Annotated in this window: 174 protein-coding genes and 4 pseudogenes (1 of these 178 only partly in view); 64 read left to right on the plus strand and 114 right to left on the minus strand. The window is 75.4% G+C overall.

All coding sequences use genetic code 11. From position 1 onward, the window contains the following. On the plus strand, positions 1–577 hold the end of the coding sequence (locus IPO09_14420; GenBank protein ID MBK9518515.1) for a hypothetical protein. It extends 764 nt beyond the left edge of the window; 577 of the gene's 1,341 nt are visible here — the last part of the coding sequence; its start codon lies beyond the left edge, outside the window; it ends in the stop codon at positions 575–577. Here the strand turns inward: IPO09_14420 and IPO09_14425 are convergent. Together IPO09_14425 and nifJ are read right to left on the minus strand one after the other, a co-directional pair. Next, positions 574–813, minus strand: a complete 240-nt coding sequence (locus IPO09_14425) for a hypothetical protein (protein MBK9518516.1) — start codon at positions 811–813, stop codon at positions 574–576. The two genes, IPO09_14420 and IPO09_14425, sit on opposite strands and share 4 nt — an antisense overlap. A gap of 397 nt (positions 814–1,210) precedes the next feature. Further along, the gene (gene nifJ, locus IPO09_14430; protein ID MBK9518517.1) at positions 1,211–4,813 is read right to left on the minus strand and encodes a pyruvate:ferredoxin (flavodoxin) oxidoreductase; all 3,603 of its coding nucleotides are present in this window, start codon (positions 4,811–4,813) and stop codon (positions 1,211–1,213) included. Positions 4,814–5,091: 278 nt separating this feature from the next. Between nifJ and IPO09_14435 the strand changes: the two genes are divergently transcribed. Further along, positions 5,092–6,828 (plus strand): CxxxxCH/CxxCH domain-containing protein, encoded by a 1,737-nt coding sequence (locus IPO09_14435; protein ID MBK9518518.1) that lies wholly within the window; start codon positions 5,092–5,094, stop codon positions 6,826–6,828. 110 nt (positions 6,829–6,938) lie between these two features. Here IPO09_14435 and rsfS read toward each other — a convergent pair whose 3' ends face one another. From rsfS to proB, 3 genes are all read right to left on the minus strand, one after another. After that, entirely contained in the window at positions 6,939–7,532 is a 594-nt protein-coding gene (gene rsfS, locus IPO09_14440) for a ribosome silencing factor (GenBank protein ID MBK9518519.1), read from the minus strand. Positions 7,533–7,618: 86 nt separating this feature from the next. Further along, positions 7,619–8,902: a glutamate-5-semialdehyde dehydrogenase gene (locus IPO09_14445; GenBank protein ID MBK9518520.1), complete on the minus strand. Its 1,284-nt coding sequence runs from the start codon at positions 8,900–8,902 to the stop codon at positions 7,619–7,621. A gap of 16 nt (positions 8,903–8,918) precedes the next feature. Further along, the gene (gene proB, locus IPO09_14450) at positions 8,919–10,058 is read right to left on the minus strand and encodes a glutamate 5-kinase (protein ID MBK9518521.1); all 1,140 of its coding nucleotides are present in this window, start codon (positions 10,056–10,058) and stop codon (positions 8,919–8,921) included. Positions 10,059–10,200: 142 nt separating this feature from the next. Between proB and IPO09_14455 the strand changes: the two genes are divergently transcribed. Further along, entirely contained in the window at positions 10,201–11,079 is an 879-nt protein-coding gene (locus tag IPO09_14455; GenBank protein ID MBK9518522.1) for a transposase, read from the plus strand. A gap of 213 nt (positions 11,080–11,292) precedes the next feature. On the opposite strand, the gene IPO09_14460 is transcribed toward IPO09_14455, so the two are convergent. The 5 genes and pseudogenes from IPO09_14460 to IPO09_14480 all read right to left on the minus strand — a co-directional run bounded on the left by IPO09_14460 (position 11,293) and on the right by IPO09_14480 (position 19,809). Beyond that, positions 11,293–13,800 (minus strand): PAS domain S-box protein, encoded by a 2,508-nt coding sequence (locus IPO09_14460; GenBank protein ID MBK9518523.1) that lies wholly within the window; start codon positions 13,798–13,800, stop codon positions 11,293–11,295. Between the two features lie 73 nt (positions 13,801–13,873). Continuing rightward, the gene (locus tag IPO09_14465) at positions 13,874–15,001 is read right to left on the minus strand and encodes a hypothetical protein (GenBank protein ID MBK9518524.1); all 1,128 of its coding nucleotides are present in this window, start codon (positions 14,999–15,001) and stop codon (positions 13,874–13,876) included. 16 nt (positions 15,002–15,017) lie between these two features. Then, positions 15,018–16,313 (minus strand): 6-phosphofructokinase, encoded by a 1,296-nt coding sequence (locus tag IPO09_14470; protein ID MBK9518525.1) that lies wholly within the window; start codon positions 16,311–16,313, stop codon positions 15,018–15,020. Positions 16,314–16,447: 134 nt separating this feature from the next. Then, positions 16,448–18,535 (minus strand): annotated as a pseudogene (gene actP, locus IPO09_14475) (cation/acetate symporter ActP). 491 nt (positions 18,536–19,026) lie between these two features. Then, complete coding sequence (locus IPO09_14480; GenBank protein ID MBK9518526.1) at positions 19,027–19,809, minus strand: hypothetical protein; 783 nt, start codon at positions 19,807–19,809, stop codon at positions 19,027–19,029. 96 nt (positions 19,810–19,905) lie between these two features. Here IPO09_14480 and IPO09_14485 point away from each other — a divergent pair, with 96 nt between their 5' ends. The 10 genes and pseudogenes from IPO09_14485 to IPO09_14530 all read left to right on the plus strand — a co-directional run bounded on the left by IPO09_14485 (position 19,906) and on the right by IPO09_14530 (position 28,352). Further along, the gene (locus tag IPO09_14485; GenBank protein ID MBK9518527.1) at positions 19,906–20,346 is read left to right on the plus strand and encodes a hemerythrin family protein; all 441 of its coding nucleotides are present in this window, start codon (positions 19,906–19,908) and stop codon (positions 20,344–20,346) included. A gap of 203 nt (positions 20,347–20,549) precedes the next feature. Continuing rightward, positions 20,550–20,876: pseudogene (locus IPO09_14490) on the plus strand (Hpt domain-containing protein). 427 nt (positions 20,877–21,303) lie between these two features. After that, on the plus strand, positions 21,304–22,968 hold the full coding sequence (locus tag IPO09_14495; protein ID MBK9518528.1) for a chemotaxis protein CheA: 1,665 nt from the start codon (positions 21,304–21,306) through the stop codon (positions 22,966–22,968). Continuing rightward, positions 22,961–23,437, plus strand: a complete 477-nt coding sequence (locus IPO09_14500) for a chemotaxis protein CheW (protein MBK9518529.1) — start codon at positions 22,961–22,963, stop codon at positions 23,435–23,437. Before IPO09_14495 ends, IPO09_14500 begins: the two co-directional genes overlap by 8 nt. A gap of 569 nt (positions 23,438–24,006) precedes the next feature. Next, positions 24,007–25,089: a hypothetical protein gene (locus IPO09_14505; GenBank protein ID MBK9518530.1), complete on the plus strand. Its 1,083-nt coding sequence runs from the start codon at positions 24,007–24,009 to the stop codon at positions 25,087–25,089. Positions 25,090–25,091: 2 nt separating this feature from the next. After that, a complete protein-coding gene (locus IPO09_14510; GenBank protein ID MBK9518531.1) occupies positions 25,092–25,475 on the plus strand; it encodes a response regulator in 384 nt (127 codons plus the stop codon). Then, positions 25,472–26,569 carry a chemotaxis response regulator protein-glutamate methylesterase gene (locus IPO09_14515; GenBank protein ID MBK9518532.1) on the plus strand — a complete coding sequence of 366 codons (1,098 nt, stop codon included), beginning with the start codon at positions 25,472–25,474 and terminating at the stop codon, positions 26,567–26,569. Before IPO09_14510 ends, IPO09_14515 begins: the two co-directional genes overlap by 4 nt. After that, on the plus strand, positions 26,566–27,384 hold the full coding sequence (locus IPO09_14520) for a protein-glutamate O-methyltransferase CheR (GenBank protein MBK9518533.1): 819 nt from the start codon (positions 26,566–26,568) through the stop codon (positions 27,382–27,384). The genes IPO09_14515 and IPO09_14520 overlap by 4 nt, the downstream gene beginning before the upstream one ends. Positions 27,385–27,468: 84 nt before the next feature. Continuing rightward, on the plus strand, positions 27,469–27,828 hold the full coding sequence (locus tag IPO09_14525) for a CZB domain-containing protein (protein MBK9518534.1): 360 nt from the start codon (positions 27,469–27,471) through the stop codon (positions 27,826–27,828). A gap of 368 nt (positions 27,829–28,196) precedes the next feature. Beyond that, entirely contained in the window at positions 28,197–28,352 is a 156-nt protein-coding gene (locus IPO09_14530; protein MBK9518535.1) for a hypothetical protein, read from the plus strand. A 27-nt stretch (positions 28,353–28,379) separates the two neighbouring features. On the opposite strand, the gene IPO09_14535 is transcribed toward IPO09_14530, so the two are convergent. From IPO09_14535 to IPO09_14550, 4 genes are all read right to left on the minus strand, one after another. Next, positions 28,380–29,024, minus strand: a complete 645-nt coding sequence (locus IPO09_14535) for a LysE family transporter (protein ID MBK9518536.1) — start codon at positions 29,022–29,024, stop codon at positions 28,380–28,382. A 7-nt stretch (positions 29,025–29,031) separates the two neighbouring features. After that, positions 29,032–29,550: an exonuclease gene (locus IPO09_14540; GenBank protein MBK9518537.1), complete on the minus strand. Its 519-nt coding sequence runs from the start codon at positions 29,548–29,550 to the stop codon at positions 29,032–29,034. Between the two features lie 41 nt (positions 29,551–29,591). Beyond that, a complete protein-coding gene (locus tag IPO09_14545) occupies positions 29,592–30,821 on the minus strand; it encodes a hypothetical protein (GenBank protein ID MBK9518538.1) in 1,230 nt (409 codons plus the stop codon). A 145-nt stretch (positions 30,822–30,966) separates the two neighbouring features. Further along, positions 30,967–31,404 (minus strand): hypothetical protein, encoded by a 438-nt coding sequence (locus IPO09_14550; protein ID MBK9518539.1) that lies wholly within the window; start codon positions 31,402–31,404, stop codon positions 30,967–30,969. Positions 31,405–31,789: 385 nt separating this feature from the next. Between IPO09_14550 and IPO09_14555 the strand changes: the two genes are divergently transcribed. Beyond that, entirely contained in the window at positions 31,790–32,047 is a 258-nt protein-coding gene (locus IPO09_14555) for an STAS domain-containing protein (GenBank protein MBK9518540.1), read from the plus strand. A 40-nt stretch (positions 32,048–32,087) separates the two neighbouring features. Next, complete coding sequence (gene hflX / locus IPO09_14560) at positions 32,088–33,806, plus strand: GTPase HflX (protein MBK9518541.1); 1,719 nt, start codon at positions 32,088–32,090, stop codon at positions 33,804–33,806. A gap of 17 nt (positions 33,807–33,823) precedes the next feature. On the opposite strand, the gene IPO09_14565 is transcribed toward hflX, so the two are convergent. Beyond that, positions 33,824–35,335, minus strand: coding sequence for a methyl-accepting chemotaxis protein (locus IPO09_14565; GenBank protein MBK9518542.1), 1,512 nt, complete (start codon positions 35,333–35,335; stop codon positions 33,824–33,826). Between the two features lie 113 nt (positions 35,336–35,448). Between IPO09_14565 and IPO09_14570 the strand changes: the two genes are divergently transcribed. Together IPO09_14570 and IPO09_14575 are read left to right on the plus strand one after the other, a co-directional pair. Beyond that, positions 35,449–37,521, plus strand: coding sequence for an oligopeptide transporter, OPT family (locus IPO09_14570; protein ID MBK9518543.1), 2,073 nt, complete (start codon positions 35,449–35,451; stop codon positions 37,519–37,521). Positions 37,522–37,558: 37 nt separating this feature from the next. Next, complete coding sequence (locus IPO09_14575; GenBank protein MBK9518544.1) at positions 37,559–38,536, plus strand: hypothetical protein; 978 nt, start codon at positions 37,559–37,561, stop codon at positions 38,534–38,536. Here the strand turns inward: IPO09_14575 and IPO09_14580 are convergent. Continuing rightward, entirely contained in the window at positions 38,533–38,973 is a 441-nt protein-coding gene (locus IPO09_14580; protein MBK9518545.1) for a CoA-binding protein, read from the minus strand. The two genes, IPO09_14575 and IPO09_14580, sit on opposite strands and share 4 nt — an antisense overlap. 265 nt (positions 38,974–39,238) lie before the next feature. On the opposite strand from IPO09_14580, the gene IPO09_14585 reads away from it, so the two are divergent. Continuing rightward, entirely contained in the window at positions 39,239–39,595 is a 357-nt protein-coding gene (locus tag IPO09_14585; protein MBK9518546.1) for a hypothetical protein, read from the plus strand. On the opposite strand, the gene IPO09_14590 is transcribed toward IPO09_14585, so the two are convergent. Then, positions 39,592–40,962: a hypothetical protein gene (locus tag IPO09_14590; protein MBK9518547.1), complete on the minus strand. Its 1,371-nt coding sequence runs from the start codon at positions 40,960–40,962 to the stop codon at positions 39,592–39,594. The genes IPO09_14585 and IPO09_14590 overlap by 4 nt on opposite strands. Positions 40,963–41,058: 96 nt before the next feature. Here IPO09_14590 and IPO09_14595 point away from each other — a divergent pair, with 96 nt between their 5' ends. Next, a complete protein-coding gene (locus IPO09_14595) occupies positions 41,059–41,301 on the plus strand; it encodes an FmdB family transcriptional regulator (protein MBK9518548.1) in 243 nt (80 codons plus the stop codon). Positions 41,302–41,308: 7 nt separating this feature from the next. Next, a complete protein-coding gene (locus tag IPO09_14600) occupies positions 41,309–42,232 on the plus strand; it encodes an RluA family pseudouridine synthase (GenBank protein MBK9518549.1) in 924 nt (307 codons plus the stop codon). A gap of 61 nt (positions 42,233–42,293) precedes the next feature. On the opposite strand, the gene IPO09_14605 is transcribed toward IPO09_14600, so the two are convergent. The 4 genes from IPO09_14605 to IPO09_14620 all read right to left on the minus strand — a co-directional run bounded on the left by IPO09_14605 (position 42,294) and on the right by IPO09_14620 (position 46,433). Continuing rightward, positions 42,294–43,337 (minus strand): DUF4303 domain-containing protein, encoded by a 1,044-nt coding sequence (locus IPO09_14605; protein ID MBK9518550.1) that lies wholly within the window; start codon positions 43,335–43,337, stop codon positions 42,294–42,296. 86 nt (positions 43,338–43,423) lie between these two features. After that, entirely contained in the window at positions 43,424–44,428 is a 1,005-nt protein-coding gene (locus tag IPO09_14610) for a glycosyltransferase (protein ID MBK9518551.1), read from the minus strand. 104 nt (positions 44,429–44,532) lie between these two features. Next, positions 44,533–44,973 (minus strand): type II 3-dehydroquinate dehydratase, encoded by a 441-nt coding sequence (aroQ, locus tag IPO09_14615; GenBank protein ID MBK9518552.1) that lies wholly within the window; start codon positions 44,971–44,973, stop codon positions 44,533–44,535. After that, entirely contained in the window at positions 44,970–46,433 is a 1,464-nt protein-coding gene (locus IPO09_14620) for a 1-acyl-sn-glycerol-3-phosphate acyltransferase (GenBank protein MBK9518553.1), read from the minus strand. The genes aroQ and IPO09_14620 overlap by 4 nt, the downstream gene beginning before the upstream one ends. Positions 46,434–46,553: 120 nt before the next feature. Here IPO09_14620 and IPO09_14625 point away from each other — a divergent pair, with 120 nt between their 5' ends. The 3 genes from IPO09_14625 (at position 46,554) to IPO09_14635 (ending at position 50,130) form a co-directional block, all read left to right on the plus strand. Next, positions 46,554–46,979 (plus strand): thioesterase family protein, encoded by a 426-nt coding sequence (locus IPO09_14625; GenBank protein ID MBK9518554.1) that lies wholly within the window; start codon positions 46,554–46,556, stop codon positions 46,977–46,979. A gap of 218 nt (positions 46,980–47,197) precedes the next feature. Then, the gene (locus tag IPO09_14630) at positions 47,198–48,916 is read left to right on the plus strand and encodes an ABC transporter substrate-binding protein (GenBank protein ID MBK9518555.1); all 1,719 of its coding nucleotides are present in this window, start codon (positions 47,198–47,200) and stop codon (positions 48,914–48,916) included. Positions 48,917–48,930: 14 nt separating this feature from the next. Then, positions 48,931–50,130 carry an ABC transporter substrate-binding protein gene (locus IPO09_14635; protein ID MBK9518556.1) on the plus strand — a complete coding sequence of 400 codons (1,200 nt, stop codon included), beginning with the start codon at positions 48,931–48,933 and terminating at the stop codon, positions 50,128–50,130. 24 nt (positions 50,131–50,154) lie between these two features. On the opposite strand, the gene IPO09_14640 is transcribed toward IPO09_14635, so the two are convergent. From IPO09_14640 to IPO09_14675, 8 genes are all read right to left on the minus strand, one after another. Further along, the gene (locus tag IPO09_14640; GenBank protein MBK9518557.1) at positions 50,155–51,273 is read right to left on the minus strand and encodes a 3-dehydroquinate synthase; all 1,119 of its coding nucleotides are present in this window, start codon (positions 51,271–51,273) and stop codon (positions 50,155–50,157) included. Positions 51,274–51,350: 77 nt separating this feature from the next. Next, on the minus strand, positions 51,351–51,839 hold the full coding sequence (locus IPO09_14645; GenBank protein ID MBK9518558.1) for a shikimate kinase: 489 nt from the start codon (positions 51,837–51,839) through the stop codon (positions 51,351–51,353). After that, positions 51,820–52,965 (minus strand): chorismate synthase, encoded by a 1,146-nt coding sequence (aroC, locus tag IPO09_14650; GenBank protein MBK9518559.1) that lies wholly within the window; start codon positions 52,963–52,965, stop codon positions 51,820–51,822. The genes IPO09_14645 and aroC overlap by 20 nt, the downstream gene beginning before the upstream one ends. Further along, positions 52,962–53,810: a shikimate dehydrogenase (NADP+) gene (locus IPO09_14655; protein MBK9518560.1), complete on the minus strand. Its 849-nt coding sequence runs from the start codon at positions 53,808–53,810 to the stop codon at positions 52,962–52,964. The genes aroC and IPO09_14655 overlap by 4 nt, the downstream gene beginning before the upstream one ends. Positions 53,811–53,818: 8 nt before the next feature. Continuing rightward, positions 53,819–55,132: a 3-phosphoshikimate 1-carboxyvinyltransferase gene (gene aroA, locus IPO09_14660; GenBank protein MBK9518561.1), complete on the minus strand. Its 1,314-nt coding sequence runs from the start codon at positions 55,130–55,132 to the stop codon at positions 53,819–53,821. Continuing rightward, positions 55,129–55,929, minus strand: a complete 801-nt coding sequence (locus IPO09_14665) for a prephenate dehydrogenase (protein MBK9518562.1) — start codon at positions 55,927–55,929, stop codon at positions 55,129–55,131. The genes aroA and IPO09_14665 overlap by 4 nt, the downstream gene beginning before the upstream one ends. A 41-nt stretch (positions 55,930–55,970) precedes the next feature. Further along, entirely contained in the window at positions 55,971–56,522 is a 552-nt protein-coding gene (gene aroH, locus IPO09_14670) for a chorismate mutase (protein ID MBK9518563.1), read from the minus strand. A 109-nt stretch (positions 56,523–56,631) separates the two neighbouring features. After that, positions 56,632–57,522, minus strand: a complete 891-nt coding sequence (locus tag IPO09_14675) for a CoA ester lyase (protein MBK9518564.1) — start codon at positions 57,520–57,522, stop codon at positions 56,632–56,634. Between the two features lie 307 nt (positions 57,523–57,829). On the opposite strand from IPO09_14675, the gene serC reads away from it, so the two are divergent. Both serC and IPO09_14685 read left to right on the plus strand, forming a co-directional pair. Further along, positions 57,830–58,954 carry a 3-phosphoserine/phosphohydroxythreonine transaminase gene (serC, locus tag IPO09_14680; GenBank protein MBK9518565.1) on the plus strand — a complete coding sequence of 375 codons (1,125 nt, stop codon included), beginning with the start codon at positions 57,830–57,832 and terminating at the stop codon, positions 58,952–58,954. Positions 58,955–58,961: 7 nt separating this feature from the next. Next, entirely contained in the window at positions 58,962–59,726 is a 765-nt protein-coding gene (locus IPO09_14685; protein ID MBK9518566.1) for a class I SAM-dependent methyltransferase, read from the plus strand. A gap of 58 nt (positions 59,727–59,784) precedes the next feature. On the opposite strand, the gene IPO09_14690 is transcribed toward IPO09_14685, so the two are convergent. The 4 genes from IPO09_14690 to IPO09_14705 all read right to left on the minus strand — a co-directional run bounded on the left by IPO09_14690 (position 59,785) and on the right by IPO09_14705 (position 62,498). Beyond that, positions 59,785–60,726: an aldo/keto reductase gene (locus tag IPO09_14690; protein ID MBK9518567.1), complete on the minus strand. Its 942-nt coding sequence runs from the start codon at positions 60,724–60,726 to the stop codon at positions 59,785–59,787. 43 nt (positions 60,727–60,769) lie between these two features. After that, entirely contained in the window at positions 60,770–61,027 is a 258-nt protein-coding gene (locus tag IPO09_14695; GenBank protein ID MBK9518568.1) for a hypothetical protein, read from the minus strand. An 85-nt stretch (positions 61,028–61,112) separates the two neighbouring features. Further along, the gene (locus IPO09_14700; protein ID MBK9518569.1) at positions 61,113–62,006 is read right to left on the minus strand and encodes a DMT family transporter; all 894 of its coding nucleotides are present in this window, start codon (positions 62,004–62,006) and stop codon (positions 61,113–61,115) included. A 12-nt stretch (positions 62,007–62,018) separates the two neighbouring features. Further along, a complete protein-coding gene (locus IPO09_14705; protein ID MBK9518570.1) occupies positions 62,019–62,498 on the minus strand; it encodes a DUF456 domain-containing protein in 480 nt (159 codons plus the stop codon). Between the two features lie 74 nt (positions 62,499–62,572). On the opposite strand from IPO09_14705, the gene IPO09_14710 reads away from it, so the two are divergent. Genes IPO09_14710 through IPO09_14720 form a run of 3 tightly spaced genes read left to right on the plus strand, consistent with a single transcriptional unit; the run spans position 62,573 to position 68,087 of the window. Beyond that, a complete protein-coding gene (locus tag IPO09_14710; GenBank protein ID MBK9518571.1) occupies positions 62,573–65,263 on the plus strand; it encodes a PAS domain S-box protein in 2,691 nt (896 codons plus the stop codon). Between the two features lie 14 nt (positions 65,264–65,277). After that, a complete protein-coding gene (locus tag IPO09_14715; GenBank protein MBK9518572.1) occupies positions 65,278–66,507 on the plus strand; it encodes an RsmB/NOP family class I SAM-dependent RNA methyltransferase in 1,230 nt (409 codons plus the stop codon). Continuing rightward, entirely contained in the window at positions 66,504–68,087 is a 1,584-nt protein-coding gene (locus IPO09_14720; protein MBK9518573.1) for a glucose-6-phosphate isomerase, read from the plus strand. Before IPO09_14715 ends, IPO09_14720 begins: the two co-directional genes overlap by 4 nt. Positions 68,088–68,094: 7 nt before the next feature. Here IPO09_14720 and IPO09_14725 read toward each other — a convergent pair whose 3' ends face one another. From IPO09_14725 to ilvD, 3 genes are all read right to left on the minus strand, one after another. Next, complete coding sequence (locus IPO09_14725) at positions 68,095–68,583, minus strand: protease complex subunit PrcB family protein (protein MBK9518574.1); 489 nt, start codon at positions 68,581–68,583, stop codon at positions 68,095–68,097. Beyond that, positions 68,580–71,192, minus strand: a complete 2,613-nt coding sequence (locus tag IPO09_14730; GenBank protein ID MBK9518575.1) for a S8 family serine peptidase — start codon at positions 71,190–71,192, stop codon at positions 68,580–68,582. The genes IPO09_14725 and IPO09_14730 overlap by 4 nt, the downstream gene beginning before the upstream one ends. Positions 71,193–71,332: 140 nt before the next feature. Further along, positions 71,333–73,012 carry a dihydroxy-acid dehydratase gene (gene ilvD / locus IPO09_14735; GenBank protein ID MBK9518576.1) on the minus strand — a complete coding sequence of 560 codons (1,680 nt, stop codon included), beginning with the start codon at positions 73,010–73,012 and terminating at the stop codon, positions 71,333–71,335. Between the two features lie 92 nt (positions 73,013–73,104). On the opposite strand from ilvD, the gene IPO09_14740 reads away from it, so the two are divergent. Next, positions 73,105–73,761, plus strand: a complete 657-nt coding sequence (locus IPO09_14740) for a hypothetical protein (protein MBK9518577.1) — start codon at positions 73,105–73,107, stop codon at positions 73,759–73,761. A 76-nt stretch (positions 73,762–73,837) separates the two neighbouring features. Here the strand turns inward: IPO09_14740 and IPO09_14745 are convergent, their stop codons facing one another. Together IPO09_14745 and IPO09_14750 are read right to left on the minus strand one after the other, a co-directional pair. Then, positions 73,838–74,020 carry a hypothetical protein gene (locus IPO09_14745; GenBank protein MBK9518578.1) on the minus strand — a complete coding sequence of 61 codons (183 nt, stop codon included), beginning with the start codon at positions 74,018–74,020 and terminating at the stop codon, positions 73,838–73,840. 79 nt (positions 74,021–74,099) lie between these two features. Further along, a complete protein-coding gene (locus tag IPO09_14750) occupies positions 74,100–74,729 on the minus strand; it encodes a hypothetical protein (GenBank protein MBK9518579.1) in 630 nt (209 codons plus the stop codon). A 122-nt stretch (positions 74,730–74,851) separates the two neighbouring features. On the opposite strand from IPO09_14750, the gene IPO09_14755 reads away from it, so the two are divergent. Next, the gene (locus IPO09_14755) at positions 74,852–76,243 is read left to right on the plus strand and encodes an IgA Peptidase M64 (protein MBK9518580.1); all 1,392 of its coding nucleotides are present in this window, start codon (positions 74,852–74,854) and stop codon (positions 76,241–76,243) included. 43 nt (positions 76,244–76,286) lie between these two features. On the opposite strand, the gene IPO09_14760 is transcribed toward IPO09_14755, so the two are convergent. Next, positions 76,287–77,240 carry a 2-dehydropantoate 2-reductase gene (locus IPO09_14760; protein ID MBK9518581.1) on the minus strand — a complete coding sequence of 318 codons (954 nt, stop codon included), beginning with the start codon at positions 77,238–77,240 and terminating at the stop codon, positions 76,287–76,289. A 48-nt stretch (positions 77,241–77,288) separates the two neighbouring features. After that, positions 77,289–77,870, minus strand: coding sequence for a TIGR02265 family protein (locus IPO09_14765; GenBank protein ID MBK9518582.1), 582 nt, complete (start codon positions 77,868–77,870; stop codon positions 77,289–77,291). Positions 77,871–78,009: 139 nt separating this feature from the next. Between IPO09_14765 and IPO09_14770 the strand changes: the two genes are divergently transcribed. Further along, positions 78,010–78,798: a hypothetical protein gene (locus tag IPO09_14770; protein MBK9518583.1), complete on the plus strand. Its 789-nt coding sequence runs from the start codon at positions 78,010–78,012 to the stop codon at positions 78,796–78,798. 6 nt (positions 78,799–78,804) lie between these two features. Further along, a complete protein-coding gene (locus IPO09_14775; protein MBK9518584.1) occupies positions 78,805–79,407 on the plus strand; it encodes a DedA family protein in 603 nt (200 codons plus the stop codon). 9 nt (positions 79,408–79,416) lie between these two features. Here IPO09_14775 and IPO09_14780 read toward each other — a convergent pair whose 3' ends face one another. The 8 genes and pseudogenes from IPO09_14780 to IPO09_14815 all read right to left on the minus strand — a co-directional run bounded on the left by IPO09_14780 (position 79,417) and on the right by IPO09_14815 (position 90,181). Continuing rightward, positions 79,417–81,891, minus strand: coding sequence for an MMPL family transporter (locus IPO09_14780; GenBank protein MBK9518585.1), 2,475 nt, complete (start codon positions 81,889–81,891; stop codon positions 79,417–79,419). A 74-nt stretch (positions 81,892–81,965) separates the two neighbouring features. Further along, positions 81,966–82,601 (minus strand): annotated as a pseudogene (locus IPO09_14785) (metallophosphoesterase). Then, positions 82,598–83,422, minus strand: a complete 825-nt coding sequence (locus IPO09_14790) for an acyltransferase family protein (GenBank protein MBK9518586.1) — start codon at positions 83,420–83,422, stop codon at positions 82,598–82,600. The pseudogene IPO09_14785 and the gene IPO09_14790 overlap by 4 nt, the downstream one beginning before the upstream one ends. Then, entirely contained in the window at positions 83,419–84,609 is a 1,191-nt protein-coding gene (locus tag IPO09_14795; protein MBK9518587.1) for a glycosyltransferase family 4 protein, read from the minus strand. The genes IPO09_14790 and IPO09_14795 overlap by 4 nt, the downstream gene beginning before the upstream one ends. Beyond that, positions 84,606–85,364 (minus strand): CDP-alcohol phosphatidyltransferase family protein, encoded by a 759-nt coding sequence (locus IPO09_14800; GenBank protein ID MBK9518588.1) that lies wholly within the window; start codon positions 85,362–85,364, stop codon positions 84,606–84,608. Before IPO09_14800 ends, IPO09_14795 begins: the two co-directional genes overlap by 4 nt. 7 nt (positions 85,365–85,371) lie before the next feature. Continuing rightward, positions 85,372–86,688, minus strand: a complete 1,317-nt coding sequence (locus IPO09_14805; protein ID MBK9518589.1) for an inositol-3-phosphate synthase — start codon at positions 86,686–86,688, stop codon at positions 85,372–85,374. A 56-nt stretch (positions 86,689–86,744) separates the two neighbouring features. Continuing rightward, on the minus strand, positions 86,745–88,643 hold the full coding sequence (locus tag IPO09_14810; protein MBK9518590.1) for a hypothetical protein: 1,899 nt from the start codon (positions 88,641–88,643) through the stop codon (positions 86,745–86,747). Continuing rightward, on the minus strand, positions 88,640–90,181 hold the full coding sequence (locus tag IPO09_14815) for a hypothetical protein (protein MBK9518591.1): 1,542 nt from the start codon (positions 90,179–90,181) through the stop codon (positions 88,640–88,642). Before IPO09_14815 ends, IPO09_14810 begins: the two co-directional genes overlap by 4 nt. Before the next feature lie 190 nt (positions 90,182–90,371). Between IPO09_14815 and IPO09_14820 the strand changes: the two genes are divergently transcribed. After that, positions 90,372–90,938 (plus strand): hypothetical protein, encoded by a 567-nt coding sequence (locus tag IPO09_14820; GenBank protein ID MBK9518592.1) that lies wholly within the window; start codon positions 90,372–90,374, stop codon positions 90,936–90,938. A 5-nt stretch (positions 90,939–90,943) separates the two neighbouring features. Beyond that, complete coding sequence (locus tag IPO09_14825) at positions 90,944–91,726, plus strand: ABC transporter ATP-binding protein (protein MBK9518593.1); 783 nt, start codon at positions 90,944–90,946, stop codon at positions 91,724–91,726. Here IPO09_14825 and IPO09_14830 read toward each other — a convergent pair. The 3 genes from IPO09_14830 to IPO09_14840 form a co-directional block, all read right to left on the minus strand. Beyond that, positions 91,641–92,252 carry an inorganic diphosphatase gene (locus IPO09_14830; GenBank protein ID MBK9518594.1) on the minus strand — a complete coding sequence of 204 codons (612 nt, stop codon included), beginning with the start codon at positions 92,250–92,252 and terminating at the stop codon, positions 91,641–91,643. The genes IPO09_14825 and IPO09_14830 overlap by 86 nt on opposite strands. A 390-nt stretch (positions 92,253–92,642) precedes the next feature. Then, positions 92,643–94,385, minus strand: coding sequence for a carboxypeptidase regulatory-like domain-containing protein (locus IPO09_14835; protein MBK9518595.1), 1,743 nt, complete (start codon positions 94,383–94,385; stop codon positions 92,643–92,645). Between the two features lie 248 nt (positions 94,386–94,633). Continuing rightward, positions 94,634–94,771, minus strand: a complete 138-nt coding sequence (locus IPO09_14840) for a hypothetical protein (protein MBK9518596.1) — start codon at positions 94,769–94,771, stop codon at positions 94,634–94,636. A gap of 72 nt (positions 94,772–94,843) precedes the next feature. Between IPO09_14840 and IPO09_14845 the strand changes: the two genes are divergently transcribed. After that, positions 94,844–95,329 (plus strand): hypothetical protein, encoded by a 486-nt coding sequence (locus tag IPO09_14845; protein ID MBK9518597.1) that lies wholly within the window; start codon positions 94,844–94,846, stop codon positions 95,327–95,329. 406 nt (positions 95,330–95,735) lie between these two features. Then, the gene (locus tag IPO09_14850) at positions 95,736–96,734 is read left to right on the plus strand and encodes a S41 family peptidase (protein ID MBK9518598.1); all 999 of its coding nucleotides are present in this window, start codon (positions 95,736–95,738) and stop codon (positions 96,732–96,734) included. Positions 96,735–96,823: 89 nt separating this feature from the next. On the opposite strand, the gene IPO09_14855 is transcribed toward IPO09_14850, so the two are convergent. Beyond that, the gene (locus tag IPO09_14855) at positions 96,824–97,765 is read right to left on the minus strand and encodes an aminoglycoside 3'-phosphotransferase/choline kinase family protein (protein MBK9518599.1); all 942 of its coding nucleotides are present in this window, start codon (positions 97,763–97,765) and stop codon (positions 96,824–96,826) included. A 170-nt stretch (positions 97,766–97,935) separates the two neighbouring features. Here IPO09_14855 and IPO09_14860 point away from each other — a divergent pair, with 170 nt between their 5' ends. Next, a complete protein-coding gene (locus IPO09_14860) occupies positions 97,936–98,508 on the plus strand; it encodes a hypothetical protein (GenBank protein ID MBK9518600.1) in 573 nt (190 codons plus the stop codon). A 144-nt stretch (positions 98,509–98,652) separates the two neighbouring features. Further along, entirely contained in the window at positions 98,653–99,807 is a 1,155-nt protein-coding gene (locus IPO09_14865) for a porin (GenBank protein MBK9518601.1), read from the plus strand. A gap of 89 nt (positions 99,808–99,896) precedes the next feature. Here IPO09_14865 and mce read toward each other — a convergent pair whose 3' ends face one another. Together mce and IPO09_14875 are read right to left on the minus strand one after the other, a co-directional pair. After that, positions 99,897–100,292, minus strand: coding sequence for a methylmalonyl-CoA epimerase (mce, locus tag IPO09_14870; protein MBK9518602.1), 396 nt, complete (start codon positions 100,290–100,292; stop codon positions 99,897–99,899). 88 nt (positions 100,293–100,380) lie between these two features. Continuing rightward, positions 100,381–101,901 carry a lasso peptide biosynthesis protein gene (locus tag IPO09_14875; GenBank protein ID MBK9518603.1) on the minus strand — a complete coding sequence of 507 codons (1,521 nt, stop codon included), beginning with the start codon at positions 101,899–101,901 and terminating at the stop codon, positions 100,381–100,383. A 59-nt stretch (positions 101,902–101,960) separates the two neighbouring features. Here IPO09_14875 and IPO09_14880 point away from each other — a divergent pair, with 59 nt between their 5' ends. Further along, on the plus strand, positions 101,961–102,551 hold the full coding sequence (locus tag IPO09_14880; protein MBK9518604.1) for a nucleoside recognition protein: 591 nt from the start codon (positions 101,961–101,963) through the stop codon (positions 102,549–102,551). A 3-nt stretch (positions 102,552–102,554) separates the two neighbouring features. After that, positions 102,555–103,094: a spore maturation protein gene (locus tag IPO09_14885; protein MBK9518605.1), complete on the plus strand. Its 540-nt coding sequence runs from the start codon at positions 102,555–102,557 to the stop codon at positions 103,092–103,094. Positions 103,095–103,118: 24 nt separating this feature from the next. Here the strand turns inward: IPO09_14885 and IPO09_14890 are convergent. From IPO09_14890 to IPO09_14900, 3 genes and pseudogenes are all read right to left on the minus strand, one after another. After that, a pseudogene (locus IPO09_14890) lies at positions 103,119–103,777 on the minus strand (hypothetical protein). A gap of 132 nt (positions 103,778–103,909) precedes the next feature. After that, complete coding sequence (locus IPO09_14895) at positions 103,910–107,032, minus strand: efflux RND transporter permease subunit (protein MBK9518606.1); 3,123 nt, start codon at positions 107,030–107,032, stop codon at positions 103,910–103,912. Between the two features lie 124 nt (positions 107,033–107,156). Next, positions 107,157–108,209 (minus strand): efflux RND transporter periplasmic adaptor subunit, encoded by a 1,053-nt coding sequence (locus IPO09_14900; GenBank protein MBK9518607.1) that lies wholly within the window; start codon positions 108,207–108,209, stop codon positions 107,157–107,159. A 145-nt stretch (positions 108,210–108,354) separates the two neighbouring features. On the opposite strand from IPO09_14900, the gene IPO09_14905 reads away from it, so the two are divergent. Continuing rightward, positions 108,355–109,080: a TetR/AcrR family transcriptional regulator gene (locus IPO09_14905; GenBank protein ID MBK9518608.1), complete on the plus strand. Its 726-nt coding sequence runs from the start codon at positions 108,355–108,357 to the stop codon at positions 109,078–109,080. A 13-nt stretch (positions 109,081–109,093) separates the two neighbouring features. Here IPO09_14905 and IPO09_14910 read toward each other — a convergent pair whose 3' ends face one another. Beyond that, the gene (locus IPO09_14910; GenBank protein MBK9518609.1) at positions 109,094–110,176 is read right to left on the minus strand and encodes a hypothetical protein; all 1,083 of its coding nucleotides are present in this window, start codon (positions 110,174–110,176) and stop codon (positions 109,094–109,096) included. Between the two features lie 50 nt (positions 110,177–110,226). Here IPO09_14910 and IPO09_14915 point away from each other — a divergent pair, with 50 nt between their 5' ends. Continuing rightward, on the plus strand, positions 110,227–110,835 hold the full coding sequence (locus IPO09_14915; protein MBK9518610.1) for a DUF938 domain-containing protein: 609 nt from the start codon (positions 110,227–110,229) through the stop codon (positions 110,833–110,835). A 117-nt stretch (positions 110,836–110,952) separates the two neighbouring features. Here the strand turns inward: IPO09_14915 and IPO09_14920 are convergent, their stop codons facing one another. The 3 genes from IPO09_14920 to IPO09_14930 all read right to left on the minus strand — a co-directional run bounded on the left by IPO09_14920 (position 110,953) and on the right by IPO09_14930 (position 114,134). Then, entirely contained in the window at positions 110,953–111,234 is a 282-nt protein-coding gene (locus IPO09_14920; GenBank protein MBK9518611.1) for a cytochrome c3 family protein, read from the minus strand. 165 nt (positions 111,235–111,399) lie between these two features. Next, positions 111,400–112,446, minus strand: coding sequence for a J domain-containing protein (locus IPO09_14925; protein MBK9518612.1), 1,047 nt, complete (start codon positions 112,444–112,446; stop codon positions 111,400–111,402). 140 nt (positions 112,447–112,586) lie between these two features. Beyond that, a complete protein-coding gene (locus IPO09_14930; protein MBK9518613.1) occupies positions 112,587–114,134 on the minus strand; it encodes a sel1 repeat family protein in 1,548 nt (515 codons plus the stop codon). A 120-nt stretch (positions 114,135–114,254) separates the two neighbouring features. Between IPO09_14930 and IPO09_14935 the strand changes: the two genes are divergently transcribed. From IPO09_14935 to IPO09_14950, 4 genes are all read left to right on the plus strand, one after another. Then, positions 114,255–115,082: a ferredoxin gene (locus tag IPO09_14935; protein MBK9518614.1), complete on the plus strand. Its 828-nt coding sequence runs from the start codon at positions 114,255–114,257 to the stop codon at positions 115,080–115,082. Between the two features lie 160 nt (positions 115,083–115,242). Beyond that, complete coding sequence (locus IPO09_14940) at positions 115,243–115,734, plus strand: hypothetical protein (protein ID MBK9518615.1); 492 nt, start codon at positions 115,243–115,245, stop codon at positions 115,732–115,734. A 149-nt stretch (positions 115,735–115,883) separates the two neighbouring features. Further along, entirely contained in the window at positions 115,884–116,870 is a 987-nt protein-coding gene (locus IPO09_14945; GenBank protein ID MBK9518616.1) for an NAD(P)H-quinone oxidoreductase, read from the plus strand. A gap of 10 nt (positions 116,871–116,880) precedes the next feature. Then, the gene (locus tag IPO09_14950; protein MBK9518617.1) at positions 116,881–117,666 is read left to right on the plus strand and encodes a DUF169 domain-containing protein; all 786 of its coding nucleotides are present in this window, start codon (positions 116,881–116,883) and stop codon (positions 117,664–117,666) included. A gap of 304 nt (positions 117,667–117,970) precedes the next feature. Here the strand turns inward: IPO09_14950 and IPO09_14955 are convergent, their stop codons facing one another. From IPO09_14955 to IPO09_14975, 5 genes are all read right to left on the minus strand, one after another. Then, the gene (locus tag IPO09_14955; protein ID MBK9518618.1) at positions 117,971–118,432 is read right to left on the minus strand and encodes a pyridoxamine 5'-phosphate oxidase family protein; all 462 of its coding nucleotides are present in this window, start codon (positions 118,430–118,432) and stop codon (positions 117,971–117,973) included. 136 nt (positions 118,433–118,568) lie between these two features. Next, positions 118,569–119,753: a methyltransferase domain-containing protein gene (locus IPO09_14960; protein MBK9518619.1), complete on the minus strand. Its 1,185-nt coding sequence runs from the start codon at positions 119,751–119,753 to the stop codon at positions 118,569–118,571. Positions 119,754–119,930: 177 nt separating this feature from the next. Beyond that, positions 119,931–123,464 (minus strand): hypothetical protein, encoded by a 3,534-nt coding sequence (locus IPO09_14965; GenBank protein MBK9518620.1) that lies wholly within the window; start codon positions 123,462–123,464, stop codon positions 119,931–119,933. Between the two features lie 70 nt (positions 123,465–123,534). After that, positions 123,535–126,498, minus strand: a complete 2,964-nt coding sequence (locus IPO09_14970; GenBank protein MBK9518621.1) for a hypothetical protein — start codon at positions 126,496–126,498, stop codon at positions 123,535–123,537. A gap of 72 nt (positions 126,499–126,570) precedes the next feature. Beyond that, complete coding sequence (locus tag IPO09_14975) at positions 126,571–128,232, minus strand: hypothetical protein (GenBank protein ID MBK9518622.1); 1,662 nt, start codon at positions 128,230–128,232, stop codon at positions 126,571–126,573. 266 nt (positions 128,233–128,498) lie between these two features. On the opposite strand from IPO09_14975, the gene IPO09_14980 reads away from it, so the two are divergent. Beyond that, positions 128,499–129,068 carry a hypothetical protein gene (locus tag IPO09_14980; GenBank protein ID MBK9518623.1) on the plus strand — a complete coding sequence of 190 codons (570 nt, stop codon included), beginning with the start codon at positions 128,499–128,501 and terminating at the stop codon, positions 129,066–129,068. A 481-nt stretch (positions 129,069–129,549) separates the two neighbouring features. On the opposite strand, the gene IPO09_14985 is transcribed toward IPO09_14980, so the two are convergent. Together IPO09_14985 and IPO09_14990 are read right to left on the minus strand one after the other, a co-directional pair. Then, positions 129,550–129,840 (minus strand): hypothetical protein, encoded by a 291-nt coding sequence (locus IPO09_14985; GenBank protein MBK9518624.1) that lies wholly within the window; start codon positions 129,838–129,840, stop codon positions 129,550–129,552. 284 nt (positions 129,841–130,124) lie between these two features. After that, a complete protein-coding gene (locus IPO09_14990; protein ID MBK9518625.1) occupies positions 130,125–133,220 on the minus strand; it encodes a hypothetical protein in 3,096 nt (1,031 codons plus the stop codon). A 130-nt stretch (positions 133,221–133,350) separates the two neighbouring features. On the opposite strand from IPO09_14990, the gene IPO09_14995 reads away from it, so the two are divergent. Next, positions 133,351–133,980 carry a hypothetical protein gene (locus IPO09_14995; GenBank protein ID MBK9518626.1) on the plus strand — a complete coding sequence of 210 codons (630 nt, stop codon included), beginning with the start codon at positions 133,351–133,353 and terminating at the stop codon, positions 133,978–133,980. A 56-nt stretch (positions 133,981–134,036) separates the two neighbouring features. Then, positions 134,037–135,161: a helix-turn-helix transcriptional regulator gene (locus IPO09_15000; GenBank protein MBK9518627.1), complete on the plus strand. Its 1,125-nt coding sequence runs from the start codon at positions 134,037–134,039 to the stop codon at positions 135,159–135,161. Between the two features lie 45 nt (positions 135,162–135,206). Here IPO09_15000 and IPO09_15005 read toward each other — a convergent pair whose 3' ends face one another. The 3 genes from IPO09_15005 to IPO09_15015 all read right to left on the minus strand — a co-directional run bounded on the left by IPO09_15005 (position 135,207) and on the right by IPO09_15015 (position 137,123). Then, complete coding sequence (locus IPO09_15005; GenBank protein ID MBK9518628.1) at positions 135,207–135,593, minus strand: PIN domain-containing protein; 387 nt, start codon at positions 135,591–135,593, stop codon at positions 135,207–135,209. Next, on the minus strand, positions 135,590–135,883 hold the full coding sequence (locus IPO09_15010) for a type II toxin-antitoxin system prevent-host-death family antitoxin (GenBank protein MBK9518629.1): 294 nt from the start codon (positions 135,881–135,883) through the stop codon (positions 135,590–135,592). Before IPO09_15010 ends, IPO09_15005 begins: the two co-directional genes overlap by 4 nt. A 67-nt stretch (positions 135,884–135,950) precedes the next feature. Then, the gene (locus IPO09_15015; protein MBK9518630.1) at positions 135,951–137,123 is read right to left on the minus strand and encodes an FAD-dependent oxidoreductase; all 1,173 of its coding nucleotides are present in this window, start codon (positions 137,121–137,123) and stop codon (positions 135,951–135,953) included. Between the two features lie 374 nt (positions 137,124–137,497). On the opposite strand from IPO09_15015, the gene IPO09_15020 reads away from it, so the two are divergent. Continuing rightward, complete coding sequence (locus tag IPO09_15020; protein MBK9518631.1) at positions 137,498–138,004, plus strand: hypothetical protein; 507 nt, start codon at positions 137,498–137,500, stop codon at positions 138,002–138,004. Positions 138,005–138,031: 27 nt separating this feature from the next. Here IPO09_15020 and rnz read toward each other — a convergent pair whose 3' ends face one another. The 14 genes from rnz to IPO09_15090 all read right to left on the minus strand — a co-directional run bounded on the left by rnz (position 138,032) and on the right by IPO09_15090 (position 158,592). Beyond that, on the minus strand, positions 138,032–138,946 hold the full coding sequence (gene rnz / locus IPO09_15025; GenBank protein ID MBK9518632.1) for a ribonuclease Z: 915 nt from the start codon (positions 138,944–138,946) through the stop codon (positions 138,032–138,034). Positions 138,947–138,997: 51 nt separating this feature from the next. Continuing rightward, positions 138,998–142,051, minus strand: a complete 3,054-nt coding sequence (locus IPO09_15030) for a hypothetical protein (GenBank protein MBK9518633.1) — start codon at positions 142,049–142,051, stop codon at positions 138,998–139,000. Between the two features lie 170 nt (positions 142,052–142,221). Further along, positions 142,222–143,529: a PAS domain S-box protein gene (locus IPO09_15035; GenBank protein MBK9518634.1), complete on the minus strand. Its 1,308-nt coding sequence runs from the start codon at positions 143,527–143,529 to the stop codon at positions 142,222–142,224. Positions 143,530–143,643: 114 nt separating this feature from the next. After that, positions 143,644–144,432, minus strand: a complete 789-nt coding sequence (locus IPO09_15040) for an ABC-2 family transporter protein (GenBank protein ID MBK9518635.1) — start codon at positions 144,430–144,432, stop codon at positions 143,644–143,646. Between the two features lie 9 nt (positions 144,433–144,441). Then, positions 144,442–145,239: an ABC-2 family transporter protein gene (locus IPO09_15045; GenBank protein MBK9518636.1), complete on the minus strand. Its 798-nt coding sequence runs from the start codon at positions 145,237–145,239 to the stop codon at positions 144,442–144,444. Next, the gene (locus IPO09_15050) at positions 145,240–146,847 is read right to left on the minus strand and encodes a methyl-accepting chemotaxis protein (GenBank protein MBK9518637.1); all 1,608 of its coding nucleotides are present in this window, start codon (positions 146,845–146,847) and stop codon (positions 145,240–145,242) included. A gap of 11 nt (positions 146,848–146,858) precedes the next feature. Further along, complete coding sequence (locus tag IPO09_15055; GenBank protein MBK9518638.1) at positions 146,859–148,814, minus strand: Zn-dependent oligopeptidase; 1,956 nt, start codon at positions 148,812–148,814, stop codon at positions 146,859–146,861. Positions 148,815–148,922: 108 nt separating this feature from the next. Further along, a complete protein-coding gene (locus IPO09_15060) occupies positions 148,923–150,803 on the minus strand; it encodes a DUF3365 domain-containing protein (GenBank protein ID MBK9518639.1) in 1,881 nt (626 codons plus the stop codon). 314 nt (positions 150,804–151,117) lie between these two features. After that, positions 151,118–152,581: a response regulator gene (locus IPO09_15065; protein MBK9518640.1), complete on the minus strand. Its 1,464-nt coding sequence runs from the start codon at positions 152,579–152,581 to the stop codon at positions 151,118–151,120. Between the two features lie 28 nt (positions 152,582–152,609). Next, positions 152,610–153,608 carry an NAD(P)-dependent glycerol-3-phosphate dehydrogenase gene (locus tag IPO09_15070; protein MBK9518641.1) on the minus strand — a complete coding sequence of 333 codons (999 nt, stop codon included), beginning with the start codon at positions 153,606–153,608 and terminating at the stop codon, positions 152,610–152,612. An 89-nt stretch (positions 153,609–153,697) separates the two neighbouring features. Further along, a complete protein-coding gene (locus IPO09_15075) occupies positions 153,698–154,414 on the minus strand; it encodes an ABC transporter ATP-binding protein (protein MBK9518642.1) in 717 nt (238 codons plus the stop codon). Positions 154,415–154,439: 25 nt separating this feature from the next. Beyond that, positions 154,440–156,386 carry a branched-chain amino acid ABC transporter ATP-binding protein/permease gene (locus tag IPO09_15080; GenBank protein MBK9518643.1) on the minus strand — a complete coding sequence of 649 codons (1,947 nt, stop codon included), beginning with the start codon at positions 156,384–156,386 and terminating at the stop codon, positions 154,440–154,442. A gap of 8 nt (positions 156,387–156,394) precedes the next feature. Continuing rightward, entirely contained in the window at positions 156,395–157,228 is an 834-nt protein-coding gene (locus tag IPO09_15085) for a branched-chain amino acid ABC transporter permease (GenBank protein ID MBK9518644.1), read from the minus strand. A 143-nt stretch (positions 157,229–157,371) separates the two neighbouring features. Continuing rightward, positions 157,372–158,592 (minus strand): ABC transporter substrate-binding protein, encoded by a 1,221-nt coding sequence (locus tag IPO09_15090; protein ID MBK9518645.1) that lies wholly within the window; start codon positions 158,590–158,592, stop codon positions 157,372–157,374. Between the two features lie 186 nt (positions 158,593–158,778). On the opposite strand from IPO09_15090, the gene IPO09_15095 reads away from it, so the two are divergent. Continuing rightward, positions 158,779–160,518, plus strand: a complete 1,740-nt coding sequence (locus tag IPO09_15095) for a hypothetical protein (protein ID MBK9518646.1) — start codon at positions 158,779–158,781, stop codon at positions 160,516–160,518. Between the two features lie 55 nt (positions 160,519–160,573). On the opposite strand, the gene IPO09_15100 is transcribed toward IPO09_15095, so the two are convergent. Genes IPO09_15100 through IPO09_15120 form a run of 5 tightly spaced genes read right to left on the minus strand, consistent with a single transcriptional unit; the run spans position 160,574 to position 165,833 of the window. Then, positions 160,574–161,665: an NAD(P)/FAD-dependent oxidoreductase gene (locus IPO09_15100; GenBank protein ID MBK9518647.1), complete on the minus strand. Its 1,092-nt coding sequence runs from the start codon at positions 161,663–161,665 to the stop codon at positions 160,574–160,576. Between the two features lie 55 nt (positions 161,666–161,720). Next, complete coding sequence (locus IPO09_15105; protein ID MBK9518648.1) at positions 161,721–163,610, minus strand: AMP-binding protein; 1,890 nt, start codon at positions 163,608–163,610, stop codon at positions 161,721–161,723. Beyond that, positions 163,607–163,897: an acyl carrier protein gene (locus IPO09_15110; GenBank protein ID MBK9518649.1), complete on the minus strand. Its 291-nt coding sequence runs from the start codon at positions 163,895–163,897 to the stop codon at positions 163,607–163,609. The genes IPO09_15105 and IPO09_15110 overlap by 4 nt, the downstream gene beginning before the upstream one ends. After that, positions 163,894–164,520, minus strand: coding sequence for a hypothetical protein (locus IPO09_15115; GenBank protein ID MBK9518650.1), 627 nt, complete (start codon positions 164,518–164,520; stop codon positions 163,894–163,896). Before IPO09_15115 ends, IPO09_15110 begins: the two co-directional genes overlap by 4 nt. 26 nt (positions 164,521–164,546) lie before the next feature. Then, entirely contained in the window at positions 164,547–165,833 is a 1,287-nt protein-coding gene (locus tag IPO09_15120; GenBank protein ID MBK9518651.1) for a type III polyketide synthase, read from the minus strand. Here IPO09_15120 and IPO09_15125 point away from each other — a divergent pair. From IPO09_15125 to lepB, 10 genes are all read left to right on the plus strand, one after another. After that, positions 165,832–166,494 (plus strand): hypothetical protein, encoded by a 663-nt coding sequence (locus IPO09_15125; protein ID MBK9518652.1) that lies wholly within the window; start codon positions 165,832–165,834, stop codon positions 166,492–166,494. The genes IPO09_15120 and IPO09_15125 overlap by 2 nt on opposite strands. 141 nt (positions 166,495–166,635) lie before the next feature. Then, complete coding sequence (gene clpB, locus IPO09_15130) at positions 166,636–169,257, plus strand: ATP-dependent chaperone ClpB (protein MBK9518653.1); 2,622 nt, start codon at positions 166,636–166,638, stop codon at positions 169,255–169,257. Positions 169,258–169,286: 29 nt separating this feature from the next. Further along, complete coding sequence (locus tag IPO09_15135) at positions 169,287–170,198, plus strand: DUF1460 domain-containing protein (GenBank protein MBK9518654.1); 912 nt, start codon at positions 169,287–169,289, stop codon at positions 170,196–170,198. A 156-nt stretch (positions 170,199–170,354) separates the two neighbouring features. After that, complete coding sequence (locus IPO09_15140) at positions 170,355–171,083, plus strand: YIP1 family protein (GenBank protein MBK9518655.1); 729 nt, start codon at positions 170,355–170,357, stop codon at positions 171,081–171,083. A gap of 5 nt (positions 171,084–171,088) precedes the next feature. Continuing rightward, on the plus strand, positions 171,089–172,465 hold the full coding sequence (locus IPO09_15145; protein ID MBK9518656.1) for a TolC family protein: 1,377 nt from the start codon (positions 171,089–171,091) through the stop codon (positions 172,463–172,465). Next, positions 172,466–173,812, plus strand: a complete 1,347-nt coding sequence (locus tag IPO09_15150; GenBank protein MBK9518657.1) for an efflux RND transporter periplasmic adaptor subunit — start codon at positions 172,466–172,468, stop codon at positions 173,810–173,812. Beyond that, a complete protein-coding gene (locus tag IPO09_15155; protein MBK9518658.1) occupies positions 173,809–174,537 on the plus strand; it encodes an ABC transporter ATP-binding protein in 729 nt (242 codons plus the stop codon). The genes IPO09_15150 and IPO09_15155 overlap by 4 nt, the downstream gene beginning before the upstream one ends. Before the next feature lie 128 nt (positions 174,538–174,665). Beyond that, positions 174,666–175,814 (plus strand): ABC transporter permease, encoded by a 1,149-nt coding sequence (locus IPO09_15160; GenBank protein MBK9518659.1) that lies wholly within the window; start codon positions 174,666–174,668, stop codon positions 175,812–175,814. Continuing rightward, the gene (locus IPO09_15165) at positions 175,811–177,043 is read left to right on the plus strand and encodes an ABC transporter permease (protein ID MBK9518660.1); all 1,233 of its coding nucleotides are present in this window, start codon (positions 175,811–175,813) and stop codon (positions 177,041–177,043) included. The genes IPO09_15160 and IPO09_15165 overlap by 4 nt, the downstream gene beginning before the upstream one ends. Positions 177,044–177,086: 43 nt before the next feature. After that, positions 177,087–177,776, plus strand: coding sequence for a signal peptidase I (gene lepB / locus IPO09_15170; GenBank protein MBK9518661.1), 690 nt, complete (start codon positions 177,087–177,089; stop codon positions 177,774–177,776). Positions 177,777–177,791: 15 nt separating this feature from the next. Here lepB and IPO09_15175 read toward each other — a convergent pair whose 3' ends face one another. Together IPO09_15175 and IPO09_15180 are read right to left on the minus strand one after the other, a co-directional pair. Continuing rightward, entirely contained in the window at positions 177,792–178,088 is a 297-nt protein-coding gene (locus tag IPO09_15175; GenBank protein MBK9518662.1) for a hypothetical protein, read from the minus strand. 103 nt (positions 178,089–178,191) lie between these two features. Next, positions 178,192–179,694, minus strand: coding sequence for a PLP-dependent aminotransferase family protein (locus IPO09_15180; GenBank protein ID MBK9518663.1), 1,503 nt, complete (start codon positions 179,692–179,694; stop codon positions 178,192–178,194). A gap of 107 nt (positions 179,695–179,801) precedes the next feature. Here IPO09_15180 and IPO09_15185 point away from each other — a divergent pair, with 107 nt between their 5' ends. After that, positions 179,802–180,056, plus strand: coding sequence for a hypothetical protein (locus IPO09_15185; GenBank protein MBK9518664.1), 255 nt, complete (start codon positions 179,802–179,804; stop codon positions 180,054–180,056). Positions 180,057–180,137: 81 nt separating this feature from the next. Here the strand turns inward: IPO09_15185 and IPO09_15190 are convergent, their stop codons facing one another. From IPO09_15190 to IPO09_15250, 13 genes are all read right to left on the minus strand, one after another. Continuing rightward, positions 180,138–180,617 (minus strand): hydrogenase maturation protease, encoded by a 480-nt coding sequence (locus IPO09_15190; protein ID MBK9518665.1) that lies wholly within the window; start codon positions 180,615–180,617, stop codon positions 180,138–180,140. Between the two features lie 79 nt (positions 180,618–180,696). Continuing rightward, complete coding sequence (locus IPO09_15195; protein ID MBK9518666.1) at positions 180,697–182,181, minus strand: Ni/Fe hydrogenase subunit alpha; 1,485 nt, start codon at positions 182,179–182,181, stop codon at positions 180,697–180,699. Continuing rightward, positions 182,178–183,734 (minus strand): hydrogenase iron-sulfur subunit, encoded by a 1,557-nt coding sequence (locus IPO09_15200; GenBank protein ID MBK9518667.1) that lies wholly within the window; start codon positions 183,732–183,734, stop codon positions 182,178–182,180. The genes IPO09_15195 and IPO09_15200 overlap by 4 nt, the downstream gene beginning before the upstream one ends. 2 nt (positions 183,735–183,736) lie before the next feature. Next, positions 183,737–185,701 (minus strand): CoB--CoM heterodisulfide reductase iron-sulfur subunit A family protein, encoded by a 1,965-nt coding sequence (locus IPO09_15205; protein MBK9518668.1) that lies wholly within the window; start codon positions 185,699–185,701, stop codon positions 183,737–183,739. A gap of 4 nt (positions 185,702–185,705) precedes the next feature. Beyond that, positions 185,706–185,918, minus strand: coding sequence for a sulfurtransferase TusA family protein (locus IPO09_15210; protein ID MBK9518669.1), 213 nt, complete (start codon positions 185,916–185,918; stop codon positions 185,706–185,708). 133 nt (positions 185,919–186,051) lie between these two features. Continuing rightward, the gene (locus IPO09_15215; GenBank protein MBK9518670.1) at positions 186,052–186,510 is read right to left on the minus strand and encodes a PTS sugar transporter subunit IIA; all 459 of its coding nucleotides are present in this window, start codon (positions 186,508–186,510) and stop codon (positions 186,052–186,054) included. A gap of 19 nt (positions 186,511–186,529) precedes the next feature. After that, entirely contained in the window at positions 186,530–187,081 is a 552-nt protein-coding gene (gene raiA, locus IPO09_15220) for a ribosome-associated translation inhibitor RaiA (GenBank protein ID MBK9518671.1), read from the minus strand. A 210-nt stretch (positions 187,082–187,291) separates the two neighbouring features. Then, complete coding sequence (gene rpoN / locus IPO09_15225; protein MBK9518672.1) at positions 187,292–188,803, minus strand: RNA polymerase factor sigma-54; 1,512 nt, start codon at positions 188,801–188,803, stop codon at positions 187,292–187,294. Continuing rightward, entirely contained in the window at positions 188,800–189,558 is a 759-nt protein-coding gene (lptB, locus tag IPO09_15230) for an LPS export ABC transporter ATP-binding protein (GenBank protein ID MBK9518673.1), read from the minus strand. The genes rpoN and lptB overlap by 4 nt, the downstream gene beginning before the upstream one ends. Further along, the gene (locus IPO09_15235) at positions 189,555–190,247 is read right to left on the minus strand and encodes an organic solvent tolerance protein OstA (GenBank protein ID MBK9518674.1); all 693 of its coding nucleotides are present in this window, start codon (positions 190,245–190,247) and stop codon (positions 189,555–189,557) included. Before IPO09_15235 ends, lptB begins: the two co-directional genes overlap by 4 nt. After that, positions 190,247–190,828, minus strand: a complete 582-nt coding sequence (locus IPO09_15240; protein MBK9518675.1) for a hypothetical protein — start codon at positions 190,826–190,828, stop codon at positions 190,247–190,249. Before IPO09_15240 ends, IPO09_15235 begins: the two co-directional genes overlap by 1 nt. 162 nt (positions 190,829–190,990) lie before the next feature. Further along, positions 190,991–191,941 (minus strand): lysophospholipid acyltransferase family protein, encoded by a 951-nt coding sequence (locus IPO09_15245; GenBank protein MBK9518676.1) that lies wholly within the window; start codon positions 191,939–191,941, stop codon positions 190,991–190,993. A gap of 49 nt (positions 191,942–191,990) precedes the next feature. Then, positions 191,991–192,590 (minus strand): hypothetical protein, encoded by a 600-nt coding sequence (locus IPO09_15250; GenBank protein ID MBK9518677.1) that lies wholly within the window; start codon positions 192,588–192,590, stop codon positions 191,991–191,993. 299 nt (positions 192,591–192,889) lie between these two features. Here IPO09_15250 and IPO09_15255 point away from each other — a divergent pair, with 299 nt between their 5' ends. Then, on the plus strand, positions 192,890–193,804 hold the full coding sequence (locus tag IPO09_15255; protein MBK9518678.1) for a hypothetical protein: 915 nt from the start codon (positions 192,890–192,892) through the stop codon (positions 193,802–193,804). A 112-nt stretch (positions 193,805–193,916) separates the two neighbouring features. Here the strand turns inward: IPO09_15255 and IPO09_15260 are convergent, their stop codons facing one another. From IPO09_15260 to kdsB, 4 genes are read right to left on the minus strand one after another with little or no spacing between them, the layout of a single operon-like run. After that, the gene (locus tag IPO09_15260) at positions 193,917–194,447 is read right to left on the minus strand and encodes an HAD hydrolase family protein (protein MBK9518679.1); all 531 of its coding nucleotides are present in this window, start codon (positions 194,445–194,447) and stop codon (positions 193,917–193,919) included. 37 nt (positions 194,448–194,484) lie between these two features. After that, entirely contained in the window at positions 194,485–195,312 is an 828-nt protein-coding gene (gene kdsA, locus IPO09_15265; GenBank protein ID MBK9518680.1) for a 3-deoxy-8-phosphooctulonate synthase, read from the minus strand. After that, positions 195,313–196,980, minus strand: coding sequence for a CTP synthase (locus IPO09_15270; protein MBK9518681.1), 1,668 nt, complete (start codon positions 196,978–196,980; stop codon positions 195,313–195,315). It lies immediately after the preceding gene. 18 nt (positions 196,981–196,998) lie between these two features. Continuing rightward, positions 196,999–197,730: a 3-deoxy-manno-octulosonate cytidylyltransferase gene (gene kdsB, locus IPO09_15275; GenBank protein ID MBK9518682.1), complete on the minus strand. Its 732-nt coding sequence runs from the start codon at positions 197,728–197,730 to the stop codon at positions 196,999–197,001. A gap of 223 nt (positions 197,731–197,953) precedes the next feature. On the opposite strand from kdsB, the gene IPO09_15280 reads away from it, so the two are divergent. Further along, complete coding sequence (locus tag IPO09_15280) at positions 197,954–198,850, plus strand: RluA family pseudouridine synthase (protein ID MBK9518683.1); 897 nt, start codon at positions 197,954–197,956, stop codon at positions 198,848–198,850. An 83-nt stretch (positions 198,851–198,933) separates the two neighbouring features. Here the strand turns inward: IPO09_15280 and IPO09_15285 are convergent, their stop codons facing one another. The 5 genes from IPO09_15285 to rplU form a co-directional block, all read right to left on the minus strand. Further along, positions 198,934–199,329 carry a hypothetical protein gene (locus IPO09_15285; GenBank protein MBK9518684.1) on the minus strand — a complete coding sequence of 132 codons (396 nt, stop codon included), beginning with the start codon at positions 199,327–199,329 and terminating at the stop codon, positions 198,934–198,936. Between the two features lie 139 nt (positions 199,330–199,468). Beyond that, positions 199,469–200,110 (minus strand): RNA methyltransferase, encoded by a 642-nt coding sequence (locus IPO09_15290; protein ID MBK9518685.1) that lies wholly within the window; start codon positions 200,108–200,110, stop codon positions 199,469–199,471. 95 nt (positions 200,111–200,205) lie between these two features. Beyond that, the gene (obgE, locus tag IPO09_15295; GenBank protein MBK9518686.1) at positions 200,206–201,510 is read right to left on the minus strand and encodes a GTPase ObgE; all 1,305 of its coding nucleotides are present in this window, start codon (positions 201,508–201,510) and stop codon (positions 200,206–200,208) included. 111 nt (positions 201,511–201,621) lie between these two features. Further along, positions 201,622–201,891 carry a 50S ribosomal protein L27 gene (gene rpmA, locus IPO09_15300; GenBank protein ID MBK9518687.1) on the minus strand — a complete coding sequence of 90 codons (270 nt, stop codon included), beginning with the start codon at positions 201,889–201,891 and terminating at the stop codon, positions 201,622–201,624. Positions 201,892–201,908: 17 nt separating this feature from the next. After that, the gene (gene rplU / locus IPO09_15305; protein ID MBK9518688.1) at positions 201,909–202,214 is read right to left on the minus strand and encodes a 50S ribosomal protein L21; all 306 of its coding nucleotides are present in this window, start codon (positions 202,212–202,214) and stop codon (positions 201,909–201,911) included. Positions 202,215–202,396 lie beyond the last annotated feature (182 nt).

Raw genomic sequence — 202,396 nt, forward strand, 5'->3', positions numbered from 1 at the left:
CAGCGCCGCCGCCCTGGCCGACCTCGAGGCCCGCGCCCACGCGCTCGGCCACACCGTCACCGCCTGGCGCTGCCGCGAGGGGCTGGCCCGGGTCGGCCGCGGCTTCCCCGGGGTGGACCGGATCACCGCCGAGCACGACCTGGGCCGCCGCGCCCTCGACCTCATCACCTGCAGCGGCTGCCCCAGCCGGACCCAGTGCCACGGGCGGCTGGACGAGGAGGCCCTGCTGGCGCGCCTGGACCGCGAGCTCACCGGCCTGGGGCTGACGCGGGCGACGCCGCCGCGACGCACCGGGCCGCGCACCTACCGGGTGGAGGTGGCGGAGCCCACCGCCGCCGGCGACGAGGCCTACCTGTCGGCTGCGCTGGGCCAGGTGGTGGCCATCGAGCTCAGGCCGCCGGGCGGCGGCGAGGCTCCCGGCCGGGAGCGCCCGCCCGAGGCGGCCGTGCTGCGCCGCTGGTACGCCACGGGCTTCCTGCCGGTGACCGAGCTCAACGCGGCGGCCGAGCGGGCGCTGGCGGACCTGGCCCGGCTGCACGCCAGCTGGAACGGCGAGGGCGGGCCTGCGAGCGCCTAGGCAGCCCGCTCGTTGCGCGAGGTGACCTGGGCCAGCTCGGTGGTGCTGTCGAGCAGCCGGCCGTTGGGCAGGAGCCGCGCCGGCACCGTCCGCCCGGACTGCTGCAGCTTGAGCCGCTCGCAGCGCGAGAAGCAGCCCTCGCAGTAGAACGACTGCCAGACCCGGAGCGCCGCGGTCATGCCGATGCTCTTGTGCAAGGCGCAGTCGGCTTGGTGGGGGCAGGCTTTGGTCTGCATGGTGGGCCTCGGGTCCTGGGGGAGGCATTTGCATTTTCGAGGCCGATCTCCTCGGCAGAAAATGCCGAGTGAAAACGGGGTGTCCCGTGTCGGACGGACTGCGGCCGGGAGGGTCCGGCCCCACCTTGGGGCGGTGGCCGTGACAGGGGATTGTGGCGGGAGTGCCCGTCCTGGCAGGGGAAATACCCGACGCCGTGCCGGGTGGACCCCCGGCCTCGGCCGCTGGTCCCCTCGTGCCTCGGCCATCGGACCCCAGAGCCCCGCCGCCGGACCCCAGGCCCCAGCCGCCAAAAGATGGCTCGGGCCCGGCGCCTCCCGGAGAGGAGGGGCCGGGCCCGGGGCCGGATCAGGGAGGCCCCGCCACGGGCGGCCTCGCGGTGGGCTTCGCCCTGGCTGGCTAGGCCTTGGCCTTGGGCGGGCCGCCGGCGGCGCCGGGGACCAGGTTGGCCGGGCTCATGGAGCGGGCCAGCTGCTCGTAGAGCGCGTACTTCTCGCGGATGTCCTTCTGCGACTGCTCCATCATCCGCTTGTAGCCCTCCGGGTTGGCGGCCTCCACCTGGCGGAAGCGGGTCTCGCCGGCCACGAAGGCCGAGAGATCGAGCTTGGGCGCCGGGCTGTCCAGCTTGAGGGGGCTCTCGCCGTTCACGACCCGGCGCGGGTCGTAGCGGAAGAGCGGCCAGTAGGCCGAGTCCACCGCCTTGGTCTGCTGGTCGAGCGCGTCGGCCATGTCGTAGCCGTGGGCGATGCAGTGCGAGTAGGCGATGATCAGCGAGGTGCCCGGGTAGCTGTCGGCCTCCTTGAAGGCGTTGACCGTCTGGGCGTCCTTGGCCCCCATGGCCACGCGGGCCACGTAGGCGTGCCCGTAGCCCATGGCCAGCATGGCCAGGTCCTTCTTGGCCGTGGCCTTGCCGGCGGTGGCGAACTTGGCCGCCGCGCCCATGGGCGTGGCCTTGGAGGCCTGGCCGCCGGTGTTGGAGTAGACCTCGGTGTCGAGCACCAGGATGTTCACGTCGCGCCCCTGGGCGATGACGTGATCCAGGCCGCCGTACCCGATGTCGTAGGCCCAGCCGTCGCCGCCCACGATCCAGACCGACTTCTTGGCCAGGTAGTCGGCGATGGTGGAGAGCCAGCGGGCCTCGGCGCTGGTCAGCTTGGCCAGCTTCGACCTGAGCACCAGGATGCGCTGGCGCTGCGCCTCCAGCCCGGTCTCGTCGGACTGGTCGGCCTCCAGGAGGCCCTTCACCAGCTCGTCGCCCAGCTGCGTGCCCATGGTGGCCAGCAGCTCGCGGGCGTGCTCGCCCTGCTTGTCCAGCGCCAGCCGCATGCCGAAGCCGAACTCGGCGTTGTCCTCGAAGAGCGAGTTGGCCCAGGCCGGGCCGCGCCCCTGGGCGTTCTTGGTGTAGGGGGTGGTCGGCAGGTTGCCGCCGTAGATCGAGGAGCAGCCGGTGGCGTTGGCGATGATGGCCCGGTCGCCGTAGAGCTGGGTGAGCAGCTTCACGTAGGGGGTCTCGCCGCAGCCGGTGCAGGCGCCGGAGAACTCGAAGAGCGGCTCGAGGAACTGCGTGCCCTTGACGTCCAGCTTGAGGTTGCGCCGGTCGGGCTCCGGGATGGTGGTGAAGAACTCCCAGTTCTTCCGCTCGGCCGCCTGGATGGGCAGCACCGAGGTCATGTTGATGGCCTTGACGCCCTTCTCGGTCTTCGACTCGGCAGGGCAGATGGCCACGCACAGGCTGCAGCCGGTGCAGTCGTCGGTGGAGACCTGCAGGCTGTACTTCTTCCCCTTCACCTCGGCCGACTTGAAGTCCATCGACTGGAAGGTGGCCGGCGCGCCGGCCAGCGCCGCCGGGTCGTAGAACTTGGGCCGGATGCAGGCGTGCGGGCAGATGAGCGCGCACTTGTTGCACTGGATGCAGAGCGACGGCACCCAGGCCGGCACGTCGAGGGCGATGGCCCGCTTCTCCCACTTGGCGGTGCCGGTCATCCAGGTGCCGTCCACCGGGAAGGCCGAGACCGGCAGGAGGTCGCCCTTGCCGGCCAGGATGAGCCCGGTGACCCGCTTGACGAAGTCCGGGGCCGCCTCGGAGACCGCCGGCGGACGGGCCGGGCCGCCCACCTGCTTCCCCTCGGTCTTCACCTGGAAGAGGTTGGCCAGCGTCTCGTCGACCGCCTGGAAGTTCTTGCGGACCACCTCGGGGCCCTTGCGGGCGTAGGTCTTCTCGATGGTCTTCTTGATGTGCGAGATGGCCTCGTCGCGCGGCAGCACGCCGGAGATGGCGAAGAAGCAGGTCTGCATGATGGTGTTGATGCGCACCCCCATGCCGGTCTCGCGCGCCACCTTGAAGGCGTCGATGACGTAGAACTGGAGCTGCTTCTCGAGGATCAGCGCCTGCACCTCGGCGGGCAGCTGGGCCCAGACCTGCTCCGGCCCGTAGATGGAGTTGAGCAGGAAGGTGGCGCCCTGGGTGGCCTGCTCCAGCATCTCGTACTTCTCGAGGAAGCCGAACTGGTGGCAGGCCACGAAGTTGGCCTTGGTCACCAGGTACTGCGACTTGATGGGCCGGGGGCCGAAGCGCAGGTGGCTGATGGTGATGGAGCCGGACTTCTTGGAGTCGTAGACGAAGTAGCCCTGGGCGTAGTTGGGCGTGTCCTCGCCGATGATCTTGATGGAGTTCTTGTTGGCGCCCACCGTGCCGTCGGCGCCCAGGCCGTAGAAGAGCGCCCGCACCACGTCCGGCTTCTCGATGTCCCAGGCGGCGTCGTACTTGAGCGAGAGGTGGGTGACGTCGTCGTTGATGCCCACCGTGAAGTGGCGCTTGGGGCGGGTCTTGCCCAGCTCGTCGAAGACCGCCTTCACCATGGCGGGCGTGAACTCCTTGGAGGAGAGCCCGTAGCGGCCGCCGATGACCGTGAGCTGGTGGTGGAAGCGGTCGATGTGGGCCTGCTCGGCCTCGCGCAGCGCCGTCACCACGTCCATGTAGAGCGGCTCGCCCAGCGAGCCCGGCTCCTTGGTCCGGTCCAGCACCGCCAGGTGGTGCACCGAGCGCGGCAGCGAGGTCATGAACTCGCCGAGGGCGAAGGGCCGGTAGAGCCGGACCTTGACCATGCCGACCTTCTCGCCCTGCGCCACCAGGTGCTCCACCGTCTCCTGGGCGGTCTCGCAGCCCGAGCCCATGAGCACCACCACCCGCTCGGCCTCGGGGTGGCCCAGGTACTCGAACAGGTGGTACTGCCGCCCCACCTGCTTGGCGAACAGGTCCATGGCCGCCTGCACGTGGTCGTGGCAGTCGGCGTAGTAGGGGTTGCAGGCCTCGCGGGCCTGGAAGAAGGCGTCGGGGTTCTGGGCCGTGCCGCGGATGGTCGGCGCGTCGGGCGAGAGGGCGCGGGCCCGGTGGGCCGCGATCAGCTCCTCCGGCATGAGGGCGCGCAGGTCGTCGTCGGTCAGCTCCTCGATCTTGGCCACCTCGTGGGAGGTGCGGAAGCCGTCGAAGAAGTGCAGGAAGGGGACCCGCGAGCGCAGCGAGGCCAGCTGCGCGATGACCGCGAAGTCGTGGGCCTCCTGCACCGAGGCCGAGGCCAGCAGGGCGAAGCCGGTCTGCCGCACCGACATGACGTCCTGGTGGTCGCCGAAGATGGAGAGCGCGTGGGTGGCCAGGGTGCGGGCCGACACGTGCATGCAGAACGCGGTCAGCTCGCCCGCGATCTTGTACATGTTGGGGATCATCAGCAGCAGGCCCTGCGAGGCCGTGAAGGTGGTCGTCAGGGCGCCGGTCTGCAGCGCGCCGTGGACCGCGCCGGCGGCGCCACCCTCCGACTGCATCTCGGCCACCAGAGGCACCGTGCCCCAGATGTTCGGGCGCCCCTTGGCCGCCCACTCGTCGGACCACTCGCCCATGTTGGACGAAGGGGTGATGGGGTAGATCGCCGCCACCTCGTTGATGCGGTACGCCACCGACGCGACGGCCTCGTTGCCGTCCATCGTCACCATCCGCCTGTCCGCCATGGTGTCTCCTGCTGCGGCGATCTGCTGCCCGGGGGGCGCCGCGCCTGTGGTCAAGAAGTCCGAGAGAGCCTGAGACCTGGGATCATGTACGGCTTTCCAAGGATTCCGCGGCCTTGGATCGCCGGCCTGCCGTGTGGGACGGCGGAGTCTAGCAGATCAGCCGCGCTCGAATGCAACGCGGACGGGGCCTGCCGCGAGGTCGCTTGACGCTGGTCAAGGTTCTGGCGGCCCGGGTCTGCCTTTCTCTCCGGCGGACGTTTCGCCGCATCGGAGCCCACGTGTCCACCACCTGCCGCCTCACCTCACGCCTCCCCCGGACGGGCCTCCCCGCCCTCTCCGCGCTCACCCTCCTCGCCCTGGCCACCGTGGCCGGGTGCGGCCAGGCCCGCTCCAGCCGGGGGGACCCGACCCCCGAGTGCCAGCGCTGCCACGGCGGCACCTCCGGCAACGCCGCGCCGCCACTCGGCGCCGCCGGCCAGACGGCCACCACCGACGTCGGCGTCGGCGCCCACCAGGCGCACCTGGGCCGCAGCACCTTCGCGGCCGCCGTCACCTGCGCCGAGTGCCACCTGGTGCCGACCGACTCCGCCGCCCACCTGGACGGCGCGGCCACCGTCACCTTCTCCGGCCGCGCCGTGGTCGGGCAGGGCGCCGGCGTGGCCACCTGGAATCGCGCCTCCGCCACCTGCAGCAACGTCGCCTGCCACGGCGGCGCCGCCCCGACCTGGAACGCCGCCGGGCAGCCCCACCTCGACTGCGGCGGCTGCCACTCGAGCCCGCCCGCCTCCCACGGCCCCGGCGCCACCGCCTGCCACCTGTGCCACCCGGGCACCGTGAAGGACGACGGCACCATCGACGTGGCCGGCGGCCTGCACCTCGACGGGCAGGTCGAGCTGGGCCCGAGCCAGCCCTGCGCCGGCTGCCACGCCGCCCCGCCCGCCAGCGGCGCCCACCTGGTGCACGCCACCCCGCCCTCGGCCGCCGACCTGGTCTACGGCGGGCAGGCGCTGGCCGAGGACGTGGACCCCAGCGGCGCCACCGGCCGGTACTACTTCGGCTGCGGCGCGTGCCACCCGGCCGACCCGGCCAGGCACCAGAACGGCACGCTCGAGGTGGAGCTCTCCCCCACCGCCACCGGCCTGCGCGCCCGCAACGCCGCCACGGCGGCCTTCGCCGGCGGCACCTGCAGCGGCGTCTACTGCCACTCCACCGGCCAGGCCGCACCGGCCTTCGCCACCACGCCGGCCTGGGTGGGCGGCGGCGCGCCCGGCTGCGGTGGCTGCCACGGCAACCCGCCCAGCTACGCCAACGGCGGCCCGACCTCGGGCGCCGCCAACAGCCACATCTTCCTGAACTGGACCGGCGCCGAGGGCGGCCACTTCGCCCCGCTGCCCGGCACCTTCCACCGCTCGCGCCACGGCGGCCCGAGCAGCTTCGCCACCGACGAGCGGGCCGCGCCGATGACCTGCCAGGCCTGCCACGCCGAGACGGTGGACCCCGCCAACCTGGCCCCGGGCGGCGCCTTCTACCTCGACACCTCCCTCACCACCCGGCTGGCGGGCGGCGACCCGGCCCGGTTCGGGCAGGCCAACTGGCTGGACACCCAGTGCACCAGCTGCCACGACGGCGCGCCGGGCTCGCCGCCGCAGGGGCAGGGCCGGGTGCTGCCGCTGCGCCACGTCAACGGCGTGCGCGACGTGACCTTCGACGGGCGCACCGCGGTGCCGGCCGGCTACTTCAGCGACCTGGGAGCCGCCGCGCCGACCAGGCTCTACTTCACCACCCGGGCCCAGTTCCCGGTGGCCCTCGACCTGACCGGGCTCGGGCTCTCGCCGGCCACCTGGAGCGCCTTCGCGCCCGGCACGCTCTCCCTGGAGCTGTCGCAGGCCGGCTATGCGCCGGCCACCCAGACCTGCTCCAGCGTGGCCTGCCACCTGGGCCGGCCGGCCACCTGGGGGCAGCGGGGCTTCGAGACCAACCCGCCCAGCTGCACCGGCTGCCACGACCTGCCGTAGGCCGGGCCGGACGCGACGAGGGGCCGGCGCCGGAGTCTCCGGCGCGCGGCCCCACCCGTCTCACGGCGCGCCTCGCCGGCCCGATGGGCGCGGCGCGGCGCGGATCGGCGTCAGTCCTCGACGAGGAAGCGCGGGGCGTCGACCCACAGGCCGTCGAGGTCCCAGAACGTCCGGGCGTCGCGCCCCATGACGTGGGCCACCACGTCGCCGTAGTCCACGATGATCCAGGTGCCGGTCTCGTAGCCCTCGACCGCCACCTTGCCGTGGCCGGCCGCCTTCATGGCGGCGTCCACCGCGTCCGCCACCGCGGCGGCCTGGCGGTCGGACTCGGTGGTCATGATGACCAGGTACTCGGCGTAGGAGGAGAGCCCCCGCACGTCGAAGACGGTCACCACCTCGGCCTTCTTCTCCAGGCCGGCGCGGGCGGCCAAGAGCGCCTTGGGGCGCGACTCGTCCGGCGCCAGCGGCGCCGCCGGCGCCAGCGGGAGCGCCGCCTCGCGGCCGATGGACTTGGGCGTCTTGCGGCGCGCGCCGTGCTTGCGCGGCAGCTTGCGGTCGGGGAGCTTCTTCTTCCCGCCCTTCTTGCCGCCCGGGCCGCCGGGCCGGAAGCCCACCTTCTTCGGGCCGGCCTTCTTGGGCGCGCCCTTCTTCGGTCCGCGCGTCACGCTGCCCGTCTTGGCCGGGCCCTTCTTCTTGGTCGCCATGCTTCCCTCGCCTCCCCTGTCTCGTGGTGCCGCTACCCTGCCGCTGCCGCCCCGTCCCGCCGCCGGCTCGCGCCGCGCCGCGCCGCTCAGCCGCGGACCTGCCCGTCGCCCTCCACCACGAACTTCCGGGTGGTGAGCTCGGCCAGCCCCATGGGCCCGAAGGCGTGGAGCTTGCTGGTGGAGATGCCGATCTCGGCGCCCAGCCCCAGCTCGCCGCCGTCGTTGAACCGCGTGGAGGCGTTGATGATCACCGCGCTGGCCGTGACCTCGCGCTCGAAGCGCCGGGCCGCCTGCAGGTCGCGCGTCAGGATCGACTCGGTGTGGAGCGAGCCGTAGCGGGCGATGTGGTCGAGGGCCGCGTCCAGGTCCGGCACCACCCGCACCGCCAGGATCAGGTCCAGGAACTCGAAGCCGTAGTCGTCGGGCCTGGCCTGCACGGCCGGCACGCCGGCCCGCCCCAGGATGGTGAGGGCGGTGGGGTCGCAGCGCAGCTCCACGCCGGCCTGCGAGAGCGCGATGCCCACCGCCGGCAGCAGCGCCTGGGCCGCGTCGCGGTGCACCAGCAGGCACTCCAGCGCGTTGCACACGCCCGGCCGCTGCACCTTGCCGTTCATGGCCAGCGCCACCGCCTGGCCCGCCTCGGCGGTGGCGTCCAGGAAGAGGTGGTTGACGCCCTGGAAGTGCTTCACCACCGGCACCCGCGAGCGCTCCGACACCGCCCGGATGAGCGAGGGGCCGCCGCGCGGGATGGCCAGGTCGATGAGGTCGTCGAGCTGCAGCAGGGCGTAGGTGGCCTCGCGGTCGGGCGTGGGCACCACCTGGGCCGAGGCCGCCGGCAGGCCGGCCGCGGCCAGCCCCTCGCCGAAGGCGGCCACCAGGGCCAGCGAGGAGCGCAGCGCGTCGGAGCCGGGCCGGAGGATGACCGCGTTGCCGCTCTTCACGCACAGCGCGGCCGCCTCGGCCGCCACGTTGGGGCGGGCCTCGTAGACCATCAGCACCACGCCCAGGGGGATGCGCACCCGCTTGACGGAGAGGCCGTTGGGGCGGCGCCAGGAGTCGGTGACCTCGCCCACCGGGTCGGGCAGGGCGGCCACCGCCTCGAGCGCGGCGGCGATGCCGGCCAGGCGCGGGCCGTCCAGGGCCAGGCGGTCCAGGTAGGCGGCGTTCTGCCCGGCCGCCCGGGCGGCCTCGAGATCGGCGCGGTTGGCGGCCAGGATCTGCGGCTGGTGCGCCACGATGGCCCGGGCCGCGGCGCGCAGGGCGCGGTCCTTCGCGGCGCTGGGGGCGCGGGAGAGGTCGCGGGCCGCGTCGCGGGCGGCCTCGGCCAGGGCCCGCATGGCGGCGGGCAGCGTCTCGGCGGGGGTGGTCATGGGTTCCTGGCGGCCCTCATACCACCGCCTCGTCGAGGAGGACGAGGTCGTTGCGGTGGATCACCTCGTCGGCGTACCTGAAGCCCAGGGTGGCCTCGATCTCGGAGGTCTTCTTGCCGGCCAGGCGGCGCACGTCGTCGGCCGCGTAGCCGGCCAGCCCGCGGGCGAAGGGGTGGGCCGGGTCCACCGCCAGCTCCACCGGGTCGCCCACCCCGAACTGGCCCACCACGCCCTTCACCCCGGGTGACAGGAGGCTCTTGCCCTTCTCCTGGATGGCGCGGCGCGCCCCGGCGTCCACCAGGATCAGCCCCTTGCCGCGGGCCGCGGAGGTGAGCCAGCCGTCGCGCCCGGAGAGCCGCTCGGCCGAGGGGGCGAAGACCGTGCCGAGCCGCTCGCCGGCCAGCAGCGCCGGCAGCGCCCCGGCGCGCCGGCCGGACAGGAGCGCCGTGACCACCCCCTGGGCACCCAGCCGCCGGGCCGCCTTCACCTTGGTGGCCATGCCTCCGGTGGAGCGCTCGCTGCCGGCCCCGCCGGCCAGCCGCTCCACCTCGGCGGTGACCCGCGCCACGTCGTGCTGCAGGAGGGCTCCCTTGTGGCGGGGGTCGCGGTCGTAGAGCCCCTCCACGTCGGTGAGCATGGCCACCAGGTCGGCCTCGACGCAGCCGGCCACCAGCGCCGCCAGGGTGTCGTTGTCGCCCACCTTGATCTCGTCCACCGCCACGGTGTCGTTCTCGTTCACCACCGGCACCACGCCGCGCTCCAGCAGGCGCTGGAAGGTGCGGCGGGCGTTGAGGAAGCGCTTGCGGTTGGCCAGGTCCTCGGCGGTGAGGAGCACCTGCGCCACCAGGCGGCCGTGCCGGCCGAAGGCCTCGCCCCAGGCCGCCATCAGGTGCGGCTGGCCCACCGCGGCGCAGGCCTGCTTGGTGGCGATGTCCCAGGGCCGGCCCTTGAGGCGCGCCAGCCCGAGCCGCTCCGCCCCCAGCGCCACCGCGCCGGAGGAGACCAGCACCAGGGTGCGCCCCTCGGCCACGGCCGAGAGCTCGGCCGCCAGGCGGGCGCAGTTCTCCCGGTCGAAGCGGCCGGCGGCGTCGGTGAGGGTGCCGGTGCCCACCTTGACGACGAGGCGGCGGGCGCGGGCGAGGCTGCGGCGGGGCATGTGGGCTCGAGTCTAGTCGATGGGCGCCCGGGCCGGGAGTTCCGTCCTACGGACCAGGGTCCGTGGCGCGGGTGGAGGAGTTGGCAGTTCCCCTGTGATTCCGGGGGCCGCTTCTGGCACGGGTGCTGCCATGGCTCTGCCCATGACCGCGCCACGGCAGATCCTCCCGGGTCGCACCTACCTCGTCACGCGCCGCTGCCTGCTCCGCCACTTCTTCCTCCGCCCCAGCGCGGTGGTCAACCAGGTCCTGGCCTACGTCCTTGCTCTTGCGGCCGAGCGCTACGAGGTCCAGGTCCACGCCTACTGCGTCCTCTCCAATCACCTCCACCTCGTCGTCACCGATCCCCACGCCCGCCTGCCCGCCTTCCAGCAGTTCCTCTGCTCCTTCGTGGCCCGCGCCCTCAACGCCCATCTCGGGCGCTGGGAGTACTTCTGGGCGCCCTGCACCTACAGCGCCGTGGTCCTCGGGTCACCCGAGGACGTCATCGCCAAGGCCGCGTACACCCTCGCAAACCCCGTCGCCGCCGGCCTGGTCCACGCTGCCCACCTCTGGCCGGGGCTCTGGTCGGCGCCGGACACCATCGGCACCACCATCCGGGTGAAGCGTCCGGACCACTTCTTCGACCGGGCGGGGCTCCTCCCCGAACACGTCGACCTCGAGCTCACGGTGCCGACCGGCTTCAGCTCGACCGAGGAGTTCCGCGACCAGCTGCGGGCGGAGCTCTCGCGGCAGGAGGAGGCGGCCCGCGCCGAGATCCCGGCCTTCCTCGGCGTGACCCGGGTGCGGACGCAGAGCCCCTTCGCCCGGCCGAGGCCCGGCGAGCCACGCCGCCGGCTCTCTCCCAGGGTGGCCGCGCGGGACAAGTGGAAGCGCATCGAGCTCCTCCAGCAGCTGGAGAGCTTCCTCAGCGACTACTGGGAGGCGCTCAGGGTCTGGCGCGAAGGCAAGGTGGAGCCCGTGTTCCCTGCCGGGACCTACCTGATGCGGGTCGCGCATGGCGTCGCCTGCGCTTCCGCCTAGACGACCGCACCAAACCAGCCCTGCTGCGCTCCGCGAGGCCTCCCCGGCCCACGACGAGGGCAGCGGTGTGCGTTGCGCGAGTTCAGCGAGCCCCGCCCTGGCCGTTCCTGCTGCGAGCCCCACCACCCGGGCCTGCCGGCCCCCCCCCTTTGGCTGGGCACTCGGCGGCCCCCTTCCTTCACGGCGGCATCGGAGATGAGGCTTCCCAGGGGATTACTCCCGGACTGGGACCCGGGGCGCGTCGAGCAGCCCGCGCACCTGCGCCAGCAGCGCCGCGGCGGAGAAGGGCTTCTGCAGGAAGGCGGTGCGCGGCACCGCCAGCTCCCTCGGGCCGATGGTGTCGCGGGCGTAGCCCGAGACGTACAGCACCGGCAGGCCCGGGCGGCGCTGCCGCAGCGCCTCCGCCACCTCGCGCCCGCCCATGCCGGGCATGACCACGTCGGTGACCGCCAGCGCCGGCGGCTCGGCCGCCTGCGCCACCAGCCGCAGCGCCTCGTCGCCGGCCTCGGCCACCAGCACCCGGTAGCCGGCGCGCTGCAGCGCCCGCACCGTCACGGCGCGCACCAGCGGGTCGTCCTCCACCACCAGCAGGAGCTCGCTGCCGCCCACCACGGGGTGCGTGGCCGCCTCCGGGCCGCCCGGCCGGGCCGCCGCCTCGGCGGGGGCGCGCGGCAGGCAGACCAGCACGGTGGTGCCCTGGCCAGGCCGGCTGTGCACGTGCACGTGGCCTCCGCACTGGGTGACGATGCCGTACACCGTGGCCAGCCCCAGGCCGGTGCCGGCGCCCTGGGGCTTGGTGGTGAAGAAGGGCTCGAAGAGGTGCGCCATGGCCTCGGGCGTCATGCCGGTGCCGCTGTCCCGCACCTCCAGCCGGACCCACTGCCCCTGGTGCAGCTCGGGGTCGCCGGCCGCCGCCTCCTGGCCCACCGTGGCGTTGCTGGTGGCGATGACCAGCGTGCCGCCCTCCGGCATGGCGTCGCGGGCGTTGACCGCCAGGTTGAGCAGCACCTGGTCGAGCTGGCCCGGGTCGCACACCGCCGTCCAGAGCTCCGGGTGCAGCTCGAGGCGCAGCTCCAGGTCCTCGCCCAGCACCCGCCGCAGCAGCTTCTCGCTGCCGCGCGCCACCTGGTTGAGGTCGAGCGGCACCGGCGCGATGACCTGCTTGCGGGCGAAGGCCAGCAGCTGGCGCGTCAGGTCGCGGGCCCGCTCGCCGGCGGCGCGCAGCTCCGACAGGTCCTCGGGGTCGATGGCCTGGCCGGCGGCCAGGTCGCGGCGCAGCGCCTCGCCGCAGGCCAGGATGACGGTCAGCACGTTGTTGAAGTCGTGGGCCACGCCGCCCGCCAGGCGGCCGATGCTCTCCAGCTTCTGGGCCTGCTGCAGCTGCGCCGCCAGGCGGTGCTGCTCGGTGACGTCGCGGGCGTTGACCACCACCCCCTGCACGGCCGGGTCGGCGCGCAGATCGCGCCCCAGCCCCTCCACCAGGCGCCAGGTGCCGTCCCTGTGCCGGTGCCGGCTCAGGGTCCGCGCCGGCCCGCCGCCGGCCTCCACCTGCCGGGTGACCTCGGCCACGATGGCCACGTCGTCGGGGTGGACGAGCTCGAGCTCCAGCAGGGTGTGGCCCAGCATCTCCGCGGCGGTCCAGCCCAGCGCCTCTGTGGCCCCGGCGCTCCAGAAGGAGATGCGCCGCTCCAGGTCGAAGACCACGATCATGTCGGTGGACTTCTCGATGAGGGCGCGGAAGCGCTCCTCGGAGCGCCGCAGGGCCCGCTCGGCCCGGACCCGCGGCGTCACGTCGCGCGAGAGGCCGATCACCTCGACGGGCCGGCCCTGCCCGTCGCGGGCGGCGGTGGCGCTGATCTCCACGTGCTTGACCGAGCCGTCGCGGCAGGGCTGGTCGTAGACGCCGAGGTGGGGGTCCTCCTCCTCGGGCGTGCCCAGCCGGGCCAGGACCGCACCGGCCCGCGCCAGCGACTCCGGCGTGAGGGCGTCGGCCAGGGTCTGGCGCAGCGCCTCCTCCACGGTGTAGCCGCGCTGGCGCAGGATGGCCGGGCTCACGTAGGTGAAGCGCTGGCTGCGCAGGTCGAGCGTCCAGGTGACGTCCTTGGAGTGCTCGGCCAGCAGGCGGTAGCGCCCCTCGCTGGTGGCCAGCTGCTCGCCGGCCCGCCGCTCCTGCTCCAGGCCGGCGCGGCGGTCGCGGCGGTTGAGGACCACCCGGTGGAGCGAGAAGGCGGCGGCGGCCAGGGCCAGCACGGCCCACTGCAGCACCTGGCTGGCGGGGTGGCCGTCGCGGACCATGAGGAAGAGCCCGCCCAGGGTGGAGACGGCGGCGCCGGCGGCGTTGGCGGTCAGCCCGTGCGGCGCCAGGATGCCGTAGAGGATCGGCAGGGCCCAGATGACGTGGAAGCCGATGCAGGCGGTGCCGCTGGCGAGGAGGGCGGTGGTCACCGCCAGGCCGGAGACCCCGGCGGTGATGGCCAGGCGCCAGGCCCGCGCCTCCGCCAGGGCGGCGCGCGGCAGGCGCCAGCCGGCCAGCGCCAGCACCAGCGGGATGAGGAGCCCGACCAGCAGCGCCCGGCGCGGGTAGATCCCGGCCCAGCCGAAGACCAGGTAGTAAGGGGCGATGAGCCCGGCCGCGCCCAGCAGCAGGCGCCGCTGCTGCAGCGCCGCCCGGGCCCGGAGGTCGTGCGAGCTGCCGGAGGTGGGGGGGGCGGCGCCGGGCAAGCCCCGATTCTCCGATGGGAGCGGTGTCCAGACCACCGAATTCAACGCTCCGCCCTGACGGGCGGGGTCCGGCTCACCCCTCCGGCTGGGCCAGGAACCCGGCCACGTCCTCCCAGAGCGCCTCGAAGCGGGCCCTGGTGAAGCCCGAGCCGGAGGCCATCCAGTCGAAGTGGGGCGGCACGTGGGTGGGGCCGTGGAAGTGGCCCAGCACGTCGTGGTGGTCGGCCCAGGCGGCGTGCAGCACCGGGCCGCGCACCTGCGAGAGGGTGGGCACGATGCCGTCGTTGGCGGCCGGCGCCGGGATGCGCCCGAAGGCGCGGCGCAGCACCCCGGCGGTGACCTCGGGCAGGCGCGCCCGGGCGTGGCGCGGCGAGCCGGCGGCGAAGCGGTAGAGCCCGACGAAGAGGGCGTGGGTGGCCTGGGAGTAGGGGTCGAAGCCGGCGGCCAGCAGCGACCGCAGCCCCGGCGCCACCGCCTGCGTCACCACGCAGCCGTAGGGCAGGCCGGGCCGGTCCTCGGCCGAGGCGTTGAAGAGCTCCATGCCGGCCGGGGTGAGCTGCCCCACCAGCCCCTGGTCGGTGCGGACGTCGGCCAGGAAGGTCTCCACCGACCGGCGCCGCTCCCCGGAGAAGTCGGCCAGCAGCTGCTGGTAGAGCTGGTCGAGCACGCCGGAGGGCGGGGCCTTCCTGAAGCGGAGCCAGCGGGCCAGCTGCAGCACCGCCGAGATGGGCAGCCGCCCGGTGCGCAGGGCGTGGATGGTGGTGAGCGAGAGCAGCCGCAGGGCCTGCTGGCCGAGCAGGCTGGAGAAGGCCTGCGCCAGCGGGGTGCCGTGGTGCGGGGTGGAGACGGTCACCACCGCCCGCACCGCCCGGGCGCAGCGCTCCACGTCGGCGCCGGTGGGGAGCGCCACGCCCGGCGTGACCACCAGCCGGGCGTCGAGGCCCCCCGAGGAGTGGCCCACCAGGCTGATCCGCCCGGGCGCCCGGTCGAGCAGCGCCGAGATGGCCTCGCACACCAGCGCGGCGCGGCGCGGCAGCGAGGCCGTCGGCTCGGTGCGCACCACCTCCACCTCGCCGTCCAGCCCCAGGCCAGGCCCGACCTCGGCCAGCAGGTCGCGCACGTGGCCGAAGTAGGTGAAGTCGCCCAGGTTGGCGAAGCCGAAGAACCCCGGGACCAGGACGACGTGGTGCGGACGGGACACGGGCGGCGCCCCGCCCCTACGACTCGCTGGTCACCAGGAAGAGCGGCTTCATCTCGAAGCTGCGGTAGTGCGGCCGGTAGCGGTCGGTGGAGTAGTGCTCCTTGACGTTGACCATCTTCTTGGTGGCGGTCACCACGTCCACCGGCACGTTGTCGTAGCGGCCGTTCTTGAGGACCACCAGGCGGCCGTGGTGGCGCTTCAGGATCAGGTCGAGCGCCAGGTTGCCGTAGGCCATGGGCACGATGGAGTCGATGGCGTCCGGGTCGCCGCCGCGCACCAGGTAGCCGAGCTTCTGGTTGATGACCTCGATCTTCTTGCCGCCGGTGAACTTGGCCGAGAGGTCGCGCAGGTGGGCCGAGACCACGTCGCCGATGCCGCCCAGCTTGGCGTGGCCGTAGGCGTCCTTGGCGTCGTCGGTGAAGACCATCTCGCCGCCGGTGAACATGGCCCCCTCGGAGACCAGCGCCACCGAGTACTTGGAGGGGTTGCGGTTGCGGTCCTCCACCATCAGCTCGGTGAGCCGCTCCATGTCGAACTTGAACTCGGGGATGACGCAGCGGTTGGCGGCGCCGGCCATGGTGGGCAAGAGGGCGGTGTAGCCGGCGTAGCGCCCGAAGACCTCCATGACCAGGAAGCGCTCGTGGGAGCCGGCGCTGGTGCGCAGGCGGTTGGTCATCTCGATGGTGCGGGTGACGCAGGTGGAGAAGCCGATGCAGTAGTCGGTGCCCGGGACGTCGTTGTCCATGGTCTTCGGGATGGCCACCACCTTGACCCCCTCCTGGTAGAGCCGCACGCCGTAGGAGAGCGTGTCGTCGCCGCCGATGGGGATGAGGTAGTCCACGCCCAGGAAGCCCAGGTTGGCCAGCACCTCGGGGGTCAGGTCGTTGTAGTCGGCCGCGTACTTGTCCTTGAGGTGGTCCGGCACCGCCGACTTCTTCACGTGGCTGGGGCGGGTGCGCGAGGTGTGCAGGAAGGTGCCGCCGGTGCGGCCGGCCCGGTTGACCACCTCGTTGGTGAGCACCTGGAAGTTGTCGCTGTTGTCGTACTGGGCGTCGCGGACCATGTCGATGAGGCCGCCCCAGCCGCGGCGGAAGCCGATCACCTCGAACCCCTCGCGGCGGGCCGCCAGGGTGACGGCGCGGATGGCCGGGTTGAGGCCGGGGACGTCGCCTCCGCCGGTGAGGATGCCGATGACGCCCTTCTTGGTGTTGACGTAGGCCACGGTGGGGCTCCTGGCGCGCTGCGCCGCTGCGGTCGGTTGGTTTCGGGCGCACAGCCTGCCGGGGATCGGCCGCCGCGAGAAGGGACCCATTGGGGGGCGCGCACCGCGCGCGCGAGGCCCCGGAGTGAGACGAGCCCCGGCGGGCGCGGAGGCCAGCCGGGGCTCGGGTGAGCGCCTGACGGTTCTTGGACCTCTGGCCGCGCCGCGGCGCGGTCCGGGCGGTCCTAGTGCTTGCTGGCGCCGGCGGCGCCGTAGCCGGTCTGGGCCCGGACCCACTGGTCGTCGAAGGCCTCGATCTCCGACCTGGCCCGCGCCGAGGCGTCCAGCTTGGAGAAGACGAAGGCGGCCAGGAAGGCGGCCGGCATGGCGAAGAGGGCCGGCTGCTCCCAGGGGAAGAGGCCGACCGAGACCACCTTGCCGGCCGCGTTCACCATGGTGTGGCCGAGGATGTCGCCCCACACCAGCTTGGAGAAGAAGACCAGCGTGATGGAGCCGACCAGGCCGGTGACGCCGCCGGCCAGCGCGCCGCGGGTGGTGAGGCCGCGCCAGTACATGGAGAGGATCAGCACCGGGAAGTTGGCCGCCGCGGCGATGCCGAAGGCCACGCCCACCATGAAGGCCACGTTCTGCTTCTCGAAGAGGATGCCCAGGCCGATGGCGACCAGCCCCAGGCCGATGGTGGCCATCTTGGAGACCCGCATCTCGTCCGCCTCGGTGGCCTTCCCCTTCTTGATGACCCGGGCGTAGAGGTCGTGGCTGACGGCCGAGGCGCCGGCCAGGGCCAGGCCGGAGACCACCGCCAGGATGGTGGCGAAGGCCACCGCGGCCAGGAAGCCGAGCAGCATGTTGCCGCCCACGAAGCGGGCCAGGTGCATGGCCACCATGTTGTTGCCGCCCACCACCTTGGTGGCCACCCCGGCCGCCGGCAGCAGCCCCTTCTCGAAGAAGGTCGGGTCCTTGCCCACCAGGATGATGGCCGAGAGCCCCATGATGAAGATGACGTTGAAGAAGTAGCCCACGAAGGCCGAGGCGTAGAGCACCGACTTGCGGGCCTCCTTGGCGTTCCCCACCGTGAAGAAGCGCATCAGGATGTGGGGCAGGCCGGCGGTGCCGAACATCAGGCCCAGGCCGAGCGAGATGGCGTTGACGGGGTCGCTGAGGAAGCCGCCCGGGGCCAGCAGGTCCTTGCCGACCATGTTGCCGGCCGCGTCCTTGACCTGGTTGACCTCGGCGAAGCGGGCGGTGGCCTCGGAGACCAGCCGGGTGAAGGAGAAGTCGAAGTAGGACATCGCCAGCACGGCCACCAGGGTGCCGCCGCACAGCAGCATGCCGGCCTTGATGATCTGCACCCAGGTGGTGGCGATCATGCCGCCGAAGATGACGTAGACCATCATGAGGGCGCCCACCGCGAGGACCGCCACCTCGTAGGGCAGGCCGAAGAGCAGCTTGATGAGCTGGCCGGCGCCCACCATCTGGGCCACCAGGTAGAAGATCACCACGGTGAGCGAGGAGACGGCCGCCAGGGTGCGGACCGTGCCCTGGTCGAGGCGGTAGGAGGTGATGTCGGCGAAGGTGAACTTGCCCAGGTTGCGGAGCCGCTCGGCCATCAGGAAGAGGATGATGGGCCAGCCCACGAACCAGGCGATCATGTAGATGTAGCCGTCGTAGCCCTGCCCGTAGACCATGGCGGTGAGGCCCAGCAGCGTGGCGGCCGACATGTAGTCGCCGGCGATGGCCAGGCCGTTCTGGAAGCCGGTGATGCCGCCGCCGGCCGTGTAGTAGTCGGAGGCCGACTTGGTGCGGTTGGCGGCCCAGTAGGTGATGCCCATGGTCAGGGCCACGAACACCAGGAACATGGCGATGGCGGCCACGTTGAGCGGCTGCTTCTCGGTCTGGCCCTCGAGCGGGCCGCCGGCGAGCGCCAGGGCGGGGAGGACCAGCAGCGCGAGCGCGGAGGCGAGGCGGCGCATCTAGGCAGCCCCCCGCGCGCCGGAGCCCTCGGAGGCCTTGGCCTCCGCGATGATCTCGGCGGTGAGCGCGTCGAACTCGGTGTTGGCGCGGCGCACGTAGAGCGCCACCAGGATCCAGAAGCCGACGAACATCGAGAGCTCGGCCAGGATGCCCACCGTGAGGGTCCCGCCCTCGCTGAGGCGCAGCGCCAGGGTCTTGGGGCTGAAGGCGACCGTCAGGATGTAGCCGAAGAAGGCCACCAGCACGACGGCGGAGAGGGACGCGGCGTACCGCCCGCGGGTCTTCACCAGCTCCTGGAACTTCGGGTTCTGCCGCATCTTCAGGTACATCTCGCTGCTCATGGGTGGTCCCCTCCGTCGACGTGTGGGCGAGGCCGCGCGCGGGCGCGGCCGGTGCGGCTCTGGTCGTGGCGTTGGGTCCTCGGGCGTCGCTGCGGCGACTGCCCTGGACACGGCGGCGCTGCGTGGGTGCGGCGTCGCCCTTGGCCGCCTGGAGTCAGGCTGGCCGTGGGCAGGGGTGGAGCCCTCGGAGCCGGCGTCAGGCAGGCCGGTTCAGGTGGTTCCGTGAGACGGGTGAGGCGGGAGGCGGGGGCATAGTCTCAAAACGAACAGGGTCCGACAAGGGGGCTAACAGGTGAATAAAACAGGACTTTTCAGGTCCATGGGCGCAATGATTTCGCGCAAAAATGGGTGCGGGGCCGCAGCGGAGCGTACGTGCGCTCACCCGTTTGGCCTGCCGCGTCGGGAGGTCGCTGATAATGCTTAGGAATTGACCAGGAAGAGGCGGCTCGGCGGCGGAGCCGCCTCGGGTGAGGCGGCGGAGCCGCCTCGGGTCAGGGCAACCTGTACGTCACCGACGCCGAGATCGGCACCAGGTTGGCCCCGGCCTCCGCCGACATCTGGAAGTAGGCGAAGTAGGCGTAGCGGGCCGCGTCGACCTTGCGGTGGGCCGCCTCCTCGGTGGCCACCTCGCGGACCTCGTCCGCGGCGCCGCTGGTGCCCAGCGCGGCCATCACCTGGTCGTCGGACCGGTAGAGGTACGCGGCGCCGTCCACCTGCGGGTCGGCGTCGTAGAACACGTAGTTGAAGCCGGTCACCACCGCGCCGTCGGGCAGCGGGACGGCCACCACCAGGAAGTCGTCCTCGCCGCTCACCTGGAAGCGGCCAACGCCGCCGGTGACGCTGCCCTGGGCCGTGCCGGTGCTGGAGAGGCGCGGCACCCCGGCCAGCGCCGAGACCGACACCACGCCCCTGGGCAGCCGCTGGCAGCTCACCGTGCCGTCCGCCCCGATGACCCGGATGGCCGAGCCCGGCGCGCAGGTGCCGGTGACGCGCGCCTGCTTCTGCTCGAGGGCCTCGGCGGTCTTCGCGAGCTCGGCGGAGTGGGCCTCGAGCGCGGCGTCCACCGACTCGGGGAGCCGCTCCGGCGAGAGGCGCCCCTCCACGATCTCGTCGGCCCGGATCTGGCGGCCGCCCGGGAAGTTGCGGGAGGGGAGGCGGGCCCCCGTCGTGGGGGGATCGGCGGCCGGCGCCGGCGGGCGCATCAGCCACCAGGTGGCGCCGCCACCGGCGGCGATCAGCAGCAAACCGACCAGGACAGCCCATCTGGACTGCATGTGGCCGCTTCTACCACGTCATGGGTCTGGCACCCTGACGCCCCTCGCCGTGTCATCCGGGTGAGGGACAGTCAGCCGCCAGCCGGGGATCGAGCCGTGCCACTCTGGGACCAGACCGTCGAGACGGGCGCGCGGGACCTCGACGAGGTCCACCGCGAGCTGTTCGACCTGCTCGACCTGGTGCTGGCGGCGACCGAGCGGGGCGACCTCGATCGCGTCCGGGCGCTGCTGGCCGGGCTGCGCGCCGAGACCGTCGACCACTTCGCCGACGAGCAGGGGCGGCTGGTCGAGCGCCGCGATCCGCTGCTGGCGGCCCACCTGGAAGCCCACGCGGCCTTCCTGGCCGACCTCGACCTGCTGGCCGCCGAGCTCGGCCGGCGCGGGCTCTCGCCGCTCTTCCGGCTCTGGTCCTCCACCCGGCTGGTGGACTGGCTCCGCTACCACACCCGGACGCTCGACCGGGCGCTGGCCTCGGGCGCCGCGCCGGCGGCGGCCCTCACCGGCGGTGCCTGGCGCCCGGGCGACGCGACGGCCTGATCCACCCCCGGCCTGGCGATATCGCGCCCCAGGGTGGGTAGCCGCGGGGGTGCGACGTCACCCGGGTTGACCGGCACCTGCCGCAGGCTGCCCGGGAACCGAGCGTCCGGATCGGCCGAAAGGCTCCGTGAAGCAGGGCGCCTAGCCCTGGGTCCGCGCGCCGCCGCGCCGCCGGCCGACTGCCTGATCCGGTGGCGTCCGGGATGCACAGGTGGTCCTGGCGCATGACAGACGACGCGGAGTTCCAGGCCGAGATCATCGCCGAGTTCATCGCCGAGGCCGGCGAGGTGCTCGTCCGCCTGGAGCGGGACCTGGTGGCGGTGGACGGCGGCCGCGACCCCGGCGAGGTGGTGGCCAACACCTTCCGCGCCTTCCACACGCTCAAGGGCACCTCCGGCTTCCTGGGGTTCGGCAGCATCGGCGGCCTGGCCCACGCCGCCGAGGACCTGCTCTCGTCCATCCGCGACGGGGCCATCGCCTGGACCAGGGAGATCACCGACGCCCTGCTGGCCGCGCTCGACGCCCAGCGCGCCATGGTGGAGCAGGCCGAGCGCTCGGGCACCGACGCCACCACCGATCAGACGGCGCTGGTGCAGCGACTCCGGGCGCTGGCGGAGGGGACGGGGGCCGCTGTGGAGGCGGCCGGCCCGACCTCCGCCAGCGCCTCGAGCATCGCGGCCGCCGCCCCGACCCCGACCCCCCGGCCCCGGCCCCGGCCCCGGCCCCCGGCCGGCACCGGTCGCGCGCTTCGCCCCGAGGGCGCCGGCGCCCACGCTGAACCGCCCGCCCGCGGCCGGCGCTCCCCCGATCCCTTCGCCGCCGCCGGCCGCCCCGCCCGCGGCGGCCTCACCTCCAGCGCCGGCCGCCACGGTCGCACCACCGGCCTCCCCGCCCGCCCCCGCCTCGCGCCGCCCCGAGGGCGACCACGCCGCCGAGAGCAGCACGCTGCGCGTCCCGGTGGCGGTGCTCGACCGGCTCATGGGCCTGGTGGGCGAGCTGGTGCTGGCCCGCAACCAGCTCCTCTGCCACGAGGAGGCGCGGGACGACCCCCAGCTCTCCGAGACCTCGCAGCGCATCCACCTGCTCACCACCGGCCTGCAGGAGTCGGTGATGAAGGCGCGGATGCAGCCCATCGACACGGTCTTCCAGCGGCTGCCGCGGGTGGCGCGCGACGCCGCCCAGGCCACCGGCAAGCAGGCCCGCCTGGTGACCACCGGCGCCGAGACCGAGCTCGACAAGACCCTGCTGGAGGCCATCAAGGACCCGCTCACCCACGTGGTGCGCAACGCGGTGGACCACGGCCTGGAGAAGCCGCCGGCCCGCGCCGCGGCCGGCAAGCCGGCCGAGGGCACCGTCTCGGTGCGCGCCTTCCACGACGGCGGCCAGGTGGTGGTGGAGGTGGAGGACGACGGCGGCGGCGTCAACCTGGAGCGGGTCCGCCAGAAGGCCGTCTCCTCGGGGCTGATCGGCGCCGAGGCGGCCGCCGCCCTGACCGAGCGCGAGGTGGTGGAGCTGCTCTTCCGCCCCGGCTTCTCCACCGCCGAGGCGGTCACCCAGATCTCCGGCCGCGGCGTGGGCATGGACGTGGTGCGCACCAACGTCGAGAAGATCGGCGGCTCGGTGGAGCTGGAGAGCTACGCCGGCCACGGCACCACCGTGCGCATGCGCGTGCCGCTCACCCTGGTGATCGTGCCGTCGCTGATCGTCTCCTCGGGCGGGGAGCGCTACGCCATCCCGCAGGCCAGCCTGGTGGAGCTGGTGCGGATCTCGGCGGAGCGCGAGGCCCAGCTGGTGGTGGACGTGCAGGGCACCAAGCTGCTGCGCCTGCGCGGCAGCCTGCTGCCGCTGGTGGACCTGGCGGCGGTGCTCAAGACCGGCGCGGCGGCGCGCGCCGACGACGGGGCGCGCTCGGTGGTGATCCTCTCGGCGGCCGGCCAGCGCTTCGGCCTGGTGGTGGACGACGTGGCCGACACCGAGGAGACGGTGGTGAAGCCGCTGGGCCGGCAGCTGCAGGCGCTGGGGGTCTTCTCCGGCGCCACGGTGCGCGGCGACGGCCGGGTGGCGCTGGTGCTCGACGTGCTCGGGCTGGCCCGGCGCAGCGGCGTGCTCGCCGAGGGCGCCGAGCGGGCCCGCCTGGAGGGCGAGGCGGCCTCCGGCCCGGCCGCGGCGCGCCGGCCCTACCTGGTGCTGCGCGGCCGCGACGACGGCCGCCTGGCCATCCCGCTCGACGAGGTCACCCGGCTCGAGGACCTGGACGCCGCCACGGTGGAGCGGCTGGGCGGCGGCGAGGCGGTGCAGTACCGCGGCGCCATCCTGCCCCTGGTGCGGCTCTCGCAGGCCCTGCCGGAGCGGCGCCGCGCCGCCCGGGTGCCGGAGGCGCCGGCCCCCGCCGCCGGGGCCCGCCTGCACGTGGTGGTGCACCAGCACCAGGGCCGCCCGGTGGGGCTGGTGGTGGACTCGGTGCTCGACGTGGTGGAGGAGGCGGCCGCCCTCGACACCAGCCGGGCCCGCGCCGGCGTGGCGGGCTGCGCCGTCATCCAGGGGCGCATCACCGAGGTGCTGGACCTCGGCCCGGTGCTGGCCATGGGCCTGGCCGGCGGCGAGGAGGCCTGCCGTGGCTGAGCCCCTGCTGATCTGCACCTTCACCCTGGCCGGGCAGGAGTTCGCGCTGCCGGTCTCCCAGATCCAGGAGGTGGTGCGCCACCTCACCACCACCCCGGTGCCGCTGGCGCCGCCGGCGGTGCGCGGCCTGGCCAACCTGCGCGGCACGGTGGCCACCTCCATCGACCTGCGCCGCCGCCTCGGCCTGCCCGACCGCGCCGTCGGCGCCGGCGAGGTCACCGTGGTGGTGCGCGGCGACGAGGGCCCGGTCTGCCTGGTGGTGGACGACGTGGGCGACGTGGTGGAGATCGACCCCGACTCCCTGGAGCGCGCCCCCGAGACGCTGCGCCCGGCCGTGCGCGAGCTGGTGCGCGGCATCTGCAGGCTGCACGACCACCTGATCCTGCTGCTGGACACGACCCGGGCCCTGGAGGCCGGCGCCCCGCGCGCCGCCGCCGCGGCCCACGCCACCGAAGAGGAGACGCCATGACCACCGCCCGATCCCTGAAGCGCCGCGCCCCGGCCGTCCCCAAGCCCTCGCGGGCCCCAGCCAAGGCGGCGGCGCCGGCCCGCGCCGCGCACCACGGCGTCTCCAAGGGCCCGCCGGTGCTGGCCCCCAAGTTCGGCATGGACGAGCAGACCCTGGCCACCCGCCGGACCTACGTCCGCCTGGGCGCCGAGGAGGAGGCGCTGCTCTCCAGCTACATCGGCTGGGTGGAGGCCGAGGCCGCCGACATCGCCCGCGAGTTCTACGACTGGCAGTTCGCCTTCGGGCCCACCGCAGCCTTCTTCGACGGCATGGCCAAGAAGAAGAACCTGTCGCTGCCCGCGCTGCGCGCCCACCTGGAGGCCGCGCAGGAGGGCTACCTGGTGGGCTGCTTCCGCGGCGCCCGCGACGGCTACGGCGTGGCCTACTACGAGTACCGGCTGCTGGTGGGCTCGATCCACGACCGCATCAACCTGCCCTTCAAGTGGTACATCGGCGCCTACTGCGAGTACGCCCGCCTGGTGCAGGTCCGCCTGCTGGCGGCCTTCGGCCCGGCCGTGGCCCTGAAGGTGATGGAGGCGCTCTGGCGGGTCTTCAACTACGACATGCAGGCCATCGGCGACGCCTTCATGCTGACCCTGCTCGAGTCGATGGGGCTGAACGTGGAGGCCGTCGACGCCCCGGCCGGCTCGGACCGGACCGAGCACCTGGCCCAGGTCAAGGCGGCGCTCTCCTCCCTGCTGGTGAAGGCCCAGGCCATCGCCGCCAATGACCTGTCGGAGACCGAGCCGCTGCCGGCGGTGGCCGGCCTGATCGGCTCCACCTTCGACCAGATGGGCGCCAGCATCGCCGACATGGTCCGCCAGATCGGCCAGAACACCGAGCTGATGGCCAGCGCCTCCGAGGAGCTCAACGCGGTGTCGCAGCAGATGTCGGCCAACGCCGAGGAGACGGCCACCCAGGCCAGCGTGGTGTCGCGGTCGGCCGACCAGGTGAGCGGCAGCGTGCAGACCGTCTCGGCCTCCTCGGAGGAGATGAGCGTCAGCATCAAGGAGATCGCCCGCAACGCCGCCGACGCGGCCCGGGTGGCCCTCTCGGCGGTGGCCGCCACCGAGGCCACCAACGCCACGGTGCAGAAGCTGGGCGCCTCGGGCGCCGAGATCGGCAAGGTGGTCAAGGTCATCACCGCCATCGCCGCCCAGACCAAGCTGCTGGCCATCAACGCCACCATCGAGGCGGCCCGGGCCGGCGACGCCGGCAAGGGGTTCGCGGTGGTGGCCAACGAGGTGAAGGAGCTGGCCAAGGAGACCGCCCAGGCCACCGAGGAGATCGGCGCCCGCATCGAGGCCATCCAGGCCGACACCGCCAGCGCGGTGCAGGCCATCGCCCAGATCGGCGCGGTGGTCCGGCAGATCAACGAGTACCAGAGCACCATCGCCGCCGCCGTGGAGGAGCAGAGCGCCACCACCAACGAGATCGACCGCAGCGTCACCGAGGCGGCCGAGGGCTCCAAGGAGATCGCCAGCAACATCAGCGGGGTGGCCGAGGCGGCGCGCCTCACCTCGCAGGGGACCGCCGACATGCAGAAGGCCTCGGAGGAGCTGTCGCGCATGGCCTCCGAGCTGCAGCGCCTCATCGGCCGGTTCACGGTCTAGCCATGCGCGCCCTGGTGGTGGACGACTCCACGCCGGCCCGGCTGCACGTGGGCCGCATGCTGGCCGACCTGGGCTTCGAGGTCTTCGAGGCCGGCCACGGCGTCGAGGCGCGCGGCGTGCTGGCCTCGCTGGGGCCCGTCGAGCTGGTCATCCTCGACTGGAACATGCCGGTGATGGACGGCCTGGAGTTCCTGAAGATGCTGCGGGCCGACCGGGCCTACGACCAGGTGCTGGTGGTGATGGCCACCGGCAACTCGGACGTCTCCAGCATCGGCACGGCGCTGGCCGCCGGCGCCAGCGAGTACGTCATGAAGCCCTTCACCGCCGAGGACCTGGTGGGCAAGCTCTCCATCCTGGGCTTCGAGTTCCCCGGGGCGCCGGCATGAGGCGGCTCCGCGTGCTGGTGGTGGACGACTCGGCGGTGATCAGGAAGCTGGTCTCCGACGCGGTCACCGCCAGCCCGGACCTGGAGCTGGCCGGCTCGGCCCCCAACGGCCAGGTGGCGCTGGAGCGGGTGGGCGCCCAGCCGCCCGACCTGGTGACCCTCGACGTGGAGATGCCGGTGCTGGGCGGCATCGAGACGCTGAAGGCGCTGCGCCGCCTCCACCCCCGGCTGCCGGTGCTGATGTTCTCCTCGCACACCGAGCGCGGGGCGCTGGCCACCCTCGACGCCCTGGCGGCCGGCGCCTCCGACTTCGTGGCCAAGCCGCAGGCCACCAGCCCGGAGGCGGCCCGCGTCTTCGTGGAGAAGGAGGTCCTGCCGCGGCTCCGGGCGCTGGGCGCGAGGGCCCTCGACCAGCGGACCGGCGCGGCGCGGGCCACCCCGGCGGCGCCCCCGCCCGCCCCGGCGCCGGCGCGCCCGGGCGTGGGGACGCGCCAGATCCAGGTGGTGGTGATCGGGGTCTCCACCGGCGGCCCCCAGGCGCTGGAGCGGGTGCTGCCCCGCCTGCCGCGCAACCTGGCGGTGCCGGTGCTGGTGGTGCAGCACATGCCCACCCTGTTCACCCGGCTCCTGGCCGAGCGGCTGGCCACCCTGTGCGCCTTGCCGGTGCGGGAGGCCAGGGGCGGCGAGCCGCTCGGTCCCGGCACGGTGCTCATCGCCCAGGGTGGGCACCACCTGCTGGTGGCGCGGGAGGACTCGCTGCCGGTGGCCCGCCTGGGCGACGGCCCGGCGGAGAACTCCTGCCGCCCGGCCGCCGACGTGCTCTTCCGCTCCGCCGCGGAGCACTACGGCGCGGGGGTGCTGGCGGTGGTGCTCACCGGCATGGGGCGCGACGGCGCCGCCGGCTGCGGGCTGGTGCGGGCCCGCGGCGGCCTGGTGCTGGCCCAGGATCGCGAGACCTCCACGGTGTGGGGCATGCCGGGCGCGGTGGTGGAGGCCGGGCTGGCCGACCAGGTGCTGCCGCTCGACGAGGTGGGGGACGAGATCGCGGTGCGGGTGGCCCGCGGGCAGCGCGCCGCCGCCAGGGAGAGCCGGTGAGCGTCGGCCAGGCCGACTTCCTCTTCTTCCGCGAGTGGCTGCGCCGCCGCGCCGCCATCCTGCTGGAGGACGGCAAGGAGTACCTGGTGGAGTCGCGCCTGGAGCCGGTGGCCAGGAAGCAGGGCCTGGGGAGCGTGGACGCGGTGCTGCAGCAGCTGCGCGGCACGCCCACCGCGGCGCTGGAGCTGGCGGTGGTGGAGGCGCTCACCACCAACGAGACCAGCTTCTTCCGCGACTGGAAGCCCTTCGAGGCGCTGCGCCAGCTCATCGTCCCGGCCATCCAGAAGGAGCGCATCTCCGAGCGGCGGCTCGACCTGTGGAGCGCCGCCTGCTCCAGCGGCCAGGAGGCCTACAGCGTGGGCATGCTGCTGGCCGAGCACTTCCCGGCCCTGGCCGACTGGCAGGTCCGGCTGCACTGCACCGACATCTCGCGCGAGATGCTGGAGCGCACCCGGGCCGGCCGCTTCAGCACGCTGGAGGTGAACCGCGGCCTGCCGGCGCCGCTGCTCCTCAAGCACTTCACCCGCGACGGCGACGCCTGGGTGGTGAAGCCCGCGCTGCGCGCCCTGCTCTCGGTGAGCCACCTCAACCTGGCCGGGCCCTGGCCGGCGCTGCCCCCCATGGACGTGGTGATGATCCGCAACGTCCTCATCTACTTCGACGTGCCCACCAAGAAGGCCATCCTGGAGCGGGTGCGCCGGCAGCTCCGCCTGGGCGGGGTCCTCTTCCTCGGCTCGGCCGAGACCACCATGGGCCTGTCTGATGCCTACCGGCGCGAGGAGGGTGCCGGCACCTCGTTCTACCGGGCCATCTAGGCCGGGTCGCCGCAGCGACGCAGCACGCAGGACCACCGCGGCCCGGGCTGGGTCGCGGGCCACCGCAGCAGAGGGAGGACCACCATGTCGGATCTCAAGGAAGCCGTGCAGGCCGCCATCCTGGCGCATGGCATGTGGAAGTCGCACCTGGCCATGGCCATCGGCTCCGGCCAGAGCAAGTTCGTGCCCACCGAGGCCAAGAAGGAGGACGCCTGCCAGTTCGGCAAGTGGCTACTGGGCGACGCGGCCCTGAAGAAGGCGCCCCGCTTCGCCGAGATCAGGGCCCTGCACGCCACCTTCCACCAGGAGGCGGCCAAGGTGCTGGGCCTGGCGCTGGAGGGGAAGAAGGAGGAGGCGCGCACCGCCATGGGACGCGAGTCCGCCTTCGAGACCACCTCGGCCACCCTGACCAAGGCCCTGCTGGCCTGGAAGAAGGAGGCCTGAGGGGCCCCCGATGGAGGCCTGGGATCCGGCGCTGGCCCTCGGTGAGGCCGAGCTCGACGACGCCCACGAGCTGCTCTACCAGCTCAACTCGGCGACCGAGGAGGCGGTGGCGCGCGGCGACCTGCGCACGGCGCGCTGGAAGCTCGACGAGCTCTTCGACGTGACCGGCGCCCACTTCGCCGCCGAGGAGCGGTGGATGCGCGAGACCGCCTACCCGGCGGCGGCCGGCCCACCAGGCCGATCACGCCGCCTACCTGGGGGAGCTGCACAAGCTGCGCAAGGAGCTGGCCGCCAACGGCCTGTCGCCGCTCTTCCGCCTCTGGTTCGGCTCGCGCTTCACCGGCTGGCTGCGCCTGCACGTCAAGGGCATGGACCAGCAGTTCCACCGCCACCTGCGGCTCTGGAAGGAGGCGCAGGCGCTGCTGGCGGCGGTGCCGCCCCCCGGGGCGCCGCCCGCCGCGGGCACGCCCGGGGCCGCCGCGCCGAGCCCGGCCGCCGCGCCGGCGCCCAAGCCGGGCGCCTGACGCAGGGCCGGGGCCACCGGCCGGGGCTCAGCCCGCCGCGGCGCGCCAGAGCTGCACCAGCCCGAGCGCCAGGAAGGCCGCGGCCGAGGAGCCGCCCAGGGCCCGCGCGGCGCGCGGCCCGAGGCGCCCCACCGCGCCGAAGACCAGCACCAGCGCCGCGTTGGTCAGGGTGAGCGGCACGTAGAAGGCCACCAGGAAGGCGACCGCCTGGCCCGGAGAATCCCGCAGCGCCCCGGCCAGCAGCGGCCCGCCCACCAGGCTCCAGAAGAGCCAGGCGTTGGGGTTGAGCAGGTTCACCAGCGCGGCGCGCCAGAAGCCGCGGGGTGCGGTCGGCGTCGGGGTCGTCGTCGCGGGCGTCGTCGCCGTCGCCGTCGTCGCCGCGTCTGCCTCGGCCGCCGTCCCGGCCAGCTCGCGCAGCCCGCTGGCCCCGAGCCAGCAGAGCAGCGCGCCGCCCAGGAGCTGCAGCCCGGTGACGAAGGCCCCTGGCAGCCCGGCCAGGGCGAACAGGCAGGCCACGATCACCGGCGGGTCGGAGACCAGCGGGACCAGCGCCAGCGGCAGGGCCCGCCGCGGACCGGCCCGGGCGGCGCGCTCCAGCAGGAGCGCCTGGAAGGGGCCGGGCGAGGCGGCGGCGGAGAGGCCGAGCAGCGCGGCCTGGGCGGGGAGCAGCACGGCGTGGCTACCGGATCGGGAGCTTCAGGCCCATCTCCACCATGGCCAGCAGCGCCTCGGCGTTCCCCCTGGCGTCGTCCACCGGGTGGTGGGTGTGGGCGGTCTTGCGCAGGTGCTTCCAGGTGGCGAACCCGTCCTTCACCATGCCGCAGTAGAGGTCGCCGATGCGGCGCCCCGACCAGCCGAAGGGGTTCCGGCCCAGCGTCTCGTGGAAGTACCAGGTGATGAACATCCAGTCGAAGGCCAGGTTGTCGGAGCAGAAGACCGGGCGCCCCTTCGAGGCCTGCGCCAGCCAGGCCTCGAAGTCGGCCATCACCTGGCCGGGCTCGTCGAAGCGCAGGTGCTCGTCGCGGGTCACGCCCGAGATGGCCAGCGCCTCCGGGCTCCAGCGGTCGGAGATGGGGCGGGTGCGACCGTAGAAGGTCTTGCTGAGGGTGGGCTCCACCACCACCGCGCCGAAGGAGACCATCGAGTAGTGCCCCGGCGAGGGCCCATCCGACTCCACGTCCACCACGATGAGCGACATGGCGGGAGTGAAGCACGCGCCCGGGGCGGGGCGCCACCCGCTCAGGCCCCGGCGGGCCCGGCCCGGGGGTCGGCGCGGCGCAGCACCACCACCACCCGCGCCCCGCCCTCCGGCCGGTTGGTGGCCACCAGGCGGCCGCCCCAGCGCTCCACGAACTCGCGGCTGAGCGCCAGCCCGAGCCCGGTGCCGCCGACCCCCTTGGTGGTGAAGAAGGGCTCGCCGAGGTGGTCCAGCGCCTCGGGCGTGAACCCCGGGCCGGAGTCGCACACCGCCACCTCCAGCCCGTCCGCCACCACCTCGATCACCACCTCCACCCAGCCCGGCGAGCCGCCCGCCTCGGCGGGGGCCACCGCGTCGGCGGCGTTGGCCAGCAGGTTCAGCAGCACCTGCACCAGCTCGGCCTGGTTGGCCACCACCGGCGGCGGGTCGGACGGGGCCCTGAGCTCGAGGCGCGGCAGCCGGGGCCCCAGCGTGCGCCGCGCCTCGGCCAGCGCCGCCAGAGCGTCGGTGGGGCCCGGCCCCCCGGCGTCGCCGCGGGCGAAGCCGCGCAGCTCCTGGACGATGCGCTTGATCCGCTCGAGCCCGCCGCGGCTCTCGCGCAGGGCGTCCCGCAGCTCGCCCTCCGGCTCGCGCCGCGCCGCCAGCTCCTCCTCCACGAAGGCCACGTTGGTGCTCACGAAGGCCAGCGGGTTGTTGATCTCGTGGGCCACGCCCGCCGCCAGCCGGCCCAGCGAGGCCAGCCGCTCGGCGAGCGCCCGCCGGGCCTCGGAGTCGTGCAGCGCAGCCTGCGCCTGCGCCCGCGCCTCGGCGGCGGCCCGCTCGCGCTCGCGCAGGCGGCGGTAGAGCCGCGCCGCCACCCAGCCGTAGAAGGTGCAGGCGCCGTGGGCCGTCACCAGGAAGGCCACCTGGCCGGCCGGGGTCCCGGGGGGCTGGGCCAGCAGCCCCACCAGCAGGCCGACCGCGCCGGCGGCCAGCGGCGGGCCCGGCTCGTCCGGCACGAAGATGCCGAGCACCACCGGGATCACCGGCACGAAGAAGTGGTAGGGGCTGGCCGGCCCGCCGGTGCCGGCCGCCAGCGCCCCCATGCCGGCGGTGAGGAGCGCCGCGTCGAGGGTCAGGGCGCGCGGCAGCCAGGCCGCGGCGGGCCAGCGCCCGGCCATCCACCAGCCGTGCAGCAGCGCCGCCGAGACCAGGAGGCGGCCGCCCACCACCGCCGGCGAGGCCCCGTAGGAGGCCAGGTCCAGCGCCAGGAAGGTGGTGTTGATGGCCACCACCACCAGCGTGACGCGGCGCCGCTCGGGGCTGGTGGCCTCGGTGGTGAGCGCTCGGTCGGGCGAGGCGGCTGGGTGTGGTCTGGACGTCGGGACCCCCGGACTGGGCGTCCATGGTACCGCGTCCGGCGGAGGGGCGAGACCCCTACGGCGAGGCGACCGGGCTGGCCGCCGGGCCGGCGAACTCGCGGCTGGCCACGGCCGAGGTGAGGACGTTGATGGTGTGGAACCCGAGCAGGGTGCCGAACGGGAAGAAGAAGGTGGTGAGGCCGGCCACCACCAGGCAGTAGGAGTGGCCGCGGCGCCGGCGGATGGCCCGCGCCGCCACCAGCAGCGCCGCCGAGAGCCCGGCGCCGTACAGGAGCACCAGCGCGCCCACCACCAGGAAGAGCCACCCCCCCAGCGACGGGGTGCGCGCCAGCCCCTCGTTGTAGACGCCGGGGTTGCCCACCACGCGCCACCCGGTGACGATGGGCATGGCGAGCAGCGCGGTGAAGAAGGCCAGGGCGGCCGCCAGCCCGTAGTGGAGCGCGGGCAGCCGGTCGAGATCGTCGCGCTCGTTCCGCGGGGCAGGGTCGGTCATGGCGCTCTGGCCGCCGCTGGGCGGGTGAAGGGTCCTGCGACGGCGCGGCGGGGGGCAGAAGATAGGCGGCGCCGCGGTGGGGCGCAAACCGGGGCAGGGTTCCCCTGTGGTTGCGATCGGTTGCCATACCCTGGGGGCGGTGCCCCCGGTCCTCGACCACCCCGGGTCGACGGCGACCGGCCCCGACCAGGCCTGCGACAGAACTGCACCCGCCGTTGATCTCGGCGTGATCGCGCGTTGTTGCACTTCCTGGAAAAACCCCAGGCTTCGCAGGGTCTTCGGCACGATTCTTCCATGCACGAGTCGAGGACCTGCCAGCGCAGAGGGTTGGCGCGTCCAGGCGGATGCGACGATGGCGAGCACCGGTGCCGGGGAGCGACAGCCGATGATCATCGAAGCGAACGGGACCTTCGACGTCCCAGCGGCCGAGCGCGTGGTGCGGCAGCTCCTCGAGGCCGGCCCCGACCGCGAGGTGCGGGTCGACCTGACGCAGGTGCGCGACTTCCACGACATGGGCGTGGCGGTGCTGGCCCGGGCGCTGGGCGGGCGGCGCCACGTGGCGGTGCGCGGCCTGCGCACCCACCAGCTCCGGCTGCTCCGCTACCTGGGCATCGAGACCGACGACCGGTCGCTGGTGATGTGATCGCCCCCGGCCGGCGGCGCCGTTATGCTGCCGCCACCCGATGCACGACGTCGCCGGCAACACCCTCGGCCTCAAGCCCTCCCAGCTCGCCGCCCTCCGCCGCACCTACCGCCGCCGGGTCGACGCCGACCAGGTGATCTCGCCCGAGCTGGCGCGCCACCTGGCCGAGCTCTCGCACGAGACCGGCCGGCAGGTGGGCGTGCTGCTCGACCGCAAGGGCGGCGTGGACTGGGTGGTGGTGGGCGACGCCCGCAGGCTCACCCTGCCCGACCTGGGGCGGCAGCGGGCCGGCTCGCACCGCCTGCGCGGCCTGCGGCTGGTGCACACCCACCTGGACGGCGAGCCGCTCACCCGCGACGACCACACCGACCTGGCGCTGCTCAGGCTCGACCTGGTGGCCGCCCTGGAGGTCAAGGACGACGGCCTGCCCGGGCGCGTGCACCTGGCCTGGCTCATCCCGGAGAACCCGGCCGGCGCCCTCTGGCAGGAGGAGACGGCCGCCTCGGTGCACGACCTCCAGCACGACGCCCTGTCGGCGCCGCTGGCGCTGGAGGAGGAGTTCTCCCGGGCCCGCACCGGGCGCCGCACCGGCGGGCGCGAGCGGGCCATCCTGGTGGGCGTGAGCGGCCGGCTCCGCAGCCGCGAGGAGGGCGAGGCCTCGCTCCTCGAGCTGCGCGAGCTGGCCCGCACCGCCGGGGTGGAGGTGGTGGACGCCACGCTGCAGCACCGCCGCGAGGTCGACCCGCGCACCCTCATCGGCAAGGGGAAGCTGGAGGACCTGCTGCTCCGGTCGATGCAGCTGATGGCCGACCTGATCGTCTTCGACGCCAACCTCTCGCCGTCGCAGGCCATCCACATCGCCGAGGCCACCAGCCTCAAGATCCTGGACCGCACCCAGCTGATCCTCGACATCTTCGCCCAGCGGGCCCAGTCGGCCGACGGCAAGCTGCAGGTGGAGCTGGCCCAGCTCCGGTACCTCTACCCGCGGCTGGTGGGGCGCGACGACTCGCTCTCCCGCCTGGCCGGGGGCATCGGCGGCCGCGGCCCGGGCGAGACCAAGCTGGAGATCGACCGTCGCCGGGTGCGCGACCGCATCACCGCGCTGGAGCGGCGCCTCGACAACCTCTCGCAGGACCGGCAGCTGCGACGCCGCCAGCGCAACGAGCGCGGCCTGCCGGTGCTCTCCATCGTGGGCTACACCAACGCCGGCAAGTCCACCCTGCTGAACGCGCTGACCGACTCCGCGGTGCTGGTCGAGGACAAGCTCTTCGCCACCCTGGACCCCACCAGCCGTCGGCTGCGCTTCCCGCGCGACCGCGAGGTGATCATCACCGACACGGTGGGGTTCATCCGCGACCTGCCCAGGGACCTGGTGGCCGCCTTCGGCGCCACCCTGGAGGAGCTGGGCGACGCCGACCTGCTGCTGCACGTGGTGGACGCCGCCGACCCGCGCCGCGACCAGCAGGTGGCCGCGGTGGAGAAGATCCTGGGCGGGCTCGGCCTGGGCGACAAGCCGCGCCTGCTGGTCTTCAACAAGTGCGACCGGCTGCCGCCCGGCGAGGGCGAGGCGCTGGCCCACCAGGCCGGCGGGGTGGCGGTGGCGGCGGCCACCCGGGCCGGGCTGCAGGGGCTGCTGCACCGCTGCGACCGGCTGCTGTGGGCCGAGGGGCGGGTCTCCTTCGCCGAGGTGGCCGACGGGGCGCCGCCGGCCGGGGCGGCCGCCGACCTGGAGGTCCCCCCGGGCGCTCAGCGGCCGTGAGGGGAGCTCGCGGCCGCTCAGGTCCGGTAAGCGTCCACCGCCTCGCCCAGCCGCTCCGAGACCCGCGCCAGGTCCTGCACCACCAGCTCGGTGCGCTGCGCGCTGGCCAGGGTCTCGCCCATGGTGCCGTGCAGGTACTCCACCGCCGCGGCGATGCCCTCCATCTCCTCGGTCTGCCGGCGCGTCGTGTCGGCGATGCCGCGCGCCGCCCGCGACGACTCCTCGATGGCGGTGGCCAGGCCGCTGATGGTGGCGCTGGCCTGCTCGGCCCCCAGCACCGCGGCGCGGGCCTGCTCGCTGCCGTGGCTGGTGGCGGCCACCACCTTGCGGGTGGCCCGCTGCAGCTCCACCAGCATGGCGCGCACCTCGTCGGTGGCGCGGCGCGACTGCTCGGCCAGGCGGCGCATCTCCTCGGCCACCACCGCGAAGCCCTGCCCGCTCTCGCCCACCTTGGCGGCCTCGATGGCGGCGTTGAGCGCCAGCACGTTGGACTGCTCGGCCAGGTCCTTGACCGCGGCGATGATGCCGGCGATCTGCACGGTGCGGTCGGAGAGCTCGGTGACCGCCCCGGCGATGGCGCCCACCCGCCCCTCCAGCGCGGCCAGGCCGGCCATGCCCTCGCGCACCGCCAGCGCCCCCTGGCGCCACACGGCGTCGGACCGCCCGGCCACCTCGATGACCAGCTGGGCGCTCTCGGTGGCGATGCGCGAGGCCACCGCCATCTCGGCCACGGTGGAGGCGGTCTCCTCCAGCGCCGCCACCTGGCCGCCCAGCTGCCGCACCTGGTCGCGGGTGGTCTCGCCGATGGTGCGGGTGGCGGCGCCCACCTGCCCGGCGGCCAGGCGCAGGTCGGCCAGCATGGCGCGCAGCCCCTCCCCGAGCCGCTCCAGGTGGCCGGACAGGGTGGCCAGCTCGTCGCGGGCCGCCACCGGCGCGCCGGCCGCCAGGTCGCCCTGGGCCATCCGCCCGGCCGCCTCCGCCAGGGGGCCGAGCGGGCTGGCCAGCCGCCGCGCCAGCAGGCCGCCCACCAGCGCCGCCGCCACCGCCAGCAGGAGGCCGGCCGCGGCGCTCAGGCCCACCGCCAGCCCGAGCAGGCCGGAGAGGCGGGAGCGGTCGAGCCGCACCTCCACCGTGCCGCCCGGCACCGCCGCGGCCGGGCCCAGCCGGGCCACCCCGGCCACCACCCCGGCGTCCGGCAGCGGCACCGCCGAGCGGCCCACCACCAGCCCGGCGGCGTCGCGGACCGCCACCTCCACCCCGTCGTCGGTGGCCGCGCGCACCCGCGAGGCCCAGGCGTCGGCGTCGAAGTGGGCGGCCGGCTCGGCCCGCCGCATGGCGGCGGCCGCGCTGGAGGCCACCGCGGCGGCGCGCAGGCGCATGCCGTTGGCCATCAGCTCGCGCCCGGTGAGGTAGACGGCCAGCAGCAGCACCGCCATGGCCACCCCGACCACCAGGCCGAGCACGATCGCCACCTTGCGGTGGAAGCGCCCCTGGGAGGGGGCCAGGGCGGGCGCGTCGGCGGGCGGCATGGGACCGGCAGTCTAGCAGGAGGCGGCGCCGCCCCAGAGGCTGGAACCGCCCCCGGCTCCGGTCTAGAGTGCGCCGACTTTCGGCACCCTGCCGCCCGCCCGGAGCCCCACCCATGAGCGCCCCCGCCCCCATCCCCAGCAGCGCCACCCCGGCGCGCGAGTTCAAGCCGTACGTCGCGCCCGAGACCAGCATGGCCGAGCTCACGCCCAAGGCCATCGTGGCCGGGGCGGTCTTCGGCATCCTCTTCGGCGCCTCCACGGTCTACCTGGCGCTCAAGGCCGGCCTGACCGTCTCGGCCTCCATCCCCATCGCCGTCATCGCCATCTCGCTGGGGCGCAAGCTCCTCAAGACCACCATCCTGGAGAACAACATCATCCAGACGGCCGGGTCGGCCGGCGAGTCGATCGCGGCCGGGGTGGTCTTCACCCTGCCCGGCTTCCTCTTCCTCTCGGTGGGCGCCGACGGCGTCTCGGTGGGGGCCGGCTACTTCAACTACATCACCCTCTTCACGCTCTCGCTGGTGGGCGGCATGCTGGGCGTCCTCATGATGGTGCCGCTCCGGCGCGCCCTCATCGTCAAGGAGCACGGCGAGCTGCAGTACCCGGAGGGCGCCGCCTGCGCCTCGGTGCTCATCGCCGGCGAGAAGGGCGGCGACTTCGCCCGGACCGCCTTCCAGGGCGTGGGCATCTCGATGGCCTACGCCATCCTGCAGAAGGTCTTCCACGTCATCGCCGAGACCCCGGCCTGGGTCTCGGGGCGCACCAACAAGTGGCTCCCCCACGCCACCGTCAACGCCGAGATCACCCCCGAGTACATGGGCGTGGGCTACATCATCGGCCCGAAGATCGCCGGGGTGCTGGTGGCCGGCGGCGTCCTGGCCTGGCTGGGGCTCATCCCGCTGCTCGGCTTCCTGGTGCCCGGCGACGCGGTGGCCGCGCAGCTCCTCAAGGTGGGCAACACCCCGGCCCAGTTCGGCTGGGACCCGGCCACCCACACCTTCGCCAACACCGCCAACGCCATCTACCGCGCCTACGTCCGCCAGATCGGCGCCGGCGCGGTGGCGGCCGGCGGCTTCATCACCCTCATCAAGACCCTGCCCACCATCTACACCTCGCTGCGCGACTCGATCCGCTCGCTCTCCGACAAGGTGGCCGCCTCGGGGGTCAAGCGCACCGACCGCGACCTCTCCTTCGTGACCGTCATCGCCGGCAGCCTGGGGCTGGTGGTGGTGCTGGCGGTGCTGCCCTTCATGCCCGGCAACAGCTTCGGCACCCGGCTCATGGTGGGGATCCTGGTCATCGTCTTCGGCTTCATCTTCGTGACCGTCTCGTCGCGCATCGTGGGGCTCATCGGCTCCTCCTCCAACCCCATCTCCGGCATGACCATCGCCACCCTGATGGCCACCGCCATGATCTTCGTGGGGCTGGGCTGGACCGGCTCGGCCTACGAGCCCATGGCGCTGGTGGTGGGCGGCATGGTCTGCATCGCGGCCGCCAACGGCGGCGCCACCTCGCAGGACCTCAAGACCGGCTACCTGATCGGCGCCACCCCGCGCTCCCAGCAGATCGCCCTCTTCGTGGGCGCCATCGCCTCGGCGGTGGTCATCGGCCTGACCGTGCAGCTGCTCGACCAGCCCACCGCCGAGCAGGCGGCCCAGGGCATCACCCACGCCATCGGCACCGAGAAGTTCCCGGCCCCGCAGGGCACGCTCATGGCGACCCTCATCAAGGGGCTCCTGTCGCTCAACCTGGACTGGGTCTACGTGCTGGTGGGCGTCTTCTTCTCGATCACCATGGAGCTGTGCGGCGTGAAGGCGCTCTCCTTCGCGGTGGGCCTGTACCTGCCGCTCTCCACCACCCTGCCCATCTTCGCCGGCGGCGTGGTCAAGGGGCTGGTGGACGTGGTGGCGAAGCGCAAGGGCGGACCGGCCGAGGACGCCGAGCTGGGCGGCGGCTCGCTCATGGCCACCGGCCTGGTGGCCGGCGGCGCCCTCACCGGCGTGGTGGTGGCGCTGCTCAACGTGAACGACGGCATCAACACCTTCCTCACCGAGAACCTCAACCTCGAGCCGGCCCTGGCCGGGGTGCTGGGGCACGGCGGCTTCCAGCTCCTCGGGGTGGCCTGCTTCCTCGGCCTGGCGGTGCTCCTGTTCCGCGCCTCGCAGAAGCCGGCGCCCACGGTCTAGCCCGGTGACGGCCCGCGCCCGCCTCGCGCTGCCGCTCCTGCTCGCCGCGCTCGCCGGCGCGGCCGGGGCCGGCTGTGCCCGCGGGCCGGACGCCGAGGCCAAGGCCCGGGTGCTGGCCCCCGAGGCGCCGCCCGCGCCGCCGCCGCGCCCGCCCGACCTCGAGGCGCCGCGGCCGCTGCTCGACCTCGACGCCGGGGAGGCGGCCACCCGGCTCGGCTCCTTCGACTGGCGCGGCGCCGTCCGCTTCACCGCCACCCGCCAGGGCGACACGGCGGCGCGGGTGCAGGTGGCGGAGCGCCACCACGTGCGGCAGCTGGCCACCGGCGAGTTCGAGGTGGAGAGCGAGGTGGACGCCGGCGGCGGCCCGGGCGCGCTGGCCGGCAAGCAGGTGGTCTGGGCCGGCGGCATGACCTACGCCCGCACCCTGCACGCCCCCTTCCGCGAGCGCCCCACCGACCGCGGCCGCGACGCCCGCCGCTTCCGCGACGAGAGCTTCGGCCTGCTGGCCGACCTGGCGCGGCTCTACGGCCCGGCGCTGCTGCTCGACCCCGACGGCGCAGGCGAGGTGCTGGGCCGGCCGGCCCGCCGCTACCGCCTCTCGCTGGCCACCGACGGCGCGGCGGCGCCCGGCGGCCCCGAGGCGCGGGTCTTCGGCAGCGGCGGCCCGGACGCCGACACCCGGCGGCACCTGGCCTTCCTGGACGGCCGCGTCCCGCTGGCGGCGAGCGGCGAGGTGCTGGTGGACGAGGCCACCGGGGTGCCGCTGCGGGCCACGGTGCGCGGCGCCTTCGGGGTGAAGGAGGACGCCCGGGTGCGGGTGCAGGTGGAGCTCTCCATTGAGGTGAAGGCCCTGGGCGGCCGGGTGGGCGCGGTGATCCCGCCCCCGAAGGCCCTGCCCGACGCGCGCAAGCCGGCCGGCGTGGCCGCCGCGCTGGAGGCCGCCGGCCTGAAGGTGAAGGAGAAGCCGGCCGCCGCCGAGCCGGCCGACGAGCCCGACGCGCCCGACGCGCCCTAGCGGAACCGCCCCCACTCCACCTTGAGGCAGCGGTCCTGCACCACCTGGATGCCGGCCCGGGCCAGCACCTCGGCGGCCGCGTCGTTGCGGATGCCGAGCTGGAACCAGACGGCGCGCGGCTTCTTGGCGAGCAGGTCGTCGAGGTGGCCGGGGATGTCGGAGGGCTTGCGGAAGACGTCCACCAGGTCGAGGTCGCCCGGCACGTCGACCAGCCGCCGGTAGACCTTCCGCCCCAGGATCTCGGTGGCCTCCGGGTAGTAGACCGGCACCGGCACCACCTCGCCGCCGTGGTCGGCCACGTACCGGGCCACGTAGAAGGCGGCCTGGTCGGCCTGGGCCTCGGTCTTCACGCCCAGCACCGCGATCCGCGTGAGCCCCTTCACCAGCGCCGCCACCCCGGCGTCGTCCTCGACGAGGTTCCGCTTCCAGTCGTCCATGTCGGCGCTCCCGGCGGCGCCGCGCCCGGAGGAGCCCGGGCGCCACTCGCGCCGGTCGAGATCTCGCCCGCCGCGGACCGCCGCGAAAGACCCCTCCCGGGCCCCGCCCCGATCCCTGTCAGACGAGCCGGATATCGTGGAGTTTCGGCCACGGTCCGGCCGTGGATCGACGCCGGGCGCGGGCGCTCACGAAAACTGGATCTCCCGCCGCTCGCGCCTACGATGGCCTGGTGATCCGGGCTTCCTCCCGGCCGCAGGGGTGACGATGGAGAGCAAGCGGAAGGGCGCCGGCAGGACGGCGGACGTGGTCGTGACCGAGGGCGCGGCGCAGGCCGCCCTGCGGCGCGGCGCGGCCCCTGGCCTGACGGCGGAGGAGGAGAAGGTGCTGCGGCTGCGGCTCGGCGCGGCGCTGCCCCGCACCTCCGAGCTGGAGTGGACCGAGCGCGAGCTCTCCGAGGACCAGCAGATCGAGCTGCAGGCCGCCCAGATCGAGGCCTGGATGAAGTGGAAGGACCACCTGGCCCGGCAGCGCGCCGGCCAGCCGGCCACCCGCACGCTCCCCGCGCCGCAGCCGTCGCGGGTGAAGGAGAAGATCGTCCGGGCCCTGCGCAAGAAGGCCTAGCCGCCCCGCTCCAGCAGCCGCGCCAGCCCGGCGCCCGCCTCGACCGCCCGGGCCGGCTCGCCCTCCGGCAGGCGCCCCGCCGCCACCAGCCCGGCCAGGTGCTCGGCGGTGCGCGGGTTGCGCCACCAGTCCTCGTCGAACCGCTCCCGCAGCGCCACCCGCCAGCGCTCACCCTCGGTGAAGCCGCGCAGGGTGGCCGCCAGCGGCCCCGCCTCGTCGTCGCGCGCCGCGCGCACCCCGTCCCAGGTGGCGTGCAGCGCCGCCGAGAGGGCCTCGCGGTGGGCCTCCCGCCAGGCCTGGCCGGAGAGGCCGCGCTCCACCTCGGTGGCCACCCGCAGCGCCGCCGCGGCCGCCCGCAGGTGGAGCAGCCGCGCCAGGCCCAGCGCCCGCATCACCTCGGCCACCTGGCGGCGCGGCAGCTCGAGCCGCCCGGCCAGCCAGGCCGGCTCCAGGCAGAGCCCCGCCAGCAGCCCGCCCAGCGCCGGCCCCAGGGTGGCGTCGCGGCGGTGCGGCGGGTGCGGCGCCGCCGCCAGCGCCCGCCCCAGGGCGTCGAGCAGCGTCGGCCAGTCGGCCAGGCCGCCCCGGGCGCGGAAGAGCACCCGGCCACCCACCGCGCGGGCGCCCGGCCAGGCGGCGGCGCTGGTCGGCTCGTCCACCCGGACCCGCTCCAGGTCCAGCCCCAGGTCGGCGGCGGTGGCCCGCACCGCCGCGTCGAGCGCCGGGCGCCGGAAGAGCCCGTCGAGCGCCGGGAAGGCCACCAGGTGGAGCAGGTCGGCCCGGGTGAGGTCGCCGCGGGGCGCCGGGGCCAGGTCCAGGTCGCGGCGCGCCGTGAAGCCCACCAGGTCGAGCCAGGCGTCGTCGGTGGCGGCCAGCAGCTGGTCGCCCTCCACCACCGCCCCCCAGTCCGGCGAGAGCCCCGACTCGGCGCGCAGGCGCACCCGCACCTCGGCGGCCGCCTCGCGGTGGCGGGCCGGCCCCTCCAGCGCCAGGGCCACCGCCCCGGCCAGCGCCAGGCGCCGCCCCCGGTCCGGCTCGCGCGACAGGGCCAGCTCGGCGGCTGCCAGGCCGGTGGGCCCGTCGGGGCCGGCCACCGCCGCGGCCGCCTCGGCGGCCCGCCAGGCCTCCTCGTGCTCGGCGGCGTGCCACTCGGCCCGGAGCGCCCCGACCCGGGCGAAGAGCCCCGCCTCCCCCGCCGCCCGCAGCCGGGCCAGCATCTCGGGGTGGGCCGCGGCGCCGCGGGGCGGGAAGAGCCGGCCCAGGGCCGGCTCGGGCTCCAGGCCGGCCAGGTGGCGGGCCCGCTCCGCCTCCAGGGCCGCCACCAGGGCGTCCAGGGTGCCGGCCAGGCTCTCGCGCTCGTCGCTCTCCATGGTAAGAGGCTCCTCCCCGCGGGCGGTATCTACCACCAGGACCGGCTTGACGGGTGAGGACCGGGCCTTATGTTGCAGGCCAGGAGCCCAGGCACGATGCCCATCTACGAGTACGACTGCCCCCGCTGCGGCCGCTTCGACGTCCTCCAGAAGATGTCGGCGCCGCCGCTCGAGACCCACGAGGCGTGCGGCTCGAAGGTGACCAAGCTCATGAGCGCCGGCTCGTTCGCCTTCAAGGGCTCGGGCTTCCACCAGACCGACGACCAGCCCCGCGGCGGCTGCGGGCGCCAGTCGGCCGACTCCCCGGCCTGCGCCTCCTGCCCGTCCGCCCAGGCGTGAGCCCCGCGTGAAGCGGCTCACCCTCGTGGCACGGCCCGCCGACGAGGGCGAGCGGCTCGACCGCTTCATCGCGGCCCGCGGCGGCATCTCGCGTGGCCTGGCGCGCCGCACCATCGACGAGGGCGGCGTCTTCCTCGACGGGCGGCGCTGCAAGGTGGCCGGCAAGCTGCTGCGGGCCGGCTACGAGATCACCGTCAACCTGACCGAGGGCGGGCGCGCCCCGCTGGAGGCCGGCGGGCTGGATCGCTCGCGGCTGCTCTTCGCCGACGAGCACCTGGTGGCGGTGGACAAGCCGGCCGGGGTGCCCGCCCAGCCCACCCTCACCTCCGACCGCGGCACGCTGCCGGTGCTGGTCTCGGCGCTGCTGGGCGAGCCGGTCACGCTGGTCCACCGGCTGGACCGCGAGACCTCCGGGGTCACCGTGCTGGCCCGCACCCGCGCCGCGGCGGCCGCGCTCTCGGAGGCCTTCCGGGTGGGCGGCCCCCAGAAGACCTACCTGGCGCTGTGCGCCCGCGCGCCGGAGCCGGCGCAGGGGCGGCTCGAGGCGGCCATCGGCAAGGACCCGCGCCGGGCCGGCCTGCGCCAGGTCTCGGCGGGCGGCGACGCCGCGGCCACCCGCTGGCGCACCCTGGCCACCGGCCAGGCCGCCCTGGTGGAGGCCAGCCCGGAGACCGGCCGGACCCACCAGCTGCGGGTCCACCTGGCCCACCTGGGGGCGCCGCTGCTGGGCGACCCCAAGTACGGCGGGCCGCGCATGGTGGGGGCGGTGGCGGTGCCGCGGGTCATGCTGCACGCCCGCCGGCTCACCCTGGCCCACCCGCTGAGCGGCGCGCCCTGCACCTTCGAGGCGCCGATCCCCGAGGACTTCCTCGAGGTGGCGGCCGCGCTCGGCTGCGCGCCGCCCCCGCCCGACCGCCCGACCCGGGGGTAGTCGACGCCGCGCCGCCCAGGAGGCCGGAGGGAATCCCCAGCGGGGATCGCTCCACGGCCCCTCACGGCACGAAGCGCTCGGGGTTGGCCAGCTTGTAGCTGGCCGGGTCCATCTCGCTCTCCGGGAAGCGGCGCGGCCGGAGCTCGTGCAGCACCCGCGCCGTGTTCTCGGCCAGGGTGGAGGCCACCTTGAGCCGCCGGTCGCGCTCCACGAAGCTGGCCACCAGCTCCTGCAGCCGCTTCACGTCGCGCTCGGAGACCGCCCCCACCCGCGGCACCAGGAAGAGCGCCGAGCCGGCCAGCCAGACCTCGCGGGTCTCCAGCTCGCGCTGCTTGTCGAAGGCCGGGGCGAAGCCGTAGTGGGCCAGGAGGTCGACGAGGGCCGGCACCACCTTGGGGCCGAAGCGCCGCAGCTCCACCTCCACGTCCCAGGGCGAGAGGCCCCGGGCCCGCGCCTCCTCGGCGATGGGGGTGCGCCACTCCATGTACAGGTCCTCGTAGAGGGCCAGCCAGATGCGCATCCGCTCGCGCCGCGGGGCGCGGTTGACGCAGCGGACGAAGGCCGGCTTGGAGTGCTCGTTGAGCAGCCGCTCGATGGCGGGGCGCGGGTTGAGCAGCCGCAGCCCCTTGCGGAAGAGCGGGTCGCCGCCCTTCTCGCCGATGACGTTCACGGTGACGAAGCAGCGCTCCGCCCCCTTGCCGAAGAGCCCGGACCGGTCGAGCGTCCGCAGGGCGCCCACCATGGCCTGGTAGAGGGCCCGGTCGTCGCGGTCGCTGCGCTGGTCGGCGCCGGGCAGCTCGAGCGCGCTCACCGCGCCGTCGAAGTCGTGGTGCTCCCAGTGCGGCGGGCTCCAGCGCAGCAGGCGGCGCCCCGCCTCGCCGGCGTAGCGCCGGTCCACCTCGGCCATGGCGGCGGCGCTGCGGGTCAGCGCCTCCTCGGTGTTGGCGGAGGCGCGCACCCAGGCGAAGCGGGTCGGGCCGCTGGTGTAGAGGGCGAAGGCGTAGAGGTGCTCGGTGCCGACCCGCCGGCGCAGGGCGCGCACCGCCTCGGCGGCCCGGTGGGTCAGCTCGTGGCGGAAGGCGCCGGGGTCGAAGGGGTGGCGCACGGAGCCGGACGATGGCGCGCCGCCGCGCGGGGGGTCAAGGGCGTCCCGGCCGGGCCGGCCGCGGGAGGGGACCTCGACGAGGCCGCTCAGGCCACGCAGCGGAAGTCGCGCCCCTCCTCGAAGCCGCGCCCGAGGAGCTCGGTCCGGATGAGCTGCCGCGCCCCCGGGGCCCCCACCGCCACCAGCAGCGGCAGGCCGCGCACCCGCTCCACCTCCTCGTAGGCGATGACCGGGGCGCCGCGGATGGTGCGGCCCACCTTCTTCCGGTCCACCTCCACGAAGGTGGACACCCGGATCCCCTCGGCGGCCAGCGCGTCGGCGAAGGCGCGCCCGGTCTCCCCGGCGCCCCACAGCGCCACCTCGGCCCGCCCCGCGAGCGGGCCGGCCCGGAGGGCGGCGCACTTGAGGGCCATGTGGCGGTCGAGCGCGTAGCGGGGGTCGGTGCGGGTGAGCCGGCCCGACGACTCGCGCCAGTCGAGCAGGGTGGCCGGCAGGTTGGTGAGCCGCCCGCCGGCCCCGGCCAGCCGCAGCCACAGGTCGTAGTCCTCCGGGAACGGCCCGTCGCGCCAGCCGCCCACCGCCTCCAGGGCGGCCCGCCGCAGCACGGCCGCCGGGTGGACCAGCGGCGCCTCCACGAACAGGTCGCGCGCCACCAGCGCCGGGGTCACCAGGCCGTTGAGCCAGGCCACGTAGCGCCGCATGCCGCCCAGCACCTGCCGGCCGGGGAAGAGGCGCACCCGCGCCCCCACCGCCGCCAGCGAGGGGTCCTCGTCGAGCGCCGCCACCTGCCGCTCCAGCCGGCGCGGCCAGGCCACGTCGTCGGCGTCCATGCGGGCCACCAGCGGCGCGTCGCAGGCGGCCAGGCCGCGGCCGAGCGCCCGGGCGATCCCCTCGCCAGGGCCGCGCAGCACCCGGACGCGCCGGTCGCGGGCGGCCAGGCGGTCGAGCAGCGCGGGGGTGGCGTCGGTGGAGCCGTCGTCCACCACCACCAGCTCGAGGTCGCGAAAGCTGCCGCGCAGGATGGAGAGCGCGGCGGCCCGCAGGGTGGCGGCGGCGTCGCGGGTGGGGAGGAGGACGGCGAGGCGGGGCAGGACCGGCTCCCGGTGTGCGGGGGGACGAGGGGCGTGAGGAGTTGTTGCTCACGTGGAGCGGTCAAGCCTGTCGGCGGCAGAGCCGCCTCCGGGAGAGCCGCCGCCTATACGGGCTGCGCGCCGATGGCGGCGCAGAGCCACTCGGCGGCCAGGATGTAGCCGCGCACGCCCAGCCCGGTGATCTGGCCGCGGCAGGCCGGGGCCACCACGCTCTTGCGGCGGAACTCCTCGCGGGCGTGGATGTTGGAGATGTGCACCTCCACCGCCGGCGCGGCGATCGACTTGAGGCAGTCGTGCAGCGCCAGGCTGGTGTGGGTGAAGGCGCCCGGGTTGATGATGACGCCGCGCGCCTGCTTGCGGTGGTCCTGGATGAAGTCGATGAGGGCGCCCTCGTGGTTGGAGTGGAAGGGCTCCACCACCACGTTCCAGCCGGCGCAGGCGTCGCGCACCATGGCCTCGATCTCCACCAGGGTGGTGTGACCGTAGAGCTCGGGCTCGCGCTCGCCGAGGAGGTTCAGGTTCGGGCCGTTGACGAGGAGGATCATGGTTCAGGCAACGTAGCGCCGGTCGGGGCCGCCGTCGAGCGCCCCTCCGAGGGGGGCGCCGCGCCCACCAGCGGCGCGATGGCGGCGGCGTAGTAGCGCAGCACCGGCCGCTCCGCCTCCACCGGCGCCCAGCCCGCCGGCCCCTCCTCGACCAGCCGGCGCTCCACCAGCATGCGCAGGCCCACGGCGATGGCGTAGGCCTCGTCCTCGCGCGGCAGGTAGACGTGGGCGCCCGCCGCCGAGAGCCGGCGCATCAGGGCCTGGGTCCGGGCGTGCAGCGCCAGCGTGGCGACCGGCCGGTCGTCCTCCAGCAGCGCGGTGGCCAGCAGCGAGACCGGCAGCGCCGGCACCACCCGCCCCACCGCCGCCATCAGCTCCTCGCCCAGCTCGCCGAGCCGCGCCGAGCGGGCCTCCTTGGTCAGGGTGCGCCAGTCGACCCCGCGGGCCGCCGACCAGGCCGTCATCGAGATCGGCGTGCCGAAGTTGACGCAGGCGTAGCCGAAGCGGTGCCAGCGGCCCAGCGCCCACAGGGCGGCCTGGCGCAGGCCGAAGCGGGTGGCGGTGGCGGTGGTGGCCACCAGGCCGCGCGGCGCCTCGCCGCCGGCCTGGGCCAGCAGGGCGCGGTCCTCCAGGACCCGGTCGTAGTTGATCCCCACCGGCACGAAGCACAGGTCCCGCCCGGCCGAGGGGTCGAAGGTGCGCAGCATGTAGTCGATGAGGCCGAGCCTGGCCGGGCGCAGCGCCCCGTCGCGCGACAGGCCGCCCTCCGGGAAGACCGCCTGCACCACGCCGGCCTCGGTGGCCATCTGGACGTACCGCTCCAGCACCCGCCGGTAGATGGGGTCCTTGGAGTTGCGCCGGATGAAGTAGGCGCCCATGGAGCGGATCAGGGTGTGCAGCGGCCAGACCTGGGCCCACTCCCCCACCGCGTAGGAGAGCGCGGTGCGCTCGGCGGCCAGGTAGGCCACCAGCACGTAGTCCATGTTGGAGCGGTGGTTCACCACGAAGACCACGCTGGCCCTGGGGTCCACCCGCGACAGCCCCTCGTCGTCCTGGTAGCCGACGCGCACCCGGTAGAGCAGGCGCGCCACCGTGCGGGCCACCCGGTAGCCCACCTGGAAGTAGGCGTAGGGCTTGAACGCCGGCACGATCTCGCGGGCGTAGAGCGCCACCCTCCGCTGCACCAGCAGCCGCGCCTCCCCGGCGGCCACCAGCGCCTCCACCGCCTCCAGCACCCTGGGGTCGTGGATGAGCCGGTCCACCAGCACCTCGCGCCGCGTCAGCTTGAAGGGCTGGATGTGCAGCTTGAGGCGGGCGTTGAGCCGGTCGATGACCAGGTTGACCCGGCGGCGCAGGTACCAGCGCAGGCCGGGCACCAGGAGCCGGTCGAGCAGCGCCACCGCGGCCAGCCCGAGCAGCAGCAGGGCCAGCCAGAGCGGCAGCGTCACGGTCCGTTCCATCGGTGCACCTTAGGGGCGCGGCGGGCGAGGTGCGACCCCCCGGAGGTGTCTGGGCGGCGCCCGGGCCCCGGCGCCCGCCGCCCTCGACCTCCCCCCCTCCTCCGGGCCACAGTCCCCGCCATGGCCCGCGTCCAGATCGACCTCCCCGACACCTTCGCCTTCGCCACCGAGCTGACGCTGCGCGTCGACGACCTCAACTACGGCGGCCACCTCGGCAACGATCGGGTGCTGGCGCTGGCGCAGGAGGTCCGGGTGCGCTGGCTGGCCGGCCACGGCCTCTCCGAGCTGGACGTGGGCGGCGCCGGCCTGATCCTGGCCGACGCGGCGGTGATCTACCGGGCCGAGGGGCGCCACGGCATGGTGCTGCGCTGCGAGCTGGCGGTGGGCGAGGTCAGGTCCCGCAGCCTGGAGCTGCTGCACCGCTTCACCGACCTCGGCAGCGGGCGGGAGATCGCCCGGGTGAAGACCGGGGTGCTCTGCTTCGACTACGCGGCGCGGCAGGTGGTGACCCTGACGGCGGGGCTGCGGGCGGCGCTGGGGTGCTGAGAGGTGGGGAGCGTCCCCGCACGCCCCCCGGGGCGGCGGCGCTATCGCACGCTTCCACCCGTGCGGCGCGGCGGCGCACCGCGGTCGCCGCGGTGATCTTCTTTGGTCCGAATGTTTCCTCTCGGTGCTGGCTTCGATAACCTGCCACTGTTCCGGACGGCAGGACATTCGAGCCCGGCGACCGAGCCCTCGCGCCCGGCCGCCCTCCAGGTGATCACATGGCCCTCAGCGGGGACTTCAAGGAGACGTCGTTCGCCGACCTGCTCCAGCTGTACGCCATCTCGCGCCAGACGGCGGCGGTGCGCGTCCACGGGGTCGGTTCGGCCGAGGACCCGGACGGCCTCTTCCACTTCGCCGACGGCAACCTGGTGGGCGCCGAGCTGAACGGCCTGCAGGGCCGGGAGGCCATCCGCGCCGCGCTGCGCATCACGGAGGGGCGCTTCTCGGTGGACGCCGGCGCGCGGCCCACCAGGCCGTTCCCGCCGGAGCAGCTGCGCCACGTGGTGATGGAGGAGGTCGTGAAGATGGACGAGGAACAGCACGCGAGCCGCACCGGTGAGACGCCGCTGCGGAAGGCCAGCCCGCCGGCCCCACCCCCGCCGAGCCGCGGCGGCGCGGCGCGCCAGCCCGGCGCGGCGCCGCCGTCCGGCGGCCGAGCGGGCGGCCCGGGCGCCCCGGGCCGGCCCCTCCTGATCCTGGGGGTGGTGGCCACCGCGCTCCTGCTGGCCGCGGTCGGCTGGTTCGCCTTCGCCCGCCAGGCGGCCGCGCCGCCCCGCCCGGCCCCGGCGCAGGCGGCCCAGCCCGCCGTCGAGACGCCCGCCGTGCGCGGCGTGACGGCCACCGAGATCGTGCTGGGCATGGCGGCCTCCTTCACCGGCTCCAACAAGGAGCGCGGGCGCGCCATGAAGGCCGGCTGGTCGGCCGCGCTGGGCGCCGCCAACCTGGCCGGCGGGATCCACGGGCGCACGCTGCGGCTGGTCTCGGTGGACGACGCCTACGACCCGGCGCTGACCGGGCCGGCCATGAAGCAGCTGGTGGAGGGCGACAAGGTCTTCGCGGTGGTGGGCAACGTGGGCACCGCCACCGCCAAGGTCTCCATCCCCTACTGCACCGAGCAGAAGGTGATCTTCTTCGGCGCCCTCTCCGGCGCCGACCTGCTCCGCAAGACGCCGCCCGACCGCTACGTCTTCAACTACCGCGCCAGCCTCGGCGAGGAGGGCGCCGCCGCCGTCCGCTACCTGGTGGACGTGAAGCGGATCCCGGCCGACCGGATCGCCGTGCTGGTCCAGAAGGACGACTTCGGCGAGTCCGGGTGGCGCGGCGCCGTCCGGCAGCTCGAGACCTACGCGGTGCCGGCCGCCGCGGTGCCCCGCCTGGAGTACGCCCGCAACACCGCCGACGTCCGCGAGGCGCTGGACGCCCTGCGGGCCAAGGCGGCGGTGGTGCAGGCGGTGGTGCTGGTGGCCACCTACAAGCCGGCCGCCACCTTCATCCGCAAGGCCCGGGACCTCGGCCTGGCGCTCACCTTCGTCACCGTCTCGGCCGACTCCAACGGCCTGGCCCAGGAGCTGGTCGAGTCCGGGGTCCGCTACACCGAGGGCGTGGTCGTCACCCAGGTGGTGCCGGTGCCGACCTCCAAGGCCAGCGGCATCATGCGCTACCGCCAGGCCATGGAGCAGCACGCGCCGGGCGAGCCGCTCGGCTCCTCCACGCTGGAGGCCTGGATCGGCGCGCAGCTCTTCCTGGAGGGGCTCAAGCGGGCCGGGCCGCAGCTCGACACCGAGCGGCTGGTGACGGCCCTGGAGGCCCTGAGCGGCTTCGACATCGGCAGCGGCGCCGCCATGTCCTTCAGCCCCAAGGATCACCAGGCCAGCAAGAAGGTCTGGGGCTGGGCGCTGCAGCCCGACGGCTCCTACCAGCAGATCGATCTCGAGTGACCAGGGAGGCTTCCGTGCCGACTCGCGTGGGACGTGGCGCAGCACTCGGACGGCTGGCGGCGGCGCTCGCCGCGGCGCTCTGCTGCGGCGGGGCGCGGGCCCAGGTCAGCGACACCGAGGTGACCCTGGGGATGTCGGCGCCCTTCAGCGGCGTGGCCAAGGAGCTGGGCGGCCAGATGCGGGTGGGCCTGGAGGTGGCCTTCGCCGCGGCCAACGCGGCCGGCGGCGTGAACGGGCGCAGCGTGCGCCTGGTGGTCTTCGACGACGGCTACGACCCGGCGCGGACCATCACCGCCATGAAGGAGCTGGTGGAGAAGCGCAAGGTGTTCGCCGTGATCGGCAACGTCGGGACGCCCACCGCCGCGGTGGCGGTGCCCTACGCCAACGAGAAGGGCGTCATCTTCTTCGGCGCCTTCTCCGGCGCCGGCCTGCTGCGCAACGACCCGCCCGACCGCTACGTCTTCAACTACCGGGCCAGCTACGCCGAGGAGACCGCCGCCATCGTGCGCCACCTGGTCGAGGTGCAGCGCGTCGACCCGGCGCGCATCGCGGTGCTCACCCAGGACGACGCCTTCGGCCAGGCGGGCTTCGAGGGCGTGGCCCGGGCCATGCGGCACTACCGGCGCGACCCGGCCAAGGTGCTGCGGGTCAGCTACCAGCGGAACTCGGCCGACGTGGAGGAGGCGGTCAAGGCCATCAAGAAGGCCACCCCCCCGCCCAAGGCGGTGGTGATGGTGGCCACCTACAAGCCGGCGGCGCGCTTCATCGAGAAGCTGCGCGACGCCGGGGTGGACCTGGTCTTCAGCAACGTCTCCTTCGTGGGCGCCACCGAGCTGGCCGAGGAGCTCTCCCAGCTCGGGCCGAAGTACGCCGCCGGCGTGGTGGTCACGCAGGTGGTGCCCAACCCGGCCTCGCAGGCCTCCGCCGTCCTCAAGTTCCGCGAGCAGGTGAAGCGCTTCGCCCCCGGCGAGAAGCCGGGGTTCGTGGCCCTGGAGGGCTGGCTGGTCGGGCGGCTCTTCCTGGAGGGGCTGCAGCGGGCCGGCAAGGCGCCCACCACCGACTCGGTCATCGAGGCGCTGGAGTCCATCCGGGCGCTCGACCTCGGCATCGGCGTGCCGCTCACCTTCAGCCCCTCCGAGCACCAGGCCTCGCACCGCGTCTGGGGCACGGTCATGGACGGCAAGGGGACCTTCTCGGCCATCGAGCTGGAGTGACCGGCCGCCCCGGGCGGCGCACCCTCACCGCCCGGAGATGGCCCGCACCGCCGCCTGCACCGCCTGGTCGCCGGCGGCCACGTCCCACTCCACCACCCAGGCCGAGCCGCCCGCCTGGCGCGGCAGGACCCACCGCAGCCCGCTCGAGGTCCGCTTCTTGTCGTGGACCATGAGCGCGGCGGCGCGCCTCGCCACCGCCGCCGGCACGCGGGTGGGCAGGCCGGCGGCCGCCACCGCCGCCTCGGCCTCGGCCAGCGCCAGGGGGCCGATGCGCTCCAGCTGCGCCGCCAGCTGGAAGGCGAAGCACAGGCCGACGGCCACCGCCTCGCCGTGCGTGTAGCGCTCGAACCTCCCGGCCGCCTCCACCCCGTGGCCGAAGGTGTGGCCCAGGTTGAGGAGCTTTCGGGCCCCCTGCTCGGTGGGGTCGGCCTCCACCACCCTGAGCTTGGCCAGCATGCAGGCGGCCACCAGGTCCGCGCCCGGCAGGCCTGGCCCGCCGGCGCCGCGCCTCCCGCCGCGGCCGCCCCTGGCCTCCGCCAGCCGCCCGAGCAGCGCCGGCTCGAGCAGCGCGTACTTCACCACCTCGCCCAGCCCGGAGGTGAGCTCGCGCGCCGGCAGGGTGGCCAGGGCGCGCGGGTCGGCCAGCACCGCGGCCGGCGGGTGGAAGGCGCCCACCGCGTTCTTGGCCAGCGGCAGGTTGACCGCGGTCTTGCCGCCCAGCGCCGCGTCCACCATGGCGAGCAGGGTGGTGGGCACCGCCACCCAGGCCACCCCGCGCATGAAGGTGGCCGCCAGGAAGCCGGCCGCGTCGGAGACCGCGCCGCCGCCGATGGAGATCACCAGGCTGCGCCGGGTCAGGCCGGCCGCCAGCAGCCTCGAGGCGGCCCGCTCCAGCTGGGCCAGGGTCTTGCCCTGCTCGCCGTCGGGCAGGAGGTGCACCAGCGCCACCGGGCCGGCCCGCCGCGCCGCCGCCAGCGCCCGCTTCCCAGCCGGGGTGCTGGCCACCCGGGCGCAGCTCACCACCGCCAGCCGGTCGTGGCGCGCCGCCAGCGCCGGCAGCGCGGCCAGCGCGGCCGGGCCGACCCGCACCTCGTAGCGCTGGTCGCCCTGGCGGGCCTGCAGGATCTCGGTGGGCTGGGGCATGGCGGGGCTCCTCGCTCGGGGTCGTCGGGTGGGGCGCGGGGCGGCGGGGGTCCGGCGGGGCGCCGGCGGGGGGCGCCTCACAGCGCCCCGAGGATGGCGCGGGCCACCTCGTCGGCGGTGCGGCCGTCGACCGGCACGGTGAGGTGGGCCTTGCGGTAGAGGGGCAGCCGGGCCGCGTGCAGCGCCTCCCAGCTGGCGGCCAGCGGACGGCCGCCCCCGGCCCCGAGGCGCCTGGCCGCCTCGGCGGCCGAGACGTCCAGGAAGACCACCCGGCCGTGGGCCAGCAGGTGCGCCGAGGCGGCCGGGTCGCAGAAGGCGCCGCCGCCCAGGTCCACCACCAGCGGCCCGGAGAGCGCCGTCACCAGCTCGCGCTCGGCCCGCCGGAAGGCCAGCTCGCCGTCCTCGGCGAAGATGGCCGGGATGGGCTTCTGGAAGCGGGCCACCAGGAAGGCGTCGGTGGAGAAGACGCTGCGGCCCAGGGCCTTGCCGAGCAGCGCCGCCACCGACGACTTGCCGGCGCCCATCATGCCGGCCAGGGCCAGCGGCTCAGCGGATCCGAGCGGCATACGCGTCCAGGGCGGCGCGCAGGTCCCCCAGCGTGTCGCCGCCGAACTTCTCCAGCAGCGCCGACGCCAGCTCCCAGGCCACCACCGCCTCCACCACCACCGCCGCGGCCGGCACGGCGCAGACGTCGCTGCGCTCGTAGCGGGCCTGCACCGGCTGGCGGGTGAGCAGGTCCACCGACGGCAGCGGCGTCAGCATGGTGGGGATGGGCTTCATGTAGGCCCGCACCCGCACCGGGCTGCCGTTGGTCATGCCGCCCTCCAGCCCGCCGGCCCGGTTGGTCTCGCGCCAGAAGCCGCGCTCCTTCGAGTGGAAGATGGCGTCGTGCACCTGGTCGCCCGGCCAGTCCACCCGGGTGCCGTCGCCCACCTCCACCGCCTTCATGGCCTGCACGCCCATGACCGCGGCGGCCAGCCGGGCGTCGAGCCGGCGATCCGGGTGCACGTAGGTGCCCACGCCGATGGGCAGCCCCTCGGCCCACACCTCCACCAGCCCGCCCACCGAGCCGCCCCGCGCCTTCTCGCGGTCCACCACGGCCTTCAGGGCCACCTCGGCCGCGGGCGTGTCCACGTGGAACTCGGAGGCCTCGATGGCGGCCCGCTGCGCGGCGCTGGGCGGCGCGCCCACCTCGTGGCGGGCCTCGCCGATGGCCACCACCCGGGAGGAGACCGTGACGCCCACCGCCTCGAGGAGCTGCCGGGCCAGCGAGCCGAGCGCCACCAGGGTGGCGGTGTTGCGGGCGCTGGCCCGCTCCAGCGCGTCGCGCGCGTCGTCGAAGCCGTACTTGAGCGAGCCGGCCAGGTCGGCGTGGCCGGGGCGCACCTGGGTGAACTTCTTGCCGCCGCGCCGCTGCGGCGAGACCAGGTCCTTCCAGTTCTCGTGGTCGCGGTTCCAGATGACCAGCGCGATGGGCGCGCCGGTGGTCAGGCCGCCGCGCAGCCCGGCCACGAACTGCGCCGAGTCCTGCTCGATCTTCATCCGGCCGCCGCGGCCGTAGCCCTTCTGGCGGCGCACCAGGTCGGCGTCGACGCGGGCGAGATCGATGGTGAGCCCGGCCGGGAAGCCCTCGGCGATGGCGCACAGGCCGGGGCCGTGGGACTCGCCGGCGGTGAGGTAGCGGAGGGTCATCGGGGGGCCTGCTCCCTGGCCCGCTGCAGCGCGGCGATCATGATCGCCTCCGGCGCGGGCCGGCCGGTCCAGCGGGTGAAGGCGTGGGCGCCCTGGCGGGCCAGCAGGGCCTCGCCCGGGACCACGCGCGCGCCGGCGGCGCCGGCCTCGCGGGTGAAGGTGGTGTCGCCGTAGACCATGTCGAGGGCCACCTGGCCGGCCCGGAAGGTCACCCCGGGCAGCCGGTCGTCGTGGCCGGCCAGCCCCACGCTGGTGCCGTTCAGGATCACGTCGGCGGCGGCGGCCTCGGCGGCCAGCGCCTCCCAGGCCACCGGCACGGCGCCGGCGCCGCCCGGCGAGGCCGAGGGGGCCAGGGCCTGGCACAGCCGCGCCGCCTGCTCGGCCCGGCGCGCCACCACCCGCACCCCGCCGGCCAGCCGGAGCGCCGCCCAGGCGCCGGCCCGCGCGGCGCCGCCGGCCCCCACCAGCAGCACCCGGGCGCCCGGCGCCACGCCGGCCTCGCGCAGCAGCTCCAGCAGGGCGGTGGCGTCGGTGTTGTGGCCCTCCCACCCGTCGGGCGCGTGGCGCAGCACGTTGGCGGCGCCCACCGCGGCGGCCACCTCGTCGAGCCGGACGCAGGCGGCGGCCGCCCCCTCCTTGTGCGGGATGGTGACGTTGAGCCCGCGGAAGCCGAGCGCGTGGGCCCCGCCCAGCCCCTCGAGGAGCCGCTCGGGCGCCAGCGGCAGCGCCAGGTAGACGGCGTCCAACTCCAGGGCGGCGAAGGCGGCGTTCTGCATGAGCGGCGAGAGGCTGTGCCCCACCGGCCAGCCCACCAGGCCGTAGAGCGCGGTCCGGCCGCCGATCACCCTTTGGGTCACCGGCGCGCCTGGCACAGCCCGTCCAGCAGCGAGAAGAAGGAGGGGAAGCTGGTGGCCACGCAGGCCACCTCGTCGAGCACCACCGGCGCGCCGGCGAAGAGCTGGGCCACCGCCATCGACATGGCGATGCGGTGGTCGAGCCGGGTCTTCACCGTCACCGGCCCGAGCCGGGTCGGCCCCTCGATGGCGCAGCCGTCCTCGAAGAGCTCCAGCCTGGCGCCGGCCGCGGCCAGGGTCTCGCCCATGGCGGCCAGGCGGTCCGACTCCTTGACCCGGAGCTCCCTGGCGTCGCGGATGACGGTGCGCCCGCTGGCCTGGGTGGCCAGCACCATCAGCACCGGCAGCTCGTCGATGAGCCGGGGGATGAGCGGCCCGCCGATCTCGGTGGCGCGCAGCGGCGCGGCCCGCACCGTCACGTCGGCGCGCGGCTCGCCGGCCACCTCGCGCTCGTTGGCCACGGTGAGGTCGGCCCCCATGGCGCGCAGCACGTCGAGCAGGCCGGTGCGGGTGGGGTTGGTGCCCATGTTCCGCACCGTCACCGCCGAGCCGGGCAGGCCGGCGGCGGCGCACAGGAAGAAGGCGGCCGAGGAGATGTCGCCCGGCACGTCCACCCGGGTGCCGCGCGGGCGCGCCGGGCGCACCGTCACGGTCAGGCCGTCCACCGTGAGCGGCACGCCCATGCCGCGCAGCAGCCGCTCGGTGTGGTCGCGCGAGCGCTCCGGCTCGGTGACGCTGGTCTCGCCCTGGGCCGACAGGCCGGCCAGCAGGATGGCGCTCTTCACCTGGGCGCTGGCCACCTTGAGGTCGTGGTGGGTGCCGGTGAGCTGCCGCCCGCGGATGACCAGCGGCGGCACCCGGTCGCCGTCGCGGGCCGTCAGGTCCGCGCCCATGCGGCGCAGGGGCTCGACCACCCGGCGCACCGGCCGGCGGCGCAGCGAGGCGTCGCCGGTCAGGACCGACAGCCCGGGCAGGCCGGCCAGGACGCCGGCCAGCAGCCTGAGCGAGGTGCCGGAGTTGCCGCAGTCGATGACGTCGTCCGGCTCCACCAGCGTGGCGGCCGGGGTGACGATCACCTCGGCCCCCTCCTCGCGGACGGTGGCGCCGAGCCTGGTCACGGCCTTGCGGGTGGAGTGGACGTCCTCGGCGTCGAGGATGCCGGTGACGCGGGTCTCGCCCTCGGCCAGCGCGCCGAACAGGATGGCGCGGTGGGAGATGGACTTGTCGCCGGGCACCGTGAGGTCGCCCTGGAGCGGCCCGGTGCGGTGGCAGGTGAGCGGTCCGTCGAGCGGGCCGTGGCGTGGCGCGGTCAGAAGAGCTCCTCGCGCGCGTGGCGCGCCTGCTCGAGCGCCGTGCGCGCCGCCTCGGGGGAGGTGGCGATGGCGGAGAGGATGGCGGTGAGGTGGCGCTGCAGCCGCTCGGCCGCCTCGGGCAGGCGGGCGTTGCGGCGGGAGACCTCGCCCTGGATGTCGAAGGGGAACTCGGCCAGGCGGGTGGTGTCCTTGAGCCCCTGGCCGGCCAGCGCGCGGGCCAGCGGGCCGGCCTCCTCAGCCGCGGCCGCCAGGGCGCTGGCCACCAGGTAGGGCAGGTGCGAGACCATGGCCACCGCGGCGTCGTGCTCGGCGGCGCTGCAGCGGATCACGGTGGCGCCGAGCGCCAGGTGCAGCGCGGCCACCCGCTCCACCGCCGCCGGGTCGCCGTCGGTGACCAGCGCCACCCGCCCGCCGCGCCAGCGGCCGGCCGCCGCGGCCGAGCCGGCGAAGCCGCCGTGGCCGCCGAACATGGGGTGGGCCCCGACGAAGTGGACGCCGGGGCGGACCTGGGTGCGGGCCAGGGCCACGATGGCCTCCTTGGCGCCGCCCACGTCGGTGAGGACCGCGCCGTCCGGCAGGAGCTGGGACACCGGCCCGAGCAGCGCCTCGATGGCCGCCACCGGGGTGCAGAGCACCGCGAGGTCGCAGGCGCCCAGGGCCGGCCCGGGGGCGGCGTGGGCCTCGTCGACCACCCCCTCGGCCAGGGCCGCGGCGCGGGCGGCCTCGGCGGGCTCCACCGCCACGAGGCGGACGGACGGGTCGGCGGCGCGCACGGCGCGGGCCAGCGCCCCGCCCATCAGGCCGAGCCCCACCAGGCCGAGCCGGCGCGGCAGGCCGGTCACTTCCCGGCCCTGCGGGCGCGGCCGGCCGGGCGTGCCGTGGGCGGCGCCGGGGCGCGGGTCTTCGTCGGAGGCTTGGTCTGCGCGGGAGTCCTGGCCTTCGTCTGCGCCTTGGCCTTCGGCGGCACCTTGGCCCTCGGCGCGGCCCGGACGGCCGCGGCGGCCCTGGTGGCGCCCCGGGCCTTCGGCTGCTGGAAGGGCACCCCGTGGTGCAGGTCGGGGCGGAGCGCCTGGGCGCCGCGCAGGTAGACGTGGTGCGGCGCGCCGCGGGCCACCGAGTGGAGCAGCACCCGGATGATGCGCGGCATGGAGCCCGGCACCGGGATCTCCTGGGAGCAGATCATGGGCACCTGGTGCCAGCCCTGCACCCGGGCCCCGCGGGCCGGGAAGTCGGCGTCGAGGTCATGGGTGACGGTGAAGATGGCCCAGGTGATCTCCTCGGGGTCGAGGTGGTTGCGCCGGGTCAGCTCCTCACAGAGCTCCACCACCGCCTCCTCGATCGCCTCCCGGGTGTTCTCGGCCACCTGGGTGGCCCCTCGGATGCCTCGCATGAGGCCGGTGATACTAGGGAAAGGGGGAAGGCGTGTCCATGCCGTCTGGTCGCGGCCCGACGCCATCGGCACCATCCTCCAGTTGCTGGGAACGGAGCCCATCCGGCAACTACTCCGAGCCTGGAGCCCGACCCCGCGACCCCAGCGCCTCGGCCAGCGCCAGCAGCCGGCGCGCCCCGTCCACGTGCAGCGCCTCCACCAGCCGGCCGTCCACCACCACCACGCCCTGCCCGAAGGACTCCGCCTCGGCGTGGGCCACCATGATGCGGCGGGCCGCCTCGAGCTCGGCGGGTGAGGGGCCGAAGGTCCGGTTGGCCACCGCCAGGGTCTTGGGGTGGATGAGGGTCTTCCCGTCGAACCCCAGGTCGCGCCCCTGCAGGCAGGCGGCCTCGAAGCCGGCCTCGTCGGTCAGGTCGAGGTGGACCCCGTCGAGGCAGCCGAGGCCGTGGGCCCGCGCCGAGAGCACGATCAACGAGAGCGCGGTGAGCACCTCGGCGCGGCCGGCGGTGTGGCGCGCCCCCAGGTCCTTCACCAGATCGCTGGTGCCGGCCACCAGGCAGGCCAGCCGCGGGGTGGCGGCGGCCACCTCGGCCGCCCGCAGCACGCCGCGCGGCGTCTCGATCATGGCCCACAGCCGCAGCGACGGCGGCGCGCCCAGCCGCGCCAGGGCCGCCTCGACCTCGCGCACCGCGGCGGGATCCTCCACCTTGGGCAGGAGGACGGCGTCGGCGCCCGAGGTGGCCACGGCCGCGAGGTCGTCCACCTCCCACGGCGTGCCGCGCCCGTTCACCCGCACCACCAGCTCGCGGTGGCCGTAGCCCCCGGTCCGCAGCGCCTCCACCACCAGCCGGCGCGCCTCGCCCTTGGCGGCCGGGGCCACCGCGTCCTCCAGGTCGAGGAGCAGGACGTCGGCGTCGAGGCCGCGCGCCTTCTCCAGCGCGCGGGCGTTCTGGCCAGGCATGTAGAGGGCGCTGCGGCGGGGGCGGACGGCGGGGGTCATGGGGGCGACCTTCGGCGCGAGGTGGGAACGCTCCTTGGGCCACGCTACCGCCGGCGCGGTCGCCGGGCCAGGGCGCGGCGAGGGCGCGTCACCGTGCGCCTGCACCACCAGGGCCCTGGCGGGACGGACCAGGCGCGCCAGCCCCACCTGCGCCTCCGCGCGGGTGCAGGCCGCCAGCGCGCGGAGGGCTGCGACGAAGTGGCCTGGGCGCAGGCGGAATGGCTCCGGACAGGACCGGGTTCCACCCTGGAGCCGGGCCCCCGATTCTGCGAGAATGCGCCCCCTTCCACCCGAACCTGAGGCCCTCATGAACCGCGTGAAGAACTTCAACGCCGGCCCGGCCGCCCTGCCCCTCCCCGCGCTCGAGCGCGCCCGCGACGAGTTCCTCGACTTCGCGAAGTCCGGCATGTCGGTGATGGAGCACAGCCACCGCGGCAAGGAGTACGAGGCGGTCCACGACGAGGCCATCGCGCTCCTCAAGGAGCTCCTGGGCGTGCCCGACACGCACGAGGTCCTCTTCCTGCAGGGCGGCGCCTCGCAGCTCTTCGCCCAGCTCCCGATGAACCTGGTGCAGAAGGGCCAGACCGCCGAGTACGTCATCACCGGCGCCTGGGGCGAGAAGGCCCTCTCCGAGGGCAAGGCGGCCACCGCCATGCTGGGCGGCGCGGTCAAGGTGGCCTGCACCACCGGCACCGGCGACGGCAAGGAGAAGAGCTACGTCCGGGCCCCGGCCGCCGGTGAGGTGAAGGGCGCGGCCGACGCCGCCTACCTGCACGTCACCACCAACGAGACCATCCACGGCGTGCAGTTCGACGTGGACGCGGCCCGCCCCTACCCGTCCACCGGCGCGCCGCTGGTGGCCGACATGTCCTCCGACTTCCTCTGGAAGAAGGTGGACGTCTCGCGGTTCGGCCTGATCTACGCCGGCGCCCAGAAGAACATCGGCCCGTCGGGCGTGGTGGTGGCGGTGGTGGCCAAGGCGCTCATCGAGGGCGGCCGCAAGGACATCCCCAAGATCTTCCAGCTCCGCACCCCCGCCGAGAACAAGTCGCTCTACAACACGCCGCCCACCTTCGGCATCTACATGGTGCGCAACGTGCTGGCCTGGCTCAAGGGGCTGGGCGGCCTCGACGTCATGGAGGCGCGCAACCGCAAGAAGGCGGCGGTCCTCTACGGCGCCATCGACGGCCACCCCGGCTTCTACCGGTGCCCGGTGGAGCGTGAGAGCCGCTCGGTCATGAACGTGGTCTTCCGCCTGCCCAGCGAGGCCGACGAGGAGCGCTTCGTCAAGGAGGCCAAGGCCAAGGGCATGGTCGGCCTGAAGGGCCACCGCTCGGTGGGCGGCATCCGCGCCTCGATCTACAACGCCGTCGAGCCGGCCTGGCTCGACGAGCTGGCCGCCTTCATGGCGGACTTCGCCAAGAAGGGGTAACCGCCACATGTCCTCGCTCGCCCTCGCCCTCCTGCTGGCCGCCGCCCCGGCGGCCGCCCCCGGCGCCGCGCCGCCCAAGCCCCTGTCCACCTACCAGCAGCGGGAGGGGAAGGGCGGCCACGGCATGCAGGGGGCCAGGCCGGCGGGGGCGAAGCACGGCGCGGCCGGCCAGCACGGCAACCCGGCCGACCTCACGGCCTACGCGGCCGGCCTGCTGGACGCGAAGCGGGACGCCTGGCAGAAGCCGGACGAGGTGGTGAAGGCGCTGGGCCTGGCCCCCGGGCAGGTGGCCTGCGACGTCGGCGCCGGCCCCGGCTACTTCACGCTGCGGCTGGCCGCGGCGCTGGGCCCGACCGGCCGCGTCTACGCGGTGGACGTCGAGCCGGCCCTGCTGGGCAAGCTGAAGGAGCGGCTGGCCGCCGCCGGCGTGCGCACCGTGACCCCGGTGCTCGGGCTGGCCGACGACCCGCTCCTGCCGCCGGGCAGCTGCGACCTGGTGCTGGTGGTGGACACCTTCCACCACTTCCCGGACGGCGTGGCCTACCTGTGGCGGCTGGCCGGCGCCCTCAGGCCGGGCGGGCGGATCGTCAACATCGACTTCCACAAGCGCGAGACGCCGGTGGGTCCGCCGGTGGCGCACCGGGTGGCGCGCGAGGACTTCCTGGCCGCGGCCACCTCGGCCGGGCTGGTGGTGGTGGCCGAGCCCACCTTCCTGGAGCACCAGTACTTCGTGGTGCTGGCCCCGGCCGGCGCCGCGGCGCCGACGCCGTAGCGGCGCACGCGGCGGCCTCCGGGCGCGCCCCGCCTTCGGACCCGGCCGCCGCCCCGGCTCACCCGAGCTGCGGCGGCGGGTTCCACCAGATCTCGCCCTTGCCCTTCACCGCCTCCCAGGCGGCGAGGCGGGCGTCCTTCTCCTCCTCCGGCGACATGGGTCGGAAGGCCTCGGCGGCGGCCCAGGCGGCGTCCTGCTCGTTCTCGAAGGAGAGGCCGAGCAGGGTGACGTCCGGGTCCTGCGTCAGCGTGTAGCGGAGGCAGGTGGCCACGTCGAGGTGGGGCTGCGCGGGCGCCGCGGCGTCCTCCCCGCCGGAGGAGAGCTTGCCGCGCGGCCGCGCCGCCAGCGGGCGCCCGTAGCCCTCGGTGTCGCCCAGCAGCTTGCCGGCGGCGAAGGTCTTGAAGCAGACGGTGCCCACCCCGGCGGCCCGGGCGCGCGGCAGGATCTCGGTGACGTAGCGGCGCGCCACGAAGAGCCCCACCGGGAACATGAGGACGTCGCAGCGCCCGTCGTCGAGCGCGGCGGCCAGCACGTCCGGGTGGTGGCTGGAGAGGCCGCGGAAGCGGGCCCGGCCGCGCGCCACCTCCTCGCCCGCCTGGTCGAGGCCGCCGCCGGGCGCCGCCAGGCCGGCCCACGCCGCCTGGGTGGAGACGGCGTGGAAGGCCAGCAGGTCCACCGCGGGCAGGCCGAGCCGCTCCAGGCTGCCGTCGAGCTGCGGGGCCACCGGCCGGTCGAGGTGATCCACCTTGTCGATCAGGAAGACCCCGTCGCGGCGGCCGCGCAGCGCCTCGCCGACCAGCTCCTCCGACCAGCCGTCCTCGTACTGGGGCGCCGTGTCGAGCACGTTGAGGCCCGCGTCGAGGGCGCGGCGCAGCACCGCCACGCACCGCTGGCGTCCGACGCTCCGGTCGGCCAGGTCGCCCTGGCCGAGGACGGTGGCCACGAAGCCGGTGCGGCCGAGCGGGCGGCGGGGCAGGAAGCGCGGGGGCATGGCCCGCATGCTAGCGCGCTGGTGGCGCGGTGGGCCCCGGGCCCGCGGGGGCTCAGGGCTTCTCGGCCGAGGGCCTGGCCTCCTGCGCGACGAGGGCCGGCGTGGCGGCCGTGGCGGCGGGATCGCCCCCGGGCGCTGCCACCCGGGCGGTCAGGCCTGCCGGGGCAGCCGGCACCTGCGCCACCAGGGCCGCCGACGGGTGCACCTCCGGGCGGGCGCGCCGCTCGGCGCGCCGGCTGCCCGGCTGCGTCAGGCTGGACACGGCGAGGGCGAGGGCGATGAGCCACAGCGAGGGCGGGAGGCGCGTCATGGTGGGGTTCTCCGAGGTCTCCCCCCGGGAAAGAGCAAGCTTGGTGCCAGGTGGCTCCCGGCCGGGCGGCCCCCCCCCGCCGGACCTAGCGCCGCTCCCCGCCGATGGAGAGCGCCGACGCGGCCAGCACCAGCCCGGCGCCGGCCACCAGCGGCGCCGTCACCGGCTCGCCCGCCACCAGCGTGCCGAGCGTCAGCGCCACCGTGGTGTCCACCAGCGGGATGGTGCCGATGGTCACCAGGGAGACCCGCGCCAGCAGCCAGTAGAACCCCAGGTAGGTGAGCACCGTGCCGCCCAGCGCCAGGTAGGCCAGCGCCCCCAGCGCCGAGGGGGTGAAGGTGGCCACCTGGCCGCGCTCCAGCGCCGCCGAGGCCAGGAGCAGCACCAGCCCGGCCCCCACCGCCTGGCCGAAGGTGAGCACCACCGGCGAGAGGGTGTGCCGGCGCCGCTGCACCAGCACGTTGGCCAGCGCGCAGGAGATCGAGCCGAGCGTGATGAGGGCCGCCCCCAGCAGCGCCGGCCCGCCGGGCGCCGCGCCGCCGCCGGCGCCGCCACCGGCGACGCCGGCCTGCAGCACCACCACGCCCATGAGCCCCAGGGCCGCCAGGCCGAGCGTGCGCGCCGTGAGCGCCTGGCCCGGCAGGAGCAGCCGGCCGAGCAGCACCAGCCAGACCGGGAAGGTGGAGAAGAGCACCGCCGCCAGCCCGGAGCTCACCAGCGTCTGGCCGAAGAACATCAGGCCGTAGGGGATGGTCACCTGCAGGAGGCCGATGCCCAGCAGCCAGCGCCACTCGGCCCCGGCCAGCCGGGCCACCCCGCCGCGCAGCGCGAACGGCAGCAGCAGCGCCGCGGCCAGCAGCATGCGCAGCGCCACGAAGCGCAGCGGCGGCAGGTCCTGCAGGCCCACCTTCACCACCAGCCAGGTGGAGCCCCACAGGGCGCAGACGGCGGCGTAGACCAGCAGGAGGCGGGGGCGCACGGGGCGCCGGTTCTACACCAGCAGCCCCACGATCACCGCGCTGACCAGCAGGAAGGCCAGGGACACCTTCACCACGCTCCCCACCAGGAAGCCCACGAAGGTGCCGGCGCCGGCCTTGAGGGCCCGCTCGAAGTGGGGGTCCTTCAGGTACTCGAGGGTCACCGCCCCCACCGCCGGACCGAGCAGGATGCCGAGCGGGCCGAAGAAGAGCCCCACCAGCAGCCCCAGCGACGCGCCCGCCACCGCCCACCCCGAGGCCCCGCTCGCCTTGGCCCCCAGCGCCGCCGCCAGCCAGTCCACCGCCCAGATGGCGGCCGAGAGCAGCCCCGCCACCACCAGGGTGGGCCAGCCCACCACCGTGAACCCCTCGGCCCAGGCCACCAGCAGCGCGCCGCCGAAGAGGAGCAGCGAGCCCGGCAGCACCGGCAGGACCACCCCGGCGATCCCGCCCAGGAGCGCCAGCGCACCCAGGGCGTAGAGCAGCGTCGTCATGCCCTGGTGTCTAGCGCGCCGCCGGCGGGGCGTCAGCGCCCGTTCCGGGGTCTCCGGCCTGCTACACTCGCCCCGTGGCCATCGCCCCCACGCCCGACGCCTCCCGCAGGCCGACACCGGGACCAGCCGGGGCCGAGCCGCGCCCGTCCTGGCTGGCGCCGGTGGCGCTGTCGGTGGCCCTGGCGGCCGCGCTCGTCCTGGGCGGCCTGGTGGCCCTGGAGCGCTTCGTCGGGGAGCTGCGCGCCGAGGAGGACGAGGAGCTGGTGGCGGTGGCCTCGATGCGCGCCGGGCAGGTGGCCGGCTGGCGGCAGGAGACCCTGGACGACGCCGCCACGCTGGCCACCCTGGTCGACCTCGGCGCGGCGCTGGGCGCAGGCCCGGCCGACGCCGCGGCCCACCGCTCGCTGCCGGCCCGGCTGGCGGGGGTGCTGGAGCGCCGGCAGGACCTCTCCGCCATCGCCCTGCTCGACGGGACACGCCGCGTCCACCTGGCGGTCGGCCGCCCCGCCACCGACTTCGAGGGGCCGGTGCTCGAGGCGCTGCTCGACGAGGCGGCGCGGCGGCGCGGGCCCGCCATGTCGAACCCGCAGCGGGCCACCCCTGGCGCGCCCACCTGGATCGACGTGGCCACCTTGCTCCCCGCCCGGCCCGGCGAGGCGGCGGGCGTCCTGGTCCTCCGCTACGACCCGGCGCGGGTGCTCTTCGGCGACCTGCTGGCCTGGCCCATCCCCAGCCACCGGGCCCGCACCCTGCTGGTGCGCCCCGTGGGAGACCGCCTCGAGGTGCTGGGCGGCAGCGGCCCCGGCCTGCCGGCCCCGCTCACCACGCTCTCGCTGGCCGGCGACGACCCGCTGGCCCGCGCCATGCGGGGCGAGCGCGGCGACGGCGCCTGGCTCTGGCCCGGCGGCCGTGACGTCCTGACCGCCGCCGTCCCGGTACCGGGCACCGACTGGCGGCTGGTGGCCGAGCAGGACTTCGCCTCCTCCATGTCGCCGCTGCGCACCCAGGCGGTGGCGCTGGGGGTGGCGCTGGGCGCGGCCCTGGCGGTGGTGGTGGCCCTGGGCTGGCTCTGGTGGCGCCTCCAGCTGGCCCGCTGGGAGCGGCGGCGCGAGCGGGCGCTGGCCGAGCGAGCGGCCCTGCAGGACCGCCTCGACCTCCTGTCGCGCCACGCCAACGACATGATGATCCTCGCCGACGGCCAGCAGGTGGTGGTGGACGTCAACGACCGGGCCTGCGAGGCGCTCGGCTACGCGCGCGAGGAGCTGGTGGGCCGGACCCTGCGCGAGCTGCGCGACCCGACCACCCTGGCGGAGCAGCCGCTCCTCACCGCCGACCAGCTCGAGCAGGGCGGCGCCGTCTTCGAGACCCGCTACCGTCGCCAGGACGGCAGCACCTTCCCGGTGGAGGTCTCGATCCGCATCGCGCCGTTCGGCGGCCAGCGCTTCGTGCAGGGCATCGTGCGCGACATCACCGAGCGGCGGCGCCTGGAGCTGGAGCTGCAGCTGGCCGACCGCATGGCCTCGGTGGGCTCGCTGGCGGCGGGCGTGGCGCACGAGGTGAACAACCCGCTGGCCTACGTGCTGGCCAACCTCGACTTCGCCCTGGCCGACCTGGCCCGCGAGAAGCCCGACATGCCCGAGGTGCGGCACGCCCTGGTGGAGGCCCGCGAGGGGGCGGTGCGGGTCCGCCAGGTGGTCCGCGACCTCAAGACCTTCTCCCACGGCGACGAGGCCGACCGCCGGCCGGTGGACGTGCGCCGGGTGCTGCAGACCGCGGTGGGGATGGCGCAGAACGAGATCCGGCAGCGGGCCCGCCTCTCGCTGGAGCTGGCCGACATCCCGCCGGTGCTCGGCAGCGAGCACCGCCTGGGCCAGGCCTTCCTCAACCTGCTGGTGAACGCGGCCCAGGCCATCAACCCCGGCGCGCCCGAGCGCAACCTGGTGAACGCCAGCACCGCGCTGGCCGAGGACGGCCGGGTGATGGTGGAGATCGCCGACACCGGCGGCGGCATCCCGGCCGAGGCGCTGCCGCGCATCTTCGACCCGTTCTTCACCACCCGGCCGGTGGGCAGCGGCATCGGGCTCGGGCTCTCCATCGTGCACGCCATCGTCACCGACCTGGGCGGAGAGGTCCGGGTGCGCAGCGAGCCCGGCCAGGGGTCCATCTTCACGGTGCTGCTGCCGCCCACCCAGGCCGTCCAGGCGTCGACGCCGCCGGCTGCGCCCGCCACGGCGCCGGCCGCTGCGCCCTCCGCGCCAGCCGCCGCGCCCTTCGCCGTCCCCGCCACCACGCCACGCCCCAGCACCACGCCACGCCCCGCCGCCACGCCCGTCCCCCTGCCGGCGCCGCTGGCCGCGCCCGTGCCGGCCGGCGGCCCCGCCGTGGGACGGGTCCTGGTGGTGGACGACGAGCCGCTGGTCGGCAAGGCGGTCACCCGCATCCTGGCGCCACCCCACCAGGTCACGCTGGCTTCCAGCGCCACCGATGCCCTGCGGCTCCTGCAGGCCGGCCCCTACGACGTGGTGCTGTGCGACCTGATGATGCCGGGCATGACCGGCATGGAGCTGCACGCCCGGCTGGTCGCCAGCGATCCGGCCATGGCCGACCGGATGATCTTCCTCTCCGGGGGCGCCTACACCGAGACCGCCCGCACCTTCCTGGAGCGGGTGCCCAACGCCCGGATGGACAAGCCCTTCGAGCCCGCCACGCTGCGGGAGGTGGTGGCGGGGGCGGTGGCGGCGGCCCGGGCCGGGGCCGGCGGCTGACCCGCCTCGGCGCCCTGCCCTGGCACGCCCTCCGGCCGCTGGCCCCGGCGCTCGACGCGCCGCTGGCCGAGGTGCTGGCGGGCGCCGCCGCCGAGCGGGTGCTGCCCCGCCTCCTCAGGGCCCACCCGGAGCTCGACCGCGACGGCCGGGCCACCGCGGCCGAGGCGCTCTTCGGGGTGGGGCTGTGGCGCCGCCGGCTGCGGCACCACCTGCAGGGCGCCAGGGAGTCGCCGCGCCTCCTGCTGGCGCTCCTGCTGCGCGACCTGGCCGGCCGGTCCGACGCCGCCTGGCTCACCGGGCTCGCGGAGGCCGACCTGCCCCCGGCGGTGGCGGCGCCGACCGCGCTGGCCGAGCGCTGGTCGCTGCCCGACTGGCTGGCCGGCGAGCTGACACGGGCCGCCGGCGAGGAGGCCGGCGCCCTGGCCGAGTCGCTCTGCCACCCCGGGCCGATCTTCCTGCGGGCCAACCCGCTGGCGTGCACGCCGGCCGCGCTGGCGACCCGCCTGGCGGCCGAGGGGGTGGCGACGCGGCCGGGGGCGCTGGCGGCGGGCTGCCTGGTGGTCGAGGGCGCGCGCCCCAACCTGCTCGGCAGCCCCAGCCACCAGGCCGGCTGGTTCGAGGTGCAGGACGAGGGGAGCCAGCTCCTGGCCGCGGCGCTGGGGGCCCGGCCGGGCGAGGTGGTGCTGGACCGCTGCGCCGGGGCGGGGGGCAAGGCGCTGGCGCTGGCGGCGGCGGTGGGGCCGGCTGGGCGGGTCCGCTGCTGCGACGCCGACGCCGGCCGGCTCACCCGGCTGGGCCAGCGGGCCGCGCGGGCCGGGGCGGCGGCCTGGGTGACCCTCGATGGGGCCGCGCCGCCGGCGGGGCTGGTGGTGGACCGGGCGCTGGTGGACGCGCCCTGCTCCGAGCTCGGGCCGCTGCGCCGCGGCCCCGACCTGCGCTGGCGGCTCGACCCGGCCACCTTCGGCGCCCTGCCGGCGCTGCAGCGCGCCCTGCTCGACGAGGCCGCCGCCCACCTCCGGCCCGGCGGGCGGCTGGTCTACGCCACCTGCACCTTCCGCCGGGAGGAGAACGAGGGCGTGGCCCTGGCCTTCGAGGCCGCCCACCCTGGCTTCCGGCGGGTGGCGCCGGACGCCCCGGCCGAGGTGGTGGGACCGGACCACTTCCTGCGCGCCTGGCCGCACCGCCATGGCACCGACGGGTTCTTCGCCGCGGCCTGGGAGCGGGCGCTAGACTGCACCCCATGACCGCTCGCGAACGCTGGGACCGCTACCGCCGCCTCCGCTGCGAGGTGCCCGCGCTCGGGCTGGTGCTCGACCCGAGCCGCATGGGCTTCGACGACGCCTTCCTGCGGGCCCAGGCCGGCCCCATGCAGAAGGCGCTGGAGGCCATGGCCGCGCTGGAGGCCGGCGCCATCGCCAACCCGGACGAGCACCGCATGGTGGGGCACTACTGGCTGCGCGCCCCGGCGCTGGCCCCCACCCCGGCGCTGCGCCAGGAGATCGTGGCCACCGTCCGCGCCGTCAAGGACTTCGCCGGCGACGTGCACGGGGGCCGGATCCGGCCACAGGAGGGCGGCCTGTTCCACCACCTCCTGATGGTGGGCATCGGCGGCTCGGCGCTGGGCCCCATGTTCGTGGCCGACGCGCTGGGCCAGCCGGGCCGGGACCTGATGGCCCCCGACTTCCTCGACAACACCGACCCGGACGGCTTCGCCCGCACCCTCGGCCGCCTGGAGCGCCACCTCGGCGAGACGCTGGTGGTGGTCACCTCCAAGAGCGGCGGCACGCCGGAGACCCGCAACGGCATGCTGGCGGTCGAGGCCTTCTACCGCGCCGCCGGGCTCGACTTCGCCCGGCACGCGGTGGCCATCACCCAGCAGGGCTCGGCGCTCGACCAGGTGGCGGTGCAGCAGGGCTGGCTGGCGCGCCTCCCGATGTGGGACTGGGTCGGCGGCCGCACCAGCCAGCTCTCGGCGGTGGGCCTGCTGCCGGCGGCGCTGCAGGGGCTGGACGTGGACGGCCTGCTGGCCGGCGCGGCCATCATGGACGAGGCCACCCGCGACACCGGGATCCTGCGCAACCCGGCCGCGCTGCTGGCCCTCTCCTGGCTGCACGCCGGCGGCGGCACCGGCCAGAAGGCCATGGTGGTGCTGCCCTACAAGGACCGGCTGGTGCTCTTCTCGCGCTACCTGCAGCAGCTGGTGATGGAGTCCATCGGCAAGCGGCTCGACCTCTCGGGCGAGCGGGTGGACCAGGGGCTGTCGGTCTACGGCAACAAGGGCTCGACCGACCAGCACGCCTACGTGCAGCAGCTGCGCGACGGGCGGCACGACTTCTTCGCCACCTTCGTGCGGGTGCTCGCCGACGGCGGCGCCCACCTGGAGGTGGAGCCGGGCGTGACCCCGGGCGACTACCTGCACGGCTTCCTGCTGGGCACCCGCGCCGCCCTCTTCGAGAACGGGCGCGAGTCGCTCACCCTGACCATCCCGCGGGTGGACGCGCGCAGCGTGGGGGCGCTCATCGCCCTCTTCGAGCGGGCGGTGGGGCTCTACGCCTCGCTGGTGGGAGTGAACGCCTACCACCAGCCCGGCGTGGAGGCCGGCAAGAAGGCCGCGGCCGTGGTGCTGACGCTGCAGGCGCGGGTGGTGGCGGCGCTCGGGCCGGTGGCGCGCGACGCCGAGGCGCTGGCGGCCGCGGCCGGGGCGCCCGAGGAGGCCGAGGCGGTGCTGCTCCTCTGCGAGCACCTGGCCGCCAACGGGCGGGCCCGCCAGGAGGGGTTCGGCGCCGCGGCCGCCTTCGCGGCCATGGACGGCCGGCGCGGCTGAGGCGCGGCTACCGCAGCGTCACCGACCCCAGCAGCGCCCGCTCGCCCTCGGCCACCTTCACCTCGCCGAGGCCGGCCCGGGGGAGCGACACCACCAGGCACGGGCTGGTCACCACCTGGGCCGTCATGGCGTCGGCCGGGGGCGCGCGCAGCGCCACCTGCACCAGCGCCACCCCGCCCTTCACCGGCGCCTTCGGCGCTGCCAGCTCCACCGCGTGGCCGGCGGTGGGGCGCTGGCCGGCCGAGACGAGCAGCACCGCGGCCGCCTCGAAGTCCACCGCCGGCGCCGGCGCGCCGCCCAGCGCCGCCGGGAAGGCGGCGATGAGCTCGGCCTGCGAGGCCAGCCGCCGCACCGAGGGGCCTGGCGCCTCTCCGCCGCAGGTGGCGCCGGCGCGGACCACCGTCACCGCCACCTCGCGGTCCGGGCTGCAGCCGCCGTCGGCGCCCATGAGGGAGAGGGAGGCGATCCCCAGGAGACCTGCGCGGGCGAGCCTCACGGCGTCACCTCCAGCCCCTTCAGCGGGGCGAGCTTGCGGTAGCCGGCGCGGCCCGTCGCCGGGCCGGCCGAGGCGGCGCCCAGCGAGGACTCGAACCCGGCCAGGAAGTCGAGCCCGGCCACGTCGGCGGCCGCCACCGTCACCGGGGTGGGCACGCCCAGGGTGGGCCAGGCGCCGCAGGCCTCGCCGTCGTCGCACACCAGGTCGTCGTTGTCCGAGTCGGTGCCGGCCACCAGCAGGTACTGCCCGGCCGGGACGTTGGCGAAGGACCAGGTGTAGACGCCGCCCTGCCCGCGCCCGCTGGCCTGCGCCACGGTGGCCAGGTTTCCCTGGGCGTTCGGCACCGGATCCACCAGCAGCACGTAGAGGAAGCCGGCGTCGCCGCCGGCGGCGGCCGCCGCCCCCTTCTGCAGCGACACCGGCACCCGCACCGCGGCGCCGCCCGCCAGCGTGAAGGTGATGGTGGCCGAGTAGCGCCCGTCGGCCAGGCTGGCCTGGGCGGCGGTGGCGGTGTAGGCGCCGTGGTTGTTGCCGTCCACCGCGCCCGGCGCGACGGTGAGCCAGGTGGCGTCGCTGGCCACGCCGGTGACGGCCTTCAGGCCGGTGCCGCTCCAGGCCACCGCGATGGGCAGGGAGCCGACGCCCGGCGCGAAGTCGAGCCGGGTGGGCGTCACCTCCAGGCCGCCGGTCTGGGCGGCGCCGCACTGGGACTGGGCCGCCTGCACCGCGCCGAGCGCGTCCACCAGGCCGTGGCCGTAGACGTCGTCCCTGCCGGCCGCGCCCAGGTCGCGGGTCATGGCGCCCGAGGCCAGCAGGGTGTCGAGCTGGAGCGGGGTCAGGCTGGGGCAGACCGCCTTCATGAGCGCCACCACGCCGGCCACGTGCGGCGCGGCCATGGAGGTGCCCTGGTAGAAGGTCCAGATGGGCTGGCGGGTGCCGGTCGAGTCGTCCACCAGGGCCGAGAGCACGCCGTCGGCGTAGCCGTTGCCGTCCTTGTCGGCGCTGGTGTCGCCGCCGGGCGCGGCCACGTCCACGTCGGGGCCGCGGTTGGAGTACGGGGCGCGGGCCTGCGCCAGGTCCACCGCGCTCACCGAGACCACCCCGGGGTAGGAGGCCGGGTAGCCGGGGCTGGTGGAGTTCTCGTTGCCGGCGGCGGCCACCACGATGAGACCGGCGGCCCGCACCGCGGCGTAGGCGTCCTTGTCGGACTGGGAGGAGCAGCCCTGGCAGCCGAGCGACAGGTTGGCCACGTCGGCCGCCTTGGGCGGAAGGGTGCCGGAGTCGTTGGAGAGGCCGGCCGCGAAGCGCAGCCCCTGGATGATGTCGTAGGAGGTGCCGCCGCCCGCGCCGAGCACACGGACGGGCATGACCTTGGCGCCCCAGGCGACGCCGGCCGCGCCGGCCCCCTCGTTGGAGCGGGCCGCCACCGTGCCGGCCACGTGGGTGCCGTGCCAGGAGGAGGAGCCGGCGGCCGCCGCGTCGCCCGGGTCGTCCGCGTTGGCGTCGATGCCGCCGCCGTCGCGGGCCTTGGTGGCGTCGCGGATGAAGTCGTAGCCGTCCACCAGCTGGCCGGTGAAGTCGGGGTGGGCCAGGAAGACCCCGGTGTCGAGCACCGCCACCACCACGCTGCCGGTGGCCGGCGTGCCGGTGGTGACGTCCCAGGCCTGGGGCAGGTTGATGAGCGGGTAGTGCCACTGGAACTTGTAGTGCGTGTCGTTCGGCACCGCGCTGGGCCGGAAGAGGTAGTTGGGGTCGGCGCTCTGGACGTCGGCGCGGCGCAGCAGCGCCTTGACGACGCGCAGGGTGTCGAGGCGGGCCGCGGCCGGCCCCTCGGGCGTGCCGCCGAAGGCGGCGCCGGTGCGGGCCGGGGCGCCCAGGGTGGCGAGCGCGGCGGCGCGGGTGGCGGCGGTGGCGCCCAGGCCGAGCAGCGCCGGGCGGCCGCGCACCGCGCCGGCCAGCGGCGCGAGGCCGAGGGCGGCGGCGCGCGCCTGCAGCGAGTCGCCGGCCGCGGCGGGCGAGAGCGCGGCGTCGTTGAAGCGGACCACCACCTCGCCGGGCACGAACTCGCGGTCGCTGCGCAGGGCGGGCAGCGAGGCCGCCGCCGGGGCGGCGCCGATGGTGAGCACGTAGTTGGAGGCCCCGCTGGCCGCCTCGACGACCACGTAGTGGTCACCGCCGGCCGGCACCTCCACCACCTCGGTGGAGCCGACCCCCAGCGAGCAGGCCACCGGGTTGACCACGTCGGCCGCGGCGTAGAGGCACAGGTCGAGGTCGCCGGTGACGGCGTCGGCGATGCCCAGGGTCACCACCTGCCCGGCCGCCAGCGTGGCGCGGTAGGCGTCGAGGGCGTCGGCGGAGAAGGAGGCCCAGCCGCCCACCGTGACGGCGCTCGGCACCAGCTGCGCGGTGGCCGGGCCGTCGTTGGGGGTCTTGGGCGAGTTGACGTCGCCGGTGTCGCCGTCCACCCGCTGCCCGCCGGCGGCGCGGATGGTGCCGGAGAGGTCGAACTCGGTGGGCGGCGGCGGGGTCGGGTCCGAGCCACCGCCGCCGCAGGCGGCGGCGAGCGCGAGGACGGCGAGGGCCAGGGAGGCCGGAAGGCGGCGGGACATGGACGCTCCTCTCGAGGATCGGATGGGGTCCCGCACCTCGCGCGGTCGACGCGCGACGATGGGCCCCCGGTCAGCTTGGATGGTGCGGAGTCCCGTTGGTGACGCCTCCGCCCCGCTTGGGGTCTACAGGACGGGGCCGGCTACAGCTCGGCCTTGAGCACCGCGCCGCTGGAGGCGTTGGAGACCATCAGGGCATAGCGGCGCAGCCACTTGGAGCGGACCACCTTCTGCTTCGGCACGAAGCCGACCCGGCGGCGCCCGAGCTCCGCGTCGTCCACCCCGAGCTCCAGCCGCCGCCCCACCGTGTCGACGGTGATGGCGTCGCCGTCCTGCACCAGGCCGATGGCGCCGCCCTCGGCGGCCTCGGGCGAGACGTGGCCGACGCAGGCGCCGCGGGTGGCGCCGGAGAAGCGGCCGTCCGTGACCAGGGCCACCGAGGTGCCGAGCCCCATGCCCATGATGAGCGAGGTGGGGGCCAGCATCTCCTGCATGCCGGGGCCGCCCTTGGGCCCCTCGTAGCGGATGACCACCACGTGGCCGGACCGCACCTTCCCGGCCATGATCCCGGCGAGGGCCTCGTCCTGCGAGTCGAAGCAGATGGCCCGGCCGGTGAACTGCTTCATGGAGGGCTCGATGCCGGCGGTCTTCACCACCGCCCCCTCGGCGGCCAGGTTGCCGAAGAGCACGGCGATGCCGCCCACCGGGCTGTAGGCGTGGTCCAGGTCGTGGATGACCGAGGCGTCGGTGATCTCCGCCCCGGCGATCCGCTCGCCGATGGTCTCGCCGGTGACGCAGCGGGCCGAGAGGCGCACCACGTCGCCGCGGCGCGAGACCTCCTTGAGGACCGCCGGCACGCCGCCGGCCCGGTGCACGTCCTCGATGTGCACGGTGGAGAGCGACGGGGCGATCTTGGCGACGTGGGCCACCTTCTGGGCCACCGCCTCGATGCCGGCCAGGTCGAGCGGCACCCCGGCCTCGCGGGCGATGGCCAGCAGGTGGAGGATGGTGTTGGACGAGCCGCCCATGGCCATGTCCACCACGATGGCGTTGTTGACCGCGTCGGCGTTCAGGATCCGCGTCAGGTTGAACTCGGCCCGACCGGCGATCTCCACGGTGCGGCGGGCGGCGGCGCGGATGAGCGCCTCGCGCTCGGGGGTCAGGGCCAGGATGGTGCCGTTGCCCGGCAGGGCCACGCCCATGGCCTCGCAGAGCACGTTCATCGAGTTGGCGGTGAACATGCCGGAGCAGGAGCCGCCCGAGGGGCAGGCCTTGCACTCGATCTCGTAGAGCTCCTCGTCGGTGATCTTCCCCTGGGCCTTCCTGGCCACCGCCTCGAAGGCGGTGGCGAGGTCGATGGAGGTGCCGTCGGAGAGCACCCCGGCCTTCATCGGGCCGCCCGAGCAGAAGACGGTGGGGACGTCCACCCTGAGCGCCCCCATCAGCATGCCCGGCACGATCTTGTCGCAGTTGGGGATGCACAGCAGCGCGTCGAGCTGGTGCGCCTCCATCATGGTCTCGATGCTGTCGGCGATCAGCTCGCGGGAGGGCAGGCTGTAGAGCATGCCGCCGTGGCCCATGGCGATGCCGTCGTCCACCCCGATGGTGTTGAACTCGAAGGGCACCCCGCCGGCCTTGCGGATCTCCTCCTTGGCGATGCGGCCGTACTCCTGCAGGAAGAAGTGGCCGGGGATGATGTCGACGTGGGAGTTGGCGATGCCGATGAACGGCTTCGCGAAGTCCTCGTCCTTGAGCCCCACCGCCCGGAGCAGGCTGCGGTGCGGGGCTCGCTCGTAACCCTTCTTGATCGTGTCGGAGCGCACCACCCGTTTCTCCCTCCCCGGGGCGCGTCGAGTCAACCGGCGGGGCGTGGTACCATCCTCGCCCCCGTCGAAATCCGCGGAGGAGGGGCACCATGCTGGGCGATCACCTGAGGGCGCTGAAGGACGGCCGCTGGCAGCACGGCATCGACCTCGGCGACCAGCGCGTCCTGTACCTGGCCGAGGAGCCGGGGCTGGCCTCGGCCGACCGGCTGCGCCGCGTCTACCGCCCGGAGTTCACCGCCCACGCCACCCGGGTGGAGGTGGTGGTGCACCGCGAGCCGACCTACCAGGCCAAGGCGGTGGTGGCCCGCGCCTGGAGCCGCTTCATGGACCCGTCGGTCCTGGGCATGTTCCGCGACTCCGAGCAGTTCGCCACCTGGTGCAAGATCGGGCGGGTGCCCGAGGTGACGGAGGCCCCGCCGGCTCCAGCCGCTCCTGCCGCCCCGGCGCGCGCTCCCACCCCGGCCGCGGCCCCGGTGGCCGCGAGGCCGGCCGCCGCGGCGAGACCCGCTGCTGGCGCGCCCGCGGCGAAGAAGCCGGCCGTGAAGAAGCCGGTCACGAAGAAGCCGGCCGTGAAGAAGGCGGCCGCGAAGAAGCCGGCCGTGAAGAAGCCGGCCGTGAAGAAGGCGGCCGTGAAGAAGCCGGCCGTGAAGAAGGCAGCCGCGAAGAAGCCGGCCGCGAAGAAGCCGGCCAGGCCAGTGAAGCGGGCCTCGGCGTCCAAGAAGGCCGGCCGGACCTCCAGGCGGTAGGCCACCACCCGGACGCGGCGAGGGCGCCGTTCGGCGCCCCCGTGGTCCCGCCCGGTCAGGTGAGGTGAGGCGGGCGCTACCGCCCGTTCACGCTGGCCTGCGCCCACAGGTCGCGGGGCGCGCGCAGGTCCTCCATGATGGCCACGCCGAGGGCGCAGGCCAGCAGGACCGCCAGCGCCAGCATCCACGGCTTGAACGGCAGGAGCTCGTCCTGCTGGGGCCGGGGGCGCGGCGGCTGGTCTGGGAGGCGCGGGGGCATCTCCCCATGAAGCTAGATCGACCTCCCCGGCAGCGCAACCCCGCGGCGGTGGGCCTGGCGCCGGTCCCTCGGCCAGGGGTCAGCGGCCCCCAGGTGGCGGTCGGCTCTCGGCGGCGCCGGCGCCCTCCTCCCCCTCCGGCTCGGGGGCGCCGGGGTCGGGCTCCAGCACCCCGCCCATGGCTGTGAAGAGCTTCACGTCCTCCTCGAGCTCTCGGCGGGTCAGGTCGGCCAGCTCGGAGAGCAGGTCCCAGCGCCGCTTCAGGTCGACGCCGGAGTAGCGCCCCGCCAGGGCCGCCCACGCCCGGGTGATCTCGTCGGTGCGGCGGCGCTCGCCGGTGCGGTGCTGGTGTTCGGCGTCGCCGCGCACCCGGGGCGAGAGCTCCAGCCGGTGCTCCAGCGCCTCGCGCAGCATCTCCTCGTGCACCACCGCGTCGAACTCGGAGAGGGCCCGCGGCTCGGGCCAGCGCGACATGCGCAGGGCGTCCAGCCGACCGAGCCGCACCAGCAGCCGGTCGAGGTCGCGCTTGTCGTCGTGGATCTCGCGCTTGAGCAGCTTGCGCTCGCGGTGGTCGGCGGGGGGGCGGCGCGGCAGCTGCGCCCGGGGCGGCGGCCCCGGCAGGAGCAGGCCGAGCGCCAGGGCCAGGCCGGCCAGCGGGCGGGACCAGCCCCGGCGGGCAGCGCGGGCGGTGGTGGGCGGGGGCGGTCGCATGGCGCTCGGGCGTGGCCCCGGGGGGGCCGTGGTCGAGCATAGCCCACCGCGTGGCCCCTGCCCGCCGGGGCTCGCCGCCGGGAAAGGTGGCGGGTCCCGCCAGCGGCGGTATGACCGGAGCCATGTCCGCCCTGCCCGCCCTGCTCGTCGCCCTGGCCCTCGCCGCCCCCCCGGCCGCCCCCCGCACCTTCCGGGTGGACTACCTGCACACCGGCACCGCCGCCGCGGAGACCTGGGCCCTCGATCGGCTGGTGGTGGAGCCGCTGGAGTGGCCGGGGAGCCCGGACCGGGCCGTGGACGACACCAACCTCGGCAAGTACCTCTTCGAGGTGCGCGACCGGGCCACCAACCGCCTGCTCTACTCGCGCGGCTTCGCCTCCATCTTCGGCGAGTGGGAGACCACCGCCGAGGCCCGCACGGCGGCGCGCACCTTCTCCGAGTCGCTGCGCTTCCCGGCGCCGACCGCGCCGGTGCAGGTCATCGTGAAGAAGCGCGGCGCCGACCAGGCCTTCCGCGAGGCCTGGAGCCTGCTGGTGGACCCGCGGGACCAGGAGGTGGACGACGCCGCGCCGCCCTCGCCCGGTCCGCTGCTCGCGCTGCACCGCAGCGGGCCGCCGGCCCAGAAGCTCGACCTGCTGCTGGTGGGCGACGGCTACACCGCCGCCGAGCGGGGGCGCTTCGAGGCCGACGCCCGGCGGCTCACCGCGGCCCTCTTCGAGCGGGAGCCGTGGAAGGGCCGGCGCGGGGACGTCAACGTCTGGGGGCTGTGCCCGCCGGCCGAGCGCTCCGGGGTGTCGCGCCCCTCCACCGGCCAGCACCGGCGCAGCCTGGTGGGCGCCAGCTACGACGCCTTCCGCTCCGAGCGCTACGTCCTCACCTTCGAGAACCGCACCCTGCGTGACGTGGCCTCACACGCCCCCTACGACGCGCTGGCCATCCTGGTGAACGGCGAGACCTACGGCGGCGGCGGCATCTTCAACCTGTACGCCACGGTGGCGGCCGGCTCGCGCTGGGCCCCCTACATCTTCGTCCACGAGCTGGGCCACTCGCTGGCCGCGCTGGCCGACGAGTACTTCACCAGCGAGACCGCCTACCTGCCGGTGGGCGACCGGCCCGAGCCGTGGGAGCCGAACGTGACGGCCGACCCGAGCGCGGCCAAGTGGGCCGACCTCGCCACGCCCGGCCTGGTCCGGCCGACGCCCTGGCCCAAGGAGGCCTTCACCAGGCGGGCCCTCGAGCTGCAGGCCGAGCGCAAGGCCATCCGGGCGCGGCGCGGCCCGGAGGCGGAGATGGACGCCCTCTTCCTCACGCAGCAGCGGGAGGAGACCGCGCTGCTCTCGCCGCTGGCCGGGCAGGTGGGCGCCTTCGAGGGGGCCAACTACGAGGCCCAGGGCTACTACCGGCCGCAGGCCGACTGCGTCATGTTCAGCCGGGACGAGGTCCCCTTCTGCGCCGCCTGCCGGCGCGGGCTGTCGAAGGTCATCGACCTTTACGCCGGGCCGCCGGCGCGCTGAGCCGGGGCGGGTCCGCGCCGCCGGCCTCCCGCCGCGGGCGGCGTCAGGTCCGGTCGAACGCCGGCGCCTCGCCGCGGGCGGCCCGCTCCTGCGGCAGCAGGGCGGCCAGCAGCGCCTGGTGCAGCGGCGCCGCCACGCCGGCGGCCCGGGCCGCTCGCAGGATGGCGCCCGCCTGGTCGTCGAGCTCGGAGGGGCGGCCGGCCCCGAGGTCGCGCTGCATCGAGGCGGTGGAGCCGGCCGGCACGCCGTCCACGAAGGCCAGGGTGCGCGCCACCAGGTCGGGGGCCAGCGCCACGCCGCTGGCCCGCCCCACCGCCGCCACCTCCTCCATCAGCCCGAGGAGCAGCGCCCGCGCCTCCGGGGTGGCGCGGATGGCGCCGGCCGGCGCACGGGCCACCGCGCCCACCAGGCCGAGCGTGCCGATGAGCAGCGCCTTCTCCCAGGTGGCGGCGGCGGCGTCCGCCACCACCTCGGCGCGCACCCCGGCGTGGCGCAGCGCCACCGCCAGCGCCTCCAGGGCGGGGCCCACCGGGGCGCCGGGCCGGGGCCCGCACACCACCCGGGGCGCCAGGCCGTTGCGCCGGATCACCCCGGGCCGCTCGGCCCAGGCATAGACCCAGACCACGCCGCCCGCCACCTGGGCCGGCGGCAGGGCCGCGGCCAGCCGCCCGGCCGCCTCCACCCCGTTCTGCAGCGGCACCACCACGCCCCCGCCCGCCAGCAGCGGCGCCAGCGAGGGCGCCAGGGCCGGCACCTGCCAGGCCTTGACCGCCACCAGCGTCACGTCGCAGGGGCCGGCCTGCCCTGGCTCGGCCACCACCAGCGCCGGCCGGGCCGAGGTGACGCCCTCCGGCGTCTCCAGCCGGAGGCCGTCGGCCCGCACCGCCGCCAGCGCCGCGCCGCGCGCCACCAGCACCACCTCGTGGGCGCCGGCCCGCGAGAGCTCCGCCGCCAGGAGCCCGCCCACCCCGCCTGCGCCGACGACCGCGATCCGCACCGGCCACCTCCTGCCGGGCCGCACCGGGCGGCGCTCGGGGCGACCAGCCTACTCCCACTCGATCTCGTAGACCGAGTCGAGCAGCGTCAGCGCCCGCCCCACCACCCTGGGGCGGATGGCGTCGGTGGCCTGCAGGCCGGCCAGGATGACGGCCTGGTGGAAGACCGGCGGCATGAAGTCGCGCCGGAAGGACATGACGGCCTGGCGCGGCCCGGGGAACTCCACCGTCCGCTCGCCGTAGCTGACCGCCGCCTTGTAGCCGGGCGCGCCGGAGGCCAGCATGCGCCTGGGATCCTTGCCGCCCACCGCGAAGACCGTGCGCCCGATCATGGAGGCCAGGAAGCCGGTGATGGTGCGCCGCCCCAGCTCGGTGAGCACCTCGTCGGCGCCGCCGAAGGTCGGCTCCAGCCGATCGACGGCGTTCCAGGTGGTCCGCAGGTACTCGCCGATGGGGTACGAGAAGAAGTCGACGCGCGCGCCCTTCTTGAGGACGTCGACCTCGGCCGGTGCGGCCGGGCCCAGGTGGTCGCGGACCAGCGAGAAGAGGGTGTTGTAGTTCAGCCCGCGCGAGGTGTCGGCGGCGGAGGCGGCTGCGAGCCGCAGGCTGAGGTCGTCACGGTCGGCGGGCACCAGGGTCCCTCTGGTTGGGTCGAGATGTCACCACCGCGGTGACCCGGGCGGTAGTCCCGGGATCCCGATACTCCCACACCGGCGTGGGGTGCGGCGCCGACCTCACCCTACAGCGCCATCGGGGGTATCATCGGCGGCCATGGACGCCAGCGTCGAGGAGGTCAGGTCGTTCATCGAGGGGCAGCGCCCGGTCCAGCAGGCCTTCTTCGGCGCCAAGGCGGCCGACAAGGTGCTGGCCTTCGTGGCCTCCACCTCGGCGGCCGGCTCGCTGGCGTCGGTGACGGCCCACCGGCTCCTCGGGCTGGAGCGCGGCGCCGCGGCCAGCGCCCTGCAGGTGTCCCTGGCCGGCCACCTGCCGCACCAGCCCGGCGCCGGCGAGGCGGTCACCGTCTGCCTCTTCGACCAGTACGTCGGCTACCAGGTGAAGACGCGGCCGGGCGGGCCCGGCCCGGCCGTGGAGGCCGGCGCCGCCAGCACCCGGGTGCGCGGCAGCCACGTCTACACGCTGCACCACAGCCCCTTCATGATGACCGCCTTCGAGCGGGTGCCGGTGGACGAGGTGCTGGGCGCGGTGGGCCGCGCCCCCTTCGCCCTGGCGGCGGTGGGCGCGCAGGTGAACCTCTCGCCGCGCTTCAACTGGCACACCGCGGTGCGCCAGGGCCGGCTGGTCCTCTTCCACGGGGACGGCCTGCCCCTCAAGACCTACCTCAACCTGAAGTCCAACCCGCGGGTGGTGCGGGTGCTGGTCGATCCGCGCACCTTCCAGGGCTACGTGCTGGAGGGGGACCTGGAGGAGTACGTCGAGGCCGACGACCGCGAGGCCCACCAGGCCACCTGCCACGGCTTCGCGGCCGGCGGCTGGGGCAAGCCGGCCCGCACCTTCCGCTTCACCGCCGAGTCCATCCGCGTGCTGGCGCCGCAGGGGTAGCGGGGCGTGGAGACCCCGGCCGCCTTCCTGGCCCGCTGGCACTACGCCGGGCTCTTCCTGGTCATCCTGGCCGAGGAGGCCGGGGTGCCGCTGCCCATCCCGGGCGACCTCTTCATCGCCGCCATGGGCTTCATGGCCCAGCGGGGCGGCGCCGCCTTCCTGCCCACCGCGGCGGTGGTGACGACCGCCACCGTCCTGGGCGCCAGCATCCTCTACCTGGTGTCGCGCCACGCCGGCCGGCCGCTGCTGGTGCGGGTGGCGCGCCGCTTCGGCTTCACCGAGGCGCGCGAGCAGCGGCTGGAGGGCTGGCTGGCCCGCCACGGCGCCCTGGCGGTGGTGGTGGGCCGGCTCATCCCCGGGCTGCGCATCGTCATGACGGTGGTGGCCGGCGTGCTGCGGCTCGACCGGGCCACCTTCGTCACCGGCACCTTCTTCGCCGGGATCATCTGGTCGACCATCTACTTCTGGCTGGGCTACGCGCTCGGCGAGGGCACCGAGCGGCTGGGCGGCTTCTCGGCGCTGGCCGGCCACTGGCCGTGGGCGCTGGCGGCGGCCGGGGTGCTGGGGCTCGCCACGCTCTGGTGGCGGCGGGCCCGCGCCGCGCGCTGAGGGCCGGGGTCAGGGCCGGCGGCGCGCCAGCTCGCGCCAGCGCAGCAGCGCCGGCAGCGCCAGCAGCGCCGCCGCCAGGCAGGCCACCTCGCCCAGCACCGCCAGCAGGCCGAAGGAGTTGAGCGCCTGGTTGCGGGCCAGCAGCAGCGAGGCGTAGCCGATGACGGTGGTGAGCGAGCAGAGCGCCACCGCCCCGCCGGTGGTGCGGACGCAGTCGGCGATGGAGGCGGCGTGATCCAGGCGGCGCCGCTGGAAGACGTTGACCGCGTAGTCCACCCCGATGCCGAAGGTGATGGGCAGCGCGATGAAGTTGAGCATGTTGAGCCTGAGCGAGAACGCCCCGGCCAGCCCGAGGAACCAGAGCACGCCCAGGGCCAGCGCCAGCAGCACCCAGCCGGCGTCGGCCAGCGAGCGCCCGCCTGCGCCGCGGGCGCCGAAGGCCAGCAGCACCAGCCCCACCACCCCGACCAGCGAGAGCAGGGTGGCCCGCGGGCCGTCCTGCCGGATGGCCCCCAGCACGTCGGCGAAGACCAGCATGGAGGAGGCGGTGGGCAGGTCGGCGCGCGGCAGCGCCACGCTGCGCAGCTCGGCGGCGAAGCGCAGGATGTCGCGGCCGTCCCAGACGTCGAGCGACGCCGCCGGGTAGACCAGCACCGGGGTGCCCACCCGCCCGTCCACCTCGGTGAGCTGGCGGCGCAGCGTGGACGGCAGGTCGGCGGCGCCGAAGGGGCGCAGCCCCTCGGGCGGCAGCACGGCCTTCACCATGAGCTGGCGCTCCGGCGACAGGAAGGAGAGGTGCTCCGGCGTGGCCAGCGCCCGGAGCTCGGCCAGCAGCGGCAGCTTCTCGGCCTGCCCCTCCGGCACGAACCCGGCCACCGAGAGGATCGAGCCCAGGGTGGTGCCGGGGGTGGCCTTCCGGTGCGCCTCCAGCCGCCGGCCCACCTCGCGCGCCTCGGCCTCGGTCTCCGCCAGCAGCACGGTGGGGGTCAGGTGGTCGCCGAAGAGCGCGTCCACCCGGGCGTCCCACCAGGCCGGGCCGCCCTCGCGGAGCGCCCCGCGGTCGCGCAGCTTCTTGAAGTCGTACTCCAGCGGGTCGCGGGCGAAGCGGACCACCATCACCACGGCCGCCGCCGAGAGCAGCAGCGCCGCCACCGCGGTGGTGCGCGGCCGGCGCTCCACCAGCCAGGCCACCAGCAGCGTGAAGACCGGGCGGGCCGGCCGCTGCCCGGGCTGGACCAGCGGCGCCGAGCGCTCCCAGGCCAGCGTGAGCGGCGGCACCACCAGGTAGGCGAAGAGCCAGGAGAGGCTCATGCCCAGGCCGCCGATGAGGCCGAACTGGGCGAAGCCGCGGAAGTCGGTGGAGAGCAGCGAGGCGTAGGCCACGCCGGCCGACAGGGCGGCGGTCAGGGTGGCCAGCCAGGTGGTCTCCACCGCGGCGGTCATGGCCGGGAGCGGAGCCGCGCCGCGCCGGCGCTCCTCCAGGTAGCGGGCGAAGAAGATCAGCCCCACGTTGATGCCGTTGCCGATGACGATGGAGCCGAGGAAGGCGGTGTTGGAGTTGAGGTGCCCGACCAGCAGCTCGGCCAGCCCGAAGGTGGTGAAGACCCCGGCGAAGAGCGGCAGGCCGATGGCCGGCACCGCCTTCCAGGTCCGGTTGTAGACGGCGATGGCGATGGCCACCAGCAGCACCACCAGCAGGGTGGCCCAGACCAGGTCCTCGGCCAGGGCGTCGTGCTCCAGGATGCTGGAGGCCACGTAGCCGCCGTAGGCCACCTCGAGGCCGGGCGCGTTCGCCTGCGGGTCGAGCCCGGCCACCGCCTCCTTGACCAGCCGGTCGAGCGCCACCACCCGCTGGTAGTCGCCGGGGTCGCCGGCCAGCCGCACCAGCATGGCCAGGGCGTCGAAGGACTCGCCGGGCCGGGCGCCGGGCACCTTCCCGGCGATGTAGCCGGAGGGGAAGCGGCCCAGCAGGTCCTTGCGGTCGCCGGCCAGGCCGTCGAGCAGCCCCTCCACGTCCGGGGCCGGGCCGCTGGCCGCGCCGCGCCCCTGCGCCGCCTCCCAGGCCAGGCGCGCCTCGAGGGTGTCCCGCAGCCGCACCAGCTCGGCCCGCTCCGGGAAGAGGAGCAGGCGCGGCTTCATGAAGTCCACCGCCTCGTCGACGCGGTACTCGACCCACTGCACCAGGCCGCCCGGGGCCGCCTCCAGCCGCTCGGCCAGGTCGTCGGCGAAGAGCGCCAGGGTGAGCGGATCGGCGCCGTGCAGGATGACGGTGGACTCGGCGAAGCCGCCCACCCGCTTCGAGATGAGCTGGAGGTCGCGGGCCGAGCGGCTGTTGGCCGGCAGGAGCTCGGCCAGGTCCGGGCGCAGGTCGCCGTAGAGCCGCACCGTGCCCCACAGGCCGAGCCCGGACACCAGCGTCACCAGCGCCAGGATGAGGAGGCGGTGGCGGTCGGCGAAGGTCACCCAGCGGCGGGACAGGGTCACGTGGGCTCCTCGGGTGGGCCGTCCAGGGCGGCCGCGGTCGCGGCGCCGCCCAGGTCGGAGAGGTGCAGCGCCTCCAGCCGGGGACCGGCGGCGTCGAGCACCAGGTACTCCAGCGCCTCGCCGTGCAGCGAGCCGGCGTTGGCGTAGCGGTCGCCCGGGGCCAGGTGGGCGCGGTGGACGTGGCCGAAGACGCCCAGGTCGTGGCCGCCGGCCGCCACCAGGCGGCGGCAGCGGCCGGAGAAGATCCTCACCAGGCGCTCCTCGGCCAGGCCGCGCACCAGCGCCTCGGCGCCCGCCGCGAACCCGCGCACCAGCGCGGAGCGGCCGAAGCGGCGCGAGATGCCGTCGCCCAGCCGACCCACCGGCGAGGCGTTGACCGGGTCGGCGGCGTGGCCGTGCGCCACCAGCACCCGGCCCAGCCCCGGCCAGTCGAGCGCCAGCGCGGCCGGGCCGCGGTCCGGGTCGTGGTTGCCGCACGTCTGGCGCAGCCTTCCCTCGGCGCGCAGCGCCTCGGCCGCGGCGGCCACCGCCGGGAAGGCGCGCGGCCCGGCCCCGGGGCCGGCGAAGAGCTCCTCCCAGACGTCCCCGTTCAGGATCACCTCGCCGCCCGCGGCGCGGGCGCGGCCCAGGAACCCGAGCGCCAGCCGCCCGTGGGCGGCCGGGCTGCGCGGCCCGAGGTGCCAGTCGGAGGCGATCAGGACCGGCCTCACGCGCCGGCGCCTCCGGGGCCGCCGCCGGGCGCGCCGCCCGGCGCCCCCGCCTCGCCCGGCCCGCCGGCCCCGCCCGCCCTGGTCGGCACCCGGTGGCCGGCCTCGCGGCGCAGCCCGTCGATGAGCGCCTGGGTCCGCTCCCAGGCCAGCGCGTGCAGGGGCCGCACCAGCGCAGGATCGCGCGCCCGCTCCGGCAGGAAGGGCACCGCGATGGGCTCGCCGGCGGCGATGCGCAGCTTGACCGGCAGCGGCAGCGGCGACCAGAAGGAGAGCTTCTTCCAGCGCCCCCCGGGGTAGGCCTCGGCGCCGCCCACCACCGCCAGCGGCACGATGGGCAGGCCGGTCTGCAGCGCCAGCCGGACGAAGCCGTAGCGCCCCTCCCAGCGCAGCCGGTAGAAGTCGCGCGACGGCTGGGCCTCGCGGCTGCCGCCCGGGGTGAGCAGGAGCGACTCGCCGGCCCGCAGCGCGGCCAGGCAGCTGGCCTCGTCGGGCGGGATGAGCCCGCTGACCGCCTTGACCCGCGGCAGCCCCGGCAGGAAGCGCTCGATCTGGCTCTCCGCCGCCACCACCCGCATCGGCCGGCGCGGCCCCACCCGCCGGAAGAAGTCGCGCCAGGCCACCCAGTAGCCGGCCATGACGAGGTCCAGCACCAGGTAGCCGGCGCCGTGCAGCGCCACGTAGATGCAGGGCCCGGGGTGGGGCGTGCCGCGCGTCTCGGTGCGGTGCCAGCCCCAGACCGCGGCCGCCCAGACGGCGTAGGGCCGGTAGAACCAGGCGTCCTCGCGGATGGCCTCGAGGTGTGGCGCGGCGGGCTGCTTCACGGCGGGCTCCTCCCGGCGGCGCGGCCGGCCGCCTCGGCGGCGTGGTGGCGGACCGCGGCGGCGTAGATGCGGGCCACGTGGGCGGCCACCCGGTCCCAGGACAGGGTGGCGGCGCGGGCCAGGCCGTGCGCCGCCAGGCGGGCCCGCAGCGGCTCGTCGCGCAGGGCGCGCCACAGCGCCTCGGCCAGCGCGGCCGGGTGGCCCGCCGGGGTGAGGAGCGCGGCGCCGCGGGCCGCCTCGGCGTAGCCGGGCAGGTCGCTGGCCACCACCGGGCAGCCGGCCGCCATGGCCTCCACCAGCACCATGCCGAAGCTCTCGCCGCCGAGCGACGGCGCGCAGAAGAGGTCGGCCCCCCGGTAGGCGGCGGCCAGCGCCAGGTCGTCGAGCCGGCCGGCGAAGGTGAGGCCCGGCCCGGTCAGGCGCGCCGCCAGGGCAGGTGGGCCGCTGCCCGCCACCAGCACCTCGACGGTCCGCCCCGTGGCGCGGAGCCGCGCCACCGCGTCGAGCAGCACCCCCAGCCCCTTGCGCGGCTCGCCGAAGCGCCCCACGAAGAGGATGCGGGGCGGCCGGTCCGCGGCGGCGACGCCGGCCTGGCCGGCCAGGGCGGGCCCCACCAGGTCCGCCGGGCCCGCCGGCCCCTCGTCCGCCAGCGCCGCGGTGAAGCGCCCCAGGTCCACGCCGTTGGGGATCACGGCGGTGCGCCCGCGGAAGACGGCGCGGCTGAAGGCCTTGGCCTGGCGCGACACCGCGATGCCGTGGTCGATGCGGCCCAGGGCGGCGGCGGCCACGCGGCGCAGCAGCCGCTGCACCGGCAGCTCCCGCTCGGCGCTGGCGTGGAAGGTGGCCACCACCGGGCGGCCGTGGCGGCGCGCCCAGCCCATGGCGTGGCGCCCCGGCCCGGGCACCAGCGGCTCGTGCACGTGGACCAGCTCGGCCCCCGAGGCCTCCAGCCAGCGGTGGGTGGCGCGGGCGTCGGCCAGCAGGCCGATGCGGGCCACGCTGCCGTTGGCGGGCAGCGGCACGACCCCGCGGACGCCGGTGCAGCCCGGCGGCACCTCGCCGCTGGCCGGGCCGAGGACGGCGGCGCGGTGGCCCAGGGGCGCCAGCGCGGCCGCCAGGGCCACGGCGTGCCGGTTCACCCCGCCCTCGTGCGAGAGGTCGTACGGGGTGATCACGGCCACCCTCACGGCGCCCCGGCCGCGGGCGGGCCGGCCGGCCGGGCGAACGCCCGCCCCTGGAGCCGGCGGCGGATCACCACCATGCGCGCCGCCGCGGTGAGGCCGGCCCCCACCGCCACGTGCGCCGCCCCGACCTGCGCCATCCACCCGGCGGTGTCGGCGGAGAGGAACGGCGCCGGCAGCAGGAAGGAGAGCATGATGACCACCCGCTGCGGCCGCTCCAGCCCGAAGGCCGGGCACTCCACGCCCAGCCCCTCGCCGCGGGCGCGCGCGTAGCTCACCATGAGGGAGGCCACCAGCGCGGCCACCGCCAGCGACGGGCCGAGGCGGCCGGGCAGCCCGAGCGCGACCCCGGCGAAGAGGGCGATCTCGGAGAGCCGGTCGAGGTTGGAGTCGAGGAAGGCGCCGGCCGGGGAGGCGGTGCCGGTGGCGCGGGCCAGCTCGCCGTCGAGCATGTCGAAGGCCGAGCCCCACAGCAGCGCCAGGCCGGCCAGGCCCCAGGCGCCGGTGGAGGCCAGCCAGCCGGCCAGGCAGGTGATGGCCACCCCGATCCAGGTGAGGGCGTCCGCCGACAGGCCCAGGGCGCGCGCCGCGCCCACCAGCGGGCGGAGCAGCCAGTAGGCCCAGCGCCCCGCCAGGGCGAGTGCCCCGCGCCGGCCGGCCAGGCGCGCCGGGGCGGGCGGGCGGGCCACCGCGAAGGCCGCCAGCGAGACGGCCAGCAGCGCCAGGTGGCCCACCAGCGCGAGGCGGTCGGCGCCCGTCATCGGCTCATCAGGTGGCGGCGGGCACGGCCGCCGGGGTGGCCGGGACCACCGCCTGCGCTGCGAAGCCCCGCAGCGCGCGGTGCAGGTGGATCTGCTGCTGGAAGAGGTCGTGCACCGGCCCGCGGCCGGGCGCGGTCACCGGGCTCTTGAAGAAGAAGGAGAGCCACTCCTGCGGCCCGCGGTGGCCGGCCCGCTGCGCCAGGTCGGCCAGCAGCGCCAGGTCCAGCACGATGGGCGCCGCCAGGATGGAGTCGCGGCACTGGAAGTTCACCTTGATCTGCATCGGGTAGCCGAGCCACCCGCGGATGTCGATGGCGTCCCAGCCTTCCTTGTTGTCGCCGCGCGGCGGGTAGTAGTGGATGGTCACCTTGTGCTCCACGTCGCCGTAGAGCTCGGGGTGGTGGTCGGCGTCCAGGATCTGGTCGAGCACCCCGAGCTTGGAGACCTCCTTGGTCTTGAAGCTGTCGGCGTCGTCGAGCACCTCGCCGTCGCGGTTGCCCAGGATGTTGGTGGAGAACCAGCCCTCCAGCCCGAGCATGCGGGCGTGCAGCATGGGGGCCAGGGTGGTCTTCATGAGGGTCTGGCCGGTCTTGAAGTCCTTGCCGCCGGTCACCACCCCCTGCTGCTCGGCCAGCTGCCGCAGCGCCGGGACGTCCTGCGAGAGGTTGGGCGCCCCGTTCATGAAGGGCACGCCGCAGCGGAGCGCGGCGTAGGCGTAGACCATGGAGGGGGCGATGGTGGGGTCTCCGGCGTCGAGCGCGGCCTCGAAGGCGGCCAGGGTGGCGTGGGCCGGGCCGGCCTCGACGTAGACCTCGGTGGAGCCGGTCCAGACCATGACGGCGCGGGCGCAGCCGTTGGCGGCCATGAAGCCGCGGATGTCGGCCTGCAGGGCCTCGGCCTTCTGGCGCAGCGTGCCGGTCTTCACGTTGGGGCCGTCGAGCCGGCGCACCCAGGCGTGGTCGAAGACCGCCGGCATGGGCTTCACCTGCTCCAGCTGGGCGCGCACCGGGTCGAGGTGGCGCCGCTCGAGCACGTTGGCCCGCAGCGCCGCCTGGTAGGCGTCGTCGGGGAACGGGTCCCAGCCGCCGAAGACCAGGTCCTCGAAGGCCACCAGCGGCAGGACGTCCCGCAGGCGGGGGCCGGGCTCGCCGGCGTCGCCGATCAGGTGGCCGAGCTGGGTCAGGCAGCCGATGGGGTGGGCCAGCTTCTGCTTCACCGCCTCCACGCCGGCGATGGCGGTGGTGGCGACGGCGCCCATTCCGGGCAGGAGGACGGCGAGCTTCTCGCCCTTGCGCAGGGCCGGGAGGGTGCGGGCGACTGTCATGGTGGACACCTCCTACCCCAACGGGGCACGAGGGGAAAGCAGTCCGGTGCGGCGTGTCAGAACGCCACCTGCCCGGTGAAGCTGGCCGCGCGCAGCAGCGGCCTCCCCAGGGACGGGTCCAGGAAGGTGGTGCGCACCAGGTGGAGCTGCAGCCCCAGCGACAGCCCGGGCACCAGCTCCAGCGTCCCGTTCACCGCCGCCAGCTCGTTGCGCGACACCGGCGCCTCGTCGAAGGGGGCCGCGCCGGAGCCGAGCCCGGCCACCACCGCGTCGAGCCCCGCCAGGGCCCTGAGCTCGAGCCGCTGGCCCACACCCACCGCCAGCTGCAGCCACCCGCCGGCGGAGCGGAGCCGGTGGTGGCGGCCGGTGGCGGGGTCGAGGCGCGGCCGCTGCCAGAGCGACCCCTCCAGCAGGTGCACCCCCTCGCCCACCCAGGCCTCGCCGGCCAGCGAGGCGGTGGGAGAGAGCGGCAGGAAGAGCTCCAGGCTGGCGGCCCGCACCGGCAGCCGCTCCAGGGCGGGCGCGGGCAGCCCCGCCTCGGCGGCCCAGGCGGCCTCGTCCGGATCGCCCAGCCGCTCCTCGCCCATCACCGCCGAGAGCGACACGGTGAGCGGGTAGTCCTCGCCGTAGAGCCGGCCGCCGCGGCCGGCGTCCACGTAGGCCAGGCGCGCCGCCAGGAAGGGGGCCGGGACCGCGCCGCCGGGCCAGGCCTCGGCGCCCAGCTGCGACTTGTGCTTGCCCACGAACCCCTCCAGCAGCACCGGCCCCAGCGAGGTGGAGGCGGTCAGCCCGACCAGGCCGCCGGCCAGGTCGCCGAACCCCTCCGGCGAGGTGAGCGTGCCGGCGGTCAGGCCGCTGAAGACGCTCTGCCCCAGGCCGAGCAGGAAGCGCAGCCCCAGCTCCTCGTCGAGGAGCTCGGCGTAGGCGCTGTCGAGCTCCGGCGCCGGGTCCTTCACGAAGGCCGCCGCCACCGCGCCGCGCAGCTGCCAGCCGCCCGGCCCCCGCGGCGACTGCACCGACACGCCCACCACCGCCGGGCGCGGCAGCACCACCAGCCCCGCCCCGCCCGGCGCCACGCCGCCGGGCACGGCCGGCTCCTCCCGCTCGCCGGCGTCCACGTCGTCCACCAGGAAGAGCAGGCGGAGCGAGCCGAAGGGGGCCAGGCGGGTCTCCTCTCCCGGCGGGGCGAAGGTGGGCAGGCGCGAGGCCGGGTCGGGCGCCTTCACCACCTGCAGCGGCAGCTCCTCCAGCGCCGCCGCCACCCGCAGCCGCTGCCCCGCCACCACCACCACCACCCGGTCGAGCCGGCGGTAGCCCTCGTGGGAGAGCGACAGCAGGTGTTCACCCGCGGTGACGGCCGGGAGCACGCCGTCGGGGCCGAGGTCGCAGGGCCGCCCGTCGAGGGTGCAGGCCGCGCCGGCCAGGTTGACCACCAGGGCCAGGCTGCCGGTGTCGTCGAAGAGCGGCGCCAGCCCGGCCCGCCAGGGCGCCAGCGCCTCGGCCTGGGCCGCCGGCACCTCGAAGGTGGCGGCCGCCGCCACCCGCCCGGCGCGCAGGTCGAGCCGGCGCAGCCGCACCGTGAGCAGGTCGCCCTGCCGGCCGTACTCGCCCACCAGGGCGGCGTCCACCCCGCGCGCCCGGAGCGGCGCCGCCGCGGCCAGCAGGCAGGGCTCGTCGTCCAGGCAGTCGAAGAGCGTCACCAGGTAGGCGCGGCCGAGCGCGCCGCGCAGGTCGTCGTGGCGCAGCGGGGGCGCGCCGCCCAGCGCCTCGGCCACGCCCTCCACCGCGGCCCGGAGCCGCTGCGCCTCGGCCAGCCGGGTGATGGCGGTGGCCGAGCCGGGGCCGGCCTCGACGGGCCTGAGGCCGAGGACCGCCAGGCCACCCGCCGGCGCGGCCGGGGCCTTCGCGGCCGGGGCGAGCGCCAGCGCGGCGAGGAGGAGGAGGCGCAGGGTCACCGAGGGGCTCCGGGCGGCGGCGCGGCCGGCGCTTGCGCGGTGGAGCGCGGGGCGGCGGAGGGCGGCTGGGCGGCGGCAGGCGGCGGCCCGAGCCGGAGCCAGGGGGCGCGCGCCAGCTCCAGCCACGGGGCGGCGCGGGACTCCACCGCCACCGTCACCTCCTGGCGCCCGCCCAGGTCGCGCACCGTGAGCAGCCGGCAGGGGGCCCGCTCGGCCTCGGCGTCGCCGGCCACCTCGCAGGCGGCGCCGGCCGGCGGCCCTTCCCCCGGCAGCTCCACCAGGAGCCGCCAGCTGGCCGGGTCGAGGAGCTGCGCCAGCACCTCGCCGCGCGCCACGCTGGCGGCGTCCGCCGCCACCCGGTGGAGCGGCCCGGCCGCGGGGGCCGTCACCGCCACCTCGCGGCCGCGGCGGCGGCTGGCCCCCAGCCGCTCCTGCTCGCGCTCCAGGAACTCGCGGTAGACCGGGTCGCCGGCCGCCAGCGCCGTCAGCTCGGCCAGGCGCGCCTGCGCCTCGGGCGTGGGCGGCTCCGCCTCACCGGCCGCCAGCAGCGTGCCGAGCGGCTCACCCTGGCGGACGCCGCGGGCCAGCTCGGCGCGCCAGGTGAAGCGGCCGGCGGCGGGGGCGGTCACCGTGGCCAGCACCGGCCGCCAGCGGCGCTCCAGCGGGGCGCTGCGCCAGCGGGTGGTAGGGGCTACTGCCTCCGCCGCGACGCGGGCTGCCGCCGCCGCTCCGGGCTGGCCGCCCGGGGTCCGTCCCTGCGAATGAGCCGGCGCCGCCGCCGCACCCTGCGCCGCACCCAGCGAGCCCGGTGCTCCACCCGGCGGCGGCGCGCCGGACCCGGCCTCCTGCCGGGTCGCCAGCCAGGCCACCGCGCCCACGAGCGCCAGCGTCGCGGCGAGGGCAGGCGCGACGCGCCGGGCGCCGCCGGCCTTCCTCGCTCCAGCGGCGTGCGCCCCGGCGGCCTGCGCGGCGCCCACGGCCTCGGGCCCACCGCCCCGCCGCGCCCCCACCGCGTGCGCCTCGAGCAGGAGCCCCTGCCCGATGGCCGCCAGCAGCTGGGTGGCCTGGCTGTTCTCCGGGTGGGCCTCCAGGATGGTGGTGAAGTAGCCGGCCGCCTCCTTGGGCCGGCCCAGGTGCATGAGCCGCACGCCGGCGCGGTAGAGGGTGCGCGTCTCCTCGTCCCAGGGCTGGCGGCCGCGCCGCGCGCCCTCCGTGGCAGGGTGCGGCGTGCCGGGCGCCGCCAGGAAGCCGTAGAGGCCGAGCTGGCGGACGAACTGCGAGAGGCCGTCGAGGTCCACCGGGATGCCGAGCCGGTCGGCCGCCTGCAGCACCTCCCCGGCGCGGCGGCGACCGTCGAGCATGCGGGCCACCGAGAGCTCGAACTCGTAGAAGGGGAACCGCTTGCCGCCGGCCGGATCGGACAAGAGCGAGATGACCGGCGTCGGGCCGGGCTCGACCAGCAGGTCGCCGCGGAAGAGCGGGACCACGTCCGCCGGGTCGATGGTCCCGGCCACCTCGGCTGCGGCTGGCGCGTTCACGGCCGATCAGCCCGTGGTGCCAGCCCCTTGCCACCCGGAGCGTCCGGGGCTTCGCTGGGTTTGGCGATCCGGCGCGGACCCTGGGTTCAGCTGGACCCGGGATTCAGACCCGTGGCCCCGCCCCGGCTGGCAGGCGGCCCGGAAGGCAGGTATACGGTCGCCCTGCCGCCTCCCGGGAGGCCTCACCAGCGTGGCTCACCTCGATCCCAGGCGCGACCGGCTGCTCCTCCTCGCAGGCCTCCTCGCGCTCTTCGCGCTCTCTGCGCTGACCGACCCCTCCTGGCTGGCCGCGGCCTGGCTCCTGGCGCTCCTCGGCTTCCGGCGCGGCGCGCCGCGCGCCCTCGGGCGGCTGCTCCGCTCGGTGGTGCCGATCTCGGTCGGGTTCTCGGCGGCCTCGGCGGGGTGGCTGGCCTGGGTGGCGGAGCGGCCGGTGGACTGGCGCGCGCTCTCGGCCCTCAACCTGCGCACCACGCTGCTCGGCTTCCTCACCCTCTCGGTGCTGGCGCGGGTCAACCTGGTGCGGGCGCTGGCCCCCTGGCCGGCCGTCTCGCGCCTGCTGGCCATCGTGCTCGGCCAGGTCCACGCGCTGCGGCTGCTGGTCACCGACTCGGCGCTCGGCCTGAAGAGCCGCCTGGTGCGCCGGCCCGGGGCGCTCGACGTGGTGCGCGGCGCCGGCGGCGTCACCGCCACCCTGGTCACCCTCTCGGCCCGCAACGCGCGCGACGTGGCCGACGCCCTGCGCGCCCGGGGGGCCTGAGGCCCGTGCCCTACGACCTGGCGCGCGTGGCGGTCTCGGCCGGCGGGCGGCCGGTGCTCACCGAGCTCACCTTCACGGTGAAGCCGGGCGAGCGGCTGGCGCTGCTGGGCGTGAACGGCTGCGGCAAGACCACGCTCATGAAGGTGCTCGGCGGGCTGGCGCCCCCCAGCGCCGGGGCGCTGCGCTACGGCGGCTTCCCGCTCGACGCCCGGCGGCTGGGCGAGGCGGCCTTCCTGCGCACCTTCCGGCGCGAGGTGGCCTTCCTGTTCCAGAACGTCGACGCCATGCTCTTCAACCCCACCGTGGCCGACGAGATCGCCTTCGGGCCGCGGCAGCTCGGCCTGCCGGACGTGGAGGCGCGGGTGGCCCAATGGGCCGAGGAGTTCCGCCTCACGCCGCTGCTCGACCGGCCGCCCTTCGAGCTCTCCGGCGGCGAGAAGAAGCGGGTGGCGCTGGCGGCGCTGCTCTGCCTGGAGCCGCGGGTGCTCCTGCTCGACGAGCCCACCGCCAACCTCGACCCCGCCACCGGGGCCCACCTGGTGGAGCTGCTGCAGGGGCTCACCGGCGTGGCCGTCGTCTGCTCGACCCACAACCTCTCGGTGGTGGAGGAGCTGGCCGACCGGGCGCTCTTGCTGGCCCCCGGGCGCCCCGGGCTGCTCTACGACGGCCCGGTGGCCGGGCTGCTCGGCGACCAGCGGCTGCTCATCGAGAGCGGCCTGGCCCACGCCCACCGGCACGCCCACGGGCCGGGGACGCACGCCCACTACCACGTGCACGACGCCGAGTAGGGCGGGCCGGCGGGCAGCAGCCCTCCACCAGCGCCTCCGCCTCGGCGGCGCCGCCCCAGCCCAGCACCTGCGGGTTCTTCTTCCCGAAGACCACCGTCATGAGGAAGAACTGCTCCAGCTCCTCGCGCAGCCGCCGCGGCAGGTCGTCGGCGTCCTCCACCGGCGCGCCCCGCTCGTACTTGACCGGCAGGAGGATGAGCCGGTCGTTGCGGATGCGCCCCGCGCCGCCCTTCAGGTCCTGCTCCAGCCGCACCACGCCCACCGCGCGGCAGCGCACCACCGTGCCCGGGTAGCTGGCCGCGTCCCAGACGATCATGGCGTCGAGCGGGTCGCCGTCGGCGGCCACCGTGCCGGGCACGAAGCCCCAGTCGTACGGGTAGGCCAGGCCCAGCGGCAGGGCGCGCGCCACCGTCATCACGCCCAGCGCCGGCTCGTACTTGAGCTTCACGGTGGCGCCGCGGGGGGACTCGACGACCACGTGGATGGCGCCGTCCTCGGCGCGGGCAGGCAGGTGGCGCAGGTCCATGGCCTCCTTCTGCCGGGCCGGGGGGCGGCGCGCAACCCGACCCGGAGTTCCGCCGTTCGTACCGCCGTCCGCGGCGCGGACCATGGTGCGGCCGAATCCCCGGTGAAGGCGCGGGCCGCTCCTCCTCCGCCGCCATGGCTCGGCCGGGGAGCGAGGTGGCAGCGCGTTCCACGGGAAGCACAGGACGACCCGCTTGTGTTGTTCGGGCGCACGAACAACACAGAAGGGGCCGTGCGTGCGGCCCGGGTCGAGCTCGTCCTCGATGGCCACCGCACGGTCCGAGCCGCGGACGGAGGTCTCCGGGGCGGAACTCCCGGCCCGCGCGCTCGGGCGGATATCCCGGCCCGCGTGCTCGAGGTGGCGCAGTTCGGGCCGCGGGCGCCACCCGAGTCAGGGCGAGCGGACGCAGGCCGGGCCCGACGACGGGACCTTGACGACCACGGAGCGGTCCTCGCCCTCCACGAGGTCGATCACCGTACAGGCGCAGGTGAAGACCGGTTCGACGGCGGCCGCGACCACCGTGTAGCGATCCGGCGGCAGGTTGGCGATCCGGTGCACCAGTTCATCGCCCCCTCGGTAGTAAGGCACAGGCGGCTGCCGCCGCTTCCCGAGCGCACCATCCGCACCGACCTCGCCAGGGATGACGTAGTCCCACGCGCGGGCGAACCCGCCGTCGGCGGTAGCCACGTGGACCTGGAGTGACGACGGCCGACGAGCCGCCCGGAAGCGGCCCGTGACCGGGGCGCCGTCCGCGGTCACGTCGACCTGGAGATCGGGGCCTTTGGGGCGGGTGAGGCCGGTCTTCGATTGGGAAGTGAGCCGGAGTGAGTAGCGCCCAGGGGCCAGGTCCGTGATGATGCAATGCCCGCCGCCCGCGCTGCTGCAGCGGCCCCCATGCTCGCCGGCCACCGCGACGGCCGCTCCATCAAGGGGCCTTCCGTCGGCCTCCTCAACCCGGAGGTCAACCACGCCTTCAGTGCCGGCGCCGAGCCGGATCTCGACATCGCCCTGGCCCTCGGGGGCTACCGCCTCGGTCCGTCGGCGGCCTGGGGGCTCGAGACGGAGCGGGGCGTCGGACGCGGCCACACCGGGCAGCGCGAACCGACCGGCCGAATCGGTGATGACGTCGGATCTCATCGCGTAGCCTGCGTACCCGAGCAGCACCCTCGCCCCGCTCACCGGAGCCCCGGCCTCATCGACGACCCGGCCGGTCACGGTGCGTGGTGGCCCGAGCTCGATGTCGCCGAGGTCCTTCTGCTCGCCCTTGGCGAGATCCACCCTGAAGGCGAGCCGGCCGTGTCCCTCCGCACTGACGAACACGCCGAGGTTCACCCAGGGCATGTAGATCGGGACCTCGAAGCGCCCGTCTTCGGTGTTGAACACCCACCCGCCAGATGGCTTGGTCTCGACGACGAAGCGCGCCGGTGCCCTCCGCTGCCCCTGGCCATCGGGCACCGTGACCCTGCCACGGATGGAGGTCATCCCTTGCACGGGGACGACCAGGGCCGGGATGCCGGTCTTGACGGGTAGTCCCTCGACGCTGGCCACCCGGCACCACCAGCCAGCGCCCTCGGCGAAGAGCCGGTAGCTTCCGGGCCGGAGATCGACCAGCCGAAACCGGCCGGAGGTGTCGGTCGGCGCCACACCGAAGGATGCCCCGCCGCCCGGTGAGGACTCGGCTGGCTCCGGGAAGACTCGGACCGAGACCCCGGCGACCGGACTCCCGTCCGGATCGAGGACGCGGCCTGCGATCTCGGCCGGCCCGCCGAACGCCAGCCGCAGGCCGGAGCGCTGCTCGGGGCGCTCCGCATCGACGAGGACGGCCCGGCCGCGGAGCCCATCGCTCACCAGGCCAGCCATGATGTTGACCGTCCCCTGGCGGACCAGGATGCGGAAGCTACCGTCCGCCCCGGACTGGCCGCGGAGATCGCCGCCGTCCCGCCACGGGCGCCACCGCCGGAGGTCCTGGCCTGGGCCTCGCTGGCCGTCCACGAAGATGACCGCGCCGGCCACCGGCTTGCCGGCGGCGTCGATCACGACGCCCGTGACCTCCACCGGCGGCAGATCGCCGGATGGCGTCGAGCCTTCGGCTGCGGCCAGCGCGAGCAGGAGCGATACCGAAGCGGCCAGCATCACAGCGGTCTCCCGGCCCGTGGTGGGCGTCAACCGAGGCGTCAAGCAATGACTAGACGTACTGGTGCGCAGCGTAGAATGAGGTGGCCGATGCTGCAATCAGGGGTTCGCCAGGGCCGGGGCGCTGGCAGCGAACCCCAGCCCCGGAGTTCCGCCGTTCGTCCCGCCGTCCGCGGCACGGACCATGGTGCGGCAGATTCCCCGGTGATTCCGGACCTCCTGACAGAGGGGACGCCCAGCTTCGAGGCTCAGCCGGTCGAGCCGGCCCGGTCGGCGGTGGCCGAGCCCCTGGAGCGGCCGGCCGAGGAGGTGGCGCTGCGGGAGCGGACCAGCGCCGCGGTGGGGGCCTGGCTGGCGAGGCGCGGAGGGCGCCGGGACGCACCCATGGTACGCTCCCGGCGCGTCAGCCGGGTGGCCCTCCGGGCCGCAACCGGGGGGAACGAGAGATGACCACTGCCATGCGGATCCTCGCCGTCGCCGCGCTCCTCGCCGGCTTGCCGGGCTGCGCCGGCGTCATGAGCGACCTCGTCGTGAAGTCGCGCGACGACCTCGCCGAGGCCACCGGCGAGGACGCCGCCACGCTGATCATCACGCCGATGCCGGGCGAGCCGCCGCTCCTCACCGGCGTGACCGAACCGTCAACCTGTCGCGGCACGGTCAACCTGGGTCGCCCCTACGAGCTCACGGCCCAGCGGACCTTCAAGCTGACGCCCGGCAAGGAGTTCGGCTACCTCATCGAGGGGCGGAAGTTCAACGCCTCCTGCTACCTCCTCACCATCTTCACCCCGGCTCCCCGCGCCATCTACCGGGCCGACGTCAAGGTGACGGACACCGGCTGCTCCGGGACCCTCCTCCGCATCGAGGGGGATCTGAAGATCAAGGAGCTCACCCACTACACCAAGACGGTGAAGGGTTGGGAGCGCGGCGAGCTGAACTGCCCGTAGCGCCCGGCGCGCCGGTCCACCTGAAGGCGGGGTGGATGCCCGAGGCCCTGCCCAGAGCGATCGGGGTCCATGCGGGCTGGTCACTCAACCCGCTGTTCACGTCCGGCTGCGGACCTCCTGGCGGGTGATTGGGTCAGGGCAGGGTTCCCGTGAAGACCCGGGCCGTCAGGCTGCCGGAGCAGGCATCGATGGTCTCCGGCGCCACGGCGCACTGGTGCTGGCCGAACAGGCCGATGCTCGCCGGAACGCCCGCCGTGACCGCCACGGTCGTCTCCGCGTGGAAGGGGAGGAAGAAGGACCAGCCGCTCCGACGTGGAGAATGCGCCGCCTGTGCAGGTGCTACCCTTCTTGGCAGCGAGCGAGAGGGGGAGCCATGCGACGCACACCCGGTGGCTGGTGGCGTTGGGTGCCGAGGACACCGCGGCGCTGGGTCGCCGCCCTGCTGGTCGCGGGCACGGTCTCCTGCGGGGGCTCGTCGGGGACGGACGGCAACCCGGCCGACCGGTACCTCGACGAGGTCCTCGACCTCATCGAGTCGAACCACATCCACCGGAGCGAGATCGACTGGGCCGACTACCGGCGGCAGGTGCACGCCTCGGCGGCCGGTGCCACGACCCTGGCCGAGCTCGACCCGGCGCTCCGGCTCGCCGTGGACTTGCTCCACGACCGCCACAGCGCCATCTGCCGAGGCCAGGGCACCTGCCACTACCAGGTGGTGCACGGGCTCGGGGGCTGGGCCGGCTGGTCGGATCCCGGCGCCCTCCCGGCCGGTGTCGCGTACGTCCGTGTCGCGGGGAACTCCGGCTCCCCGCTCTCGACGAGGCAGCTGGCCGACCAGCTGCAGGCCGCCGTTCAGGACCAGGACCGGGATGGACTGGTCGGCTGGATCGTCGACCTGCGGCAGAACGGCGGTGGCAACATGTGGCCGATGCTGGCCGGCATCGGGCCGGTGCTGGGCAGCGGGACGGTCGGCTCCTTCGTCTTCCCGGAGGGGATGACGACCCCGTACCTCGCGCCAGGGACCACCATGACGTGGGCGTACTCCGGCGGCGCGGCGCACTTCGATGGGCGGCCCAAGTTGAGCGTCACGGTCCCGTACACCCTCCGGGCCCCGGCGCCGCGCGTCGCCGTGCTGCTGGACGGTGGCACCGGTTCGGCCGGGGAGGCGATCGCGATCGCCTTCATCGGACGTCCCGACACCCGCAGCTTCGGCGCGGCGACCTTCGGCGTGTCGAGCGCCAACTGGGGCTTCCCGCTCTCGGACGGGGGGACGCTGCAGCTGCTGGTCGGGCTGGATCGGGATCGGAGCGGGACCACCTACGGCGGGTCCGTCGCACCGGACCAGCCCACGGCGGGACCCGCCGAGGCGGTGGCGGCGGCGGTCGCCTGGCTGACCGGCGGGTAGGCGAACCCAGCCCCAGAGTTCAGGAACCCAGCCCTCGCGCGGGTCAGCAGACCCTGTGGGACCGCTCACCCAGGGCATCACGACCCCGCCTACCGCGTGCCCCAGCCGCGGAGGGCGAGCGCGGCGAGCGTCGGGGCCGCGAGCGGTGGCAGGCGCTCGAGGTACCAGCGGAGGTTCGAGTAGCGATGCACGATCGCGTACCCGAGCATGCGCCGCGCGAACGCCTCGTCGAGGTCGTCTTCACGATGGCCGTAGGCGCACAGCAAGGTGCGAAGCAGCCGGCGATCGCCGCAGGAGACGAACACCCCGACGGACGCCAGCTCGTACTCCGGTGCGCCGCACATCGCGGGCTCGAAGTCGAACAGGCCCGACAGCTCCCAGCCGCGCGGGCCCTGGCGCACCAGCAGGTGCTCGCGCATGACCTCGGTGTGCAGGAGCACGCGCTGCGCGGGCACCTCGAGAGGCACGGTCTCGAGAAACGCGGGGAGCTGCGCGAGCCACGCCGCGTCGAGTCCCTTCGCCCGCTGGCGCTCCACGGCGCTGGCGCGTTGCTCGGACACGAACGCGCCCCAGTCGGGCGGCGACAGGGTTGCGAGCAGGGGATGGCGAATCGCGTGCAGTGCGGCGAGCGCCTCGCCGAGCCCGGCGAGCAGGTGCTCGCGGTCGTGCTCGCCGATGCGCGGCCAGGCCGTCGCCAGGCTCTCACCGTGCAGGCGATCCATGAGCACGTAGCCCCAGCCGGTGTGCTCGCCGACCTGTTCGACGCGCGGCGTCGGGATCGGCAGCCTCCCCGTCACCACGGACAGCGCCGACGCCTCGGTCTCCCGCTCGCAGAGGTACGGGGGCGGATACAGCTTGAGCACGTGCGCCTCGCCGATGGCGTAGACCGGCAGCGATCCGTCGGCGAAGCGCACGACCTCCCCGCCGACGTGATGGCGCGCGAGGATCGTGTCGACGCCGGGCCGCAGCAGCGCCTCGTCGCCGCGAATCGCGGCGAACTCCGCCGCGGTGGACGCGGGAGGCAGTTCCATCGACGGGGGTATAGCCCAGGACCCACCCCCAGCGCCCCGCCCCTCACCCCACCATCCCCGGCGCGGTCCCTCCCCGGCCGCGCCCCCCCCCCCGCTCGACCGCGGCCCGCCTCCGGGCCAGAATGCCGCCGGCGCCCTCAGCCGGCGCCCAACCCCGTCGAGGTCACACGATGCCCACCACCCTCCGCCTCCTCTGCGCCCTCCTCCCGCTCGCCGCCGGCGCCGCTCGCGCCGCCGAGCCGGTCGCGCCGCCCGCGGCGACCGCGCCGGCGCCCACCGCCGCGCCGGCCGACGGGCCGATCCTGCCCCTGGCCCCGCTGCTCAACGGCGCCGCCGCCTGGCGCGCCGCCCGCTGGGGCATGACCCCGGACCAGGTGCTGAAGGCCTTCGTGGGCGAGGCGGTCCGCCTCGACCCCGAGGAGAAGCTGGCCGACGGCAAGGTCATCGCGGTGGGCATCGAGCGCCACGACCTCGGCGGCCTCGCCTTCCGGGTCCGCTTCCTCTTCGAGGGGGGCACGCTGGCGCTGGTGAGCCTGCGGACGCCGGCCAGCACCTTCGCCGAGCCGGCCGCCTTCGAGGCGCTGGAGAAGCGGCTCGCCGCCGAGGCCGGCCCGGGCGAGGTGACGCCCAAGGAGTCCTCCTTCGACATGCGCCAGACCCGCTTCAGGTCCGGGCAGACGGCCGTGGACCTCAAGTACCTGCAGGGCACGGTGGTGCTGCTCTACCACCCGACCGGACGGTAGCCGCCCACGCGGGGGAGGAAGCTCCTGCCTGGCGCGGCGCCGACCTCCGGGTGCGGCGCCACTCACTGTGAGTGAGCGCTTCTGCCGCGCCGGTGAGGCGGACGGTGCCTGCTAGGGTCGGGCCTTCTCCACGGGAGACCCGCCATGCTGCTGACCTCGCTCCTCGCCGCCGCCCTCCTCTCGCAGGCCGAGCCGGCTTCACCCTCGGTCACGACCCCGCCGGCCGCGCCCGTCTCCGCCCCCGCGCCGGTCGTCGCCCCCGCGCCGGCCCCGGCGTCCGCGGCCCCCGCCATCGCGCCCAAGCTGACCGTCTTCGGCTTCCTCAACCTGCAGTACTCCGCCACCGACAAGGCGGCGCCCACCGCCAACACCAGCACCTTCGAGAACCGGCGGGCCCGCCTCGGGCTGCGGGGCGAGGTCGCCCCCGGGCTCGGCTACCTGCTCGTCTACGACGGCGCCGACAGCGCCCTCAAGGACGCCTACCTCTCGGCCAGGCCCGGCTTCGGCGTGGAGGTCCGGGCCGGCCAGCTCAAGACCCCCTTCGGCTACGAGCAGTCGGAGGCCGACACCCGGCTCCTCTGGGTCTACAACTCGGCGGTGATCGTCAACCTGGCGCGCGGGCGCGACAGCCGCGATCAGGGGGTACAGGCCGCCTGGAAGGGCACGGTGATGGGCCCGCTCTCCGCCGAGGTGATCGCCGCCGTGGTGAACGGCGCCGGCCCCAACGCCAAGGACGACCTGGTCGAGAAGAACCTGTGGAGCCGGGCCGGCCTCTCCGCGGCGGTGGCGGGCGGCACGGTGCGGCTGGGGATCTCCTACGCCCACGGCCACCAGGTCTCGTCCACCGGCACAGACGGCAAGTTCGGCGTGCAGGGCGCGGTGCTCGACGACACCTACTTCTGGTTCCACACCACCGGCGCCGACCTCACCTGGGACTCGCCCTGGGCCTTCGTGGCGGTGGAGGCCATCCAGTCGCGCCGCCACCAGCGCCGCTTCACCGCGCCCACCGCCTCCACCGTCACCAACCTGGCCGCCTGGGGCTGGTACGCCGGCGCCTACGGCAAGACCCCCTGGCACCTCGGCCCGGTCTTCCGCGCCGAGCTGTACGAGCCCAACGACGCCTCGGCCACGGTGAACGACCGGACCGAGCGCTACACGGTGGGCGCCTACTACGACGTGCTGCCGGTGAGCGCCCGCTTCATCCTGAACTACGAGTTCGACGAGTCGGACCGGGCGGTGCGCGCCGCCGCCAGCGGCGTGGGCAACCGGCTGGTCCTCTTCGCGCAGGTGATGTTCTAGCGGCGCCGACCCCGTTCGTGCCGAGCGGAGCGGCTGCGCAGCAGGCGCGCAGTCGAGACACGGCCCGGGTTCCTGGGGCTCCCCCCGGTCTAGGACTGCTTCAGCTCCACCAGCACCCCGCGGCTGCCCTTGGGGTGCACGAAGGCCACCTTGGATCCGCCGGCGCCCACGCGCGGCACCTTGTCGAGCAGCGGCGCCCCGCCGGCCGCCAGCGCGTCCATGGCCTTCTGGATGTCGGGGACGGCCAGGCAGATGTGGTGCAGCCCCTCGCCCTTCTCCTTCATCCGCTTGGCCATGGGGCTCTCCGGGTCGGTCGGGCAGACCAGCTCCACCCGGCCCAGGCCGTGGCCGAAGATGGCCACCCGCACCTTCTCGGTGGGCACCTCCTCGATCTCGTCGAGGTGGAGGCCGTAGACGTCGCGGTAGAGCTTCACCGCGGCGTCGAGGTCGGAGACGAGGATGGCGACGTGGTCGAGACCGGTCATGGTGGCTCCCTGGGGTGGTGAGGAGGTTGGGGTCGGAGTCGTGTTCGGGGTCGAGTTCGGGGTCAGAGCCTGGGCCGGAGCCCCGCCCTCACTTCTCGTGCTTCACGTCCACCGCGTCCACCTGCAGGGCGCCGAGCAGCCCCACGGTGTCCACCTGCGTGCCGATGCCGAGCGCGAGGTGGGTGGCGTCGGCCACTGGCTGGCCGAAGGTGGGGTCGAGGGCGATCCACTCGCCGCCCGAGAGCAGCTCGGCCCAGGCGTGCCAGTAGAGGGCGTCCTTGCCGTCGGCGTAGCGGGCGTAGACCAGGCCGTGGACCTGCCGGGCCGGGATGCCGAGCGCGCGGGCCAGCGCCACGAAGAGCACGGCGTGCTCGGTGCAGTCGCCCTTGCCGGCGGCCAGGACGTCGCTGGCCCGGTCCTTGGACGCGCCGTAGGCCTTCTCGAGGCGCCGGTTGACGTGCTCGGAGAGCCGCAGCGCGGCGGCGTAGCGGCCCGGCACGTCGCCGGCCAGGTCCCTCGCCAGCTTGGCCACCGCCGGGTGGTCGGCGTCCACCACCGGCGTGGCGGCCACCAGCTCGGGGTCCGGCGACGGGGTGGTGCGCGGGGTGTCCCGCTGCGGGTCCACCGCGGCCGGCAGCCGCGCCCTCACCGTGAGCAGGGTGGTGCCGCCCGGGCCGGGCGCGAAGGTCTGGCGGGCGTCCGGCTTGCGGAACCCGGCCGGCAGGCCGGAGAGCCGGTAGGTCACGGTGGCGGGCACGGTGCGCGGCAGCGGGCCCGGCAGCGGCACGCGCGACAGGGTGAAGAGGTCGATGGCCTCGAGCTTCCTGGCGGTGGCCTCCGGCTCCGGCCGCGCCACGATGGAGCCGCCGATGCGGATCTCCACCACCCGCCCGTCGTCGGCCACGCGGTACTCGGCGGCGATGCGGTCGCCCACCTCGGCCTCGCTCACCACCGACACCTCGGCCTCGACGCCGGCGCCGGCCACCCGCTCGCGCCCCAGGTAGCGCTGCTCCAGCTCGCGGACGCGCAGCTTCTCCAGGTCCAGCTGCGGCCCCAGCACCGTGGCCCGGCGGGCCGCCGCCAGCCGCACCCCCTCGGCCTGGTCGAGCGTCTCCACCACCGCCCCCAGGTCCTGGTCGCGCGCCGCGCCGTCGCTGGACACCCGGGCTGTGCAGCCGGAGGGGGAGCAGCGGCCGGTGACGGTGCGATCCCCGCCGTCCCCCGACCACTCGGCGCGGAAGGCCAGCAGCCGGCCGGCCGGCCGGGCCTCGTAGATGCGCTCCTCCGAGAGGCGCCGCGACACCGTCTTGTCGCCCACGGTGGCCTCCAGCAGGGTCTCGCTGGCGGCCACCACCACCTCGCGGCCGTCGCGCGGCTGGCGCCTGAGCTCCACGCGGGTCCAGCCGGCCTTCTTCCCCATCAGGTAGAGGCCGAACCACTCGGGGCCGGCCGGGCGGCGCAGCGAGAGGGCGTCCACGCCGGCCGGGCCGGGCGTGGCGCTGGGGAGCGCCGGCCCCTGGGGCGGGGCGGCGTGCTGGCCGGCCGGCTCGGGGCAGGCGGCGAGCGGTGCGGCGGCGAGCAGGGCGAGCAGGAGGCGGGCGCGAGCCATCGGCGGTTTGTACCAAAAACTGGCCCCGCCCGCGCCGCGGGCCGAGGATCCAGGGCTCCATGGGCGTCCTCTGGACCGTGCTCCTCCTCGCCAGCGTCGTGGCCGCCGCCCTGAACGGGCGGGTGGCCGACCTGACCGCCGCCGCCACCGAGTCGGCCGGCAAGGCGGTGGCGGTCTCCATCGGCCTGGTGGGGGTGATGACCCTCTGGCTCGGCCTGATGCGGGTGGCCGAGGAGTCCGGGCTGGTGGCCCTGCTGGCCCGGGCCGTCCGGCCGGTGCTGCGCCGCCTCTTCCCCGAGGTGCCGCACGACCACCCGGCCATGGGCTCGATGGTGATGAACGTGGCCGCCAACCTCTTCGGCCTGGGCAACGCCGCCACCCCGTTCGGCGTGCGCGCCATGGTGGAGCTGGAGACCCTGAACCCGCGCCCGGGCACCGCCACCGACGCCCAGGCGCTCTTCTGCGCGCTCAACACCGCCTCGCTGCAGCTGGTGCCGGCCAGCGTCATCGCCCTGCGCGCCGGCGCCGGCTCGCGGGCGCCGGCCGAGATCCTGGGGGCCACCCTGCTGGCCTCGGCCTGCGGCGTGGTGGTGGCGGTGCTGGTGTCGAAGGGGCTGGCGCGGCTGTCGCGGCGCGGCGGGGAGGCCTGACCGGTGCTCAAGGCCGCGCTCGACGCCCTCTCCGCCTGGGCCGTGCCGCTGCTGGTGGCCGGCATCCCGCTCTACGCCCTGACCAGGAAGGTGAAGGTCTACCCGGCCTTCCTGGAGGGGGCCAAGGCCGGCTTCGAGACCGGGGTGAAGATCATCCCGCCGCTGGTGGCGGTCATCGTGGCGCTGGGCATGCTGCGGGCCTCCGGCGCGCTCGACGCGCTGGCCTGGGCGCTGGCGCCGGTGCTCGGCCCCCTGGGCGTGCCGGCCTCGGTGCTGCCGCTGGTGGTCATCCGGCCCATGTCCGGGGGCGGCGCGCTCGGCGTGGTGGGCGACGTCCTGCGCGCCGAGGGGCCCGACTCCTACGCCGGCCGGCTGGTCTCGGTGATGGCCGGCTCCACCGAGACCACCTTCTACGTGCTGGCGGTCTACTTCGGCGCGGCCGGGGTGACCAGGTACCGGCACGCCCTGCCGGCCGCCCTGCTGGCGGACCTGGCCGGCATGGCGGCGGCGGTGGTGGTGGTGCGGCTGCTGTTCGGCATGTGAGCCCGGCGCGGCGGACGGCCCGCCTCAGAGCACCTTCACCGGCGGGTCGACCGTCTCCCGCACCACGCGGTGCCGATCGATCCAGGCGGCCAGCGGCACGAAGAGCCAGAGCCCCAGCCCGGCCCAGCCGATCGCCTCGGCCGAGGGCGGCGGTGGGCCGAGCAGGTTGCCGGCCGAGATGAGCAGCAGCAGCCCGAGGAAGGCGTAGAGCCCGAAGCGCCCCGCGCCGTCCTTCCAGCGGGTGGTCCGGTAGTAGAGGAAGGCCCCGCCGGCGAAGAGCAGGGCCTCCACCGCCACCGTGGCCGGCACCGAGTTCCAGAGCCCCAGCCCCACCAGCGGCCCCCCCGGCCAGAGCGGCAGGTCGGGCCGGTGGGTCAGGGCGTCGAGCAGCCAGTGCGAGGCCACCAGCCCGGCCACCACCCAGGCGCCGGCCAGGTAGCGCCGCCGAAGGCGGCCGCCCAGAGCAGCACCGAGCTGAGGCCGTGGGTGAAGGGGTAGGAGGTGAAGTCGAGCGGGGTGTAGGCGGTGTTGCCCGGATCGATCCGCACCTCCTCCACGCCCGCCAGGATCAGCGCCGGCCAGGCGAGGTCGATGAGCTGCGAGGCCGCGACGAGGGTGCCGAGCGAGGCGCGCGGCGCGACCCGCTTGGCGCCGAGCGCGAGGGCGAAGTGGCCGAGGAACATGCCCCTGGAGCCTGCCCCCGCGGCGGCGGGCCGGCAACGCCCCGCTTCGGGGCCCCGGCCCGCGGGAGGGGCGTGCCGTCGAGGAGCCCCAGGGCCAGCAGGGCCAGGAGGAGGTCGGTCATCGACGCGCCCTCACGCCACCGCCGCGCCGCTGGCCCGCCCCGGGGCCGGCGCCGCCGCGGGCTCGGCCCCGTCGGCCGGCTCGAGGTCGGGCGGCAGGAGCTTGTAGAGCACCGGCGTCACCACGCGCGTCAGCAGGGTCGAGGAGATCAGCCCGCCCAGGATGACCAGCGCCAGCGGCGAGTAGAGGGCCGAGCGCTCCACCACCAGCGGGATGAGCCCGCCCACCGCGGTCAGGGTGGTGAGCAGGATGGGGACGAAGCGCTTCTCGCCGGCCTCCTCGATGGCCTCGTCGAGCGAGCGCCCCTGCTGGCGCAGCAGGTTGGTGAAGTCCACCAGCAGGATGGAGTTCTTCACCTCGATGCCCATGAGGGCCACGAAGCCGATCACGGCGGTGAAGGAGAGCGTGTAGCCGGAGAGGAAGAGCGCCGCCAGGCCGCCCACCACGCCGAGCGGGATCACCGACGCCACGATCAGGGTGGAGCGGAAGGTGCGGAACTCCAGCACCAGGATGGCCAGCACCCCGAGCGCCGCCACCAGGATGGCCGTGCCCAGGCCGCCGAAGCTCTCCTGGCGGCTCTCGAACTCGCCGGCCGGCACGATCCGCACCCCGGCGGGCCAGCGCTCGGCCGCCACCCGGGCCAGCGCGGCGCGGGTGATCCTGTCGGTGTTGAACCCCTCGCGGACGTCGGCGGTCACGGTGGTGCTGCGGATCTTGTCGTGGTGGTAGATGCGGGCGGGCGAGGGCTCGAGCTCGAGCCGCGCCACCCCGGCCAGCGGCACCGGGCCGCCGGCGCCCGGCAGGTAGAGCCGCTCCAGCACCTCCAGCCCGGGGCGGGCGCCCCCCGGCAGGTCGGCGCCGCCCACCCGCGGCACGGTGAGCCGGATGTGACGCGACTGGTCGCTCCCCTCCTCCCGCCAGGAGCCGGCGGTGAGGCCACCCACCGCCAGGCGCACCGCCCGGTCCACGTCCGGCGCGGTCACGCCCACCAGCGCCGCCCGCTCGCGGTCGATGCGGACCCTGAGGTCGCTCTTCCGGTCGCGGGCCGGGTTGCGCACGTAGCGGGTCCCCTCGGTGCCGGCCAGGATCGCCTCGACCGTGGCCGCGGCGGCGGCCAGCGCGGCCGGGTCGTCGGCCAGGACCCGGATGGCCACCGGCGCGTCGAGCGGCGGCCCCTGCTCGAACTCGCGCACCTCGAGGCGCGCCCCGGCGTAGCCGGAGAGCTCGGCCCGCAGCGCCGTGAGCACCCGGGCGGTCCGGGCGGCGTCGCGGGTGTCGAGCTCGGCCAGCACCTCGGCGTAGCCGGCCTTCTCGTTCTGCTGCGCCACGTTGTAGTAGATGCTCGGGTTGCCCTTCCCCACGTTGGTGGTGAAGCGCACCACCTCGGGGTGGCGCGCCAGCGCCGCCTCCACGAAGCGCGCCGCCCGGTCAGCCTCGGCCAGGCTCGCCCCCTCGGGCGCCTCGGCGGTGACGCGGAACTGCGGGATGCCGGCCTTGGGGAAGAGGCTGAAGCCGATGGCGGGCACCAGCGCCAGCGCGCCGGCCAGCAGCAGCGCCGCCAGCCCCAGCGTCACGGCCGGCCGGGCCAGCGCCCGGTGCAGCACCGGCCGGTAGGAGGCCTGGATGGCCTGCTCCAGCCAGCGGAAGGCCAGGTTGCCGTGCGCCCCCTCGGGGCGCAGGACCCGGGAGGCCAGGAAGGGCACCACCGTGAGCGAGACCAGCAGGGAGGCCACGATGGTGAAGACCACCGCCACCGGCAGCGACCGGATGAAGAGGCCGGCCGCCCCCGGCAGGAAGAGCAGCGGCAGGAAGGCGAAGATCAGGGTGGCGGTGCAGCCGAGCACCGAGAGGGTGATCTGCCTGGTGGCCTCCACGGCCGCCTCCCGCGGCGGGCGCCCCTCGCGGATGAAGCGGGTGACGTTCTCCACCACCACCACCGAGTCGTCCACCAGCAGGCCGAGCGCGATGACGAAGCCCACGATGGAGAGCTGGTTGATGGAGAAGCCGGTCAGGTGGAGCAGCGTCAACCCGACCGCCAGCGAGAGCGGGATGGAGACCATCACCACCCCGGCGGCCCTGAGGCCGAGCGGCAGCAGCGTCACCAGCACCAGCAGCACCGCGATGCCGAAGTCCTTGGCGAAGCCGGAGAGCCGGTGCGCCACGTTGGCCACCTGGTCGAAGGAGCCCTCCAGCCGGATCCCCGGCGGCAGCCCGGGGCGGAAGGCGACGAGCTCCCGCTCCAGGCCCGCCCGCACGTCGAAGACGTTCTGCCCCTCCTTCACGCTGGCGGCCACCAGCACCGCCTTCAGCCCGCCCAGCCGGACCAGGTGGGTCGCCTCGCCGTCGGCTTGAGCCACCTCGCCGAGGTCGCGCACCCGCACCACCCGCCCCTCCACGCTGCGCACCACGGTGTCGGCGATCTCCTCCACCGAGGCGTAGTCGCCGCTGGTCTTGACGCTGAGCTGGCGGGCCCCGGCGTCCACCGCGCCGGCCGGCAGCGCCTGGGCCTCGGCGGCGACGGCGGCGTGGACCTCCAGCGGCGAGACCTGCAGCGCGGCCAGCCGCTCCGGATCGAGCGCCACCCGGACCTCCTGCGGCGGCAGCCCCGCCAGCACCACCGTGCCCACCCCGGCCACCGCCTCCAGCCGGGCCTTCAGGTCGCGGGCCACCCGCTCCAGGTCGCGGTAGGGCGTCGAGGGGCCGACCAGCGCCACCTGCAGCACGTTGACCCGGGCCGCGTTGAACTCCTCCACCTCCAGCCGCACCAGCTCGGCCGGGAGTCGGCTCCGCAGCGCGGTGGTCTCGCGGATCACCTCGTCCCGCTTGCGGGCCGGGTCGGTGCCGGCGGTGAACTCGATCTCCACCACCGCCAGGCCGTCGTCGATGGTGGTCTTGAGCTTCTTCACGTCGTCCAGGGCCTTCAGCTCGGCCTCGATGGGGTCGACCACCAGCCGCTCCACGTCGGCCGGGCTGGCCCCCGGCAGCACGGCGATGACCGCGAAGTTGGGGTACGGGAAGGTCGGATCCTCGGCCTTGGGGATGGTGAGGAGCGAGCTCCCCCCCAGCGCCACCAGGGCCAGGAAGACGACCAGGGTGAACTGCCAGCGGCGGACGGCGAATTCGGCGACGTGCATGGGGGGATCCTGGATGGCGGTCATGGTGCCCCTCACCCCGGGCCTCTCCCCGGAGGGGAGCGGGAGATCCGCACTGGCTGCGGTCGGGGTCGGGGCGGGGTCGAGATCGGGCTCGAGGTGGAGGTCAGTCGACCAGGCGGACCGCGCGCCCGTCGGCGAGCCGGGCCGCGCCGTCGGTCACCACCCGGTCGAGCCCCTCCACCCCGCTGGCCAGCACCGCCCGGTCCCCCTGGAGGAAGGCGATGCGCACCGGCACCCGCCGGGCCCGGCCGCCCTCCACGGCGAAGACCGCCCCCTGGGCGCCGTCCCCGTCCACCACCGCGGCCAGCGGCACGGCGCCGGCGGCCGGCACGCGCCGCTCGATCTCCACCTTGGCGGTCAGGCCGGCCAGCAGCGGCGCGCCGGCGGCGGCCGGGGCCAGCCGGACCTCGACCTGGTAGGTGCCGGTCCCCCGGCTGGCGCTGCGGGAGAGCTCGGCCACCGTGCCGGGCAGCCGCTCGCCGGGGCGGGCGTCGAGGATCACGGTGGCCGGGGTCCCGGGCACCAGGCCGAGGGCGTCCCGGTCGCTCAGCGCCGCCCGCACCACGAAGCCGCGCCCCTGGCCGGAGAGGTGGATGACCGGGCGGCCCGGGGCCACCACCTCGCCCGGCTCGGCCAGGCGGCGGTCCACCCAGCCGTCGTCCGGCGCGGTGAGGGTGGCGTGGCGCAGGTTGAACTCCGCCGCGGCCAGGGCGGCCTCCGCGACCGCCTCGGCCGTGCGGGTGTCCTCGGCGGCCGTGCGGGGGGCGGTCTCCGCCGCCACCAGCCCCGCCATGCGGGCCGCGTCGCGCCGCGCCTTGTCGAGCCCCTCGCGGGCCTGCCGCACGCCGGCCGCCACCTCGGTCGGGTCGAGCCGGGCCAGCACCTGCCCCTTCCGCACCGGCTGCCCCTGGTGCACCTCCACCGAGGCCAGCAGCCCCCCCACCTTGAAGCCGAGGTCCCACTCGTCCTTGGTGGCCACCGTGCCGGCCGCGCGGACCGGTTTCTCCACCGGCCCGTGGGCCACCGGGGCGGTCCGGACCGGGACCAGCTCCACGGGCGGGGCCGCCGGGGTGGCGGCCAGGGCGGCCGGGCGGCAGGCCGTGAGCACCAGCGCGGCGGCGAGAAGGGCGGGCGCGGCGGGGACGGGGCGGGACATGGGCGGCTCCTGGCGGGGCGGACGGGGGCCCCTGGTTTCGGCGGGGTGCGGTGGCACCCCTGGTGCGGGCGGGGCGCCGTGGCGTCCCGTCTATGTGAACACCGTACACATTGCCAACCGAAGTGAACGGTGTCAACATGAGGCCATGGCAAAGACGCCTGACGCCCCATCGAAGCCGCGCTACCACCACGGCGACCTCCGGAACGCCTTCATCGAGGCGGCCGTGTCGCTGGTGGCCGAGCACGGCGTGCAGGCCTTCAGCCTCCGCGAGGCCGCCCGCGAGGTGGGGGTGTCGCCGGCGGCCGTCTACCGGCACTTCGAGGACAAGGAGGCCCTGCTGGCCGCCGTGGCCGCCGAGGGGTTCGGCCGGCTGGCCACCGCCATGGAGCGGGCCCTCACCAGGACCGCCGGTGAGCCCGGCTCGGCCGCCCGGGCGGTGGCCGCCTTCGGGGCCATGGGCGAGGCCTACGTGGAGTTCGCGGTGCGCCAGCCGGCCCGCTTCCGCGTCATGTTCGGCCCCTGGTGCCCGCACCAGGACCAGGCCGAGCTGCCTCCCGAGGTGGCGCCGCTGGGGCGCGACCCGTTCCAGATCCTGCTCGACGCGCTCGACGAGCTGGTGGCCGCCGGCGCGGTCCCCGCGGCCGCCCGCCCGGGCGCCGAGGTGGCCGCCTGGTCGATGGTCCACGGGCTGGCGGGGCTGGTGGTGGACGGCGCCCTGCCGCTCGGGCCGGCCGAGCGGGCCGGGGCGACCGGCCTGCTCTGCCGCACGCTGCTGGCCGGCCTCGGCTGCCCGCCGGCCCTGCTCTCGCCGGCCGCCCCGGTGGAGGCCGACCCTCGCCCGCCGGCCGCGCGGAAGGCCCGCCGGAACTGACCGGCCGCGCGGCTCAGAGCGGCGCGAGCCAGGAGAGGCCCACCACCAGGTCCGGCGCGTTGGAGTTGTAGAACCAGGTCCAGCGGGTCTCCGGACGGTCACCGATGGTGAAGTCCTCGAGGAACCAGGCGGTCAGGCCGCGCCAGCGCACGCCGAACCCCAGCTGGTTCTGGCTGCGGGTCACCGCGGTGAGCGCGTCGCCCTGGGTGGGGTCACCGAAGAGCGTCCAGCCGCGCTCGAAGAGCGCCGACTGGGCGCGGGTCTCCGCCACCAGCGCCCAGTCGCCGCGCCAGGCCACCAGCGAGAGCTCGGCGCCGTACTGCCAGGGGCGCAGCCTGAGCGGCAGCCCGCCCGGCAGCTGCGAGACCCGCCGCGCCGAGAGCTGGGCGTGGGCGGTGAGCCAGCCGGCCAGCGCCACGCTGCCGCCCAGGCCGGCGCCGGCGTCCACCCCGCCCGACCCGCCGAAGTCCGCCGGGCGTCCCACCGGCAGCTTCAGGTCGAGCCGGAGGGCGGCCGCCCAGGGGCGCCCGTCGAGCTGGCCCTCGGCCAGCCGGAGCGAGGTGCGCAGCGCCAGGTCGCCCGCCGCCAGCCGCGCCGAGGTGACGCTGGCCACCTTGCCGCCGCCGGGCTCGAGGAGCGTGAGCCCCACCCGGTCGCTCGGATAGTCGGGGCGCTTGAAGCGGTTGTAGGCGCCCAGCACGTGCCAGGCCTCGATGATCCCGTCGGTGTAGCCGCCCCAGTGCTGGACCAGGCGCCACTCCACCGTGGTGGCCAGCCGCTCGGCCCAGGGGCCCGGCCCCACCAGCCGGTCCCAGGGCAGCCGCAGCGCCACCACCAGCGCGTCCGACTGCTCGTCGAGCTGCACCAGCACGAACCGCTCGTTGCGGGTCAGCAGGGTGGGCGTGCTCCAGCTGTTGGCCAGCTCCCAGCGGACGTCCAGGGTGGCCGGGCCGGGGCGCGCGTCCGCGAGCGGCAGGTCGAGCAGGAGCAGGCGCAGCGGGCCGGGCGTGACCACCCCGAGCGGGCGGTCCGGCCTCGGCGCGGCCGCGCCGAGGAGCGAGAGGCAGAGCAGCGAGAGGAGCCTCGGCCGCAGCATGGCCCCGGTTCTAGCCCGCGCCGCGGCGCGGGGCGAGGCATGATGCGGCGGTGAAGCGGACCGCCCGCCTGGCGCTGGCCAACCGGCACCTCCTGCTGGAGGCGCTCGGTCCGTGGCTGGAAGCGGAGGCGGGCGCGGCCGGCCGGCCGCTGGTGCTGGAGCTCGGCAGCGGCACCGGCGAGCACGCCGTGGCGCTGGCCGGCGCCTTCCCGGGGGCCGACTGGCAGCCCTCCGACCCCGATCCCGAGGCCCGCGCCTCCGTCGCCGCCTGGGCCGCCGAGGCCGGCCACCAGAACCTGCTGGCGCCGCTCGACCTGGCCCTGGGCGCGCCGGCCTGGCGGCGCCGCCGCTTCGACGTCCTGCTGTGCGTCAACGTGCTGCACGTGGCGCCGCCCGGGGCGGGGCGCGACCTCCTGGCGGGCGCGGCGGAGGGGCTGCCACCGGGAGGGGTGCTGCTGCTCTACGGCCCGTTCAGCCGCGGCGCCGAGCGGCTGCCGCGGCTGGAGCGCTTCGACCAGGCGCTGCGCGCCCACGACCCCGCGCTGGGCGTGCGCGCGCTCGAGCCGCTGCTGGGAGCGGCCGCGGCGCTCGGCCTCGCGCTGGTGGCCGACACCGGCGGCGCCGAGCAGGGCGATCGGCTGCTCCTGCTGCGGCGCTGAGCGAAGGCGGCGGGCGCCCCTCCCGTCACCGGGGCGGGGCCTCCCTCACCGGCGCGGCGCGCCCACCCGGGCGCGGCGGGGCGGCGGACGGTTCGCGCCCGCCGCCGGCCGCTCGACTCACTTGGCCTTGACGTGGCACTCGGCGCACTTGGCCGGGCCCTTCTTCTCCGCCTTGTGGCACTCCAGGCAGAGCTTGTGGGCCGCGTCCTTGCCCAGCTTGCCGATGGCCTTGGCCTCGCCGGGGCCGTGGCAGACGGCGCACTTCACCGCGGCGTGGGTGGCGTGCTTGAAGGTCACGTTGCCCTGCTTGGCCTCCAGCACCTGCGGCTCCTTGGGAGCGGTGGCGGCGGAGGCGTTCAGGGCGAAGAGGGCGGCGGCGACGAGGACCAGGCGCTTCATGGGTGCTCCTTCGAGCGGGAGGGTGTGCCGGCTGCTTCGAGGTGGTGACGCGCCGGCCCGTGAAGTTAGTCACGTGGGCGCGCCGTCCGGGCAGCGACACATCGCCGCGCGCTCGTCTGCCGCACGGCGCGCCCGGCCCGGGAGCGCGGGGCCTACCGTGGCGCGCTAGGGGGCCTGCCGGGCGTTGTGGCGGAAGATGGTGCCGCGCGCGTCGTCCAGGTCGAGGTCGCTGACCAGGCCGCGCTGCACGAAGTAGCGGCCGATGGGCTGCTGCAGCCGGAGCTGCTGGCCGAGCAGGGCCAGCAGCTGGAAGGGGGTGAGGTAGCCGTGGCGCACGGCGAACTCGCCGAAGGGCTGGCGCACCCCCTCGGCGCGCCGCCGCTCCAGGATCTCCGCCACCTCGAACCGCTCCAGGAAGCCGAAGTCCACCGCGATGCGCCCCACCGCCGGGCGCTGCGTGCGCTGCCAGGCGACGGCCGCCACGAAGTCCTGCCAGCCCACCCGGCCCGAGTAGTAGAGGAACTCGGCCAGGCGAAGGCGGCGGCGCGGCAGGCCGGCCACGGCCCAGGGCGGGACGGCCGGCGCGGCGCGGGGGGGCTCGAACCTCGACCGGTCGGGGGGCGGCGCCGAGGGCCCGGCGGCCCGGGCGCTCCAGCGGCGGCCTGCGGCGGCGGGTGGCGGCGAGACCGGCGGCGTCACCGGTGGCGCTGCGGCGGCGGCGGCGGCCGCGGCGCGGGCCCGCTGCCCCTCGCCCCCGGCGGCGCGCCACGCCTGGCCCGTGGCGGTCGGCCCCGTGCGCTCGGCGCCGCGGGGAGCGGCGCCAGGGGGCGGGGCGGCGGATCGGCCGGGCGGTGGCGTGGCCGGCCGGTGCACCCGGGCCCGGCCAGGCGGCGGCGCGGCGCGGGCGGCCGGGCGCGGCGTCGGCGGCGGGCTCGGCGGCGGGGGCGGGCAGAGGGTGGGCAGCGGGCCGGCCCTGAGCCGCACCAGCAGCTCGTAGGCCTCGGAGACGGCGCGGAACTCGCGGGCCAGCTCGGCCTCGCTGCGCCCCAGCACCACCGCGCGATCCGGGTGGGTCTCGAAGGCGCGGCGACGGAAGGCGCGCTTCAGCTCGCCGTGCCAGCCGCCCTGGTCGGCCGCGGCCACGAAGGTGGGCCCGAACATCACCGTGCCGGCGCGGACCACCTCGTCCCAGCTGATCTCGTGCACCAGCACCTGGCCGCCGCCTCCACCCGCCCCCGGTTCGATATCGGGTGGAATCTAGGTCGAGGCGTCGCCGGTTTTCCAGTTTTCGTCGAGCGCTGGCCCGAGGCGGGGCCGGGTCGGCGCGGCGGTTGCGCCCCGCGCCCCGCCCTTCACCGCCCGTCGATCTTGACCTGCACCGTCACCCACAGCGCGGACGGCCGGCCGGAGGGCTCGGCGCCGGGGACCCACTCGCAGGCCCGCACCGCGTCGGCGATGGCCGCCACCAGCGGCTCGGGCGCGGGGGTCACCGCGTGGAAGAGGATGGGGGTGCCGTTGCCGTCCACCGCCAGCTTGACGGTGGCGCCGCCCACCGTGCCGCGGAACTCCGGCGGCACGCGCAGCTTGCGCTCGATGCAGCCGGGCTCCTTGAGCGCGGGGCGCAGGCCGCCGGGCGGGGTGAGCGTGGGCGGGCTGCCGGCCGGGGCCGACTCGAAGGCGAAGCGCACCAGGTACGGGCCGGCCAGGCCGCCGGCCGGCACCGGGAACTCCCAGCCGGTCACCACCTCGGCCGCGCAGGTCTCCAGCTCCGGATCGGCGGGCGCCGCGGCGGCGCGCACCTCGGCCGGGCTGCCGTCGGCCTCCACCAGGAAGGCCACCAGCACCTCGGTGCGCACCCCCGGGTTCTTCCGCTCCGCCTGGTAGCAGCTGCCCAGCTGGTGGCGGCGCAGCGCCACCAGCAGGTCCACCGGCGGGTCGCCGGCGTCGCCCGGGCGCGGCGCGCCGCCGAGGTCGAGCCGGCCGCGCAGCTCCGGCGGCACCGCCGCCAGCAGCGCCTCGGTGGGCCGGCGCACCTCCTCCCGGGCGCGGCGCGGGCCGCGCGAGGAGGGGGTGAGGTCGGTGGGGTGGAACCCGCCGGCGCCGGGGATGCCGAGCGCCAGGCTGCGCGGCTCGTCCACCAGGCGCGGCGTGGGCGTGCGCACCGAGGGCGGCGGCACCGGCAGGCCGGCCAGGTCGCAGGCCGGGGCGATGGCCGCGGCGCAGGCGGTGGCATAGAGCGGCGCGGGGGACACCTCGCCCGGCACCTCGGCCGAGCGGGTGGCCAGCAGCCCGAGGCGGTAGCAGGCCAGCGGCAGGCCCCCGTCGCAGGCCTTGCGCAGGGCGCGCACCGCGCCCGGTACGTCGCGGGGCACCAGGGTGCCCGCCTCCAGGGCGCTGCCCAGGTTGAGGCAGCCCTCCGGCACGCCGGTCTCGCAGGCGGCGCGGAACCAGCGGACGGTCTTCTGGCCGGCCTCGCCCGCCTCGTCGGGGCGCAGCGCCAGCGTGTTCACGCCCTCCACCGTCATGACGCCCAGGTTGGAGCAGGCCAGCGCGAAGGCGCCGTCGCAGGCGCGCCGGGACAGGGCCACGGCGCGCGCGTCGCTCTGGGCCACGCCCCGGCCGATGGCCGAGAGGACGCCCAGGTCGGCGCAGCCGGCCGCCTCGCCCATCTCGCAGGCCTTGGTGGCGTAGGCGGCGGCCAGCCGGTCGTCCGGCGCGGCGCCCTGCCCGAGCAGGTGGGCGCGGCCCAGGTCGCGGCAGGCCACCGGGTACCCGAGGGTGCAGCGGGACTCCAGCGTCTCGGCGGCCGCCCGCGGCGGCGGGCCGGACGGGGCGGTGGCGCAGGCGGACAGGAGCGACAGGCAGGCGGCCAGGCGGAGGGTATCGTTCGAACGGGGCATGACGGGTGACCTCTGGCGGCGAGGGATAACACGGATCCTCGGGACCCCTTGCCCCCGGGGAAGCGATCTTTGACCCCGTCCGGCTTCGGGATCGCGCGGCGGGCATGGCATAACCCGCCCATGCTGCGAAAGATCGTGCAGATCGACGAGGCCCGCTGCGACGGCTGTGGTGAGTGCCTCTCCTCGTGCGCCGAGGGGGCCATCGCGCTGGTGGGCGGCAAGGCCCGGCTGGTGTCGGAGGTCTACTGCGACGGCCTGGGGGCCTGCCTGGGCGACTGCCCGCAGGGCGCCATCTCGGTGATCGAGCGCGAGGCGCCCGGCTTCGACGAGGGCGCGGTGGCCGACCACCTGGCCCGCCTCGGGCGGCCCGCCCCGGCCCACGCCACCGCCCGCCCGGCCGACCAGGGCGCGCCACACGCGCCGGCGGCCCACCCCGCGACCGGCCACCAGGGCCACGCCCACGCCGCGCCGCCCGGCGGCTGCCCCGGCTCGGCGCCGCGCGCCCTGCCTCGCCTCGGGCTCACCGTGGTGAAGGACGCCCCGGGCCCGGCCGCGCCGCCGGCGCCGCGCCAGGGCGGCTCCACGCTCTCCCACTGGCCGGTGCAGCTCACGCTGGTGCCGCCCGGCGCACCCTGGCTGAAGGGCGCCGACCTGCTGGTGGCCGCCGACTGCGTGCCCTTCGCCTACGCCGGCTTCCACGCCGACCTGCTGGCCGGCAAGGCGCTGGTGGTGGGCTGCCCCAAGCTCGACGACAACCAGGCCTACGCGGCCAAGCTGGCCGACCTGATCGCCAGGAACGACCTGCGCTCCATCACGGTGGTGCGCATGGAGGTGCCCTGCTGCGGCGGGCTGGCCTGGGCGGCGCGCGAGGGGCTGGCGCGCAGCGGCTCGCAGGTTCCGCTCACCGACGTGGTCATCGGCGTGGACGGCTCGGTCCGGAGCGCCTGAGCGGCCGCCGCGGGGCTCCGGCAGGCCCACGGGTCCCGCGCGGGGCCTCGCCCAGGGGCCAGCCGGGTCGCGGCGCGGCGTAAGCGAACGCTCTCCTCGCCGGCCCTGTCCCCCGCTCCCCCGGCTTTACGCTGGGCGCGCCGCCGCCGAGAATCGGTTGGTGCCCCACCAGTCTCACCGCGCCCTCGGCCCGCTGCCGCTGCTGCACCACGTGCTGGCGGCGCTGGCGCTGGTCGCGGCGGTGGTCCCGGCGCTCTACCTGTACTTCGGCGTGGCCCTGCTGAGCGGCGGCTTCGGCCCCGACCACGGCCCCGCCGCGCCGGGGCTGGCCTGGCAGGTGGTCGGCGGCGGCCTGGCCGGCGTCCTCCTCATGGCGGGCTACGCGCTCCTGCTGGTGAGCGCCGGCCGCGCCCTCGGCGGGCTGCGCCGCTGGCAGCTGGTGTGCGCGACCGCCTGGCTCTCGCTGGCCTTCCCGCCCTTCGGCACCCTGCTCGGGGTGGCCACGCTGCTGACGCTGCGCCGCCCGGAGGTGCGCCGCCTCTTCGGGCGCGCCGCCACGGCCGCCTGGCCGCCCGCCGGCGCCCCCCGCGGCGGGCCGGTCGGCGGCGCCCTCGGCGGGCCGGGCCGCGCCTCCGCCCCGCTGGCCTGGTGACGCGGGCGGGCCCGGCCCGCTATCCTGCGCCACACGTCGAGCCCGACCTGGCGCCACCCCGGCGCCGCGCCGGCCGGCGCCACCCACCAGGTGGTCCGCTCACGGCGCCCTCCCCGGCCCGCCGGCGGGCCCGGCGCGAGGCGATCCCAATGAAGGCGGTCCGATTCACCGGCAAGGGTGGTCCGGAGGTGGTGGAGCTGGCCGAGGTGGAGCAGCCCAGCCCGCAGCGCGGCGAGGTGCTGGTGCGGGTGCGCGCGGCGGCCATGAACCGGGCGGATCTCCTGCAGCGGCGCGGCCTCTACCCGCCGCCCCCCGGGTTCAGGGAGGACATCCCGGGCCTGGAGCTGGCCGGCGAGGTGGCGGCGGTGGGCGCCGGCGTGACCGCCTGGAAGGTGGGCGACCGGGTCATGGCCATCGCCTCGGGCGAGGCCCAGGCCGAGTACGCGCTGGCCCACGAGCGGATGCTGCTCCGGGTGCCGGAGGGGATGAGCCTCACCGACGCCGGCGCCCTCCCCGAGGCCGGCCTGACGGCCCACGACGCCATGTTCACCATCGGCGGGCTGCGCCCCGGCGCCGCCGTCCTCATCCACGCGGTGGGCTCGGGCGTGGCCACGGCGGCGCTCCAGATCGCGCGGGCTGCCGGCGCGCTCACCATCGGCACCAGCCGCACCGCCGACAAGCTCGAGAAGGCCAGGGCGCTCGGCCTCGACCACGGCATCCTGGTCGGCCAGGAGGAGCCGAAGTTCGCCGAGGAGGTCCGGAAGCTCACGGGGAAGCGCGGCGCCGCCGTGGTCCTCGACTTCGTGGCCGGCGCCTACACGCCGGAGAACCTCAGCTGCGTGGCGCCGGGCGGCCGGATCGTCATCATCGGCACCATGGGCGGCGGCAAGCCGGTGGTGGACCTGGGCCTGCTGATGCGATCGCGCGGCAGCATCGTGGGCACGGTGCTCCGCCCGCGCCCGCTCGAGGAGAAGATCGCCGCCACCGTGGCCTTCGGCCGCGACGTCTTGCCCCTCATCGCCGCCGGCCGGGTGAAGCCGGTGGTGGACTGCGTCCTCCCCGCCGCCCGCGCCAGGGAGGCGCACCAGCGGATGGAGGCCAACGACTCGTTCGGGAAGATCGTGCTGGAGTTCTGAGGAGGTCCCCATGGACGCCGCCACCCTCGCCAAGCACCTCGAGCAGCACCTGCGCATCGCCACCTTCCCGGTGGGACTCCGCGCGCTGGCTCCCGGCGAGCCGGTGCCCGCCAAGGCCAGGCGCCCGAAGCAGGACCTGCACGTGGAGGTGGCCATCTGCCAGGCCATCAGCCTGGCGCGCCGCTCCGGCATGACGCTGGTCTTCGGCCGGGAGGACGTCTCCTGCCCGCTCGCCAAGGCGGCGTTCGGCTTCGAGCCGCTGCTCGACTACTACGCCAAGGGCTCGCTGGCCGAGGGCATGTACGCCGCCTGCGGGGAGGCCGGCGCGGCCTTCGAGGCGGCGCTGCCCCGGTTCGCGCCCGGTGAGGTGGCGGCGGTGGTGGCCGGGCCGCTGGCCCGCCTCACCTTCGAGCCGGAGATCGTGGTGGTCTACGGCAACCCGGCCCAGATCCTGCGCCTGGTCAACGCCGCGCTCTTCGAGAAGGGCGGCGCCTTCAAGACCGAGTTCACCGGGCGCGGCGACTGCACCGACATCGTCATCCGCACCCGCCGGACGCAGGAGCCGCAGCTGATCCTGCCCTGCTACGGAGACCGGATCTTCGGCATGGCGGCCGACGACGAGCTGGCCTTCACCTTCCCCTTCGCCCAGGCCGAGCGGTTCGTGAAGGGGCTGGAGGGGACCCACGCCGGCGGCATCCGCTACCCGATCCCGGTCTACCAGCGCTTCACCGCCGCCTACCCGCCTGCCTACGCGGAGCTGGAGCGGCGCTGGCGCGAGTCCGGCGGCGAGGGCTGAGGGGCCGGTACGCCGGGCAGGCCCCGGGCGGGAGGTGGGCTGTCCCCAGGTCTCGGGGCGTGGCTGCGGGCGGTGTCACACCGCGGCTCGAGGGCGGTCTTCCAGGTACGAGGCGCCCGTGGACCACCGGCGCCTACCCCTCGAGGAGCCCTCCATGACCAAGCGCTCGCCGCAGCCGCACCTCGTGCCCTCCACCTGGGCCACCCTGCTCTTCGACCTGGCCGTGCCCGCCGTGGCGGCCTTCCTCACGGTCGGCCTCTTCGTGCTGGTGGCGCGCTAGCGGCGCGATGGACGGGACGAGGACTCAGGCCCCGACGATCTCGGACCCCGAGACCCAGGCCGCGGCGCCGAAGCCGCCGATGTAGCGCGCCTCCACCGGCGCCAGCGCCCAGAGCTGGAAGCTGAGCTCGAAGTAGGTGGCCGCGTCCGGGTGGGACGTGAGGTAGTGGGCCCGGGCCCCGGCCTCCTCCACGCCGTCGAGCCGCCGGACCTCGCCGATCAGCGTGGCGCGCTGCGCCTGCTGCGGATCGCCGGCGGCCTTCTCCAGGAGCAGCAGCGAGGCCCGGCCGTCCTTCACCAGGTTCTTGGTGTGCTGCGCCAGGTGGGAGATCAGCAGCAGCGGCTCGCCGGTGGGCAGGGCCGCCACCGGCACCAGCGAGCCGTAGGGGAAGCCGGCCGGCTCCAGCCCCAGGGTGGAGAGGAGGCCGTGGCGGGCCTCCTGCACCAGCGTGCGCACCGCCTCGGCCCGTTCGGAACGACTCGCCATCGAAGACCTCCCGCACGCCGCCCTGGCGCGCACCGCCTGTGGATGGAACGTGCGCCCCGGCCTCCCTATTCAGTACCCCCGGCGGCCCCGCGGCCCCCGCCCCAGGCAGGCCCGGGTGGCGCGGGCGCCAGGCCGGTCACCCGCCGGGCCGAGGCACCGGTCGGCCGGCCGCGGCCAGCAGCGTCACCCGGGAGCCGGCGCCCAGCGCCAGGCCGTCGCCCCGCGCCTCGGCCCCCTCCAGCGCCACCACGTCGCCGCGCAGCAGCGCCTCGAAGCGCCGGTTCCCCTCGCCGACGTGCTTCTCCTGCAGCGCCAGCCCCATGCGCCCCTCCGGGCCGCAGCCCATGTAGCGGAGGCGACCCTTGCCGGCCAGCGGCTCGGAGACCACGCGGAAGACCCGGCCCGGCGGCGGCTCGGCCCAGCCCTCGCCCGGGGGCGCCAGCACCAGGTAGCTCATCTTGACCGCCTCCTTGCGCAGCCCGGCCGCCTTGCCCACCTGCGCCACCAGCGGCGGCGGGGCGATGGGGCGCTCGGCGTGGCACCAGTCGGACGGCTTCAGGAGCGCCGGGCAGGCGCCGCGGAACAGGCAGGGGGCGCGCACCGCCGCGCCGCCGGCCACCAGGAGATCGCGCACCTCCAGCAGGGCGCGCGAGGTGTCGCGCAGCGCCGGCTCGATGATCACCAGCGAGCCGCCGGGGGCCAGGAGGGCGCGCGCCTCTTGCAGCAGCGCCGCCCGCCGGGCCGCCTGGCCCTCCCCGCTCCACAGCTCGTTGAGGACGTGGCCGACCAGGATGGTGTCCGGCGCCTGGCCGCCGGCCACCAGCTCGGCCAGCGGCCGGCCCTGCGTCGGGTTCCACTCGCGGGTGGCCAGCGGCTCGCCGGAGAGGCGCGCCAGCTCGCGCGCCGCGGCCAGCGCCTGCTTGGCCCGGTCGCCGGCCGTCACCTGCGCCGCCCCGGCGTCCAGCGCCGCGAAGGCCAGCGGCCCGGGGCCGCTGCCGAGGTCCAGCACGGTGCGCGGGGGGCGCGGCAGCTCGGAGAGCACCCCGCGCGCCTGCAGGTAGGAGATGGGCCAGTAGAAGAGCAGGTAGGCGCCCAGCAGCCGCTCGTCGTCGAGGTAGCGGGCCCCGACCAGCTCGCGCTCCCGGGTCAGCCCGCTGGAGAGCCGCGTCACCGCGGCGGCCACCTCGCGCAGCTCGTCGGGCAGCAGCGCGTCGGGCGGCGGGCGCGGACCGGAGCGGCGGCCGCGCCGGGCGGCGCGCCAGACGGAGAGGAGGCGCGGGATCCAGGCCGCGAGGTCGTCGGCGGGTGAGCGCACGGGCAGGTTCTACCACCGGGGAGGTGGCCGGGGGCGGCGGCGTCCTGGCCCCTCGGCCCGGTCGTCCGATGCAGCCCGGCGTGCGGCCCTATCCCTCCTCGGGGCGCGCCAGTTCACACGTGTGAACTGGCCGGCCCGGTGAGCGCGCTCGCCCGGCTGGTGGCCCGGTGCGACGCCACCGGGTCACGGAGAGGGCCAGCGCTCGAAGTAGGTGAGGCGCGGCTCGATGAAGAACCCGTAGGGGTTGGTCGCTGGGCTGCGGCGCAGCTCCTCCTCCAGGGCGCAGAAGGTGGTCCCGTCGGCCGAGATCCAGACGGGCTGCCAGCGGCGCAGGGCCCGCCGCGGATCCCCTGCCGCCGGGAACCTCACCACCTCGATGACCTCCCCGAGGACGGACCAGGTCACGGCGCCCGCCTCGGTGGCCCGGTCCACCGTGCCGTCCCCGTTGGTGTCGCCGAAGAGGTTCAGGCCCGAGCCGTCGGCGTAGAGCTCCCACCCGAACCAGTAGAGGGACGGCAGCTGCCCATCGACCCACAGCTCGGGGATGTCGTTGTTGATCTGGTTCACCCAGTACTCACCGGGATTCGTGGCCACCGCTGCCCCCGCGAGGCTGAGGCCGGGGTCCTTCTTGAAGGCCAGGTCGAGGCCGCCGTGCATCGCGCCGCCGGGCTCGAGATGGACCGAGAACACCGAGTAGAAGCCGGCCCGCTCCGCCAGGATCCTGACGATCTGCTGCGCGCCGTCGGCGTAGGTCACCTTCAGGTCACCTGTGGTGATGGTCCAGGTGAGGGCCCTGCCGGACTTGGCGGAGGAGCCAGACCCGTCCGCGGCCAAGGTCAGGAGGTCGCCGTTGATCCTGGCGGCGAGGGGGGCCAGGCTGGGTCCGCTCACGCCGGCGCTGTAGTAGGCGTTGGTGGCCCAGACCCCCGTGGCGAGCGCCGCGGTGAAGGGGATGGCGGGGTTGAGCCGCTCCTCCCGGAGCAGGGACTGGTAGGTGAAGTCGTAGGGCGCCGAAGGCGCCACGGTCGCGCCTCCGACGAGCACCGGCGGCCAGGTGGTGGTCCCTGCGTAGGTCTGCTCGGCCCAGAGCTGGCGCGTCCCCATCAGCACCGGCTGGAACCGGAGCGTGGTGATGGTGTCGGTCTGCTGCACCTGGGTGGCGGGGGCGTAGGCCGCCCTCACCTCGGCGGAGAGAGGCAGGGAGGCCACGGGCTGGAAGGAGGTGAAGGTGATCGGCGCCTGGGTGATGTCTGCCGTGAGCACCCCCTGGACCACCTGCCACGTGAGCGGGTGCAACGCACCGACGTCGAGGTAGCTGCCCGTGCCGTCGGCCGCCAGCTCGAGCAGGTCACCTCCGCGCGGGAAGTAGCCAGGCGTCGGGGCGTAGGTTGCGTGGTAGGCGCCGCCACCGGAGGGCACGGTGAACGCAGGCACCACCTGCGGGTCGGCCAGCAGGGCCGCCCGGGCCTCGTCGAGCGGGGCCGTGCTGCCGGCCGCCGCCGCCACCTGGGCCTGGTAGGACTTCAGCACGGCCGGATCCGTGGCCAGGAAGAGCCAGTCCTGCCCGGCCGGCGGGGGGTAGAGCGTGGGCTGGTCGATGCTCACCTTCACCGCGGCAGCGATGTCGAGCAGCTGGGTGCTGGAGACCACCTGCTCGGCCTCCACGATCTGGAGGTCCGTGGTCGGAATGGCGAAGCCGTTGGCCTGGCCGACCGCGCCGTAGCGGGCCAGCGACAGCGGTGAGAGGGTCACGCTGGTGGTCTCGGCCTCGGTGATGACGAGCGGCCCGTGCTGGCCGTGCCCCAGCGCGTCGAAGCTCCCGAGGACGCTGAGCAACATCACCGAGCCCTGGCCCGAAGCCGGATCCCCGACGGCCGTCCCGAACACCACGGCCGACCGATCCACCACGTCGAGGGTGGCCGTGTAGGTGCCACTGGCGTTGAGCGTCCCCTCGGCCTGAGTCTGGCCGTACCAGAGCCCGGCCCGGCCACCTGGCAGGGACACCCCGGCCACCTGGCCCGTCACCGTGAGGGTCTGCGCCATGGTGACGGTCACCGTGGCCGTGGCCGACTGGGCGCCGTCGCTGGCGGTGTAGCTGAAGGAGGCCGTTCCGGTGGCGCCCGCCGAGGGCGGCGTGAACTGGAGCTTGCCGGCCACCACCGCCACGGAGCCGCTGGTCGGGGTGGTGGCGCTCACCAGGTCGAGGCTGCCGCGCGGGGCGCTGTCGTTGGCCAAGACGTCGATCAGCACCGGGGCGCCGTTGCGGGCCACGGCCTGATCCGGCAGGGCGGTCGGGGCGCAGGAGGTGAGCTCGCAGGCCGGGCCGCAGCCCGTGGCCAGGCAGACCTGGCCGCCGGCGCAGACGCTCCCCTGCGCCGGGCAGGTGGCGCTGGCGCCGCCGAAGGCCACGAGCTCGTAGGTGGTGACCTGCGTTGGAGCAGCGCTGACCGAGGTCTGCCACTTGACCCGACCGACCCCTGGGGCCCACCAGCTCACCAAGGTCGATCCGCCGCTGGAGTTGGTGGTGGTCAGCTTGAAGGCCTGGAAGGAGCCCAGGGTCGTGACCACGGGCTCGGGCGCGGCGACGGTCACGGTCACGACGCTGTTGCCCGTTCCGCTGCCACCCAGGGTGGAGGTCCGGGTCTCCACCGCTCCTGGCGTCAAGGTGGCAGGGTAGAACAGGAGCGGCGGCGAGTAGGTCACGGTCGAGAGCACGGTCCCGTTGGCCGCGAGCGACTGCGACTGGACCACGTAGGCACCCGTCCCGATCCGGACCAGGTCGTTCAGTGAATAGCCGGGCTGGTCGGGCCGGGTCACCTTGCGAGTGAACGTGGCCCCCGAGGTGGCGACCACCTCGAAGGTGGTCCGGTAGGCGGCGCCGGTCGGCGGCGTGACCTGGTAGGTCATGGTGGCGCCGAGCGCGGTGGAGTCGAAGGCGTCCGCGGTGCAGCTCCCCGCGCTGCAGGCCCCGCCACCACAGGCCGTACCGTCGGCCACGTTCGCGTGGCTGCAGCCGCTCACCCCGTCGCAGGCGTCGGCCGTGCAGGCGTTGCCGTCGTCGCAGCTCACCGGCGCGCCCACCACGCAGCTCCCCGCCTGGCAGGTCGAGACCGCCACGCAGGCCGTCGCCGCTCCGCACGCCGTGCCGTCGGCCACCGGACCGCTCGCCGCGCAGACCGGCGCCCCGCTGGCGCAGGCCATCGCCCCGGCCTGGCAGGCTGCCAGCCCCTCCGCGCAGGTCGCCCCTTCCGTGCAGGCCGCCCCCACGAACCCCAGGCTGAAGTGGGTCACCTGCGCCGTCACCCCGCTCGCCGTCACCGTGGCAGGCAGCGCGTCGTAGCTGTTCTCGCTCCCGGGCTTGGTCCAGTAGACCGCCGCCGTCGCCCCCACCGCCAGCCCCGCCGGCTTCGGCAAGGTCACCGTCACCGGGCTCGAGAAGGTGGTCCCCGCCGGTCCGAAGCGGTAGCGCGGGTTCCCGCTCGGGCCATTCGTCCCGTCCGCCGCCACCGTGATGGCCCGGTCGCCGGCCAGCGCGCCGCCCGGGATGGTCACCGCCGCGCCGGTGGAGAGGGTCACCGTGCCGCCCGCGGTGCCTACGGTCCCCGTGCCGTCGGGAGGCGGGGTGGGGGTGCTGCTTCCTCCACCACCGCCACAGGCGGAGAGGAGGAGCAGCGCGCAGGCCGACACGGACTTCGCTCCGAGCTTGCCCTTCGTCATCGCGTTCACTTGGACCTCAAGTCGTTGCTTCGTGAGGAGGAACCGTGGGAGTCGGATAGGATCGGCCTTGTCATGGCAGGCCAGACCACTCACCGGGACGTGCCGCTCCGGTGAAGGGGATGTAGGGCCGATCGCAGGTGGGGCTGGTGCCCGTCTGGTGGTCGTACCCGAAGTTGACGTCGGTGCAGAAGTGGCCGCCATTCGCCCCGATGCACTTCGGGAACGGGACCCCGGAGGCCGTAGCACTCCAGGTGCCGACGGCTGAGCCCGGCACGTCGACCTGGCCGGAGTTCGTGGGGTAGGTGAAGTCGACCGTGAAGGTTCCGCTCATCTGGTCGGCCGTCTGCGCGGACACCGTCCACCGGGCGCCGCGCACCACCGCGCCAACGCCAAAGATGTTCCACTCGTTGAAGAACCCGGGCTCCGCGGGCACCGCGAAGGAGTCGTTGCGGCAGTAGTGGACGGTCCTGTTGCTGCCGCCGCCGAGGTAGTCCCGCCTGAAGTTCAGGGGCTCATCCGAATCGGTGCGGAATCCCAGCGTTCCATCGCCATGGAAGGCACCCCCGAAATTGATCGCCGAGTTGCAGTAGAAACCGGAGCCGAGCGATCCAGCCGCATCAGGAGCTGAACAGACGGTCATGGTGTAGGACCCGCGCCAGAACTTGGGAGGTGGACCCGCACAGGTCCCATCCGGCTGGCACGTCGCGGGCGCGGTGCACGGCGTCACCTCGCAAGCCGTCTTGCAGGTTCCGTCCGGCTGACAGGTCGCAGGCCCGGCGCACGGCGTCACCTCGCAAGCCGTCTTGCAGGTTCCGTCCGGCTGACAGGTCGCAGGATCGGCGCACGGCGTCACCTCACAGGCCGTCTTGCACGTCCCGTCCGGCTGGCAGGTCGCAGGCCCGGCGCACGGCGTCACTTCGCAGGCCGTCTTACAACTCCCGTCCGGCTGACAGGTCGCGGCTCCGGCGCACGGCGTCAACTCGCAAGCCTTCTTACAACTCCCGTCCGGCTGACAGGTCGCGGCTCCGGCACACGGCGTCAACTCGCAGGCGGTCATGCACGTCCCGTCCGGCTGACAGGTCGCGGCACCAGCGCACGGCGTCACCTCGCAGGCGAGCATGCAGGTGCCTTCAGGCTGACAGAGGTTCGCGCCCTGGCAGGTTCCACAGGTTCCGCCACAGGAGTCCGGGCCGCAGGTCCTGCCGGTGCAGACCGGACCACAGCCGAGGGGCAGGGTAGTGGACAGGAAGTTCCGGTTGGAGACGTCGGCGCCCTGGACCACGACCACGTAGGCGATCGGCGTGAACAGGTGACCTGTCCGGGTCGGAGTCAGCACGTACGTCCCGTCGGCGACCCCCGACAGGACGAAGGCACCGCCGGCATCGGTTGTGACGCCGGACCCGAAGGCGCCGTCCAGGCTCATGGAGACGCCCGAGGTCGCGGAGCCGGTGACGAAGCCACTCACGGAGTGCAGCGTGGCGCCGGTCCCCGAGGCCACGAAGTCGACACCCGAGACGTCGCTGGCACCTACCACCACGGTGCGCCTGGCTGGCAAGAAGGAATATCCCGGCTTGGCCGGCGTCACCACGTAGCTGCCGCTCTGGAGCCCACCGAAGGAGTAGGCCCCGCTCGACGAGCTCTCCACCACCCTGGTCGCGGCTCCCGTCAGCGTCAGCCGGACTCGCGCCAGCGTGGTTCCCGTCACGATCCCGGAGACGGAAGGCAGCGCCTGCGTGAGCGGCACCGAAGCGGTGGCGTTCTGGGAGCCGGTGGGCAGCGCGGCGAGCTGCAAGGGAGCCCAGAACTGGCTCCCCGGGGCCATCGAGGAGACCGACACGCCCTGGAGCGCCGCCAGCCCCGCGAGGTCTCGATAGTCTCTGCCCCCGAGCACCAGGAGGAACTCGACGACCTGGCCTGGCTGAGCCAGCCCGAGGTACGGCGGCGCCGTCGCCGCCGGCATGGCCGAGAGCATGGTGGTGAAGACGCCGTCCCCCGCTACCCGGTCGCCATTGGTCCCATCGTCCACCAGGTCGAGCAGCTTCCAGGCCGTCACGCTCCCCTTCACCGCCACGGTGGAGATCGAGTAGGGCGGGTTGGCAGCGAGCACGGTCTTGGAGTCCAGCTCGAAGCGGAGATCGACCTCCCCGAGCCGCGAGAAGGCCATGCCGGGCGCCAAGACTGCGCTGGCCGCACCGGGCTGGACCGTGAAGGTACCGTTTCCACCGCCAGCGCCCTTCCAGAGCCAGCTGCCGGTCGCCCCGTCCACCAGGCCGTACTGATAGACTTGGGCCACCAGGCCCGGCGTGGCGAAGACGGTTGCCCCGAGGACGGAGTCTCCGGCCACGGCGCCGGAGGGTTCGTGCCCTCCCGCGGCACCGTCCCAAGGCCCGTCATCGTAGAGGAGCGGGAACGGACCTGCCCAGGAGGGGTCGAGCGTGATGGCCCGGGTCACCGGGTCGTGCCTCATCGAACCCTTCCAGGCCAGCTCGCCTCCCTTCCAGAGTCTGTTGGCGGTGTCATCCACCCGGAAGTCCACCGCGACCGTGCCGGCTGGCGGCTGGAAACCGGAGGCCGGCGGGAGCCCCACGAACCCCAGGCTGAAGTGACTCACCTGCGCCGTCACCCCGCTCGCCGTCACCGTGGCCGGCAGCGCGTCGTAGGTGTTCTCGCTCCCGAGCTTGGTCCAGTAGACCGACGCCGCCGTCCCCACCGCCAGCCCCGCCGGCCTCGGCAGGGTCACCGTCGCCGGGCTCGTGAAGGTGGTCCCGGCCGGGCCGAACCGGTAGCGCGGGTTGCCGTTCGGAGCCGTGGTCCCGTCCGCCGCCACCGTGATGGTCCGATCACCGGCCAGCGCGCCGGCCGGGATGGTCACCGCCGCGCCGGTGGAGAGGGTCACCGTGCCCCCTGCTACCCCCACCGTCCCCGTGCCGTCGGGCGGTGGAGTTGGCGTCGGATCGCTCCCTCCGCCGCCGCAGGCCGAGAGGCCGGCGACGGCGACGGCGACGAGCAGGAGAGCTCGCATCTTCTTCGACATGACCTTGGTTCCGCGCCTCTCGCTCATGGCTGGCCTCTCGGATTCGGCTTACGCGCGGTGCCGGGGGGCGGACTACAGCCCCGTGACCTGCCCCGGCACGAGCCGCCGCGCCGTCGCCAGCCCGTCCCCGAGCTGCCCGAAGTTGTTGAGCCCCCAGGCCCAGACCGTGCCATCGGACTTCACCGCCAGCGAGTGGTCGCTCCCGCAGGCGATCTGCGCGAAGCCGGTGCCGATCTGGACCGGCGTGCGCTGGTCTACCTGCGATCCGTTGCCGACCTGCCCCTCGGCGTTCTTGCCCCAGGCCCACAGGCTTCCGTCGGCCTTGATCGCCAGGCTGTGGCTGTCGTGTGTGGCGACCGCGACCACGTCGGTCATGATCTGGACGCGCTCGTAGCGCTCCGTCTGGGTCCCGTCACCCAGCTGGCCATAGAAGTTGTTGCCCCAGCCCCAGAGGACGCCATCGTTCCCGAGCGCCAGCGTGTGGGCCAGGCCGAGGGCGAAGGTTTTGTAGGCGTCCACCGGGTAGTTGGCGGCCAGGCCACCGGCCGGAGTGAGCTGGTTGAGGAGCGTCCCGTTCCCGAGCTGCCCGTTGGCGTTGAAGCCCCACGTCTCGTATCCACCCGTGGTGAGTTGGGCCACGCTGTGGGCTTGACCGGCCTCGACGTCGACGAACCAGTGGACGTATACGGGCGCGTTCCTATCGGTGGTGGTGAAGTCCCCGACCTGCCCAACGACGTTGGAGCCCCAGCCGTAGAGGTCCATCTTTGGCCTCAGGGCTTGGCCTCCGTACTGGGAGGCAACAGCCTTCACGTAGAGGCTGGTCCCCACCCGGGTGGGCAAGGCCTGGCCACCGGTGAAGCCCTGGCCGAGCTGGCCGTTGTCGTTCCAGCCCCAGGTCCAGAGCGAGCCGTCCTGCTTGAGTGCCACGGTGTGGCCGATGCCACCAGCGGCGGTGGCATACCCGGCCCCCAGGCTGACCGGAACGGTGGTGTTCACGGCGGCGGCCACGCCCAGGTTGCCTACGTTGTTGGCGCCGAAACCCCAGAGCGAGCCATCCGACTTGATCACCAGGGAGTGGCTGTTGCCGGCAGCGATGGCGGTGATGGCGGACACCCGGGCGGTCGAGTCCTTCCCCACGATGGCGGAGGAACCGCCGACGAACCACCGAAGGGCTGGCTCGAAGGCGTAGCCCGCCTTGGTCGGGCGGACGGCGTACATGTTGGACGAGTCCTGCGCCGGGTCGGTGGCCGGCACTTCGAAGGAGTAGTGGCCACTGGCATCGGTGGTGGTGGAGCGGCTCAGCGGTACGCTCGTGTCGCCCACCTCCCCGACCAGCCAGACCGTGACCCCCGCAGCCGTGGCGCCGCCGATGGTCCCCGAGATGGTGATGGTGGGGATGGCTGCGGCCGCCACGAAGCCCTTGCCCGTGGCGTTGGCGTTGCCGAGGGTGACGGCCAGCGACGCCGGCGAGAAGGTGTGGCCGGCGAGAGAGGGCGTCACGGTGTAGCTGCCCGCGGCGAGCCCGTTGAAGGTGTAGGCCCCGCCGGCGCCGGTGGTGGTGGTCGCCGAGGCGGCCCCGGAGAGGGTGACCGTGACGCCGGTGGTCACCGAGCCCGTGACCGCGCCGGAGATCGAGTAGGTCGCGGGCGGCGCGGGATCGCTACCGCCACCGCCTCCGCAGCCAGCCAGTGCGAGGAGGGCGAGGAAGACGGGGAGGAGGCGAAGGGATCTCATGGCTCGGTTCACGAACGTCCTCCGGACGGCCTCGGCTCGAGGCAGGTGGCGCCGGGTCGGAAGGGCTGGGAGGCCGTCCGCACCAACGGTCTGTGCGACTGATGGTGTCGTAGCCGATCCGCGGCGCGGCGCCTGTCGGCCGAACGGACGACCAGGGGCCGCTCTCTTGGGGCTGGCTGCATGAGAATCGTGCAGCGGAAGCGTCGGGGGGTCGTCCGAATGGACGACATCACGGCCCCGCGCCGGCCAGTACGGTCCCAGGTCAGATGGTCTTCCGGCTCGAGGCGTTGGCGCGCACCCTCCCCTTCCCCGCCTACCTGCTCGAGGCCGGCGGGCACCTGCGCTGGATGAGCGACGTCGGCCGGGAGAGGCTCGGGCTCACGGCCGGGGGCGGTAAACCGGCGACCGCCCTGGAGCACCCGCGACTGCGGGCGCTGGCGCGCGCGGCGGAGGCGACCGCGGCGCGAGGGCTGGCCGGCGCGCGGCGGGCGCTGCGGGGCAGCGGGCTGACCCGCAGGGACGAGCAGGTGGTGGCCCGCCGCTTCACGGAGGGCGGGCAGGCGCTGGTGCTCCTGGCCTTCACGCCGACGCCGACCGTGCCCGCGAACACCAGCGACCTCCACCGCTCCGCCTCGGCGAGCTTGAGCCCGGCCGAGCGGAATGTCGCGCTCCTGGCCTCAGAGGGCTTCGCCGTGACCAACATGGCCGCGCGCCTCGGGGTGGGCGAGTCCACCGTGCGCACCCACCTGCGCAGGCTCTACCTGAAGCTCGGGGTGCACAGCCGGGCCCAGCTGGCGCTGGTGATGCTGCGGGGCCAGGGGCCCGGAGGTCCCTAGCCGCGGCGGCCCGCCACCACCTCGCCGAGCGCCACCCTCGCCGCGTGGCGGTTGTGCGCCGCGCAGGTGACCCTGAGGGTGCTTCTCCAGCAGGAGGTCCCTCGCCGCCTCCAGCACGTGCACGGTGGTGGCGCCTGGCGCAGCGTGCGCCAGTCCGGCCCTGGCGGACTCGAGCTTGCCGAGCAGGCGAGTGGAGACGTTGAGGGGGAGGCGACGTCGGTCGGCGGTGAGGGGCTCGACCTCCCTCGCAGGGGTTGGCACCTGGCGGCTCCTGGGGACCAGCGGGAGCTCAGACGTTGGAAGGTCGAGATCGCTGGCGCGCGCCACCGCGTCCATCTATCCAGTGGCTCGGATCCCACCGACGCTGCCGGCCTGGCTCGCGCCGGCCGCCGCGGCGGCCGCGGCGGCCGAAGTAGTGGCCAGACCATCGACGAACAGCCCTCCCACCCCGGGGCCCGGCGCCCCTTCGGGGCGCTTCTGTTCACACGTGTGAACTGCCCTTGCAGGCGTGAGCAAGGTGACCCTCTCCCGCCCGGAGCGCTGCCTCCACGGCCGAGAAGCGCGGGATGAGCCGCGCCGTAGCGCTCCGGTGGGAGGCGGCGCCGCTGGAGAGCTCGAGCTCCCGCTTCAGGAACTCGAAGAGGCTCCGGTGGCCGAGCACCTCCCGGCCGCGGCGCCGGTCGAAGTCGGCCAGGGCCAGCAGGACGGCGGCGGCCGCGTGGCGCCCGCGGGTGATGAGCCGGGCGAGCGCGTCGCGGAGGACGCCGGCCAATGCCCGGGTGGCCGGCGGGACCGGATGGTCGGCGGGTGGAGGGACATCCTGGGGCGTCGGCAGAGCGGCGCCCCAGGGCTCCGTGGGCTCGGCGACGACGGGGTGGAGGAGGTGAATGCCGGTGGCACGCATTCACGGATGGTCGCATACAGGTCCGACAGTCGGAGGAGCATTCCGAGCGCGTGGAAGGGCTGGGGGAGAGTCGCTTCCCGCTCACCTGGATGGTCCTCCGCCACCCAGTTCCGTGACCGGGTGGCGGAGGTGCAAGGGCGCCGACTGGACCGCTACTGCTCCCACCCCCCGGTGGCCGTGTCGAGGTCGTCCACGTATTCGAGTCCGGCGGGGAGGTTCAGGGTCTGGCCAGTGAAGGCCAGCACGAGGCCTCGGTAGTAGATCCCCCCAACCTGGGTAGGGCTCGAGGTCACCGAATTGAGGATGACCGTGCTGACCCGACCGGCCGGCACCGACAGCGTGGCTCCGTTCGAAGGGGCGTTCGGCAGGATGGTCTGTCCCTGATTGTTCCAGACCTCGACCCCGTTCATGGCCATCCCGACCCAGTCGCCCCAACCGCCGTAGGCTGTCACCCGGAAGTTTGGGATCCAGGTGATGGGGGCACCTGTGGTGTTCCGAATCCGGAACAGCACCAGCGCGACCCGACGGTTGGAGCCAGACGGGGATGAGCACTGCTCCGAGACGATCATGGCGTTGCTGCGGGCCCAGCCCTTCTTGTTGAACAGCGTCCGGAGGACCTCTTTGTCCGAGCTCATCAGGTACGGCTGTCCTGTGCCACCCCAGGAGGACGGCGGGATTCCGCCGAACTGGGAGGCGTCGTCCCCGCTCATCGGCGCGTTGGCCGTGACGTCGAAGGTGTCGAAGACCGCGTAGCGGAAGGTGGCGCTCGGCTGGGCCGGGCCGGTGCCGAGCTGCCCCTCAGAGTTCACATAGACAGGAGAGCCGGCGATCGTGGTACCGGAAAGGCCTGCGAGGAAGGTCGCGAGATGGGTACCCGGTGTGCCGATCCTGATGGTTGCGTTGTCCGCGACGAGACCCGAGTGCCCAATCGCGATGTTGTTGCTGCCGCCGGTGAAGGAGCCCGCCTCAAATCCGAGCGCGATGTTGTTGCTGCCGCTGGCGTTGCGGACAAGCGCCGTGAATCCGACCGCCGTGTTTCCCTGGCCAGTATTCACGAACAGCGAACCGTAGCCAACGGCGCTGTTGCCCGAGCCAGTCTGGACTGCCCGGAGCGCCCTTCCTCCGACGGCCGTGTTGAAGTTGCCCAGTGTGTTCGACATGAGGGCATCGTTCCCGCTCGCCGTGTTCAGGACTCCCACTCCATTGGAGATGAGAGCGCCTGCGCCCATAGCCGTGTTGAAGTTGCCGGTCGTGTTGCTGGCCAAGGCGCTCGTACCAAAGGCCGCGTTGTAGGTTCCAGAGACGTTGGCGCCGAAGCTTCCGATGCCTGCGGCGGTGTTCCGATTGAGCAAATCGGTCATGATACCGACACCAGGCGCCCCGGCTGGACCGGTCGCGCCAATGGGTCCGGTCAGTCCTGGAACGCCCTGGATACCCTGTGGCCCCGCCGGACCGATCGTTCCAGCAGGCCCGATCATGCCGTCGAGCCCAGCAGGCCCCTGCGGACCCATTGGCCCCACGGTCCCCGTGGCTCCAGTCGGGCCGGCCACACCCACCGCCCCCCCCGCCGCCAGCAGCTCCCACTCCGGCGAAGTCGGCGGCGTCGTGGGCGCCACGATGGCCACGTAGGACGACCCGCCGAACTCCACTGCGTCGCCCACCTCGTAGGTCCCGGTCTCCGACCAGGTGCCGCGCCAGTTCAAGCCCCTGGAGCCATCGGCGCCGGCAGCACCGGCCACACCCTGGAGACCCTGCGGACCCGCCGGACCCATCGGCCCCGTGTCACCCTGAATGCCCTGGAGCCCTTGCGGGCCCTGCGGCCCCGTCGCCCCGGGCGCGCCGTCGTTCCCGGTGAGACCAGCCACGCCCTGAAGCCCCTGCGGGCCTGCGGGACCCTGCGTGCCGGTAGCCCCATCGAGTCCGGCGGGGCCCTGGAGGCCTGGCGATCCCTGAGGACCGGTCGGGCCCTGAATGCCCTGCGGGCCCTGCGGACCCGTGGCTCCAGGCGCGCCATCGAGCCCATTCGAACCGGCCGCGCCCGGCAGCCCTTGGGGCCCTTGCGGACCCGTGGCGCCGACGGCCCCGTCGAGGCCATTCGCACCGGGTAGACCCTGCGGCCCCTGCGGCCCGGTCGCGCCAACGGTACCGTTCAGGCCAGGCGCGCCCTGGATCCCCTGCGGCCCCGCCGGCCCCATCGGACCCTCGGGCCCCTGCGGCCCCGCAGGCCCCACCCCCGCCGCCGCGCCACCCGCCGCCAGCAGCGACCAATCGAGCGAAGGCGGCGCCGCCGTGGTCGAGGCCGTGGCCACGTAAGACGAACCGCCGAGCGAGACCGCGTCGTCTGCCTGGTACGTCGGCCCCGCGACCCACTCGCCGAGCCAGTTGAGCCCCTTGGGGCCCGGGACACCAGCTGCGCCATCCGCTCCAGCGGGACCCTGCGGCCCCATGGCCCCGACGGCGCCCGGAGTGCCCGGAGCACCAGCTGCCCCGTCCAGCCCGTTCGCACCCGCCGGACCCTGAACCCCCGGAGTCCCAGGCAGTCCCTGCGGTCCAGCCACACCCTGAGGCCCGGTCGCCCCTGCCGGACCAGGTGCCCCCGGCAGCCCGTTGGCCCCCGCAGGCCCAGCAGGCCCCTGGAAGCCGGCGAACCCCTGTGGACCCTGCGGCCCAGGCGGCCCCTGCGGGCCCATCGGGCCAGGCACTCCGCCGGCGCCGAGCGCCGGGATGGCCACCCAGAAGAAGGCCGTCACCTGCCTCGGAGGGGTCAGCGAGAGGATGTAGCTCGCCGGCATCACCCCCACCGGCAGCTTCGTCACCACGACGGTGGGCGAGTAGGAGAGGACCGTCAGCCGAACGCTTCCGAGCAGCACCGTCGGCGCCACCGTCCCGAGTCCGGTGCCCGTGATGAAGAGGTTGGTGTTGGTGTCGTCGGCGTCAGCCGAAAGGATGAGCGGCGCGGCCTGCACCGGCGTCGCGGCCCCAAGCAGGAGCGCCAGGCCAAGGGCCTGGAAGATTCTCTGCAGCACGTGTCGTCCCCTTCTTTCGCGAGGAGCCGCCCCCTCTGGGCGACCGCCCGGTCCACGGCTCACGCCCACGACCGAGCACCTCAGATGGCCATCCATACCCTTGCCGTCAGTCGTCCGAACAGACGACCCGCGGCACCTCGCGACCTTGCGATCCTCACCACCCGACCCAACCTGGGCCTCCCGCACGCCTAGGACCCTGCGCAAATTGACGTTCGGCAGCATCGTCTCGGAGTCCGCGCTCCGCGCTTCCTTCAACCCGGACCGCAGGTGCGTCACACCGGCGACCCCCGGCACACCAGATCGGCATCACCGCACCAGCAGCGCCCCGCAGGCCCCCGCCCGGCCGGCACCCATGATCGAGACCCTCGACGCGCTTTCGCGCGCCTTTCCATATCCGGCCTTCCTGGTCGATCCCTCCGGCCGCCTCCACTGGGCCAGCCTGGAAGGGGCGCGCCGCTTCGACCTGCCAGACTCCGCCGGCGCTGCCCTCCCGACACCACTCCACGGCCCCCTGGAGACGCTGCTCCGCTGCGCATTGACCTGCCTGGCCGATCCATCCCAGTGCCCGGATCGGCTGCTCCGAGCGGCCGGCCTGGTCAGGCCGTGGGAGCGCGCGGTCGCCCGCCACTACCGGGGCGCCGGGCGCGACATGGTGCTGCTGGCCCTGGCCCCGGCCCTGGCCGATGGTGGAAAGCAAGAACCTGCCGCACCGGCACCGCCGGGCGCCACCCTGGCCTCACGGCCGGCGCTGGCGCCACCCACGACCGCCATCCCCGGCCTCTCACGCGCCGAGGCCACCGTGGCGCGCCTGGCAGTCGAGGGCTTCTCCGTCGCCAACATCTCCGCCCAGCTCGGCTCCGCCGAGTCCACCGTCCGGACCCACCTGCGCCGGGTCTACAAGAGACTCGGCGTCCACGGCCGCGCCGAGCTGGCCTACGTGCTGCTCCACGGCACACCCGGCGGTCCGAAGGGCGAGACCTGAACGCCGATGACCACGCCCGCCTCGCTGCAGCCGCCACCCCCCTCGCGGTGGCTGACGTGATCCACGACGCCACCCGGGCGGCCTTCGGCTACGACACCTGCACGGTCATCACCTTCCCGGGCGGCCTGGTGCAGGCGCTCGACCTCTCGGTCCGCTCCTCCGAGTGGCCGGAGGAGCGGGTCAAGGCGGTGGTCCCCGGCTGCCTGGCTGCCATCGACCGGGACCTCGGCGGCCTCTCGGCCGCGCTCCAGCCCTCCCGCTGCTTCGACGTGGAGGTGCGCTACCCGCTGAAGGCCATCGAGCGGACCCCGCTGATGCAGGAGTACTGGCGCCCCTACAAGGCCGACCACCAGCTGGTGGCCGCCCTGGGCGACGGCGCCCAGCCGCTCGCCTCGGTCAATCTGGTCCGCTCGCGCCGCGCTGGCGCCTTCACGCCCCGTGACCTGCGGGCCCTCGACGAGGTGCGTGCGGTGGCCGAGCGGTCGCTGGCGGCCCTGCGCGCCCTCGGCACCGACGACCTGGCCCACACGCTCGACGCGCTGGCCTGCGCCTTCCCCTCCCCGGCCTTCCTCTTCGACCGAGTCGGCCGGCTCACCTGGATGAGCGACGAGGGGGCGCTCCGGCTCGGCCTGGCGGCGGTGCGGGTCGGCGGCTCGCGGCTGGTGGGTGGCAACGCGGCGCTCGCCTCGCTGGCCTCGCTCGCCCGACTGGCCCTGGCGCGCAACGAGCTCGACCTCGACGCCCCGCTCCGGCAGAGCGGCCTGGTGGCGCGCGCGGAGCGGGTGGTGTCACGCCGCTTCACCACCGCCGGCGTGCCCACCCTGCTGGTGGTGCTGGCGCCGGCCATCGCCCCGTACTCCGGCTCCACGCCGCTCGAGGAGGCGCCGCATCGGCCTCCTGGCGCCAGCCCAGCGGGCGCGGCCCACCCTCCGGCCGTGGCCCGCCAGGCGCCGCCGGCCCGACCGGACCGTATCCCCGGCCTCTCGGCCTCCGAGACCGCCGTGGCTCGCCTGGCCGTCGAGGGCTTCACGGTGACCAACATGGCCGCCCACCTCGGCAGCTCGGAGTCGACCGTGCGCACCCACCTGCGCCGCGCCTACCTGAAGCTCGGCGTCCACGGCCGCGCCGAGCTGGCCTGGGTGCTGCTGCGCGGCGGCAGGGGGACGGCCGGCGGGCGCTGAGGCGTCCCGTCACCCGAACCCGCCGCGCGCCTCACCACCCCGCGCTCATGGCGCCACCACCTCGAGCCCCACCGCCCGGGCTGCGGCCGCCAGCCGCCCGTCGTAGGTGGCCACCTCGAGCGGCTGCCGCCGCTCCACCAGGAAGAGCGCCGCGGCCAGGTGGAGCGCGTCGAGCGTCCGTACCGGCCTCGGCCACGGCTCCAGCGCCCGCCCGAGCACGTGGGGCGAGAGCTCCACCCAGGCCACCCGGCTGAGCAGCTCGCGGGCCGCCTCGCCGTGGCTCTTGGCGGCGCCCTTGCCATGGACCCGGGTCCAGAGCTCGTACTCGAGGAGGCGGCTGGCCACCAGTCGGCCGGCCCAGAAGTCGCTGGGCGGCCGCCGGTCCTCGGCGAAGAGCGCGGCCAGCGCCACCGAGGTGTCGAGGTAGATCACCGGTCGCCCCGGTCGCCACCGAGCTCAGCCAGGAGGTCCGCGAGCCGCTCGGTCCTCGCCGGCTGCTCCACCAGCGGCCGGCCCGGCGAGAGCGGTGGCGAGACCATCCCCTCGGCCACCAGCGAGGCGAGCACCGCATCGGACACGTGCTCGGCCCGGCCGGAGTCGGGTGGCACCAGCTCAGCCACCACTCGATCGCGGTCCGAGATGAGGACCCGCTCGCCGGCCGCGGCGATCCTCACGTACTCGGCCAGCTTGTTCTTCAGGACCTTGAGCCCCACAGTGCGCATGCATCAAGGTAGCTTCCGGAAGCTACCTTGGCAAGCGGCCGGCCCCGGGAGCGAGGCCGGGAGCGCCCTACCCCGGGAGCGCCCGCGCCAGCTCCTCCGCCACCACCGGCCGCTGGCGCCGGATGAGCTCGCGGGCCGACTCCACCTGGCCCTCGATCCCCCAGAGCAGCACGCCCTTCACCCGGCCGCGCTCCAGGTAGTAGATGGCCCCCTCGCGGAAGGGGCGCTGCCAGGCGGTCACCGTCTCCATGCGCGCGTCGAGCTTGCCGACCGCCTGGTAGCCGAGGCCGAAGAAGGCGGCGGACCAGCTGGGCAGCTGGCGCCAGGCCACCACCTCGCCCGCCATGGCCCGCCCGGCCTCGTGCCCCATGGCGACGGCGTTCTCGGCGTGCTCCAGCCGCACCCGCTCGCCCAGCGCGGCCGACCAGACCCGCGCCACGTCGCCGGCCGCCCAGACGTCGGGGGCGCTGGTGCGCAGCCCCTCGTCCACCTCGATGCCATCCGAGACCGCCAGGCCGGCCGCCTCGGCCAGCGCGGTCTGCGGCTGGATGCCCAGCCCGGCCACCACCAGGTCGGCCAGCACCTCGGCCCCGCCGTTGGTCCGCACCAGCACCCGGTCGGGCCCGAAGGCCTCGGCCCGCACCACCGCGTGGCCCCGCAGCAGCCGCACGCCGTGCTCCTCGTAGGTGCGCGTCACGTGGCCCGACAGCTCGGCGGGCCAGAGGCGCGCCCCGATGCCGGACTCCGGGAAGACCATGGTGACGTCGCGCCCCTCGCCGGCCAGCGCGGCGGCGATCTCGGTGCCGACGTGGCCGCCTCCCACCACCACCACGCCGTGGCCGCCGTGGTCGCGCAGCCGGTCGTAGTCGGCGATGGTCCGGAGGTGCACCACCCGGTCGCCGCAGATGGCGAGCCGCCGCGGCGCGCCGCCGGTGGCCAGGAGCAGCCGCTCGTAGCGGTACTGCTGGCCCAGGTCGTCGGTGAGGGTTCGGGCCTTCACGTCGAGCGCCACGGCGCGCCGCCCGGCGTGGTGCACCAGCCCCTGCAGCGCCGGCAGGAAGACCTGGTCGCGATCGGCGCCGGCCCACAGCGAGCGGGAGAGCGACGGCCGGGCGTAGGGGGGCACCGGCTCCTCGCCGATCATCCCGAGATCGCCGCTCCGGTCGAGCTCCCGGATGGCCGCCGCCGCCGCGTGGCCCGTCATCCCCCCGCCGACGATGAGGTACCGGTACGCATGCATCGGGCTCCTCTGTGCACCAGGTGTCCCCTCGGACCTGGAGCCTCTGATCTGGGCACGGCGCGTCTCCTCCGGCACCGCCCATCGGGGCGGCGGGCCCGTCAGGGGGGCCACGGTCGATGCCACCGGGATCCTTGGGGGAGATCGAGGTGCGGCGCCGTGGCACGGCCCGCGCCTCCCTCCTGGCACCGCCGCCGCTCGCTTGGCCAGGCGCGGCGCCCCCCCGCTGCGGCCCAGCGGCGCGGGCCGCCACGCCGCTCCCGCGCCCTGGTACCAGCGCTCCGGGCCTCTCCGCGGCGGCGGTCCGGGCGGCGGCCCCGCGGCGGCACCCTGGTGGAAACTGGCTCAAGCGGGCGGATCGTGGTCTGATTCGCGACATGCCGACGACCCGGGCCAAGCCGACGACCCCGAAGAAGCCCGCAGGCAGGGCGCCGCCGAAGAAGGCGGGCAAGACCTCCGCCAGGCCCGCGCCCCTGCCGTCGATCCCTCCGCCCGCCAACGCGCCGCTCACCGTGAAGCTCGGCGTCACGCCGGGCACCACCATCGTGGTGCTGGGCGCGCCGGCCGGCTACCGCCAGAAGCTCGGGCCGCTGCCCGAGGGGGCCCGGCTGGTGAACGTGGTCCCCGCCGAGGCGGCCTTCGTGCACCTCTTCGCCCGGGACGGCGCCGCCCTCTCCTCGCGCCTGCGCGAGGTCTCGCCGCGCCTCACCGACGACGCCACCGTCTGGGTCAGCTTCCCCAAGGCGGACTCGGGCGCCGGCTCCGACCTGTCGCGCGACAAGATCCGCGCGCTGACCGGCCCCTTCGGCCTCGAGCCGGCCGGCTCGGTGGTGCTCGACAACATCTGGGCGGGCCTGCGCTTCATCCGCATCGCGGAGGAGTAGCGGCGCCGCCGGCCGGACGCCGGCGCGCTAGGCCGGCCGCGGCACCTCGACGGTCAGCCCGTCGTGGGCCACCTCCACCTGCTCGAAGACCTCGCGGGCCTGCCCGAGCAGGGTGGCCGTGTCCCGGTCGTAGCGCGTCGAGAGGTGGGTGAGCAGCAGCCGCTGCACCCCGGCGTCGCGCGCCACCCCGGCCGCCTGGCGCGCCGTGGCGTGCTTGGTCTCGTCGGCTCGCGCCGCCTCGGCGTCGCCGAAGGTGGACTCGTGCACCAGCAGGTCGGCGCCGCGGGCCGCCTCCACGGTGGCCTGGCAGGGCCGGGTGTCGCCGGTCACCACCACCAGGCGGCCGCGCCGCCTGGGCTCCACCACCGCGGCCGGCTCCACCACCCGCCCGTCGGGCAGGGTGACGGCCTGGCCGCGCTGCAGCGCCCCGAAGAGCGGGCCGGAGGGCACGCCCAGCGCCGCCGCCCGCTCCGGGTGGAAGCGCCCCGGCCGCTCGTCCTCCTGGAGCGCCCAGCCGCAGCTGGAGATCTTGTGGTCGGTGGCGAAGGGCAGGAGCGTGCAGCCCTCCCGGCGCACCGGCTCGCCCGGCTTCACCTCGTGGATGCGCACCTCGAAGGCCAGCCGCTCGGTGCCGGTGAACAGCATCACCTCCAGCAGCTTGCGGGCCGGCCTGGGGCCGTACAGGTCGATGTGCTCCACCCGCCCCTGCATCGACAGGGTGCGCAGGAAGCCGATGGCCCCCAGGTAGTGGTCGGCGTGGAAGTGGGTGAAGAAGATGGCCGCCACGTCGAAGCCGGCGCCGTAGCGGATGAGCTGGCGCTGCGTCCCCTCCCCGCAGTCCACCAGCAGGAGCTCGCGGTCGTGGCGCACCGCCAGGGCGCTCAGGCCGCGGCTGAGGGTGGGCTGGGCCGCCGAGGTGCCGAGGAAGGTGAGCCGGAGCATGGCGCCGGCCCAATGTAGTCGAGAAGCGGATTGGGCGCCCGGGCGGCGGCGCTACGGCGCGGGCGCGGGCGGCGGCTCGGCCAGCCCGTGCGCCGCGGCCACCCCCAGCGCGCCCTTCTGGTGGCACTGGGCGCACTGCTCGACCCCGTCCACCAGGTAGGCCGCCGCGTGGGCGGCGGCGAAGGCGCCACCGTGGCAGGAGTTGCAGCTGGCGGTGACCGGCGGCCAGCGCCGCTCGCCGGCCGTGTGGGCCGAGGTGGCGGCGTGCTGGACGGAGGCGGTCTCGTTGGCGATGGTGGGCGAGGCGTCGGCCGGGATGGCCCCCAGGGTCCAGGAGGCGCCGGGGTGGCACCGGGTGCAGTCGGCCAGCCGGGCGGGGAAGCCGTAGTCGTCGAAGGAGAAGGGCGTGCCGCCGCCGCTGTAGATCACGTGGGGCCGGAGCGTCGACAGCTCGGCCGTGCCCTGGCCGCGGCCGGTGTGGAGCCGGTGGACCATCACCTTGAAGTGGATGGAGGTCTCCTCCCGGCCGTCCTGGGTGCCCACCCGGCCGTCCGGGTAGACGGTGGCCAGGTTGACGTTGCCGGCGGGGTCCTTGGGGCGGCCGCGCCAGTCGGTGCCGTCGGGCGTGTGGCACATGACGCAGTACTCCGGGTTGTGGCGCAGGCTGCCGTGCAGGCTGAGCTCCACGTGGCAGGCCTGGCAGAGCCGCCGGTCCACCACCTGGCGCCGCGGCGCCGGCGCCCCGCCTGGCCAGCTGCCGAAGGCCGTGTCCACCGCCACCACCGGGTTGTCGGCGAACTCGACGAGCGACTCGCCGGTGTAGGGCCAGGTGTAGGTGCCGGCCGCCAGGTCGAAGATGGGCACCACCCCGGCGCGGCGGGCCTCCAGGCCCACCGACCAGGTCCCCGCGGCGGTGGCGGGCAGCGCGGCGGCGAAGGTGTGGCTGAAGGCGCCGTCCACGGGATCCGCGGCCAGGGTGAGCGGCACCTGCTCGGAGAGCGGCGCGTTGCCGCTCAGGTAGTCGGTGGTCGGCCCGGCCAGCAGGATGGAGACCCGCGTCAGGGCGCGCGGCAGGGGGCTGGCGTCGGGGCCGGCCTCGCGGGCGGGCTGGGGCGCGCCCAGCGGCGTGAGCGGCCCGACCCGGTCCCGCACCGTGAAGCGCACCGTGGGCCTCCCGCCGGCCGAGAGCCCGGTGACCCCCACCACCTCCAGCACAGGCGCGTCGAAGCGCGGGGCGTTCAGCGGGTGGCGGTGCGCCTCGGCCATGGGCACCAGCGGCGGCGCCCCGCCCACCCCCGTGACGTGGCAGCCGGCGCAGCGGGTGTCGTCGGCCTGCGGGCCGCCCGGGTGGGCGAAGTGGACCAGGTCGGTGATGGGCCCCGCGCCGAACCAGAGCTCCGGGTGGCAGCCCTGGCAGGTGCGCCGCGAGATGGTGGTGGCCACCGCCGCCCCCTGCGGCGCCCCCAGGTGGCAGGCGTCGCAGTCGCGCAGGTCGCGCGGGAAGCCGATCCCCTCGGCCGCGGTGCGCGCCGGCTGGCCGTTGGAGGCGCGGGTGGCCACCTGGCCCGGCACCAGGGCCGCGCCGCGGAAGCCCACCACCGCGAAGCGGGCCCCCGGCGCCGGCGCGTTGCGCCCCGGGAAGAAGGGCAGCGGCGGCGCGGCGGTGAGCGGCAGCGGCGGGGCCGGCGCGGTGCTGGAGGCCAGGTACAGGGTGGGCAGGTTCTTGCCGCGGTGGATGCGGTGGACCAGCCGGCCCAGGTCGAGCGGGTTGGGGTCGGTGGCGGGGCCGGTGCTGCCCGGCGCCACCGGCAGGAGCGTCAGGGTGGCCGCGCCCACCTGCCCGCCGGCGGTGGCGGTGAGGGTCACGGTGGTGGGGCCGGCCACGCTGGCGGGCGGCGTGTAGCTCACGGCGGCGCCGCTGGCGGCGGAGAGGGTGCCGGCCCCGCTGGCCGGCGAGAGCGTCCAGGCCACGGCGCCGCTGGCGCCCAGCAGCGTGGCGGTGAAGGGGGCGGAGACCGCGCCGGCCAGCAGCGTCTGCGCCGCCGGGGTGACCAGCACCGCGGGTGCGGCCGGCGGCTGCACCACCGTGAGGGCCACCGGCGCGGCCAGGCCGGCCGCGGAGGCCAGCAGCGTCACCCGGAGCGGCCCGCTGACCGCCGCGTCGGCGGGGGGCGGCGTGTACCGCACCGTGGAGGTCCCCCCGGTGCTGGAGGTGGCGGCGGTGGGGGCGGAGAGCGACCCGGCGCCGGCGGCGGGCGACAGCGCCCACGAGATGGCGGCGGGGGAGGCGAGCAGGGTGGCGGTGAGGCTGGTGGCGGCGCCGCCCGCCGTCACGGTGCGGGCCTCCGGGGTGACGGTGAGGGCGCGCGCCAGGGCGGCCGGGTCGGCGGTGTCCGGGTCGGCGTTCTGCAGGGTGTGGCAGGTGAGGCAGAGCCTGACCCCGGCCCGCGCGCCGCCGTGGGCGGTGACCGGCCCGCCGTGGCAGGTGGCGCAGCGCGCGTCGAGGGTGGTCTCGAGCCGGCCCAGAGGGCCGCCGTCGGGGACCAGGTCGAAGGTGGTGGAGGTGCGGGCCGTGCCCGGCGTCACGCCCCCCAGCCAGGCGCCCACCCGCATGGTGCGCGAAGGATCGTAGCCCACTGGCGCGGCGGTGCCGAAGGCGTAGAGGAACCGGCCCGGCCCGAGCTCCTCCAGGGTGCCGCCGGCGTCGCTGCCAGGCTGGCGCACGCCGGCCAGCACGTGCTCGGGCGGCGTGCCGGGGCCGCCCAGCGGCAGGCTGGGCGCCACCTGCCGGCCGGTGAGCAGGTAGCTCCACCAGGTGTCGAGGCCCGAGACCGGGTCGGTCACCAGCCCGGCCAGCGTGAAGGTGGGGCGCAGCGCCGCCACGTCGGCCAGCGCCACCGGCTGGTCGTCCCTGGTCAGCGTGAAGGTCACCATGGGCTTGCGGCTGGCGAAGACCGCCACCTCGGTGATGACCAGCTGGTACCCGGTGGGCGGCGGCGGCGGCACCACCTCTCCGCCCACCTCGGGGCCCGCGCAGGCGGCCGCGGCCAGGAGGGCCGCCAGGGCGGCGGCGCGCAGGTGCGGGTGCGTGGGGCCAGCGGTCACGCCGTCTCCAGGGTCAGAGGCCAGGTCCGGGGCGCCAGGGGCGCCCCGTCCACCGGCGAGCGGACCATCGTACGGGAGCGCCGGGAGCCGCGTCCACGGCGCGGCGCCGCTCCCACCTTTCCACGCACCTGGCGGCGTCCCGGGGCCGCGGCCGCGACGGAGGGCCCTGGCTACGCCACCGGGGCCGGCGCCGCCGCCGCGGCCCGCGCCGCCGGCAGCAGCGGCAGCAGCACCTCGAAGGTGGTGCCGCGGCCAGGCGCCGACGCCACGCTGATCCGGCCGTGGTGCTCCCGCACGATGCGGTCCACCACCGACAGCCCGAGGCCGGTGCCCTTGCCGGCCTCCTTGGTCGAGAAGAAGGGCTCGAAGATCCGGCCGCAGGTGGCCGGGTCCATCCCCGAGCCCTGGTCCCGCACCGCCAGCAGCGCCGACGGCACCGGGCCCGGCACGGCCCGCAGGCTCACGGTGATGAGGCCGCCCTCCGGCATGGCGTCGCGGGCGTTGGTGACCAGGTTGAGGAGCACCTGCTCCAGCCGGCGGGCGTCGCCGGCCACCGGCAGCGGCGCCCCGTCGTCCTCGAAGACCACCATGATGCGGTCGCCGACCACCCGGTGCAGCAGCCGCTCCGAGCCGCGCACCAGCGCGCGGAGCGGGGTGGGCTCCAGCCGCAGCGGCTCCCGCCGCGCCAGGTCGAGCAGGTCGCGGGCCAGGCCGCTGGCCCGGCGGGCCGCCTCCAGGATCTCGTCGGCGGCGGCGCGCGCCTCGGGGTCCTGGCTGCGCTCCTGGATCAGGGTGGCCGGGCCGATGACCCCGGTCAGCACGTTGCGCAGGTCGTGGGCCACGCCCCCTGCCACCTGGCCGACCGTCTCCAGCCGCTGCACCTGCAGCAGCTGGGCCTGCAGGGCCTTCTCGGCGGTGATGTCGCTGTGCGAGCCGCGCACGCCCACCTGGGCGCCGGCGCCGTCGAGCACCGGCCGGCACAGGTGGCGCACCCAGCGGACCGCCCCGTCCTTGCGGACGATGCGGAACTCGAGCCCCTGCACCAGGCCGCTGGCGTCCACGCCGTGGCGGTGGTCGCGGTAGAGGTCGGCGTCCTCGGGGTGGACCAGCCGCGCCAGCAGCCCCGGCGTGCCGGTCAGCTCCTCCGGCGTGTAGCCGGTCAGGGCCAGGCAGGAGGGCGAGGCGTAGCGGACCACCTCCGCCTCGTCGCGCCAGAAGATCATCTCGGTGGCCAGGTCGGCCACGGTCCGGTAGCGATCCTCGGCCTCGCGCAGGCGGTGCCAGGCCCAGGCGAGCGCGCCGCCGGCCAGGCCGCCCACCAGCGCCGGGATGAGGTAGCCGCGGGGCGAGGAGATCAGCCCGGCGGGGAACCCGAGGAGGGCCCGCTGCAGCGTGGCGAGGCCCGCCACCAGCGCGGCGCCGGCGAGGGCGCCGGGGAGTGTCCGCCTCCAGGGGGCGCGCGAGGGGCGGCGGGACATCCCGGCAGGAGAGCACGAACTGGCCATTCACTGCGAGTCCCGTGACGACCGCCGCGGCCTGGGGGGGGGCGCCCGCGACCCGGCGCCCCGTCGGGGCTGCCCCGGAGTCCGGCCCTAGCTCGAGGCCGAGGTGTAGGTCCCGATCGAGCGGGTCCAGACCAGGCGCGCCAGCGCGGCGAAGGCCAGCGCCCCGCCCAGCGCCTGCGCCGCCACCAGCGCATCCAGCTTCCCCAGCAGCGCCAGCGCCGGGTAGGTGGTCATGAGCGCCAGCGGCACCACGAAGGTGAAGACCAGCCGCCAGAACCCCTGGAACACCGTCACCGGCCAGCGGGCCGCGTCGAAGATGGAGGAGAACAGGTAGGAGAGGTTGTCGATCTTCACCACGTGGAAGGCGGCGGAGATGACCAGGATCCAGAGGGAGTAGAGCACCAGCGTGGCGCACAGCAGGAGCACCAGCGCCAGCGCCACCGCGCCGGCCGAGGGGGCGCGCCCCATGCGCAGGAAGGCGGCCGCGAAGATGCCGAGGCCGGCCAGCACGTCCACCACCCGCCAGGGCATGAAGCGGGCGGTCGAGACCAGGAACTGCGCGTCGGCCGGCTTGAGCAGCACGAAGTCCAGCGTGCCCTTGCGGATGTGCTCCACCACGCTGGCCAGCGAGGGGTTGACCGCCCCCTCCAGGATCCCCTTCATCAGGGTGAACCAGCCGATGACCACCAGCGCCTCCTCGAAGGTCCAGCCGGCCACCCCGTCGCGCCGGCCGAAGACCACCAGCAGCGGCACCAGCGACCAGGCGGTCCAGAGCAGCGCCAGCGCCCCCTGCCCGAGGAACTCGAGCCGGTACTGCAGCGCCAGCGCCGTGGAGGCGCGCAGCTGGACGGCCAGGAGGCGGAGGTAGCGGCGCATGGTCCTCCGCTAGCCCCCGAACGCCGCGAAGTGGCGCAGGCCGGCGCGCCAGGCCAGGCGCACCGCCACCAGCAGGAGCGCGATCCAGCCCCACTGCACCGCCAGCTCGAGGAGCGCCTGCTGCCGCGGCAGGAGCCCGGTGATCAGCTCGACCGGGAAGCCGAGCATGGAGCGGAACGGCAGCACCCGCGCCAGCCCCTGCACCCAGCCCGGGAAGAGCTCGAGCGGCACCAGGTAGCCGGAGAAGATCCCGAAGAACCCCATCCACAGCTCGAAGAGGCTGGTGGCCGAGTCCACCCGGAAGGCCAGGGTGCCCACCAGGGCCATGGCCAGGAAGGTGATGAGCCAGCCGCCCAGGACGGTGAGCGGGAAGAGGGCCAGCAGGAGCGGGTCGTGGGTGAGCTTCTCGCCGGCGGTGAGCCACAGCGCCACCCCGGCCACCGGCAGCGCCAGGGCCAGGCGCATGGGCATGGCCGCCACGTTCTCGGCGGCGTAGGCCACCAGCGGGTGGAGCGGCCGCAGCAGCCGGTAGGCCAGCGTGCCCTGGCGGATCTCGAAGGTCAGCTCCCACACCACCCAGGCGCCGGTCATGAGGCGCACCACCAGCGCCGCCAGGTAGTAGGCCACGAAGTCGGCCTGCCCGAAGCGCCCCACCGGCGCGTCGCGGGCCACCGCGCTCCAGAGCGCCAGCATCACCAGCGGCATGTTGGTGGAGAGGAGCCAGACCAGCAGCTCGGCCCGGTAGGAGACCGCCTCGGCCAGCCCCACCGTGAGCAGGGTGGGCAGGGCGCGCAGGGTGCGGCGCACCTAGGCCCCCGGCCGGACGGCGCCGAAGGCGGCCACCCGCACGGCCAGCCGCTGGGCCACCAGCTCCAGCCGCTCGGCGCCCTGCTGGATGGTGAAGGTGCCCTCCAGGGCGCTGGTGGAGGCGGCCTCGATGAGGCCGATGGCGGCGGCGATCTGGTTCACGCCGGCGGTCTGCTGGCGGGTGTTGCGGGCGATCTCGCGGCCGGCCTTCACCGACGAGTCCACCACCTCGTTGAGCCCCTGGATGGCGCTGCCGGCGCGGGCCGCCAGGTGGGTGGCCTCGCCGGCGCGGCGGCTCCCCTCCTCCGAGGCCAGCACCACCTGCCGGGTGGAGCGGGCGATCTCGGCCAGGATGGCCTTCACCTGGGCGGCGGCGCCGCGCGACTGCTCGGCCAGCCGGCGCATCTCCGAGGCCACCACCGCGAAGCCCTCGCCCGCCTCGCCGGCCTTGGCGGCCTCGATGGCCGCGTTGAGCGCCAGCACGTTGGACTGCTCGGCCACGTCGATGGCGGTCTGGGTGATCTCTCCGATCTGCACGGTGCGCTCGGAGAGCGCGGCGATGGCCCGGGCGATCTCGTTGACCTGGTCGCCCAGCCGCCCCATGCCGTCCACCGCCTCCGCCACCACCCGGGTGCCCTCCTCGGAGAAGCGGTCGGTCCGCTCGCTCACCGCCACCACCGCGTCGGCCCGCTCGGTGGCCAGGTGGGCGGCCCGCGAGAGCTCCACCACCGAGGCGCCGGCCTCCTGCACCGCCGAGGTCTGGTCCAGCCCCATGGTGGCCTGGCGGGCCACCGCCGCGCGGATGGCGGCCGCCTCCCGGGTCACCTGGCCGGCCGCGCCGTGCACCTCGGCCAGCGCCTCGCGCAGCCCCGCCTGCATGCGGCGGAAGCTGTCCGCCAGCGCGCCGATCTCGTCGCCGGTGACCACGTCCACCCGGCGGGCCAGGTCGCCGGCCGCCACGCAGGCGGCGGCCACGCCCAGCCGCTCCAGCGGCGCCACCAGCCGCGAGGCCAGCAGCGAGGCCCCGCCCAGGCAGACGGCGCTGGCCGCCAGGGCCAGGAGGACCAGCCGCTGGCTGGTGGCCTCCTGCTCGGCGTGCAGCCGGTCCACCGTGAAGGCCAGCTGCACCGTGCCCACCACCGGGCCGCGCCCCGGGCGGCCGCCCGGCCGGCCGGAGACCTCCGGCGGCTCGAAGCGGATGGGCTCGACGGCCTCCACCAGCAGCTGCCCGCCCACCTCGAGGTGCTCGCGCAGCGTGGCCTCGCGGCCCGGCGCCGGCGGCGGGGTGGTGCCGGCGCGCGTCAGCGCCTCGCCGCGGGCCTCGGCCAGCCGCTCGCCGGCCGGCGAGCGCAACACCACGTAGGCCAGCCCGGTGTCGCCGGCCACCAGCCCGTCCACCGCCGCCTGCAGGGCGGCGCGGTCGAGCCGCGCGGCCGGCGCGGCCAGCCCCACGGCCTGCGACGCCGCCAGGGCGCGCGTCCGGTCGGCCAGCGCGCCGGCCAGGGTCGCGTGGGAGAGCGAGGCCTGCGCCACCAGGAGGAGGCCGGTGACCACCGTCACCGAGCCCGCCGTGAGTCCCAGGATCTTGCCGCGCAGGCCGAGCGCCATGGCCGGCGACTCTACCCCGCCTCCAGCCAGGCCCGGTACGCCTCGAAGCCGGAGGGGCGCCCGAGGAAGTCCTGCACCAGCGCGGCCGCCGGCCGGGAGCCGCCCGGCTCCAGCACGGCGCGGCGGTAGCGGGCCGCCGTGGCCGGGTCCATCAGGCCGGCGGCGCGGAACTCGCCGAACAGGTCCTTGGCGATCACCAGGGACCACATGTACGTGTAGTAGATGGCCGAGTAGCCGTCGAGGTGGCCGAAGGACTCGTGGAAGTAGGTGCCCTCGACGTGGCGGAAGGGCGTGTAGCGCGCCTGCAGCTCGGCCACCAGCGCGGTGGTGTCGAGCCCGTCCGGCGGGCGGCGGTGCAGCTCCAGGCTGACCGCCGCGTAGAACATCTGCTGCCGCACCTGCAGCCCCTTGCCGTACTCGTCGGCGGCCTTCATGCGGGCCACCAGCTCCGCCGGGATGGGGGCGCCGGTGTCGAGGTGGTGGGCGAAGCGGGCCAGCACGGCCGGGTCCCAGATCCACTCCTCCAGCATCTGCGAGGGCGCCTCCACGAAGTCCCACTCGGTGGCCACCCCGGAGTGGGCCGCGTAGCGGGTGTGGCCGCCCAGCACGTGGTGCAGCAGGTGGCCGAACTCGTGGAAGAAGGTGCGCACCTCGCCGTGCTCCAGCAGGGCGGGCGCGCCGGCCCGGGGCTGCGGGAAGTTGCAGACCAGCACCCCCTCCGGCAGGCGCTGCCCGGCCACCCCGGACGCCAGGGTGAACTGGGCGAAGTGCTTGTACTTGCCCGGGCGCGGGAACATGTCGAGGTGGATGCGGCCGAGCGGGGTCCCGGCGGCGCGGTCCACCACGTCGAAGGCCTCCACGTCCGGGTGCCAGCTGGGCGCCCCGGCCACGCGGCGGTACTCGACGCCCAGCAGCGCGCCGGTGACGTCGAGCAGCCCGTCGCGGACCCGGCCGTACTCGAGGTAGGGGCGGGCCGACTGCGAGTCGTAGCCGTACTGCTCGGCCTTGACCCGCTCCTGCAGGAAGGTGGAGTCCCAGGGCTCGACCCGCTCCGCCGCCGGCGCGTCGGCCCGCTTGCGCGCCAGCAGCTGGGCGTACTCGCGCTCCATCCGCCCCCCCGAGAGGGCGGCGATGCGCTCGATGAAGTCGGCGGCGGCCTGCTGGCTGCCGATCATCTTGTCCTCGGTGACGAAGGCGGCCCAGGTCGGGTACCCGAGCAGCCCGGCCAGCTCGGCGCGGCGCGCCAGCAGGCGCGACAGCACCTCCAGGTTGGCGGGGTGGCCGCGCAGCCGGTAGAGCCGCCACAGCTCGGCCCGGGCGGCCTCGTCCCGGGCGTAGGTCATGAAGGGCACGTAGTCGGTGGCGTCGGTGGTGACGGCCACCAGCCCGTCCGGGCCGGGCGGGTGCGCCCGCCGCCAGTCCTCGGGCAGGCCGTCGAGCGCCTCGGGCGGGAGCGAGAGCCGCCGCACGTCGTCGCGGATGGTGCGCCCGAACTCCTGGCCGATGCGGACCAGCTCCTCCTGCAGGGCCTGCACGCGCGCCCGGGTGGCGTCGTCCTTGTCCACGCCGCCGCGGCGGAAGTCGCGCAGCGCCTTCTCCAGGAAGAAGCGGGCGGTGGCGTCGAGGCCGGAGGGGTCGAGCGCCGCCAGCGCCTCGTAGAGGCCGCGGTCGAGCGAGAGCCGGGTGGCCAGCGCCGCCACCTCCTGCTCGCAGGCCTCGGCGGCGTCGCGCACCGCCGCGTCGGGGTGGACGTTGCGCGCCAGGCTGGCCCGGCTGCCCGCCTCCGAGAGGGCCGAGAAGGCCTGGTCGAAGCGGGCCAGCGCCTCGGCCGGCGGGAGGGTGGCCGCGCCGGCCACCAGGGCCTCGGCGCCGGTCCTGGCGCGCGTGAGGTCGGCGCGGCAGCCGGCGGTGAGGTGGTCGGCCCCGGCGGTGAGGGCCAGGGCGGCGTCGGGCGAGGTGGTCGGCATGGCCCGGAGTTGTGTCCGCGGCCGGCGGTCCGGTCAAGTCGGGCGCGCCGGTGGCGGCCGCCGCACCTGGGCCGATCCGGCGACCGGTGGGGATCCCTCGCGCCGGGCTCAGGCCCGCGCCGGCGGGTCGCGCGGCAGCACCACCCGGAAGGTGGTGCCGCGCCCCACCGCCGAGTCCACCTCGATGCGCCCGCCCAGGCGGGTGACGATGCCGTGGCTGACGGAGAGGCCCAGCCCGGTGCCCTGCCCGGGCGGCTTGGTGGTGAAGAACGGGTCGAAGAGGCGCGCCAGGTCGTGCGGCGCGATGCCCACCCCGGTGTCGGACACCTCCACCGCCACCCCGCCGAGGTGGTCCGACAGGGTGGCCACCCGGATCTGGTCGCGGCGCTCGCGCTCGGCGGGCAGGGCCTGCGCCGCGTTGACCAGCAGGTTGAGGAAGACCTGCACCAGCCGGTCGTGGCTGGCCACCACCAGCGGCACGTCCTGCAGCTCGATCCTGAGCTCGGCCCGCTGCGCCAGCATGGGCCGGGCCAGGGAGAGCGCCGCCTCCACCGCGGCCCGCACCGAGACCGGCCCGAGCCGCTCGTCGGGCCGCGAGAAGGTGCGCAGGTCGCGCACGATGAGGGCGGCGCGGCGCACGCCCTCGCCGGCGTCGGCCAGCGCCGCCAGGGCCTCGGCGCCGGCGGGCGTGGCCGCCAGCGGCGTCGCCCCCAGCAGCCAGGTGGCGTGCCCCAGGTTGCTGCCGGCGCAGGCGAGCGGCCCGTTGAGCTCGTGGGCCACCCCGGCCGCCAGCGTCCCCAGCGCGGCCAGCCGGTCCACCCGGTCGAGCTGGTCCTCCAGCCGCTTGTGGGCGTCCACGTCGGCCACCACCCCGGCCAGCAGCAGGGGCGCGCCGCCCGCGTCGCGCTGCACCACCTTGCCGCGGGTGAGGCGCCAGTGGGTGGCCCCATCCGGCCCCTGGACGCGGTGCTCGCACTCCAGCGCCAGGGCCGACCCGTCCAGGCAGCGGTCCAGCGCCTCCTGGAAGCGCGGCCGGTCGTCGGGGTGGACCGTGCGCACCAGGTCGGCCAGGGCGCCGCCGCCCTCGCCGAAGCGGCGGGCCCACCCCGGCGACAGGAAGAGCGCGCCGGTGGGCAGCTCCACCTCGTAGTAGCCGTCCGAGGTGGCCTCCAGGATGCGGGCCAGGCGGGCCTGGCTCTCGCGCAGGGCGTTGGCGGCCGCCTCGAGCTGGCGGAGCCGGGCGCGGAGGCGGGCGCTCCCCAGGGCGATGGCGCCCAGGCCGGCCAGCCAGAGCAGGGCGTGCCAGGCGGCGAGGTCGCGGCCGTGGGCGGCGGACTGGCCGCCCACCCGCTCCAGCGGCACCTCCAGGGTGACGGCGCCCCTGAGGTCGCCCAGGGCCTGGCCCTGCGGCCCGTGGCAGCGCAGGCAGGGCGCCTCCACCTGGAGCGCCCGGGCGAAGCGGAGCCGGCGCGCCTGGCCCTGCCCCGCCAGCTCGTGCACCTGGCGCTCGCCTCGCTCGAAGCGGCGCAGCGCCTCGGCCTCCCAGGCCTCGGGCGCGCCCGCCGCCCCCAGGGGCCGCAGGCTGACGGCCCGCCCGGTCACCCCGAACGACTGGTCCTCCAGCCGGAAGATGCGGGCGGTCAGCGTCTGCGCCGACACCAGCGCCAGGCGCACGCCGCCCGGGCCGAGCACCATCCCGGCGGGGCCGGACGCGGCGGAGCCGTCGATGGGCGCGGCGCCGTCGTCGGCCAGGTAGATGGCCCGCTGGCTGGCGGCCCAGCGCAGGGTGAGCAGCCGCTCGTCCGCCAGGGTCTCGGCCAGGGTCAGGGACCGGGTCTCCGCCTCGCGATCCTCCTCGCGCAGGGCCCAGGACAGCGACGCGCCCATGACGGCGGTCCAGGCCAGCGCCACCAGCGCCGTGTAGGCCGCCAGCCGGTGGACCAGGAGGCCCCAGCTCTGCGGCTCCTGCTGTCCCAGCTTCCTCAGCACGCCTGGCCTCGAGGTGTGCGCCGGCTTCACCGGCCGCGAGGCCCCGGCGGCGGCGCACCCCTTCCTGGCTGAGCAGCCACCGTGCCAGCAGAGCCACCCGTGCGCCGGGTCCGGTCCGGGGGCGCCGCTGCGTCCCGCTTGTCCGGCAGGGGGGCGCTTCCGCCTGCAACGGCGCACCCCTGGCCCCGGACGTCGCAGGCGCCGGGATCGGGGGGCGGCGGCGCGCCTGGTCGCAGGCCCGGGGTGGGTCGGCACCCGGGGTGGGCGACCGGCGCGGCGGCGCCTCGCCCCCGGCGCCCGCCGGCCCGGCCGACCTACAGCCCCAGCAGCTTGAGCAGCCGGGCCTGCATGGCCTTCTTGCGGGACACGTCGGTGCAGGTCTCGATGGCGTTGGCCCAGGCCTCGCGCGCGCTCCGCTGGAAGCCGAGCTGCTCGTAGAGCTGGGCCAGGTACTGGTGGGCCGCGTCGATGTCGGGCCGGAGCTCGGCCGAGCGGCCGTAGGCGGCGGCCGCCTCGAACAGCAGCCCCTGCTTGGCCAGGGCGTGGCCCAGGTAGTAATGGGCCTCGGCGGAGAGGTCGTCGCGGGCGCAGGCGTCGCGCAGGAGCACGGTGGCCTCCTCGATCCGGCCGTCCTTGAGCGCCTGGGCCCCGGCGCGCCAGGCGGCCGTGGCCGCCGCCCGCTTCCTGGCCTCGGCCGGGTCGGGCGCGCCGCCCAGCAGCAGCACCCTGGCCACCCGCACCGCCTCCTCGCGGCGGAAGGGCTTCTCCAGGAAGGCGTCGGCGCCGAAGGCGATCTGGGCGTCGGCCGCCACCGTGCCGCGGTGCTGCCCGGAGGTGAGCACCACCGGGGTGGGCCGGAGCACCGGGTCGCCCTTGATGGCGCGGCACACCTCGAAGCCCTGCACCATGGGCAGCATGGCGTCGGTGATCACCAGGTCCGGCCGCGCCTCGCGCACGATGTCGAGGGCGGCCCGCCCGTTGGCGGCCTGCAGCACGGTGCAGCCCAGCCCGCCCAGCAGGCCCGCCAGCTCCTCGCGCGCCTCGGGGGAGGCGTCGGCCACCAGCACCAGCCGGCCGGCCCCCAGCCCCTCCAGGCGCACCGTGGTGGGGGCCACGTCACCGCCGCGCGGCGCGGCCGGCGGCTGGTGCTGCGCCGGCCGCACCGTGCGGGCCGGCGAGGGGGCGGCGAAGGGGGTCTCCAGCATGGCGTTGGCCGGCACCAGCTCGATGGCCTCGGGGGCGTCGGGCAGCTCCAGCCCGGCCCCGGCCCGGCGCGGTGGGTGCACCACCCCCACCCAGGCGGCGGCCGGATCCGGCAGGGCCGGCGCCTGCGCGCCGCGCCAGGTGGCGGCGAACCGCTGCTTCTCGCGCACCAGCCCGTCGAGGGCCCGCTCGATGGCGGCCGGCACCGCCACGCAGCGCAGCACGCGCCGCCCGGTGACGAAGTGGAGCTCGTCGGCCAGCGCCGAGTCCTCCGGGTTGGCCATGGCCAGCACCAGCTCGGCCTTGCCCACCGACACCGGCAGGATGCGCCGCTGCCGGCAGAAGCCGGCCGAGACCACGTCCAGGTTGGCGGTGGGGATGACGCTGCGGGAGAGGTCCACGCCCGGGCTGTCGAGCAGCGTGGCCAGCGCCCGCACCAGCGCCCCCTCGGCCGCCAGGCCGAGCCGCAGCGCCGCCGAGGCCACGTCGCCGTCGTGGGCCGAGGCCAGGGCCCGCGAGGCCGCCTCCGGGGGCAGGACCCCGGTGCGGACCAGGTGGGCGGCGACGTCGGCCATGTCTCGTCCTACCCCGGGCCGGCCAGGGTCAGATCTCCGCCCTGGTCTCGCGCATCATGAGCTGCGTCACCGCCTCGCGCGGATCGAGCCCCTCGTTGATGACGCGGTAGACGGTCTCGGTGATGGGCATCTCCACGCCCAGGCGCGCCGCCAGGTCGCGGCTGGAGCGGGCGTTGCGCACCCCCTCGGCCACCTGCCCCAGGTCGCGCTGGATGTCCTCCAGCTTCTTGCCGGCCGCCAGGCCGCGCCCCACCGTCCGGTTGCGCGACAGGTCGGAGGAGCAGGTGAGCACCAGGTCGCCCAGCCCGGCCAGGCCCGAGAGGGTGAGCGGGTTGGCCCCCTTCTTCACCGCCAGCCGGCTGATCTCGGCCAGCCCGCGGGTCACCAGCGCGGCCATGGCGTTGGCGCCGAAGCCGCAGCCGTCGGAGATGCCGGCCGCGATGGCCACCACGTTCTTGACGCAGCCGCCGATCTCGCAGCCCACCACGTCGCCGCTGGTGTAGGGGCGGAAGGTCTTGCAGTGGAAGGCGTCCTGGACCTGCCGGGCCACCCGCTCCCAGCGGGCCGCCACCGTCACCGCGGTGGGCAGCCCGCTGGCCACCTCCTTGGCGAAGGAGGGGCCGGAGAGGACCGCGACGTAGGGGTGGAGGGGCACCGGCAGGACGTCCTCCAGCACCTCGCTCATGGTCATGAGCGTCTCCTGCTCGATCCCCTTGGCCACGCAGACGATGGGGGTGCCGGCGTGGACGTGGCGCTTCATCTCGATGACCACCGGGCGGACGGCGTGCGACGGCACCGCCAGCACCAGCAGCTCGGCCCCCTCCAGCGCCTTCACGATGTCCGCGGAGGCGTGCAGGTTGGCGGAGAGCGCCACCCCGGGCAGGTAGCGCTGGTTGCGGTGGTTCCTGGAGATGTCCTCCAGGACCCCGCCGTCCTTGTCCCAGGCGGTGACGGGGTAACCCTTGCCAGCCAGCAGGGAGGCGAGGGCGGTGCCCCAGGAGCCGGCGCCGAGCACGGTGGTGCGCATGGTGTTCCTCCGTCGAGGTGAGCGGTGATCCTAGTCCCGAAGCCGCCTCGCGGTCGCCCTCGTTCTTGGGTCCCACCCGCCGGCGCCGCTCAGCCCAGGTAGGCCGCCAGCACCCGCTCGTCGCGCCGGAGCTCGTCCGGGGTGCCGTGCACGGCCACCCGCCCGCGCTCCAGCACGTACGCGTGGTCGGCCACCTCCAGGGCCGCCAGGGCGAACTGCTCCACCAGCAGCATGGTCATGCCCTCCGCCTTGAGCCGGCGGATGGTCCGGAAGACCTCCTGGATGATGACCGGCGCCAGCCCCATGGACGGCTCGTCGAGCAGCATCACCTTGGGGCGCGCCATCAGGGCCCGCCCGATGGCCAGCATCTGCTGCTCGCCCCCGGAGAGGGTGCCGGCCAGCTGGGTGCGCCGCTCGGCCAGGCGCGGGAAGAGCTCGTAGACGTGGGCCAGGTCGGGCGCCGCCTGCTTGCGGAAGCCGAAGAAGCGCGGCAGGTGGCGGTAGGCGCCCAGGAGCAGGTTGTCCTCCACCGCCAGCGGCCCGAAGACCTTGCGCCCCTCCGGCGAGTGGGCCAGCCCGAGGCGGGCGATGCGCGAGGCCGGCAGGCCGTGCACCGGCACGCCGTCCAGCAGCACCTCGCCCCGGGTCGGGGTGATCATCCCGGAGATGGCGCGCATGGTGGTGGTCTTGCCGGCCCCGTTGGCGCCCAGCAGCGCCACCACCGTGCCGGCCTCCACGGTGAGCGAGGTGCCCACCAGCACCTCGGAGAGGCCGTATCCCGCGTGCAGGTCCTTCACCACGAGCATGGGATCGTTCCTGGGCTGGGCCATCTCAGCCGGCGGGGGGAGGGGCGGCGGCGACGGCGACGGCGCCCAGGTAGGCCTCGATGACCTTGGGGTGGCGCTTCACCTCGTCGGGCGTCCCCTCGGCGATGAGGCGGCCGCCGTCCAGCGCGGTCACCACGTCGCACAGCTGGGTCACCACGTCCATGTGGTGCTCGATGAGCACGATGGTGACCCCGCGCCGGTGGATGCGCCGGATCAGCTCCACCTGCTTCACCACGTCGGGGTGGGCCAGGCCGGCCGCCGGCTCGTCCAGCACCAGCAGCTCCGGCTTGCGCGCCAGGGCGCGGGCGATCTCCAGGAAGCGCTGGGCCCCGTAGGTCAGGTCCTTGGCCGGGGTGCGGGCCTGGTCGAGCAGCCCCACGAAGTCCAGCAGCGCCAGGGCGTCGGCCTGGGCCCGCCGCTCCTCGGCGCGCCCCAGCCCCAGGCAGACCAGCGGCAGCGGCACCCGGTAGGCGCCCTGCAGCGCCACCATGACGTTGTCCAGCGCCGTCATGCCGCCGAAGAGCTGCAGGTTCTGGAAGGTGCGGGCCACCCCGGCGCGGGCCGCGGCGAACAGGCTGCCGAGCGGCAGCGGCGCCCCGCGCAGGGTGAGCTGGCCGGCGGTGGGGGTGTAGAGGCCCGAGACCACGTTGACCACCGTGCTCTTGCCCGACCCGTTGGGCCCGATGAGCCCGTGCACCTGGCCGGCCCGCACGACGAGGTCGAGGCCGTCCACCGCCTTGACGCCGCCGAAGTGGCGCTTCAGCCCGGTCAGGACCAGCAGCGGCGCGCCGTCGGCCGGGCGCGGCGGCAGCACCTGGTCGAGCGGCGAGGGCGTGGGCAGCGGCGGCGGCGCCACCCGGAAGAGCCGGGCCAGGGCGCGGCCGGCGAAGCCCATCAGCCCCTCCGGCAGCCCCACCACCACCGAGAAGAGCATCAGGGCGAAGATGGCCTTGCGCCAGTCCTCGGTGTTCTGGACCAGGAAGCCGCCGGCCACCAGCGCCGCGGTGGCCACCACCGGCGCCACCGCCTGGAAGGTCCCCAGGCTGCGGCGCGCCAGGCCGCGGGCCCCGGCCGCCACCGCCACCAGCAGCCCCAGGCCGGAGAAGGCCTGGAAGAGGGTGCGGCTGGAGAGCAGGTTGGGCAGCAGCGCCACCAGGGTGGCGCCCACGAAGGCGCCCCACAGGCTCTTGCGCCCGCCCAGCACCACCCCCAGCAGCAGGATGACCGTCAGCTCGTACTGGAAGCCGTGCGGCTGGAGGTACTGGAAGTTGAAGGCGTACAGGCCGCCCGCCAGCCCGCCCAGCCCCGACCCCATGGCGAACCCGGCCACCTTGTGCCGGTAGGTGCCCACCCCCATGGCGTCGGTGGCGATGGGGCTGTCGCGCAGCGCCTCGAAGGCCCGCCCCCACTGCGAGGAGAGCAGGTTGCGCATGGCCATCCAGACCAGGGCCAGCAGGGCCATGCACAGCCAGTAGAAGTCGCGCGATGAGAGCACGTGGCCCATGAGCGGCGGGCGCTTCAGGCTCAGGCCCTGGGCGCCCTGGGTGAGCCACTCCAGCTCGTTCAGGGCGGTGGCGGTGAGGGCGGTGAAGCTCAGGGTGGCCAGGGCGAACTGCGGCCCCTCGAGGCGCAGGGCGGGCAGCGCCAGCAGGGCGCCCACCAGCGCCGTCAGGCCGGTGGCCAGCAGCAGCGCCGCCGGGATGCCCAGCCCGTGGCGGGTCACCGCGATGCCGGCCACGTAGGCGCCCAGCCCCAGGAAGGCGGCCTGGCCCAGGTTCACCTGCCCCAGGTAGCCCACCGTCACGTCCAGGCCGATGAGCAGGATGCCGTAGATGGCCAGCAGGGTGAGCAGGCCCAGGGCGTAGGAGCTCTCCACCGCCAGGGGCACGGCGATGAGCAGGCCGAAGAGCAGGAGCTCGGCGCCGCGGACCAGCAGGAGTCGCTTGAGCATGGCGGCCCCTAGACCTTCCGGATGACGGCCTTGCCGAACACGCCGGTGGGGCGCACCGCCAGGGCCAGGATCAGCAGGACCAGCCCCGGCGCCTCGCGCCAGCCGCTGCCCACGTAGAAGGAGGCCAGGCTCTCGAGCGCGCCCAGGAAGAGGCCCACCACCACCACCCCGAAGCCGGACTCCAGGCCGGCCACCACCGCCACCGAGAAGGCCTTGAGCACCAGGGCCGAGGCCATGGTGGGGCCCACCGTGGTGATGGGCGAGACCAGGATGCCGGCCAGCGCCGCCACCCCGCCGGAGAGGGCGTAGGAGAGCATGACGGTGCGGGTGGCCGAGATGCCCATCAGCTCGCCGGCGTCGCGGTCGGCCGAGATGGCCTCGAAGGCCTTGCCGAGCAGGGTGCGCCGCTTGAAGACCTCCACCAGCCCCATCACCGCCAGCACCCCCACCGCCACCGACAGCTCCAGGCCGGTGACGCTGACGCCCAGCACCTCGATGGGGTCGGAGGGGATGGGGGTCGGGAAGGGGCGGTCGTCCCGCCCCCAGATGTTCTCGGCGAAGGAGAAGAGGAAGAGGCCGATGATGATGGTGAGGAGGATCCAGCCCTCGCCCTTCTGCTCCAGGGCCAGCCGCACGCCGGTGCGCTCCACCACCAGGCCGAGCAGCGCGCCGAAGAGCAGGCCGAGCAGCACCACCAGGCCGTAGGGCAGGCCGGTGCCCATGATGGAGAGGGTGGCGAAGGCCGAGACCATCACCAGCTCGCCCTGGCCGAAGTTCAGGCTCTTGGAGGTGGCGTAGGTGAGCTGGAAGCCGTAGGCGATGAGGGCGTAGACCAGCCCCATGAGCGCGCCGCTCACGGCCATCTGGATGATGAAGGAGGCTGGCACGGGGTGCTGTGGGTCCCTCGGTGGCGTGGGGCGGAGGAGGGGGACGGCGCCGCCTCCTCCGCGTCAGCCGGCAGGGTAGAGCAGGCCGGGCGGGCCGGCTACTGCATGCTCTTCTTGAGGCGGTCGCGGTCGGCCTGGTTGCCGAAGACCACCCGGCCGTCCTGCACCATGCCCATGACCACCTTGTCGCGCCGGAAGGCCTCGTGGGTCTCCACGTTGGCCGGGTCCCACTTCGAGTAGGGCTTCACCCAGGTGGCGATGACGCCCTTGACCGGCTCCTTCAGGTCCTCGAGCGCGTCCCGGATCTTGAGGCTGTCGGTGCTCCTGGCCTGCTTGACCGCCGCCGCGAAGATCAGCACCGCGTCGTAGCCCTGGGCGGCCGCCACGGCCGAGGGGATGCGGGTCACGCCGTAGGTCTTGTGGTAGGCGTCGATGAAGGCCTTGGCGCGCGGGGTGATGGGCTCCTCGATGAAGGTCTGCGGCATGAGCGTGCCGTTGGCGTTGGCGCCGGCGTTGTCGATGTAGTTGGACATGGAGAGCGTCCAGCCGCCGATGAGCGGCACCTTGAGGCCGTTCTTGGCCATGCTGTTCGAGACCGCGGCCAGCTCCGGCCCGATGGCCCAGATGAGCACCGCCTGGGCCCCCTTGGCCTTGGCCTGGAGGACCTGGGCGGTCATGTCCTTGTCGCCGATCTTGAACTTCTCCTGGGTGACCACCTCGAGCTTGTTGCCCTGCTTCTTGATCTGGTCGAGCAGGTCGTCGCGCCCCGAGACGCCGTAGTTGGTGTCGTCGTGGATCAGCGCCACCTTGAACAGCTTCCGGTTGATGGCCTCCTCCACCACCATGCCGGCCTGGATGGCGTCGTGGGCGGCGAAGCGGAAGATGGAGAGCTGCTTCGGGCCGTCCGGGGTGGCCCACTGGGTCATCGACTTGGAGCCGGCCGCCGGCACGATGATCTTGGTGATGCCCTTCTCCTGCAGGTGCTTGTCGCCGGCCATGACCACGCCGGTGTTGACCGAGCCGAGCACGCCGGAGAGGTCGCTCATGGAGGCCAGCTCCTGGGCGATGAGGGCGCCGCGGTCGTTCTTGGCCTCGTCGTCGCGCTCGATGATCTCGATCATGAGCTTCTTGCCGCCCACGTCGATGCCGCCGGCGGCGTTGAGCTCGGCGATGGCCAGCTTCGAGCCGTCTCGGGTGGAGGTGCCCATGGGGGCGGAGCCGCCCGAGTAGGGACCGGTGAGCGCGATCTTGATGGTGTCGGCGGCGAGCACCGACGGCGCCGCGAGCAGCAGCGCCAGGCTGAGCATCGACCTCTTCATGGGGTTCACCTCGGGTGAGTGGGCGGGGCGTGCCACCGAGAGGTACGGGTCCCGTGCGGCCGGGGCAAGCAACCGCTGAGGCGAGCCCCATCGGAGGTGCCCCCTTCCGCGCCCGTCCGGGTCGTGCTCGACGCGACGCGTCACCGGAGGGGTGGTGGCGCGCCGCACCCGTGGTAATGGGGCGGGATGGCGACGAGCCAGCCGCCCGAGGCGCCCGCGCCGCCCCCAGCCCCCGCTCCGTCCGGCCCCCGCCCAGCCCGCGGCGACCTCACCCGGGCGGCCGCCCTGGCGCTGGCGCTCGGGCTGGCGTACGCCGCCCCGGGCGCCACCCTGCCCGGCAACGACGCCACCGCCAGCGTCTACACCGCCGCCTCGCTGCTGGCCGAGGGGCGCTTCACCCTGGCCCCCTCCCGCGCGCCCTGGCTCTTCCGCTGGGAGGACCTGCGGCCCGGCCGGCCCGCGCTCCGGCTCTTCGACCTCGCCACCCTGGTGGACGGGGTGCCGGCGGCCAGGCGCTACGCCGACGGCGAGCTGCGCCCGGTGCCGCCCTACTTCCTGGCGCGCGCCGTGCGCGACGACCCCGCCACCGGCGAGCCGCGCTACCTGAGCAGCTTCGGGCCGGGCGCCCCGCTCACCGCGCTGCCGGTGCTGGCCCCGCTGGCCGCGGTCTTCGGCGACCTGCGCGGCCGGCCGGAGCTGCTGTGGGGCGGGGCGCGGGCCGCGGCGCTGCTGCTCACCGCGCTGGCCGGCGCCCTGGTCTTCCTCTCGGCGCGCCGCTGGCTGGCGCCCTGGCCCGCGGCGCTGCTGGCCCTGGCCTGGGGGCTGGGCACGCCGGCCTGGAGCCTGGCCAGCCAGACGCTCTGGCAGCACCCGGGCGACCTCTTCTTCCTCTCGCTGGGGGCCTTCTTCCTGGTGCGGCGGCGCGGCGGGGCGCCCGTCACCCCGGGTGAACCGGCGCCGGGCGGGGACGCCGCCGGCGGCGCGGCCAGGGCGCCGGCGGCCCGGCTGGCCCCCATCGACGCGGCGCTGGCCGGCCTGGCCTTCTCGCTGGCCGCCGCCTGCCGCCCCCAGGGCGCCCTCTTCGCGCTGGCCGCCGCCGCGGTGCTGCTCCTCACCGACCGGCGCGCCGCCGCCGCGCTGGTGGCCGGCGCCCTGCCGGCGGCCCTGGCCCTGGCGGCCTTCAACTGGTGGTACCTGGGGTCGCCGCTGCGCTTCGGCCAGGTGGAGGTGGGCGGCGCCATCGCGCTCGCCAAGACCGGCCTGGCCGACCCCTGGCCCTTCCGGCTGCAGGAGAGCCTGCCCGGGCTGCTCGTCAGCCCCTCGCGCGGGCTGCTGGCCTTCTCGCCGTTCCTGGTCTTCTCCGCCGCGGGCGCGGTGCTGGCCTTCCGCCGGCCGGCCTTCCACCCGCTCCGGCCGCTGGTGGTGGCGGCGGCGGCCGCGCTGGTGGTGGAGGCGGGCTGGTTCGACTGGTGGGGCGGCTGGTCCTACGGCTGGCGGCGGCTCTGCGACCTGGGCCCGGCCCTGGCGCTGCTGCTGGTCCCGCTGGCCGGGTGGCTCGGCGCCACCTGGCCGCGGCGCGCGCTCCTGCTGGCCCTGACCGGCTGGGCGGTGCTGCTGCAGGGCGCCGGGGCCTTCGCCTACGACCTGACCGGCTGGAACGCCCGCAGGGCCTGGCGCATCGAGCGCCCCGGCGGCGAGGAGGTGCGGCTCCTCGACCCGGCCGAGGCCACCCGCGCGGTGGCCGCCGGGGGGCGGGTCCGGCTGGTGGAGCACCTCGACGTCGACGCCCCGGCGCACCGCCACCGGCTCTGGTCGCTCGCCGACAGCCAGCCCGTGCACACGCTGGCCGGCTTCGGCGTCCTCAGGCGCTCCCGGCGCCAGCAGGCGGACGCCTGGCTGGAGCACTGGCGGCCGCCGCGCCCGTGAGGCCCCGGGCGGTGGGCCTCCGGTGGCGCGGTCGCCGCCGCGGCAGCCGGGCCGCTCACCCCACGGCCGCCGCCACCAGCCGCGTCAGCGGCGCGGGGGCGCGGGCACAGAGCGCGATGAGGGCGCGGCGCAGGGCCGGCCGCCGGGTGATCGCCAGCAGCGCCCGGGTGGAGCGCGCGTAGGGGGTGAAGCGCCGCCGCCAGGCCCGCTCGTAGGGCGCCAGGCTGTCCCGGCCGGCGCCGGCGGCCAGGGCGTCCGGCGCCAGCGCCGCCAGGTCGAGGGCGCAGCCGAGCGCCAGCGAGAGCCCCTCGCCGGTCAGCGCGTCGAGGTAGCCGGCCGCGTCGCCGAGCAGCACCAGGCGATCGAGGGTGCGGGTCCGCGCCGCCCTGAGGAACGGCCCGGCGCCGCGGTCCTCCGAGGCGGGCGCCGCCCCCTCGAGGCGCGCCGCCAGGGCCGGGAAGCGGCCCAGCAGCGCCGCCCACCCGCCCGGCGCACTGCCCTCGAAGAGGAAGGCCACGCCCAGCCGCCCGGCGCCGGCCGGGGTGAGGTAGGCCTCGACCCCCGCCCCGAGGTGGACCTCCACCGCGTCGGTCCAGGCGGCCAGGGCCAGGTGGCGGCGCAGGCCGGAGCGGCGCGGCCCGGGCGGCGCCAGGTCGAGCCCCTCGCGCCGGCGCACCGGCGAGGCCAGCCCGTCGGCCGCCACCAGCAGGCGCGCCCGCACCTCGCCCGCGGTGGCCTGCACCAGCACCTCGTCGGCGCCGCGCCGGTGGTGCAGCACCTCGGCCTCCAGCACCTCCGCCCCGGCCTCCCGCGCCCGCTCGAGCAGCGCCGCCGAGAGCGCGGTGCGCCGCACCCCCAGGCCGCCCGGCGCGGGGAGCGGCACCGTCACCTCGGGCCCGGCGGCGTCCACCCAGCGGAGGGCCCGGAGCGGCGAGGCGTCGGCCGGGCCGAGCCGGGCGCGCACGCCCAGCGCCTCCAGGGCCCGCACCCCGGCCGGCAGCAGCCCCTCGCCGCAGGCCTTGTCCACCGGGTACGGGCGGGCCTCGAGCACCAGCACGTCGAGGCCGCGCCCGGCCGAGGCGGCTGCGAAGGCCAGGCCGGCCGGACCGCCGCCGGCCACCACCACGTCGCGGCGCCGCCCGCTCACGGCCCCCACCCGGGCCGGGGCGCCGACGCGCCGTGGCCGGGCCACCGCGCCGCCCTCACGCCGGCCCTCGCCGCGGCCCGCGCCAGCCCGCCAGGCGCGACCTGGCCCAGGCCACCCCGAGCGACAGGGCGTCCACCCGGCGCGGCGGCCGGAGCTCGCCGGCCAGGTGGCGGCGCAGCGCCTCCTGGCGCCGCAGCTTGCCCGAGGAGGTGCGCGGCAGCGTGCCCGGCGCCAGCAGGCGCACCGTGTGCGGCGAGAGCCCGGTCCGCTCCAGCAGGGCGCGGCGGATGGCGGCCTCCAGCGCGGCGGGGTCCAGGGGCGCCGGGCCAGGGGCCCGCTCCGCCAGCACCAGCAGGGCCTCGCCGCCGCCGGGCGGCGCGAAGCCCAGCGCCACCGCGCAGCCCGGCCTGAGCCCGGCCAGGCCGGCCAGCGCCGCCTCCAGCTGCTCCGGCGCGTGGTTGGCGCCGCGCACGATGACCAGGTCCTTCTGCCGGCCGTGCAGGTGCAGCGCCCCGCCCATGACGAAGCCCCGGTCGCCGGTGTCGAGCCACCCGCCCTGCAGCGCCCGCGCGGTGGCGGCCGGATCGCCCAGGTAGCCCTCGAAGAGCGAGGGGCCGCGCACCCAGACCCGCCCCAGCGCGCCCTCGCCGGTGGGGCCGCCGTCCTCGCCGCGGACCTCCACCTCGACACCCGGGATGGGCGCGCCCACCGCCACCACCTCGCAGGCGCCGGGCCCGGCGGCCTGGCCGGCCGGCGCCGCCACCCGCACCGCCCGCCCCTGGCGCGCCAGCAGGTCGGCGTCGAGCCAGGCCCCGCGCGGCGCGCCGCCCGGCGCGGCGAAGGTGACCGCCAGGGCCGCCTCGGAGAGGCCGTAGACCGGCACCAGCGCGCCGGGGTCGAAGCCGTGCGGGGCGAAGCGGGCCGCGAAGCGGCGCATGGCGTCGGCCGAGATCGGCTCGGCGCCGTCCAGCGCCAGGCGCCAGCTGGCCAGCGAGCAGCCGGCCAGCTCGGCGTCGCCCACCCGCTCGGCGCAGTAGGCGTAAGCGAAGCTCGGCGCCACCGAGATGGTGGCCCGGTGGCGGGCCAGCGCGCGCAGCCAGAGCGCCGGCCGCGCCAGGAAGTGCTCCGGCGCGATCAGCACCAGCGGTCCGGGGTAGGACATGGCCGCCAGCAGCCCGCCGATGAGCCCCATGTCGTGATAGAGCGGCAGCCACGACACCAGGGCGTCGGCGCTGGTGGGGCGCACCAGCGCCATCAGCGCGTCGGCCTGGGCCTGCAGCGCCGCGTGGGTCAGCGCCACCGGCTTCGGGTCCACCGTGGAGCCGGAGGAGAACTGCACCAGCCCGAGGTCGGTGGGCGCCGCCAGCGGCGCCCCCCCGGCCCCGGCCCCCGACCCGCCCGGCGCGGAGTCGGCACCGGCCACGGCACCGGCGCCGCGGTCGAGGAGCGCGTGGGCCTGGCCAGGAACGCCAGCCGGCCCCTCGAGCAGCCCGCCGGCCTCCAGGAGCCCGAGCGGCGGGGCGGCCAGGGCCAGCACCTCGCCGAGCAGCGCGCGCGTGCCGCCACCCGACACCACCAGCCGCGCGCCGGAGACCGTCAGCATCCGCGCCGTCCCGGCCACCCACTCCTCCAGCCGCCCGAGGCGCACCGGCGGGTAGAGCGGCACCGGCACCGCCCCGGCCAGCCAGGCGCCGAAGAAGGCGTCGAGGAAGGCGGGCTCGGTGCGCAGCACGATGGCCACCCGGTCACCCGGCCGCACGCCGCGCGCCGCCAGCGCGGCCGCGGCCGCCTGGGCGCGGGCGTGCACCTCGCGCCAGGGGAGGTGGCGCTCGCGCTCCGCCAGGTCCACGAAGGTGACGCCGCCGGGGTGGGCGGCCGCCGCCCGCAGGGCGTGGACCAGCGTGGGGAAGCGCGGCGCGGGCGCCGGCGGTCCGGTGAGCCTCACCGCCCCTCCCCGGGCGGCCCGCCGCCGGCGGCCGGCAGCCGCGCCGGCTCTGCCCGCGCCGCCACCAGCCGGGCCAGGCCGGCCAGCGTGGTGGCCTCGGCCGCGTCGTCGTCGGTGAGGGCCAGGTGGAAGCGGTCCTCCACCGCCACCACCAGCGAGAGCAGGAGCAGCGAGTCGAGCGTGCCGGCCAGCGGCGCGTCCGGCTCCGGCGGGGGGCCCTCGAGGCGCAGGTCCTCCCTGGCCAGGCGGAGGATCTCGGCGGCCACGGCCTGCTCGAGCGGCGTCACGGGCCGCCCCCCGGCGGCCGCGGCAGCAGGCGCGCGCGGCCGGCGAAGGCGCGCGCCCAGGCCGCGCCGAGCGCCCGCTCCTCGGCCGGGATGCGCACCGAGAGCAGCGCCGCGTTGCCCAGGGTGAACAGCGCCGCGGTGAGGAGCGCCCCGCCCACCAGCGGGACGGCCGCCAGCTCCAGCACCACCGCCAGGTAGTTGGGGTGCCGGACGAAGCGGTAGGGGCCCCCGGTCACCGGCGGCGCGTCCGGCAGCACCACCACCCGGGTGGTCCAGCGGCCGCCCAGCGTCGTCACCGCCCACCAGCGCAGCCCCTGGGCCAGCAGCGCCGCCGCCAGCGCCGCCAGCGAGGCGCCCATCGGCCAGGCCCGCGGCCAGAGCAGCGGCTCGGCGGCGCAGGCCACCAGGAAGGCGGCGTGGAAGAGCACCATGGCCGGGTAGTGGCCGCGCCCGGCCTCCACCCCGCCGGCGGCCAGGGCCCGCCGGGCGTTGCGATTGGAGATCACCAGCTCCACCCCCCGCTCCACGGCCAGCAGCGCCAGCGCGCCGAGGAGCAGCGCGGTGGGCCAGGGGAGGCCGGCCGGGCCGGTGGCGCCGGGGCCCGGCGGCGCCGCCGCGGCCAGGGGCGCGGCCACGGTGGCCAGGGGCGTCACCACCGGAGCAGCACCAGCTCGGCGGCGAAGCCGGGCCCCATGGCCGCCAGCAGCCCCAGGTCGCCGGGGCGCGCCTCACCGGCGGCCAGGTGATCGGCCAGCACGAAGAGCACCGAGGCGGAGGAGAGGTTGCCCACCTCCCGGAGCGAGGCGTAGCTGCGCGCCAGCGCCGCCTCCGGCAGCCCCAGGCCGGCGCGGAAGGCCTCCAGCACCTTCGGGCCACCGGTGTGGGCGATCCAGTGCCGGACGTCGCCGCGGGCCAGGCCGTGGGCGCCGAGGAAGGCGTCGACGTCGCCGCCGACGTGCCGCTCCACCACCTCGGGGACCTTGGCCGAGAGGACGATCTTGAAGCCGGAGTCCACCACGTCCCAGCCCATGACCCACTCGGTGTCCGGGTAGAAGACCGAGCGCGTGTCAATCACCCTGGGTGAACCCGGCGCCCCGGGCGAGGCCGGCCGCGGCGGCCGGGCCCCGCCGCCCAGGACCACCGCGGCGGCGCCGTCGCCGAACAGGCCGGTGGCCACCACGTTGGGGATGGAGAGGTCCTCCGGCTGCAGGGTGAGCGAGCAGAGCTCCACCGAGAGCAGCACCGCCACCTCGCCGGGGAAGGCCCGCAGGGCGTCGGAGGCCCGCGCCAGGCCGGCCGCCCCCGCCAGGCAGCCCAGGCCGAAGATGGGGGTGCGCTTCACCGACGGCTTCATGCCGAGCCGGTTCATCAGGCGCGCCTCGAGCGACGGCGTGGCCAGGCCGGTCACGGTGACGAAGAAGAGGTGGTCGACGTCGCGCGGCTCCAGCCCGGCCCTGGCCAGGCCGTCGCGCAGCGCCGCCTCGCCCACCTCCAGGCCCACCCGGATGAAGGCGTCGTTGCGGGCGCCCAGCCCGCGCAGCCCGGCGTACTCGGCGAGCGGCAAGGCCAGGTGGCGCCCTTGCACCAGCGCGGCCCGGTGGATCTGGGCCAGCCGCTCGGGGTTGAAGTGCTGGCGTGACCAGAAGGCGGAGAGCGCGGCGGTGAGGGTCTCCTGGTCGGCGAAGTGGGGCGGCAGGGCCAGGCCGACGGAGAGGATCTCGGGGTGCGGGGTGCTGGTCAGGGAACGCTCCGGTGGTGTGCAGCAGGGATGGCGCGAACCGACCTGGACCGCAAGCGGACACCTGGCCGCCGCCGGATCGGACCCATCCGGGCGGGGGGAAAGTTGAGGGACGCCCCGCGCGTGACTGGTCCGCCGGCCCGCCCGGCCGCACAGCACGGGGGCGCCGCGTCCGGCGCCAGGAGGAGGAGCGTCCATGTCTCGTGCCAGCAAGCTTGCGACGGGGGTGGTGGTCTCGGTGGTGCTGGCCGGCGTGGCCCTGGGGGCGCCGCCGGACGCCGACATGGGCTTCTTCGTCACCAGCGTGGGCTCCGGCAAGGGCGCCGACCTGGGCGGGCTGGCGGGCGCCGACGCCCACTGCCAGGCGCTGGCCGCCGCGGCCGGCTCCAAGCGCACCGGCTGGCGCGCCTACCTGAGCACCACCGCGCCGGGCGGGGCGGCCGGGGTGAACGCCCGCGATCGCATCGGCCCGGGCCCGTGGCGCAACGCCCGGGGCGTGGTGGTGGCCAGGACCGTGGACGAGCTGCACTCGCCCGCCACCAACCTCACCAAGCAGACCGCGCTCACCGAGAAGGGCGAGGCGGTGAGCGGCCGGGGCGATCCGGTCAACCAGCACGACATGCTCACCGGCTCGGACCCGGGCGGCCTCTACTCGACGGCCGGCGGCGACACCACCTGCGCCAACTGGACCAGCAGCGGCGAGGGCTCCGCCATCGTCGGCCACCACGACCGGATCGGCCTGGCGGACACCCGCCACATGACCTCCTGGAACTCCTCGCACGGCTCGCGCGGGTGCAGCCAGGAGGCGCTGAAGGGGACCGGCGGGGCCGGCCTCTTCTACTGCTTCGCAGAGCGCTGAGGCGCCGCGGCGCCCCCTCCCGGCCGCCGGGGGCGGGGCGGCGACCTGCCGCGCCCCGACCCGGTCGGACAGCGCGTCGCACCCCGCCGGCCAGGATGGGCTGGCGCTTGCCTTGCACCGATCAGGTCTTACGCTGCATCCATGCGACCCGACCGGTTCACCACCAAGGCCCAGGAAGCCCTGCACGACGCCCAGACCGAGGCGCGCCGCCGCGACCACCAGGCGGTGGACGTGGAGCACCTGGCGCTGGCGCTGCTGGCCCAGCAGGACGGGCTGGCCCGCCCGCTGCTCGACAAGATCGGCGCCGACGCGCGGGTGGTGGGCGCGCGCCTGGAGGACGAGCTGCGCACCCTGCCCCAGGTGCAGGGAGGCGAGCAGCACCTGGCGCAGCGGCTGGCCAAGCTGCTCGATCGGGCCGACGACGAGGCCAAGCGGCTCAAGGACGAGTACGTCTCCTCGGAGCACCTGCTGGTGGCGGCGGCCCAGGACAAGGGCGGCGCCGGCCAGGCGCTGCGCGGCGCCGGCGCCACCCCGGAGCGGATCCTGGGGGCCTTGAAGGAGCTGCGCGGCGGCGCCCGCGTCACCTCGCAGGAGGCCGAGAGCCAGTACCGCTCGCTCGACAAGTACGCCAAGGACCTGACCGCGCTGGCGCGGGCCGGCAAGCTCGACCCGGTCATCGGGCGCGACGACGAGATCCGGCGGGTCATCCAGATCCTGTCGCGCCGCACCAAGAACAACCCGGTGCTGGTGGGCGACCCCGGCGTGGGCAAGACCGCCATCGCCGAGGGGCTGGCCCGGCGCATCTCCGACGGGGACGTGCCCGAGGGGCTGAAGGGCAAGCGGCTCCTCTCGCTCGACCTGGCCTCGATGGTGGCCGGGGCCAAGTTCCGCGGCGAGTTCGAGGAGCGGCTCAAGGGCGTGCTCAAGGAGGTCATCGCCTCCGAGGGCGAGATCATCCTCTTCATCGACGAGCTGCACACCATCGTGGGCGCCGGCGCGGCCGAGGGGGCCATGGACGCCGGCAACATGCTCAAGCCGGCGCTGGCCCGCGGCGAGCTGCACGCCATCGGCGCCACCACCGTGGACGAGTACCGCAAGCACGTGGAGAAGGACCCGGCCCTGGAGCGGCGCTTCCAGCCGGTCTTCATCGGCGAGCCCTCGGTGGCCGACACCATCTCCATCCTGCGCGGCCTGAAGGACCGCTACGAGCTGCACCACAAGGTGCGCATCCAGGACGCGGCGCTGGTGGACGCGGCCCGCCTCTCCCACCGCTACATCGCCGACCGCTTCCTGCCCGACAAGGCCATCGACCTCATCGACGAGGCGGCCAGCCGGCTGCGCATCGAGATCGACTCCATGCCCACCGAGGTGGACGAGGTGCGCCGCCGCATCGGCCAGCTGGAGATCGAGCGGCAGGGGCTGCAGAAGGAGCAGGACGAGGGGAGCCGGGCCCGCCTGGCCGCGGCCGAGCAGGAGCTGGCGCAGCGCAACGAGGAGTTCGCCCGGCTCAAGAGCCGCTGGGACTCCGAGAAGGGGGTCATCAAGGAGCTCTCCGACGCCCGCGCCGTGATGGACTCCCTGCGGGCGGAGCAGGAGAAGGCCGAGCGGGCCGCCGACTTCCAGCGGGCCGCCGAGCTCAAGTTCGGCAAGCTGCCGCAGGCGCAGGCCGTGGTGGACCGCGCCCAGGCGCGCCTGGCCGAGCTGCAGCGCGACGGGGCCATGCTCAAGGAGGAGGTCACCCCGGAGGAGATCGCCAAGGTGGTCTCGACCTGGACCCGCATCCCGGTGGCCCGGCTGCTGGAGGGCGAGGTGGAGAAGCTGCTCGGCATGGAGGCGCGGCTGGAGCGGCGCGTCATCGGGCAGGACGAGGCGCTGCACGCCGTCTCCAGCGCGGTGCGGCGCGCCCGCTCCGGCCTGCAGGACCCCAACCGGCCCATCGGCTCCTTCATCTTCCTGGGCCCCACCGGCGTGGGCAAGACCGAGACCGCCCGGGCCCTGGCCGAGTTCCTCTTCGACGACGAGGCGTCGCTCATCCGGCTCGACATGAGCGAGTACATGGAGAAGCACGCCGTGGCGCGGCTCATCGGCGCGCCCCCCGGCTACGTGGGCTACGACGAGGGCGGGCAGCTCACCGAGGCGGTGCGGCGGCGCCCCTACGCCGTGATCCTCTTCGACGAGATCGAGAAGGCCCACCGCGACGTCTTCAACGTGCTGCTCCAGATCCTGGACGACGGCCGCCTCACCGACGGCCAGGGGCGCACCGTGGACTTCCGCAACACGGTGGTCATCATGACCTCCAACCTCGGCTCGGCCGAGATCCAGCGGCTGGCCAGCCGCCCCAACGCGGACCTGAACCAGGTGCGCGAGGCGGCCCTGGAGATCCTGCGCGCCGAGTTCCGGCCCGAGTTCCTCAACCGCGTGGACGAGACGGTGGTCTTCCGGCCGCTGGGGCGGGAGGAGGTCGGCCGCATCGTGGAGATCCAGCTCGGCCGGCTGCGCGCGCTGCTGGCGGAGCGGCAGCTCACCGTCGAGCTCTCCGAGGCGGCCCGCGAGGCCATCGCCGACGCGGGGTACGACCCGCTCTACGGGGCCCGCCCCCTCAAGCGCGCCCTGCAGCGGCTGGTGCAGGACCCGCTGGCCACCAAGCTGCTGCGCGGCGAGTTCAAGGCCGGCGACCACGTGGTGGTCGACGAGGGCCCGGACGGCGGCGTGCGGTTCACCAAGGGCCAGCGCCCGGCGGAGGCGGCGGCGGTGGTGCACTGAGCGGCGGTCGGTGTAGGTAGACCCTGCCGGTGTCCACCCCGCTCCTCACCCTCGCCCTCGCCGCCGCGCTGGCGCTGGCCGCCCCGGCCGGCGCGAGCCCTGCGGCGCCCGCGGCCCCGGAGCCCCCCGCCGCCGCCCCCCCCTCCGTGGAGGAGGCCGTCGCCGCCGCCCTGGCGGCCCGCCCCCCGGCCGGCGGCCCGCGCGCCGTGGCCGCCACCGCCCCCCTGCTGGGCGCGCGGTACGAGGGCTCCCCGCTCGGCGAGGGGGCCGGGCCCGACCCGGACCCGCGCTTCCGGCTCGACGCCTTCGACTGCCTCACCTTCGCCGAGACGGCGCTGGCGCTCGGCAGCAGCGCCACCCTGGCCGAGGCGCGCCGGGCCCTCGACGACCTGCGCTACGCCGACGGCCGTCCGACGCAGGCGGGGCGCAACCACGAGGTGCTCTCGCAGTGGCTGCCCGCCAACCTGGCCAAGGGCTGGCTCGCCCCCGCCTCCCGCGCCGTGGCCGGCGACCTCACGGTGGTGGCCGAGGTGCGGTACGACCCGGCCCGCTGGAGCCGGCTGGCCGCGGCCGGCCACCGGCTGCCCGGGGTGCCGCGCGCCAGGCTGCCGGAGGGGCGCTTCGAGGTGGAGGTGGTGCCGGTGGCGGCGCTGGCGGCCGCGGCGCGGCGGCTCGAGGCCGGCACGCTGGCCTTCGTGGTCCGCCAGGACCGCGACGACTTCGTCACCCGCGTCTCGCACGTGGGGCTGGTGGTGGTGCGGCGGGGCCAGCGGCTGGTGCGCCACGCCAGCCGGCGCCCCAGCCTGCAGCTGGTGGTGGAGGAGCCGCTGGAGCGGTTCGTGGCCCGGCAGCAGCTGGGGTCGCCGCGCCCCCTCACCGGCCTGGCGCTCTTCACCCTGCGGGACGCCTCGGCGCGCGTCCGGTCGCTCCCGGCCAGGTGAGCGTCCGCCCGGCTCCCCGCCACCCCGATATCGCCCCTTCCGGGCCGTCACGTTCGTCACGGAAGTGGTGCCGGACCCTCCCTGTTCCTTGACCGGAGCCTCACTTCCCACGAAATAGCCCGGCGCCGGCCGCGTACGGCCCACGAGCTCACCGACATGTCCCCCACAGACCTCTCCGAAGACGGCTCCGTCCTCGTGGCCACGCTCACCTCGCCCGAGCGTGGCCTCGCCTCCGCGGCAGCACGCCGCCGCAGCCTCACCGCCCTCCTGGTGGCCACGGCGGCCTCGCTGGCGCTGGCCCTGGTGGCCGTGCCGCGCCTGGACTTCGCGGGCGAGGGCGGCCCGGTCGGCCCCGAGGCGGCCACCATGACCCAGCACCAGCTGGAGCAGGCCGCGGCGCAGGCCGCCAAGCTGGGGGCCATCGTGGGCTACGCCGGCGCCGGCTTCGGCCCGGCCTTCGCCATCCTGGGCACGGCGCTCTGCTGCTGGCTGGCCTTCAAGGTGGCCGGCACCAGGCCGGGCCTCAAGGCCACGGTGGCGGTCTCGGCCCACGCCCTGCTGCCGCTGGCGCTGGCGCAGCTCCTCACCCTGCCGGCGGTGCTGCTCAAGGCCCCGCTCACGGTGGCCGAGCTGCCGCGGCTCCTGCCCTCCAGCCTGGCGGCGCTGCTGCCCGACAAGGCCTCGCCGCTGCTGCTGGCGGCCGCCTCCTCGGTGGACCTCTTCACCCTCTGGGCGCTGGCGCTGCTGGTGGTCGGCATGGCCCAGGTGACCGGCGCCACCCGGCTGCGCTCCGCCACGGTGGTGGGGCTGCTCTTCGCCGCCCAGGTGGCCTTCCTCAGGCTCGCCCCCGCCGCCCTGGCCGCCGGCGGCAAGGGGGGCGCGTGACCCTCATGACCCGATCCCCCCTCGCCCCCGCACGGCGCGCCGCCCGCAGCGCCGCGGCGCTCGCGGCGCTGCTGCTGGTGGCCGCGCCGGCCCGCGCCGCCGACGCGCCGCTCACGCTCGACGACGCCCTGGCCCTGGCCGCCCGCGAGAGCCACGAGCTGGCCATCGCGCGCGCCGACGTGACGCTGTCCGGCGCCGACGCCCTGGGCAGCCTGCAGGGGCTCCTGCCGCGGCTCGACCTGACCTCCTCCGCCGGCCGCCAGTTCTTCGGCCCGGGCAGCCTCTCGCAGGTGGACCCCACCACCGGCCAGGTGGTGCCGGGCGGCGCCGCCGACTACGCCGCCTACTCGCTCGACCTCAGGCTCACCCAGCCGGTGGTGGACCTGGCCGCCTGGAGCCGCCGCGCCCAGGCCAGGGCCTCCGAGCGGGCCGCCACCCTGGGCCACGAGGAGACGCGCCTCACCGTGGCCTTCGACGTGATCCGCCGCTTCTACGAGGTGGTGAAGGCGGAGCGGACGCTGGCCGTGCTGGGCAAGGCGGCGGTGCGCAGCCAGGAGCTGCTGGACCGCTCCGAGGCCCTCTACACCGCGGGCCGGGCCCAGAAGGCCGACACCGTGAGCGCCCGCGTCAACCTGGGCAACGACCGCATCGCGCTGCAGCAGGCCGAGACCCGGCTGGTGGTGGCCCGCGGCGAGCTGGCCAGGGCCATGGGCCAGCCGGGCGACCGGACCTTCGCCCTGGTGGCGCCGGCCGGGCTGGAGGGGCCGGCCCTGCCCGCGGGCGAGCCGCCCCCGCTGGAGCAGCTCCTGGCCACCGCCCGCCGGCAGCGGCCCGGGCTGGCCGCCGTGGCCGCCCAGCTCGAGGCCGCCGACTCCGGCCTGTCGGCCGCCCGGGCCGCCTACTACCCCACCCTGGCCGCCCAGGCCTCCTACGGCCGGAGCGGCGTGGAGGCCGCCGGCAGCGGCGGCGTCTACGGCGACCCGAGCCGCAACTACAGCGCCTACGTCGGCCTGGCCCTCAGCTGGAACCTCTTCGCCGGCCGCGCCACCGACGCCGCCGCGGCTCGCGCCCAGGCCGGCGCCGACCGCACCAAGGCCACCGCCGGCCGCACCCTCGACGCCGCCGCCGGCGAGGTGTCCGGCGCCCGCGCCGCGGTGGTGGCCCTGACCCGCCAGGTGGCGCTCAGCGCCGAGAACCTGGCCGCCGCGGAGCAGGGGCTCTCCCTGGCCCGGCAGCGCCTCGAGGCCGGCCTGGCCTCGCAGCTCGAGGTGCGCGACGCCGCCCTGAAGCTCACGCAGGCCGAGCTCTCGCTCGTGCACGCCCGCATCGACCACGCCGTCGCGGCCGCCGATCTCAGCCGCGCCGTCGGAGGAGCCCTCTAGATGGACGCCATGACCACCACGCCCCCCGAAGTGTCGCCGCCCCCGCCCGCCCCGGTCCGCATGAGCTGGCCCAAGCGGATCTTCGCCGTCCTCTTCGTGCTGGCCATCGCCGGGGTGGTGGCCACCTCGCTGCGCCCCAAGGAGGAGAAGCCCCTCACCGTGCAGGCCGCCGCGGCGCGCAAGGGGTCCATCACCCGGGTGGTCACCGGCGGTGGCAAGCTGGAGGCGGCCACCGAGGTGAAGCTCTCCTCCAACATCACCGGCGATCTGGTGGAGCTCTCCATCCGCGAGGGCGACCGGGTCACCACCGGGCAGGTGCTGGGCAAGATCGACGCCCGCCGCTACTCGGCCCAGCTGAGCCAGGCCGAGGGGGCGCGCAACGGCGCCGCCGCCGAGCTGCAGGTGCAGCAGGTGCGGGCCGCCTCGCTGGAGGCCGAGTACCGCCGGGTGGCCGCCCTGGCCGCCTCGCAGAACGCCAGCGCCGCCGAGCTCGACAAGGCCCGCGCCGAGCTGGACGGCGCCCGCGCCCAGGCCGCCGCCGCCGGGCAGCGGGTGGTCCAGTCGGACGCCGCCCTGCGCGAGGCGCGCCACCAGTTCTCCCTCACCACCATCACCGCCCCCATGGACGGCATCGTCACCCAGCGGCTCAAGCAGGTGGGCGAGCGGGTGCGCGGCTCGGACTTCTCCGAGGACGTCATCATGGTCATCGCCACCCTCTCCAAGATGGAGATGAAGGCGGAGATCGGCGAGCACGAGGTGGTCTACGTGAAGGAGGGCGACCTGGCGGAGATCGAGGTGGACGCCTTCCCGGAGCGCAAGTTCAAGGCCCAGGTGGTGGAGGTGGCCCGCAAGGCCACCGTCAAGAACGCCGGCACCGAGCAGGAGGTCACCACCTTCATCGTGCGCATGGCGCTGACCGACCAGGTGGCCGGCGCGCTGCCCGGCATGAGCGCCCAGGCCGCGGTCTCCACCGACACCCGCGAGGACGCGGTGGTGGTGCCCATCGCCGCGGTGACGGTGCGCCCGGACAAGGACCTCAAGCCCAAGGGGGCCGAGGTGGCCGAGCAGCCGGCGCCCGCCCCGGCGCCGCCGGTGCCCGGCAAGAAGGCCCGCAAGGAGCCGCTCAAGAAGGTGGTCTTCGTGGTGCAGGACGGGGTGGCCCGGGTGCGCCTGGTGGAGACCGGCCTGGCCTCCGACACCGAGATCGAGATCGTCTCCGGGCTGCAGGCCGGCGAGCAGGTGGTGGAGGGGCCCTACCGCGTGCTCTCCAAGGAGCTGGCCGACGGCAAGAAGGTCACCGAGGAGGAGCTGGGCAAGAAGGGCGAGGGGAAGGCCAAGGGCTCATGAGCGACGCCCTCATCTCGGTGGACCGGCTGGCCCGCCACTACGTGGTGGGCGGCGAGACGGTGCGCGCGCTCGACGGGGTCTCCTTCGACATCCACCAGGGGGAGTGGGTGGCCATCGTCGGCCAGTCGGGCTCGGGCAAGTCCACCCTGATGAACCTGCTGGGCTGCCTCGACACCGCCACCTCCGGCACCTACCGGCTCAACGGCGCCGACGTCGAGACCCTCTCCGACGACGCCCTGGCCGACCTGCGCAACCGGGAGATCGGCTTCATCTTCCAGACCTTCCAGCTCCTGCCGCGCGCCTCGGCGGCGGCCAACGTGGAGCTGCCGCTGGTCTACCGCGGCCTGCCGCGCCGCGAGCGCCGCGCCATGGCGGAGCACGCCCTGCGCTCGGTGGGGCTGGCCAACCGCATGCACCACCGGCCCAACGAGCTCTCCGGCGGCCAGCGCCAGCGCGTCGCCATCGCCCGCGCCCTGGTGGGCGAGCCCTCCATCCTGCTGGCCGACGAGCCCACCGGCAACCTCGACTCGCAGACCGGCGAGGAGATCGTGCGGCTCTTCGGCGAGCTGAACGCCCGCGGCCACACCATCATCCTGGTGACCCACGAGGCCAAGCTGGCGGCCCGCTGCCCGCGCGCCATCAAGCTGATGGACGGCCGGGTGCTGGGCGACGGCCCGGGGGCCGAGGTGGCCGCGCTGCAGGCGGCCCGCGCGGTGGGCACGTGACCGGCCCGGGCGCCGCCGCCGGCCGGCCGCGCCGCGGCCGCTCGCGCCTCGGCTCCGAGCTGGGCGAGGGGGTGCGCATCGCCCTCTCGGCCCTCACCGGCAACCACCTGCGCACCTTCCTCACCACCATGGGCATCGTCATCGGCGTCATGACGGTGATCTCCATCGTGGCCATCATCGACGGGCTGGACGCCAGCTTCGCCACCCAGATCGGCAACCTGGGCGCCCACACCGTCTACGTGGACAAGTGGAAGTGGATCAACACCGGCAACGAGTGGTGGGAGATGCGCAACCGCAAGAACGTGGGGCGCGCCGAGCTGGAGGCCATCGAGCAGGAGGCCACCCTGGCCACCGCGGTGGCCCCCATGGCCAACATCCGGGCCACCGTCACGGTGGGCGACGTGGAGCTGACCCGGCTGCAGGTGCGCGGCACCAACGGCTCCTACCTGCAGACCGGCGGCGGCAGCGTGGCGGCCGGGCGCTTCCTGGCCGGGCCGGACGTGGAGCTGTCGCGCAGCGTGGTGGTGCTGGCGGCCGGGGTGGCCGACCGGCTCTTCCCGGGCGAGCCCTGGGACGCCGTCCTGGGCCGCAAGGTCCGCATCAAGGATCACCCCTTCACCGTCATCGGGGTGCTGGAGCGGCGCGGCCGCATGCTGGGCATGGACCTCGACAGCAACGTCTCCATCCCCTACACCACCTTCCTGCGCGACCTGGGCGGCAAGCGCTCCATCGCCGTGGCGGTGGCCACCGAGCCTGGCCAGGTGGAGGCCCTCACCGACCAGCTGACCGGCATCCTGCGCCAGGTGCGCCGCGTCCCGCCGGAGCGGCCCGACGACTTCAACATCAACCGCCAGGACCAGTTCCTCAAGCTCTACGGCCAGCTCACCGGCGCCCTCTACGGCGTGGCGGTGGGGGTGGGGCTCATCACCCTGATCGTGGGCGGCATCGGCATCATGAACATCATGCTGGTGTCGGTGACCGAGCGGACCCGCGAGATCGGGGTGCGCCGGGCCCTGGGCGCCCGCAAGCGGACCATCCTGCTGCAGTTCCTCATCGAGTCCTCCATCGTCTCGGCCGCCGGCGGGGCGGTGGGCACCGGCCTGGGCTTCGGGGTGGCGCTGATCCTCTCGGTGGCCACGCCGCTGGCCGCGGCGGTCACCCCCGGCGCGGTGGCGCTGGGCCTGGGCTTCTCGGCCGGGGTGGGGCTGCTCTTCGGCAGCTGGCCCGCCTGGCGGGCCGCCAACCTCGATCCGGTGGAGGCGCTGCGCTACGAATGACCCAGCTCCTCGACAACATCGCCATGGCGCTCGGCACCCTCCGCGCCAACCCGCTGCGCTCGGCGCTGACCCTGCTCGGCATCGTCATCAGCGCCTCCACGGTGGTGGCCATGATGGCCCTCACCGAGGGGCTGCGGCTCAAGGTGACCAGCGACCTGGCCTTCCTGGGGAACAACGCCTTCCAGGTGCAGAAGTGGCCGGCCCCGGGGTTCCACAACGTCGACTGGCACAAGTACGCCCGCCGCAAGCCCATCACCCGCGCGCAGGGGGAGGCGCTGCTGGGCCTGCCGCACGTGCTGGGCGTCTCCATCGAGGAGTCCTTCGACCGCCCCTTCGCGGTGGCCACCCGCGAGCGCGCCACCAAGGCGGTCATCGAGGTGGTGGGCGTCAACACCGACACCGAGCGCTCCCGCGCCATCAGCCTGGCCGAGGGGCGCTTCGTCAACGAGTCGGACATCCGGCTGGGGCGGCGGGTGGCGGTGGTGGGGGCCGACGTGGTGGACGCCCTCTACCCGGACGGCCAGGCCCTCGGGCAGGAGGTGCGGGTGCGCGGCGTGCCCTTCGAGATCGTGGGCATCGCCGAGCGCATGGGCTCGATCCTGGGGCTGGAGTCCAAGGACGGCTTCACCCTGGTGCCCTGGACGGCCTTCGAGCTGGCGCTGGGCAAGGTGGAGAACACCAACCTGGTGGTCATCGCCACCTCGCCCGAGGACATCCCCAAGGCCATCGACGAGGTGGTCTCGACGCTGCGCCGCCAGCGCGGCCTGGCCCCGCTGGCCGAGAACGACTTCGAGTACTTCACCAACGACTCGGTCAACGAGACCTTCAACAACCTGGCCGCCATGGTGGGCGCTGCCACCCTGGGCGTCTGCGCCCTGGCGCTGCTGGTGGGTGGCATCGGCATCATGAACATCATGCTGGTCTCGGTGACCGAGCGGACCCGCGAGATCGGCGTGCGCATGGCGCTGGGGGCGCGGCGCCGCCGCATCCTGGTGCAGTTCATCTTCGAGGCGGTCACCCTGTCGCTGCTGGGCGGCCTCATCGGGGTGGGCCTGGGCGCCGGCGTGGCGGTCTTCACCCGCGAGGTGCTGCAGGTGCCGTCGAGCATCCCGGCCTGGGCGGTGATACTCTCCCTCGCCTCCGCGTGCGGGGCCGGGCTCCTGTTCGGCATCTACCCCGCCGCCCGGGCGTCGAAGCTGGACCCCGTCGAGGCGATGCGGACCGAGTAGCCGGCCCCCGAGGGCCGGCGCTGGCACGGGAGCGGGGAGCGACGTGAACAAGCAGAAGCTGTGGTCGGAGGTGAAGGGCTGGGGCCTCACCATCCTGGCGGTGCTGGCCTTCCGCACCTTCCTGTACGAGCCGGTCTGGATCCCGTCCGGCTCGATGATCCCCACCCTGCAGATCGGGGACTTCATCGTGGTGGAGAAGTGGGCCTACGGGGCCCGCCTCCCCTTCACCGACGAGGCCCAGGCCACCTGGTCGAGCCCGCGGCGCGGCGACATCGTGGTGTTCCTGAACCCCAGCGGCGGCCCCTCGGCCGACGACCTCATCAAGCGGGTGGTGGCGGTGGCCGGCGACGTGGTGGAGATCAAGGACGGCCACCTGCAGGTGAACGGCCAGCCGGTGCCGCGCCAGGAGCAGCTGGGCGCCTGCCAGTACTGGAACAAGCCGGAGCGCGGCGGCTGGGTCGAGGAGCCCTGCCGCGACTTCGTGGAGCAGCTGGACGGCCACGCCTTCCACACCCACTGCGCCCCCGACCACCCCTGCGGCGACGTGGTGGCGCAGAAGGTCCCGCCCGGCCACGTCTTCATGGCCGGCGACCACCGCGACCGCTCCGCCGACAGCCGGGTCTTCGGCCCGGTGCCGGTGGGGCGCGTCAAGGGGCGGGCCTGGGTGGCGCTGGTCTCCTGGGGGCCCGACGGGCTCCGCTGGGACCGGCTGTTCCACTCGGTCACCCACTAGCGGCGCGGCCCTCGCTCACGGGATGACGAGCGAGGCTCCGGCCTGCCCGGCCTGACCGGTCCCGCCGGTGGCCCCCGCCGGGCTCGTGCCTCCGAGCCCGCCGCCGCCCGGGGGGCCGGTGGTGCAGCCGTTGCCCGAGGCGACCACCGACGCGCCGGCCTGGCTGGCGAGGCACGCGCTCGGGCCGCCGGAGTCGCGGCAGCCCGGCGCCGGATCGTCTCCGCCGCCCCCGCCGCTGCAGGCGACCGCGGTGAGCAGGACCCCGAGGACGGCGCCGCGGAGGAGGGGGGGCAGGGCGTGGCGGCGTGGCATGGCGGCCTCTGGCGGAGGCGGTGGGAGGTGGGAGGTGGGAGCCTAGCGCGCCTCGGGGCGGCCGATCCCGACGCGGCCAGGCCGGCGATCGGGCGCCGGCCCTTCAGGACCTTCTCTCACCACCTCGTCCGGCGCCTCTCCCGGCAGCGCGCCGCCCCCCGGTGAGCGCCCTGGCCAGGCCGCGCACCCCCTCCCGGATGACGGCCGGCGAGAGCGCCGCGTCGCCCAGGATGAGGCCGTTCACCGAGCCTGGGCGGATGGCCTGCGCCGAGAGCGTCGCGGCGTCCACCCCGAGCCCCAGCGCCCGGGCCCGCACCTCCAGGTCGCGCGCGCCCTCCAGGTGCAGGCTGACGTGCAGGCCGGCGTCGGACGGTCCGAGCCGCCCCGCCCCCCCGACCTCGCGCCGCAGCGCCTCCACCAGCACGGCGCGCCGCTCGCCGTAGAGGGCCCGCATGGCGCGCAGGTGGGCCACCAGGTGGCCGCCCTCCATGAAGTCGGCCACCACCGCCTGCATGAGCACCGGCGGGTGCCCGTCGATGAGCCGCCGCGCCGCCACGAAGGCGTCCACCAGGGCGTCCGGCGCGATGAGGTAGGCGAGCCGGAGCGACGGGTAGAGCATCTTGGTGAAGGTGCCCACGTAGAGCACCCGCCCGGCCCGGTCGAGCCCCTGGATGGCCGCGATGGGGCGGCCGTCGTAGCGGTACTCGGAGTCGTAGTCGTCCTCCAGCACCAGCGCGCGCGCCGCGGCGGCCCAGTCGACCAGCGCCAGCCGCCGCTCCAGCGACATGGTGACGCCCAGCGGGTACTGGTGGGAGGGCGTCACCACCGCGAGGCGCGCCCGCGGGGCCAGGGCGCGCCCGGCCGCCACGTCCATGCCGGCCTGGTCCACCGGCACCGGCACCACGTTCCCGCCCGCGGCCCGCATGGCGCCCAGGGCGCCCTGGTAGCAGGGGTCCTCCAGCCAGACGTCGTCGCCCGGGTCGAGGAGCAGGCGGGCCGCCAGGTCGAGCGCCTGCTGCGAGCTGGAGAGGACGATCACCTGGCCCGGGCCGCAGCGGACGCCGCGCGAGGTGGCGGCGTGGGCCGCGATGGCCTCGCGCAGCGGCCGGTACCCGGCCGCCTCGCCGTAGTCGAGGAGCCGCGCGCCGCGCCGGCCGAGCCGCTGCGAGAGGAGCCGGCGCCAGGTGCGCAGCGGGAAGGCCGCCACGTCCGGCTGGCCGCCGCGGAAGGCGCTGGAGGTGAGCGTGTCCGGGTGGATGGGCGTGCCGATGACCTGGCGGCCACGCGCCGAGAGGGCCACGCCGGGGGCCGGGGCCGCCGGCACGGCCGGGCGGACCGGGACCGCGGAGGAGACGTAGCTGCCGTCCCCCACCCGGCGCTCCAGGAAGCCCTCGGCCACCAGCTGCTGGAAGGCCTCCTCGACGGTGGTGCGCGACACGCCGAGCTCCCCGGCCAGCGCCCGGGTGGACGGCAGCCGGGCCCCCGGCGAGAGGCTGCCCTCGACGATGGCCCCGCGGATGCGGCGGTAGAGCGCCACCCGGCGCGAGGCCGAGGGCGGCTCGGCCCCGGCCAGGCGCGGCAGCGGGGCGCCGGCGGCGCGCTTCATGGCTCCTCCCGAATGGTCTGGTTCGGCACGCGTGAATGGCCCTAACGAGCAGACCACTCCGGCGCCATCTTCAGACCGTCCGCCGAGGTGCGGATCCGGAGGACCCCATGGACACCCAGAAGCTCGTCGCGCCCACCTTCCCGTCCACCCTCGTCGCGCTGGGCCGCGCCCCGACGCGCCGGCCGGCCGCGCCCAGGCCGCCGGCCGCCGGCGACTGCCTGCGCTGCCAGCTGGGCGGCCGCCGCCGCCTGGACTGCCTCTCGGCCGAGGCCTGCGCCCGCCTGCCGCTGGTCTTCCCGCTGGCGCCGCTGCTGCTGGCCGGGTGGCTCGGCACGGCGCTGGCCTTCCTGCTGACGCTGTGACCAGACAGACCACCAACCCCGCCTCCTCGGGTCCCGCGGCTCCTCCCGCGGCGCTCGAGGGGGCGGCGCGGGTGCCGTCGGTCAGGCCTGCAGCTCGGCCCACGCCTCCCGCACCGCCGCCACGGCCAGCGGCACGGCGGCCGCCACGGCGGGCGTGAGCCCCTCGCCCACCGTGTCGAAGGTCTCGACCTCCACCAGCACCAGCCAGACGCGGGTCGGCACCGGCGCGCCGGCGGCGCGGGCCAGCGCCAGCGCCGAGGGCAGTCCGAGGGCGTGCGGCGACGGGCCGGCCGGGGCGTGCAGGTCCTCGAGGGGCAGGCGGTGCACCGCGCCGGGCGGGTGGGCGCCGGTGTGGACCGCGTCCACCACCACCACCCGGTCGAACCCCTCCATGTCGTCGAGCAGGTAGAGCCCGGCGCGGGCGCTGGTGGCCACGGTGGCGCCCGGCGGCGGGTCGGCCTCGAGCGCGCGGGCCACGTGCAGGCCGACGGCGTCGTCCTGCCGGAGCGCGTTGCCGAGGCAGAGGAGGAGGACCTGCGGCGGGGCCGCGGCGCCCCTCACCCCTGCCCTCTCCCCGGAGGGGAGAGGGAGCCCAGACCTGGCGAGCCGCTCCGCGACCGCGACACCGACCCCGGCGCCCTCACCCCGGCTCCTCCGGCACGCGGCGGCGCACCACCTCGACCACCCGGCCGCGGTGGTCCTTCACCGTGACCACCAGCGGCAGCTCGCCCGGCAGCGAGTGGGAGGCGCAGGCGTTGCACGGGTCGTAGGCCCGGAAGGCCATCTCCAGCCGGTTGAGGATGCCGTCGTCCACCTTCCCGCCGCGGATCAGCCCGCGCGCCGCCTTGCGCACCGAGACCTGCACCGGCGCGGCGTTGTGCTGCGAGGCCACCACCAGGTTGACCCCGGTGAGCAGCCCCTCGGCGTCGGCCTGGTAGTGGTGGATGAGCAGGCCGCGCGGCGCCTCCACCATGCCCACCCCGGAGGCCGGGCCGCGGAGCGGCGCCGGCACGGTGCGGACGTCGCGCGACTCCAGCAGGGGATCGTGCGCCAGCAGCGCCACCTGCTCGGCGGCCTGCAGGGCCTCCACCAGCCGGGCCCAGTGGAAGGCCAGGGTCTGGTGGGCCGGCCAGCCCAGCACCTCGAAGAGCCGCTGCCGCTCGGCCTCGGCCAGCGGCGTGGCCATGGCGCTGGCCACGTTGAGGCGCGCCAGCGGACCCACCCGGTAGAGCCCGCTCTCCGGCCCCTCGGTGAAGCCGGTCCAGCCGCGCGAGGTGAGGAAGGTGAACTTGGCGTAGCTCCAGGGCTCGACCCGCTCGGCCAGGTGCTCGAGGTACTGGTGCGGCTGGAAGCGGCACAGCTCGGCGCCGTCCGGGTCGATGACCCGCACCTCCCCGTCGAGGAAGGCGAGCCGGCCCCGCCCGTCCACCATGCCCATGGAGTGGCTGCGCACCCGGTAGGCCTCGTCCTGGATGGTGTCGAGCCAGCCCCGGTTCTCCAGCACCACCTGGCGGAAGGACTCGAGGGTGTCCTGCGCGAAGGTCACCAGCCGCGGCGCCCCCTCCCGCAGCCGCGCCAGCGCCTCGGCCGGCAGCGCCCGGGAGCAGCCGCCCGGCAGGGCGAAGGCCGGGTGCACGGTGCGGCCGCTGATGGCCGCCATCAGGTCGCGCGCCTCCTTGCGCACCGAGAGGATGCGCCGGCCCAGCGAGGCGCCCACCCGGGCCATCACCCCCAGCACGTTGCGCATGGGCGCCGGCGCGGTGGGGCCCACCACGAAGTCCGGCCCGCCCATGTACCAGTAGTGGAGGAGGTGGTCCTCGAAGAGGAAGAGGCCGTAGTAGGCGGCCTGCAGGGCCCGGGCGGCCGGCGGCGCGGCCACGCCGTAGAGCTGGTCCAGGGCCCGCACCGAGGCCAGGTGGTGCGAGGCCGGGCAGACCCCGCAGACGTGGGCCGAGAGCTGCGGCATCTCCTCGGCCGGCCGGCCCAGGCAGAACCGCTCGAAGCCGCGCAGCTCCGGCACCTGCAGGTAGGCCTGCTCCACGTCGCCCTGCGCGTCGAGCAGGATCTCCACCTTGCCGTGCCCCTCCAGCCGGGTGATGGGGTCGATGGTGATCCGCCTGGTCACGGCCGCACCCGCCTCGGCAGGAGCCCCGCCGCGTAGCCGTAGCGCCAGAAGGTGCCGGCCGGGTCCGGCAGCGACGCCACCAGCCGCGACAGGTCGGCCTCGCCGCCCGCCAGCATGGAGGCGAAGGCCGAGAGGGTGGCGGCGCCGGCGTCGGCCATGCCGTCGAGCGGCCCGAAGCAGCCGCGGCAGGGCACGTTCACCTCCACGCAGCCCGGCTGGCAGCCCTGGCGCGTGCCCGGCCCCAGGCAGACCAGCCCCTGCACCAGGAAGCAGGTGGCCTCGTCGGGCTGGGTGGTGGCCAGCCGGGCCAGCTGGGTGAGCTGCAGCCGGTCCGGCTTCGAGTCCTTCCGAGGGCAGGAGTCGCAGAGCGAGGCGTTGGGCGCCAGCACCGCGCCCGGCGGCGGCAGCGGGGCGTCGCCGAGCAGCTGCCCCACCGCGGCGGCGATCACCGCGGGCGACGGCGGGCAGCCGGGGATGACGTAGTCCACCCGGACGGCCTCGGCCAGCGGCAGGGTGCGCGGCAGGAGCGCCGGCAGGGTGAGGTCGTGGCCGCCCTCGGTGAAGCGGCTGCCCGGCAGGGGAGCGCCCGGGTTGGACACGCTGGGCTGCCGGCGGTAGGCGGTCTCCAGCAGGTCGCCGGGCTCGGAGAGGTTGCCCAGGCCCACCACCCCGCCCAGGTGGGCGCAGGCGCCGAAGGCCACCACCGTGCGGGCCTTGCGCCGGAGGAGCGCCGCCCACTCGTCCTGCTCGGTGAGCCGCACCGCGCCGTTCAGGAAGGCCACGTCGAGGTGGCCGTCCGGCATGGCCTCCACGTCGGCGCGCTTCCAGTCCATGGCCACCGGCCAGAGCAGGATCTCGACCCGCTCGGCCAGGTCGGCGAACCCCTCGCCGAGGTCCACCACGGCCTCCTCGCAGCCGCCGCAGGAGGCGTTCCAGTAGAAGGCCACCCGCGGGTTGCCGGGGGCCCGCGGCGGGAGCGCCGCCGGGGGGAGCCGGTGGGCCTGGGCCGCGCCAGCGGGCTCGTGCGCGGCGCCGGCCTGGGTGGAGGCGGCGTGTCCGGAAGCGGCGTGCGCGGCAGCCTCGCCTGGGGTCGTGGCGTGCGCCCCGCCGTCGGGGGTCCCGCCGGCGGGCGGCGCGTCGAGGGCGCGCCGCTGGTAGTCGAGCGGCCCCAGCGCGGTGAGCTCGGCGACCATGTCGCGCACCACCGCGGCGAACTTCTCGGCCTCGCTGGCGCCGGTCCAGGCCAGCCGGCAGCGGCCCGGCTCCACCCCGGCCTGCCCCAGCGCCCGCACCAGGAGGGCGTGGCGGGCGTGGGCCCTGAGGTTGCCGTCCACGTAGTGGCAGTCGCCGGGGTGGCAGCCGGCGATGAGCACGCCGTCGGCCCCCTCCCGCAGCGCCTGCAGCACGAAGGCCGGCTCCACCCGGCCGGTGCAGGGCACCCGCACCGTCAGGAGAGCCTGCGGGTACTCCAGGCGCGAGCGGCCGGCCTGGTCGGCGGCCGCGTAGGCGCACCGGTCGCACAGGAAGGCCACGATGCGCGGCTGGTGGGCCACGGTCAGCGGTCCGCCCCGCCGCCGGGCCCGCGCAGGAGCGCGGAGATCTCGGCGCCGAGCTGGGCGCGGGTGAAGTGGGCGGCCGAGGCCGCGCCGGTGGGGCAGGCCGCCGCGCAGGTGCCGCAGCCGTGGCAGTGGAGCGGCTCCACCTCCGCCTTGCCGCCCTCCGGCGAGCGCACCACCGCGCCGTAGGGGCAGGCCGACACGCAGGCCCCGCAGGCCCCGCACAGCGCCGCGTCCACCTCGGCGGCCAGCGGCTCGACCACCCGCCGCTCGCCCGGCACCAGCGTGGCCAGCACCCGGCCCGCCGCGGCGGTGCCGTCGCGGATGGCCTGCCGGATGGGGCGCGGCCCGGCGGCGGCGCCGGCCACGAAGATCCCGGCCAGGCGGGTGGCGGTGGGCTCGAACGGGCTGGCCGCTCCCTCCTCCACGAAGCCGCGCGGGCCGAGCGGGAGGCGCAGGAGCGCGGCCAGCGCCTGCGACCCTGCGGCCGGGGTGGCCGGCCCGTGCAGCACCACCAGGTCGAAGGTGCGCGCCGTCTCCAGCGCCCCCTGCGCCAGCCGCACCGCCACGGCGCCGCCGGCGTCGAGCGGCGTGCCGGGCACCAGGTCGGCCTCCAGCAGCTCCACCCCGTCGGCCTCGGCCTGGCGGGCCGCCGCCGCGTAGCCCGGGGCGCGCCCCAGGCCCCCGGCCACGCTCACCTCCACCTCCGGGTGGCGGGTCCGCACCAGGTGGGCCAGCTTGAGCAGCTCGCGCACCGCCAGCTCGCCGTCGGTCTCGGCGGCGCTGGTGGCCAGGAGCAGGGTGCGCGGCGCGGCGCCGCCCGCGGCCCGCAGCGCCCCTCCGGTCGGGCCGCTGGGGTGGAGCATGCGCTCCAGCTGGTAGGTGGAGACCAGCCCCGGCGGCCCCGCCACCGCGCCCGGCTCCATGCCGGTGGCCACCACCACCGCGCCGGCCGTGACGGTGCGGCGGCGCGGGGCGGCGCCGAGGTCGATGGCGCCGAAGGCGCAGCCGGCCTGGCACAGCTCGCAGGCCTGGCCGTGGGAGCGCAGGCAGCTGGCCTGGTCCAGCGCCGAGACGTGCGGCAGGCAGCCCGGGTAGGCCAGGCCGATGGCCCGGGCGCGGCCCAGCCCGCCCGACCACGGGTCGGGCCGGTCGGCCGGACAGACCGAGGCGCACCGGTCGCAGCCCACGCAGGCGGCCGGGTCCACGAACCGCGGGGCCTGGGCCACCTCCACCTCGAAGCGGCCGGCCGAGCCGCGCACCCGCACCACCTCGGCGGAGGTGAGCACCTCGATGCGCTCGTGGTGCAGCACCTCGTCGAGGGCCGGCTCCATGAAGCAGGAGGCGCAGGCCAGGTCGGGGAAGATCTCGTCGAGCCGGTTGGCCAGCCCGCCCAGCGCCGGGGCGCGCTCCACCAGCACCACCCGGCGGTCCTTGCGGGCCAGCGCCAGGGCCGCCGAGACGCCGGCCGCGCCGCCGCCCACCACCACCACGTCGGCCGAGACCTCCACCTCCCGCGCCGCGATGGGCCGGTGCAGCGCCACCCGCGCCAGGCCGGCCCGCACCAGCCGCGCCGCGCGCGCCGTGGCGTCGGCCGCCGCGCCGCCGATCCACTCCACCTGCTCGCGCAGGTTCACCAGCTGCACCAGCCAGGGGCTGCGGCCGGCGGCCGTCATCACGCCGCGGAAGGTCTGCTCGTGCTCGCGCGGGGAGCAGGCGGCCACCACCAGCCGCTCCAGGCCCAGGGCCTGCACCCGCGCCGCCAGCCAGGCCTGCCCCTCGGCGGAGCAGAGCACCGGGTGGACCACCACGTCGGCGGCCTCCGGCCAGTGGGCCGGGGCCTCCAGGGCGCCGAGCTGGACCAGGGTGCCGAGGTTGGGTCCGCAGCGGCAGAAGACCAGGCCGGTGCGGGGCGCCGCGGGCTGCTGGGCCTCGGCGGGCCCCGGCGGCGGCGTCCCGGTCACACCATCAGTACTGGATCTGGATGACGGTCTTGACGCCGTCGGACCGGATGGAGAGGAGGGTCTTCTTGCGCCGCTCGCAGAAGGTGCGGATGTCCTTCTCGAAGGTCGGGCAGTCGCCCAGGATCTCGACCACCGTGCCGGCCGGCGTCTCGGCGGTCTCGACCGCCAGCTTCAGCACCGGCTGCGGGCACCGCATGCCCGCGCAGTCGATCTTCATGACGTTGAATCCAGTCAAGCCGTCTCCCGGAGCGGGCCGTCCTGGCCCGAAGCGTTGGACCTTACTTGAGCCGTCTCGCGCGCGTCAAACGCCTGCGGACGCGGCGTTTGGTGTGGTGCGGCAGCCTGTCGCCTCACTCCCGGGCGTCCTCCACCCCGATCAGCTCGAGGATGGCCGCGGCGTCCGGCGCGGCCAGGATGGCCTCCCGGAAGGCCGGCGAGCGGAAGAGCCGGCTCACCCGCGCCAGCACCTTCACGTAGAGCCCGGCGGCGTTCTCCGGGGCGAAGAGCGCCAGGAAGAGCCGCACCGGCTTGCCGTCCACCGCCCGGAACTCCACGCCGGCCGGGGCCCGGCCGAAGACGGCGGTGAGGGAGGGCAGCCCGGCCAGGCGGCCGTGGGGGATGGCCACCCCCTCGCCCACGCTGGTGGAGCCGAGCTTCTCGCGGTCCAGCAGGGTCTGCAGCAGGCGGGTGGCGTCCAGCCCGTGGAGGCGGGCCACCGGGCGGCACAGCTCGGCCAGCACCTCGGGGGCGGTGGTGCCCCCGAGGTCGGCCAGCACCGCCTCGGGCCTGAGGACTTCGGTGAGCTTCACGTCGTCGCCGTGCGCCCGCTCACGCGGTGCGCGCCTCGATGAGCCCGAGGCTGCCGTCCTCGCGCCGGTAGACCACGTTGACGGCGCCGTCGCCGGCGTTCTGGAACACGAAGAACTGGCTGCCGAGCAGGTCGAGCTGGAGGATGGCGTCGTCCACCGTCATGCGCTTGGCCTGGAAGGCGGTGCTCTTCACCACCCGGTGGCTGGGGCGCTCCGGGTGGTCGATGATGTCGAGCACGTCGTGGCGCACCTCCATGGGCAGCGTCTCGGCCTGGCTGCCGTTCTTCTTGTCGGCCAGCTTGCCCTTGTGCTTGAGGAGCTGCCGCTCGATCTTGTCGGCCGCCTCGTCGATGGAGGCGTACATGTCCTTCGACTTGGCGCTGCCGCGCAGCAGGAAGCGCCCAGCCTTCACGGTGATCTCGGCGTGGTGGGCCAGGTTCTCCACGTGCAGCACGGCGTGGGCCTCGCTGGGCCGGTCGATGTACTTCTGGACGTGCTCGACGCGTCCCTTCACGTGCGACTTCAGGGCCTCGGTGGGCTCGAGATGCCGGAAGGTGATGTTCACCTGCATGGACCGCCTCCTCTGCGTGGGGATGCTCCAACGGACTCGGCCGCGGCCCGCGCGCCGGATCTGGCGTCGCTGGTGCCGCGGCCGATGGAGCTGCCGGCTACCGACATGCTGGAGTGATGATAGCAGGCCGCCGGAAAGCGGCACGTCGATCGTGGCGATCTCCGGCGGCCCGCTCGGGGCGTGACGGCCCGGCGCGTCAGGACCTTGACTCTAGAAGTACTTCTTGCGCTTGGAGCTGGGCAGGATGCCCAGCACCTCGCGGTACTTGGCCACGGTGCGGCGGGCGATCTCGATGCCCTGGCCCTTCAGGAGCTCCACGATGTGCTGGTCGGAGTGGGGCTTCTTGGGGTCCTCGGCCGCCACGATCTGCTTGATGTGGTTCTTGACGGCCTCGCTGGCGATCTCGTCGCCGCCGGTCTTGTTGATGGCCGAGTTGAAGAAGAACTTGAGCTCGTAGATGCCCTGCGGGGTGTGCACGTACTTGTTGGTGGTGACCCGCGAGACCGTCGACTCGTGCATGCCGATGTCCTCGGCCACGTCCCGCAGGATGAGCGGCCGGAGGAAGGCGATCCCCTTGTCCAGGAAGTCGCGCTGGAACTTCACGATCGACTCGGTGACCTTGTAGATGGTCCGCTGGCGCTGGTGGATGGAGCGGATCAGCCAGACCGCGCTGCGCAGCTTGTCCTGGATGTAGTCCTTGGCCTTGCCGGCCTGCCCGTTCTTCAGGGCGGCCCGGTAGGTGGCCGAGATGCGCAGCTTGGAGAGGCCGTCGTCGTTGAGCACCGTGACGTAGCGATCGCCCATCTTGTGCACGTAGACGTCGGGGGTGATGTACTGCGCCTCCTCGCCGGTGTAGGCGCGGCCCGGCTTGGGCTCCAGCCGGCTGATCACCTTGACCGCCTTGACCACCTCGTCGATGGAGATCTTCAGGTCCTTGGCGATGGCGGCGTAGTTCTTCGACTCCAGGTGCTTCAGGTGGCGCTCGATGATGGCCACGATCTCGGGCGTGTCGGCGTTGAGGTGCGCCACCTGCAGCAGCAGGCACTCGCGCAGGTCGCGGGCGGCGATGCCGATGGGGTCGAGCGTCTGCACCATCTTGAGCACGTGCTCGCAGCGCGCCAGGCCCACCCCGGCCTCGAAGGAGACCCGCACCAGCGGGTCGCGCGGGCTGGCGTCCTCGGCGGCGTCGTCCCCCTCCACCGCCGGCATCTTGAAGTAGCCGTCCTGGTCGAGGTTGCCGATGATCAGCATGGCCACCCGCTCCTCCTCCTCGGTGAACTTGGAGAGGCGCAGCTGCCAGACCAGGTGGTCGGTCAGGTCGGTCTTGCGGGTGAGGGTGGCCTCGTAGCCGGGCAGCTCCTCGTCGGCCATGCCGCGGTTGGACGGCGCGGTGTGGCCCTGCAGCTGGTAGTGGTCGAGGTACTGGTCCCAGTCGATCTCGTTCTGCCCCTCCTCGCCCTTGACCTCCTCCGACTTCTCGGCCGCCTTGGGCTCCGGGGCCGACTCGGCCGCCTGCTGCTCGGCCGGGCTGGAGCCGGACTCGGCGGCCGGCTCCTCGCCGTCGTCCGCCCCGTCCAGCAGCGGGTTCTCGTTCATCTCGGTCTGGACCAGGTCCACCAGCTCCATGCGCGACAGCTGCAGGAGCTTGATGGCCTGCTGCAGCTGGGGCGTCATCACCAGCTGCTGGGTCATCTTGAGGTGCTGCTTCAGCTCCAGGCTCATGGGCTCCGCTCCGCGGGGACGTCTTCGAGGCGGAATTTCTCCCCGAGGTAGGCCGAGCGCGCCTTCTGGCTGGAGGCGATCTCGGCGGGCGTGCCGGCCACCAGGATGGCCCCGGCGGACAGGATGTAGGCGCGGCTGCAGATGCCCAGCGCCTCGCGCACGTTGTGGTCGGTGATGAGGACGCCGATGGTGCGGTCGCGCAGCCCGCCGATGAGCCGCTGCAGCTCGCCCACCGCGATGGGGTCCACGCCGGCGAAGGGCTCGTCGAAGAGGATGAAGCGCGGGTTGGAGAGCAGGCTGCGCGCCACCTCGGCGCGGCGCCGCTCGCCACCGGAGAGGGTCTCGCCGAGGCTGTCGGCCACCTTCTCGAGGCGGTACTCGGCCAGCAGCTCGTCGGCCCGCGCCTCGCGCGCCCGGCGGCCCATGCCCAGCGCCTCCAGCACGCCGGTGAAGTTCTGGCGCACCGTCAGCTTGCGGAAGATGGAGGCCTCCTGCGGGAGGTAGCCCACCCCCAGCCGGGCGCGCCGGTGCATGGGCAGCGGCGTCAGGTCCTGGTCGCCCAGCAGCACCCGGCCGGCGTCGGGCGTCACCAGCCCCACCACCATGTTGAAGCTGGTGGACTTGCCGGCGCCGTTGGGGCCGAGCAGGCCCACCACCTCGCCGGGCGCCACCTGGAAGGAGACCCCGTCCACCACGCGGCGGCGCTTGTAGCTCTTGACCAGCCCCTCGGCGCGCAGCAGCCCGGTGGTGCTCATGGGCGGGCCCCGCCGGGCGGCGGCTGGGTGGGCGGTGCCCCCGGGGCGGGCGGCTGCGCCGGCGGGGTGGCGCCCGGGGTGGCCGGCTCGGCGGGCGTCGCCTGGGGCGCCCCGCGCAGCGAGGTGCGCTGCAGGAGGTCCATCTGGCCGGCCGGCACGGTCACCTGGGCGGCCCCCTCCAGCCGGACCTCGTCGGCCCCCAGGTCGTAGGTGAGCGTGGTGCCGCGGGCCTCGGTGCCGCCCGCGTCGCGCAGCACCGGGTTGCCGGTGCAGACCAGCCTGGCGGCGTCGCGGTCGTAGGTGGCCCGCTCGCAGGTCACGGTCCGGTCGCCGCGGGTCATCTTCACCTGGCCCTCGCAGGTGGCCTGCCGGAGCTTGCCGGCGGCGTCGTTCTCGCCGGTCAGCTTGCGGCAGGACAGGGTGGCGTCGTCGTGGTGCATGGTGACGAGCGGCCGGCCGATGACCGTGACCTGGCGGGTGCGCCAGGAGAAGCGGACCTCCTCGGCGTCCATCCGGACCGGCTTGTCGGAGGCCAGCGGCGGGAGCGCGGCGGAGGCCTTCCTGGGCGGGGGCGACGCCGGGGTCGAGGTCGGGGTCGAGGTCGGGGTCGAGGCCGGGGTCGAGGCCGGGGTCGGGGCCGCGGCCGGGGCGGCCGCCAGGGCCGCGGCCATGAGGAGGGGGGCCAGCATCACTTCGCCACCGGGAGGCCGGTCACCAGGTGGGCTCCGCCGCCGATCACGATGACGCCCGACGCCGGATCCAGCGTGAAGCCGGTGCCGGTGAGCCGGTAGCCGGGACCGGAGAGGGTCACCGGGTCGGTCCCGCGGACCAGGCCCGGTCCTGGACCGGGCCCAGCCTGTTCGGGGTGTGCGGGGCTGGGCTCGGCGGGTTCGTAGTGGGCCGCGGCGGTGACCGCCCGATCGGCGCCCCGGGAGGCCTCCAGCCCGCCCACCGCCTCGAAGCGGCGTTCGGTCACGATCCCCCGGCCGGACGGCGCCGTCACCCGGACCGGCCCTTCAGCGCCCGCCAGCAGGAGGACCAGCCCGGTGGCCGCCACGGCGGTGGTGTCGCGCCGGTAGGTCACCCGGTCGGCCTCACCGGTGGCCCGGGTCACGCCGCCCCGGTCGATCCGGAAGGTGACGCCCTCCAGGGCCAGCTCGGGCACCAGCTCCGCGGCCACCCGCGGCCGGCCCATGCCGCAGGCGGCCAGGCCGCAGGCTGCGGCCACGAGGGAGGCGACGAACGCGGGGTTGAAAGGCCTGGAGCGCATGCAAGTGCGCCGAACCCTAGCACTCTTTTTCGTGCCAAACCACGGGCACAGCCCTTGCTAGTCGGCGGGTCCGGGCTCCAACCTAACCCCTTGGATCCGGGCATCTTCTTTGCTTTCAGAGGGCAGCTGGCCCAGGCGGTGGATCCGGCGCCAGGCCCCTGCTCAGACTGCCTCGACCGGGTCACCTTCAGCGGCGCCCTCGGTCGGCGGCGGGGTCTTCCAGCGCTCGTGCATCCAGACCCAGTCGGCCGGGTGGCGCCGGATGGCCTCCTCCATGACCGCCTGGCAGGCCGCCGTGATCCGCAGGACCTCCGCCTCCCGGTCGGCCGGCTTCGGGTCGTAGGGGATCTCGGTCACCTCGAACAGGAAGCCGTCGCCCGGGTTCGGCCCGCGGCGGTGGCTGGTGCCCACCAGCACCGGCGCCCCGGTGCGCAGCGCCAGGTCGCCCGGGGCACGGGGGGTATAGGCAGGCCGCCCGAAGAACGGCACCCAGACCCCCTGCACCCGGGTGTCCTGGTCCACCAGGATGCCGAGGACCCGCCCCTCCTTGAAGACCCGGAGCAGCGCCCGGGCCGTGGACGGATCCTCCCGCCACAGGGTGGTCACCCCCCCGCCGGCGCGCCACCGCTCGATGAGCCCCATGAGGCGGGCGTCGCTCCCCCGCTTGGCCACCGCCGACACCGGCGCGCCCACCCGGGCCACCAGCCGCGCCATCAGCTCCCAGTTCCCCAGGTGGCCGGTGACGAAGACCACCCCCTTGCCCGCGGCCACCGCCTGCCGCAGCAGCGCGGGGTCGCGCTCCTGCATGTAGGCGGTGAGCCGGTGGTCGTAGCTCGAGATGGAGGCGATCTCCATGGCCGAGCGGCCCAGGTTCACGAACACCTGGCGGGCGATGGCGCGCCGCTCCGCCTCGGTCTTCTCCGGGAAGGCCAGGGCGAGGTGCGTGAGGGCCAGGGCGCGGGTCCGGCCGAAGACGCGGTAGGCCAGCGCGCCGCCCCAGCCGCCGATGCGGTAGGCCGGGCCGAGCGGGATGAGCTGCACCAGGCGCAGCAGGCCGGCGATGAGCGAGGAGCGGACCGAGCGCTTGAGGCGCTTGTGCAGCGGCACCGGCATGGCGCGCGGAAAGTTGGCACGCGGCCGGGTGGCGGGCAAGGTCCCCTCGTCAGCCGGTCTCTCGCAGCGCGAGGTGCTGCTGCTTCCGCGCCTCGAGGAGCCCCTTGGCCACCCCGAAGGCGCCGGCGGCCCCCACCAGGACGGCGCACTCTGCCGCCGAGAACCACCGCGGCCCCGCCATGCCGCCCACGTACAGGAGCAGGAGGGCTGGCGACGCTCCACGAACCCCACCTCCCGCACGCCAGGCCAGGAGCAGGGTCGCGACGACGCTCGCCATGACGCCGACGAAGAGGCTCCCCTGCGGCAGGAACGCGACCTCGAACGGCGTCGCGCCATCCACCACGAGGAGCGCGCACCCCACGGTACCGAGCAGGAGATCGGCGAGCGATCTCCCCGTGCCACCCCGCTCCCCGCTCGACGAGGCGGCCACCGCCCCACCACCCGCCTCCTGCCCCGGGCCGCCTGGCACGGCCCGCCGGCGAGCGCCAAGGCCGCCGACCAGGACCGACACCGGAGCGCCGAGCACCAGGAAGGCTCTCCCCAGGCCTGGAGACACCAGGTAGAGCCCGGCCGCCAGGAGGACCCACGCGCCCATCGCCGCGAGACCCAGGCCCACCAGGCGACCTGTACGCTGGATGCTGTTCGTCACGCCTCTCCCTCCCCCGGGAGCCGCCCTGGTGCAGGCCTGCGCCGCATCCGGTCCTGCCTCGGCCACACACGCCCGCCTCTGGCGAGCACTCTCGCACGATCGCACGGTTGATCAAGCCGGGCGCCCTCCGGCCGTGGCACACTCCGTCCCACCGCGTGCCCGCCATGCTCCGCCCCGCCCTGGCCACCGCCACCCTCTTCCTCCTCGCCGGCTGCGGCGGGTCCCAGGCGCCGGCGCCCGCCGCCAGCTGCGCGCCCTCGGCAGACGCCCTCCCCGAGGACGTCTCCTCCCCGACCACGGTGGTCGGCACCGGCACGCCGGCCTCCTGCACCGGCGAGGCGTTCGTCGCGGCGGTGGCCCGGGGCGGGGTCATCACCTTCGACTGCGGCCCGGCGCCGGCGACCATCCTGCTCACCCGCACCGCCAAGGTGTTCAACGACCGGGGGCCGAAGGTGGTCATCGACGGCGGCGGGAGGGTGACCCTGAGCGGCGGCGGCCGCGTCCGCATCCTCTACCAGGACACCTGCGACCCGGCCCAGGTCTGGACCACCTCGCACTGCCAGGACCAGCCCACCCCGGCGCTCACCGTGCAGCACCTCACCTTCGCCGACGGCGACGCCACCGGCGAGACCTTCGACGGCGGCGGGGGCGGCGCCATCTTCGCCCGCGGCGGCCGGCTCAAGGTGGTGGGCTGCCGCTTCGTCGGCAACCGCTGCGACCTCACCGGACCGGACGTGGGCGGCGCCGCCATCCGCGCCCTGAGCCAGTCGGCCGGCCTGCCGGTCCACGTGGTGGACAGCACCTTCGGCGGCGCGCCCGGGCTCGGCAACGTGGGCGCCAACGGCGGCGCGCTCTCCAGCATCGGGGTGTCCTGGCGCGTCCAGAACTCGGTCTTCACCCACAACCAGGCGGTCGGGGTGGGCGCCAACCCGCAGCGCCCGGGCACCCCGGGCGGCGGCAGCGGCGGGGCCATCTACCTCGACGGCAACACCTTCTCGCTGGCGCTGTGCGGCTCGCGCCTCGAGGACAACGACGCTCTCGAGGGCGGCGGCGCGGTCTTCTTCGTCAGCAACGACCTCAGCGGCACCCTGGCCATCGACCGCTCCACGCTGCGCAGAAACCCCAGCCACGGCTTCGAGACCGCCGGCCTGCCGGGCATCTTCTACCTGGGGCGCGGCGCGCCCGTCGTGACCGACTCGACGCTGGAGCGGTGAGCGAGCGGGCGCGGCGCGGCCACGCCGCTCGCCGGGAGCCCTCGGCCTGCGCCCCGCCGTCGCGAGGCGACGCGCCGGACGGCCTGCGCGGTGCCGGAGCCGGAGGGCTGCCTCAGGCCCGGTGACCGAGCCCCTGCGCGGCCGCCAGCAGGTCGCACAGCTCGCGCACCGCGCCGCGCCCGCCGGGGGCGCGGGTGGCGAAGTGGACGGCGGCGCGCACCTCGGGCCGGGCGTCGGCCGGGGCGGCCGAGAGCCCCACCCGCGCCAGCAGCGGCAGGTCGTTCACGTCGTCGCCCATGTAGGCCACCGCCTCGTCGGGCAGGCCGAGGTGGGCCAGCTGGGCGTAGCCGGCCAGCTTGTCGAGCTGGCCGAAGATGAGGTGCTTGAAGCGCAGCTCCTCCAGCCGCCGCTGGGTGGCCTTGCCGGGCCGGCCGGAGATGACGCCGAAGTCGAGGTGGTCGCGCAGCAGCACGATGCCGTGGCCGTCCTTCACGTCGAAGGCCTTCATCAGCTCGCCCTCGGCGCCGTAGTACAGCCGGCCGTCGGTGAGCACCCCGTCCACGTCGAGCAGCACCAGCCGGATCCTGGCGGCGCGGGCCAGCAGGGCGCGCGGCGAGAGCTTGCTGCGGGAGGTGGGCTTCACCGGGCTCACGCGCGGCTCCAGGGCTGGCCGGGCCGCCTCACCGCTGCCCCAGGGCCCGCCGCACCGCCAGCACCTCGCCCAGGATCCGGTCGGCCATGGGGAAGTCGAGGCTGTTGGTGCCGTCGCTCTTGGCCACCGAGGGGTCCTCGTGGATCTCCATGAAGAGGGCGTCGATGCCCACCGCCGCCGCGGCGCGGGCCAGCGGGGCCACGAACTGCCGCTCGCCGCCGGTGACGTCGCCGGCGCCGCCGGGCAGCTGCACCGAGTGGGTGGCGTCCAGGCAGACCGGCGCCCCCAGCTCGCGCATGATGACCAGGCCGCGCATGTCCACCACCAGGTTGCCGTAGCCGAAGCTGGCGCCCCGCTCGATGAACATGACGTCGCGGTTGCCGGCCTCGTGGCACTTGGCCAGGGCGTGGCGCATGTCGCGCGGCGCCAGGAACTGCCCCTTCTTCACCGTGACGCTCTTGCCGTGGGTGGCGCAGGCGATGACCAGGTCGGTCTGCCGGCACAGGAAGGCCGGCACCTGCAGCAGGTCCACCACCTTGCCCACCACCTCGGCCTGCCAGCTCTCGTGCACGTCGGTGGTGCAGGCCAGGCCGGTCTCGCGCTTGACCGCCTGGAAGGCGGCCATGCCGACCTCCAGCCCGGGGCCGCGGTAAGACTTTCCGCTGGAGCGGTTGGCCTTGTCGAAGCTGGCCTTGAAGATCACCTGCAGCCCGTGCTTCTCGGCCAGGGCCTTGACCCGGCGGGCGTGGGCCAGGGCGTGGGCCTCGCCCTCCATGACGCACGGGCCGGCGATGAGCAGGAGCGGCTGGCCGTCGCCCACCAGGTGCCCGCCGATGCGGGCCAACACCCCGGCCACTCAGGCCTTCCCGACCGGCAGCTTGGTGACCGCCGCGCCCGGCTGCCGCTGCAGCGCGTCGCGGTGCTCGCGCGCCGCCTTGACGAAGCCGGCGAAGAGCGGGTGCGGCAGGAAGGGCTTGGACTTGAACTCGGGGTGGAACTGGCAGCCCACGAAGTGCGGGTGGTTGTTGAGCTCGATCATCTCCACCAGGCCCAGCTCGGTGTTGAGCCCGGAGAAGATCATGCCGGCGGCCTCGTACTGGGCCCGGTAGGCGTTGTTGAACTCGAAGCGGTGGCGGTGGCGCTCCTCCACCACCTCCTTGCCGTAGAGCTCGCGCGCCTTGGTGCCCTCGGTGAGGTGGCAGGGGTAGCTGCCCAGGCGCATGGTGCCGCCCTTCTGGGTGACGCCCTTCTGGCCGTCCATCAGCGTCACCACCGGGTGGGCCGTCTGCTCGTCGAACTCCAGCGAGTTGGCCCGGTCCAGGCCGAGCACGTCGCGCCCGAACTCGATGACCGCCATCTGCAGCCCCAGGCAGATGCCGAAGAAGGGGATCTTCCGCTCGCGGGCGTGGCGCACCGCCAGGATCTTCCCCTCGGTGCCGCGGATGCCGAAGCCGCCCGGCACCAGGATGGCGTCCACCTGGTCCAGGCCGGAGAGGTCGCCCTCCTCCAGCTTGGTGGAGTCGATGAAGACGTTCTCCACCCGGACGTCGCTGGCGATGCCGCCGTGCACCAGCGCCTCGTTGAGGCTCTTGTAGCTCTCCTGCAGCTCGACGTACTTGCCCACCACGCCGATGCGCACCGTGCCGAAGCGCGGGCTCTTGACCTTCTCGACGATGGTCTCCCACTTCTCCAGCCGCGGGGCGCGGCTCCAGATGTTGAAGAGCTCGGCCAGCTTGTCGTCGAGCCCCTCGTGGTGCAGCTCGAGCGGCACCTCGTAGATGGACTTCACGTCCAGCGCGGTGAAGACCGCGCCCGGGTCGACGTTGCAGAAGAGGGCGATCTTGTCCTTCATGTCGCGCGGGATCTCGCGATCCGAGCGGCACAGCAGGATGTCGGGCTGGATGCCGATCTCGCGCAGCTCCTTGACCGAGTGCTGGGTCGGCTTGCTCTTGAGCTCACCGGCCGCGGCGATGAAGGGCACCAGGGTGAGGTGGGCGTAGACCACGTTCTCCTCGCCCACGTCGTACTTCATCTGGCGGATGGCCTCGAGGAAGGGCAGCGACTCGATGTCGCCCACCGTGCCGCCGATCTCGACGATGAGGATGTCGGCCACGCCGGCCGCCTCGCGGATGCAGGCCTTGATCTCGTCGGTGATGTGCGGGATCACCTGCACCGTCTTGCCCAGGTACTCGCCGCGCCGCTCGCGGTTGATGACGTTCTGGTAGATGCGCCCGGTGGTGTAGTTGTTCTTGCGGGTCATCTTGGCGGTGGTGAACCGCTCGTAGTGCCCCAGGTCCAGGTCGGTCTCGGCCCCGTCGTCGGTGACGAAGACCTCGCCGTGCTGGAACGGGCTCATGGTGCCCGGATCCACGTTGATGTACGGGTCGAGCTTGAGGTGCATCACCTCCAGGCCGCGGTTCTCCAGCAGCGCGCCGATGGAGGCGGCCGCCAGGCCCTTGCCGAGCGAGCTGACCACGCCGCCGGTCACGAACAGGTACTTCGTCTTCTTGCCCCGCTTCACCATGGCTCCGCTCCGTTTCGCCTAGACGTCCGCCGCCAGCAGGGCCTGGGCGCGCGCCAGGTCCTCCGGCGTGTCGATCCCGAAGCCGCGGTAGGCGGTGTCCGCCACCCGGATCCGGATCCCGTTCTCCAGCGCCCTGAGCTGCTCGAGCGCCTCCTCCCCCTCCAGCCGGCCGGGAGCGAGCCGCGCGAAGCGCTCCAGGAACGAGGCCGTGAAGGCGTAGATGCCGACGTGGGCGCGGCACAGCGGGCTGACCCCGCCGTCGCGCCGGTGCGGGATGGTGGCCCGCGAGAAGTAGAGGGCGTGGCCGGTCAGGTCGGTGACCACCTTGACCACCTGCGACCGCTCGGCCTCGCCCGCCTCGAGCGGGCGGGCCAGGGTGCCCATCTCGGCGTCGCTCCCGGCCATGGCCTGGAGCAAGGCCTCGATGGCCTCCGGCTCGATGAGCGGCTCGTCGCCCTGCAGGTTCACCACCAGCTCCGCCCTCGGGACGAGCTGCCTCGCCGCCTCGGCCACGCGGTCCGTGCCCGTCGCGGCCGGTCCGGTCATGATGGCGATGGCCCCCGCCTGCTCGGCAGCAGCGGCGATGCGTGGATCGTCGGTGGCGACCGCCACCACGTCCACGCCGCGTGCCCGCCGTGCCCGCCTGACGACGTGGGCGATGACGGGGCTGCCTGCCAGGATGGCGAGGGGTTTCCCGGGAAAGCGACTGGATCCGTACCGGGCCGGAATGATGACGGCGACTCGTCTCAACCCGGGGCGTCAACCTACGCCCCGGGATCCGGGGCGTCAATTGGCGGTTTCCCCCACCTCGGGCGCCTCCGGACGGCCCCTGGTGGCGGGGGGTTGCGGGGCCGCCGGCCGTCCTCCCGCTGGCGCCGCGCGTGGTGCTACGGTGCGCCGCGTGCCGCGCGTCGTCCGGGCCCACTTCACCGTCGAGCGGAACTACGCCGGGTGGCGGCTCGACCGCTACCTGATGGAGAAGATCCGCCGGCTCGACCCGGAGAAGGCGGCCTTCCTGGTGGAGCACCGCCTCGACGCCGCCGACGGCCGGCGGCTGGCGCCCGACTCGCCGGTCCACCCCGGGCTGGCCTTCTCGCTGTGGCGGGAGGCCGAGCCGGAGCCGGAGACGCCGCTCCACTTCGGGGTGGTGCACGACGACGGCCAGCTGCTGGTGGTGGACAAGCCGGCCGGCCTGCCCATCCACCCCACGGCGCGCTACTTCGAGCACACCTTCACCGCGGTGGCCAAGGGGCGCTACCCGGACCGCAAGGTGGACCCGGCCCACCGCCTGGACCGCGAGACCTCCGGGCTGCTGGCCTGCGGCACGGCGCCGGAGTGGACCACCCGGCTGAAGCGCTCCTTCGCCGACGGCAAGGTGGCCAAGGTCTACCTGGCGCTGGCCCTGGGCTCACCCGCCGACGAGGCCTTCGAGGTGGACGCGCCGCTGGCGCTGACCCTGCAGAGCGAGGTGCGGGTGCGCATGCACGTCCACTTCGCCGGGGCCGCGGCGCACACCGGCTTCGAGGTGCTGGGGCGGCGCACCGCGCCCGACGGCGCGGCGGTGGTGCTGCTCTCCTGCCACCCCCGCACCGGCCGGCAGCACCAGATCCGGGCCCACCTGCACCACGCCGGCCTGCCGCTGGTGGGCGACAAGATCTACGGCGGCGACGAGCTGATCTTCGACCGCTTCACCAAGAAGGCGCTCACCGAGGCCGACCGGGCCGCGCTGCGCCTGGAGCGCCACGCCCTGCACGCCTGGCGGCTGGCCTTCCCGCACCCGGGCACCGGCGCGCCGGCGGCCTTCGAGGCGCCGCTGCCGCCGGACCTGCAAGGGTTCTGGGACGGGTGCCGGGCCGCGCCGGCCCCCTGAGACGACGACGCCGGCGCCCCTCGGGGGAGGGGGCCGGCGCAGCGGGGCGCGTCAGCGGGGCGCGCCTCGACCGGGGTGAGGCCTCACTCGACCTTCACGAGGTCCTTGCCGCAGTGGCACTTGCCGGGCACCAGCGCCACGGTGTTGCAGGTGCAGGCCGCGCCGCAGCCGCACTTGTAGGCGGCCTTGAAGGAGGTCTCGCCGGGCTTGCCGCCGCGATCCACCGTGATGGTGGTCCCGTCCACCTTGGTGACCTTGGCCGGGATGAGGTCCTTGCCGCAGCCGCACTTGCCCGGCTCGGCCTTGATGGAGCTGCAGTGGCAGCCCTCGCCGCAGCCGCACACGTGCACCGTGTCGCCGGCCTTGAGGCCGGGGGCCTCCTTCTTGACGGCCGCCTTCTCCTCGCCCGCGAGGGCCACGCCGGAGAAGCCAGCCGAGAGCACCACACCCAACATCAGCGTCCGAAAGAGCTTGGTCATTTTTGCGAAGCCTCCTGTGGGAGGAGAGAGACCCACCGCCCGCCCGAGGGTTCATGCCAGACCCATCGGGGCCCGCCGGGATCCCGGCCGGGGCGCGGCGTCCTCCTGCCGCCCCGGAACCCTACCCGCCCTGCTCGCCCTACCCGCCCTGCTCGCCCTGCCCGCCCGGTCCACCGTGCCCGACCTGCCCACCGTGGCCGCCGTGCCGGCCGCGCGGCCGGGGCGTCCGCTCGGCCGCCCGCTCGGCCTTGGCGATGCGGCTGCGCTGCTTCACCGAGCAGGTGTAGAAGCGCTCCCGGAGGTCGGCGGTCTCGGCCTCGGTGAGATCCCCGTGCCGCCCGCGCTCCTCCTGGCGCCGCTCCACCGCGCGGAACAGGCTGACCGCCACCGCCACCGACACGTTGAGCGACTGGCTGAAGCCGCGCATGGGGATGGCGTAGCTCAGGTCGGCCAGCGCCAGCGCCTCCGGCGAGACGCCGCGGTGCTCGTTGCCGAAGACCAGCGCCACCGGCCCGGCGAAGGAGAGGGCCGTGAGGTCGCGCGAGCCGGGGCCGAGGTGGGTGGCGTAGACCGCGAAGCCCCGCGCCTTGAGCGCCCCCAGGCACTCCTGGCTGGTCTTCCAGCGGACCACGTCCAGCCACTTGTCGGCGTTCAGGCTGATCTTCTTGTTGCGGTCGAAGGCCTTCATGGGCCCCTCGATGACGTGCACCTCCTGCACCCCGAAGGCCTCGGCGGTGCGCAGGACGGCGTTGACGTTCTGCACGTCGGCGAAGGCCTCCATCACCAGCGTGAGGGTGCGGGTCCGCCCGGCGATCACCTCGTCGATGCGGGCCTGCCGCCCGGGCAGCAGGAAGTCCGGCTGGCCGAGCCGCTGGGTCACCGCCGGCCCCGCGGCGCCCCGGCCTTCTTGCCGGCAGGCGTCTTGCCCGCCGCCCGCCTGGGCGCGGCCTTCGTGCCGGCGGCCTGCGTGCCCCCAGCCTTCCTGGGCACGGGCTTCTTCCTCGGCGCGGCCGCCTTCGGGGCCGCCTTCGGCGCGGGCTTCCGCGCGGCCTTGGCGGCGACCGCCTTCCGGGGAGCGGGCGCCTGCACCGCCGCGCGCGGCGGCGCTTCCTCGACCGCGCCGGCGCGGGGGCGGCCGGCCTTGCGCGGGCGGGCCGAGCGGCGCGGCGACACCTCGGGCCAGATCTCGCCGGCCACCGCGTCGAGCAGGGCGTCGAGCCCCTCGCCGGTGGCGGAGGAGAGCAGCAGCACCGGCACCGGCACCACCCGGCGGGCCATGACCTTCTGCCAGGCCAGCCCGGCGGCGCGCGCCTCCGGCAGGTCCACCTTGGTGACCACCACCACCTGCGGCTTGGTGGCCAGCTCCTTCGAGTAGAGCGCCAGCTCGCGGTTGATGCCGGCGAAGTCCCTGGCCGGGGTGCGGCCGGGCTCGGGGTTGGCCCCCTCCACCAGGTGGACCAGCACGCGGCAGCGCTCCACGTGGCGCAGGAACTGGTGGCCCAGGCCGGCGCCGGTGTGCGCCCCCTCGATGAGCCCCGGGATGTCGGCCACCACGAAGCTCCGCTCGCCGCGCCAGCTGGCCACCCCGAGGTTGGGGGTGAGCGTGGTGAAGGGGTAGTCGGCGATCTTCGGCCGGGCCTTGCTGATGCGGCTGATGAGGGTGGACTTGCCGGCGTTGGGGAAGCCCACGATGCCCACGTCGGCCAGCAGCTTGAGCTCGAGGAAGAGCTCCTTCTCCTCGCCCTTGGTGCCGTCCTGGGCGAAGCGGGGCGCCTGGTTGGTGGAGGTGGCGTAGTTGAGGTTGCCCAGGCCGCCGCGCCCGCCCTTGGCGATGACGAAGCGCTCGGTGACCTGCGACATGTCCACGATCACCTCGCCGCTGGTGGCGTCGCGCACCACCGTGCCCTGCGGCACCTTGAGCTCGAGGTGCGGGCCGGAGAGGCCGTTCATGTCGCGGCCGTGGCCGGTCTCGCCGCTCTTGGCCTTGCGCTCGCGGATGAAGCGGTAGTCGAGCAGGGTGGACATCTGCGGGTCCACCACCAGCACCACGTCGCCGCCGTCGCCGCCGTCGCCGCCGGCCGGGCCACCGCGCGGGATGAACTTCTCGCGGCGCCAGGCGATGCAGCCGGCCCCGCCGTCGCCGGCCTTCACGTGGATGCGGACCTCGTCGACGAACTTCATGGCGTGCCTCGGGGCGTGGCGTGGTCCTGCCTGAAACGACGAGCGCCGCGGACCCGGTGTGGGTCGCGGCGCCGTGCTGCGGCCGGCCGGGTGGCCCGCCGGGAGACCAGGCTAGGCCTTGGCCTCGGCCTCGGGGATCACCGAGACGACGCGGCGGTCGCCGCGGGTCTTGGTGTACTTCACGGTCCCGGCGCAGGTGGCGAAGAGCGTGAAGTCCTTGCCCAGGCCGACGTTGGCGCCCGGGTGGAACAGCGTGCCGCACTGGCGGACCAGGATGTTGCCGGAGATGACCTTCTCCGAGCCGTAGATCTTGACGCCGCGGTGCTGCCCGGCCGAGTCGCGGCCGTTGCGGGAGGAGCCCTGTCCTTTTTTGTGAGCCATGGTGAGTCCGTCCTTCCTTAGCCGCGGACCGCGGTGACGAGGATCTCGGTGAAGGACTGGCGGTGACCGCGCTTCTTGGTCCAGCCCTCCTTCTTCTTCCGGTAGTGGATGACCTTCTTGTGCTTGCCGTGGGCCACGATCTTGCCCTCGACGGCGGCGCCGGCCACCACGGGGGCGCCGACCTTGGCCTCGCCCTCGCCGCCGACCATCAGGGCCTCGAAGCTGACCACGCCGCCCACCTCGGCCTCGAGGAGCTCGACCTTGAGCTTGTCGCCCTGCGCCACGCGATACTGCTTCCCGCCGGTCTTGATCACCGCGTACATCGCTTGCTCCTTGGAATCACTGGAGTTTCGCCGGGAGCGCTCTCCGCCTGGTGCCACGGCGGCGCGCCGACCCGACCCTCCGGGAGGCGGCTCTATACGATCCGCCCACCGCGCCTGTCAAGGATGACGGGAGGTTGCGCCATCCGGGGGCGAGGCCGCCGCGGGCCCCGCCGCTGATCCGG

The sequence above is a fragment of the Anaeromyxobacter sp. genome (genome assembly GCA_016718565.1).
Classification (GTDB): Bacteria; Myxococcota; Myxococcia; order Myxococcales; family Anaeromyxobacteraceae; genus JADKCZ01.

Excerpts from the sequence above, each read along its gene's own strand:
- IPO09_14425 (MBK9518516.1), bottom strand. The coding sequence starts at position 813 with ATGCAGACCAAAGCCTGCCCCCACCAAGCCGACTGCGCCTTGCACAAG.
- nifJ (MBK9518517.1), bottom strand. The coding sequence starts at position 4,813 with ATGGCGGACAGGCGGATGGTGACGATGGACGGCAACGAGGCCGTCGCG.
- rsfS (MBK9518519.1), bottom strand. The coding sequence starts at position 7,532 with ATGGCGACCAAGAAGAAGGGCCCGGCCAAGACGGGCAGCGTGACGCGC.
- IPO09_14445 (MBK9518520.1), bottom strand. The coding sequence starts at position 8,902 with ATGACCACCCCCGCCGAGACGCTGCCCGCCGCCATGCGGGCCCTGGCC.
- proB (MBK9518521.1), bottom strand. The coding sequence starts at position 10,058 with ATGCCCCGCCGCAGCCTCGCCCGCGCCCGCCGCCTCGTCGTCAAGGTG.
- IPO09_14455 (MBK9518522.1), top strand. The coding sequence starts at position 10,201 with ATGACCGCGCCACGGCAGATCCTCCCGGGTCGCACCTACCTCGTCACG.
- IPO09_14470 (MBK9518525.1), bottom strand. The coding sequence starts at position 16,313 with ATGGGTCCCTTCTCGCGGCGGCCGATCCCCGGCAGGCTGTGCGCCCGA.
- IPO09_14480 (MBK9518526.1), bottom strand. The coding sequence starts at position 19,809 with ATGCAGTCCAGATGGGCTGTCCTGGTCGGTTTGCTGCTGATCGCCGCC.
- IPO09_14505 (MBK9518530.1), top strand. The coding sequence starts at position 24,007 with ATGGAGGCGCTCTGGCGGGTCTTCAACTACGACATGCAGGCCATCGGC.
- IPO09_14510 (MBK9518531.1), top strand. The coding sequence starts at position 25,092 with ATGCGCGCCCTGGTGGTGGACGACTCCACGCCGGCCCGGCTGCACGTG.
- IPO09_14515 (MBK9518532.1), top strand. The coding sequence starts at position 25,472 with ATGAGGCGGCTCCGCGTGCTGGTGGTGGACGACTCGGCGGTGATCAGG.
- IPO09_14525 (MBK9518534.1), top strand. The coding sequence starts at position 27,469 with ATGTCGGATCTCAAGGAAGCCGTGCAGGCCGCCATCCTGGCGCATGGC.
- IPO09_14530 (MBK9518535.1), top strand. The coding sequence starts at position 28,197 with ATGGACCAGCAGTTCCACCGCCACCTGCGGCTCTGGAAGGAGGCGCAG.
- IPO09_14540 (MBK9518537.1), bottom strand. The coding sequence starts at position 29,550 with ATGTCGCTCATCGTGGTGGACGTGGAGTCGGATGGGCCCTCGCCGGGG.
- IPO09_14550 (MBK9518539.1), bottom strand. The coding sequence starts at position 31,404 with ATGACCGACCCTGCCCCGCGGAACGAGCGCGACGATCTCGACCGGCTG.
- IPO09_14555 (MBK9518540.1), top strand. The coding sequence starts at position 31,790 with ATGATCATCGAAGCGAACGGGACCTTCGACGTCCCAGCGGCCGAGCGC.
- hflX (MBK9518541.1), top strand. The coding sequence starts at position 32,088 with ATGCACGACGTCGCCGGCAACACCCTCGGCCTCAAGCCCTCCCAGCTC.
- IPO09_14565 (MBK9518542.1), bottom strand. The coding sequence starts at position 35,335 with ATGCCGCCCGCCGACGCGCCCGCCCTGGCCCCCTCCCAGGGGCGCTTC.
- IPO09_14570 (MBK9518543.1), top strand. The coding sequence starts at position 35,449 with ATGAGCGCCCCCGCCCCCATCCCCAGCAGCGCCACCCCGGCGCGCGAG.
- IPO09_14580 (MBK9518545.1), bottom strand. The coding sequence starts at position 38,973 with ATGGACGACTGGAAGCGGAACCTCGTCGAGGACGACGCCGGGGTGGCG.
- IPO09_14585 (MBK9518546.1), top strand. The coding sequence starts at position 39,239 with ATGGAGAGCAAGCGGAAGGGCGCCGGCAGGACGGCGGACGTGGTCGTG.
- IPO09_14590 (MBK9518547.1), bottom strand. The coding sequence starts at position 40,962 with ATGGAGAGCGACGAGCGCGAGAGCCTGGCCGGCACCCTGGACGCCCTG.
- IPO09_14595 (MBK9518548.1), top strand. The coding sequence starts at position 41,059 with ATGCCCATCTACGAGTACGACTGCCCCCGCTGCGGCCGCTTCGACGTC.
- aroQ (MBK9518552.1), bottom strand. The coding sequence starts at position 44,973 with ATGATCCTCCTCGTCAACGGCCCGAACCTGAACCTCCTCGGCGAGCGC.
- IPO09_14620 (MBK9518553.1), bottom strand. The coding sequence starts at position 46,433 with ATGGAACGGACCGTGACGCTGCCGCTCTGGCTGGCCCTGCTGCTGCTC.
- IPO09_14625 (MBK9518554.1), top strand. The coding sequence starts at position 46,554 with ATGGCCCGCGTCCAGATCGACCTCCCCGACACCTTCGCCTTCGCCACC.
- IPO09_14630 (MBK9518555.1), top strand. The coding sequence starts at position 47,198 with ATGGCCCTCAGCGGGGACTTCAAGGAGACGTCGTTCGCCGACCTGCTC.
- IPO09_14640 (MBK9518557.1), bottom strand. The coding sequence starts at position 51,273 with ATGCCCCAGCCCACCGAGATCCTGCAGGCCCGCCAGGGCGACCAGCGC.
- IPO09_14645 (MBK9518558.1), bottom strand. The coding sequence starts at position 51,839 with ATGCCGCTCGGATCCGCTGAGCCGCTGGCCCTGGCCGGCATGATGGGC.
- aroC (MBK9518559.1), bottom strand. The coding sequence starts at position 52,965 with ATGACCCTCCGCTACCTCACCGCCGGCGAGTCCCACGGCCCCGGCCTG.
- IPO09_14665 (MBK9518562.1), bottom strand. The coding sequence starts at position 55,929 with ATGGGCGGGGCGCTGGCCCGCGCCGTGCGCGCCGCCGACCCGTCCGTC.
- aroH (MBK9518563.1), bottom strand. The coding sequence starts at position 56,522 with ATGCGAGGCATCCGAGGGGCCACCCAGGTGGCCGAGAACACCCGGGAG.
- IPO09_14675 (MBK9518564.1), bottom strand. The coding sequence starts at position 57,522 with ATGACCCCCGCCGTCCGCCCCCGCCGCAGCGCCCTCTACATGCCTGGC.
- serC (MBK9518565.1), top strand. The coding sequence starts at position 57,830 with ATGAACCGCGTGAAGAACTTCAACGCCGGCCCGGCCGCCCTGCCCCTC.
- IPO09_14685 (MBK9518566.1), top strand. The coding sequence starts at position 58,962 with ATGTCCTCGCTCGCCCTCGCCCTCCTGCTGGCCGCCGCCCCGGCGGCC.
- IPO09_14690 (MBK9518567.1), bottom strand. The coding sequence starts at position 60,726 with ATGCGGGCCATGCCCCCGCGCTTCCTGCCCCGCCGCCCGCTCGGCCGC.
- IPO09_14695 (MBK9518568.1), bottom strand. The coding sequence starts at position 61,027 with ATGACGCGCCTCCCGCCCTCGCTGTGGCTCATCGCCCTCGCCCTCGCC.
- IPO09_14705 (MBK9518570.1), bottom strand. The coding sequence starts at position 62,498 with ATGACGACGCTGCTCTACGCCCTGGGTGCGCTGGCGCTCCTGGGCGGG.
- IPO09_14720 (MBK9518573.1), top strand. The coding sequence starts at position 66,504 with ATGACCGCTCGCGAACGCTGGGACCGCTACCGCCGCCTCCGCTGCGAG.
- IPO09_14730 (MBK9518575.1), bottom strand. The coding sequence starts at position 71,192 with ATGTCCCGCCGCCTTCCGGCCTCCCTGGCCCTCGCCGTCCTCGCGCTC.
- IPO09_14740 (MBK9518577.1), top strand. The coding sequence starts at position 73,105 with ATGCTGGGCGATCACCTGAGGGCGCTGAAGGACGGCCGCTGGCAGCAC.
- IPO09_14745 (MBK9518578.1), bottom strand. The coding sequence starts at position 74,020 with ATGCCCCCGCGCCTCCCAGACCAGCCGCCGCGCCCCCGGCCCCAGCAG.
- IPO09_14750 (MBK9518579.1), bottom strand. The coding sequence starts at position 74,729 with ATGCGACCGCCCCCGCCCACCACCGCCCGCGCTGCCCGCCGGGGCTGG.
- IPO09_14755 (MBK9518580.1), top strand. The coding sequence starts at position 74,852 with ATGTCCGCCCTGCCCGCCCTGCTCGTCGCCCTGGCCCTCGCCGCCCCC.
- IPO09_14770 (MBK9518583.1), top strand. The coding sequence starts at position 78,010 with ATGGACGCCAGCGTCGAGGAGGTCAGGTCGTTCATCGAGGGGCAGCGC.
- IPO09_14800 (MBK9518588.1), bottom strand. The coding sequence starts at position 85,364 with ATGACGGGCGCCGACCGCCTCGCGCTGGTGGGCCACCTGGCGCTGCTG.
- IPO09_14805 (MBK9518589.1), bottom strand. The coding sequence starts at position 86,688 with ATGACAGTCGCCCGCACCCTCCCGGCCCTGCGCAAGGGCGAGAAGCTC.
- IPO09_14830 (MBK9518594.1), bottom strand. The coding sequence starts at position 92,252 with ATGGACCTGCGCCACCTGCCTGCCCGCGCCGAGGACGGCGCCATCCAC.
- IPO09_14835 (MBK9518595.1), bottom strand. The coding sequence starts at position 94,385 with ATGCTGGCCGCTTCGGTATCGCTCCTGCTCGCGCTGGCCGCAGCCGAA.
- IPO09_14840 (MBK9518596.1), bottom strand. The coding sequence starts at position 94,771 with ATGGGTGCGTCCCGGCGCCCTCCGCGCCTCGCCAGCCAGGCCCCCACC.
- IPO09_14845 (MBK9518597.1), top strand. The coding sequence starts at position 94,844 with ATGCGGATCCTCGCCGTCGCCGCGCTCCTCGCCGGCTTGCCGGGCTGC.
- IPO09_14855 (MBK9518599.1), bottom strand. The coding sequence starts at position 97,765 with ATGGAACTGCCTCCCGCGTCCACCGCGGCGGAGTTCGCCGCGATTCGC.
- IPO09_14860 (MBK9518600.1), top strand. The coding sequence starts at position 97,936 with ATGCCCACCACCCTCCGCCTCCTCTGCGCCCTCCTCCCGCTCGCCGCC.
- IPO09_14865 (MBK9518601.1), top strand. The coding sequence starts at position 98,653 with ATGCTGCTGACCTCGCTCCTCGCCGCCGCCCTCCTCTCGCAGGCCGAG.
- mce (MBK9518602.1), bottom strand. The coding sequence starts at position 100,292 with ATGACCGGTCTCGACCACGTCGCCATCCTCGTCTCCGACCTCGACGCC.
- IPO09_14875 (MBK9518603.1), bottom strand. The coding sequence starts at position 101,901 with ATGGCTCGCGCCCGCCTCCTGCTCGCCCTGCTCGCCGCCGCACCGCTC.
- IPO09_14880 (MBK9518604.1), top strand. The coding sequence starts at position 101,961 with ATGGGCGTCCTCTGGACCGTGCTCCTCCTCGCCAGCGTCGTGGCCGCC.
- IPO09_14895 (MBK9518606.1), bottom strand. The coding sequence starts at position 107,032 with ATGCACGTCGCCGAATTCGCCGTCCGCCGCTGGCAGTTCACCCTGGTC.
- IPO09_14900 (MBK9518607.1), bottom strand. The coding sequence starts at position 108,209 with ATGTCCCGCCCCGTCCCCGCCGCGCCCGCCCTTCTCGCCGCCGCGCTG.
- IPO09_14905 (MBK9518608.1), top strand. The coding sequence starts at position 108,355 with ATGGCAAAGACGCCTGACGCCCCATCGAAGCCGCGCTACCACCACGGC.
- IPO09_14910 (MBK9518609.1), bottom strand. The coding sequence starts at position 110,176 with ATGCTGCGGCCGAGGCTCCTCTCGCTGCTCTGCCTCTCGCTCCTCGGC.
- IPO09_14920 (MBK9518611.1), bottom strand. The coding sequence starts at position 111,234 with ATGAAGCGCCTGGTCCTCGTCGCCGCCGCCCTCTTCGCCCTGAACGCC.
- IPO09_14930 (MBK9518613.1), bottom strand. The coding sequence starts at position 114,134 with ATGCCCCGTTCGAACGATACCCTCCGCCTGGCCGCCTGCCTGTCGCTC.
- IPO09_14935 (MBK9518614.1), top strand. The coding sequence starts at position 114,255 with ATGCTGCGAAAGATCGTGCAGATCGACGAGGCCCGCTGCGACGGCTGT.
- IPO09_14945 (MBK9518616.1), top strand. The coding sequence starts at position 115,884 with ATGAAGGCGGTCCGATTCACCGGCAAGGGTGGTCCGGAGGTGGTGGAG.
- IPO09_14950 (MBK9518617.1), top strand. The coding sequence starts at position 116,881 with ATGGACGCCGCCACCCTCGCCAAGCACCTCGAGCAGCACCTGCGCATC.
- IPO09_14955 (MBK9518618.1), bottom strand. The coding sequence starts at position 118,432 with ATGGCGAGTCGTTCCGAACGGGCCGAGGCGGTGCGCACGCTGGTGCAG.
- IPO09_14965 (MBK9518620.1), bottom strand. The coding sequence starts at position 123,464 with ATGACGAAGGGCAAGCTCGGAGCGAAGTCCGTGTCGGCCTGCGCGCTG.
- IPO09_14970 (MBK9518621.1), bottom strand. The coding sequence starts at position 126,498 with ATGTCGAAGAAGATGCGAGCTCTCCTGCTCGTCGCCGTCGCCGTCGCC.
- IPO09_14975 (MBK9518622.1), bottom strand. The coding sequence starts at position 128,232 with ATGAGATCCCTTCGCCTCCTCCCCGTCTTCCTCGCCCTCCTCGCACTG.
- IPO09_14980 (MBK9518623.1), top strand. The coding sequence starts at position 128,499 with ATGGTCTTCCGGCTCGAGGCGTTGGCGCGCACCCTCCCCTTCCCCGCC.
- IPO09_14990 (MBK9518625.1), bottom strand. The coding sequence starts at position 133,220 with ATGCTGCCGAACGTCAATTTGCGCAGGGTCCTAGGCGTGCGGGAGGCC.
- IPO09_14995 (MBK9518626.1), top strand. The coding sequence starts at position 133,351 with ATGATCGAGACCCTCGACGCGCTTTCGCGCGCCTTTCCATATCCGGCC.
- IPO09_15010 (MBK9518629.1), bottom strand. The coding sequence starts at position 135,883 with ATGCGCACTGTGGGGCTCAAGGTCCTGAAGAACAAGCTGGCCGAGTAC.
- IPO09_15015 (MBK9518630.1), bottom strand. The coding sequence starts at position 137,123 with ATGCATGCGTACCGGTACCTCATCGTCGGCGGGGGGATGACGGGCCAC.
- IPO09_15020 (MBK9518631.1), top strand. The coding sequence starts at position 137,498 with ATGCCGACGACCCGGGCCAAGCCGACGACCCCGAAGAAGCCCGCAGGC.
- rnz (MBK9518632.1), bottom strand. The coding sequence starts at position 138,946 with ATGCTCCGGCTCACCTTCCTCGGCACCTCGGCGGCCCAGCCCACCCTC.
- IPO09_15035 (MBK9518634.1), bottom strand. The coding sequence starts at position 143,529 with ATGTCCCGCCGCCCCTCGCGCGCCCCCTGGAGGCGGACACTCCCCGGC.
- IPO09_15040 (MBK9518635.1), bottom strand. The coding sequence starts at position 144,432 with ATGCGCCGCTACCTCCGCCTCCTGGCCGTCCAGCTGCGCGCCTCCACG.
- IPO09_15050 (MBK9518637.1), bottom strand. The coding sequence starts at position 146,847 with ATGGCGCTCGGCCTGCGCGGCAAGATCCTGGGACTCACGGCGGGCTCG.
- IPO09_15055 (MBK9518638.1), bottom strand. The coding sequence starts at position 148,814 with ATGCCGACCACCTCGCCCGACGCCGCCCTGGCCCTCACCGCCGGGGCC.
- IPO09_15065 (MBK9518640.1), bottom strand. The coding sequence starts at position 152,581 with ATGGCCGACGTCGCCGCCCACCTGGTCCGCACCGGGGTCCTGCCCCCG.
- IPO09_15070 (MBK9518641.1), bottom strand. The coding sequence starts at position 153,608 with ATGCGCACCACCGTGCTCGGCGCCGGCTCCTGGGGCACCGCCCTCGCC.
- IPO09_15075 (MBK9518642.1), bottom strand. The coding sequence starts at position 154,414 with ATGCTCGTGGTGAAGGACCTGCACGCGGGATACGGCCTCTCCGAGGTG.
- IPO09_15080 (MBK9518643.1), bottom strand. The coding sequence starts at position 156,386 with ATGCTCAAGCGACTCCTGCTGGTCCGCGGCGCCGAGCTCCTGCTCTTC.
- IPO09_15085 (MBK9518644.1), bottom strand. The coding sequence starts at position 157,228 with ATGGGGCTGGTCTACGCCCTCATCGCCTACGGCTTCCAGCTCACCTAC.
- IPO09_15090 (MBK9518645.1), bottom strand. The coding sequence starts at position 158,592 with ATGAAGAGGTCGATGCTCAGCCTGGCGCTGCTGCTCGCGGCGCCGTCG.
- IPO09_15095 (MBK9518646.1), top strand. The coding sequence starts at position 158,779 with ATGGCGACGAGCCAGCCGCCCGAGGCGCCCGCGCCGCCCCCAGCCCCC.
- IPO09_15125 (MBK9518652.1), top strand. The coding sequence starts at position 165,832 with ATGTCTCGTGCCAGCAAGCTTGCGACGGGGGTGGTGGTCTCGGTGGTG.
- IPO09_15120 (MBK9518651.1), bottom strand. The coding sequence starts at position 165,833 with ATGGACGCTCCTCCTCCTGGCGCCGGACGCGGCGCCCCCGTGCTGTGC.
- clpB (MBK9518653.1), top strand. The coding sequence starts at position 166,636 with ATGCGACCCGACCGGTTCACCACCAAGGCCCAGGAAGCCCTGCACGAC.
- IPO09_15140 (MBK9518655.1), top strand. The coding sequence starts at position 170,355 with ATGTCCCCCACAGACCTCTCCGAAGACGGCTCCGTCCTCGTGGCCACG.
- IPO09_15145 (MBK9518656.1), top strand. The coding sequence starts at position 171,089 with ATGACCCGATCCCCCCTCGCCCCCGCACGGCGCGCCGCCCGCAGCGCC.
- IPO09_15150 (MBK9518657.1), top strand. The coding sequence starts at position 172,466 with ATGGACGCCATGACCACCACGCCCCCCGAAGTGTCGCCGCCCCCGCCC.
- IPO09_15155 (MBK9518658.1), top strand. The coding sequence starts at position 173,809 with ATGAGCGACGCCCTCATCTCGGTGGACCGGCTGGCCCGCCACTACGTG.
- IPO09_15160 (MBK9518659.1), top strand. The coding sequence starts at position 174,666 with ATGGGCATCGTCATCGGCGTCATGACGGTGATCTCCATCGTGGCCATC.
- IPO09_15165 (MBK9518660.1), top strand. The coding sequence starts at position 175,811 with ATGACCCAGCTCCTCGACAACATCGCCATGGCGCTCGGCACCCTCCGC.
- IPO09_15175 (MBK9518662.1), bottom strand. The coding sequence starts at position 178,088 with ATGCCACGCCGCCACGCCCTGCCCCCCCTCCTCCGCGGCGCCGTCCTC.
- IPO09_15180 (MBK9518663.1), bottom strand. The coding sequence starts at position 179,694 with ATGAAGCGCGCCGCCGGCGCCCCGCTGCCGCGCCTGGCCGGGGCCGAG.
- IPO09_15185 (MBK9518664.1), top strand. The coding sequence starts at position 179,802 with ATGGACACCCAGAAGCTCGTCGCGCCCACCTTCCCGTCCACCCTCGTC.
- IPO09_15210 (MBK9518669.1), bottom strand. The coding sequence starts at position 185,918 with ATGAAGATCGACTGCGCGGGCATGCGGTGCCCGCAGCCGGTGCTGAAG.
- raiA (MBK9518671.1), bottom strand. The coding sequence starts at position 187,081 with ATGCAGGTGAACATCACCTTCCGGCATCTCGAGCCCACCGAGGCCCTG.
- rpoN (MBK9518672.1), bottom strand. The coding sequence starts at position 188,803 with ATGAGCCTGGAGCTGAAGCAGCACCTCAAGATGACCCAGCAGCTGGTG.
- lptB (MBK9518673.1), bottom strand. The coding sequence starts at position 189,558 with ATGAGCACCACCGGGCTGCTGCGCGCCGAGGGGCTGGTCAAGAGCTAC.
- IPO09_15235 (MBK9518674.1), bottom strand. The coding sequence starts at position 190,247 with ATGCTGGCCCCCCTCCTCATGGCCGCGGCCCTGGCGGCCGCCCCGGCC.
- IPO09_15240 (MBK9518675.1), bottom strand. The coding sequence starts at position 190,828 with ATGCGCTCCAGGCCTTTCAACCCCGCGTTCGTCGCCTCCCTCGTGGCC.
- IPO09_15245 (MBK9518676.1), bottom strand. The coding sequence starts at position 191,941 with ATGCCGGTGCCGCTGCACAAGCGCCTCAAGCGCTCGGTCCGCTCCTCG.
- IPO09_15270 (MBK9518681.1), bottom strand. The coding sequence starts at position 196,980 with ATGGTGAAGCGGGGCAAGAAGACGAAGTACCTGTTCGTGACCGGCGGC.
- IPO09_15280 (MBK9518683.1), top strand. The coding sequence starts at position 197,954 with ATGGAGAAGATCCGCCGGCTCGACCCGGAGAAGGCGGCCTTCCTGGTG.
- IPO09_15285 (MBK9518684.1), bottom strand. The coding sequence starts at position 199,329 with ATGACCAAGCTCTTTCGGACGCTGATGTTGGGTGTGGTGCTCTCGGCT.
- IPO09_15290 (MBK9518685.1), bottom strand. The coding sequence starts at position 200,110 with ATGGAGGCCTTCGCCGACGTGCAGAACGTCAACGCCGTCCTGCGCACC.
- obgE (MBK9518686.1), bottom strand. The coding sequence starts at position 201,510 with ATGAAGTTCGTCGACGAGGTCCGCATCCACGTGAAGGCCGGCGACGGC.
- rpmA (MBK9518687.1), bottom strand. The coding sequence starts at position 201,891 with ATGGCTCACAAAAAAGGACAGGGCTCCTCCCGCAACGGCCGCGACTCG.
- rplU (MBK9518688.1), bottom strand. The coding sequence starts at position 202,214 with ATGTACGCGGTGATCAAGACCGGCGGGAAGCAGTATCGCGTGGCGCAG.